Raw genomic sequence first — 230,686 nt, 5'->3', positions numbered from 1 at the left:
TCTTTTGAAATTGGAACATCATGGCAAAAAATATTATATATAAATATGGAGGAAATGATGAGGTACTTAATATCCTTGTGTGGATTGTTACTTGTTTTTGCATTAGCTTTTTTAATGAGTAAAAACAAAAAAGAAATAAAATATAAATATATAGTTATTATGTTAATCATCCAATTTTTATTGGCAGCTTTACTACTCAATACAACAGTTGGTTATGTTCTAATCAAAGGAATCACAAAAGTATTTGATCATTTATTATCATATGCCAATGCAGGTATATCATTTGTTTTTGGTGGTTTAGCAAATGAAGGAGAATCACCATTCTTTTTAACAGTATTATTACCGATTATCTTTATTTCAGTCTTGATCGGGATTTTACAACACTTTAGAATACTTCCCTTATTTATGAAATGGATAGGATTATTTTTAAGCAAAGTCAGTGGTATGGGAAAATTAGAGTCCTATAATGCCGTTGCTTCTGCTATGGTAGGACAATCCGAAGTATTCATAACGGTCAAAAAACAATTAGATAAGATTGCCCCTCATCGTATGTATACTTTATGTGCATCAGCTATGTCTACCGTTTCGATGTCAGTTGTTGGAGCCTACATGACAATGATTGAGCCTAAATATGTTGTAACGGCCATAGTCCTGAATCTATTTGGGGGCTTTATCATTGTGTCCATCATTAATCCTTATACTGTAGATGAAAAGGAAGATATCTTAACGATTGAAGATGAGCATAAGCAAGCCTTCTTCCAAATGATTGGAGAATATATTATGGATGGCTTTAAAGTAGCCATCATTGTTGGTGCCATGCTTATTGGTTTCGTAGCTTTAATGGATTTAATCAATTCACTATTTGATATGATTATCGGCATCTCTTTCCAAGAAATATTAGGCTATATCTTTGCACCAATCGCCTTCTTAATGGGGATCCCATGGAAAGATGCTGTTTCTGCTGGCGGCATTATGGCAACTAAATTAGTAACGAATGAATTCGTTGCCATGATCAATCTTGGTGACGTCTCAGCGTCCATGAGTGAACGTACACTGGGCATTATTTCTGTATTCCTTGTATCCTTTGCCAACTTTTCATCCATTGGTATTATTTCCGGGGCAGTGAAAGGGTTGAACGAAAGACAAGGAAATGTTGTTGCACGATTTGGCTTAAAGTTGTTGTACGGCGCTACACTTGTAAGTATCCTAACAGCTATTATTGTTGGATTGATTATTTAAACTGAATATGGGACTATTTTTGAACTGCACTCGACTCGGTTAGTTGGGTGCAGTTTTTCTGTATTGTATCTTCGTAATCGCTATGGGTTGCACATCAAAACAACGACATTTGCAAGATGTAGACAAGAAAGGATGAAAAGAAAGTTAGGTGCTAAGAATGACTGAATATGACCGCTTTGCCCAATTAAAGGCGTTCATGCCCAACACTTATCAAATTAAAAAAACACTCATTTGTTTTAACTCTTAAACAGATGAGTGTTCTTTCAGTTTTTCATCGTTCTGAATAATAGACTGATTCAAATGATTCTGCTCTTGAATGGGATCTATCCATTCCTTCACTTCAAAAAATTTAACGATGTTATTTAATGAAAAAGCCAAAAATACAATAGCACTAAAAAACTAAGTAGAGTGAAACTAAATAGAATTATTAGAGGTAATTTCTCTTTACGTTCTTTGATTCGATTCATTCTAAGAAATAGTACAATACAAAGGGGTAAGTGAAATACCAAAAAGAATAATAGGAACTATAGATAACAAAACTATTCTCCTTTTCTAATAATTAACATTGAGAACCTATCCAGAAAGGATCTGGATTTACTGTACCTGTCCATTTAAAAAATACAAAAGTGTTAAAAGAATTCCGTTTAATCGTTATAAATGAGAAGGATGGACCGAACCTGAAGGTTTCTTTAGTATTTCGTTATACTAATTTAAAAAGGACAAAACATATTAGTCATATAAAATATGTTTTGTCCTTTGATTTATTTTTTTATTTAGGTATTGATAACTATGTTTTAGTAATGCACATTTTAATTTATGTCTCTTTATTTAACGACAATATTGACAAGTTTGCCTGGAATAACGATGACTTTTACTAAGCTCTTTCCTGCCATATATTCTTGTACTTTTTCATCAGCCAACGCCACTTTTTCGATGTCCTCTTTTGAAGCATCTTTTGCTACGACGATTTTAGCACGTACTTTACCCGCAACTTGCACTGCTACTTCTACTTCATCATCCACAAGCTTAGCTTCATCATACGTTGGCCATTGCGCATAAGAAATTGTTCCTTCATTACCTAATAGCTGCCATAATTCTTCAGCAATATGTGGAGCGATTGGTGCTAGCATTTTAACAAAACCTTCCGCATAGGCTGTTGGGATCACATCAACTTTATAGCAATCGTTGATAAATACCATCATTTGTGAAATAGCTGTATTAAAGCGGATGCCTTCATAATCCTCTGTCACTTTTTTCACTGTTTGGTGATAAGCTTTTTCAAGTGTTTGATCGTTAGATACTTGAATTTTAGCAGAGATTGTTCCATCCTCTTCATTGACAAATAGACGCCAGATACGGTCTAAGAAGCGTCGTGCGCCGTCTAAGCCATTTGTAGACCATGCAACAGAAGCCTCAAGTGGTCCCATAAACATTTCATATAAACGTAATGTATCTGCCCCATGCGAATCGATGATTTCATCTGGGTTTACAACATTCCCTTTAGATTTAGACATTTTTTCATTACCTTCACCAAGAATCATACCTTGGTTAAATAATTTTTGGAACGGCTCTTTCGTATGAACAACACCTAAATCATATAACACTTTATGCCAGAAGCGAGCGTATAGTAAATGTAGTACAGCATGCTCAGCCCCACCAATATAAATATCAACTGGTAACCAGCGTTTTAGTAATTCTGGATCAGCAATCGCTTCTGTATTTGTAGGATCGATATAGCGTAAGAAGTACCAGCTAGAGCCTGCCCACTGTGGCATTGTATTTGTTTCACGACGGCCTTTTTTGCCTGTCTCTGGATCTACAACATTCACCCATTCTGCAATATTTGCCAATGGTGATTCACCAGTACCCGATGGACGGATATTATCTGTTTTCGGAAGCATTAATGGTAGTTCCTCTTCTGGAACAGGTGTGATCGTGCCATCTTCCCAATGAATCATTGGAATCGGTTCACCCCAGTAACGTTGACGAGAGAATAACCAGTCACGTAGACGATAAGAGATTTTCTTCTCCCCTACGCCTTTTTGCTCTAACCATTCGATTGCTTTCGCGATGCCATCTACTTTGTTTAAACCATTTAGGAAGTCCGAGTTAATATGTGGACCATCACCAGTAAATGCTTCTTTGCTGATGTCTCCGCCTTCAAGGACAGGTACAATGTCTAAGCCGAACGCTGTTGCAAATTCATAGTCGCGTTCATCATGGGCTGGAACCGCCATAATAGCACCTGTACCGTAAGACACTAGTACATAATCAGCAATCCAAATCGGTACTTTTTTACCGTTAATCGGATTCACTGCATAGGCTCCTGTAAATACACCTGTTTTCTCTTTCGCTAAATCTGTACGCTCAAGGTCAGATTTCATTTTGACCTTTTCTAAATAATCCTCGACAGCTTGGCGTTGTTCAGCAGTAGTAATCTGTTCTACTAATTTATGTTCAGGTGCAAGCACACAGTATGTAGCACCAAATAATGTATCAGGACGTGTTGTAAATACCGTGAAGTTTTGATCTGTACCATCAATATCAAATGTTACTTCTGCCCCTTCTGAACGACCAATCCAGTTACGTTGCATATCTTTAATAGACTCTGGCCAATCTACTTCCTCTAAGTCATCAATTAAACGGTCTGCATATGCCGTAATTTTTAGCATCCATTGTTTCATTGGTCGACGTTCTACTGGATGCCCTCCACGTTCTGATTTCCCATCAATTACCTCTTCATTCGCCAATACAGTACCAAGTGCTGGACACCAGTTCACAGCCACTTCATCGACATAAGCTAAACCTTTTTTATAAAGTTGGATAAAAATCCATTGTGTCCATTTATAATAGTTAGGGTCCGTTGTGTTAATTTCGCGATCCCAATCATAGCTAAAGCCTAGCTCTTGGATTTGACGCTTGAATGTCGCAATATTTTTTGCGGTAAACTCAGCTGGATCATTACCAGTATCAAGTGCATATTGCTCAGCTGGTAAACCAAATGCATCCCAGCCCATTGGGTGTAATACATTGTAGCCTTGCATACGTTTAAAGCGTGAAAGGATATCTGTTGCTGTATATCCTTCTGGATGGCCTACATGAAGTCCAGCGCCAGATGGATATGGGAACATATCTAGGGCATAAAATTTAGGCTTCGCTGTTTCATTTTCAGTTTTAAATGTTTTATTATCAGCCCAATATTGCTGCCACTTTTTTTCAATTTGTTGATGATTAAAACTCATTCTTTTTCCTCCTTCGATGGATCATGTTGCTCTTCATCAGAATTGACAAAATATTTAAAAAATAAAAAAACTCGCCCCATTCTTAAAGAAGGGACGAGAGAATTTGTACTCCCGCGGTACCACCCAGATTAGTGATTACACTCGGCTCAAGCTTCCTTAACGCGGAAGAAACGACACACGATATTTCACGCGGGCAGACTCAGAAGGCGAGTTCAACTTGCTTTCTTACTAGCTTTCACCAACCGCTAGCTCTCTAAAAAGAACCACAAATCTACTATTCCTCATCACAGTCTTTACATGATATTGCATTTATTCTAATGGAAAGTATTGAAAAGCACAAGCCTTTGTTTACAGGTTACCCATTACTGAACAATTAATTCCTTTTTTTCCTTAGTTTTAGATAAATCCTTACATTCATGAAAAGCAAAATGCTGACATCCAATGCATTGATTTACATCCAAATAGCTAATAGCTTTTGTAATTGCTTCTCCTGTGTGCTGATAAAAATGTTGCGCGCCTATTTTATCGTAGATTCCATTGTGCTGCAGGGCTACCTTTAAATCACCTTGCACACCAGTTAACAAAATAGTACCACCTTGCGCTATAAAGTTATCCATGATATTGCTAAAATATGCTTCACCAGTTGAATCCATAAAGGGCACTTTCCCCATTCGTAAAATCAAAACTTTTGATTTCTGATGTAACGCGCTTTCAATCGTTTGTTCAAACATTTGTGCTGCACCAAAAAACAGTGGACCTTCAATTGTATACATGCTAATTTGCGGACAATCATGCTGCTTGTGAACGACATGTGCCTGCACCTTCTCCCCTTTGAGGGAATGATCGGGTAATACTTTTGTGACAACAAGCTTTTCACTCATCCGTTTCGCAAATAAAAGCACAGCCAAGACTAGCCCTACTTCGACTGCTAATGTAAGACTAGTAAAGACAGTTAATAAAAAGGTAATCAATAATACAAGTGAATCTCCAGATTTTAACTTCACAATATGCGAAAAATGGTGTCGTTCACTCATATTCCAAGCTACTACCATTAACACAGGAGCCATACTTGCTAACGGTATGTGTGACGCATATGGAGCTAATAACAATAATGTGACTAAGACAAACACACCATGGATGATACCTGACATAGGAGAAACTGCGCCTGTTTTAATATTGGTCGCTGTACGTGCAATCGCACCCGTGGCAGGTATACCTCCAAACAATGGCGTCACGATATTGGCAATCCCTTGCCCAATAAGTTCCCGGTTGCTGTTATGCTTACTATTTGTCATCCCGTCTGCAACGACAGCAGATAGCAGAGATTCTATGCCTCCTAGCATTGCAATGACAAACGCTGGACCAATAAGCTGTTGTAAGCGTTCCAACGTAATAGGAGGAAAAGCAAAATGAGGTAATGAATTAGGAATTTGACCATAGGCTGTTGCAATAGTGGAAACTTGTCCTGAAAAGAAGAACGTTGCCACAAGAGTTGAAACAACAATTCCAACTAATGCACCAGGAACTTTTGGAAAAAGTTTTGGTGTGATGATAATCGTTAGTAAACAAAGGATTGCCGTAAAGATACTATAAACATTCGTCGTACCTAGCTGCTTAACGATTTCTTGTATATTGTCCATAAAATATTCATGTCTTTCCATATTGGTTAGCCCTAAAAAATTGGCAATTTGACCTGTAAAAATAAGAACAGCTATACCTGCAGTAAAACCAACTGTTACAGGGCGAGGAATAAACTTAATTAAAGACCCCAGCTTAAAAATACCCATTAAGCAAAGCAGAACCCCTGCCATTAAACCGGCAAGTAATAAATCTTCATAGCCATAAGTAAGGACAATTCCTAATAATACCGGCACAAACGCTCCGGTGGGCCCACCAATTTGATATTTAGATCCACCAAAAAGCGAAATAAGGATACCAGCAATACAAGCGGTATAAATACCATACTCAGGTTTCACACCAGATGCAATGGCAAAGGACATGGCGAGTGGAATGGCGACAATCCCAACAATAATTCCAGACATTACATCCTTCTTTACATGATGAACTGAATACCCTTCAAAGCGTCCTGTAAACAGTGACTTCATAGATAAATCTTCCCTTCAAAATAATAAGCAAAGCATAATTTTTAAACATCATTGATTTACTTATTGTCTTCGTCACCTTCATTGCTCGTCATTTCTTCTAATCTTGAAATGGTATTAACTAAATGGTTATTAAAAATATCCTTTGCCACTCCGAGTAATTCACCAATCATTGGATCACTTAAAGAATAGTAAACTTTTTTACCTTCTTTCACCCCATAAACAATATTTTTAGCACGTAAAACACTTAATTGCTGTGAAACTGCCGAGCCCTCTTTTTCTAAACAATCTTGAATCTCGTTGACACTTTTCTGACCATCTACAAGGAGTTCAAGTATTCTAATACGTAACGGATGTGCTAATGCTTTAAAAAAATCCGCCTTAAACTGTTGTAAGCCCTCTTCCATAAAAAAACCTCCATATCACTACATATTCAAATATTTGAATATATATAATTGTAAGCCTGTTGACAATATTTTTCAATATCTCCTATAAAAAAGAGCAAAACCTAGTGTTATACACACTCGATTTTGCTCTCTTTTTATTTTGTTAGATTATTAATCTACAACTATATTGTTCTTTTTTAAAGGATAATCGTAAGTTAAACATGGGATAATAGCCAACAGCACAATGACCACTAAGGTTAACACTAGAGGGATCATCCCAAACTGATCCACCATTATCCCGCCGAATAATGGCCCAATCATCCGTCCCCCAGTCGCAGCACTATTAATTATGCCCTGATAAAACCCTTGTCGTCCTTTTGGTGCAAGTTGATTCGCAATGGTTGGCAATGCGGGGGTATAAAACATTTCGCCAAATGTTAAAACAAGCATCGCTGCACCGAACATTTTAAAATCACTTGCAAAGGCAATAATTCCAAAAGAAATGGCAATAAGCGTTACACCAAACACTAACTGACGTTTTAAATGATGCTCCCACCGTTTTACAAGAGGCGCAATAAGAGGTTGCCCCAAAACAATAAGTAGACCATTTATTGTCCAAAGTAAGCTGTATTGTTTTAACCCCAAGCCTAAATCTTGGGTATAAGACGAAATCGTTGCACTCCATTGAGAATATGCTAGCCAACATAAAACGGAGGACGCACTAATAATTAACAAAGCATAGAATGGTGCCTTGTTAACAATTCGTTTACTTTCACTAACGACACTCTTCGGTGCAATACTCCCTACCTCTAAACGCTTAAATGTAAATAGCGCAATGAAAAAGAATAAAATATACATCCCTAAATTTACTTTAAAAACATAGTCAAATTGATAATCTGCCACTATACCTGCAAGTGCAGGTCCTACAGCAACTCCAACATTCTGTGCCAAATAGATGGCATTAAAGGCTTTTCGTCCGCCCTCTGGCCATGCAGCACCAGCTAATGCAAACATACTTGGAAAAACGATGCCCCCACTAAAGCCGAGTATTGTTAAAAACCACACATAATGTGGCCAACCGTGCCAAATCGTTAAACCAATTAGTGAAGCAATCGTTAACAGAATGCCAAACATTATAGCCTTATAGCCACCAATTCTATCAAATAAGTAACCTCCTAGTAGGTTACCAAGTACCCCAGCAGCAGAATTGAGCATTAAGACAAAGCCAGCCATCGCAAGCGTTTTTCCTAAATAATCATGCATATAAATGGCATTTAAAGGCCATAAAAAAGAGTTGCCTGTTGTGTTAACAAGCATTCCAATTATTAAAAACCAAACACGTTTTGGCATATGATGACCTCCATTATTTCGCTTCTCTAAATAGCTAGTTTATGCTGAAACACTTAAAAGTACAAGGAAAATAATTTTACCCTTTTTACAAGTCTTCCACAATATTTTACTTAGGAATGATATTCCATCTTCTCTTTTTCGTTACAATTTAAAACTTCTATGTATGATTAAGCCCTTCTCCCATGACGGAACGAAAAGCACATGATAAAATAAAGAGTTAGAGGAGTGAAATAAATGACAGAAATGAATTTTCCTTTTCCTTCTGAGGGGAAAAGATACTATACATGGAATCGCTATTTACGTGATCAATTTGGTCATAAAGTGTTTAAAGTAGCGTTAGACGCAGGCTTTGATTGCCCCAATCGTGACGGCACAGTAGCCTTTGGTGGCTGTACATTTTGCAGTGCTGCTGGCTCTGGCGATTTTGCAGGCAATAAGGTCGATCCAATCGATGTCCAATTCGCCGAAATTCGAGATAAAATGCATCAAAAATGGAAAGACGGCAAATACATGGCCTACTTCCAAGCCTATACTAATACACATGCCCCATTGCCAGTTTTAAAGGAAAAGTTTGAAGCTGCTTTAGCGCAAGAAGGTGTAGTTGGTTTGTCCATTGCTACACGTCCGGACTGTTTACCAGATGATGTCGTAGAATACTTAGCTGAATTAAATGAGCGTACGTATTTATGGATTGAGCTTGGCCTTCAAACTGTTCATGAAAAAACTGCCAATCTTATTAACCGCGCCCATGATTATGCAACCTATGTAGAAGGTGTTGAAAAATTGCGCAAACATGGGATACGTGTTTGCTCACATATTATTAACGGCCTGCCTTTAGAAGACTATGACATGATGATGGAAACCGCACGAGAAGTGGCAAAGCTAGATGTCCAAGGTATTAAAATCCACTTACTTCACCTATTAAAAGGAACACCTATGGTAAAGCAATACGAAAAAGGGATGCTAGAATTTTTAGATCAGGATGTTTACACAAAGCTAGTCGCTGATCAATTAGAAATTTTACCACCTGACATGGTTATTCATCGCATTACAGGCGATGGACCGATTGATTTAATGATTGGGCCAATGTGGAGTGTCAATAAATGGGAAGTGTTGAATGGTATTGATGCCGAGCTTGAACGTCGTGGCAGTTGGCAAGGGAAGTTTTATAAGGCTGAGGTTACAAAATGAAATTACAACGTGTTTTACAGTATGCCCAGCGGCTATTAAAGGATAGTATAGCAGAGGGAGATACTGTGGTTGATGCGACGGCAGGAAATGGCCATGATACCCTCTTTTTAGCACAGCTAGTCGGAGATAAAGGACAAGTATATGCCTTTGATGTTCAAAAGGAGGCAGTGGACGCTACACTCCATCGTCTATTAGATCACGGTTTAGAGCACCGCGCTCTTGTATTAAACAAAGGACATGAGGAAGTATCAAACTTTGTACACAAGCCAGTAGCGGCAGCCATCTTTAATCTTGGCTATTTACCTGGTAGCAACCATGATATTATTACCCAACCAACTACTACAATACAGGCTATCGAGGATTTGCTAAAGCTTTTGAAAGTTGGAGGGTTAATTGTCCTAGTCATTTATCATGGTCATCCTGGTGGAAAGGAAGAGCGAGATAGTGTTATTGACTATGTCAGTAAGCTTCCACAAAAATATGTACATGTCTTAAAATATGAATTCCTCAATCAGCAGAATGATCCACCATTTGTTATTGCGTTAGAGAAAATGAAAGAATATCCTATTTAATACGATCAGGTACAAGAAAAAAGGCGATTAATTAGTTTAATAGAAACTAGTTAATCGCCTTCCTCTTTAACTATTTATTTTTTCGTTTTTCATTATAGTCAATCCAGAAATCTGCACCTTTAATTCCTAGTTTACGAGGATCAAAGACAGGGTCTTTTCCTTCTTTTTTCTGTTTCTCATAATCTTTTAGTGCAACAATTGCTGGCTTCATAATAATTAAAATGGCAAGTACGTTAATCCAAACCATGAGACCAAGGCCCACATCTCCCATTGCCCATGCTAGACCAGAAGTACGAACTGTACCATAGAATGCTGCAATTAAAATAGCAATTTTTGCTATCCAAATAAATACCTTTTCTGTGTTACCTCTAAATAAATAAGCGACATTTGTTTCAGCAATGTAGTAGTAAGCCATAATTGTTGTAAAGGCAAAGAAGAATAACGCAATAGCTACAAATGGAGCACCAAAGCCTGGTAATGATGAATCAACCGCATATTGTGTATACGCAGCACCCGCTTCAATACTTTTTGCAAATGTCATTTGTTCATCGCCAGCTAATCCACCATTATTAAATTCCCCAATATGGATAAATGGATCTGTTCCTTCCGCTGCCTTTTCATCTTGTACATTGTACATCCCTGTAAATAAAATCATAAATGCCGTAGCAGAACAAATTAATAAAGTATCAATGTACACAGAAGCTGCTTGAACAATCCCTTGCTTAGCTGGATGCGATACTTCGGCTGCTGCTGCAGGGTGAGCCCCTGTTCCTTGGCCAGCTTCATTGGAGTAAATTCCACGTTTAACACCCCAAGCAATGGCAGAACCAATAATACCTCCAAAAATCTCTTGAGCACCAAAGGCACTTGAGAAAATTAATGCAAATACTGAAGGTACTTCAGAGATATTCATAACAATAATGATAATAGCCATAATGATGTATGCTAATGCCATAAACGGTACAATGATTTGAGCTGCATTTGCAATGGATTTAACGCCCCCGATAATAATTGCGCCTAATAAAACGACAATAATAAGACCTGTGATCCAAGTATCCAAACCGAAAGCGTTTTCAACAGCACCTGCAATAGCATTTGACTGTACACCAGGCATTAAGATTAACATCGCAATCAAAGCAGCCACTGCAAAAATAACTGCAAACCATTTTTGGCCCATTCCTTTTTCTATGTAAAAGGCCGGTCCACCACGATATTCAGTATCTTTCTCTTCTTTATAGATTTGAGCTAATGTTGACTCTACATACGCGGTTGCCGCACCAATGAAAGCAATTGCCCACATCCAAAAGACAGCACCGGGTCCTCCCATTCCAATCGCTGTCGCAGTACCGGCAATATTACCTGTACCTACACGTCCTGATAGTGCTATCGACATGGCTTGGAAAGACGAAATTCCTTTGTCCGATTTTTCCCCTTTAAACATTAAAACAAACATATCTTTAATATGCCTTACTTGTAGGAACCTTGTAATGATTGAGAAAAACAACCCAATCAACAAGATACCATAAATAAACCACGGTCCCCATAATATCCCATTTAACTTCTCCACAATTACATCCATTTTACCCCTCCAATTTAAAATACCTTACTTTAAGTCATTATAGTATTACACTTTTCTGAAAATTACAATATTATTTTTAAGTAACAATATTTAAGTAAGTAACCTAGTAAATGGAAGGGTATAAACCTATTTAATTATATAACCAATTCTTCTTAGCGCATTATTAATAAAATCTCGAATATACATAAAAATCTCTTCACGCTCTACTTCATGAAATAAATTATGATAACAATTTTCCCATTCTTTGAACTGAAACTCTGTGAATTCTTGTTGATGAAGCCAATTACGAGTTTGTCGAGTTTCAGTAATCTTATCTTTCTCAGCAGTCATGATGAGCATCGGCATATTCGGGAATTCACCTTTAGGTAGCAGCACTAAATTTTTCATCATTTGCTGCAGCTCCCGATACCATTTCACTGACACGACAGACATGAATGGTATATCATCTTTCATCTCTTCTCTACCTTCAACACTTCGCGTTAATTTTTCTAAATTAATATCGTGTGTCATTTTAACATTAGCTGTTAAAGCACTTAAACTCGTTAAAGCATTCGATAATTTACCTGGTAATAGCTTTAATTGCAACCAAGGTGATGTCAAAATAATGCCAGCACATTCATATTGCTTCTTTTGCATTGTATGGAGAATTAATGTTGCTCCAAGACCATGACCTATTAAAAAGGTTGGTAAATTATATGAAAAAGCATTTTCAATTAGATTTCTTGTATACTTATTGTACAATTTGAAGTCCTCATCATGGACACGAGCAAACCTTGCATTAATACCATGATTAGGTAAATCCCCCATGACTATGTGGAAGCCTTCCATTCTTAATTTCTCTATAAGCCATGCATACCAACGGTGATTTTCATAAGCACCATGAAGAATAGCAATCACAGCCTTTGCTTGTCCATCAGCTTCCCATTTCCACATTCACATAGTCCTCCTAAAAAATAATTACACTTTGATTATATCGAAATAAATGCCACATTTTAATTTTATATTTCCATAAAGTTGCGTATTTGATACGATAATACTACATTATAGAAAGAAAAGAGGCGATTTTCATGATTTATCCATTCAAAGATAAAACGCCAAAGATCGATCCGTCTGTTTTCATTGCTGATTATGCAACCGTTACGGGCGATGTAACAATTGGTGCTGAAACAACAATTTGGTTTAATACAGTCATTCGTGGGGATGTCTCACCAACAATTATTGGTAAACGTGTTAGCATCCAAGATCTTTGTTGCTTACATCAAAGCCCAAAATATCCACTTATTATTGAAGATGAGGTTACAGTCGGACACCAAGTCACTTTACATAGTTGTACAATTCGCAAAAATGCTTTAATTGGTATGGGCTCCATTATATTAGACGGTGCAGAAATTGGAGAGGGTGCATTTATTGGAGCAGGAAGCCTCGTACCTCCAGGTAAGGTCATTCCTCCGAATAGTTTAGCATTGGGTCGCCCAGCCAAAGTTGTCCGTGAATTAAATGCTGAAGACAAAGAGGATATGGAGCGTATCGTACGTGAATACGTAGAAAAAGGTCAATATTATAAATCCCTTCAGAAGTAACCAATCATACACAAAAATTCAATACTAACGAAAAAAATCCCTCGCGTGGCCGTGACCATTTCTTGTTCACGAGCCAGTGCGAGGTTTTTTTGAAAAAATAAAAGGGGCAACATTGCCCCCTTGCATATTAGTACACTAGAATAACGTTCTAACGACTTCATTACTTTAGTTCAATAGTTTACAGATGTGCTTTTTCTCGAAGTGCATCAGCTTTATCGATTTGTTCCCATGGCACATTTAAGTCAGTGCGGCCAAAATGACCATATGCTGCAGTTTGTTTATAGATCGGACGGCGTAGATCCAGCATTTTAATTATACCTGCTGGGCGTAGATCAAATAGTTCACGAACCCATTCTACGATTTCACTTTCTTTCACTCTGCCTGTACCAAATGTATCGACAGCAATGGAAACAGGTTGTGCAACACCAATCGCATAGGCAAGTTGTACCTCAGCGCGGTCTGCTAATCCAGCTGCTACAATATTTTTCGCTACATAACGTGCTGCATAAGCTGCTGAACGGTCTACCTTTGTCGCATCCTTACCTGAGAATGCTCCACCACCATGACGCGCGTAACCACCGTATGTATCAACAATGATTTTACGTCCTGTTAACCCAGCATCTCCTTTTGGTCCACCGATTACAAAACGGCCAGTTGGGTTGATGAAATATTTCGTGTTAGCATCTAATAATTCACTTGGCACAACAGGTCCAATAACAAATTCTTTTAAATCTGCTTGAATTTGATCCAGTGTTGCCTCTTCATCATGCTGTGTTGAAATAACAATAGTATCCACACGTACTGGTACATTATTGTCATCATATTCAATCGTTACTTGAGTTTTACCATCAGGACGTAAATACGCTAATTCTCCTGATTTACGTACTTCTGTTAAACGACGTGCTAATTTGTGTGCTAAACTAATTGGTAGTGGCATTAACTCTGGTGTTTCATTACATGCGTAACCAAACATTAGACCTTGGTCACCAGCACCAATAGCTTCAATATCAGCATCTGTCATTGAGCCTTCACGCGCTTCTAATGCTTGGTCAACACCTTGTGCAATATCCGGTGATTGTTCACCAATAGCCACAAGCACGGCTAAGTTTTCAGCATCAAAGCCATATTTACCGCGTGTATAGCCTATTTCGGCTACAGTATCACGAACGATACCTTTAATATCTACATAAGTAGAAGTTGTAATTTCTCCTGCTACTAATACTAATCCTGTTGTTACAGTAGTTTCACACGCTACACGTGCATTTGGATCTTCTGCTAAAATAGCATCTAAAATGGCATCCGAGATTTGGTCACAAATTTTATCTGGATGTCCTTCTGTTACACTCTCTGATGTAAACAGTCGACGGTTTGTCATTTGGTTTTCCTCCTATTACTTTTATGAAAAGTAGTTGTGTATGAATACGGTACTCATTACCCATGTCAAGTCCGCTCCTAAGGATTGAACTCTCAAGCCGTTACTGCTGCTTTTAACACGAGGATTTCGAAAGATCCGTCATTATAATAAGGAAAGAACTACATATACTTACCTTTACATTCATTTTAAACAATAAAAAAATCCTTTACTCACGTTACTTTACATGAGGAAAGGAATAATGACTTCGTAACCTTTCACTCTTATCGTTCAAGGGATGTTCCCTTGCATCAGGTTGGCACCAACGCATGTCGTGAAATGATTCATGCAGGTTGCCGGGTTTCACAGGGCCTGACCCTCCACCAGCTCGGGATAAGAGTATCCGTTCAATTGTATGTTACTGAAAAGGTCGAACGTTGTCAAATATTTTCTAATGTATTACTGTATAGAAAGGAAGGAACTGATTAAACAAAAACTTTTCATACTTGGATGATGATGTAAATAGAAGCAAATTAATCCCTACAACATACCTAGCATCTTGTGGTAACATATGTGTGGCTCAATTTTTATGCCTAATTACAGTAGGATTGATTGGATTCTACTCGAAAAACATTATTTTTTGTCAGTTTATTGAAAAGTGATAAAAACTCTAAAATAATTTCTTAATTAGTATAGATTATTTAAGCAATTGTGTTATACTATTTTTGAAATTAAGAAAAAATCCCTCTAAATCAAGGGAATACTATAAAAAAGGATGGTATTTAATCGATGAATTCAGTAGAAATTGCAAACGAACTGAAGGAATTATTAAACGGCGGTAACATTAATGTTCAACTTTCAGTACCACAATTAGCAGAAAAAGCTACATCTCGTGGTGAAGCAATGTTAACAGTAGATGGCGCAGTTCGTGCAGAAACTGGCAAATACACTGGTCGTTCACCTAAAGATAAATATACGGTAGAAGAAGAAAGCACAAAAGATCAAATTGACTGGGGTAAAGTCAACCAACCTATTTCTTCTGAAGTGTTCGATAACCTATATGTAAAAGTAATAAAATATTTAAAAGAACGTGACGAGTTATTCGTATTCAAAGGCTTTGCAGGTGCTGACAAAGATTCTCAATTAAGCATTCAAGTGATTAATGAATACGCTTGGCACAATCTTTTTGCTCATCAATTATTTATCCGTCCAACTAAAGAAGAATTAGCTTCTCATGTTGCAGACTTCACAGTTATCTCTGCTCCTAACTTTAAAGCAGATCCTGCAGTTGATGGTACATCTTCTGAAACATTCATCATTGTATCACTTGAAAAGAAAATTATTTTAATTGGTGGTACTGAGTATGCTGGTGAAATGAAAAAATCTATTTTCGGTATCATGAACTACTTATTACCACAACAAGGAATCCTTTCAATGCACTGTTCAGCAAACGTTGGTGAAGCTGGCGATGTGGCATTATTCTTCGGTCTATCTGGCACTGGTAAAACGACTTTATCTGCTGACCCAGATCGTAAGCTTATCGGTGACGATGAACATGGCTGGTCTGATAATGGAGTGTTCAACATTGAGGGTGGTTGCTATGCAAAAACAATCAACCTTTCTGCTGAAAAAGAACCAGAAATCTACAATGCAATCCGCTTCGGTTCTGTTTTAGAAAACGTAGCTGTTGACCCAGAAACTCGTATTTGTGATTATGATGATGGTTCATTAACAGAAAACACACGTGTTGCTTATCCAATCCAATACATCGAAAATATTGTTGATCCATCTGTTGCAGGTCATCCAAAAACTATCATCTTCTTAACAGCTGATGCGTTTGGCGTATTACCTCCAATCAGTAAATTAACAAAAGAGCAAGCAATGTACCACTTCCTAAGCGGTTTCACTTCTAAACTTGCTGGAACTGAACGTGGTGTAACAGAACCAGAACCAGTATTCTCTACTTGCTTCGGTTCTCCATTCCTTCCACTTCCTGCAACAGTGTATGCAGAAATGTTAGGTCAAAAGATTGACGAGCACGGCGCACAAGTATTCCTAGTAAACACTGGTTGGACTGGTGGCGAATATGGTACAGGTAGCCGTATGAAGCTTTCTTACACACGCACAATGGTACGTGCAGCAATCGATGGCAAATTAACTAATGTAGAAACAACACAAGATGCTGTCTTTGGTTTACACATTCCAACAGCAGTTGAAGGTGTACCTTCTGAAGTGTTAAACCCTCGTGAAGCTTGGGCAGATAAAGCTGCTTATGATGAAAAAGCGGCTGAACTTGCAGGTCTATTCAATGAAAACTTTAAGAAATTCACAAACGTTTCTGAAGCTATCATTACACTTGGTGGCCCATTAAAATAAACTATATACAGAACAAAGGGAACGATTTCACTCGTTCTCTTTTTCTTTTTTCTTAATGATAATATAGGGAGTTACGTATGATTATTTTTAAGTTAACTACAATTGCATGATTACTAGTGTTAACTTGGAAAAAGGCATAACCTGATAAAAGTAATCGTGGTGAATTTCGTTTTATTGACTCCTTTTTTCTTTCATTACCTGTTATAGAATATCTGTACCCGAATAAAGGTAAGAAAAAACAAGAAACCTTCTTCTTGTTCATGTTGGCAAAGCAAGGGGTAGATTTCCGTTCCGCCAGCGTCCTTTCCTGGGGGCGTCCGATAAGCCGCTTCACTCACTTCGTTCGCTCCAGGGTCTTATCTGTGACGCTAATCCCCAAGGAGTTACGCTGGCTCCACTCCAAACAACCATACTGCAAAGGTGTTTTTTCCATGTCCTTTTTTTCTAGGCGAACAAAATAGCCCATCCTTACTAATAGAAAGGATGGGCTATTATTGGTAAATGTCGGGAGAAGAATAGTCACACATTAATAAATGAGTAATCTATGAAACCTTTGGCTAAAAGATAATTCGTATCTGAAACGAATAGCATATTCACCTTTCACCACATTCCATTGATTGTTTTGTTCTCTCAAATTACATACTACAATTTTCTTTGTTTCAATTATTGTTGTTTCATCCATTGGCAAAGAGCGCGGACGGTTTCTCGATTTTTAGCAGGTGGGTATTGATGGGCATAGTTAGGGTCATACCATGTTTCGTATGTTTTATTAGCCTCGTCTAAGAAAAAGGCCAATTGTCTAGCATGTTCGATATCAACATTTTCATCCCGATAGCCATGGATAATTAATACTGGAGCTGTTATTTGCTCAACTTCGAAAAGCGGTGTTCGTGCATCATAAGCTTCAGGTACACGATTCGGTGTTCCTCCAATCACCCGTTTCATCATTCTTCGCATATCTGTTCGCTCCCAATAAGTAGCTGTTGCATCAGATACACCTGCCCATGTGACGACAGAGGTGATATCCTTTCTTAAAATAGCTGTCCAAAGAGCCATAATTCCCCCACGGGAAAAACCAAAAACATGTATATTATCATTGCAAAATTGTTTGAGAACATCTACAGCATAGACTGCATCGTAACGGTCTGCACCTGCAAATTCGTCACGACCTTCTCCACCACGATTTCCACGATAGTATGGAGCAAACACAATAAAGCCCTGAGCTGCAAATTGAGCAATACGTGATGGTCTTACCATTCCAATGCTTTGCATGCCCCCTCTTAAATATAAAAAGCCATCATATGTACCTTCTGCCTTTGGCTCTGCTAATAATCCTTTTATACGTAAACCCTGTGATAAATAAGTTATTTCAGTTAACCGTATGGCTGGATTTGGTGAAGGATAGGCTCGCTTTTCTACAATTTCACCATTGTTTGTCACGATGTTTCAACTCCTCCAGCATTTTTCTCATGCCCTCATCCTTCATATGAAAGCTTAAGTTAGGATGATGGATGAATTCTTCATCTGTTAACCAAAGCATGCCCGATGTTTCTAGATCAAATTCAATATGCTCTTGACCTGCAAATTGTGCAGTAAAAACTGTTTTACAAAATTTCACTTCATCGTGAACCGCATATTCTGCGAACCATTGCAGATTTTTCACATGGACACCCGTCTCCTCAAAAACTTCCCGAATAGCTGCCTCCTCTAAGGTTTCGCCCTCCTCTAATTTGCCCCCTGGCACCTCTACACCACGTCGTTTATGGATGGTACATAGCCATTTATTTTCATGCTTTAAAAAAACAAGGACATGCTTGGGCTCTACTTCAAATTCCCCTCTTGAAAAACTTAAATCGACTTGTAGGCCATGTAAATCTGTAAATGTTAGCATAGTTTCACCCTCACGTTCTTTCTTGATGAAAACAGAAGCAACACTCACTCATTGCTCCTATTTTATGGACAGAATCTCTCGTTGATTCCTTTTTATAATGGACACTAGATGTTAATTATTATCATCCTCTAGCTTATCTATGTTAACTATAGTGTAATCCAACAAAGACAAGCAACTCTAAATTACAGCAAGCAAAAAAGCGTGCTTCATACGAAGACACGCTTTCGCTTAGATTACTTGCTTCCCATCAAAATAAACAACAGGACTTTTTACAACACAATCAATATGAACATCTGCCGCATTTGCCCCACCAAATGGCACATTACTGCCAAATGCAATATGGATTGTTCCATACACCTTTTCATCCTCTAATACATTACCACATAGGATTGCACTTTTATTGGCTCCGATGCCAAACTCTGCGATTAGTCTACCATTACCTTCGCCCAGTAATTGCAGTAATTGTGGACCATCTGGGCCAATTGCCTCTTCTAAACGTCCATTCTTGATTTTTAATAATAATGGCTCCTTTAGAACACCAATATTAGCAATTGAACCATCCACTAAAATTTCGCCATTTGCAGATGTTTCGATTGGGGCAATATAGGATTCTCCTGAAGGGATATTCCCGTGCTCCCCTGCTTGACGAATGATTCCTGTAGAGGGAATTCCTACACGTTTTTCTACACTGAAGGTCAACTCATGTCCACCTTTAACAATTCGAATATCGTTTGCCGCATCGAGTAGTTGGACATATTTTCCCACCAACTCTTCTATTTCCTGTGCATTTGCATGAAGTGCACCTTGCTCAAGCATCTCCAATGTAACACCTGGCATTGTCGCTACGCGTCCACCATGCTCACAGGCATTTTTACGTGCCGCTGTATGAGTTAAGGAATGTGAGGTAATACAAAGCGTAACATCAGCATTAGCCATAAGTGTCGATACTGCAATGATTGGCTCCTGACCAGATTTTTCTAGTAACGGCATGACCATAAACATTGTCTTAGCTGTAATCGTCAGCCCAGCTTCATAAAAAATTTTCGCAATGTCTTGCTTGTGAATATCCGTCAAAATCAATAATGTTTCTGATGATTGAACATTTAAATTACCTTTTAAGATAGTAAGTGCAATGTCATGTAAATGTTGCATAATAGGACTCCTTAATTAAAATTCAAATGATATCTTCGAATAATTCCTTCTATTTCATTTCTGGCCTCTGTTAAAGGGCCTAACACCTCTGGAACACGTTCCTCGGTAAAACGATAGATGGGTCCCGAAACAGTAATCGAGGCGACAACCTGTTCTTCACTATTGAATATTGGCATAGCGAGCGCCAAGACGTCGACAGAGTATTCACTATTACTTAGTGCATAGCCACATGCACGTATTTTTTCAAGCTCTGCCCGTATTTCATTGGCATCTGTCATTGTATTATTTGTATAGGCTTTTAAGGGTTCGTCAATAACCTTTGCAATTTGCTCTTCATTTAGGAATGCAAGCATAGAGCGGTAGGAGGCCCCTACGTAAAGCGGCGACCTACTTCCTCTTGAAACAGTAAATTTCACCTTATTTACAGGTTCTGCTTTTAGTAATGTTAACGCTTCCAGTCCATTCAAAACTGTAAAAATAGCAGTTTCACCAGTGACATCCTTTAATTGATCAAGAACTGGCATACATAGCTGATCTATGTTTAATGAATCATACATATTCATACCAATTTCCCATAATGCAATACCAAGTGAGTATTTTTTAGTTACGGGATCTTTCGTAATAAAGCCATTATTTTCAAAGGTTTCAAGAATGCGATATAAATTTGTATGATTCATATTCATCGCCATTGCTAACTCTCTTCCGCCCCATGTGGGCTTTTCCTTTGTAAACATTTTTAAAACTGCAATTGATAAATTTAACGTCTTTAGCATATCTCTCATCCTTCTGATCTATTTATCTGTACAAACGGCTGCAAATCTTTCGCTTAAGGGGGAATAATTGAAAGATTTAGCAGCCGTCAGCACCTGATATCACTTTATCAAAAGTAAGAGAGTAGCTAATCTCTTACTTTTGATATAGGAAATCAACAGCAGCAGTAATATATACTTTTGCACAGCGTACGATATCCTCAACACGCACTTTTTCATTATAACCATGAATACTTGGCAAATACGCTGGACCATATTGTAATACAGGAATGTCATATTGTCTGAAATGTCGAGCATCACTGCTTGCCCATTGCATCACACCATATGCCTCTTGACCTGTAACAAATGAAATATTGTCCACAATCGATTGACACACAGGATTTTCAGCTGGCGTATAATTCGCTACGCTTTTGAAGCCAAAACGTTGAATCGAATAATCGATAGCTAAACTATCTAGTTTATTCTTCAAAATTTCTGTTACTTGTTCTTGTGTAATACCAAAAGGTAAGCGACAATCAACCTGTACCTTACAATAATCTGGGATAACGTTGGACTTCGTACCTCCCTCAATTGTACCAATATTTACAGTAATTTTCTCTAAAACATCTTGATATTTCAATCGATCTTTCTCCACCTCACGCATGTATTTCTTTGATACTTCGATAAGTGGCTGTACTTCTTCAGGAATGGAAATGTCCATATCCCATAATGTACGAATCTCTTGAATAGCTCGAATGGCATCGACAATAGCATTTCGTCCAGCTAAAGGAGATAGACTTCCATGTCCTGGTTCCCCACGTACTTCTAATTCAAACCAGTAAGAGCCCTTTTGTCCGATTGTAGGATTCAACGGTGAAGACGGCTCTGCAATTAAACAGCCATCTCCTTTTACTAAACCTCGTTCTAACAACCAAGGAACACCATATTCTCCACCCGTTTCTTCATCTGGTACGATCGCCAACGTTAATTTGCCTGGTAATTCAATATCCATTTTCTTTAGTAGCTTTGTCGCAAAAATAATACCCGCTAAACCAGCTTTCATATCACTTGCACCACGACCAAGCATCCAGCCATCCTTTACCTCTCCTGAGAATGGATCGAAATCCCACTTCGATAAATCGCCCACAGGTACAACATCTGTATGACCACAATAAACAAGTTCTTTTCCTTCACCATTACCAATAGAGGCAACCAAGTTAAACATTTTATCTGCAGCTTCATATTTTTGGTACGTAATGCCCACTTCATGTAAATAATTTTCGATAAAGGCTGTTATTTCAGTCGTATCTCCTGGAGGGTTGACACTGGGAATTTGAATAAGTTTTGAACAAAATTCAATTAATTCATCTTGATGATTTTCGACTGCATCGAGTAATTGCATTTTCAGTGCTTGTAAATCATTCATGTGTGTGCACCTCATTTCCTTTCGTTTGTAAGTGACTCATACTACCATATAAATTTTTCATATGGGTAAATTGTTCTTCATCATAGAAGGAGCACTTCTTAACACCGTATGTTTTTGCTACTTCCAAGACAAATCGCACAACACTTTCAACATCTGTAACATGTGTTGCACCTGTCGCACAGCCTGCCACGACAGATTCTGTAGTAATCGCCACACCAACAACAGGGCTGGATGTTGCAACAGCTGGTTGTAAAATACTATTAATATGATATAGACCATTTCCATAAGGTGTAATATCTTGCATCGTAATCGGCAGTACAACTGGTGAAATTCCTGCTGATTGCGTATAAGCATGTAAAAGATCATCACTAATTTTCAATATGTAACCTTCTTTGACTGTTGGTGTAATAGCAAACCCTTTATGGTTACACACTTGATTGCCTTTTGTTGTATCAATCGAGAGAATCGCATCCATCGTATCTTCTACTTCATTTTCGTTCATGACACTAATATCCACCGGTGAGTTCATAAATGGCACCGGCTCATGTGGTAAGGTTGGTGCTGTTGGACAAATATGCGTCGAGAAAATAACATCTCCTTCTAACTGATCACCCTTAAGGGCCATATCAATGGCTTTAGCTGCTCCTGCCATACATGCTAGAGCGCCATCTCCATCCGATACAAAGCCTGTCATTTCAGGGCGTGCTCCAATACCCCCTAAACGACCAATAATTCCTAATGTAGGTGCATTCCCACCTGAGGATTTACCATTCTTTCCTTTCACTAGAACGCGAACAAAATCTGTCGAGCCACTTTCACCTTGAATCGTTTTTACTTTGACATCTGCTGTTGAATCAATATCGTGTAAATACTCTTTAATTGTTTCTCCATTTACATTGATACTATCCATTACCTCGTATAATTCAATAACATGCTTCAATGACATAATTAGTCCGCTCCTTTTTCTATTAACTAAATTTTATTTATATCGATGATACTTCTTGTTTTATTGACTTGAATAAATGACATGATACTTGATGTGTCGCTGTCACTGTATCAAGTGTAGGTTGGACCTCTGCACATTTTTCTGTAGCAAAGCGACAACGCTTGTGGAATGCACAGCCACTCGGAGGATTTACCGGACTCGGAACATCACCCGATAAAATAATCCGTTCCTTTGAATCGAAAGGATTTTCCTTAGGAATGGCTGATAACAGGGCTTGAGTATATGGATGTTGAGGGCTTTCATAAATTTCCTTGTATGTGCCAATTTCCACAATTTTACCTAAATACATAACTGCAATGCGATCACACATATAATTCACGACATTTAGATCATGTGAGATAAATATATAGGTTAAGCCGAAATCTCTCTGTAAATCTTTTAATAGATTGATAACCTGTGCTTGGACGGAAACATCTAACGCTGAAACAGGTTCATCACATACAACAATATCTGGATTGAGTGCAAGGGCACGAGCAATATTAATGCGTTGTCTTTGACCACCCGAAAATTCATGTGGATGACGTTTTGCATGGTATGCACTTAATCCCACTGTTTCAAGTAATTCAATGACACGCTTTTTGCGTGATGCTTCATCACCCATACCATGGATGACTAAAGGCTCTGCAATGAGATATTCAATTGTTTTACGAGGATCCAGTGATGCATAAGGATTTTGGAAAACCATTTGTATCGATTTTCGGGCAGAACGGATATCCTTTGTATTTAAACTAGCTAAATCTGTTCCCTTAAACTCCACGACTCCCTCCGTTGGTGAAATCAGCTGGTTGATTAAACGGGCAACCGTTGATTTACCACAACCCGACTCGCCAACAATCCCAAGTGTCTCTCCTTTATATAACTCAAAACTTACGCCATCTACTGCTTTCACAAATTGAGTCGATTTTTTAAAAGGAATTGAACTTTTAATTGGAAAGTGCTTTTTTAAATTACTTACCTTTAAAACAAGTTCATTGTGCTGTTGCATTAAAAATTCCCTCCTTCCTTGCGACAATTTGTTCTTTTGATTGTAAATGACAAGCCACAAAATGATTATCCTGCACTTCCACTAAGTCAGGAACAGTACTACGGCAAAGATCTGTTGCTAAAGGACACCGTGCTGAGAAATGGCAGCCGCTATGTGGCATAGTTAAATCTGGTGGACTACCAGGAATGGCTGGTAATCTTTGTTGACCTTGTGTGCCCATTGTAATTTGAGATTCTAATAATCCCCAAGTATAAGGATGTAACGGTTTTTCATAGAGTTGTCTTGTCGTTGTAGATTCCACAGTACGTCCTGCATACATGACATTTACTTTGTCACAAAGCTCCCAAACGACACCTAAATCATGCGTAATCATAATGATGGCTGTATCATGTTCTTGCTGTAATTTCTTCATCAAATCAAGAATTTGAGCCTGCACGGTTACATCTAGTGCAGTTGTTGGTTCATCGGCAATGAGTAGCTTTGGATTACAAGCAAGTGCAATAGCAATCATGACACGTTGACGCATTCCACCTGAAAATTCATGTGGATACATTTTCAAACGCTTTTCAGGTTCAGGAATGCCTACCATTTTCAACATATCTACAGCTTTGAAAGCAGCATCCTTTTTCGATATATTTTCATGTGCTTGGATGACCTCTATAATTTGATTGCCCACGGTTAGTACAGGATTCAAGCTTGTAATTGGATCTTGGAAAATCATCGACATTTCATTGCCCCGTACATTACGCATTTCTTTCTCAGAAATAGCCATTAAATCACGGCCATTGAATTGAATTTTTCCATTCGTTATCTTTCCTGGCGGAGATGGAATTAAACGCATAAGAGCAGTAGCAGTCACACTCTTTCCTGACCCTGACTCTCCCACAATGCCTAATGTTTCCTTCTTATTTAATTGTAAATTAACTCCATTGACAGCTTTCATCGTAGAGCCGCTACTTTTAAATTCTACTGTTAAATTTTCTACATCTAGTAAACGTTCAGTCATGACTCCACCCCCTTCCATTAGACTTTCATTTTCGGATCTAATGCATCGCGCAATCCATCACCTAAAAGGTTAATACCAAGAACTGTTAGTAAAATACAAATACCTGAAAATGTTGCCATTTGGGGGTTTAATACTAAAAAGTCTTTACCATCCTTTAAAATACTGCCCCAGGAAGCGGTTGGTGGTTGAACCCCTAAACCTAAAAAGCTAAGGGCTGCCTCTGAAATAATAGCGCCTGCTGTACTCATCGTTCCGTAAACAATTAATGGTGCTAAACAATTCGGTAGTATATGACTAAAAATTACCCGTCTATGTGTAGCGCCTAAAGAATGAGTGACTTCGATAAATTCTTCCTCTTTAACGCTTAATACTTGGCCACGAACAAGCCTTGCGAACCCTGGGATATTAGCAATACCAATGGCAACAATAACATTGACAAGCCCTTGTCCTAATACCGTCATTAACGTAATCGCTAGTAAAATGAATGGAAATGCGAAAAGACCATCCATTGTGCGCATGATAATAGAATCAATACGACCACCAAAATATCCTGCAACTAAGCCTAATAACGTGCCAAACACAGCGCCAAATAACACTGCTGCAATGCCAACAATCATTGAAATTCGAGTACCATAAACTAACCGACTAAACAAATCACGACCATAGTTATCTGTTCCTAGTAAATGTCCCTCGGTATTCATAGGTAAAAATGATTTACCAACAAGCATTTCATTCGGTGGATGGGTAGCAATCAGAGGTGCAAAAATAGCAATAATGCCCATCAACGTTACAATAATTAAGCCAATTGATGCTAATTTATTTTTTAGCAACTTCCGCAACAATGTATTTCTTTTTCTCGTTTCATTGACGATTGCTTGAGTCATTATTATTTTTTCCCCCCATCCGATTCTAAGTTGACCTTAGGATTTACAACTTTATAAAGCACATCGACGATTAAGTTTATAAGCACAAAGATAAACGCAATGAAAATGACAGTTCCTTGTACGACTACAAAATCACGTTTATCAATAGCGTCTACAATCAACCGCCCCATACCAGGCCAACTAAAAATAGTTTCTGTTAAAACCGCCCCACCAAGTAAATTTGAAATTTGCATACCTAGTACCGTTAAAATAGGTGTTAGCGCATTTTTAAATGCATGTTTCCCAATCACTAAATATTCTTTGATCCCTTTAGATCGAGCTGTTTTAATATAATCTTGTGAAATAACCTCTAGCATACTAGAACGTGTAATACGTGCGAAGGTCGCCATTGGAATTGTTGCTAAAGCAAATGCTGGCAAGATTAAATGCTTCACATATGTCCAAAGACCATCACTGATATTCCCCATTCCAGTCGCAGGGAACCAACCAAGATTGACACTGAAAAATAAGACAAGCATAATCCCCAACCAAAAAATTGGCATAGATACACCTACTAATGACACAAGCATGACAATATAATCAATGATTGTATTTTGCTTTCTAGCCGCTAGGATGCCTGCTGGTATTCCGATGATGACGGCTATTAACAAAGCTGCTAATGCAAGTATGACTGTGTTAGGAAATCTTTCGATAATAAGCCCGATGACAGACTCACTATAAGAATAGGAATATCCTAAATTTAACTGCGCCAAGTCTCCTACATATGAAATAAATTGTGAAGGCATTGATTTATTTAAACCTAGCTCTTCTCTTAAATTTTCTACATCTTCCACACTGGCTTGTGGCCCAAGCATAACTGCAGCTGGATCGCCTGGAATCATTCGCGTAATAATAAAGACGATAATCCCTACTACTAGCAGTGTTGGAATAAGGTTCACTAACCTTTTTAAAATAAATGAGCCCATCTTATGCAAGACCTCCTTTTCATTATTAGAATCAGTGGTTCATATTGTGAATAACCAAATACTACACTACATAATAATTGTTTGTAAATATATTTTTTCTGAATCTTTTTAATTTTGTATTTACTTTCTATTTACAAGTGTGCTAATTTTATTGTCGAACCTACCATTTTTGAATCAACGGTTCATATTGTGAAACATAAATTAAGGAGGCTAGCGTATATGAAGAAAATCAACGTAAAAAAATCTTTACTACTACTCTTTTTAACTTTAGTAATTGGTGTTTTAGCAGCTTGTGGTGGGAATACAGAGAAAAGTAATTCAGCAGATGAAAAGGATGGAGAAGTCACTGCAGGTGGCACATTAAATATTGGCCTTTCAGCCAATGCCAAAACATTTGACCCTATCAAATATACGGGGGTTTATGAATCGCAAGTTATGCGTCAAATGGGTGATACTTTAGTTGTTTATAACAAAGATTTATCTGATATCATTCCATCTTTAGCAACAGAATGGAAAGTTTCTGATGATATGTTAGTTTATACGTTCAAATTACGCGAAGGTGTGAAATTCCAAAAAGGTCAATACCAAGATGGACGTGACATGACAGCGGAAGACGTTAAATATTCATTAGAGCGCTCTGCCAAAGAATCTGCTATGAATCGTTTAAGTGGTGTGACGGAAGTTAAAGTGTTATCAGATTATGAAGTAGAAATTCACTTAGCGACACCGAATGCTGCACTCCTTGCTATGCTAACGGATGCAGGAAATATCATTATTCCAAAAGAAGAGGTCGAAGGATGGGGCGATAACTTCTCTGAACACTTCATTGGTACTGGTCCATTCCAATTAAAAGAATGGAAAAAAGATCAAGAGGTAAAACTAGTTCGTCACGAAAATTATTGGGGTGATAAGCCGAATATCGATAACTTAACAATGAAGTTTATCTCAGATCAAAACATGATGACGAATGCATTACGTTCTGGTGATATTGATATTGCCATGGATGTTAAAGGCCAAAATCGTGAAATCATCAAGCAAGATAGCAATCTTGAACTTTTAACGAATCCTGGTCTATCTATTGTTTATCTTGATCTTAACAATAAGGTAGGTCCTACTGCTGACAAACGTGTTCGTGAAGCTATTTATATGGCAACGAATGTTGAGGAAATTATTTCTGGGGTTAACCAATGGGGTGGTGGAGATGTTTCTTACTTACCATTACCACCTGGTTCATGGGGGTATGATCAATCGTTAATTGATTTAGTACCAAAATATAATCCTGAAGAAGCTAAAAAATTATTAGCAGAGGCTGGCTATCCTGATGGCTTCAAAACAGAGATTTTTGTGTCAGAAGCACGTGTGCCTTACGCTACAATTTTCCAAAGTCAATTAAAGAAAAACCTAAACATTGATGTAGAAATTAAAGTGCTTGAATGGGGTACTTACAGTGATACTGTAGCAAAAGGAAATGCCCCAATGAACATTGGGGGCTGGACTTGGTATCCAGATCCTTATTTCTTCCTTTATCAGTTATATCACACAAATCAAATTGGAGCTTTAGGTAATGGTAAAGGCTATAGTAATCCAGAAGTAGATAAATTATTAGAACGCGCGGTATCAGAAACAGTTGTTCAAGAAGAAAGAGCAAAATTATACCAAGAAGCGTTAAAACTAATATTAGCAGATGTACCACGTATCGAATTAGAAGCCACTCAAACTGTTGCAGGTGTGAGTAAAAAAGTACAGGGCTTTGAGGTCTCTGCCGATAATTCCGTACAAATTGTGCATCCAAACGGTACGAACGTATCAATCGCAAAATAATTAAACTAGAAAAGTGGAGATCTTGTCTCCGCTTTTCTCTTCATAAGGAGAGATCTGATCGAATGACTCGATATATAAATGGACTTGTTTTTAACTCTGAGACTCGTAGCTTTGATAAACAGTCGTTTCAAGTACAGGGGCAATACTTCGAACAATCTTCTCGTACAACTGAAACAGAAATAGATTTAGATGGTTATTATATTACACCTGGCTTTATCGACAGTTGTTCACAAATTGGTTTAGCTGAAATAGGGATTCGCTGGGAGGGCGATGATAGTTATGAATTTGATTCCCATCTTCAATATTCTGTAGTTGATGGCATTTATCCATTTGATGCAGCATTCCAAAAGGCAGTCTCTCATGGAGTAACAGCATCGCACATTGTTCCCTCCCCTAAAAGCTTAATTGGTGCGAAAACAGCCATCATCCATCATACACATACAACGGTCGATGAAATGGTCCTGATAAAGGATGTTGCTTATTCCTTCTCCATCGGCCATCAGGCAAAAAGTACATTTTTTGCTGAAAAGAAAAAGCCATTAACTCGTATGGGAATTGCCAAAATAGTTAGGGAAACATTGCAACAAATTCAGCAGCAAGAGCCACGGATTAAAAAAATTGTTATTCGGGCCCATAAAGCAGTAGATATTGAATTTGTTGGACGACTTCAACATGAATTTGGCACTATTTTCGATTTTCATATTATTCATGGTACTGAAGTTCCTTTACTTAAGGGGGAATCCTTTAATACGGTTATTGCGGGACCAACATTTCGCTATATTGAGCATAATGAGATGATGGCACTATCGCCAAAACTTTACCGCCATCTGTCCAATCAACATATTCCATTTGTTTTTTGTACGGATCACCCTGTTAGTAGTACATCCCACCTAACTTTAGAAGGTTGCCTAGCCGTAAGAGAAGGAATGACACGCCAGGATGTTCTGTATGCATTAACAACAGGGGCTGCTAATTTTCTAGGTATAGCCCATAAAACAGGCGCTATTTGCGATGGACTTCTAGCTGATTTTGTCATATGGGATAAGCATCCATTAAATTTAGACGCCCAAGTTGTCGCTACTTATATTAAAGGGACAAAAGTTTATGCACGGGAAGAAGGGTTGACAGAATGATTATTTATCACCATGCAAAAATTTTCACAGTCGATGAACAAAATAATATTTTTGAACAGTTATGGATTGAGGATGGGCGAATTGTTTATGTTGGTCCAGCGAAGGATACTCCTCCCGATGCTGAATTAATTGATCTACAAGGAGCATATGTTACTCCTGGATTAATTGACATTCATGCTCATGTCGGAACATGGGCAGAAGTAACCGAAGATATTAATGATGCCAATGAATATAGTGAGCCCTTTACACCACTTATGCATGCTTTAGATAGTGTAGATATTCGGCACTTTTCTTTTCAGCATGCGCTGGAAGGTGGCGTGACAACTGTGCAAACTGGGCCAGGCAGTGCTAATGTTATCGGAGGCATTTGGAGCATCCTTAAAACAGCAGGACCTACCCTCGCCTCCCGTGTTCTTATAGAGCGAAGTGGATTAAAAGGAGCATTAGGTGAAAATCCTAAAAATGTCTTTGGCAATCAATATAAAAGAAAGCCAATGACGCGAATGGCTATTGCCCAGCTTTTACGAGATGGTTTCCAACGTGCGAGTCGCTTGAATGAACAAGAACAAACGGATCAAATCAACCACAACACAGAGTTACGCCCATTTATTGAGGTGCTACAGGGTGACATGCCCCTTCGCATTCACTGCCACCGTGCAGATGACATTATGACAGCTATACGAATCGCCAAAGAATTTAATGTAGAGCTTCACTTAGAACATTGTACAGAAGGTCATCTTATTGTTGATGCAGTTAAGAAGAGTGGCTTTCATGCAACACTTGGTCCCTATATGCTAACGCCATCTAAATATGAAACACGCCATTCTACACCAGCAATTGCAGCTATTTTTAAAGAGCATAATATACCTTTTGCCATTATGACGGATCATCCGTTTGTACCGATTCAGTATTTAAAATATTGTGCAACAGAAGCCATTCGCTATGGTTTAGATGAAGAAACAGCCATTAAAAGTATTACGATAAATGCTGCTAAGCTTGTACAGCTTGATCACCGAATCGGTAGTCTGGAGGCAGGCAAGGATGCTGATTTTGTTGTTTGGTCACACCCTATTTTTGAAACAGAAGCAAAGGTTTTACAAACTTATGTAAATGGAAAAAAATATTACGAAGCGGAGTGAGCACGTTGAAACATTCAAACATTGCCGTTGTCACAATTGGTCAAGCCCCTCGCAAAGATATGGCTAAAGATATTCAGCAATTAAGAGAATCCGGTCTCCATGTTCAAGAATACGGTGTACTTGATTCACTCTCTTCCGATGAAATTGCTAGGCTATCACCAGCTATTGAAGACACAGATGTTTTAGTGACACTTCTAGCAAATGGTGAGCAAGTAAAGCTAAGTAAACAAAAGCTTATGCCCTATATTCAGCAATGCATTAGTAAGCTACACGAATTCACTTGGGTATTACTTATGTGTACTGGAGACTTTACGAATAAGCTTTCTTCTAACAATCTATTACTTCCTGATCGTATGATGACAAATTTAGTAAAAGGGTTACATACAGAATTAACACTTGGCTTAATAGGACCTGAGCCTGAACAACAACATACTGTTGCTGACAAATGGCAAAAAGCACAGTTCAATGTAATGTTTTCAGCAAGCTCCCCCTACCACTTCAATGCTCGACATCTATTAGCAAAAGCACGACTATTAGAAGATAAGGGAGCCGATTTGCTTATTCTTGATTGTATGGGCTATTCTTCAACAATGAAAAATACTATTAAAGATCAACTTTCTATACCTATCATTGTGCCGAGAGAAGCGGTTTTTACCATATTAAAAGCCATTAGTTAAGATTGAAAGAGGTCACTGTCCATTCAGTGACCTTTTCCTTTTTATTTAAACACGCTTATTGAAATAGGGAAGCTGTTCCACGAAAGCCTTTGTATCATCATCCCCATATTCATGAACGAGTGCATAAATTTTCATTAATCGCTTATCTATTTCATCATTTTCTCTATCTAAGTGATACTGTATATACGGTAGCTGGGCACGCCATGCATTTGAAATTTCTAACAGCTGCATTTGCTGAAAGATTCTTTCAAAAACATCTAATGCTTGACGATCTACGTTCAGTTCAAAGTTCCACGGCCCTGCATATGGATTTGTATAATACGTTCTATTGGCAAGTGAAAAATATACGCGCTGACGATCCATCTTACGATTCACTCCTTTTTCCATAGTATGGAGAGAAAGGAGTCGTTTTATTCGCTTGAATGTCAAACTTCCTTCACAATTAAAAAGGCCCTATAATTTATAATAGGTATGATGAACAAAGAACGGAGTGAATACTATGAGTTTAACTACGCTCTTAATAATTGCAGTTATTATTGTTATTGTTATTACAATTGCGACGATTATTAGTGTCAACCGTGCTTATGCCTTTAAACATACAATCGATGAAAGGCCGAAGCAAAATCATCAAGAAGAGCCATAAACATAGCCTTTTTAATAATATAAACTTGGAGTGAAAGCAATGGGTGTACCTTTACCAATTATCATTATGATTGCCATGATGATGCTAATGTTTGGTCTTTCTGTCATTATTATTATGAAGAAAAAAAATAATATTTTTACGCAAACAATTGATCCAAAGCCTGAACAAATGACGTCTCAGCAAAAGGATGAACAACGATGAAATACCCCTTTATTTGGCTCATTCAGTTTTATCGAAAATTCATTTCACCGATGACGCCCCCTACTTGTCGTTTCCATCCTACATGCTCTTCTTATGGACTAGAAGCTTTTCAAAAGCATGGGGCAATAAAGGGCTTTATCTTAACTATTACCCGCGTATCCAAATGCCATCCGTTCCACCCTGGTGGCTTTGATCCTGTACCTGAAAAATGGCCTTCGAAAAAGAAATAACTTTCGAGGGGCATTTTTTTCTTGTACTTTTTTAAGGAGTAGGTTATTATAAGAACTGTTCTAAAAAACAAATCGTAATCATTACTATTTAAGAAAGGGATTTTCTTATATGAAAAAACTATATTTAGTATTGCTCGTTGCCGTTCTTGCTGTATTTACTGCAGCATGCGGAGACAAATCGACGACTTCCCAAAAGACTGAGGAAAAGGATACGTTAACAGTCTATACAACTGTCTATCCTTTAAGCTATTTTGCTCAACGTATTGGAGGCGATTATGTTGACGTCTCTTCTATTTATCCAGCCGGTGCAAACGAACATACATTTGAGCCTACACAAAAAGATATGATGAACTTAGCAGATGCCGATATCTTTTTCTATATTGGCTTAGGACTAGAGGGCTTTGTGGAAAATGCTAAAAAAACATTAGCAAATGAAGATGTCACAATGGTGGCAACTGCTGATAATGTTTCAGATGAAAAGTTAGCTGTAAGCACAGGCCATGTTCATGCCGAAGAAGAACATGAAGCAGACGTACACGACGACCATGATCATGCAGCTACAGAGGAGGAGGAGCACGATCATGATGGACACGGACATGACGAGCATGAGCATGGTGACATCGATCCACATGTTTGGCTATCTCCTACAATTAGTCAAGATTTAGCACTTGCTATTAAAAATACACTAGTTGAAAAAATGCCTGCTCAGGAATCGACTTTTAATAAAAATTACGAAGCTTTAGTAAAAGAGCTACAAGATTTAGATAATAATTTTAAAGCGATGACAGACAAAGCACAAAACAAAACATTCTTTGTATCACATGCTGCATTTGGCTATATTGCAGGTCAATATGGCTTAACACAGGTGCCGATTGCCGGCTTAAATTCACAAAATGAGCCATCGCAAAAAGAATTAACAAAGATTGTAGATAAAGCAAATGAATTGCATATACACTATATTTTATTTGAACAAAACGTATCTTCTAAATTAGCAGAGGTTATTCAAAAAGAAGTTGGCGCAGAATCTCTTGTACTGCATAATTTAAGCGTGCTAACAGCTGATGATGAAAAAAATAATGAAACGTATTTCACACTGATGCAAAAAAATATTCAAACATTAGAAAAAGCTTTGAACGATCAATAAATGAGTAAGGAGGTGCCCCGAAAATAGATGGGACACCTCCTTTATTATGACGTATTTTTCTTGTGGCATACGTTTTTCCGTACGATAGATAGACGTTAGCTTACTTGTTGATTTTAGCATCGTTTTACGTTTTGCTTTTGAATGATTTACTAAACTCTCTACTACTACCTTTGGCCATTCATTAAAATCGTGCAGAACAACAGGGTTTTCCTCTGTTTGTTTTTGTGTCACAAGCATTGTAGGCTGTAATTGTGTTACTGCTTGCCTATTCTCTGCAATTATTGAAATCCCTGCATTTTGATTAAAGCTTTGTTGTAAAGGCATTGTCAAACTCTGTCTTTTCGTTTCTTTTTGTATATCTGTATATTTTTCACTAGTTGCTGCCGGGAAACGGGCGTAGTCCCAAGTATGGTCTTGTGATAATTGGCGATCCGACACTAAAAAATATTGATAGCGTACTTCACCCTTACGATCTGGCAATGGATCATCCCACGTCACATCAATATGATACCACTCATGATCAAGCTTCACTAGCACCCAAGCATGAAGCTGTTCACCCACTTTGCCTGGTACATATTGCACTTCAAACCCTAACATCTCCAGCATTCGATATAACACTAACGCATACGCCTGACAAACTCCCTTATTTTCTGTAAGCAAAGTGTAGGGCGAATATTGACTTCCTTCTGTTTCCTTAGAATATTCTGCTGTTAAAACAATAAAATCATGTGCAGCCTGTAATTTTTCTATGTCACTTAATCCATGCATAGGTGCAGTAATGGTTGATAAAGTTTGCTCAACAAAAGCTGCCTCTGTTTGTGAAATATGGTAGGTAAATGCAAATTCGATGACAATATTATTGTTATAACCATCGTATTTCCATTTAAAACTAGAAATATTAGTATAAATATAAGAGTTTTGAATCGCAGTTTTCGTAATTTCTGTTAGTTCATCTTTTATCTCGGATATGTCACCAGTATAGCGTATTGAGAATTCTGTAGAGAGCTGCATAACTTCTTTATTAATGAGAGATTGTAGAGTTTCAATTGAATGAGCAGTTGCTACATTATCTTCTTGATAGTTTGCAAATACTTGCACATGACTCATTTGTAGAACAAATAATATAATGACAACATTATATATATATTTCCTCATATGAGTCATTCTCCTTTACTAAATAGTTTATGCCTCTCTTTTTTTATTATGTTAATGAATGTTTAATTTCATGCTAAAAGTTTAAATGTTTCGCATGATTGATTAGCCGTTTCCATTTTTAAAAACAAAATAAAAAAGAAGCCTCCATACGAAGACTTCTTTTCATCTATTTTTATTGTAATAATTTCCTTCTCAGCAATTTATCCGCTCCATTTCGCGGTAGACTGTCTGTAAATATAATTTCTTTAGGCATCTTATATTTAGCAAGTTTTTGTAAGCAAAAGGCCTGTAGTTGCTCAACAGACACTGGCTCATTTAACACAAGGAACGCAATGGGAACCTGCCCCCATTGCTCATCATCTACCCCACATACACCCGCTTCTTTGACCGCAGGATGTGTAAGTAGTACATTTTCTATTTCTGCTGGATAAATATTCTCGCCCCCAGAAATAATTAAATCTGCCCTACGATCAATCACATACAAGTATCCATCTTCATCTAAACAACCGATATCTCCCGTATGTAGCCAGCCATCAATCGTGGCATTTTTATGTGCAAAACGGCCAATATAGCCAGGTGTGACATGAGGACCTCGAATACAAATTTCCCCCTCACCTTTATCATTAGGATCTGCAATTTTTATTTGATTAAAAAATAAAGGCTTGCCAGCAGAACCGATTTTTTGCATGGCGTCTTCACTCGCCAAAGTAGCCGTTTGTGAAGATGTCTCTGTCATCCCATAAGTTTGCGCAACGGCTAAATTTAGAGAATGTGCTCTCGCTAAATAATCGACAGGCACCGGCCCTCCTCCAGCTAACATTAGCTTAAAATGAGGTGAAGCTTTCATATTGCGCTGCTCTAACGTATGTAGGATTCGTTCCAACGTCACCGCGACAACCGACATATGGGTTACTTCTCCGTCTATAATGTTTTGTGATATCGCTTCTGCATCAAATTGATCATATAAATAGACCTGATTACCATATAAAAGTGAACGTACTAATATGGAAAACCCACTAATATGAAATAAAGGAACTGCACAAAGCCAAACATCTTGAGGCTGCAGTCCAATATTTAAAACAGAGGCTGTTGCGCTTGCCTGATGGTTCCCAACTGTTTGGCGAACTCCCTTTGGAAAGCCCGTTGTACCTGATGTATACATAATAGTAGTTGTTTGATCTAATGGCCATTCCTTTTCAATAGTTAACTCGCCTTCCCCCCCATTTTCAATCGATGAAAATAAGTAATGGGCTGTTTCAGGAGGCAACTTCTCTATATCTTCATCTGCGATTAACACTGTCACTGCCTCTGAATCTTCTAGTTGATAGGCCAGCTCTTCCGGCGATAGTCTACGATTAAGCATCACCATTTCACATTGTAAATGCATGCAGGCATACATCATCATGACCAGTTCAGGCTTACTTGGTCCCATAATTGCAATTCGATCACCCTGCTGAATACCGATCCCTACTAGTTGACGAGCACGTTTTATAGATAATTCATTTAATTCCTGAAAAGTCCAGCTTTGATTTTTATAAGCTAATGCCTTTCGTAACGGTGTTAAATATGCTCGCTGTAAAATCCAATTTGGATACATCTTCGTCACTCCAATCCCCTACATCTTAACGCTTAATCATCTATTTTGTCTATTTGCATGTCTGTTATTTTAGGGATGCTACTCGCTACTTTTATTGTAATGTCCTGCTCCTCTATCCTTCACTTTACTAGTTCTATCCATCACTTTACGGGCTGTATCCACTACTTTATTAATTCTATCCGCTTCTTCTATCGTAACCCCTTGCTTCCAGGCATAGAAAAAGCTCGTATCTCTAAAGATACGAGCCTTAAACCCTTTAGAATCAAGGGAATCTTGGGAATTGACCGAAATCTGGTTGACGTTTTTCTTTGAAAGCGTCGCGACCTTCTTTTGCTTCATCTGTTGTGTAGTAAAGAAGTGTAGCATCTCCAGCCATTTGTTGAAGACCTGCTAAGCCGTCTGTATCTGCATTCATCGCTGCTTTTAAGAAGCGTAGTGCAGTTGGTGACATTTGTAGCATTTCTTCACACCATTGAACTGTTTCATCTTCTAATTGCTCATAAGGAACAACTGTATTGACTAAGCCCATATCAAGTGCTTGTTGTGCATCGTATTGACGGCAAAGGTACCAAATTTCACGTGCCTTTTTATGTCCAATAATACGAGCAAGATAGCCTGAGCCATAACCAGCATCGAATGAACCTACTTTTGGTCCAGTTTGTCCAAAGCGAGCATTGTCAGCAGCAATTGTTAAATCACAGACAACATGTAAAACGTGACCTCCACCAATTGCATAGCCAGCTACCATCGCTACTACAGGTTTTGGAATTACACGGATTAAACGTTGTAAATCAAGAACGTTTAGACGTGGAATTTCATCTTCTCCTACATAGCCACCATGACCGCGAACTTTTTGGTCTCCGCCTGAGCAGAAAGCATGTTCGCCTTCACCTGTTAAAATAATTACACCGATATTTTTGTCATCGCGTGCTCGTGAAAATGCGTCAATCATTTCCATAACCGTTTTAGGACGGAATGCGTTACGCACTTCTGGACGGTTAATCGTAATTTTTGCGATTCCGTTATAGAACTCATACTTTATGTCTTCATAAGTATGTAATGTAGTCCATTGACGTGTCATTGAATAGCCTCCTATATCATTAAATTCGTCTCGTTACTAGCGAGGCGCTAACGTAATATTAGATTACGTTAAATACTCCTCTACTATTGTAGCAAACTCAGCGGGATTTTCCACATGAATTGCATGTCCAGCGTCATTTACCGTCATATGGCTAACAGTATTTAATAGCGCTTTCATTTCTAGTGCAATTTCACAGAATTTCCCATCCATTGAACCGGTAATTAGCAATACAGGGACTGCTAACTGCGCCAATCTATCCCAATTTGAAGGTTGAGCTCCTGTACCAATACCTCTCAAGCTTCCCGCTAGTCCCTCTTTCTTCTGTGAAAGTCTTTCTGCTCGAATGACCTGTCTTACACTTTGCGGTAGACGATGCTGTGTACTAAAAAGCGGTATGTTCTCCCATGCATTCACAAACGATTCCAAACCATTTGTTAGAATTTTTTGTGCCAGTGCTTCATCTCGCTCACAACGCTCCTTACGCTCTTCTTCTGTACGTAAGCCTGGAGAGGCGCTTTCTAAAATAAGCTGATGGATACGATCTGGATAAGCCAGGGCATATGATAGAGCAATTCTACCACCCATTGAGTATCCTAACAGTGTAAAGTTCTCTAGATGAAGCTGGCAAAATATTTCTTCTAAATCTTGTAATTGTTCCTCCATGGAGAAACGTTGACAGTTCTGTGGAATAGCCGTTTGTCCATGTCCAATTAAATCAATGGCAATGACACGTACATTGGGTAGGGCCTGTGCTAGATTGTGCCATGTAGCCGTGCTTCCCGTAAATCCATGTAATGCAACAAGTGTATGGATCCCATTTTGATTCCATATCTCAATATGCGTTTCAAGACCACGAATCATTAAATTTGTCATGCTTTTAACTCCGTATTAATACGTTTCCATAGCTCACGATGGGCAGTGACATTCTCTGTTCGATCAGTAAATATTTCAATCAAACGTAAAGGACGTTTTTTGCTTGTAGAAAATTTCTCGGAAAGCTCGGCAATCGTTTCTACACGGATATAATCCATATCATACATATTGGCAATATCACGGAATTCAAGGGCTGTTGGTGTGCCAAATAAGTCCTCATAATGAGCTTCCACTGTTGACTGTGGTAAATAAGAAAAAATACCGCCACCATCATTATTCATGACAAGGATCGTTAAGTTACATTGCTGATATCTTGAAGCAATGAGACCATTGATATCATGTAAAAAGGCTAAATCACCAATTAGTAAGAAGGTTTCTCGGCCATTTCCTTGACTGAAGCCCATTGCCGTTGACACTACGCCATCAATCCCATTTGTACCACGATTTGCAAAAATACGCAGATCCTTCGGTGTAGCTAGTAAAAATGTATCGATATCACGCACTGGCATACTGCTGCTAACGAAAATATCACTACCACCAGGAATCATTTTCAGTAAACGACTGACCATGGCTCCCTCATCTTTTTCTACTTCTGAATATTGCTCGATATGCATAGAAGCAAGCTGATTCGCTTTTTGCCATTCAGCTAGGTAAGTCTCCTCAATAGCAGTTTTCGTAATAGCTAGTTGAGTCAGCCACTGATCGATATTGGCATGAATAAAATGCGTGGAAACGCCCGTAGCATCTCTAAACATTGGGTCTTCATCAATAATCACATAGGCATTTGGCTGTGATTTTGTGATGAATTGCATGATAAACTTCGAGACAGGCTGTGCCCCTAAGCGTATAACTGTATCTGGTTGCACCAGTGCTTTGAAGTCATCACTTTTCATAATGGCATCGTAGGTAGTCACAATATATGGTAAGCAATCCTCTGGTACGGATGCCCGCATATTCGATAAACTCTCAACAATTACTGGCCACTTTAGCTGACGCACAAACTCCCAAACGATGGCTAAATCCGTGCCAAGAGCTAGCTCACCTATAATAACAAAGCCTCTCTTCGTCGATTGTAAAATAGAGGAGAGCTCCTGTTGATCGGCAGTTGTTGGGATTAGCTGTCCCATACTGCTGTGCTTGAACGTCGCTGTTGGTAGTTCATTTCGAAAATCAATTAATAAAGGCTCTCGGAAAGGTACATTGATATGTACTGGACCAAAAGGCGCACTCGTTGCAATAGCTACAGCACGGGCAAGATGACGCTCAATAAAAGGTAATGTTGGATCAGCACCATCTGCTAACGGAAAATCAACACTCCATTTTACATGGGAACCATATAAATTAGGCTGATTGATGGCCTGTGGTGCGCCGACCTCTCGTAATTCATGAGGACGGTCAGCTGTTATGACAATCAGTGGAACACGTGCATAGCTTGCCTCCACAATTGCAGGAAAATAGTTTGCTGCAGCTGTACCTGATGTACATAATAGAACAACAGGCTTAGCTGTGGCCTTCGCTAGACCTAACGCAAAGAATGCAGCCGAGCGCTCATCTACTTGACGATACATTTTTACTTGATTTGTAGATGCAACAGCATAGGCAAGTGGTGTTGAACGTGATCCTGGACTGACTACCACATTTTCAACACCCGCTTGTACTAGCGATGCGACCATTTGATAAACATAATCTGTTAATATTTTCCGTTCACTCATGTAATTGTCCCCCTAGCGCGCGAAGCATTGGACGGAATTTTACTAATGTTTCTTCATATTCAGATTGTGGTTCTGAATCTGCTACAATCCCTCCGCCTGCATATAAATAAGCTTTATCGCCTAGTAATGCAGCCGAGCGGATCGCGACTGCAAATTCGCCATTACCCTCTGCGTCTAACCAACCAATTGGTGCTGCATACAAACCACGATTCATAGGCTCATATTTACGGATGGCTGCCAACGCTTCTTTACGTGGTACTCCCCCTAAAGCGGGTGTGGGATGTAAAGATTTTGTAAGCTGTAAGATTGTAGCATCCTCATTTAACTGACCTTCTACAGGTGTATATAGATGTTGGATGTCTCGTATTTTTAATAGGCGAGGTTTGTCAGGTACCGTCATGTTCACACAATTTTTGCGGAATGTGTCCGCAATCATATCCACAACATATTGATGTTCTCCACCGTTTTTTGGGTCATTTAGTAAACTTTGTCCATACGCTTCATCTTCTTCTGCTGTTTTTCCTCGTTTAATTGAGCCAGCAACACAAGACGAAAACGCACGGCCTTCTTCTACCTTAACAAGGCGTTCAGGCGAGGCTCCAAAAAATAATAGATCCTTATGCTCTAAACCAAATAGATAGCTTTCTGGCTGCTCATGAATTATTTGAGAAAGCACTTGAGGTGCAGATACAGATTCTTTAAATTGCAAGGCAAGTGAGCGAGCAATAACCACCTTATCTGCCTTCTTCTGCTTAATTAATGCTGTCACTTGGTCGATTGAGGCTAAATAGGGCTCCTTATATGGCTCAAAATAACTTGTAATTTCAGGTTTTGTATACGTTTTCACTTCTTTAACCTGCGCTGCGTGAATTAAATGATCTCGCTCTTTCCTTAGAGCTTCTAGCTTACTCTCCGCCTGCTGATCTTGTGTTAAAAGATGAATACTTACGTAAGCTTTATCATCACGGATTACAAGTTGAAACGTTGCTAGTGCAAAATAAGCCTCTGGGAAATCCGTCCATTCCCCATCGACATTATTTTGTGGATCAAATGTAAAACCACCAAATAAAATGGGCTGTAGCTCGCTTTGTCCCTTTTGACAGTTTTTCGTTAAGTTCTTCCACTCCGCTTCTACAGCATCAAAACGCTCATTTTTTGCATTGTTTTGAATGGTATGGGCATGTCCCAGCCCTACTAATGTCATTGTTTTTTCTCTATTTTGCCAATAAAATCGTTCACCTTTATAACGCTCCTCACCTGCCGCATAAAATGCAAGTGGAGATAAGCGACTTACTTCAATTGTTTCCATATAAAAATGAAGGCTTTGGCCCAAATAGTCCACTTCTACTTCTGTGGCTTGGTACCACTTCTGTTGCATGAAAATTACCTCCGTTGTTGCAATGTACATAATTAAAATGATGAATCAAACACATCATTTTTTGGTTGGCAACAGTGTCATTCTTACTGTTGCTAATACCCTATTTTTATTTTCAGTTCATAAATGCATGTTCTATTGTATCACTTTTTTTCATTTAACAGTATGTAATAAGCTGTGAACCTACCCATTTTCTCAATCTTCGTTTAAAATAGAAAGAGTCGACAACATTTGAAGGAGAGAAAGACCTTATGACCAAAGTCATTGAAGCTGATAGGGGTTTTAAAGTTTGGTGGCATTTAACGCGTCCACATACTTTAACCGCTTCATTCGTTCCAGTATTCCTAGGAACAGCAATTGCTCTAGCAATTGAACAAGAAACAATTGATTTTGGACTATTTTTTGCTATGCTCATTGCAAGTATGCTTATCCAAGCAGCAACGAATATGTTCAATGAATATTACGATTACAAATTAGGATTAGATAACGAGCATTCTGTTGGGATTGGCGGAACCATCGTCCGTCATGGAGTACAGCCAAAAACAATTATGATGATTGCACTAAGCTTTTATGCTATTGCCATGCTTCTTGGCATTTACATATGTGCCTCAACATCTTGGTGGTTAGCAGCTGTAGGCCTTGTTTGTATGCTTATTGGTTTCTTATATACAGGAGGACCATACCCAATAGCCTATTCCCCATTTGGAGAGATTGTCTCTGGAGCAGTAATGGGCATGGGAATTGTGTTAATTGCCTTCTATATTCAAACGCTTACAGTGACACTCGATGCTGTGTTGCTGTCTGTACCAAGTATGATTTTAGTCGGAGCCATTATGTTATCCAATAATATCCGTGATATTGTGGGTGATACAGAAGGTGGAAGAAAAACTTTAGCTATTTTAGTAGGACGTGATAATGCCATTTCTGTGTTATCTGGCTTTTTTATCGTCTCGTATTTATGGGTCATTGCCCTTGTAGCAGTTGATGGCATTACTTTTTGGGCATTAATTATCTTCCTGAGCATTCCGAAACCATTACGTGCCATTCAAATTTTCCGAGACAAAAAAGAAGCCAAAGAAGTGATGCCTGCGATGAAATATACAGCGCAAACCAATACATTCTTCGGCTTCCTATTAGGAATCGGTTTATTAATTCATTATTTCTTTTATTAAAAGATGCGGCAGCCTTAACGGGTTGCTGCTTTTTTTACATAACGTCTGAAATTTTGACTTGCAATACCATGTACTTCCGCGTCTGAAAAACGTGCTCGTAATGCCTCTAATAAATTTTGCGCTTCTCCTGCATGTGCTAAGCCATTGACAGTCCGATCAATACCATCAAAATCTGAGCCTAGCCCTATATGCTCTACACCAACTAGCTTTGCTAAATGCTCCACATGATCGACTAGATGATCTAGTGTTGCATCTCGATTAATGAAGAGTGGAAAATAAACAACATGGATATGTCCCCCATGTTCTACAAGTGCCTTTGCCTGTGCATCTGTTAAATTACGTGGGTGGTCACAGAGTGCACGAGCATTACTATGACTTGCAATAATATGCTTCGCTAATGGCAACACATCCCAAAAGCTTTGTTCATTTAAATGGGAGACATCAATAATAATATCCCGTTTATTTAGTAATTGTATGACCTCTTTACCAAATGGCTTCAAACCAAGACTTGCATCCTGCTCAGCTCCATGTGCAACAGCATTCTCTTCATTCCATGTTAAGCCGACTAATTTTACGCCCGCATCGAGTACTGCTATCAGCTTTGCTAGATCTTCTCCAATTGCACTACAGCCCTCTAAACTTAATATAGCTCCTATTTCATGTGGAGCTAAATGGTCTAACTGTGCCCAATCTGTAATATGCACCATGCCCTCTGTTTGTAATACATGGGTATGAAATGCTTCGATTTGACGCATGACCTCAAGAAATTGAAGATTTTGTGGGATTTGCGGGTCTATAAAAATGGCGAACACTTGAGCCTCTACTTGCCCTAATTGCAATCTTTTTTGATTGGCATGTAAACGCCCATCCTCAGCAAAATTTGCCGATTCAAGAGTAGTTAACTTTAAAAGCGCATCACAATGTAAATCAATAATCTTCATATCCTCACCTCTACAGTTATTATACTGCTTCCATGAGGAAAAACAGACTAAATTTTATCCTGTGGCGTATCGGAAGAGCCAAATTCCTCAAGCTCAATAAAATCATCTGACTTTGGCATTGAAGAAAGAATATCTTCTTCCACTGGTCGTAAATTGTCTTCTTTCTTTTCCGCATGCTCGACACAGGTCAGAGCTTGCGGCATTGCCTCTAAACGACCAATTGGAAGCTCTTTACCACATACCGCACATTTGCCGTATGTGCCGTCAGCCATTGCTTGAAGGGCTTCTTTTATTTCCTCTGCATTATCACCGCGATGTTCATCAATAGCCATTTCTGTAAGTTGATCCGTTAAATCACTAGCATTATCAGCTGGATGATTATCATAATTCGATAGCTCTGTCGCTTGTGGTCGCTCCGATTCCTTTATTCGTTGTTCTATTGTTTGTAATTCTTGCTCTAGTTGTCTTTTAAATTTTTGCATAACTTGTTGATCCATAAAAATCCCCTCCTCATGCCTTCATATTTTCCTCATTTACGATTTCTAAAACATGTCAGCAATAAGGATGCTTTTATTTCCTCGTATAAGCTATAATCGCATCATGTAAAAATTGTGCTGCTCCCGTCGCACTTCGCTCATCATAGTAAGCAGTAAAACGTTCATCCGAGATATACATTTGAGCTAGCCCAGCATGTGCCTCTGTTGAATATTCCTTCCACGTAAAGCTCAGCCAGCGTTTATGCAACTCAGCTACTTCCATCGCCAAGTCACTTGTAGCATCACCAAGCTCCATTGCTTCTGCTAAACGCTCAAACATTTGCTGCTCTAACTGCTGCATTGCTTGATATTGTTGTTCTGTCATATTCATCAGCTTAGCATTCGAAGCATCCACTGTTTCATCTCCATATTTGGCGCGAATTTCTTGGCCATATTGCTTTTCATTATCCTCGATTAACTTTTCTTTAAAACCTTTAAATTTTTCTTCATTTGACATTGGTTGTTCCTCCTCAATGGATTGTATTGTTTTTTCTACTGTCTGTAAGATGGTTTCAAGTTGCTCCTTGCGTTGAAGCAAAGCAGCTCTATGTGTTTTTAGCGCCTCGGCATGTTGAAAGTTAGGCGCCTGAATAATGGCCTGAATCGTTGCTAGCTTCATATCCAATGCACGATAAAATAAAATCTGCTGTAGCATATCAATTTCATATTGGCCATAAAATCGATAGCCTGCCTCATTGGTTCTAGCTGGCTTCAGCAGCCCAATTTCATCATAATAGCGTAATGTTCTCGTACTAACTCCCGACATTTGGGCTAGCTCTTGAATTGTATATTCCATGTTGTCACCTCCCACTAATGCTACTGTAAACTTTGACGCAACGTTAAGGTCAATAGCAAAATGAAAATAAATTTTCTAAACCATATTCATCCTTTCAGTTCATATAATTCCATAAATACCTATAAAGCAATTTTTACTTGCCGATATGAATAGTAAATATTTCACAGGAGTGTGATAGGATGAAGTGTCCAAATTGTCAGCATGAGAATCTTTCAGACAGCAAATTTTGCTCTGATTGTGGCAGTAAACTTATGAATTCATCATTATCAAAACAAGGTATCCCAACATGGGCAATTATCGTATTATCGGTCTGCTTTCTTGCCATCGGTGGACTAGGTTATGCATATTGGGACTTTTTCACTGATAAAAAGAATCAAACTACTACTTACTCAGAAGTAAATGATAAGCAACAGGTAAATACACAGCAAGTTTCCTCTGAAGAACTCACAAAAAAACAAGAAGCTCATGCACAGCAGGTTGATCGTGTCACCCTAATAAAGGAAATTCAACAAAAGGTATTCACGGTCCTCAGTAACAATAGTCAAGGTTCTGGCTTCCTGTATAAAAAGGGTGGTTATGTTATTACAAATGCACATGTTGTTCAAGGAGAAGTGGATGTCACGCTTCGTAATGCCAATGGTCAAGAATCACCAGGAACGGTTATCGGTATATCAGACCGCTACGACATTGCTTTAATTCATGCACCTAGCTATCAAGACACACAACCGTTGGGAATTGAAACAACCGAATCACCTATTGGCTTAGAGGTTATTGCATTTGGTAGTCCACAAGGCTTTGAAAATTCAGCATCTATTGGCTATATAACAGGCAATAAACGGGACATGAAGCTTGAAAACTTTATTTATAAGCAAATTTATCAGGTAGATGCACAAATTGATAAGGGGAGTAGCGGTGGCCCATTGGTTGATGTCAATACAGGCAATGTCATAGGGATTAATTCTCTACTTTACACAACTGAAACAAGTACTAACTTTGCTTTCTCCATCCCACTTTACAGTATGCTTGACCAATTTGAAGGATGGGTTGCTAAACCACTTTCTGCAAATGAGGTTCGTGCTGTTGCGAATGTTTATGAAAATAGTCAACAATCCACTATTGAAACAAAATCCACTAACGAAACAGATGCTTTGCTAGCAGGGCAATTCGTGCAAGCATTCCGTCTCTATTACGAGATGGCACTGAATGAAGGTGATTTTTATTGGATTATTGATATGCTTGCACCTGACAGTTCAGCTTATCAAGAACTAGAGAAATATATTAATGAAATTGCCTATCAAGGACATTATTTCTATTTTACTAATAATGAAGTGCTAGATGTACAATATTCAAATGGTCAATATTTCGTGGATATGAATGAAACATTTGATTTTTATGATGCACAAGGGAATTACCAATTCTATAATCGCTATAAAACCTATACAGTTATAACAGATGATTACGGTGCTTTTAAAATTTCTCACATTACCATTCACTAATAATTTCTTTGTCATTCGAATACAAGGAAAAAACAATCAATCGGAATGCTTTTAAAGTGTCTCAGAGGTTAGACACTTTTTCTTGCACTTACTACCTCAAATTTTCCCTTCATGATCAACTTCTTCGTCTATCATTTTTTATAAGAAATAAAAAAACTATACATTCATCTAATGCCGATGAATGTATAGTTTAATGATTAATTATTTAACAAAAATTTCTTCCACTTGATCTAGCATAATGTTGGCTGCTAAAATGCCTCCAGCAGTATTCCAAATAACATCATCTACTTTATGTGCATTGCCTTTTTGAACAGCCGTTAGGTTTTTCCAAAGTGGATCTTGTGTCCACTCATGTTCAGTTGATAATGCTGAATCATCACCTGTTGGCATGTACGTGAAGTAGAAAATAACATCCCCATCCATTTGAGGAATTGCTTCTTTTCCTACTTCAATCGCTAAGTTACCTAATTTTGCATTATCTTTAAATAAATCTGCTTGTGCTGGCACACGTTTAAATCCTAAAGCATCAAAAATAACGCCTGAGAATGAATCTGTGTAATAGATACGAGATTTATCTGCCATAAAGCGTACAAATGAAACTTCTTGGTTTGTTTGTTCTCCAAGCTTTTCTTTCAGCGCTAGTAACTTATCTTCGTAGGCTTTTAGCACCTCTTGTCCCTTTGTTTCTTGATTTACTGCTTTTGCGTATAATTTAAAGTTCTCTTTCCAATCACCACGTAATGTGTCTGAAAACACAGTTGGCGCAATTTTGCTAAGCTTCGCATAATCTTTTTCTTGTCGTAATTTATTACCGATGATTAAATCTGGCTTTAAAGAAGCGATTTTTTCGATATTAATTTCATGTTCGATACCGACAACTTCCACACCGTCCATTTGATCCTTAATGTGATCATACCATGGATCGCCTGTCCAAGATTGTACTGCACCTACTGGTTTAATTCCTAGTGCTAATAATGCTTCTGTTCCTTCATTTGTTAAAACAACGATACGCTTTGGTGTATCTTTTACTTCAGTTGTACCCATTGCATGTTCGACACTGTATGCATTGCTTTCTTTTGATTTCTCATCTTTGGTAGTATCTTTAGAATCGCCGCATGCTGCTAGCACAAAAATAGCCATAACAGCTAGCAAAACTAATAGTTTTTGAAATGCTTTTTGCACCTTTTCTTCCTCCATTGTATATGATAAAATGTTTAGGCATATTAGACGAGAATGAAAATCACTTTCATCTAAGATCGATATTAATCGTATTGTATGTATCTATTAATGTCAATCATTAATTTAGTAATTTTTTAGAAAAGAGTATAGTTCAATATGATATTAAAAAATAATTATTCCAAGATAATTGCTTTACTAGTAGGGGTTGTTCTCTTACTTCTTTGTATGGGGATCAGTATTGTTTACGGTTATGCGAATACTTCTATTCAAACGACCTATGAATCTTTTATACAATTTAACAATTCAAATGAGCATATTATTATTCAAAATGTTCGTATTCCAAGAGCACTTATAGCCAGCTGTGTTGGTGCTTCGTTAGCTATTACAGGCGTGCTTATGCAAACCTTAACAAAAAATCCATTAGCCTCTCCAGGAATCTTGGGTATCAATGCAGGTGCAGGCTTTGCTGTTGTCTTTGCCATGATTTTTTTCCATATTTCCAGCCTGCAATCTTTTGCATGGATCGCATTTCTAGGTGCAGCAATCGCTGCTTTATCCGTTTATGCGATTAGTTTTTCAGGTAGGGATGCTGTTACTCCCGTGAAAATCACTTTAGCAGGGGCTGCCATTAGTGCACTTTTTGCTTCATTTACACAAGGTTTACTCGCTACTAATGAAGCTGAACTCGATCAAGTATTGTTTTGGTTAGCTGGCTCTGTACAAGGTAGAAAACTTGAAATTCTACTTTCTGTTCTTCCTTATTTAGTAATCGGATGGATAGCAGCACTCATTATTTCTTCCAAAATGAATATTCTTGCTCTTGGCGATGATGTAGCAAGAGGATTAGGATTACGATTAGGGCTGATGAAAATCTTAGTAGGACTTATCGTTATTTTTTTAGCAGGTGGCGCTGTTGCGATTGCTGGTCCCATTGGTTTTATTGGCATTGTCGTTCCCCATTTTGCGCGAAAGTTTGTCGGCACTGATCATCGATGGCTTATTCCTATGGCTGCGTTACTTGGAGGGATTCTTTTATTGCTGGCTGATGTTGCGGCTCGTTATATTATTATGCCCCAAGAAGTTCCAGTAGGAGTTATGACGGCTATGATTGGCACACCATTCTTTATTTACCTTGCGCGAAAAGGTGGAAAAAATAAATGAAACATGTAAAAACAATTCGTTTACTTCAACAAAAATTTTCTTTCTTATTAGATGTACAAGCTGCAAAAAAATTAATGGTGATTAGTCTACTAGCAGTTGCTGTTTTCTTTTTTAGTGCATCATTTGGTGATTCTTTCATCAATCCATTAAAGGTTTTACAAGCTTTTCTTGGTTACGGGTCAGATTTTGATCAGCTAATCATTATTGATTTCCGAATGCCTCGGATTTTCATTGCTGCCTTTGCTGGAATGGCGTTAGCCGTAGCAGGTGCCATTTTACAAGGAATCGTAAAAAATCCACTTGCCTCACCTGATATTATCGGGATATCAGCTGGTGGTGGTGCAGCAGTTGTTGGATTCTTAGCTATTTTCAGTGATTCTAATCACTCTTTAACAGTTAGTATAGAATGGTTACCATTAGCAGGCTTTATAGGAGCTACTGTTGTCGGATGTATTGTCTATCTATTTGCTTGGAAAGATGGTGTCACACCAAATCGTCTTGTCTTAATCGGTATTAGCGTGTCAGCTTTTATGCAAGCTATTACTACCATGTTAATGATTATCGGGCCAATTTATCAAGCAAGTGAAGCGAATAAATGGATTACGGGTAGTGTCAAAAGTGCAGATTGGGATCAAGTACAAATCGTTGTACCATTGATCATCGTTCTACTACTTATTACATTCTTTATTACACGACAGTTAAATGTTCAAGAACTAGGTGATGATACAGCGTCAAGCCTTGGGCAATCTGTTCAAAAAACACGCCTTTACTTAATCCTATTATGTTCCAGTCTAGTAGCGAGTGCTATAGCATTTGCTGGCGCCATTGGGTTTGTAGGATTAATGGCACCTCATATTGCACGACGCATTGTTGGTTCATCATTCGGTGTACTTATTCCAGCATCTGCAGCAATCGGAGCATTGCTTGTGATGATAGCAGATATTATTGGTCGTACTGCTTTTAGCCCGTTAGAAGTACCCGCTGGTGTCTTTACCGCTGCCATTGGTGCTCCCTATTTTATCTATTTACTATTTAGAAATCCTAATAAATAAAGGAGTCTATACTACATGACTGAATCGTTATTAACCAAATCCCTTACATTAAGTTATGGTGATTCCAATATTATCGAAGATCTCAATTTATCTATCCCTTTGAATGAAATTACTGTATTAATTGGAGCGAATGGCTGTGGTAAATCCACACTCCTACGCTCCATCGCTCGATTATTAAAACCTAAAAAAGGTTCCGTTCTATTAGATGGAGAGGATATTTTTAAATTATCAACAAAGCAGGTGGCTAGAAATCTTTCGATTCTTCCCCAATCCCCTGTTGCACCAGAAGGCCTAACTGTCCTACAGCTTGTGAAGCAAGGTCGCTATCCTTACCAAAGCTGGCGTCAACAGTGGACGGAAAAGGATGAAGAAATCGTATTAAATGCCTTAAGAGCAACAGGCACAGAGCATTTACAAGATAGACCAGTGGATGAGCTATCAGGAGGACAACGTCAACGTGCTTGGATTGCTATGACGCTTGCTCAAGATACGGATATTATTCTTTTGGACGAGCCTACGACATACTTAGATTTAACTCATCAGATAGAAGTTTTAGATTTATTGTACGAGTTAAACCAACAGCAAAAGCGAACGATTATTATGGTATTACATGATATTAATCTCGCATGTCGCTATGCCGATCATATTATTACTGTCCGTGATCGTGGTGTCTATCGTCAAGGTAAACCAGAAGAAATTATGACAACTGATTTAGTTAGTCATGTGTTTGACCTTGATTGCCAAATGACGACAGATCCAATATTTGGTACACCTCTATGCATTCCATATGGAAAAGGACGTAGAATTTCATAGCTTCTTAGTAAAATTAAAAGCCTACACAGATTAAACTATCCTGTGTAGGCTTTAATTTATGGTAGCTATATTATAAATCTATGACTAAAATTAAAAAGTGCAGTAGATGAAATTCATCTACTGCACTTAGTATGACCCGTACGGGATTCGAACCCGTGTTACCGCCGTGAAAGGGCGGTGTCTTAACCACTTGACCAACGGGCCAATGGCGGAGAAGGAGGGATTTGAACCCTCGCGCCGGTTACCCGACCTACACCCTTAGCAGGGGCGCCTCTTCAGCCTCTTGAGTACTTCCCCAAATAAAAAATGGCTCCGAAGGCAGGACTCGAACCTGCGACAACCTGATTAACAGTCAGGTGCTACTACCAACTGAGCTACTTCGGAATAATGGTGGGCCTAAATGGACTCGAACCATCGACCTCACGCTTATCAGGCGTGCGCTCTAACCAGCTGAGCTATAGGCCCTTGGAGCGGGTGATGGGAATCGAACCCACGACATCAGCTTGGAAGGCTGAGGTTTTACCATTAAACTACACCCGCATAAATGGTGGGTCAGGACGGAATCGAACCGCCGACACTTAGAGCTTCAATCTAATGCTCTACCAACTGAGCTACTGACCCATTTCGTCCATGCTAAGCTTGCTCACTCTTTTGCTTCTCATGTTTTTCATTATAATAATGGCGGTCCCGACCGGGATCGAACCGGCGATCTCCTGCGTGACAGGCAGGCATGTTAACCGCTACACCACGGGACCTTTTGGTTGCGGGGGCCGGATTTGAACCAACGACCTTCGGGTTATGAGCCCGACGAGCTACCACTGCTCCACCCCGCGATAATGATATTCTGTTTCGAGTTTTTAAAGCACCATTTATAAAAATTTAAAACTGGAGGAGGTAGAGGGATTCGAACCCCCGCGCGGTGTTACCCGCCTGTCGGTTTTCAAGACCGATCCCTTCAGCCAGACTTGGGTATACCTCCGTTACACTATATAAATGGTGGACCTTGCAGGACTCGAACCTGCGACCGGACGGTTATGAGCCGTCTGCTCTAACCAACTGAGCTAAAGGTCCTTTAAGATGGCGGCAGAGGGGATCGAACCCCCGACCTTACGGGTATGAACCGTACGCTCTAGCCAGCTGAGCTACGCCGCCAGGATCTTTATACTGGTTATTTACTATGGTGGAGCCTAGCGGGATCGAACCGCTGACCTCCTGCGTGCAAGGCAGGCGCTCTCCCAGCTGAGCTAAGGCCCCATAATTTTAGGAAATGGTCGGGAAGACAGGATTCGAACCTGCGACCCCTTGGTCCCAAACCAAGTGCTCTACCAAGCTGAGCTACTTCCCGTTCGTTCTTTTGGCGCGCCCGACAGGAGTCGAACCCATAACCTTCTGATCCGTAGTCAGACGCTCTATCCAATTGAGCTACGGGCGCATAATAAATGGTGCCGAGGACCGGAATCGAACCGGTACGGTAGTCACCTACCGCAGGATTTTAAGTCCTGTGCGTCTGCCAGTTCCGCCACCCCGGCACATTTGGAGCGGAAGACGAGGTTCGAACTCGCGACCCCCACCTTGGCAAGGTGGTGTTCTACCACTGAACTACTTCCGCATGTGCATAAGTTTTTTTATCTGGCAATGAAAATAATGGTGCGGGTGAAGGGAGTCGAACCCCCACGCCTTGCGGCGCTAGATCCTAAGTCTAGTGCGTCTGCCAATTCCGCCACACCCGCTTATTATTATTTCAAAATGGTGAGCCATGAAGGACTCGAACCTTCGACCCTCTGATTAAAAGTCAGATGCTCTACCAACTGAGCTAATGGCTCGAAAAAATGGTGCCGGCTATAGGAATCGAACCCACGACCTACTGATTACAAGTCAGTTGCTCTACCTGCTGAGCTAAACCGGCATATGGTGGAGGATGACGGGCTCGAACCGCCGACCCCCTGCTTGTAAGGCAGGTGCTCTCCCAGCTGAGCTAATCCTCCTGGGTATTATGCCTAGCGACGTCCTACTCTCACAGGGGGAAGCCCCCAACTACCATCGGCGCTAAAGAGCTTAACTTCCGTGTTCGGTATGGGAACGGGTGTGACCTCTTTGCCATCATCACTAGACTATTTTATGTATCTTGTTTTGAAGTTGTTTACCTGTCCTTCAAGACAAGAATTATTGTATAACGTTTTTTAACATTGTGCAATACTTTTTTATAAAAAAAAGAAATTATTACTTTTTAAAGATATTTTTGTTAAGTAAGAGAAAATATTGCCCTGCAAAATATTATATCAATTGTTGTTTCAAAAGAAAACAATTATTTTTCTTGATATGTTTTATAGCCTAAAATCTATAATAAAACAAGTGAAGGTCTTATAATTTCCCTCACTTGTTATCTAATGAAATGGTTGAAAGCTCTATTGTTAATCTTGTAATCTCTTCAATTGTTGTCGAAGGGCCAAAAGAGATTCTAAAAAATTGGCGTGCTGCTTCCAAAGAAAAACCCATCGATAAAATAGCCTTCGTTCCAGATTCACTATGAATATCACATGCGCTACCTGTAGAGATACAGATTCCCGACTCGTTCAGCTTTAAAAGAACATATTGGCCCTCTACTCTATCCATCATTACACCACAAATATTAGGTAATTGCTGCTTACATTCTATTAGCTTGCATGTTTCAGGCAGTTTACTTTTTAAAACTCCTCTTAACATCACATAATGTTGTAATTCATATTGATAGTTTTCAATTGCAGCTGCAAAGGCCACAATTGCAGGCGTATCTAATGTACCTCCTCTTAACCCTCTTTCATGTGTCACACCTGGTGTTAATGCTTGCACGCGGATGGAGGGATTTAGATAAACCGCACCACACCCCTTTGGCCCACCTATTTTATGAGCCGAAATTGTAATAGCATCTATTCCTTTTGGTATAGCTAATTTTCCAAATGACTGAACACAATCAATATGACAGTAAACACCTGATTCTCCTGCCAGCTCTATTATTTTCTTCAGAGGCTGAATGGAGCCAATCTCTGAATTAACATGTTGAATGGTAATCAAAGCCGTGTCCAATCGTATTGTTTTTTGAAGTTCCTGCAAATCAATACAACCATCCTTCTGTAACGGCAATTTTGTCACTTCATACCCCATTTTCTCAAGTGTATTCAAAGCTGCGTGCACTGACGTATGCTCAGCTTGAGATGAAATAATATGCTTCCCTTTTTTAGAGGCTAGCGCTAATGACAAGATGGCCATAATATTTCCTTCTGTTCCGCTCCCAGTGAAAATAATACCATCGCTAGTTACGCCTAGAGCTTGCGCTACAACTTCTCTTGACTGTTGCACGAAATAATGCGCTTGTCCTCCTAGATCATGAAGACTTGAACTGTTTCCATAATAACGCTGCGCTACCCCTATATAGGCATCAAGAGCTTCCTTCGTCATAGGTGACGTTGCAGCATAATCCATATAAATCATCATCTTCTTCCTCTCTAATTCATCGGGTCTTGTTTTCTTTTTTATTTTATGTAAAGATAGGTGTCAAGACAACTGTAAAGAAGGTATAACTATGGATGTAAAGACAGACGTCCTTATCATCGGCAGTGGTATTGCGGCACTTCAGGCTGCTTTACTACTCGAAGAACATTATCAAATACAAATTGTTACAAAATCTTCTGTTTATATGAGTAGCTCTTATCGTGCACAAGGTGGTATAGCAGCCGTTACAAGCAAAGAAGATCATATTAAACATCATATTGCTGATACATTGAAAGCTGGAGAATATCATCATGAAAAAAGAAATGTGGAAACACTTATAGAAGACGGCACTAAAATTATGCAGAACTATTTAAAAACTGGTCTCCCAATTGATCGTCACCTCGATGGAAAACCTGTTCTAGGACTAGAGGGGGCACATAGTCATCATCGTATTTTACATGCAGGTGGTGATCGAACTGGTCAAATTTTCATAGATTATTTGCTTCATAAACTTTCACCCAAAACAAAGGTCAATTCTTATGAAATGGCTTATGAGCTTTTACTGAATACAGATGGTGATTGTATAGGTGTACTCACTAAAGGCGAAAAAGGGATTAAACGCTATTTGGCTCATCATGTTATTTTAGCCACAGGAGGTGCAGGTGCACTTTATTCAAGCACATCCAATTATCCAAACAATACAGGAGATGGTATTGCTTTAGCATTTCGTGCAGGCGCTGCGATCAGTGATATGGAATTTATGCAGTTTCATCCAAGTTTACTATGGTGTGAAAATAAGGCAAAAGGTTTAATCTCCGAAGCTGTACGAGGAGCAGGCGGTACCTTTGTAGATGCACAGTGTAAACCTATTATGAAAGGCTTACATCCACAAGGTGACTTAGCCCCTAGGCATATTACGGCACACGCACTATTTACTAAACGTGCTGCTGGGGAGGAAACGTTTATTGATATTGCCACCATCCAAAACTTTGATGCAAAATTCCCAGCAATTGCTCAGCTCTGCTATGACAATCAAGTTCATTTGCAAGATGGTTTAATCCCTGTGGCTCCAGGTAGTCATTTTTTAATGGGTGGTGTTATTGCTGATGACAACGGTAGAACTACTATCCCAAACTTATATGCAGTTGGTGAAGTGGCTTGTACAGGTGTCCATGGAGCGAACCGTTTAGCAAGTAATTCTCTATTGGAGGGCATTACATTTGGTCAAAAAATGGCGTATTTCATTATTCAACAAGGTTGTCATCAAAAAAATTTTTTTCTTGACCAACCTCAATATGCTGATAAAAAACCACCTTTATTTAGCAAACAGCAATTACAGCAACGTATGATGCAGTTTGTAGGCATCGTTAGAAATATCGATGATTTACAGTACTTTGTTCAGCAACTCCCCTCTCTACAATCTCTTCTTCACACTAATCTAGAGGGTATGGAGCAAGCAGAATTGGAACTATTTATGATGCATGTTGTCGCAACACTGATGACACATGCGGCCATTATAAGAACGGAAACACGTGGTGCCCACATACGTACAGATAAATCCGAAATGGATGCACAATGGGCAAGCCGGTGGATTATTTTTTCGCAAGGACAATTGAAAGTGAGGAACTCATTGTATGAATATCATCAAACTCGAGGAAATGCTCAAACAGTTTTTTAATGAAGATTTAGGTGATGGGGATTTATCGAGTGAATTTATTTTTTCAGCCGAACAACAGGGATCTTTTTCGTTTTATGCTAAAGAAAAAGGAATTTTTTGCGGAGCTCTCATTATTGAGCATGGCTTTCTTCTACTAGATCGTTCTATGGAAATTTATCTTCATAAAAAGGATGGAGAGACAGTAGATGCAGGCGATATACTAGCCGTGATAAAAGGTCCCTTACAAAAATTGTTAATAGGCGAACGTGTCATCTTAAACCTTATTCAACGTATGTCTGCCATTGCAACAGCTACTCACCAAGCAGTCCAAGAAACGATAGGTACGCATGCGAAAATATGTGATACTCGTAAAACAATGCCTGGCATGCGTATGCTTGATAAATATGCAGTGAGAGTCGGTGGTGCTTTTAATCATCGAAATGGACTGTATGATGCCATCATGCTAAAAGATAATCATCTTGCCTTTGCAGGTAGTATAACAAAAGCTGTTCAGACCGCTAGAGAGAAAGTCGGTCATACCGTGAAAATTGAAGTAGAAATTGAAACAAAGGAACAGCTAGATGAAGCCATCATTGCTGGAGTAGATATCATTATGTTTGATAACCGTAGTCCAGAAGAAATTCGAGATTGGCTTCCTTCTGTCCCCCCTACTATTGCAACAGAAGCTTCAGGGGGTATCACACTGGATAATTTAAAGGCTTATGCACAGTCAGGTGTTCAGTGGATTTCACTTGGTTCATTAACCCATTCTGTCAAAGCTTTTGATATTAGTGCACTTGTTCAAATGAAAGGAGCTCATTCCCTTGTCCATCACTAGTTTATTACAACAGACGACACTACTTCCTGAGCATTATCGGACATTATCCGTAGAGGAAATGGAATCTCGTATTTTAGCAATAAAGAAAAAATTAGGCTCTAAACTTTTTATCCCAGGACACCATTATCAAAAAGATGAGGTTATTCAATTTGCTGATGCAACTGGTGATTCTCTACAACTAGCTCAATTATCTGCCGCTAATAAGGAGGCTGAACATATCGTATTTTGTGGTGTACATTTTATGGCAGAAACGGCAGACATGCTGACAATGAAACAGCAACATGTCTATTTACCAGATATGCGTGCAGGCTGTTCGATGGCTGATATGGCGAATATTTATCAAACAGAACAAGCATGGCCAATCCTTCAACAGCTCTTTGGCGATACGATTATTCCTCTAACTTATGTCAATTCAACCGCGGCCATTAAAGCCTTTACGGGACGACATGGTGGTGCCTGTGTTACATCATCGAATGCAAGGGAGCTTGTTCAATGGGCATTTACACAAAAACAGCGTATTTTCTTTTTACCCGATCAACATTTAGGGAGAAATACCGCCTATGATTTAGGTATTCCCCTTGAAAATATGGCCGTTTGGAATCCTCATAAAAATATGCTCGAAACTAAGGAATCACTTGAAAACATCCAGGTTATTCTGTGGAAGGGTCATTGTTCTGTGCATGAGGGGTTTACAGTTCAACATACGGAAGTCATTCGCAAAGAACATCCCACAATGAGGATTATTGTTCATCCAGAATGTAGTCGTGAAGTTGTTGCAGCAGCTGATGATGCCGGCTCGACAAAATACATTATTGATACAATCAATCGAGCACCAAGCGGATCTGCATGGGCCATTGGAACAGAAATGAACCTTGTCAATCGTATCATTAAGCAACATCCAGATAAACATATTATTTCGCTAAATGAAAATTTTTGTCCTTGTCTAACTATGAACCGAATAGACCTTCCACATTTACTATGGAGTCTTGAAAGTATTGAACAGGGACAACCTCATAATCGTATACAAGTAGATGAACATACTACCGCTGAAGCACTTAGCTCACTTGAAAGAATGCTTGTACGGGGGTAACAAGAAGAATTTTAAAAGCAGACATGTTGTTGTATCAATATTTCTGCTTTTTTTGTAAAGTTAAGGAGTTATGAAAAACGTCGTTCATTTTTTGATATGACTTATACTTTTTCATTAAGGATGTTGGGAATTAAATGAAATCCATTTACTTGTAGAAATTGACATGGATTTATTTTCTATGATACTGTCGATTTGGAGGTGATAATCAATGGCTTTTCAATCGAAAAATATATTTATCAATTTACCAGTAAAAGATCTTAACAAATCAATCAACTTTTTTAAAGACTTAGGTTTTGAATTCAATCAACAATTTAGTGATGAAACAACAGCTTCAATGATTATTAGCGAAAATATCTTTGCATTAATAATGGTAGAAGAACGATTCAAAGGATTTACAAAGAAGGAGATTGCAGATACAGCTACTTCTGCAGAGGCGATATTATGTCTTTCCGCTGAAAACCGAGAACAAGTAGATCAATTAGTAAATAAAGCACTAGCCTCTGGTGGTAAACCTTACAGTAAACCACAAGATCACGGATTTATGTACGGCTGGGGATTCCAAGATGTAGATGGGCATATTTGGGAAGTAGTATATATGGATGAAAGCGCACTAAATAATGAGTAATTATATATCTATCTAAATATAAAAAAAACAGTAGCTGCAAATGCAGTTACTGTTTTTTAGTATGACCCGTACGGGATTCGAACCCGTGTTACCGCCGTGAAAGGGCGGTGTCTTAACCACTTGACCAACGGGCCAATGGCGGAGAAGGAGGGATTTGAACCCTCGCGCCGGTTACCCGACCTACACCCTTAGCAGGGGCGCCTCTTCAGCCTCTTGAGTACTTCCCCAAATAAAAAATGGCTCCGAAGGCAGGACTCGAACCTGCGACAACCTGATTAACAGTCAGGTGCTACTACCAACTGAGCTACTTCGGAATAATGGTGGGCCTAAATGGACTCGAACCATCGACCTCACGCTTATCAGGCGTGCGCTCTAACCAGCTGAGCTATAGGCCCTTGGAGCGGGTGATGGGAATCGAACCCACGACATCAGCTTGGAAGGCTGAGGTTTTACCATTAAACTACACCCGCATAAATGGTGGGTCAGGACGGAATCGAACCGCCGACACTTAGAGCTTCAATCTAATGCTCTACCAACTGAGCTACTGACCCATTTCGTCCATGCTAAGCTTGCTCACTCTTTTGCTTCTCATGTTTTTCATTATAATAATGGCGGTCCCGACCGGGATCGAACCGGCGATCTCCTGCGTGACAGGCAGGCATGTTAACCGCTACACCACGGGACCTTTTGGTTGCGGGGGCCGGATTTGAACCAACGACCTTCGGGTTATGAGCCCGACGAGCTACCACTGCTCCACCCCGCGATAATGATATTCTGTTTCGAGTTTTTAAAGCACCATTTATAAAAATTTAAAACTGGAGGAGGTAGAGGGATTCGAACCCCCGCGCGGTGTTACCCGCCTGTCGGTTTTCAAGACCGATCCCTTCAGCCAGACTTGGGTATACCTCCGTTACACTATATAAATGGTGGACCTTGCAGGACTCGAACCTGCGACCGGACGGTTATGAGCCGTCTGCTCTAACCAACTGAGCTAAAGGTCCTTTAAGATGGCGGCAGAGGGGATCGAACCCCCGACCTTACGGGTATGAACCGTACGCTCTAGCCAGCTGAGCTACGCCGCCAGGATCTTTATACTGGTTATTTACTATGGTGGAGCCTAGCGGGATCGAACCGCTGACCTCCTGCGTGCAAGGCAGGCGCTCTCCCAGCTGAGCTAAGGCCCCATAATTTTAGGAAATGGTCGGGAAGACAGGATTCGAACCTGCGACCCCTTGGTCCCAAACCAAGTGCTCTACCAAGCTGAGCTACTTCCCGTTCGTTCTTTTGGCGCGCCCGACAGGAGTCGAACCCATAACCTTCTGATCCGTAGTCAGACGCTCTATCCAATTGAGCTACGGGCGCATAATAAATGGTGCCGAGGACCGGAATCGAACCGGTACGGTAGTCACCTACCGCAGGATTTTAAGTCCTGTGCGTCTGCCAGTTCCGCCACCCCGGCACATTTGGAGCGGAAGACGAGGTTCGAACTCGCGACCCCCACCTTGGCAAGGTGGTGTTCTACCACTGAACTACTTCCGCATGTGCATAAGTTTTTTTATCTGGCAATGAAAATAATGGTGCGGGTGAAGGGAGTCGAACCCCCACGCCTTGCGGCGCTAGATCCTAAGTCTAGTGCGTCTGCCAATTCCGCCACACCCGCTTATTATTATTTCAAAATGGTGAGCCATGAAGGACTCGAACCTTCGACCCTCTGATTAAAAGTCAGATGCTCTACCAACTGAGCTAATGGCTCGAAAAAATGGTGCCGGCTATAGGAATCGAACCCACGACCTACTGATTACAAGTCAGTTGCTCTACCTGCTGAGCTAAACCGGCATATGGTGGAGGATGACGGGCTCGAACCGCCGACCCCCTGCTTGTAAGGCAGGTGCTCTCCCAGCTGAGCTAATCCTCCTGGGTATTATGCCTAGCGACGTCCTACTCTCACAGGGGGAAGCCCCCAACTACCATCGGCGCTAAAGAGCTTAACTTCCGTGTTCGGTATGGGAACGGGTGTGACCTCTTTGCCATCATCACTAGACTTGCACGTAGATGTGCTGTCTTCTGCATTACAATAAGGATATAGCATTCTTAGCAGAAGTTCCTATATGTTAAGCTTCAAAATACAGTATGTATAAAAGCTCTTATGAAAGAGTTGTTCTTTCAAAACTGGATAAACGTACATTGACTGCTTCAAACAATTTGGTTAAGTCCTCGATCGATTAGTATTCGTCAGCTCCATGTGTCACCACACTTCCACCTCGAACCTATCTACCTCATCGTCTTTGAGGGATCTTACTTACTTGCGTAATGGGAAATCTCATCTTGAGGGGGGCTTCATGCTTAGATGCTTTCAGCACTTATCCCGTCCACACATAGCTACCCAGCGATGCCTTTGGCAAGACAACTGGTACACCAGCGGTGTGTCCATCCCGGTCCTCTCGTACTAAGGACAGCTCCTCTCAAATTTCCTACGCCCACGACGGATAGGGACCGAACTGTCTCACGACGTTCTGAACCCAGCTCGCGTACCGCTTTAATGGGCGAACAGCCCAACCCTTGGGACCGACTACAGCCCCAGGATGCGATGAGCCGACATCGAGGTGCCAAACCTCCCCGTCGATGTGGACTCTTGGGGGAGATAAGCCTGTTATCCCCGGGGTAGCTTTTATCCGTTGAGCGATGGCCCTTCCATGCGGAACCACCGGATCACTAAGCCCGTCTTTCGACCCTGCTCGACTTGTAGGTCTCGCAGTCAAGCTCCCTTGTGCCTTTACACTCTACGAATGATTTCCAACCATTCTGAGGGAACCTTTGGGCGCCTCCGTTACCTTTTAGGAGGCGACCGCCCCAGTCAAACTGTCCGCCTGACACTGTCTCCTGCCCCGCTAAGGGGCATGGGTTAGAATTTCAATACAACCAGGGTAGTATCCCACCGACGCCTCCTTCGAAGCTGGCGCTCCGAGATCTCTGGCTCCTACCTATCCTGTACAAGTTGTACCAAAATTCAATATCAGGCTACAGTAAAGCTCCACGGGGTCTTTCCGTCCTGTCGCGGGTAACCTGCATCTTCACAGGTACTATAATTTCACCGAGTCTCTCGTTGAGACAGTGCCCAGATCGTTACGCCTTTCGTGCGGGTCGGAACTTACCCGACAAGGAATTTCGCTACCTTAGGACCGTTATAGTTACGGCCGCCGTTTACTGGGGCTTCAATTCGCAGCTTCGCTTGCGCTAACCACTCCTCTTAACCTTCCAGCACCGGGCAGGCGTCAGCCCCTATACGTCACCTTACGGTTTTGCAGAGACCTGTGTTTTTGCTAAACAGTCGCCTGGGCCTATTCACTGCGGCTCTCATGCGCTTGCACGCTCAAGAGCACCCCTTCTCCCGAAGTTACGGGGTCATTTTGCCGAGTTCCTTAACGAGAGTTCTCTCGCACACCTTAGGATTCTCTCCTCGACTACCTGTGTCGGTTTGCGGTACGGGCACCTCTCACCTCGATAGAGGCTTTTCTTGGCAGTGTGAAATCAGGAACTTCGTCCATACGGACTCGCCATCACAGCTCAACGTTACAGTGTGCGGATTTGCCTACACACACGCCTTACTGCTTGGACGCGCATAACCAACAGCGCGCTTACCCTATCCTACTGCGTCCCCCCATTTCTCAAACGGTGAGGAGGTGGTACAGGAATATCAACCTGTTGTCCATCGCCTACGCCTGTCGGCCTCGGCTTAGGTCCCGACTAACCCTGAGCGGACGAGCCTTCCTCAGGAAACCTTAGTCATACGGTGGACGGGATTCTCACCCGTCTTTCGCTACTCATACCGGCATTCTCACTTCTAAGCGCTCCACCAGTCCTTCCGGTCTGACTTCAACGCACTTAGAACGCTCTCCTACCACTGACATCGTAGATGTCAATCCACAGCTTCGGTGAATCGTTTAGCCCCGATACATTTTCGGCGCAGCGTCACTCGACCAGTGAGCTATTACGCACTCTTTAAATGATGGCTGCTTCTAAGCCAACATCCTGGTTGTCTGTGCAACGCCACATCCTTTTCCACTTAACGATTACTTTGGGACCTTAGCTGGTGGTCTGGGCTGTTTCCCTTTTGACTACGGATCTTATCACTCGCAGTCTGACTCCCGTGTATAAATATCTGGCATTCGGAGTTTGTCTGAATTCGGTAAACCGGGATGGCCCCCTAGTCCAAACAGTGCTCTACCTCCAGTATTCTCATCACGAGGCTAGCCCTAAAGCTATTTCGGAGAGAACCAGCTATCTCCAAGTTCGATTGGAATTTCTCCGCTACCCACACCTCATCCCCGCACTTTTCAACGTGCGTGGGTTCGGGCCTCCAGTAAGTGTTACCTTACCTTCACCCTGGACATGGGTAGATCACCTGGTTTCGGGTCTACGACCACGTACTATTTCGCCCTATTCAGACTCGCTTTCGCTGCGGCTCCGCCTTCTAAAGCTTAACCTTGCACGTAATCGTAACTCGCCGGTTCATTCTACAAAAGGCACGCTATCACCCATTAACGGGCTCTAACTACTTGTAGGCACACGGTTTCAGGATCTCTTTCACTCCCCTTCCGGGGTGCTTTTCACCTTTCCCTCACGGTACTGGTTCACTATCGGTCACTAGGTAGTATTTAGCCTTGGGAGATGGTCCTCCCGGATTCCGACGGAATTTCACGTGTTCCGCCGTACTCAGGATCCACTCAGGAGAGAACGAACTTTCGACTACAGGGCTTTTACCTGCTCTGGCGGACCTTTCCAAGTCGCTTCATCTAACTCGCTCTTTTGTAACTCCGTATAGAGTGTCCTACAACCCCAAGAGGCAAGCCTCTTGGTTTGGGCTCTTCCCGTTTCGCTCGCCGCTACTCAGGGAATCGATTTTTCTTTCTCTTCCTCCAGGTACTTAGATGTTTCAGTTCCCTGGGTCTGCCTTCAAGACGCTATGTATTCACGTCAAGATACTACGCGATTAAACGTAGTGGGTTCCCCCATTCGGAAATCTCCGGATCAAAGCTCACTTACAGCTCCCCGAAGCATATCGGTGTTAGTGCCGTCCTTCTTCGGCTCCTAGTGCCAAGGCATTCGCCGTGCGCCCTTAATAACTTAACCTACAGCTTTCAATACACATCGCATTTCGTTGTCAGCTTCACTCGTTCAATCAGTCACGTACTGAAGTACGCTCCTTCATTCACTCGATTGCTTCCTAGAACTGCTCGTGTCTTGAAACCTTACTAATGTTATTAAGCCTATAAAAAACTTAAAAAATAAATGTGTTTGTTACAATTTCAATGTCGTTTTATCCAGTTTTCAAAGAACAAGTTTTGAAGTATTTCATTCGGAAGAATGAACCTTCAAAACTGAACGCAAAACGTAATCTTACAAACCCTAGGTTTGTATTCCGAAATAATCCTTAGAAAGGAGGTGATCCAGCCGCACCTTCCGATACGGCTACCTTGTTACGACTTCACCCCAATCATCTATCCCACCTTCGGCGGCTGGCTCCAAAAGGTTACCTCACCGACTTCGGGTGTTACAAACTCTCGTGGTGTGACGGGCGGTGTGTACAAGGCCCGGGAACGTATTCACCGCGGCATGCTGATCCGCGATTACTAGCGATTCCGGCTTCATGTAGGCGAGTTGCAGCCTACAATCCGAACTGAGAACGACTTTATCGGATTAGCTCCCTCTCGCGAGTTGGCAACCGTTTGTATCGTCCATTGTAGCACGTGTGTAGCCCAGGTCATAAGGGGCATGATGATTTGACGTCATCCCCACCTTCCTCCGGTTTGTCACCGGCAGTCACCTTAGAGTGCCCAACTAAATGATGGCAACTAAGATCAAGGGTTGCGCTCGTTGCGGGACTTAACCCAACATCTCACGACACGAGCTGACGACAACCATGCACCACCTGTCACCGTTGCCCCCGAAGGGGAAACTATATCTCTACAGTGGTCAACGGGATGTCAAGACCTGGTAAGGTTCTTCGCGTTGCTTCGAATTAAACCACATGCTCCACCGCTTGTGCGGGCCCCCGTCAATTCCTTTGAGTTTCAGTCTTGCGACCGTACTCCCCAGGCGGAGTGCTTAATGCGTTAGCTGCAGCACTAAGGGGCGGAAACCCCCTAACACTTAGCACTCATCGTTTACGGCGTGGACTACCAGGGTATCTAATCCTGTTTGCTCCCCACGCTTTCGCGCCTCAGCGTCAGTTACAGACCAGAAAGTCGCCTTCGCCACTGGTGTTCCTCCAAATCTCTACGCATTTCACCGCTACACTTGGAATTCCACTTTCCTCTTCTGCACTCAAGTCCCCCAGTTTCCAATGACCCTCCACGGTTGAGCCGTGGGCTTTCACATCAGACTTAAAGGACCGCCTGCGCGCGCTTTACGCCCAATAATTCCGGACAACGCTTGCCACCTACGTATTACCGCGGCTGCTGGCACGTAGTTAGCCGTGGCTTTCTAATAAGGTACCGTCAAGGTACAGCCAGTTACTACTGTACTTGTTCTTCCCTTACAACAGAGTTTTACGATCCGAAAACCTTCTTCACTCACGCGGCGTTGCTCCATCAGGCTTTCGCCCATTGTGGAAGATTCCCTACTGCTGCCTCCCGTAGGAGTCTGGGCCGTGTCTCAGTCCCAGTGTGGCCGATCACCCTCTCAGGTCGGCTACGCATCGTCGCCTTGGTGAGCCGTTACCTCACCAACTAGCTAATGCGCCGCGGGCCCATCTTATAGCGACAGCCGAAACCGTCTTTCAGTGTTCCACCATGAGGTGGAACAGATTATTCGGTATTAGCCCCGGTTTCCCGGAGTTATCCCAAACTATAAGGTAGGTTGCCCACGTGTTACTCACCCGTCCGCCGCTAACGTCAAAGGAGCAAGCTCCTTCTCTGTTCGCTCGACTTGCATGTATTAGGCACGCCGCCAGCGTTCGTCCTGAGCCAGGATCAAACTCTCCATAAAAGAAATTTGATTAGCTCAAATTGTTTTGCTGGCATCAATTTTGATGTCCAAAATTTTGTTTTGTTCACTAGCCGAAACTAGTTACTTAAAACTTTATTGATTACGTTTTGCTTGTTCAGTTTTCAAGGTTCATTTTGTTTAAGTCGTTTTAGCGACTTTACTATCATATCTCATTCTCAACGAGAAGTCAACAACTTTTTAAATTTCTTTTTTTCAAGTGTTCCTTCTTGTTAAGGACAAGTAATAATATATAATATATCATTTTTAAAATCAAGCATTTTTCATAAAAAATTTAAAAATCTTTTTTATATCAATTACAAACAATAGGATTCCTACTAATACAATTAACCCACCAAAGATTTGGGTAACGATTAAATACTCCTTAAATATCCACAATGCTAAAAGAGCTGCACCAACCGGCTCAAAGAGAATAGCTATTGAAACAACATTCGTACTTACGTATTTAATAGACCAATTAAATAAAGTATGACCAAATAAATTAGGTATTAACGCTAATAAGACAAACCATAACCAATCAGAAGAAGAATACGGTCCAAATGATTCTCCTTTAATTAGTACATAGATAAATAAAGTAATTGTACTCACTACATAAACAACCATTGTATAAGTCATTAACGATAATCTTTTGCGTACATCCTGTCCTAATAAAAAATAAGCTGTAGCAAGTGCACAAGCAATGAGCGCTAATATATCTCCGTAAAAAGCTGTCCCACTTACTTTAAAATCGCCCCAACTAATTAAAATACTTCCCGCAATAGCAATTGTTCCAGCAACGATTGTTTTCATCGTTATCTTTTCTTTAAAGAAAAAGTATGTCCCCACAAAGGCAAACAAAGGTTGTAGCGTTACCAGAACTGTTGAACTTGCGACAGAAGTATAGTTGAGTGACTCAAACCATAAAATAAAATGAAATGCTAAAAAGATTCCCGCGGCTGTGGAAAAAAGCCAATCACGCCTCTTTAATGTTGTAAGCTCCTTTGAATATCTCCCCAAAAACAATGGAAGCATTATTAAAACCGAAAATAGCATACGATAAAATGCTATAATGCCCGCTTCCGCTGATGCTAATTTCACGAAAATAGCGGACATAGATACTGAAATAACACCAATTACGATTGGAATGTACGGATGAATCTTCGGCTTCTCCATAAAATCACCTCCATCAATTTCGCTCTCCTATTTCTTACGAAAGAAAACAATTAAGTAACCCTCCCATTAATGAGAGAGCATTCCATACTAATGCTTCATTTCAGAAATAATAGATTCTTGCTGTATCAAGATAAAAAAATACTTATATTTCCTTCCTTTCATGTTGTACAATACAAAAAAGTAATGGCACATATAATAATGACAGCTTGCATATCTCTTAGCAATACGAAATTTCAATGGAGGGTTGTGTATGGAAACATTATTGGAAAATATGATTACATATGAAGTTGGCATAAAATTAGTTATTGCAGCCACATTAAGTTTAGTAATCGGTATCGAAAGGGAATTAAAGAAGAAGCCAGTTGGATTAAAGACAAGTTTAGTGATCGCTACTTTCAGCTGCTTACTTACCATCATCTCCATTGAAACAGCCTACTCAACTCCTCCCAGAGAAGATATTAATATTACGATGGATCCGCTTCGTTTAGCTGCACAAATCGTTAGCGGGATTGGATTTCTTGGCGCGGGCGTCATTTTAAGACGAGGCAATGACAGCATTACAGGTTTAACAACCGCGGCCATGATATGGGGAGCTGCTGGTATCGGTATCGCCGTTGGAGCGGGATTTTATATGGATGCAACATTAGCTGTTGTAATCATTGTTTTCGGAATCGAAATTCTATCGCCCTTTCTCATGAAAATTGGTCCTAAACGCATTCGCATGCGAGAGATTTTATTAAAAGTACAAATAGATGATGACAACAATACAGAATCGTTTCTATTATTTTTAAAGGACAACAACATCATCATCGAAAATATTCGCATTAAAGATGTACATTTAAAAAATAATAGTGTTTTACACGAGTTGGATTTACGTCTATCCTTAATTGTTTCTGATAATTTATTGTCATTTTATCGTTCATTACGAGAACTATCCTATATAGAAAAAATCGAAATGGAAATTTTAAATTAGTTGGAGGATTTTTTATGGCAGAACTATTTAAACTACTAAAGGATGGCAACAAACCCTCCCTTATGGCGGCATTTGTAAATGCCTTTTTAGGAATTATCAAAGGAGCCGCCTTTTTCTTTACAGGTAATGTAGCCATGTTTGCAGAAATGATGCACTCTCTTGGTGACGCAGCAAACCAATTTTTTGTATATATAGGTTCGGCCCTTTCAAAAAAGGCACCTACTAAAAAGTTCCCTGGGGGCTTCGGCCGTATTGTCAATTTGGTATGCCTATTCGCCGTTATTATAGTAGCTATACTTTCTTATGAAACAATAAAAGAAGGCTGGCATCATTTCATTCACCCTGCCGGTGAGTCTAGTGGGGTACTTATTGCACTTGGCGTATTGTTAATAGGGATTGTTTTAGAGGGCACAGTACTGGCTAAAGCAGCTGTAGAAGTACTACATGAAGCAGGACAAGAGAAAGCTGGAATCACATCTATTATTAAAGCATTTCCTTTCTTAAATCGCGCAAAGCCTGCAACTAAATTAGTCTTTATGGAAGATTTAGTCGCTACAAGCGGGAATATTTTAGCCTTTGCCGCTATCGTGATTGCTTATTTTACAGGTTGGGGCAGAATAGAAGGACTTGTTTCGATGATTATCGGGGCGATGATGTTCTATGTTGTCGGTAAGGTTTTCCTCGATAATGCACGCGGCGTCATTGGAGAAACAGATGAAGAGATGTTAAATCATATCGCTCACCTTGTAATGGATGATCCGAACATTAAAGACATTGTTCGTCTTGAGGTAATTAAAGAAGGGGAATTTTTACACGTTGAATTAGTTGCTGAAGCTGACCCCCATCTATCACTTGCTTTTTTAGATGATGTTCGCGATCATTTAACTGAGGTCATATTAAGTCAAAAAGGGGTATCCAAAGTAGCGATTTTATTCGATGAAGATGATGGAAAAACTAACTGGGTACATGTCGGAGAAAGACCAAACAACACTATATAATCATAAAAAAACAAATAGCCAATTGCCGTATTTCAGGCAGTTGGCTTTCTTTTATACTAATTTTAAATGGTTGCGTCCGTCATCACTATTCACTTCATTTAGATCTTCAGGGATATTCTCGTACCCCACAAAGACATGATTGGTAATCATAAAAGTGAGCAATCGGTTACAAGCAATGGTCCTTCTTTTACCATTCTGTTGAATGACGATTTTCGAAAATTGTAATGTTGCTTGTCGATTCGCTAAAGCATATTCTTCTGCATTATGAATGTCTCTACCATCGACATGACAGCCTAACACAAAATTACCAGCGAATGAATCCTTTAAAACGTTTGGATGCATGGAATGATAATGTACTTCAGCAATGGAATCTTCCATATTCATCAATTGATGGGCTACCAAATAATGCTTCAAAGCACCTTTTAGGTCAATTGCTATAGCAGTATCTGCTAAAATTGTTCGATAATACACCGTAACAATTTCAGCATCCCCTAGATACGGCTTTACTTCTACAACAATTTCTCCTGAAGGACGAACAAATAATTGTACAATTGCTTTATTTACACCATCTGAAAAAATAATAGTCGTTTGCCCAAAACGTAAGCTTTTGAATAATATACTCTGATCAACAATGTATCCTGTAATAATTTTATCATTTTCAATTTGCAGTGATTTTGCTTCAATTCCCAATACTTCTACACAATTTTGCATTTTATAAACATGCTGCTGAAACGGTATCTCGATACAGCTTAATGTAACGATACGGTCCTCTAGCAATTGTTTCAACATTTGATCCCTCTCCTTTTTGTTTAATAGTGTAATTATTTTAATAAAGATGACTGAACAACTTCTGAACACCCCTACATTAATTGAGCAATTACGACAAAAACCTATCTTTCCCCTTCATTCACAGAAGGTTTCACATAACAAAAATTTGATATTATAGACCAAAAGATACATTGAACAAAGTGACTTTTATCACTACAAAACCCCAAAAAATATAATTACCTCCATTTTGTATCTATCCATTTCATTATACACCAAGGACTTTAGAAACATCTACGACATTATTCAACATAAATCGTTATTTTTTCTAAACCTTTCAACAAAAAAGTGTGAGACTATAATCACAGTCTCACACTCATACCTTATAAAGAATTTCGCAAAATTGTTCTGACATCTTCCTCATGCAATTTATTAAAGTTTCCAAATGGACCGTTCTGCATTGCATGCTCTACAATCTGTTCAAATTTCGAATCATCAATATGATAATCAGCCAAACGATCAGGTGCACCTAATGATGTCCAGAATGCAGATAAACGATCGATGCCTTCGTAAGCCACTTCTTCTGCTGTCTTGTTCGTTGCATCGACGCCAAATACACGTGTCGCTATACCGGCAAAACGCTCTGGATTGACTGGCACACTTAAGCGCATCCAATGTGGCTGAAGAATAGCTAAACCACCCGCATGTGGAATATCATAGACAGCCGAAACAGCATGTTCAATATTATGTGATGCCCAATCACCACGAGAACCAATCGATAAAAAGCCATTTAAGCCAATTGTTCCAGCTAATAGAATCGTTTCACGTAACTTAGTATTTTCTAAATCCTCTAGCAATTTTGGTGCAGTCGTAATGACTGTTCGTAATACCCCTTCACACATCTCATCAGTAATCGGGGTATTCGTTGTATTATGGAAATATTGTTCGAATACATGTGACATCATATCAACAATCCCATAAACAGTATGGTTTTTAGGTACGGTCACTGTATAGGCAGGATTGAGTATTGAAAATTTCGGGAACGCTGCTGGGCTACCCCAGCTTAATTTTTCCTCTGTAGCAGCATTGGTAATGACTGACCCCGAGTTCATTTCTGAGCCAGTAGCAGCAAGTGTTAATACTGTTCCTAATGGTAGGGCTTGCTCTACAACTACCTTACGTTTAACGATATCCCAAGCATCTCCATCATATTTTGCACCCGCAACGATTAATTTAGAACAATCAATAACAGAGCCGCCGCCAACTGCCAGCACTAAGTCGATTCCTTCTGTTTTACAAATCTCAATACCACGTCTAGCTGTTTCTACACGTGGATTTGGTTCTACACCACTTAATTCAAAAATCGTTTTACCAGCCTGCTGTAATTTGTCCATGACAGCCTTGTACACACCGTTAGCCTTGATGCTTCCACCACCATAAACAACTAATACTTTTTTTCCATATAGCTCTAATTCTTTCGGCAGCTTTTCTAGCGCATCCTCACCAAAATGTAGCTTCACTGGGTTATAAAATGTAAATGAATCCATGTCATTCGCCCCTTTCTTCTTGGATTTTCTCATATTCCTGTTGAAGAAAGCAAAGATTACACTTTCGACATGTAATCATTATAAATTTTATGAATGTTCTCAGGGACAGGCATATTAATCTCCGCTAATTTTTCCTGAATGGCTTCGTAGCACTTCGTACAATCCTGTTTTTTATTTTGCGAGATTAAAAATTTTAACAAAAGAAACATATACTTTTCATTAAATTCATCTAGCTCTAGCAATTTTTGCAGGCAATTATATTTCAACAATGAATTAACAGAATTTGAATGGGCAATATATGTTTCAAGCACATGCATTACACCCTGCTTTAAACGAAGTCTCATTTGAATAGCCCATGAATATTCCTCCTCAGCTAAAAAATCACCTTCATAGCAATTCAATAGTTGCTGAATGGAATCTTCATCATGCGCACTCTGTTCCAATAATTGGTTCAGATAATCAAAATCACTTTTAATTTCTACATTTAATTGATAGTGGTTATTAATTAATTGAATGGAATCTTGCATTCCATTTTCTTTTAGCAGTTTTCTTAATTGATAGATCGTCGTATGTAAATTACTTGTCGCCTTCTCAAAATCTAAATCTGGCCATAATTCCTCTATAATGACAACATTCATCATAGGCTTTTTTTGATGAAACCATAGATATAAAAACAGCTCGCGTGTCTTCCTAGTACGCCACTTAATGACCTCCTGCTTAGCATCGAGTAAATAAAAACTGCCTAAAGTATGCGCATATATAGAATTCTCATTACGAACGGGTTGTGCTTCTACTTGTAATTGCATTTTCTTCTGCGCTTTTACTAATGCATTGACCAGTCGTTTTTCATGGACAGGCTTTAATAAATAATCTGTTGCCTCTACTTCAAATGCATCCACAGCAAATTGTGCATGGGCCGTCACAAAAACTATTTGTAAGGATGGATGCTTTTCTAGCAATTGTTTAGCCACTTGCATACCATGCATATCAATCATTTCAATATCTAAAAAGACAAGATCAACTGACTCTTTTTCAAGAAAACGGAGGGCATCCGCTGCATTTGTAAATGCCCCCTTGATGTCAATCTGAAATTGCGTCAGCCGCTGTAGCATGATGCTTAAAACATCGATTGCCATTTTTTCATCATCAACAATAATTATGTTCATGCTCCACCACCCTCTGGTAATAAAACGACAATAGTGGTCCCTTTTCCTTCCTCGCTGTATAAACGTAAACTTGCATTTTTCATTAATTTGAATTTCTTTAACGGATTCATAAAGCCAATACGGGTACTTTCTTCATTTACCAGCTGATGAAGTTTTTCCTCAGGGATACCAACACCATTATCATAGATTTTAATGCGGACAAACTGCCCCTCACGCTGTACACTGATCTCTACTGTACCGCCCTCTTGTTTTTTAGAAATACCATGGAAAACAGCATTTTCAACTAATGGCTGAATAGATAATGCAGGAATCATTAAATGAATGGATTCATCAATATCATATTTAATCGTTAAACGATCACCAAAACGCATCTTTTCAATATATAAGTATGCTTTTACCAGCTCCATCTCTTCTTCAACAGAGACAAAGCTATTTCGATAATGGACATTAAGCTTGGCTCGGAAATACGTTGCCAAACAATAAAGTGCTTCACGAGTATTGTCCATATCCGTATAGCTCAAACCAATAATTGTATTAAGCGTGTTATACACAAAATGTGGCGTGACCTGTGAATACAAATAATTCATTTCTACTTCTATGGCATCTATTGAAGATTGACGAACAGCTAACAAAGATTCAATGCGAATAAATAATTCATCCATTGAAATAGGTTTTTGTAAGTAATCATTTGCACCAACTTTTAAAGATAACACTAAATCAGAGTGCTTCATGATTGCTGTTAAGATAATGATCGGCAATTCCAGCATATCATATTGTTTGCGTACTCGTTTACATAACTCATAACCAGACATCCCATTCATCATTAAATCTATTAACATACAATCTACTTTATTTGCTTTAATATAATCTACAGCATCAAAGCCATTATCAACAGCTATCACTGTATATCCTTTGACAGCTAATGCGTCAGCTAAAGCTTTTATATTGACATGATTGTCATCCACAACAAGTATTTTTTTATCATTTCCTTTATGAATAAGTGGTAAGTTAAGCTGGAGTACCTCAGTAGTTGTCTGTGTGACAATCGCAGGTGATTGCTCAATGCTAACATTTTCACCAGTTGCAAGTGGCATTGTAAACGTAAAGGTTGTCCCTTGTCCTAACGTACTTGTTACATGAATGTCACCATTTAATTTTTCTACAATATTTTTAGTAATACTTAATCCCAAACCGAGCCCTTCTTTTTTATGTTGATTATTTACTTGATAAAAGGCATTAAAGATACGATCTAAATCCTGTGCAGGAATGCCAACGCCTGTATCACTCACTTCGATCACCATATGCTCTTCATTGACATAAGCCGTCACTACGATTTCGCCATTTTCTGTGTATTTCATGGCATTATGCAGTAAATTATAGAGCACTTGCTTAAAGCGTAACTCGTCTGTCCATAGAGCTGGCAGCGCTAAATCAACTTCAGCATGTAAACGGACTTGACTATTCTTAGGCATCACACTAAGAATTTCTTCTACTACCTCATTGACAACAGAGATAGGGACTTGACGAGGAGAAACTCTTACTTCACCCGTCATTTGGTTGGATGAAAACAATAAATCCTCTACTAAATGTCCTAAACGCTGTGTGACATTATGGATCAAAATGACTTGCTCCTGTTGCGTCCGCTTCAACGGTCCCTGCCCACCTTCCATTAAGGTTTTTGATAAATTTAAAATACCATTAAGGGGGGTACGTAATTCATGGGATGTTTTTAGTAGAAATTCATCCTTCATTTGATTGTGTGCTAGCAATTCTTCTGATAAAGTTTGGATTTTCTCAAATGCTTGATTAGCCCGGTAATTTAATAATGAAGCAAAGCCGAATAAGATCAGTAAAAACAGCACAAATTCTGTATAATCAATCGGTATACCAAATATAAAATTAATAACAAGTAAAATCGTATAACAACAAATAGCTGAAATAACGATTAATACATAACGAACACCTTCAAGTCGATTTAACATCACTCGGATCAGAATCCAAACATTATAGAAAATAACGGGTACCGTTACACTAATATACGCTATTTTCCTCAGGAACACCTCTAAATCAGAAGAAGCTCTTGCATTTTGAGTTATGGGATTATAAATTCCATAAAAAACAAAGACAACTGCGAGCAAGGCCACAATCATATAAATGTTTTTTCTCTTTTGTAGTTGCGGATACATCGAATAAATAAAAAGTGTTAAAGATAGGAGCGCTATCGGAATTGAACCTAGCTGTAAACGCAATTGGTTGACAGGTTCAAAATCCAAAAATAAAAGGAAAAACACCTTTTGATTAATAAACGACATATAAAACCCTAATGAAATAGTAAAAATGCCAAAGAACAGCTCTTCTTTACGTTTACGATTCTGTATATAGGTAAAAATATAAACGACACCAATGACGATATGCCCAATACTGATTAATGCATCTAAAAACACTTTCCAATTATAATGCTGTTGAATAACCTTCTTTTTGCCAAATTCAATAGGATAGACGATACCAGGCTGAGATTGATTGTAGTTCGCCACATGAATGATAATGTCTAGTTTTTTATTGTCACTTTGAGCATAGACAGTATATTTATCATCATTTTCAGAGCCATACTCGCTTAACACTGTGCTTACTTTTCCTTTAGATCCTACCTCTACTCCGTTTATAAAAACACGACTTGCCTGTCGAATTGATCGAATATATAACCCATAAAATCCATCTCTCGGAACCTCTACTTTGACGTGGTAGGTGCCAACCTCAAGCCCTTCTTCATTTGGCTGTACATATTTCCCCCAACTAAAAGGAACATCTAATGTAAGCCGTGTATTTTCATAGTTATCAAGCTTTTCCCAGGAGGGAATTAAGACATTAGGATAAAAAGCCCATTCTCCTTCTAGCTTTATTGGTTTTTGTAATTGCTCCTCCTCTATTTTTACAACACCTTCATGTACCAGTTGAGGATGATTATTGGAGAAATAATGCCAATTGCTAAAGAAAAAGACCATAACAAACAGCATGATAATACTAACAATAAGTAGGATATTCTTTTTCATTATCACGCCTCCGTAGACGAGTAAATTCTTATGTATATTAACATCATATTGCTTATGTTTTTTTCAATCAACTCCCTTAGAAATAGTATCACAGAATGCATGAACAAAATCTGAACAAGGAATCATTTTTCTAATTGATCAAAAAACACCCCGTTAAGGTTAGTAATATCCTTGACGGGGCATTCAACTTAGTTACTTAATATTATTTTAGTTCAGCAGAAATTGATACATTTTGTGCTTTTTCGTTTGCTGTAATCATTACGTCACTGTTTACAGCCGTAATAGTATAACCAAAAAATTCATCTGTAAATGCCTCAGCAATAGCAGTAGCAAGACTAGAATCAGTTGTTTCACTTGATAAAGTAATTACTTTTTCAACTGACATTCCATCTATAGTAATTGCGATAGTCTTATTGCGAGTATTTGTCCCTGCCAATGGTACAACATCAGATATTTTAAAAGATGCAATTTGCTCTGATCCTGGTGATGGTACTAAACTTGGCTGAATTACCTCAGCTTTATACGTAGTTCCTGGATAGCGTATGTTTCTTGTCAATGCTGGGTCTTTTCCACTTGCAACCTTTTCTGTTACAGATACGATCGTATAAGGGTTTCCACCAAGTTCTAAAACTGTATCATATTTTTCAATTGCAGTCCCAGTTTCAATTTTCTTCAAGACCCCACCACTTACCTGAGCAACATATACATTATCTAGAGCAAATCCTTCTCCATTTGTAGTAAGGTTTATATCAACAGAAAATTTATAAATTCCTTGTTGAGTTACTGTTATAGGTTCAGCACCATTTTGTATAATATTCACATTCGAAACTTTAAATGCTTCTATTGCACTTGGCACAATTAAATCGACTATACTTTCAATAGTGTAATTATTGGCAGCATCTTTTAAGTCATTAACCCTTACAGTTACTGTACCAACTGCTGTTATGTCGTCTTGTAAAGTAATAGTTAGCTTCTTCTTATCTTCTGACCAAGTTCCCTGTTCCAAATTAATTTCTTGGTCACCAATTAATAATTGACTGAAAGTTACTGGTTCACTAAATGTCAGCTCAACACTTTCACCCATAGTAGCTTTTCCATCGGCATTGTCATCTATTAATATTGCCGAAGCGATTGTCGGAACTTTATTTTCCTTAATAGTTACTTGGAAGTCTTTCGTTTTCGTCATCCCATTATGTGTAAGTGTTGCTGTTAATGTCACTATATCATCTTCATCATCATTGCTGCTTCTAGTAACCGTACCGTCAGCATTGACTGTTGCTCCATCTACTGTATTAGCAGCCCATGAAACTGAAACGCCTTCTACATTAGTTGGTAAATTTAGAGCCTCTGTTACTTCCTTTAAGGATGGATTATCGGCTTTAATTAAGTTTTCATCAATTTTTGCCCATGCATTATTAAGTACAACTAAACCTTCAGGATCATACTCATATGGAGCTTTTATTTTTCCAGAAGCTGGATTATCTATATCAAATACAGTAGTATCCGAAACATTTAAATTTGAATAATTGACATTATTTCCGATCCCAAATCCATTGGCACTTGGAGCTTTGACACTAATTTTACTTGCGTCACTCATTGTTAAACTAGAGCCATCTCCTAAGTAAATCCCATATACGGTACCATTGTAAGTAGTCGCTTCCGCATTTATTGTACTATTAGCGATATTTAAAGAAGCACCTTTGCCCGTTTGAATAACCCTTGAAACTCCGTTTGCACCATTTGATAAGATTGTAGAATTAATAATATCTATAGAAGCACCTTCTACATCAGATCGTATTCCACATGCGTAATAAGCTGGATTATCAGATTTCGCAAAAACAGTCGAAACAGTTGAATCTTTTATTACTAGTTTTGCATTAGCATTTTTTAATAGTATCCCTGAAGCTCCATAACCGCCAGAGCCTATTGCATCCACTCTTACATGATCAAGTGTAACGTCTGCTGCTCCACTTAAATATAGTGGTCCGCGTTCTCCATCTTTTTGATCGCCTTTGTAACCACCTGTTACCGTTAAATTTTTCAATAAAACTTCATCTTGAGATGCTGTAACCGCCAATCCTGCATTAAATATTAATTTATCCTTACCGTCTATAGTAACCGGGTTAGCTAAAGTTGCTTTAGATACTGTTATAGTATCTGTTACAGAATCATCTACTGTAATTGTTTTTACCAAACCATTTTTCACAAGAATATGATTTATACTATTTGTTACTTCTGTATTGTCTTTTACACGTAAAACCGTTGACGTAGTAACCTTAAGAGTTTCCCCATCCGCAAAAATGATTTTTTGTGTATTACCGTTTTTTGTAACATTTACAGATTTAAGTGAGAATACACCTGATGCGATAGTACCTTGAGCGATATCTTCATCTGTATATGAAATTTCTAAACCTTCTACTGGTTCCCCATTCTGTGAGAAAGTAATTGAATCTTGAATTTTCCCAGCTGCTTCACTTACAACCTCATTGTTTTTCCAGATAAAGTCCCCTGTTAAATCATTTTGAACAATTTCATAAGCAAATGGCTCAAGTTGTAATTTAACTGAATTGGATATACTTTCACCACCATTTGCATCTTTTACAGAGCCTTCCACTAGGGATATTTCAGAGCCTACTTTATAGACATTAGGGCTAGTAGTGTCTCCTCCGATTGTCATTGTTAGGCTTGTCCCATCTTCAGACCAAACAGCGTTGATTGGATATTGATCAGTTCCCATACCAAAGACAAAGTCTTTTCCAAAAAGATGCTCATCAATATTATGATCCTCTGTATTACCTGAATATTTGACAGGTTCACTAAATTTGAATGTAATTGTATCACCTGGTGAAGTATTTCCATCTTTATCGATATCATTTAAAGTTGCACTTACTAGGTATGGCTTTTTCGATTCTAAAACTGTAGTTTCGATGGAATTTTCTTTAGATGCATTTCCATTCGTTGCTGTAACATTTAACATAAGTTTATCATTTTTATTATCTGCATCATCTTGAGTTACATTACCTGTTGATAGGTCGATGTTTGCATTATGGTCGCCCACTTTTGTTGCTGACTTCCATTCAAAGCTTGTACCATTTGGTCCAGCTGTAACTAAATCGAGTGGTGTTGATACCTGCTCTAAGCTTGGGTTATCTTTTTTTATAAGCGAAGGAAGCAATGCCGTATCAACTACTAACTTTAATTCATTTTCTGTTAACGGTTTACCTTTTTCAGCAATCGCTTTTTTCACGGCAGCTGTTACTTCTGTAATATTTTCCGGTGTTACACCTTTAATATCAACACCTTCAAATATTTTTATTGCATCCTCTGCACTTGGTGCTGGTGTTGCAGTAATTTTATCTTGCACTACCTCAAGAGGACGTTTAATCATATGTGTTATTTTACCATTAGCATCTACTGTAACGATAATTTGTGCTTCTTTTAAGGAAGGTGCATCTTCTTTAATTGAGATAATAGCTGTACCAGGACCTTTTGATGTGATAATGATTTCTCCATCTTTTAAGGTAGCTGTTGCAACATTATTATTACTTGATGTAACTGTTGTACCAATCATGCCTACAGCAAGTGGGTCTTTGTTGTCTGTATCCTCAACATTATTGGCTTTTAAAGTTTGGGATACAAATGGGTTCGTTGTGCCTCCATTATTTCCACCACCTGTTGAACCGCCTCCTGAAGATTCACCGCCAGTTGAAGGAGTTGGAGTTGGAGTTAATGGCGTAGTTGGGCGTTCAACTACCTCACTATTTGTTACATTTTTTATTGTTGCCGTTTCTCCTGCTGGGTACTTTACAGCTTCTTCAGGCTTGATATTTTCTGGCTTAATTAACGTATCAATTATAGTGTCTTTAGGGACAATTAATTGGCTTCCATATTGTTTTGTTTCCACAGATGGTAGATGAGCTTTGTTTTCAAGCGTTACTTTTATTGGGGTATCAATTGTTAAATTGTTAGTTTCAAGCTGTCCTTTTACGACAACATCCTGATTGCCACTAAAATTGATGGAACTTATTTTACCAGCAATTTCAATATTAGATACATTGTTATCAACCTTAATAGTTGGTGAAGCATTATCTGTCAAGATCTTAGTTTTGTCACGATTTACAACAATCTCATCCACTGTTGTGTTTGCAAGCTTAATGACCGATTCTTGCTCACGTTTTGCTTCCCCTTCAATAATTAAGCGACCGTTTAACGCTAGCCCATTTAATTCAATTTGTTTTTGGTCACCTTTTTTAACCGTTATATCACCTGTGATATTTGCGTTTGCCAGTTTAATATAATCGCCAGCAATTGTTATATTTGCCTCGACTGTACCACCAGCCAAATCTAATGTCAGAGGATTTTCTGCTGTACCACCGTTTACTAATTCTAAATTACGAATTCCGATAATTTTTGTACCAATTTTGATAAAATCTAGATTCGCCTCATTTAATAAAGCTAAATTTCGTGCATGAAGTAATGGCTGTAACTCTTTTTTGATGTAATACACCTGACCACCAATTGTCATTTTGTTCCCATTTATAGAAGTAATCATTTTCTCATCTGGTCGGCGGTTATCACGATAATCCGTTGTTACCTCTGATCTGATTGTAAATGCGGCCATGTTCCCACGTGTTACTGTTGAATCTCCACCATATTTTGTAGCAGTTTGTCCAGTTGTGATACCTAAATCAAATAAAGTCTGAATATAAGGGGCAGCCCAATTATTTTCTGTTTGTGTATCTGAAAATGGTAAATTAATTTCTGTTGCAGGCTCTAAGCCATAGCCATTAACAATAATTTTCGCCATTTGATTTCGTGTAATCGGAGCATTTGGTTTGAAGGTTCCATCCTGAAATCCATCAATAACGCCTGCTTCTTTTAACGCTGCTATGTACGGGTATGCCCAATCACTCGTTGGAACATCCTTGAATGTATGATGAAATGATTTAGTAACATCTAGTCCTAAATTGAGTGCTAAAATTTTTGAGGCTTCTGCACGTGTTAAAAGTCCTCCTGGTTTGAATGAACCATCTTTGTAGCCACTAACAAAACCACGCTCAAATAATTCATTCACATATTCATAATAATCAGAGGATACTTTAACATCCGAAAAAATCTCCTCATTTTCGCTTGCTTTTGTATAGTCTGGTGCCACAACTGCAATGGCACTTGTTGCCATCGTTGTAGCTAGTGCAGTTTTAAATAGTTTGTCATATAATACATTGCTTTTCTTCATCTATTACTTCCTCCTCATTTATTTAAATTTCAATAATAAAATAACCTCACTAAGTCTAACAAATTTTATCTGAACAAAATCTGAACAAAAGTACTAATTAAAATAAAATACAAAGTACTTTCAACTCTAACAAAAAAACAGGCTAAGGATTTTCTCCCTAGCCTGCTTAAACTATTATTATTTTGAAAGCTGCTCTTTGCCTTCCTCATCAATAAAATACTTGTGAGAGTTAGCTGCTTCTTCGATTTCCTTGAAAGCCCAATGTGTGGCTTTAACATCTAGGAAGCTTGGTTCTGTCACGCCATGTAATGGACCGCGTTCAAACATGCGGTTCATAATTACAACAGCCTGTGCACGTGTTAACGCTGCATTTGGTGCAAAGCTTCCGTCCTCAAGACCGTTGATGATGCCTGAGGCGCGATTTGCTTCAATAATCCATTGTGCCCAATGGCCTTTTGTATCCTTGAACGTAATCGCTGCCCCTTCTTCTACAGAAAGCTGTTTATAGTTGGCTACGACTGCTGCCATTTCAGCACGTGTAATGTTGGCATTTGCATGGAAGTTGCCGTATTGATCACCATTCATAATGCCTTGTTCTTTAACAAAGGCAATCGCTCCTGCCGCACTATGATCTTTTGCTACATCTTTAAATGGTGCTTTATGGACTGCTTGTCCTTCTGTGTAGCCTAAAATACGAGCCATCATGATCGCTATCTGTGCACGTGTTACATTCTTATCAGGACCAAATGTGCCATTCGGGAATCCTTTAATATAAGCCTCGTGCTCACTTACCTCTGGTTTTTCAAATTGAATAATTGTAAATGTACTAAACTTCTCTACCGTGAAACGTAGACCCAGTTCACCCTTCGCCATTGTTACGACTTCAGGGAACACTACTTTTTTCTCACCATCTGAGTGTTCAATGAATACAGCTAATTGATCAAGGAATGCTTGACGCTCCGCTGCCACTGTTGGTACATTCACACCTTTTAAAGGTAGTGTTACTTGAACAGGACGACTTGGCATATTCGTTTCAATTGTCATCGGACGTGCTACAACATGTACATCATCACTTTCTAGTGTTTCACGTACGACTTGCTCTGCTTTTGCACGTTCCTCAATCGCTTGACGCTCACTTTCCTTCTTCACTGGTACTAAACGGAAGTAGAAGTTGTCGTCAATGCCTTCCATTGAGCTATGCGGAATCGCAATATGACCATTTTCAGTAGAAATTTCTAATGATAAACCATTGTCACGTAACGTTTGTAGAGATTGTTTTGGTACTTCTACCGTTACTTGATCCACTTCATCTTTGACATCAGGAATAACAATACGTGCAATGCTATTACCAATTTGTTTCGCTTTTTCTACTGCTTCTAGTGCTTGCGCTGGTGTTAAGTTGACAAAGTCTGTTACGTCACCATTCGCATGCTTCGTACGTTCAATTTCCACTGTTGTTTTTTCAAGTGGATTGTCACCGTCAATTTCAAGTTCTACCTGAATTTTTGTTTTTGTTTCACTTGGTGTCGGTGTTACCGGTGGTGTTGGATTTGGCGTCCATGTACCTCCGCCGCCTGAATTACCTCCGCCTGTATAGGCTTCACGGTATACTTTAATCGTGTAATGTTTCACATTGCCGTTTCCATCTGCCACTGTGATCACAATAATATTTTCCCCTACTTGTAGTGGAATTTGTTCAAGGGTACCTAGTTGTCCATTGACCGTTGTTGTCACCGAAGCACCTGGAATAATTGGTGTTGCTAAGAACGATAATTGTGATGTGGCATAATCAACGTTCATCGTATAATCTGTTACTTCTGATGAGAAGCTTGGATTTAGTGCACCTTGAGATGGTACTAATGAGCCTAGACCTGCTGTTATAACGACTGGTTTTAAAGCTTTTTGAGCCACCGTTAAATCAGCTAATGCTTGATTCACTTCTTCTTGGGTTGCTTTTGGATCATGTAACACATTTTGAGCTGCTGTTAATTTACTTTGATAGTTTGCCCAAGTCTCTGGTGTGTAATCTGTTTCTGTTAAACCTGTTGCTTCATCTACTTTAGATTGAAGCGGCTCTTTATTAACACCCGTTATTTTTTGTAACGCTTCTTGAGCTACTGTTAAATTAGCTAATGCTTGATCCAATTCTTCTTGGGTAGCATCTGGATCATCTAACACATGTTGAGCTGCTGTTAATTTACTTTGGTAATTTGCCCATGTCTCTGGTGTGTAATCTGTTTCTAATAAACCTGTTGCTTCATCTACTTTTGATTGAAGCGGCTCTTTATTAACACCCGTTACTTTTTGTAGCGCTTCTTGAGCTACTGTTAAATCAGCTAATGCTTGATTCACTTCTTCTTGCGTTGCATTTGGATCATCTAATACATTTTGAGCTGCCGCTAATTGCTCTTGATAAGCTGCCCATGTTTCGGGTGTATAGTCTGAAGCTGTTAAACCTCCTGCTTCTTCTACTTTCGCTTGAAGTGGTGCTTTATTAACGCCAGATACTTTTTCTAATGCTTTGTAGGCTATTGTCAAATCTGCTAACGCTTGATCCACTTCTTCTTGGGTAGCATCTGGATCATCTAATACATTTTGAGCTGCTGTTAATTTACTTTGATAATTTGCCCAAGTCTCTGGTGTGTAATCTGTTTCTAATAAACCTGTTGCTTCATCTACTTTAGATTGAAGCAACTCTTTATTAACACCAGTTACTTTTTGTAGCGCTTCTTGAGCTATAGTTAAATCAGCTAATGCTTGATTCACTTCTTCTTGCGTTGCATTTGGATCATTTAATACATTTTGAGCTGCTGTTAATTGCTCTTGATAAGCTGCCCATGTTTCGGCTGTATAGTCTGAAGCTGTTAAACCTTCTGCTTCATTTATTTTCGCTTGAAGTAGCTCTTTATTAACGATTTGTACTTCAAAGTTACTTACGGACACACCACTTGTCCCTTTTAAGCTACCTTGAGTAGTATTATAGTCAATTTTTACTTCATTGCCTGTTACAACTGTATCAGCTGGTAATGTAATAATGAGTTTTTTCGCATCAGCTGGATCAACTGTAAAAATTGCATTTGTAATTGTATTACCACTAACTGTAATCGTAAAGCCTTCTCCACTAGTCAATTTAATATCTTTGTCAAACGTTAGGGTAATTTGATTGCCCCCTGCTTGTGCATGCTCGAGTGATGCACTTTCAATTGTTGGCACAGGTGCTGCGATCGTAAAGTATGCACCATTCGTAAATTTACTACTATCTAACGTTACTTTTCCATCTGTTAGCTGGTGGAATGAATCGCTAGTGTCAAATTGGTCGTCTGCACTAATAACTAAATAAAGCGGCCAATCTGTTGCACTTACTACTTTTTCTATTTGCAGCGTAATATCTGTATCTGACCAATTTGTTTTTTCTATTTTGTAGATACGTTTAGTATGTTGTAACTGCTCAGCTTCTTTAGATAATGGAGTAGCAAATGTTGCGTCTTGTCCGTTATCACTAAACATGAAAAATGATTTGTCGTTTGTGATTGTGTTAAGGTTTTCTGCATTCGTTGCTTGGATCTCATTTCCCAAAGAAATTGTAATATTCGCACCATTCACTTGAGATTTTGATTGTTTTTGATATAAAGCACCGTTATCATCGCGTCCAATACCTGTAATGTGGTTGCCATAATCTGTATTGTTAATAGCTTTCCACATTGTAGAACCATCGCTAGCAATATAATCAATTAAACTACCATCATCTTTCAATGTAATCCCATATTTTAATGCAAGGTAGCTATTTACCTTTTTACGCTCATTATCCTCAAGTTTACGGTTATAAACTATCGTTTCATTAATTATTCCATTAAATCGAGAATTATGACCTGCTCCAAAATAATAAGAATTACTACTTGTTATTGGGGAGGTGAAATTAGTTTCATTAGTGGAATCATTAGATAATATTTTACCATTTAGTGAAAGTCCCCAGTCATTGGTTGCACTCCAAATATTCATTAGTGAACCGTTCTTTAAATCATGTTTGCCAATACTTACATCACGATGTTTTTTACTACCAAAATAGGTTCGAATCTGTTGACCATTATTCAGTCCATACTGAGATGATGCAGTATAACTTCCTCCCCATTCCCAAGGAAATCCAGAATAATTATCACTTTTTTGAACTGAAAAAATATCTCGTGCTGAGCTTTTAGTATCGAAATCTGCCCCTGATCGGCTATAATAGCCTTTTCCGGATGATATGTGGATACCTCCATTAAAATTTAATGCATTTGCTACTTTATCATTTTGAACAGTTCCTACAACTGACCAATTGCCTTCTGTGGCTAAATCTGTTAAAGAAGGGATTTGAATTTCGCCTTCCTTTATTCCTGCACTTTTTTCTACATCCACCCATGAAATTAAACCACTATTGACACCACCTGGACTACCCATAGTTACCACCGGGTCACCAGAATCTTCTGCTTGTGCTTTTTCCTGTATTCCTAAAAACGATACACTACTTGTAATTAAAGACAACGAGAGCACCGCAGAAAGGGAACGTAGCCAGCGTTTTTTCCTTGTCATTTCTTCATACCTCCGTCCTTCAAATATCCCTATAATTCTCCTTTTCTCCTTTCTATTCTAGTATTTTCAACACATTCTAATGTACTATATTATGTCTGAACAAAATCTGAACAAAAGGCTCATTATACTGGTTTTATCTAATCGTAATAGTTCATCTGTTCAGATTTTGTTTAGGCTGCATCTGTATAGTTAGGGTTACTTTAAGGAAAAGGGATTTTGCTATGGTTATGCTTATAATTGTCGTTTTTTGTTGTATCCTGTTGATCGGGGGAATCGTTACGTTTAAATATCTTCAGGTACGGAGAGTTCGGCAGGAGAAAAAAATGATGTTAGAGCAGCGACTTGAACATCTTATTTATACGAATAAACATGAAAAAAACGAGCCATCCGATTAAGGAATGACTCGTTTTTCGATCTATTGCTTACACCCATCCACGGAAGCGAGAAGCTTCTGCAGTACGGCGAACACCTACCATGTAAGCTGCTAAGCGCATGTTGATGTTACGTGTTGTAGCTGTTGTATATACATTATCAAATGCTTCAACCATTTTTTTGTATAGACGTTCTTCCACTTCTTCTTCTGTCCAGTAATAACCTTGGTTATTTTGAACCCATTCAAAGTAAGAAACTGTCACACCACCAGCAGAGGCTAATACGTCTGGTACAAGTAAAATGCCACGCTCTGTTAAGATTTTAGTTGCTTCTGCAGTTGTTGGACCATTTGCTGCTTCTACTACGATATTGGCTTTAATATTGTGAGCATTGTCAGCAGTAATTTGGTTTTCAATTGCAGCTGGCACTAAAATATCACAATCAAGCTCTAATAATTCTTTGTTTGAAATTGTGTTTTCAAATAAAGTTGTTACTGTTCCGAAGCTATCACGACGATCTAATAAATAGTCGATATCTAAACCTTCAGGATCATGAAGTGCACCATAAGCATCTGAAATACCGATTACTTTTGCACCTAAATCATGCATGAATTTCGCAAGGAAGCTTCCTGCGTTACCAAATCCTTGAATAACAACGCGAGCACCTTTAATATCAATACCACGTTTTTTCGCTGCTTCTTCGATTACGATTGTAACACCTTGTGCAGTCGCACGGTCACGACCTTGAGAACCACCAAGTACTAGTGGCTTACCTGTGATAAAGCCTGGAGAGTTGAATTCATCCATGCGGCTATATTCATCCATCATCCATGCCATAATTTGTGCGTTTGTAAATACGTCTGGCGCAGGAATATCTTTTGTTGGTCCTACGATTTGACTTACTGCACGTACGTAGCCACGGCTTAAACGTTCGATTTCGCCCATAGACATTTGACGAGGGTCACAAATGACACCGCCTTTACCACCACCGTATGGTAGGTCGACAATACCACATTTCAATGTCATCCACATTGAAAGCGCTTTAACTTCCTCTTCAGATACTTGTGGGTGGAAACGAACCCCACCTTTTGTTGGTCCTACTGCATCATTATGTTGTGCACGGTAACCAGTAAACACTTTTGTTGTACCATCATCCATTTTCACTGGGATACGTACTTGGAGCATGCGAAGCGGTTCTTTTAGTAATTCATACATTGCTTCATCATAGCCAAGTTTATTTAGAGCATCTTGAATGACATCTTGTGTTGATGTGAAAAGATTTAAGTTTTCAGACATTATTAAATCGCCTCTTTGTTTTTTTTAATGATAGTTATCGGCATCATTGTAACATACTTCCGAATTAAAATGTGAACATTTTGTTAAAGTTTAAATACTTTTTCAATTTGTTCGATTGACCAATCTAAATCCTCTTGAGAAATCACTAGTGGTGGTGCAAAACGGATAACTGTATCATGTGTTTCTTTACATAATAAGCCTAGTTCTTTTAGTTTTTCACAGTATGGACGAGCAGCCTCTGTTAATTCCATACCGATAAATAAACCACGACCGCGTACTTCTTTAATGACTGGGTTGTTAATTTCTCTTAATTTACCTTTGAAATATTCGCCAAGCTCATGAGAACGCTCTGCTAATTTTTCATCAAGTAAAACTTCAATAGATGCAATAGAAACTGCACATGCTAAAGGATTACCACCAAAAGTTGAACCGTGTGAGCCTGGGTTGAAGACACCTAAGATGCTACGGTTTGCAGCCACACAAGAAATTGGGAATACACCGCCACCTAGTGCTTTACCTAGGATGTACATATCTGGCTCTACTTCTTCCCAATCACAAGCAAACATTTTACCAGTACGTGCTAAACCAGCTTGAATTTCGTCTGCGATGAATAATACATTGTTTTCACGGCAAAGTTCACGAGCTGCTTTTAAGAAACCTTCTGGAGGAATAACGATACCAGCTTCACCTTGAATTGGTTCAATTAAAAATGCAGCAGTATTTGGTGTAATAGCCGCTTTTAATGCTTCAAGATTACCGTAATCTACTAGTTTAACGTTTGGTAACATTGGACCGAAGCCACGACGGTATTCTTCATCAGAAGATAAAGATACAGCTAGCATAGTACGACCATGGAAGTTACCATTACATGCGATAATTTCAGCTTTACCATCTTCTACGCCTTTTACATCATATGCCCAACGACGAGCTGCTTTAAACGCAGTCTCTACAGCTTCAGCACCTGTATTCATTGGTAATACCATTTCTTTATTTGTTAATTTACCTACTAGCTCATACCATTCACCTAGGTTTTCACTGTAAAATGCACGAGAAGTTAACGTTACTTTATCTGCTTGCTCTTTTAAAGCAGCGATAATTTTTGGGTGACGATGACCTTGGTTTACAGCTGAATAAGCAGATAACATATCTAAGTATTTGTTGCCCTCTGGATCTTTAACCCAAGCACCCTCAGCCTCTGAAATTACGATTGGCAGTGGATGATAGTTAGCTGCACCAAAATTTTGCGTTTGTTCAATAACTTGTTGACTTTTTGTCATATCCTGTTCTCTCCTAACTAAATCATAATATAAACTCTATGGAAGAAAGGGACTATGTATCTCTATAAGTAGAATGATTAACCAATAATTCAAACGGTAAATTTGTTCACTTCTCCAAAGTAAACTACCATGTCATGTTACGGTTTTAGCCAGGGGTAGCATTACCTGGAGAAGTATCCCAAATTTATTTGAAATGCCTCAATTTCTACTTATTTGAACAGCCCTAACGTCAATTTGAAAATTAAAGCATTTCTGAAGTTGTTTTAGCTTGCATATGCAGTTGTAGGTAGTCTGGGCCACCAGCTTTTGAGTCTGTACCTGACATGTTAAAGCCACCAAATGGTTGGTAACCTACGATTGCACCTGTACAGCCACGGTTGAAGTAAAGATTTCCTACATGGAATTCTTCACGAGCTTTTTCTAAATTCATACGGTTCTTCGTGATAACTGCACCTGTTAAGCCGTATTCTGTGTCATTTGCGATGTCAATTGCTTGGTCAAAGTCTTTTGCTTTTGCAATCGCAACAACTGGTCCGAAGATTTCTTCTTTCATAATACGAGCTGAAGGATCAACGTCAGCGAATACTGTTGGTTGTACGAAGTAACCTACTGAATCGTCAGCTGTACCACCAGCTACTAGACGGCCTTCGCCTTTACCGATTTCAATGTACTCAGTAATTTTGTTGAAAGCGGCTTGGTCGATAACTGTTGCCATGAAGTTGCTGAAGTCTGTTGGGTCTCCAACTGTTAAAGCGTTTGTTAATTCAACCACGCGCTCTACTACTTGGTCATACACATCTTCTACGATGACTGCACGAGAACATGCTGAACATTTTTGACCTGAGAAACCAAATGCTGATTTCACGATCGATTGTGCAGCTAACTCTAAATCCGCTTCTTTATCGACAACGATCGTATCTTTACCGCCCATTTCAGCGATAACACGTTTAATCCAAATTTGACCTTCATTTAATACAGAAGCACGTTGGTTAATACGTAAACCAACATCACGTGAACCTGTGAAGCTGATGAAGCGCGTTTTTGGATGATCGACTAAGTAGTCACCCACTTCAGCACCAGAACCTGGTACGAAGTTAATAGCTCCTGCTGGAAGACCAGCTTCTTCTAATACTTCGATAAATTTATATGCTATAACTGGAGTTGTTGACGCTGGTTTTAATAACACTGTGTTCCCTGTTACTAATGCAGCTACTGTTGTACCAGCCATGATTGCAAATGGGAAGTTCCAAGGAGAAATCACGATACCGATACCTAATGGAATGTAGTCATAACGGTTGTATTCACCTGGACGGCTTTCTACTGGGTGGCCATCTTTAATGCGTAGCATTTGGCGACCATAGTATTCCATGAAGTCGATTGCTTCTGCAGTATCTGCATCAGCCTCTGCCCAAGGCTTACCAGCTTCTTTTGTTAATAATGCAGAGAATTCATGTTTGCGACGACGGATAATCGCTGCTGCTTTGAAAAGAACGTCTGCACGAATAGCTGGATCAACTTTTTTCCAAGTCTTAAATGTTTCATCTGCTGCTTGCATCGCTTTTTCAGCTAAATCTTTGCTCGCTTTTGAAACGCGACCAATTACTTCTGTTTTCTTTGCAGGGTTATATGAAACGATTTTATCTTCAGTTGTAATGCGTTCGCCACCGATAATTAGTGGATAGTCTTGACCTAAGTAACCTTCAACTTTATTTAAAGCCTCTACATAAGAATTGTAGTTTGCCTCTTGTGAAAAATCTGTGAATGGTTCGTGTTTGTATGGAATCATACTTAATCCTCCCTTGTGAGATCTATTTGGGTATGCAAAAAACATTGACGCAAAATATCTTTGCGTATAAAATATTCTTACACTTATTATAATGCAAAATTTCGTTGCATATTTCAAGTAAAAAATTTTTGAGGTGCACTTTTTTATGAAAAATTCTGAACCTTTACTACCTTTTTATGAGTTTATTGCAACAAATGTATCCGTTGGTATTCATGCAGTAGACTTATCTGGTAAAACAATTATTTACAACACAAAAATGAAAGAAATTGAAGGATTTCATTTTGATGAACTTGCAGATCGTTCAATTATTGAAATGTTTTCCTTTCGTCAACACGAAAGTACATTAATGCGTGTTTTACAAACAGGAAAAAAAGAAATCAATGTAAAACAATCCTATTGGAATAAAAATGGCCATGAAATTACAACAATCAATGATACTTTTCCACTTTTTGTTGAAGGTAAGCTGATTGGAGCAATCGAATTTGCTCGTGATATTACTTCTTTGGAAAAGCTTGTTTATCAACCCCTTCGTCGTTACGATGAACCCCTAACATTTGATATGATTAAAGCTGACTCTGAAGCAATGAAGCAGGTGATCGAGAACGCTAAAAAAGCTGCTGCCGTAAAATTACCTGTCTTATTAATTGGCGAATCGGGCACTGGGAAAGATTTAGTTGCTGAAGGTATTCACCATGCTGCTTCTCCGGATCCTGACGCCTTCGTAACACTCGTTAGTCGCCGCTCAGCTCAATCGGTTCTTGATAAATTACAACAGCTTTTAGAAGAAGATAAAGAGTATACCTTTTTCTTTGAACGCATAGATTTTCTGAGCTTAGACATTCAAGAGCAGCTGTTAGATATACTACAATCGCTTCCCCAGTCCAAATATATGCTGATTGGAAGTGTAGGTAGTGACCCTATTACATTGATTGCCGAGAAAAAGCTGTCAAAGTCTCTTTATTATTTCTTTGCAACAATGGCTATTACCATTCCTAATTTAACGGATCGAAAAGAAGATATTCTTCCATTTGTCGAAGATTATTTTAGTCGACATCGAGAACGATTTGCCTCACAAGTCACTGAACTTGCACCAGATGTACAAGAATTATTTTTACAATATGATTGGCCAGGTAATTTAAAGGAACTTGAGCTACTACTGGATGAAATTGTGTCCTTTATGACAACGGAGTCCACTGTTACTTCAGATTTATTGCCTTTACATTTCCGCTTCAAAGTACAACAGCAAGACACAAACAATCGAGAGCCCGAGTTCTTTATGTTTCATCAAAATCATAATGTCATGCCACTTGATGCTTATTTGCGTGAAGCCGAATCATATTATGTGCAAAATGTCTTAAATTTATATGAGGGCAATATTACAAAGGCAGCAAATGCGCTTGGAATGAGCCGACAAAACCTACAATATCGAATTCGCAAACTAAAAAAACAATAGTAAAAAAACGAGGATACCTTCATTCGAAAGCATCCTCGTTTTCTTATTGACCGGATTGTTCAATCCAGTCCTGTAATTTATCTTTTAAGGAATTAAAACCATTTGCATCCGATTCATCTACACGGTCCTGCAATGATTTGCGTGGTGGTGCATCTTTTTTTCTTACTGTTGCTGGGCGATCCTGTAGCGCTCTCATCGATAAACTTATCTTTTCGGCCTCTTCATCGATTTCAAGTATCTTAACCTCTACTTCTTGCCCAACAGCTAAAAATTCACTAACGTCCTTCACAAAGCCGTATGTTATTTCCGAAATATGCACAAGGCCTTGCGTATTGTCATCTAATGCAACAAATGCACCGTATGGTTGAATACCTGTAACTTTTCCGGTCAACACGTCTCCTAATTCATATTTTTTTACCATAACCTTTGCCCACTTTCTATTTGTTTGCTACGTATATATCGCTTAAATTATAACATACGAGTAAAAACGGGGCAAAAAATCTCCTTACTCGGAAATGGCTGTAATGATGCAACGTTTTTCACCTTTTCCTGTAGTCACTGTACCTAACTGGAAGGTTATATGCTGACCAATTAGTTGAACTGATTCTGGCTTAACACCAGCTTTAATGGTTGTATGAGAGGCATCTGTTGCATAAAGAATTGTAAAATGTTCCATCCCATCAAATGGAGACACTTTCCTTAAATCGACATCTTGAGATAGTAACTGCTTAGCTGTTTCTTGATCACCTTTACCTTGTGCATATAAGAATAGGCTTACAACGTTTATTGGATTCAATGATTCTAGAATGCTATCATCTTTACTTGTTATATAGGCATTGTAAAGGGATTCAGTTTGATAAATCCATCGAAAATCAATACGCAAACTTGTTGCACCATCTTCTGATTGTCTGTAGACATCATTACTTAAATGAGAAAGCTCTATCCCGATATCCTGTTTTGTTAGCTGATCTAGTGTTTTGGATTTCCCACTTCCCTTATATTCTTCAACGATAAATTGTGCGGGCAAGCGCATCGATTCTCCATACTTCCCATTTGCCGTATCCTTTAATAGCTTTATATGTTCGGGTGAGTATCTCATTTTGTCATCAATACCTTTTAATAATACAAGCCAGGCATTTTCGAACTCTTTGTTTAAATTTCGCAATAGGTTATCGAGTCCTGATGTTGATAGGTCATTTACTAATGTTCTTTCGTATAACTTTAAAATACGAGCAGATTCTTCTGCAGAAAATCGTAAATCCTCACCATTGAATAAAGAGCCCGTAGCCAAATATTTAAAATAGCCTAATACACCAGGATGAAGACGGTCAATAGATACTGGTGCATCCTTCATAAAAATGGGATTTGTTCTAAAACTATAGTTTTGTCCATCATAAGACAACTCAAAATATTGTTTTTTGGCCGTTGCAATTAACTGATTTAGCTCTTTAGGATAATCTTTCTTTTTTTGTGACAACACCATATTATAGTGGGAAAGCTCATTTGTATAATATTGTAAAACGCCTTTCGTTGGGTAGTAATATTTGCTAAAGAAATATCTAGACTCGCCAAATGACATCGGTTTTTCGTTCTTCTCAATTCGCTCAATCATTTCTCGAGGTGTTTGCAAACTATCTAGTATTTCTTGCTCTAACTGCGTTAAATATTTTGAATCATAAGCCATTCTATTTAACACTATTTTTTTATTTTTAGCTTTATCATTGTATATATAGTCCGCCGTTTCAACAAACGAAAGTTTCTTAAAGTCATCCTCAGGTATATTCAACTCAATGCGTGTTTTTTCACGTTTCTCTTGATACTTCTTTTGTAAACTAGAGAACCACTCTTCATAGCTACTTTCAATCTTTTCTTCATCTGACTGAACGAATGCTGAAGGATACATATAAGACGAAATTAAAATACCTACCAAGAGCACACTGGCAATGCTAGCGATCCATACAGCCGTTTTTTGCCACTTTGCAGAAGGCTTTTGAGCCATATTGACGCTTTCTAAAGATTCTCTTGCGTAATCCTCGGCATCAATTTGCTGAAGAACTCGTTGTGGATCTAACTGTGATTCCATTCGCTCATAGGATTTATTCAGTAGTGCCATACGTTGCTCAAATTGCTTATCATCCATTTTCAACACTCCCCTCCTGCATTAACGCTGCCTTTAGCTTTTCTTTCGCACGTAATAATCGCACTTTGACCGTAGATAATGAAATATTTAAGACTTCAGCGATTTCTTCGTATTTTAATTCGTGGAAATAATACAAAACGAGAGGATAACGGTATTTTTCATCAAGAGCTTGAATAGCACTGTGTAGATGCCTGTCCTCTTCGAACAAAAGTACATTATCTTCTGCTGATGTATAGGCATTTTGTTGCTGAGCATGGAGTTTGTCCTCTTTTGCCTGCTGTCGTTGTTCCTTCCGATAATAATCACGTGTTGCATTTAAAGTGATTTTATAAAGCCACGTTGTAAATCGATCCTGTTTAAATTGATGTAAAAACCGATACAGTTTCACAAATACTTCCTGTGAAACATCAGCTAAATCGTTTGTATGTACACCACATTGAAAGGCAAACTTTTCAACGGTTCGTTGATGAATGCGGATAAGTTCAATATAAGCATCTTTATCCCCTTGCTGTGCCCTCGCTATTAACTCAGCTTCCGTCAACATGATCCCTCCTTTTGTTAATGGAACGAAACTTCTCATCCAATTGTTACAAACTTTTACTCAAAAAGGAGTACCTTCCTAATAAGTTACCAGTCTAGTTCCTATCCACTGGGAATGAACAAATAGCCATCATCAATATTCTGATAATAGCTTGTGTTATGCGAATATTGAGGTAAAATAAAACTTTAGTATAAGGAGGATTTATTTTCGTGTCATCGAGAGATCAATTTACAACTAAAATTGGGTTTATATTAGCTGCTGCAGGAAGTGCAATTGGGCTAGGGGCCATTTGGAAATTTCCTTATATGGCAGGTACAAATGGCGGCAGTGTCTTTATTTTATTATTTATTTTATGTACATTCTTTATTGGCTTACCAGTGCTCATAGCAGAGTTTATGATTGGTCGACGAGGACAAAAAGATGCTGTTACATCATTTAAGGAACAAGCACCAGGAAAGCCTTGGTATTTAATTGGCTGGGGCGGTATGGTGATTGCGGGCCTTATTTTATCATTTTATAGTGTTGTTGGTGGATGGATTTTAAGCTACTTAGCACGCGCCATTTCGTTTAAGCTGACGAATGCTAGTTCAGACATCAACTACGCTGATTTATTTGGCACTATTATTTCCAGCCCAATTGAAGCATTGCTTGTACAAGGACTATTTATGTTGCTAACAGTGGTCATTGTGTCAGCAGGTATTAAGGGTGGAATCGAAAAAGCAAGCACATGGATGATGCCTCTACTCTTCATTTTCTTTATTGTGTTAGTGATACGCTCCTTAACTTTAGATGGAGCAATGGAAGGCGTTAAATTTATGTTTGTACCTGATTGGTCTTACTTTAACGCTGAAACGTTTTTAATGGCATTAGGACAAGCATTCTTCTCACTAAGTGTAGGTATTGCTGTAATGATTACTTATGCCTCCTACTTGTCTAAAACCGAGAAGATTGGTAACTCTGCGATTAATGTTGCATCCATGAACATTATCATCTCTTTACTTGCGGGTCTTGTTATTTTCCCTGCAGTATTTGCGCTTGGCTATACGCCCGATCAAGGGCCGGGTCTCGTATTTATTATTTTGCCAGCTGTCTTCGAGCAGTTACCTCTTGGTGGTCTTTTCTTAACAATCTTCTTTATCCTATTACTTTTTGCTACAGTCACTTCTTCCATTTCCATGTTAGAAATAGTTGTGGCCATTGCGATTGGAGACAAACCTGAAAAGCGTAAAAAGATTGCTTGGATTGGCGGCATTATCATTTTCATCTTCGGTATTCCAAGTGCGCTATCATTTGGTATATTATCTGATATAAAAATTTTAGACCGCTCTATTTTTGACTTTGTTGATTTTATGACAAACAGCATAGGCATGCCTATTGGAGCCTTTTTAATTTCTATCTTTGCAGGTTATTATTATACAAAGGATATTTCGCGTAAGGAATTGGCTGCATCTAGCTTCATGTTTACTATTTGGTTCATGTTAATTCGTTACGTTTCCCCTATTGCTATATTCATTATTTTCATTCAGGGAATCCTACCTTTATTTAAATAAGAAGTGGCCTCAAATATGCAATAAAAAAGAGGTTGTCCCATGACAACCCCTTTTTTATAAGAAAAATGCAAAATATTTTAGATAATACATTTTGCTTCAAATTTAATCGCAATCAGTTTATAAGAAATGGCTACACAATCTTCAAACGGTATCCATTGTTCAAACGAATGCTCATATGTTTCTTGAATTACTTTTGCAAGAGTTGAAGGATCATCAATTCCTTGCAATGCCGCTACAACATCTGCTGTTTCCGTATCATAATGGTCTGGACCTAAGTGGAATGGATCCCACTCCTCTAGCAGATGGACAGCTGCTTGATTCATTTTTATATTTTCCAAAATACTCACCTATTATCCTTTGATCATACTCGTATGATACCATAGTAAATAAAAAAGAAAAGAGTGATTTGCTTGTCTATTTTTGATCAAACTATTAAACGTCGTTCTACAAATTCCGTAAAATGGGACGCAATGGAAAAAGTTTATGGCTTACATGATGCGTCTGATATCTTGCCAATGTGGGTAGCTGATATGGATTTTGCAGCTCCAGCAGCTGTTTCAAAGGCATTACAGCAACATGCAGAACAAACTGTTTTTGGTTATAGTTTTATTGGCGAAGATGCAATCCAGTCAATTGTAGACTGGCAAAATACTCGTCATGACTGGCATATTGACAAAGAGTCTATCGTATTCTGCAATGGTGTCGTCGCTGCTTTAGCCAATAGCATTGTAGCTTTCACTAACCCTGGCGACAAAGTACTCATCTCCTCACCGGTTTATCCACCATTCTTTAACATACCGAAAAGTAATGGTCGTGAAGTTATAAGCTGTCCATTAGTTGAAAAAGATGGTACCTATGTTTATGATTTTGAAGCGTTTGAACAAGCATTAGCGCAAAATGTGAAAGCCTACATATTATGTAATCCTCACAATCCAGGGGGTTATGTATGGGATGAAGCAACTTTAAAAGAAATTGTACGACTTTGCGCTAAATACGATGTCATCATTATTTCTGATGAAATTCATGCTGATTTAATGATCAATGGGGAAAAACATATACCTTTAGCAAAAATTGCAGGCGATGAAATTAATCGTGTTGTCACGTGCATGGCTCCCACTAAAACATTTAACTTAGCAGGAATTCAAGTTTCTTATATGATCGTGACAGATAAGAAAAAACGTTTACAACTAGAGGCAATTAATATGGCTAGTGGGCAAGGCTCACTGAATACGTTTGCCTCTGTAGCACTTCATGCCGCTTATACTGAGGGCTCAGCTTGGTTAGATGAACTACTCACATATATTTCTGCCAATATGGACTATGTAAAAGCCGAGTTAGAGCAGATTCCAGGCATTCGCGTGACAAAACCACAATCCACTTATTTAATTTGGATTGATTACAGAGAGCTAGCTCTTGAAGAAAAAGATCTTATGAATCGCTTATTAGAAGTAGGTAAGCTTGCTTTAGAACCAGGGACAAAATACGGTGAAGAAGGCCGAGGCTTCCTCCGTATGAATGTAGCTTGTTCATTTGAAACCGTACAAGATGGTGTAAAACGATTTAAAAAGGCTTTTGAACAATAATAAAGAAATAAAAGAATGGGATATCTCCACTTTGGTAGATATCCTTTTTATGTTTAAAATGATTATTTTGTGGAAAAGTATCTTATCAATTGGATGTAAAGAGAGGTGTTTTTCATGAGCTTGGCTCCATTAACGATTAAACGTGCATATATGACGTTCCTTTTTCCTTTTGCCTATTCCAGCAATAATCGTGAAAAGATTGGTGATGTACTATTACAAGAAGGCTTTTCCTTTTTCACGTTGAATAACACCACTCTTGAAGAAGCATTTTATGGTGATATAACGATTATCCATGAGGAGCTTGCTCAATTTTTCTATCCCTTTTTAGAGGATAAATTATTTCCAAACGAAATGGACAGTCCTGATTTTATCCGTTTTTCAAAAGCATTCTATATACAAGGTTCCTTACAACATCAAGAAAGTCACAGCCATTATGACTACGAGGTGATGAGTATCGATGTGACACTATGTCCCTTTGGGAATGGTATTGTCACTGTACGGACAAGCATGACAGATACCCCAAATGATCTTAGTGATATTTTGAATTTTATTCACTATTTTAGAGTGTTAGAGGCTAAGTTGCGTGAGGAAAAGGGAGCCAGTCATCTTTTTTCATTTGGCCATTGTTCATCCACAAGTGAACTATTATTTAAGCATTTCATCCCCTATTTACGGCCTTTTCTACTGCACCAACAAGATCATAGCTACGAAGGCTTACCTTTTTTTGAGGATGAGCGCATGTTAGCATCTGCTTATTTAATAGCTGAGGAAGAAGCAGAAATTTTACCTGAGCATTTATTTCGATTAGGGCAAGTGGATGGTAGGACACCAGATGGCAAGCCTTTTATATCTAGCACGAATCCTCAATATATCTCTAATTATGTGCAAGAACACGCTCATACACGATGGGCACCTAACAGTTATATTATCACCTCATCACAGGCACAAATAACGATTACAAATAAGCCTTTTGATAAATGTACTCATAGTATTCAGGAATTTATGGGTACCCATTATTACAATCTGTTCATTCATTATTTTTATAAAATGATGCTCTTAAAGCTGTCCTATGAATATAGTGAAATAAAGTGGGGCAAAGATAAACAGGTTGTCAACGAATTAATCGAGCTCATCACAAAGTTTTCTGCTCGTTATTATTTTGAAGAAGTCATTGTTCGAACAGAAGGCAGAGAAATATCTCAAATGCTGCGAACGTATTTCCGTATAAACGAGCACTATGTGGAAACGAAAGAAACATTGAACAGCTTATACCGAACACAAGAAGATCAATCAGATAATCGCAGTAATAATTTACTGTTTATCTTAACTGTATTTACTGTTGTGTCGGGTATTTACGGTATGAACTTAGTCATTGAAGGTTGGAAGGATAGCAGTGATTTTGAGAGTATATGGAGCTATACACTGTTTGAATGGGTAGCCTTTATTACCGCATTAAGTGGGATTGGCTTATCCCTAATCCTTGTTTTTGTTACTGCCTTTAAAACGCTACAAAACATGGTTCGTCGGGCTAAAAGAAAAATGTAAATAAAAGAATCTGTCTCCAGTGGAGGCAGATTCTTTTTAATTAAATATTCTGTTGGTTGTTTGTACTTTTCTTCTCTGCTAAGATACGCGCTTCAATTTCCTTTGATTTCATTTCTTGCTTCTTTGAAATTTTTCGGAAAAGCGTAAACACGATGATACATAAAATAAGCATGATTAAAAATTCAAATGCCGCTGGAATATATCCTGATTTATCTTCAGGGAAATATAAAAATTGGTACATTAAATTTTGCATACTCTACACGTCCTTATAAGAATTATTCAAAGACTGTAATTGACTCAATTTTCACATCTTCTAATGGCTTATCACGGAAATCCTTTTCTACATCTGCAATTTTATCTACAATGTCCATACCTTCTACAACATGGCCGAATACTGTGTGTTTATGGTCTAACCAAGGTGTACCACCGTTTTGAGCGTAAGCTTCAATAATCTCTTCTGGGAAGCCTGCTCCTTGTAATTGACGAAGCATATCACTTGGAAGGTGCTTCATTTGTACAATAAAGAACTGAGAACCATTTGTGTTTGGACCTGCATTCGCCATTGATAGCGCACCACGAAGGTTAAATAATTGATCAGAGAACTCATCCTCGAAAGAATTACCCCAAATAGATTCTCCACCCATACCAGTACCAGTTGGGTCACCGCCTTGAATCATGAAATCTTGAATAACACGGTGGAAAATGATGCCGTTATAATAGCCTGATTTAGCATGCCCTAAAAAGTTCTCAACAGTTTTTGGTGCATGTTCCGGGAACAATTTAATTTTAATAGCACCTAATGTTGTGTTCATTTCTACAAGCACTTCGCCTGCTTGTACGTCTGTTGTTAATTGTGGAAACATGGAAGTCTCTCCTTTAGTGATAAATTTCAGTTTCAATGAAAAAGATGACATTTCATCCTTTCTGACCTCATTTTAGTCTAACATACTTCCTATTGGTTTTCTTCATCAAAGTATTGACGATTTTTGCACTTTTAACATTCATTCTCAAAATGCTGGAAATAGGTCCGACCGAGTATTTGGAATCAATCCAAAATATGTTATTCTGATGAAGGATTTATAGAAAGAGTGGAGGCACACATGAAAAAGGCTTTTGGTTTTTTTATTATACTTCTTTCCCTACCGGCTCTATGGTGGATTAGTACCAACATCCGAACAGAAATCAATACAGCACAAGCACATGAACAGCAGATTTCACAGGCTATTCATTTGCCTGAAGTACAAACACAGCTACCTGTCACACTGAAAGATCAAGACGGGCAAACATTTAGTGAGGAATATGTCGAATGGCGGCAGCCACTAACCTTACAAGAAATTCCACAAATTGCCCAGGAAATATTCATCACAAGTGAAGACGCTGATTTTTATGAGCATATCGGCTTTGATTTAAGTGCAATCATAAGAGCAGTTGTTGCGAATTCGAATAGCAACACCACTTCCCAGGGAGGTAGTACGATTACACAGCAACTCGTTCGAATGCGTTATTTATCTGATGAAAAAACATACGAACGGAAATTAACAGAGCTTTTCTATGCTTATGAATTAGAAAAAGAGTTTGATAAAGAAACGATTTTAACAATGTACCTGAATGAGTCTTATTTTAGCAATCAAGTGTATGGCATTGGTGGAGCAGCTACTTATTATTTTCAAAAGCCACTCCAAGAATTATCCATTGCTGAAATAGCCTTTATTGCAGCTATTCCAAATAACCCCTCACTTTATAACCCGTTAAAAAATTTCGATCAAACTAAAGCGAGGCAGGAACGATTATTAGATACACTTGCAATAAATGAGGCTATTACAAAAGAAGATGCAGCTACCTATAAGGCTGCACCGATTACATTGAATATTAAAGATAAAATTCAAAGTTATCCAATGTACAGTACCTATGTACTCCAAGAGTTAAAATGGTTAGTTGCAGAAAAGGAAGGTTACGCCGATCGACTGAGTAATACCGATAATGAGGAAGAAAAGAAAGCAATTAAGGCACAACTAGACAAACGACTGGATACCTTATTTCAAAATGGACTAATTATTAACACGGCTCTTGATCCAACTAAGCAGCTACACGATGAAGAAAAAATATCAGCCATTCTAGGAATAGGTGAATTGCAAGCAGCAGGTGCTGTCATAAATAATCAATCGAGAGAAATTGTTAGCCTGTATGCAGGAAAAAACTATGAAAAGTTTGATTATCATCGTGCATTCCAAGGAACCCGTCAGCCAGGCTCAGCCTTTAAGCCACTAGCCGTCTATGCTCCTTTTTTTGAAACGACAGCACATACACCCGATTCAATTGTGAATGGAGGTCGTTACTGTGTTGGCTCGTTTTGTCCGCAAAACTATGGGGGCTATACCTATGGAGATGTGTCTATTCGAACAGCCTTTCGACACAGCTATAATACATCTGCATTGCGTCTCTTTCAAACAGTTGGCGTGGAAACGGCCTTCCATTACTTAGACCGTTTTCACTTCCGCTCCATTGTAGAAAAGGATCATAATTTTGCCGCTTCTTTAGGGGGGCTTACCTATGGTGTGACAGCACTAGAGCTGGCAGACGCATATACAAGCTTTATTGACGGATCTTATGCTCTAGCCCATAGCATACGGAAAGTCACTGCTTTAGATGGTACAGAACTTTATAGTTGGGATACACAGCGGGATCAAATCTGGTCTCCTAAAACCGTAAAATACATGCGGGAACTACTTGCAGATGTTGTAGCAAACGGAACGGGACAGGGTGTCTATAGTAACAGCAGCTACGTTGGTGCAAAAACTGGAACAACGAATGACTATCGTGACTACTGGCTTGCTGGACTTAATGATGAATATACTGCAGCTGTATGGCTAGGGTATGATAAGCCTCAAACGATGCAAAAGTTAGAGGAATACAAAATCCATCATCAATTATTTAATGTTTTACTTGAGTAGAACTAAAAGGTAGCAGTCTTGAAGCGACTGCTACCCTTTTTAGTATGTGTATCTAATTTGCAAACGGCAAACTAGCCAAAATACCATTGTATAGTTTCAACACAACATAAATAACAAGTGTTAAAAGAATAGTCCACATAAAAAGCTCAAAGATTAATAGACCGATTGTGCTGCTCATTGACATGAATTGGCTCATTTTATAGATAAGGTAAATAAAGTATGTAAACACCGTAATCACAAAGATACCTATTAAAACATAAATAAATTGAATGGCAAATGCCGAACACATTGCACCTATAAATAAGATAATATAGCCGCTTCGAGCCTGACTAACAGTTGCTCCATCGTTGTCTTTAGAAAAGAACAGCATACCTAACTCATGAATCGTTTCCCCTACTAGTTTAAGTGCAGAAAATAACATAAAAAAAACAATGGCGAAAACGATAAGGAGAAATACACGTAATTCAAAATCAGATAAAAATTCCCGCATACCTGAATAAACGCCAATCGATTGAAAAATCTGTAAGGATTCGCCAACAGCATACATGCCAAATGTCAAACTAAACAATAAAATTGTAATTAATGGTAAATAACCATAGATATATGGATTCCTCATAAAAAATTTTTTTCCTCTATTTTTATTGATAACTTCCTATTTATAATATAACGAAAATTCTTCCACGACCGCAAGCTAAATCCCATTAGTGCATATGCATTCCCAATTAAAGTACGTTATAATTGATATACTTACCTGCATAAAGGAGGGTTTTTTTGTTACAAGTACTTTATATTTTCATTCCAATGCTTGCTGCAATATTAGTGCCATTATTATATAAACGCATGAAAAATATTCACACAGGCTGGTTTGTGCTTGCTGTACCTGCTACGCTTGCGGTTATTTATGCAACATATATTGCTCAAGTGTCTAAGGGGGAAGTATTCACTGCAGAGCTTCCTTGGATTCCATCGCTTGATATTTCCATCGTCTCGTATTTGGATGGACTAAGCTTATTATTTTCTTTACTCATTACTGGAATTGGCTCGTTAGTCGTACTTTACTCTATTTTTTACTTAGATAAACATAAAGAAAAATTACATAACTTTTATGTTTACTTACTGTTATTTATGTCAGCCATGCTTGGAGTAGTACAGTCAGATCATTTAATTTCATTATATTTCTTTTGGGAACTAACCTCTATTTCGTCATTTTTACTCATTGGCTATTGGTATACTCGTGATGCCTCTCGTTTTGGCGCACTCAAATCAATGATGATTACGGTTGGTGGCGGCTTAATGATGCTAGGTGGCTTCGTTCTTCTTTATTTAATGGGTGGGACCTATTCAATCCGAGAATTGATTGCCATGGCACCTAATTTAGTAGAACATCCTTTATTCACTTGGTCACTTATTCTATTGCTCTTAGGAGCATTTACAAAATCCGCACAATTCCCATTCTATATTTGGCTACCTGATGCAATGGAAGCGCCTACACCAGTTAGTGCCTATCTGCACTCTGCAACAATGGTAAAAGCAGGTATCTATTTAGTTGCACGATTTACACCGATTTTTGCAGCCTCAGAGCTATGGGTGTGGCTTGTTACGGGTATCGGTATCTTAACATTATTCTGGGGTTCCTTCTTTGCAGTGAAGCAAACGGATTTAAAAGGTATCCTTGCATTCTCTACAGTAAGTCAACTTGGTCTTATTATGTCGCTCTTAGGTGCAAGTGCAGTTGCCTTTCATTCTAGCGAATCCATAGATACGATAAAATTTGCGGCATTTGCTGCTATCTTCCACCTGATTAACCACGCTACATTTAAAGGTAGTCTATTCATGATTGCCGGTATTGTCGATCATGAAACAGGTACACGAGATATTCGTAAGCTTGGTGGGCTAATGAGTATTATGCCGATTAGTTTTACAGTTGCGGCAATAGGGAGCTTATCAATGGCTGGTCTTCCACCATTTAACGGCTTCCTAAGTAAAGAAATGTTTTTAACTGCTATGCTTGCACTTCAAAAGTTTGAATTTTTCGGCTTTGATACATGGGGTGCTTTATTCCCTATTATCGCTTGGATTGCTAGTATATTCACATTTATTTATAGCTTTTATTTTGTTTTCAAAACATTCAATGGAAATTATAAGCCTGAACAATTACCTCATAAGCCACATGAGGCGCCAATTGGGATGTTAATTTCCCCTATACTTTTAGCAGCTTTAGTTGTGACAATATTCTTTATTCCGAACTTTATCGGGAATACCTTTGTCAAGCCAGCTGTTCAAGCCATTCAACCATTTTTATATGATACACCTCAAGCGATTGATATACATGTAGAAGCTTGGCATGGCATTAACCCTGAGCTACTCATGACTATTGGAATTGTTATTATAGGTGTACTGTTATTTGTAGCCTTACCAAAATGGCAAGGAATGTATCAAAGATTCCCACAAGCATTCACACTCAACAATGCTTACGACAAAATGATGCAGGGATTAGATACTGGATTAAACCGTCTATCACGACTATATATGACAGGCTCTATGCGTCATTACTTACTATATATGTTTAGTGGTATAGCTATTATTGTCATCGGCTCTCTTTTTGTAAAAGATGCCTTTAGTATTTCATTCGAAGAGACCTCACCAATCAAGCCATATGAAATTATCTTAATCTTGGTGTTATTGATTGGAACAGCTATTACTATACTGGCAAAATCTCGTTTAACAGCTATCATCGGTCTTGGTGCTGTTGGATATACAGTTGCATTATTCTTTGTCATTTTTAATGCGCCTGATTTAGCGCTAACACAGCTAGTTATTGAAACCATCTCTGTAGCACTATTTTTATTGGCGTTTTACCATCTACCTAAGCTTGGTAAACGCGAAGAGCGTATGAGATTTCAGTTAAATCGAGCTGTTGTTTCCATTGCAGTTGGTGTAATGGTGACGCTTGTTGCACTATCATCACATTCACAAAAACTTATTCCTTCCATCTCTAAGTACTATGAGGAAACCGTTTACTCAAAAGCTGGTGGTGGAAATATTGTCAACGTAATTTTAGTAGATTACCGTGGCTTCGATACATTATTTGAAATTACAGTGCTAGGCATTGCCGGTATGGCCATCTTAGCCATGATTAAGCTACGTATGAATAGAAAGGAGAAAACACATGAAAACAAATGATGTGATAATACAATTTACAGCTAAAATTGTATTTTTCATTATTTTCTTCTTCTCCATTCATATCTTTTTAGCTGGTCACTACACTCCTGGGGGAGGCTTTGTTGGGGGACTGTTAACTTCAAGCGCGATTGTTCTTTTGGTGTTAGCCTTTGATATTAATACAGTTCGTCATATTTTACCTATTAATTACACGTATCTAACAGCAATTGGCTTACTTTTAGCCCTTGCTACAGCGGCATTTCCCATGTTTGTAGGGAAACCGTTTTTCACTCATTTCTTTGATTATTTCGATTTACCGCTTCTAGGCAAACAGTCCTTACACACGGCTATGCTTTTTGATAGCGGTGTCTATTTGGTTGTTGTCGGCGTTACGATGACCATTATTCAAACGATTGGGGAGGATGAATAATGGAAATAATTATGGCCTTTGTGATCGGCTTTCTCTTTATGGCAGCTGTCTACTTACTATTATCGAAAAGCTTATTACGTATTATTATAGGCACGGGCCTGCTCAGTCATGGTGCCCATTTACTAATCTTAACAATGGGTGGTCTTGGTGGGGAAGCACCTCCCGTTTTAACTGAAGGATCTAAAACTTTTGCAGATCCATTACCTCAGGCACTCATTTTAACAGCTATTGTTATAAGCTTTGGGGTAACAGCTTTCTTCCTGGTACTTGCCTATCGTTCCTATCAGGAGCTAAATACAGATGATATTAGCTTAATGAGAGGAAGTGATGAGGATGAATAACTTCCTACTACTGCCCATTATCATCCCGTTTTTCTTTGGCATGATTTTAATGTTTGGGCAAAAAAATCTAACGTATCAACGATCATTTTCATTACTTGGAATTGGACTTGCTTTTATTTCAGCCATTTCCCTACTTTTTAAAGTGAAAAATGATGGTATTCAAAAAGTTACCTTCGGAGACTGGCCAGTTCCTTATGGGATTACTATGGTTTCTGATATGGTATCCGCGTTACTCGTCACAACGACATTGCTAATTGCATTTTTTGTTGTTTGGTATGGCTTTGGTTCCATTACTAAAGAGCGTGAACGCTTCTTTTATTATCCTGGTATTATGTTTATTTTAACTGGGGTAAACGGAGCCTTTACAACAGGCGATATTTTTAACCTGTTCGTTTTCTTTGAAGTATTGCTCATGTCTTCCTATTTACTGATCGTTCTAGGTGGAGAAAAGGGCCAACTGAAAGGCTCTATCAAGTATATTTTAATTAATGTTATTTCATCAGCCTTATTCGTTATTACCGTTGCCTTTTTATATTCGGTAGTAGGTACATTAAATATGGCGGATATTGCCGTCAAAATAGCTGATATCAATCAACCAGGGATTATTACAGTTATTGCTGTCCTATTTTTAATGGTATTTGGACTAAAAGCAGCTATTTTCCCACTCTATTTTTGGTTACCTACTTCGTATGCAGCAGCACCTATTCCGGTATTAACACTATTCGGTGCCCTGCTTACAAAGGTTGGTGTTTATGCTATTGCACGTACCTATACACTGTTCTTTGTACACGATTTATCCTATACGCATGATTTACTAATGGCATTAGCTATCGCTACTATTATTGCGGGTTGTATTGGGGCTTTAGCCTATTTTGATATCAAACTCATTATTATCTACAATATTGTCATTGCAGTCGGCGTCATTTTATTTGGAGTCTCCCAAATGAACGAGGTTTCATTAAAAGGGGCTATGTTCTATTTAATTCACGATATGCTTATTAAGGCCGCGCTCTTTATGTTAATTGGTATTATCATCTACATTACTGGTACATCCGATTTGCGTAAGATGGGTGGTCTCATGAAGAAATATCCTGCTCTTGGTTGGTGTTATTTAATTGCAGCCTTTGGTCTTGCTGGTATACCACCACTTAGCGGGTTTGTTGGAAAGTTGTTGATTGTACAAGGTGGCTTTGAGGCTGGAAGTATGTGGAGCAGTATTTTCATATTAGCCTCTTCACTACTCGTGCTATTGTCCGTGATCCGTATCTTCCTTTATGCCTTTTGGGGTGAGGAGAAAAACACACATGGCACTATTAACAAAGCAAACTATAAAATGCTGTTTATCCCTACGGCCCTTTTAGTGATTATTTCTGTAGCATACGGGGTTGGTTCCGAATGGGTAACACCATTTATGGACGATGCTGCAAAACTATTACATGATCCATCTATCTATATAGATGCTGTAATGAAGGAGGACTAACACTATGGCATTTCAAATGATTTTAAACTTTGTCCTTGCCTTTGTATGGATGTTCCTTTCCTCTAATTACACAGCAGCCGGCTTTATTATTGGGTTTATAATGGGGATTATTTTACTGATCATCATGCGGAGATTTTTCAAGTCACGACTTTATGTCTACCGTTTATGGGCCCTTCTAAAATTAACTTTGCTGTTCTTTAAAGAATTAATATTAGCCAATGTGCAAGTTTTGAAAGTTGTGTTAAAACCTAAATTGGATATGCAACCAGCCTTTTTTGCATATCCTACTGTGCTAACACAGGACTGGGAGATCACTTTACTATCAAGTCTAATTACTTTAACGCCAGGAACAGTTGTCGTTCATGTTTCAGATGATGCGAAAACATTGTATGTACATGCCATTGATATTAGTGATGTAGATGAAGCAATTGCTTCCATACGAGATTCATTTGAGAAAGCAATTTTGGAGGTGAGTAAATCATGACAACATTTATTATTGCAGTCATTGTAGTGATTTGCTTATCGATGATTGCTGTCATATATCGAATGGTAAAAGGCCCTTCAGCATCTGACCGTGTTGTAGCTTTAGATTCCCTTGGTGTATCACTTATTTCCCTTATTGGCCTATTTTCAATCTTAGTGGAAACAAGCTTCTTCCTTGAGATTATTTTATTGCTAGCAATTTTATCGTTTATCGGTACAGTGGCCTTCTCTAAATTCATAGAGAAAGGAGATATCATTAAACGTGACAATTCTCGCTAATAGTTTAGTTATCTTTTTCATTACAGTTGGTGCACTGTTTATTGTCGTGACAGCGATTGGACTTATCCGCTTACCTGATTTGTATACGCGTGCCCATGCCGCTTCCAAAAGTGCCACACTCGGTGTTATGTGTGTACTAATCGGTGTATTCTTTCACTTTTGGCTGATTGAAGATCATTTCAATCCACGTATATTACTGGGGATACTATTTCTCTTCATTACTGGACCTGTTGGTGGACATATTATGACTCGTTCCTCCTATATTGCTGGTGTAAAGCCATGGAAAGGGACAGTACGTGATGAGCTAGGTCCTGAAATTGACAGAATGAAAAAGGAACAAAATGTGAAATAAATATAGAAAAAATCTGCTCGATGGTCCTCTCGAGCAGATTTTTTCGTTAAATATATCCCTTGTCTGTTAAAATATCCGTCAGCTGTTCAACGCATTCCTCTATGGAATATTGTTCTGTATCCAAAATAACTTCTGGATTTTCTGGTTCTTCATACGGTGCGCTAATTCCTGTAAAGTTAGCAATTTCCGCATTTCTTGCTTTTTTATACAGACCTTTTGGATCTCGTTTTTCACATATTTCTACCGAACACTTAACAAAAACCTCAAGAAATTCGCCATCTTCTACAAGCTCGCGTACCACTTGGCGATCCTCCCGATAAGGCGAAATAAAAGCTGTTAACACAATTTGACCGCCTTCTATAAATAGCTTAGAAACTTCTCCTATTCGGCGAATATTTTCCTTTCTGCCTGCCTCATCAAATCCTAAATCCTTATTCAAGCCATGACGGACATTATCACCATCCAACACGAAGGCTTGATTACCTCTTTCAAATAATCTCTGAGCAAAGGCATTTGCTACCGATGATTTTCCTGAAGCAGATAAGCCTGTAAACCATAATATAAAGCTATGATGCTTGTTTTTTGAACGGCGCTCCTCTTTCGTAATGGAGGCTTCATGCCAAACGATGTTTGAGCTCATTTAACTACCTCCTTACGCATGCCTTTAATTAGGACGTCTACCACTTCTTTACGACTGAATGTGCTTGGAGGCACTTCTCCATTTCGTAGCATTTCACGTACTTTTGTTCCTGATAAAATCACATGAGCCGAACTATCGTGTGGACACGTTTTTGTCGTAGCCATTCCCTCGCATTGTTGACAATAAAAACTATGCTCAAATTTTAATGGGACGATGCCTAATTCATCTTCAGTAAATTGCTCAAAGATTTTTTGTGCATCATACGTACCATAATAATCACCTACACCTGCATGATCACGACCTACAATAAAATGAGTGCAGCCATAATTTTTTCTCACTAGTGCGTGAAAAATAGCCTCTCGTGGTCCTGCATAGCGCATAGCTGCTGGGAACACACCTAATTGAACACGATTTTCAGGATAATAGTTTTTCAATAAAACTTCATAGCTCTCCATTCGAATTGCAGCTGACACATCGTCCGATTTTGTTTCACCAACAAGAGGGTTTAGAAATAACCCATCAATCGTTTCAAGTGCTGCCTTCTGAATATATTCATGTGCTCTATGGACAGGATTACGAGTTTGGAAGCCGACAATCGTCTTCCATCCCTTTTCAGCAAATAATTGTCGTGTTTCCACTGGATCAAAGGAATATGTAGGAAACTTTCGAGCGATACGGTTGATTAATGTAATTTTTCCTCCAACATACATTGCAGGTCGTTCATGAAGCTTTTGAACTCCAGGATGGGCTAAATCCTCCGTACCATAAACGAGCAATGCCTCTTTTCGCTTATTCGGTTCATAAATATCTGCCACTTCAATAACCCCATAAATTACATCATTAAATACTAATGTAGCTTCATCACCAGGCTCTAGCGTTGCAGCTTTCTCTTTTGTAACAGGTAAAGTAATAGGAATACTCCATACTACTCCAGATGCTAAGCGGCTTTGTTCCACGACTGACTCATAGTCTTCCTGTGTTAGAAAGCCTTCAATTGGGCTATAGCCTCCTATCGCAATTAGCTCTAAATCACTCAATGAAATTGCATCCAGCTCAATCTTTTTGTGAATCGTTGTAATATCCTTTTCTGGATTAAATGCTTGCACAAGAAGACCACCATGTGGTTGTAAACTCATCAAAATCTCCTCCTAATTCTAGTGAATTACTAAGTTTTATATATTAACATATATTTATAGGAACTAATTTAAATGCCTTCCCCTGCATCATAGATAGATTGCTCCTCTTCACGCATTGTACGCATTAAACTAATGACTCCCAGTGTTCCAACAATAATACTGCCAATTAAAATAATGGCGTAGAGATCCTTCTCTAAAAATAGCTGTACTAGAAAATAAGAAATAGCTAACGAAAAGATGGGTGAAACAATCCAAATGCGAATAATTTTTTTCACAATATGCTGATGAAAAATTTGTTTCCCATTCTGTGCCACACCCATTCCAATAATGGATGAAGACGTTACTTGTGTTAATGGAACCGGAAGTCCAAATATTGAACTAATCCCTACAAGAAGTGCACCTGTACTAGAAATTAAAATTCCTTCTGCTTTTTTAAAGCGCACAATTTTTTTGCCGTTTGTTTCAAGAACACGTTTGCCAAGTAGCATAGCGCCGATTGCGACAAAGGCCCCACCAAGGATAATACCTGTCGTAACGTCCATCATACCTGCACCAACAAGTGGTCCAACTGCATTTGCCACATTGTTCATGCCAGCCGAAAAAGCTTCAAAAAATCCAGCCAATACTAGAAGGATCGTTAAAATCGGACGATCTTTTAGCTGTCCTCTACTTTGTAATTTATATAACAGCTTGCCAAATATAAGAGCTATAATAAAAGCTACAAGTGGTACAATAATCCAAAATGAGATGATAACAAGCAAAGAATTGACGAATAGCACTTTATAGGCAATACCAACCCCAACAACGGCACCTACCGTTACTTCACTTGTTGATAATGGTATGCCTAGAAGATTGGCAAAAAACAAAGAGCTTGTTGCTGAAATTAAAATAATGACAACAATTTTTACCGTTATATACTCCTGTGGAATAATGCCAGAGCTAATCGTTTTGACAACTTCTCCTCCGCCTAATATCGCTCCACTAAAAACGCCGACTGCGCATAACAGCAATGCTTGCCACGCTTTTTTGATGGCACCTGCACCATAAGCAACCCCCATAGAGGCTGCTGCTCCGCTAGCACCTATATTCATCGCAAAAAATAAACTAATCGCTATTGCAAAATATTCAAGCATGGCATAACTCCTTTACTCATGTAACCCGCACTCTGTTTTACCCGACCCTTGCCATCTGCCCGACCGTAAATCATCCATTGTAAATGCTGGCTTTGTACAATGCTCACAGCCAATACTTGGATAACCTTGATCATGCAAAGGATTGTATGGCAGATTGTGCTTAGAGACATAGCGCCAGACATCCTTCCAAGTCCAATGAATCAATGGACAAACTTTAATGGATGTAAATTTCTCGTCGCGATTAAGAAAATTTGTTTGTTGACGTGTTGGCGACTGTTCACGACGTAAGCCAGAAATCCAAGCCTTTTTCCCTGACAAAGCTTCATGTAAAGGCTTAATTTTACGAATGTCACAGCATTTATTTGGATTTGACTTCCATAGTTCATCGCCATATTGTGCAGCTTGTTGTTCAAGTGTAAGTGCAGGCTTTTTCATAACGATGTTTAATAGCGGATATCTTTCTTTAACTTTATTAATAGTTTCATATGTTTCTTTAAAATGAACATCTGTATCTAAAAAGACAATCGTCGCATCAGGCCTTACCTTTGAAATAAGATCAATGAGTACTATTCCCTCAATACCAAAGCTACATGCATAGACGATTTCATCCCCATATTCTTGAAAGCTCCACTTTAACACCTCCAGTGCTGCCTTATACGTTTCATCGATTTGAAAATCAATGGTTGGTTCTTGCCAATTTGCATATGTTAACATCGAATCCCCCTCATAGCGAAAAAAGGCGTTCTAACAACAGACACAGTAAAACAGGTCTTTGTTAAAACGCCTCTAGTTTGACTAGCCAGCTCTTTATTTAATGATTGTTCACTAGTAGTTGCTACCTCGTTCTTCAATCATTTTTCTTATTACCAAATATATACTAAAGTACACCTAGCAGTCAACTAGGTTTTTAAAATTTTTAAATAATCCCACTTTTTCAATTCTCCTGCTGCATATGATGAATGGAAAATTGAAAATAAAAAATCTTTTTATAATTCCTTGTTGACTAATAGGAAATATATGTTTAATGTATTACTAAAGCTTTGACACCAACAATAACATGCTGATCAGAGGATCTGAAGGCCATCAACCCATGAGGTGAATTCACTATGGGGGGTGGCCTTTTGCATTCTTTAGACAGAAAAGGAGCGAAATGATATGAAAAAAAGAAAATTTGTACTGCAATCAATAGCGCTAATATCTTTATTAGCTTTGGGCTTAACAGGCTGTGGGCGTGCTAGCTCAGACAAAGAAGCAAGTGGCCAGGATGCAAAGAAATCTGTAGAACTACTAAATGTCTCCTATGATCCGACACGTGAGCTTTACGATGAATTCAACAAAGACTTTATTAAAAAATGGAAGGATGAAACAGGTCAAGATGTCACGATCAATCAATCTCATGGTGGATCTGGTAAACAGGGGCGGGCGGTGATCGATGGGCTTGAGGCTGACGTTGTCACACTTGCACTAGCTTACGATATTGATGAAATTGCTCAAACGCGCGATCTCTTGGATAAAGATTGGCAGACAGAGTTTGATCATAACTCTACTCCATATACATCAACCATTGTTTTTTTAGTACGTAAGGGTAATCCAAAAAACATTCAAGACTGGAATGACTTGATTAAAAAAGATGTGTCTGTCATTACACCGAACCCTAAAACTTCTGGTGGTGCACGTTGGAATTACTTAGCTGCTTGGGCTTATGCTGGGAAATTATATAACGATGATGAAACAAAAATAAAACAATTTATGAAATCACTATATAGCAATGTAGAGGTACTAGACTCCGGAGCTCGTGGTGCCACTACAACATTTGTAGAACGAAAAATCGGTGATGTCTTAATTGCATGGGAAAATGAGGCATACTTATCTCTAAATGAATTAGGTAAGGATGAATTTGAAATCGTTACACCTTCATTAAGTATTTTAGCTGAACCACCAGTTGCTATTGTCGACAAAATTGTTGATAAAAAAGGGACACGCGAAGTGGCTGAAGCTTACTTACAGCATTTATATAGCGATATCGGGCAAGAAATTGCTGCGAAAAACTATTATCGACCACGTAATGAAACGATTTTGGCGAAGTATAAAGAACAATTCCCACAGCTTGAACTTGTCTCAATAGATGATTTTGGTGGCTGGGCACAAGCACAAGCAACCCACTTTAAAGATGGTGGTACCTTTGATGAAATATACGTACCACAATAAGGAGCGTTTTAATGAGTAGTTTAATCCGTCTTAAAAAATCGCATCGCATTATTCCAGGCTTTCATCTATCACTCGGTTATACAATGCTTTATGTTAGTTTACTAGTGTTATTGCCACTTTCTATGATTTTTATTCATACCATGTCATTAAGCTGGACGGCGTTTATCGATATTATTACAGACCCTCGTGCTGTTGCTTCTTATAAAGTAAGCTTTAGCACAGCGTTAATTGCTGGTTTACTCAATGTTATTTTCGGCACAATTATCGCTTGGGTTCTTGTTCGTTACCAATTTCCCTTTAAACGAATCATCGATGGACTTGTCGATTTACCTTTTGCCTTACCAACTGCTGTCGCAGGCATTGCTTTAACGTCACTCTATGCACCAAATGGTTGGATTGGCCAATTTTTCAATTTTAAAATTGCCTTTACACCCCTTGGTATCATTATTGCCTTAACTTTTATCGGGCTACCCTTTGTTGTGCGAACAGTTCAGCCTGTATTACAAAATAGTAGTGCTGAGGTGGAAGAAGCTTCAGCAAGTCTTGGCGCAAATCGATTACAAACCTTCCGTAAAGTTATTTTGCCTGAGCTATTACCCGCCATATTAACTGGCTTTTCGTTAGCCTTTGCTCGGGCATTAGGTGAATATGGCTCTGTTGTTTTTATTGCTGGAAATATGCCGATGAAAACGGAAATTACGCCATTAATCATTATGACAAAGCTAGAGCAATATGATTATGCGGGTGCAACAGCAATAGCAGTTGTCATGCTTGTCACATCCTTTATTTTGTTATTCACCATCAACTTCATACAATGGCTAACTAATCGTCGCTTTGTGCATTAGGAGGTACGTTATGGAACAATCAACTTTTATTCAACAGTCAAATAAAGCTGTCACAACGTCTGCTGCATTACAGGAGCCTCGTATTATTCGCTATACGTTAACTGGCATTGCCTTCGCTTTTTTAGCTTTATTTATTGTGCTGCCGTTAGTATCTATTTTTATTACTGCCTTTCAACAAGGAATAGATGTTTATCTAGCAGCTATTACACATCCAGATGCATTAGCAGCTATTAAACTTACTCTTATTGTTGTGGCGATTACGGTACCATTGAATGCTATTTTTGGTGTAATGGCTGCTTGGGCACTCACAAAATTTAATTTTAAAGGAAAAAATCTTTTACTTACCATTGTTGATCTACCTTTTGCAGTCTCGCCTGTTATCGCAGGTTTAGTGTTTATTCTTTTGTTTGGCTCTCAGGGACTATTTGGTGATTGGCTGTTCGCAAACAATATAAAAATTGTTTTTGCCCTCCCTGGTATTGTTCTCGCCACTATTTTCGTCACGTTGCCCTTTGTAGCACGTGAGTTAATCCCGCTCATGCAGACACAGGGAACCTCTGAGGAGGAAGCGTCTATTTCACTTGGTGCTAGTGGTTTTAAGACCTTTTGGTATGTCACATTACCGAATATTAAATGGGGACTGTTTTATGGGTTAATTTTATGTAATGCCCGTGCTATTGGAGAATTTGGTGCTGTCTCTGTTGTATCCGGTCATATTCGAGGTTTGACCAATACGATGCCACTTCATATTGAAATTCTTTATAATGAATATCAATTTTCAGCAGCCTTTGCTGTCGCATCTTTAATGAGTGTCATGGCAATCTTTACATTAGTAGTGAAAGACATGATTGCCTGGAAATCAAAATCTAGTTAAAAGGAGATCGTCACTATGAGTATACAAATTCAGAACGTATCCAAAAAATATGGTTCGTTCCAAGCATTAGAGGATGTATCAGTCCATATTCAATCTGGAGAGCTAGTAGCATTGCTTGGCCCTTCCGGTTCAGGAAAAACCTCTTTATTACGTGTCATTGCAGGGCTTGAAGCTACTGATGTTGGGGACATATTATTTGATGGGCAATCTATAACCAATCAACATCCAAAGGAACGCAACGTAGGCTTTGTGTTTCAACATTATGCACTTTTTCGTCATATGACGGTCTTTGATAATGTGGGTTATGGCCTAAAGGTTCGTCCAAGAAAAAACAGACCTTCAAAGGAAGAAATAACAAAAAAAGTAATGGAATTGTTGCAACTAGTTAAACTTGAAAATTTATCTGACCGGTATCCAACGCAGCTTTCCGGCGGGCAACGTCAACGTGTAGCACTAGCAAGAGCACTGGCTGTAGAGCCGAAAGTCCTTTTATTAGATGAACCATTCGGAGCCCTTGATGCAAAAGTACGCAAGGAGTTACGTCGCTGGCTACGGAAGCTGCATGATGAGTTTCATATTACAAGTATTTTTGTTACACATGACCAAGAGGAAGCACTTGATGTAGCTGATCGTATTGTGGTCATGAACAATGGCAAAATTGAGCAAATTGGCAGTCCAGATGAGGTATATACAAATCCTAAAAGTCCGTTTGTTTATGATTTTTTAGGCAATGTCAATCTTTTTAAAGGGCGCTTACATAATGGCAAGCTCTTGCATGGCGAAATTGCACTTGATGTACCTGATGCTTTAACACATACTGAAGACAACGCCATTGGCTATGTACGCCCGCATGATATTCATATTGAGAAAACAAGTATTCCAGGTACGGTTCCTGTTATAATCAGTCATATACATTTGTTAGGCCCTATTGTTCAGATGGAGCTACGCCGTGAGGATCTTGATGAGTTTTTAGAGGTAGAGTTATCTAAAGAGCAATTTCATCATCTCCAGCTTCATGTTGGCGATCAAGTATTTGTAAAGCCGAAACAATTGAAGGTGTTTATACCTGAGGATTACTCTATTTAAATAGAATTTTTGTGGCAGGTGGAACGGATATCCCCCCTCACCCTACCCAACATCTTTTTCTAACAACATAAAACCATGTAGCAAAGAAAATGCTACATGGTTTTTAAGATTAGTGAAAATCTCTTCCATCATACACGGCTGTTACATACCCAGCGCGAATAACAAAGTCTCCAAAATGCTCGCCCTCTAAACGTTCCTTCGCAAAATGTAGAAGAATTGGGCGTAGCTCTGCTAAAATTTCCTCTTCGCCAATATTTTCACGATAGATTTTATTTAAGCGATTGCCTGTAAAGCTAGCACCTAGGTACATATTATATTTTCCTGGTCCTTTACCGATAAAGCCGATTTCCGCCATAGCTGCACGTGAGCAACCATTTGGACAACCAGACATACGAATGACGATCTCGGTTTCATTTAAGCCCGCTTCATCAATAATCGCATCGATTTTAGTAATTAGAGAGGGTAAATAGCGTTCTGCTTCAGCCATCGCTAAACCACATGTCGGTAAAGAAACACAGGCAATAGAATTGCGACGTAAAGCTGAATAATGGGCCCCATCCGTGAGCTTGTATTGTTCAATAATCGTATTTATTTTGTCCTTGTTCTGTGGTGTTACATTACTAATCATTAAATTTTGGTTTGGTGTTAAACGAAAATCACCTGTGTGTACCTTAGCTATTTCTCGTAATCCAGTTAACAACTGATAATCCTCAAAATCTTTTAAACGACCATTTTGAATGAATAATGTATAATGCCAATTGCCATCAGACCCTTTAATCCAGCCAAATTCATCACCTGTACGCTCAAATGTATAGGGGCGAGCCGGCTGAATTTCCCAGCCTAGACGACGAGTTAATTCTTCTTGGAACCATTCAAGTCCTCTTGCATCAATCGTGTATTTAAAACGTGCATTTTTGCGAACAGAGCGATTTCCATAATCACGCTGGATCGTCAGTATTTTTTCTGCTGTTTCTAGCAATTTATCGGGTGTAATAAAGCCAATTACACGAGCAAGCTGTGGATAGGTATCATGATCACCATGTGTCATACCCATTCCTCCGCCAACAGCAATATTAAATCCGATAAGTTCGTTCTTTTCAACAATGGCAATAAGGCCGATATCCTGTGAAAAAACATCTACATCATTACTTGGTGGAATGGCAATTCCAATTTTAAATTTACGTGGTAAATATTGAGCTCCGTAAATCGGTTCAATTTCTTCATCCTGACTTTCTACTACCTTTTCTCCATCCAACCATAATTCATGGTATGCACGCGTTCGAGGTAATAAATGCTCACTTAATTTAGCTGACCAATTATACACTTCCTCATGCAATGCAGATTGATTTGGATTCACATTACACATCACATTGCGGTTTACATCTCCACATGCTGCAAGAGAATCCAATAACACTTCATTGATTTCCTGCATATATTTTTTCACATTCCATTTTAAAATGCCGTGTACTTGAAATGCTTGACGTGTTGTTAATTTTAAGGAACCATTCCCATACTTTCTTGCCATTTCATCCATAACAAGCCATTGAGCCGGTGTAGCTGCTCCTCCAGGTGTTCGTACACGAACCATAAATTGATAGGCTGGTTCTAGCTTTTGACGTTGACGCTCATTGCGAAGATCTCGATCATCCTGTAAGTAACTGCCATGGAATTTCATTAGACGATTATCATCCTCAGGAATACCAGAGCTTAATGGATCATTCATCGATTGCTCAAGTGTTCCACGTAGGTAATTACTTTCGGTCTTAATACGTTCTACATCGCTTGGTTTCCCAGGCTGTGGAGGTAATACTATTTTTTCTGACATTCCTTATCGCTCCTTTAATCCATAACACTTCGGTGTTTTCTGACACACCTAAGACCCCGCTTGCTAGCAAAGGTTCACTATAGGTTTTTTAACATGCACGAAATACTGTTAATAAACGTCCCGTTGGTAGCGTTTTTGCTGCTTTAATTCTTTCACAAAGGATTTTGCTTCTTCTGGTGTTTTCTGTCCTTGCTGCTCAATAATTTGATGAATGGTTGCATCGACATCAGCTGCCATTGATTTTTTATCCCCACATACATAAATGACCGCACCCTGCTGAAGCCATTCATAAAAACTTGCTGCATGTTCTTGCAATTTATGTTGAACATATACTTTTTTCTCGGTATCCCGTGAGAAGGCAACATGCATTTGGCTTAATGTGCCAGAAGCAAGCCATCGTTGCCAATCCGTCTGGTAGAGGAAATCCGTGACAAAATGTTGATCACCAAAGATGAGCCAAGCTTTCCCCTCAATGCCTAACTCCTCTCGTTCTTCTAGAAAAGCACGATAAGGAGCAACACCTGTGCCCGCACCAATCATAATAATTGGTGTATCCTCATTTTCTGGTAATCTGAAGTTCGGGTTTTTATGAACATAAATTGGTAAAGTATCGCCGGGTTGAATGCGTTCTGATATACTACCAGAGCAAACACCAAGACGTTGTCTACCATTAGTCTCATAACTTACCTTACTAATCGTTAAATGAACCTCTTCACTATTGGCCTTTTGGCTACTAGCTATGGAATAAAGTCGTGCTGGAATTTTACGGAGCATCTCGACAAATTGCTGAGCACTCCAAGTAAAAGGTGCAAAATCCTCTACTACATCAAGTAAGTCTCTTCCCTCTGCATAGTCCTTCCAAGCATTAGGCTCTTCCAATAGCTTTAAAAACTCAGGATGTTTTGTATAGGCACTAACTTTTTCAAGTAACGGCTTAGATAACACGGTAATTTCTAACTTTTTCTGTAGAGCCTGCTTGATAGTGATTGCTTCATCCAAAACCGTCACCTCGGTTTCTGGATTAAACTCCAGTGCAGTCAATAATGCACTAACTAACTGTTCATCATTCTCCGGTTGAATCCCAATACTATCTCCAGGTTCAAAATGAAAATTAGCGCCCTCAATAGATAATTCAAGATGACGTGTTTCTTTATTAGAGCCGCGACCATTTAAATTAATATTTTCTAACACTTCAGCGTAAAATGGATTTTTTCTTGAATATGTAGAATCTCCTAGACCTTGGTTTTCTTTGGTTTGTGTTGCTGTTACTGCTGTCGTCAGTTGCAGAAATTCCTTTTCTACGGCTAAGAACCATTGTGCAGCTGCGTCATCATAATCCACATCACAATCAGTTCGAGGAACAATTCTTTTTGCGCCTAATTTAGCAAATTGTTCATCAAAATCCTTACCAGTCTTACAGAAAAATTCATAGGAGCTATCCCCTAAAGCAAGAACTGAATAGTGTAAATGCTCTAGTTTTGGTGCACGCTTACTATGCAAAAATTCATAGAATTGAATCGCTTGATCTGGTGGATCTCCCTCTCCATGTGTACTGACAATCAGTAAGAGATTGGTGATCTTTTTTAAATTCGTTGCTTTAAATTTCCCTAGGGATGAAATTGTAACATCTACATTCTGGGCTTTTAAAGCTGACGCGTATTTTTCCGCTAATCCTTGACTATTGCCTGTTTGCGAGCCATATAAAATCGTCATTGTTTTTGTAATAGGTTCGACCGCTGGTAATGCATCTTCAACAAGCGCTTCAAGTGTTTCTTGTGGTGCACTTAAATAGCCGTTTAGCCATATTTTCTGTTCGATTGTTAATTTAGGAAGAAGCTCATTTAATAGCTTCACCTGCTCTTCATTAAATGGACTATTTATTACTTGCAATTTCAATCTTTGCCACCTCACGAATTATCATTTAATCCTCTTTCAAATTATCGAAGTCTTATTTTTTCCTTTTTTTCTATTTGAACCACATAAGAGTTTTGAACAATCAATGTAATTGATCCGTGGTTCACTGTATTTAACATTTGGCGGACATTATCTAATGCTAGATTTACATTTTCTGCCCTTTTATCTACCATTACGAAACACCTTCCTCTTTAACTTGTAGTAATTCATCAATACGTTCCACTAACACCTTTTTTACATTGTCGTCATAGCCTAAGCTTTCACATAACATGATGTTCTTGCTGTCAAAGCCCTGTAATTGTTTGGTAATGCTTTGCCGTAATATACCTGTAAATAATAAATAGGGTACGATAAAGACTTGTTGTTGCTCCACTTTTGCTTGTTGAAGCCAGTCTTCAAATGTTGGTCCCATCCCATATAAAAAGCATGTTTCAACTGAATGATAGTTATATTTAGTACGTAACCGCGCGGCAATTTTAGCTAAATCTCTTTTGACGCTTGGATCACTACTCCCACGCCCAATAAGTAAAACACGGGCATTGCGATTAGGTTGCTGTTTTTCTATAATCCTAGCTTGTAAGGTATCAATTAATCGTTCATGGATTCCAAGAGGCTCACCATAAGTGAATTTTACATAAGGATATTGTTTTTGAGCTTTCGCAATTTCTATCGGAATATCTTGCTTTGCGTGTTGGGCAGCCAGGAGCAGAATGGGCACCACAGCAATCGTTGTTGCACCCTTTCGTATACAGCTTTCAATTCCTTCAGCAATTGTTGGTGTTGCAAGCTCTAAAAAGCATATTTCCTGAATAGATACATGGACTGCTTGTTGAACTCCTTGAAGAAATGTTACGGCTTGCTCTACACCTGCCTTGACACGACTACCATGTGCAATATATAAAATAGCCTGCATAAATCCACATCCTTACCCAGTAATTTGGACTGGCTGTGGATGGTTACTCTCAAACCATTGAATGGTTTCTCTTAGTGTCACAACCTTCCCCACTAAAATGATGCTAGGGTTTTGAATATTTTCTAAACGGACATTTTCTTCAATTGTGGCTAAAGTACCCGTAACCGTTTTTTGCTTAGATGAAAAAGTGCCCCAATGAATAACGGCTACAGGTGTTTCTTCATCACGTCCATATTTGAGTAGCTGTTGACGGATGTATGGCAGATTACCAACCCCCATATAAATGGCAATCGTATCGATCCCTTTTGCAAGACTTTCCCAACGTATAGCGTCTTCCTTACCATCTTGCATATGCCCCGTAACCATGGCAAAACTTGAACCTAAATCTCGATGTGTCACAGGAATCCCTGCATAAGCTGGTGCTGCTATACCCGACGTAATACCAGGAACAATTTCAAATGGTATATCATTCTTAGCTAGTACCTCAGCCTCCTCAGCTCCTCTGCCAAAGACAAATGGGTCTCCTCCTTTTAATCGTGTTACGACATAGCCTTGCTGTGCGTAACTGACAAGTGTTTGATTGATATGCTCTTGAATCATGGCATGCTGTTGTGGTAATTTACCGCAAAAAATTAATCTAGCATCTTTCTTTGCGTAGGCTAATAGCTCTTTATTTATGAGTCTGTCATATAAAATGATGTCTGCACATTCAATACAACGTAATCCTTTGACCGTAATGAGGTCAACATCACCAGGACCTGCACCTACGATATAAACTTTCCCCATTTATTTCACTCCTCTTCTGTACAAGACACATTGCTTTCGAAAAAAACAATTACTGAATCAAGATAAAGAAAAAAGGCCAATATTATTCCTTAGACACAAAAATGTCTATGAACAATAATAGCCTCTAGTTTGCTAGTCAGCCTCGTATTTAATTCTTAGTAATATAATAAGAATAATAAATAATTTAGTATATTCTGTCAACACCAAATTTGCTCCATGTTCAATCAATATAAAAAACCAGTCGCCGATTTTGTAACCGACAACTGGTTGATCTTTTATATGCTTACCATGGTCTACGATATCTCGGACCTGGTCGAAAATATGGACCTGGCGGATATGGTCGATAGTTTGGATAATATGGATTGTAAGGATATTGATTAAATTGAGAGCCAAGGAAACTTCCTAAAAACCCACCAAAAAACGGTGCGCCAAATGGCCAAATAAGACCACCAAATCCTCCTCCTGGGTAACCTCCGAAATTGCGCATATGCTACCTCCCCTTTTTACTCTATCGTATGAAGGAAGACACATCTATCATATGTATAATGCCTAATCTATCGGGATTAGTACCTGTAATCATAAAAAATCAGCGGGAAAACTCCCGCTAATTGATATGGTCTATTATTTTTCTTCGCCTAGACGTTGAACAAAATTCGCAAGCGTACGAACCATAACACCTGTACCGCCTTTTGGTCCTAAATCATGAACAGCTACCGCATCAGATGTGCCAGCAATATCTAAGTGAATCCATGGTGTATCACCAACGAATTCTCCTACAAAGCCCCCACCGAAAATCATATGACCATCACGGCCAGGAGAGTTATTTAAATCAGCTACATCTGACTTACGAATTCGTTTTTTATCGTTCTCTGTTAAAGGCATGCGCCAAACAAATTCATCAGTTTCTTTTGCGGCTTCCATAAATGCTTCAAAGAATGCATCATCATTCGCAAGAGCACCTGTTTTATCCATACCTAATGCAGTAATGACGCCGCCTGTTAAAGTAGCAACATCGATAAGTGATGTAGCCCCTTGCTGTTTAGCATATGTAGTCGCATCTGCCAGAACTAAACGTCCTTCTGCATCCGTATTTAACACCTCAACTGTTTTTCCACTATACGTTGTAATGACATCATCTGGTTTAAATGCTGTATCAGAAACCATGTTGTCTGTAGAACCGATAACAGCTACGACGTTTTTATTTGGGCGCAGTTCACCGATAATGTTCATGGCACCAAGTACAGCAGCGGCACCGCCCATATCACCCTTCATACCAACCATCGAGTCTTTTGGTTTTAAAGAATAACCACCAGTATCATATGTTACACCCTTACCAACAAGGCCAATCGGATCTTCAAAATCTTCAGTCGCTTTATATTTTAAGGTAATTAATCGAGGTTCCTCATAAGAGCCTTGGTTAACACTCAAAATACCACCCATGCCTAGTTCCTCTAGTTGGGCTTTACCTAAAATCTCTACTTCAAAGTTGTATTTAACTGCAAGAGATTCTGCATAATTAGCTAAATCCGTTGCTGTTAGTAAGTTTGGCGGTAAATTAATTAAGCTACGAGCTTCATTGACAGCATCTGCATAAATGACACCTACTTCAAAGCTGGCTACTACCTCATCTAAATCCTCTGAGTTTGTTACTAGATGAACAGCATCGATTCGTTTATCTACTTCATTTGATGTTGTTTTGTAATGCGGAATCGAATAATAGCCAAGGCCAATTCCTTCACCCGCTAAAAATGCTACATCTGCTGCAGTAATTGAATCTGTTGTAAACGATTCAAGCCAAATGGAATATTCTTTTACTTTTAAAGCTTTTAATTCTTTTCCAACTAAGCCAAATGCAGCTCGAACATCCCCTTCTGTTAGGTTTTTACGCTCATCCAGTCCTACAAATAAAATACGCTTAAGGTTGGCATGTTCCTTCACAAATGGTAACTTTGTTAGTTTCTTTAATTCAGTTGACACATCTCCTGCACTAATCCACGCATCAAGTGCTTCACCATAAAATGATGAAAAGCTTGTCCAGTCCTGCATTTGTTCACGATGTTTTGTGACTCCCACCACTAATAGTTCAGTAGAAATCGTTTCAAATGTTTTTGCTTCTTTTACAATATGCATGTAAATTCCTCCATTCCATTACTATTATAACGAAGTTTCTGAAAAGCGCGTAATATTTGCCTATATCTTCTTTTAGAAAATAATGAATGTTATAATAAAAGCAATTATTTGTGAAGGTTGTGATGAATTTGAGTTTACTTCAAAATACCCCATTACTAATTGCCCTCTTTGCAGTACTCTTTGCACAGTTTGTCAAAATCCCCATCCATTTTTTAATGACTCGACAAGTAAAATGGAGTCTCTTTACTTCGACAGGTGGTATGCCAAGCTCTCACTCCGCTTCTGTCACTGGACTGGCAACCTCTATAGCTTATGAGACAGGCTTGGATTCCCCCATTTTTGCGGTAGCTGCCATGTTTTCAATTATCGTTATGTACGACGCAAGTGGTGTTCGATACCAGGCAGGGCAACATGCAGCTATCCTCAATCAGCTACGCAAGGATTTCCAAACATTACTACATGATTTAAAAAAATGGCCACAGATGGATGGACAGGAGAAAATGGAGGAATTGAAAACACTATTAGGTCATAAACGAAGTGAGGTATTTTTTGGGGCTCTCACAGGAATTTTTATCGCCATCATAACCTACGAGTTTTTCATATTGTAAACACTCTGACACAGCCTTTAAAAAGGAGCTGTGTTTTTTTCTATAAAAAAAGTATTCCTCCCTCGATTGAAAGAAGAATACTAACCACATTAGAACATTCGGTATCCACTTTTTCGTAAAAAAATCATCACAATGCCCGCCACAATCGAACCTGCAAAACCACCTGATAAAATAGCAATATCTACAAACTGAAGAGCTTGTAATTTATCGATTAACGCTGGAAATGCAGAGCCTGGCTTAAATATATAATCTAAGAAGCTGACTTCATCAACGATAAAGATGACAACAATTGGATACACAATCGCCATTAACCACGTCATACGTAACAGCATATTTAATAAGAATCCGATACCAAAGAACATGACGAAAAATAACAAAATAGAAATGATTAACTGTACTAATGAAACTGGACCATCCATATATGTATAACCTCCGTTTTCCTCTCATTAGTTTACATGATTACGACAACGCTTTCAATGAACATATCCTTGATTTCGCTTGTTCGACATATTTAGGAAAATCACTGATTTATCATCGTCTGTTAACTACGATTAACGTTTGCGGGTGTTCACTCTTCTTCCGCGGGTATTCACTCTTCTTCCGCGGGTGTTCGCTTCTCTTCCGCGGGTGTTCACTTCTCTTCCGCGGGTATTCGCTTCTCTTCCGCGGGTATTCACTTCTCTTCCGCGGGTATTCACTTCTCTTCCGCGGGTGTTCACTTCTCTTCCGCGGGTATTCACTTCTCTTCCGCGGGTGTTCACTTCTCTTCCGCGGGTGTTCACTCCTCTTCATCGGGTGTTCACTTCTCTTCCGCGGGTGTTCACTTCTCTTCCGCGGGTATTCACTTATCCTCCGCGGGTATTCGCTTCTCTTCCGCGGGTGTTCACTCTTCTTCCGCGGGTATTACTTCTCTTCCGCGGATTCACTTCTCTTCCGCGGGTATTCGCTTCTCTTCCGCGGGTATTCACTTCTCTTCCGCGGGTGTTCACTTCTCTTCCGCGGGTATTCACTTCTCTTCCGCGGGTGTTCACTTCTCTTCCGCGGGTGTTCACTTCTCTTCCGCGGGTATTCACTTCTCTTCCGCGGGTGTTCACTTCTCTTCCGCGGGTATTCACTTCTCTTCCGCGGGTATTCACTTCTCTTCCGCGGGTGTTCACTTCTCTTCCGCGGGTGTTCACTCCTTTCCTTTTTAACTAAAAAAACTATTGAAGACAAATACTTATCTTCAATAGTTCTACTATTACTTTATGAAGTTGATTGGGTTAACAAAAACTTAGGTGATTTCCAAAGCTGGGCCCACTTTTTAATGGCTGTGATGACAATTAATAGACCGAGCATTAGCATAATAACCGATAAAATACCGTTTAACATATTGAAGCCTGCAGCTGCTGGATTCCAATATACATTTTTAATCATCCAGTAGCCGGCAACATTAACAGTGACGTATAAATAAGCCAATGGAATAAAGCATGTCAATGCATAGATTCGCTTATCAGCAACCTTTAATACCATCGTCACCCCACATACTAAACCAATGGCTGCCATTAGCTGATTGGATACTCCGAACAATACCCAGATGGAGCTAATATCGCCTGAATACAATAAATACCCCCACATAAAGCAAGCAAGTGCACTAGCAAAAATTGTTCCTGGCACCCAATTAGTACGCTTTAATGGTTTATAGACATTGCCTCCAAAGTCTTGTATTAAGTAACGAGCTACCCTCGTTCCTGCATCGATTGCAGTTAGAATGAAAACAGCCTCAAACATGATGACAAATTGATAGAAATAAGAAGATAAGTTCGCAAACCATGGAATCCCTGTAAAGATATCCGTCATCCCGACAGCAAGTGTTACAGCTCCGCCTGTGCGCCCTTCTAAGTCCATGCCAATACTTTGTGATAAGGCTTGTAAATGAACAGGCTCCATTCCTAATGTAGCAAACACAGCTGGTGCTGAATTAATCGCAAAATAATCTGCTGGATGAAGTGCCGTTGCAGCAATTAATGCCATTACACCTACTAAAGATTCTACTAACATAGCGCCAAAGCCTACAATACGTATATCTTCCCAACGGTCAATCATTTTAGGCGTTGTACCTGATCCTACAAAAGCATGGAAACCAGAAATGGCACCACAAGCAATTGTGATGGATACAAACGGCCAGACAGGACCTGCAATTACTGGACCACCACCATGAATAAACTCCGTAAATGGTGGGAATTGAATAGCAGGGTTGACGAAGAAGACACCAATAATTAACGCAATGAATACCCCAATTTTCATGAAACTACTTAAATAATCACGTGGAGCTAATAATAGCCACACAGGTAAAGCTGCAGCGAAAAATGCATAGATTGGTAGAATAATCGCTAATGTATCACGATCAAATGTTAAAAATTCACCAAAAGCTGTACCTTGAATAAGCGGTCCTACAAATACACCAATCATTAATAAAATAAAGCCAATAGTTGACGTAACAATTAAATTACCTGTTTTACGATAGGCAATCCCCACGAGCATGGCGATAGGAATAGTAATCCCTACTGCAAATGTTCCCCATGGGTTGCGTTCTAATGCACCTAGCACTACCATCGATAGGCCAGCCATTGTAATCGTAATAATAAATAGCATCGCAAGGCCTGTACAGAAGCCCGCAATAGGACCAAGCTCCTCCTTCATTACTTCCGATAATGATTTACCACCATGACGCATGGAAGCAAATAGCACAACTGCATCATGGACTGCCCCACCAATTACCGCTCCTATTAATAACCAGAGTAGTCCAGGTAAATATCCAAACTGTGCAGCCAAAATTGGTCCAACTAAAGGTCCTGCTGCGGCAATTGCTGCAAAATGATGCCCAAATGTTACCCATTTATTCGTCGGAACATAGTCCTTACCATCTTCCAAAGCGTGGGCGGGTGTGGGCGTATCATCTTTTATTTTGAGCACCTTCTTTGTAAAGAAAATGCCATACAAACGATAGCTGATCATTAAAATACAAATCGAGCCTATCACAATTGTAATCGCATTCATCTCAACACCCCTTTTACTTTTTTTCACATCATAGCAAAGGAATGTCCACATTATTCACAAAATTAATTGAAATGTCAGAAATCAATGTTAAAAGGTAGTATTCTATTGTTGAAATGCAACTATTTTGAGAGGTCGAAAATTTTTCGAACATCCTTCATATACAGCCTACTTACAGGAATTGAATGTCTGTTATGCAAGATTAAATTATATTTAGAATTGCTCCAAGGCTCCAGTTCCACAATATGCTCTAAATTGACTATAAACGCACGGTGGACACGCACAAAGCCTTTTAACGATAGCCTCTTTTCTAAGGCTGCTAATGACTCGGAAGCAAAAAATCTTCCTTGTTCTGTCACCACAACTGTTTTACTATCTTCAGATGTACAATATAAAATATCCTGTACTTTTATTAATAAAATTCGATCGTTGATAAAAACTGTTAATTTATCAAGCTTATCCAACTGTGACCCCTTTATTTCTTCCAATGTTTTTACCTGAGCAGCTCGTTTTTTAGCTATTAACTTTTCTACAGCTATTTGTACCCGCTGTGCCTCAAAGGGTTTCAAAATATAATCAAATGCATTCACTTCAAATGCCTGTAATGCATAGTCATCATAGGCCGTAGCAAAAATAATTTCAGGTCTCTGTTCATTTAGCAAAAGCTGTCTGGCTAAATCAAGACCATTATTCATCCCTAATTCAATATCTAAAAATACACAATCTACCTTTTCAAGCTGTGATTCTTTGTAAAATTCCTCTAGATTTTCAGATTCACCACAAACATTGACTAAAGCTGTTTGCTCTAACAAATAACGTAGCTCAGCCCTTGCTAATGGTTCATCATCAACAATATATACATTCAATTTCGTCTACTCCCATCTAGTCGCCTTTAACGGCAGTTGAATCATAATTTTTGTTCCTACATCTAACGTACTTGTTATATGAAAATCAGCCTCAGAACCGTAAATTTCATGTATTCGCTGATAAATATTCCATAACGCCGTGCCTGTCCCATGTTCCGATTCCATAATACGTTTGCCCAGTTGTTTCACCTGTTCCTTCCTCATGCCACAGCCATTATCCTCGGTCAATAGCAATAGTTTGTCGTTCACGCGTTGTACTTTGACATAAATTTTGCCTTCCTTACGATTTTTAAAGGCATGGTAAATAGCATTTTCGACGAGTGGCTGTAAGGTAAATGGAGGGATTTGTACATCAAAGAGTGTTTCATCCATTATAAATTCAACTTCATAGCGATTTGGAAACCTTGTTTGCTCAATGGATAAATAAGCTTCAACATGATCAATTTCATTCTTCAATGGAATGAGCATTTGTCGTGCGCCCTGCAGATTGCTTCTAAAAAATGTACTAAGCTTGATTAATAAAGCTCGCGCCTCATCCGCATCTGTTCGAATTAAGCTTGATATAGTATTAAGGCTATTAAAGAAGAAATGGGGATGGACTTGTGCTTGTAGCGCTTTAATTTCAGCATCCTTTAATAATTTCCGTTGTTGTTCACTTTCAGCATATTCAAGCTGTGAGGAGAATAGTCTGCTTAAACCCTCCGCCAATTCCTTCTTCACCCCTGTCAAAGAATCTGCTTTAGTGAAATAAAGCTTCAAGCTTCCCACTGTTCGATGCTGCACCTTCAATGGTAGGACAATGGCAGCACTTAATGGACACCCTTCATGTGGACATTGAATTTCCTGTTCAGATGTAGCCATTAAAATTTTGCCATCCTCTAATACCCGTTTCGTCAAAGCCGTCATTATTTCACGATGTATTAAATGATGATCCTCACCAACTCCAACATGTGCTAACACGCCATTTTTGTCAGTAATAGCGACCGCATCTACTTTTATTTCTCTTTTAATAATTTCAGCAACCGTTTGGCATGATTCTTCATTTAAGCCTTTTCGAAAATGCTCAATGGTTTGTTGGGCAATAGAAAAAGCCTGATGTGTTTGTAATGCCTTTGTCCGCTCCTCTTCATCAATAAACGTTTTAATAATCATAAAAAACAAAAATATCCCAAAGGCATTCATTAAAATCATAGGCATCGCAATTAATGATACTAACTGCAAGGCCTGTTCTAATGGCTTCGCGACTACTAAAATCACCACCATCTGTATCGTTTCCGCGCAGATTCCAATGATGACAGCTTTCTTATAGGAGAAAGTTTGCCGTATTTTGAAACGTTTACTTAAACCACCTGTAATAAAACCAGCTAGAATCGTCGAAACACCACATGCTATTGCTGTAAAGCCCCCTAGTGTAATACGATGAATACCTGCAATAATACCTACACAAACACCAACAAGAGGTCCACCAAAAATACCCGCAATGGCGACACCGATTAATCTCGTATTGGCAATGGCCTCCTCTGCATTGATCGTACTATGTATCATCTGATTTAAAGGATGGATGGTACCACTTTCAATTTTAATCCCTGTATAACTACTGATAATACATAGGCTACTAAAGATGATAATAAGCCATATTTTTTCCTTCGTTCCTTGCTCCTGAAACAACTTCTCTCGAAACAGTCGCCACCTTGACATTAAAAAGGCAAACACAATGATCAGCCCGACTCGCTCTAACATAAATAAAAATAGCTCCATCATAGGTTCCCTCCTGAAGCCCTATCATTTTTTAAAGAACAATCGATAGGAAGTATAACCAAAAATATCCCCAGGATTAATTCCCTCGATCGCTTCTAATTGATGTTTTTCAAATTGATTGGATGCCATTTCCTTTAACATCACAGAGGTCGTTTCATCTTGTGCTAGTTCCTGTGGATACAACCATTTCGCTTCTAATATTTCTTTTTCCTGAATGGTAACCTGCTGTCGCGCATCTAGCATATGACAATAGAATATGGCCATATTATCACTAATATCATCACGGATAACACCTGTTCTAAATCCAATTAAGCCCGATACTTTACAATCGATTCCAGTTTCTTCTTTGATTTCACGAATGACCGCCTCATCTACTGTTTCACCCGCATTCACAAATCCCGCTGGCAAGGACCAACGCCCCTTCAGTCCACTATACGCCTTTTTAACAACTAACCATTGCCCATGCTCGTTAACTGTAACACCGGATACACCTAACCATATTTTCCCTCGATCTTTTCTCATAACCTTCACCTCTATCTCCCTATTATACCTGCTTGCTTTCAATGGAATGAAGCATTTATTCTGAATTTTACGGCTAATCCACATTAAAAAGGCCTCTTCCATTGAACATCAATGAAAGAAGCTTTTTTATTGTACATCGACTGCTATTTCATCAAAGAGAGACTCGCCGATGTAAACATGTAACTCCCATACCCCAGCTGACGGGAAATCCATTACAGTAGGAAAATGTGTATCAGCACCATTGTTCGGACTTAACCCAATTTGATTAGAATAAGCCCAAACCTTCCCTTTAGAATCTTTTAATATTTTATGTTCTTTTCCCTCTTCATCAATCCCTATAATCTTTAATGGGCCCTCTAGTTCTTCCTTCTTTCCCCAAAAGTGTCACATATACTTATTAGCTTTTCCATGTACAATCGGTTGAACCTCAGACTCTCCTTTCTTTCCTGAACCAATTAAAAAACCAAGCCTTCCTTCTTTTCCAATTAACACATATTCACCTTCAGTCCCATCGTCAAAAGTCACAGGTAGTTTGAAAGTTGGACTGACAGTCATACGCTCATCATCAGAGCATCCCATTAATAGAACAGTGAACAACAATCCCGCAAAAAGCCGCTTCATGCCTAACCTCCTTATTCAAAGTAAATTGGGTCTCTATTATTATTTAAACAAGTTATGAGTTCTCTTTTGAAATTTTCATTTTCAATAAGTATGAATGCTGTCTCCAAATCGAAAAAACCAACCTCTAAACTTTCATTACTTGTTTGACATGTACCACTAATCGGCATTCCGATCCACCACATATTACAGACATTACTCTTTACTTCCTGTGAAACGCCGCAAAATTTTATAATTTCAATATCTATTCCCGTTTCCTCTTTTACTTCTCTAATAACCGCTTCTTTAAAAGTTTCATTCTTTTCTACACAACCACCCGGTAACTCCCACCCCCTAATCGGATCTTTCTTTAAAAGGATTTTATTTTGATGATCTACTACTACTGCACCTGAAGTAATTTTAAACAGTTGTATGATTCTCATCTCCTCTATTATTTAGCAAAAAACATTCCCTCTATAATAAATTACCATATTCCTACCATTATATATGATACCTTGTTACAATTCACAATAGGTATTTTTACTTACTAGAGGAAGGAGATTATAATGATCATTAAAATGAATCATCTAAATATGAAAGACTTTAATAAATCCAACGAGGGTTTCATGGTCTCTGGTAGAATTATACCGACCTTAGAGAATAATGTTTGGAGCTATACAGAAGAAATATTTACTCAACCATTCGTTAAGAAGTACGAAGATGATGAAATAGACATCAGTTATATTGAAGATGATAGGAAAGCTGTATTTTTTTATTACGTGGACAACAACTGTGTTGGACAAATAAAGCTCTGTTCGAACTGGAATGGGTATGGACTTATTGAAGATATAGCTGTTAAGAGTGCTTATAGAAAAAATGGTGTTGGAACGGCATTAATTAATCAAGCAATGAAATGGGCTAAGGAAAACAATTTATGTGGACTGATGCTTGAAACACAAGATATTAATGTATCCGCTTGTTATTTTTATGCTAAAAATAATTTTGTTATTGGTGCCGTTGATACAATGCTTTATTCAAACTTTCCATCAGCCAATGAACTAGCAATTTTTTGGTATTATAAATTTTAGATATATTGTTGTTTTGAACAAAAGGACTTGTGTTTAACTAAACAAGGAGGGGCAGTTCATAGTAAAAAACGCTCCCCTCCGTTATTTCAATACGGAAGAAAGCGCAGGTTAGCATTCATATTCAAATATTCGTTAAACCAACGATCAACTCGTTGGTATCATTACGTAAGCATGACATCCTATTGTCTGTTCAATGAATTACTCACAAACCTCAGGTGTACCTTCACGCTTTGCTGTTCTGAAAGACGTACCACAGCCACATGATGCAATGGCATTTGGATTATCGATTGTGAAGCCACCGCCCATTAGCGATTGTTTATAGTCAATTTTTGTTCCCATCAAAATCGGCGCATCTTCACGGGAAACAAGAATTGTTAAACCATGCTGTACATCTTCAAAATCATCTTCTTTTTTCTCTTGATCAAAATGCATGCCATAGGATAGCCCGCTACAGCCACCACCATTTACTACTACGCGTAAAAAAGAACCTTGCTCTTCATTATGCTCCATCATTTCATTAATATGAAAGCCAGCAGCTTGTGTAATTTCAATAACTTGCTTTGTACTTGTCATCCCAATCACCTTCCTTCTTACGTATTATCATATCAATTTTGACCATTGTATGACAAACATTCAGCTTCAAGTCGATTTTTAGTCATAATTCTAATATTCTTCACTTTATTAGTTCATTTTATTCATGTTTATAAAAACACCATTGGTATAATAGTTACAATGACTTCTATACAGGGGGTAATATATATGGAGATTTCACCATATTATGAAAAACAAATTCAGTGTTTGAATTGTAAGAAAGAGTTTCCAACGTTAAAAGTTCGCTCTAAGTTTATTAAGGTAGATCATACAGAAACAGATTTCCAGCCAATTTATTCAGATGATGTGAATGCGCTTTATTACAATGTCTTTGTTTGTGAGCATTGCGGCTTTTCCTTTACAGAAGACTTCACAAAATATTTTGCACCAGGTATCCAGGATGTCATACGCACACAAATTACGGAAAAATGGGTGCACCATGATTTCAAAGGTGAACGTACTGTATTTCAGGCGATTCAAGCTTATAAACTTGCCTTTCTCTGTGGCACAATTAAAAAGGAAAAAAATGTAGCAATTGCTGGATTAGCTTTACGACTTGCATGGCTTTATCGTTCTTTGAACAATAGTGGACAAGAGGAACGCTTTATGAAGTTAGCACGTGATCATTATATGGAATCTTACTCAACTGAAGATTATAGCTCCACACAAATGTCAGCTGTTCGTATTATGTATATGATTGCTGAACTATCTAGACGAATAGGGGATATTGAAAATGCCACACGCTTCCTTTCAAGAGTTATTGAAAAGCAAAGCTCAGGTGGCGAAGCAAAAATTATCGATATGGCGAAAGAACAATGGGCTATTATACGTAAGGAAAAAGAACATGCACGTCATGTGTAATAATTAAAAAAGTTCTAGCTGGCGATCAGCTAGAACTTTTATGATGACTTAGAATACTTGCTCTACTTCCACAATACCTGGTACTTCTTCTAATAAAGCACGTTCAATACCAGCTTTTAGCGTAATCGTAGAACTTGGGCAACTACCACAAGCACCTAATAAACGTAGTTTAACAACGCCATCCTCTACATCTACTAATTCACAGTCTCCACCGTCACGTAGTAAGAAGGGACGTAATTTATCTAATACCTCTTGAACTTGGTCATTAATTGTTGCTTCTGCCATTTATCTCGACTCCTTTCCTTATAATGATTATAATGTTAGCAACAGAAAAAATCCAATAATGAATCACAAGGAGAGTAAATACTATGCAACCAACGAAACCTATGATTGAAATTTATGGAACAGCTGTCATCTGTGCTAGCTGTGTCAATGCCCCATCTTCAAAGGATACATATGAGTGGCTACAAGCAGCCATCAATCGCAAATATCCAGATCAAGCATACGATATTCGCTATATCGATATTGAAGGTCCAATTGAGAATGACCGCGACCAAGAATATGCGACACGTATTCAAGAAGATGAGTTCTTCTACCCTCTTGTCCTTATTAATAATGAGGTTGTTGGAGAAGGCTATGTCCAGTTAAAGCCTGTATTTACAGCACTTGAAAACTTAGGCTTTGTTCCAGACGAAACGGTATAGCAAAGGCAAAGGGATTGTTTCAAAATGATTTTGAAACAATCCCTTTCAACTAATTAATCATTTTGACGTTTGTAATACCATAGTAATCCTGATTTCATCAAGCGAGCGATACGACCTGTTACTGTTGTATCAGCTAAATACACAAAGCCTTGTTTTTTACCAAGAGCTCCCATAAAGCCTTTTAATTTAATATCCGGCATTTTCTCTGGTAATTGCTCACCTTTCCACCGCATACGAAGTACTTTCACGATTTGCTCCGCTTGTTCCTCAGCCAATTGGGCTGTTGGTGGCAAATCTGATGCAGCACAATCCCCTACAACATAGACATGCTCATCATCAAGTACATTAAAGTATTGCGTTACAAGAGGTCGATCATGTTTATCCTTCTCAACATCTAGGTCACGAACGATTTTGACAGGTTGAACCCCAGCAGTCCATACGACAGCATCAAGTAAAATTTCATCATCATGATTGAAAATTTTACCTTCCTCCACTTTTGTAATATTAGAATTGGCAACGACATCTACATTATGTTTTACAAACCAATCCTTGACGTATTTACTTAGTTTTTCTGGAAAATCCTTTAGAATACGTTGACCACGGTCAAATAATTTTATTTTTAAATCTGAACGACTTTCACGTAGCTCACTTGCAAGCTCAATTCCACTTAAGCCAGCCCCTACAATTCCCACTGTAGATCCAGCCGGTAAACCACAAAGTGCTTGGAATGTGGCACGAGATTGTCCCATTGTTTGGATGCTGTATGTGTTCTCTGCAGCACCTGGTACACCATGATATTTATCTTCACAACCTAGACCAATGACTAAATCATCATATTCAATACGTTGTCCGTCTTCTAAAATGACTACTTTTTCCGCACGATTAATTTCAACGACTTCACCATATATAGCTGTTAAACGTTCATGTTCTGGGAAGCTTACACGAATTTCTTTATCTGTTGCAGTCCCTGCTGCTAATGCATAAAACTCAGTTTTTAAACTATGGAATGGGGCTCTATCTACTATAACTACCTCTCTGTCTAATGGCAGGTTATTTAATAGACGAAGCATGACACGCATATTGCCGTAGCCGCCACCTAAAAGTACTAATTTTCCCATAATAGTCTCCTTTTATGTCTCTTTTAATAATTGTTCACAAAGTATCCACAAACGAGTATAACTGATTGTGAGAAGTTTCACAATATCAGAATGAAATTTTGTGAAAGATTTCACAAAACAAACGAGAACTTGTTGATTTCGCACGTTTTTATACGTAATTACTAACGATTTTCCCTTTATCTGTTATAAAAAAACGTTCCTTTACCTTAAACTTAAATAATTGACGAAAATCGTAAAACCGAGTAGCATTACTTTGGTGAGGTGACATGGATGAATCCAATGGTTGAATTTTGTATTAGTAATTTAGCAAATGGCTCTCAAGCAACTTATGAAGTACTCGAACGCGACCCGAACATCGACGTTTTAGAATATGGCTGCCTCAGTTATTGTACAAAGTGCTCAGAATCTTTTTATGCCATTGTAAACGGTGAATTAGTCGAAGCTGATTCTCCCGATGCATTAACAAAAGCCATTTATCAGTTTATTGAAGAAAATCCATTATGGTAGTTTTTCTTAAATACCTATATGAATAAATTTGAACAAATAAAAAGGATGTTATGCTAAAACAGCATAAACATCCTTTTATTACTTTAATACATCCATTACATATGTAGGTCGACTTTCTTTCTCTAGAACAACCTTGGTAGGCGTAACGCCAGTATTTACGTGGATGGTGTCACAGCCAAAATTAATGCCACACATAATATCCGTATCATAATTATCACCAATCATTACCATGTCTTCTTTAGTAAAGCGATGCTCTATAGCGATCATTTCTAGCATGGCTGGTGATGGCTTACCTATGTAGATCGGTTCAACATCAGCAACCTCACCTACTAAGCGAGCAAAGGAACCATTACCGGGTAAGAAACCATATTCGGTTGGGAATTTAATATCTTGATTAGTAGCAACAAAAACGGCTCCCTTTTGGACAAAAATCGTTGCTCTAGCTAGCGCCATATAATCAAGCGTACGATCAATCCCCATAACAAATACATCCGGCTCATCCTCAACAGGCACAATATTTTCATTAAGTAATGCCTGTCGAATACCATCTGTACCCATCATGGCTACTTTTTTACCTGGAAAATTAAGTGCCACATACTTTGCTGTTACCAATGCACTTGAATAAATATGCTCTAATGGTGCCTTTATACCAATAGACAATAAAGCTTCTTGCAGTTGTTCTCGCGTCTTCGAAGAGTTATTTGTTACATAGAATGGCTCGATTCCTGCTTGCTGTAAACGATGAATAAAAGCAACCGCAGAAGGAATTCCTTCCTTCCCACGGTAGACAGTGCCATCTAAATCAAAACAATAGGCTTTATATTGTTTCATTGATGATCCTCTGGCAAAAATGCAGAAACTGGCCCTAATTCATTTGTTAAATAATTATGGACCGCTGGCGAGAATTGCTTAAGAGCTGATAAATTGTCTGTTAATACATTGATAACCTCTTGGATATCTACATCTATAAACTCGCGTACAAGCATTTTACGCAAGCCCACAACGGCTTTATATGGTGCTTCCATTTCAGCAGCTACAACTTTTTCATCGACTAAAATATCAATAATATCCTCGTAGCTTCCTGGATCGCGCATAATGAAACCGTCAATCATTAAATTTCCTACATCCATCATTGACTCCATAATGTTGTGTCCAATTCGCTCGATAGCTAATTTCTTTATATCATTTTGAAGCCAGTTATCCTCTGACTCCAAAATTGCTAATAGCCCATCTAAGTACTGTAAATTTTTTGTGATTTTATTACGATCTACAAAATACACAAGGAAAGCCCCCATTCAAATCATTAAAAGTTGATAGTCTTTTCTCTTCTATAGTACCATAACTATAGGATTGGAAGGAGATTAAAAGATGGAACGTTTTTTTTTATATGATGATGTCGAAGATACAAAAACACGCTTTGTTAGTTTTGCTGGGAAAAAGTTACGTTATGATTTAGCTATTTTACAATCAGGCCGCTTCTTTGGGAAAGTACTTGTCATGGATATCCAATTTGGTCGCTTTGCTATTATCGGCCCTGATGATGTAGAAGAACCAGGTTATTTAGAACATGTGTATAATCGCACAGAGGAAGAAACAATCGAATTACGAGAATATTTACGTGAATTATTAAACTAACACCTTTTATAAACTGCCCCGTAAACGTTAGAAACAACTTTTAACGACTACGGGGTGTTTATATATGGCATAAAAAAATTTCGCAGCTCTAAGCTATTGCGAAATCTTTTTTACTTCTAGCTATTTATTTAAAGTGGATGGATTATCTTTATTATGTGGCTTGTCTTTATTTTCATTATCATTTTGTTTTTTCGCTTGCTCATTTTGACCAATGACAGCTAAATCATCTACACTTAAATCAAAGCCAAACCCATATTCCTCTCGATCTAATGGCTTTTTATTACGTTTTTCCTTTGCCAATATGATCACCTCCAGTCATAAATTATCCTTTTTTTTATGATTTATACTTCTTTTTTATCATAATATTAAGCCGTTGCATCCTTAATAATCCATTGCGCAGCGCTAATTAAATCTGGAAAGACAGCATCAGCTAATGGGTCTTGTTCCCCTAGGAATACACCCTTTGTTCCCGCTCGTTTTCCTGCCATAATATCCGTATCGGTATCTCCTACCATATAGGATTTTGATAAATCAATATTATATTTCTTCCCTAGATCCACAATTAATTTACTATTGGGCTTTCGGCAAGCACAGCCAGACTTTGGCTTATGCGGACAATAAACGACTTCGTGGATGGTTGCTCCCTTTTTCTTTAACTCCTTCACCATATGCTCATGTATTTTTTGCAAGCCACTTTCCTTCATAAAACCTAAACCTACGCCACCTTGATTTGTCACGACAAAAACATAATCAAAATGCTTATTTAGCTTTTTTATCGCTTCAGGTACATGTGGCAAAAAATACAAATCCTTCGGCTTATTCACGAATTTTACACGATTCGTTAGTACTTCATTGATGACACCATCACGATCTAAAAATACGGCTCTTTTCATTTCAACACACCTTTGATAGCTGTTTTGAGCTTTAGTTTTCCCCAATTTTTCTAAAGATAACAAGAACAAAGAAAAAACCTGATGCCTAGCACATCAGGTTTTAGTAATTTATTCTGCTAATGATTCGTGATCTGTTGGCTTTGATAGCTCATTCGCATCCAATACTTCTGGTTTTTTCGTGACTTTACCAGTTTTCCGTAGGACAAAATAAGCACAGCCAAAATTACAATACTCATATAGGTAATCTTGCAACGTACTTATTTTCGTATCAAACGTTGATTTTTGATTTTTATCATCAAAAAAGCCCTTTAAACGTAATTGGTTATAGCCCCAATCGCCTACAATATAATCATATCTAGCTAAGATATCTGAGTACCTTTCCTGGAAAACATCCTCCTGAAAGGCTTCTCGATAGTCTTCTATTAGTTCATATTCTAATCCTTCAACTATGATCAAAGTGACACCACCCTTTTTGTTCAGCCTTGACGTTTAGAATTCTGCTTGTAATTGACGTTCTTTTGTTGCAGCATTTACTTGTTCGTCAGCATGGTAACTACTACGTACAAGTGGGCCAGCTTCACAATGTTTAAAGCCTTTTTCCATAGCGATCTTACGCAGTTTACCAAATTCTATTGGTGAATAATACTTTTTAACTGGAAGATGCTTTTTCGTTGGCTGTAAATATTGTCCAATCGTCATAATATCTACATTATTCGCACGTAAATCATCCATTACTTCTAAAATTTCTTCGTGTGTTTCACCTAATCCAATCATTAAAGATGATTTTGTTGGAATATCTGGCTGCATCTCTTTTGCCAAACGAAGGAACTCTAAAGAGCGTTCGTATTTTGCACGAGCACGTACTCTTGGTGTTAAGCGACGTACTGTTTCAATATTATGATTTAAAATATCTGGTTTCGCATCCATAAGCATTTGAAGGTTTTCCTTCACTCCACCTAAATCTGATGGTAATACCTCAACAGATGTGAATGGACTTTTACGGCGAATAGCACGAACTGTTTCTGCTAAAACCTGTGCACCGCCATCCTTTAAATCGTCACGCGCTACCATTGTAATAACCACGTGTTTTAGGTTCATAATAGCTACTGAATCTGCAACGCGCTCTGGTTCTGCTAAATCTAATTCATTAGGTAAGCCTGTTTTAACGGCACAGAAACGGCATGCACGTGTACATACAGATCCAAGAATCATCATAGTAGCAGTTCGTCTTTCTCCCCAACATTCATGGATATTTGGACAGCGAGCCTCTTCACAAACTGTATGCAGATTTTTTTCACGCATTAGCTTTTTAAGCCCTTTATATTCATCATTCGTGTTTAGTTTTATTTTTAGCCACTCTGGTTTTCTTAAATGTTCTTCTTTACTTGTAGGTTTACAAGATGTCATACGAATATCGCCCCTATCAAAAATATGCATTTTTTAATATTAACTATCTTCACTGTTGTCAATGTAACATATTAAATGAACTCCAACAACTATCACAACAAACATTTCTATTTAAATGGGACAGGTATTTCAATGGAAGGTTGAGGTGCATCACTGCTATTTGTATAAATGTTTGGAACAGGCCCTCTTGTTAAGCCCATTGCTACAGGGATATCCTGTGCAACGGTTGAAGATTTACTTGCAAATGGGACAATAATCTGGACATTTACTTCTAAATGAATGCCTACCTCCACATAGGCACTGTTAATCCCAAATTCTTGAATGGAGGATGTCACATTGCTATGAACGTTCCCAATTACGTGGAAGCGAATCGGGATTTTTGGTCCTAGATTTCCGAGCAAAGGAATATTAGCCGCCTGACCAAGTGGCACAAAGAAAACTATACCATCACCTTCTTGAATTCTGTTTATATCGTATTCAACATTCTCTAATTCAGGTAAATGGGATAATTCCCCTTGTTCAGCTTGCTCTAAATACATTTTGACAAGCTCTAATGTCTCCGCTCGAACACGATTAATAATTTCCGTATTAAATTTTGTCGTCATCATTTCAGACGTACCTGGAGGAATATCTTCAATGATATCATTTACATCTAATACATTGGAGGTACGCGAATTAATTGCTTTACTCACAACATATGATGCAATTTTATTGGTCTGTACTTCAGCGTATTGCAAATAGGTGGGCATGAGCCTTTCATTTAAAAAATAAATAAATAATATAAGGCAAGCAACCATACTAATAATTAAAATGGTTAATCGATTAAGACGCATTCCCCTTTTACTATATGAGCGTAATTTCATTCTTTTTCGAGGGAAAAACAAAAAAATCTCCTCCTGTTCCATAACGTATGAACAGGAGGAGCAATTTATTCTACTTTTGTAGGAACCACATAATCTGTCTCAACATTTTCGATTGTCACTCCAGGATAGTCCACTAAATTAATTTCATATGTAGCTGCGAGCAATTGATTTTGCTCCTCAAAAATACGAATCCACGGCAATGCTGCATCTAATGGATTTTGTCTAGAGACAATACCACGTCGTCCATCAGATAACTTTAAAATAACGCCATTAGGATAATGGACAACAGCTCGTTTTAAAGCTTTTACAATTCGTGCATCAAACAGAGTACCAGAGCCCGCTTCAACGATAGCTAGTCCTTGTGAGGGCAACATCTTTTCACGATAAACACGATTTGTAGTAACAGCATCAAATACATCAGCAACGCCAATAATCTTGGCAAATGGATGAATTTCAAAGTCTACAAGGCCTCTTGGATAGCCACTTCCATCAATGCGTTCATGATGTTGAAATGCACAGTGTGCCACAAGCAATGAGATGGAATGTAAATTGCGCAATAAATCAAAGCCATAACGAGCATGCATTTTCATTGCTTCAAACTCCTCATTTGAGAGGCGACCTGGCTTTGTTAAAATGTCTTTCGGTACCATTAGCTTACCAACATCGTGCAATAATGCACCAATCCCTATCAAGCGTAAATCCTCAGCTGAATAGCCAAGTTCTTTGGCAATCGCAATAGAATACAATGTCACTTGGAAGGAGTGTTGATAAAGATATTCATCAAATAAATAAGCATCTGTTAGTATCGTTAAAATTTCATCATTGCCTGTAACAGCCGAAAGTAGCTCATCTACAATGGAGACAATTGTTTTAGATTGCTGATCTAAAATATAAGAGGCATTTACTTGATTTAAACCATCAATTGATTGGAATGAATCCTTAATAGTCGTAATGACTTTACTTCGCATAGCTGGTGGAACTGTCTCTTCTACTTCTATGCCATTAGAAATTTCATCGTCAATATATAAATAGTGTGTATTTAACTGTTGAAGTCTTTGAATAATACGGTCATTAATGACAACATCTTTCTTTAAAAGCGGATGACCTGCTTCATTCCAAATGGTTCTTCCTAATACCATTCCTTCTTTTAATACATCGATTGAAATTAATCGCATGACTTCTTCCCCAATCCATTCTTTAAGCTCTCTCTATTGCTTAAAGAATCTTTGACCATAATCTATCATAATGTTTCGTAAAAATTCAGGTAAAATATATTGTTTCTTTGCATATTTAAAACTTGGATAAAAATAACCAAATGTAAACAAATCTAATGTTACAAGTTTATAAATGTGATCTTGATCCGCCAACTTACCATTAATTAGTAATTGCCGATTTTCATTCATTGAAAAGCCATATGTTAGCATTTTGCCAAAAATAACGCCTCTAAAACCTAAGCCTTTTAATTCAATATAGGGCCACTCTTCATTTTTAGATTGCATATAAATTTCTTTCATTTCAGCAACGGATAATTCAATTATACATAAATTAATAGGATGCGGAAAAATACGATGCAAATCTAAGGCTGTTACCGTTCCTTTAGGCAGACCATCTAAAAATATCCCTGCATTGAATAATGCACAATCGGCACCGCTTTTTTCTAGAATAGCTTGGGCAAATAAATCAGATAGCTGTGAATAGTGGAACCATTCTTTGTTGTAGGATTTCGTCGTTGTAAAGACTGGAGTGTTTAGTATTCTATTCCCTTCATCCTCGAAAAACTGGACCCTTTCCTGTTCGTTTTGAACGATTGGCAAATCCTTATTATGAATTAAAGTATCCTTTTTTTCAACAATTTTCCTCATTTTTTTATCGTATTCAATGACAAGATGGCCTGTATATTGTCCAAATTTCCCTCCTCCTGTCAGTAATACACCATTAATGAGTTTGCCGGTTGGCAGGACATGATGTGTATGGGAGCCGAATATCACATCAATTTCTGGACATTCTTCGGCTAAAAGCTCATCCTCTGTAATACCTAAATGTGATAAGCACACAATAATGTCTACCTCTTTGCGGAGCTGATGAGCTAGTTGTAGTAGTGTACTGCGTGGCTCGTCCATTTGCCAATTTAATTCCTGATAATACACTTCAAACATAGCCGTGGCTGCTATTACACCCACCTTTGTACCTGCTTCGGTTGTTAACACAACATAGGGCTTCATCCACGCAGGATTTTTCCCCGTACTTGAATAGACATTTGCGACCACGACATCAAAATTTGCATTATCATACAAATGAAAGAGCTCTTCGTGGGATAATGTAATACCTTCATTATTACCGATAGTCACCACATCGTACCCTGCATCATTTAGTAATTGTACATTACCTTTACCAACAGTTGCCTCTGTATAGATATTGGAGCGGTCTAAATGATCGCCAACATCAAATAAATAGCTTGTTTCCCCTATTTTTGCCAAACTGTTGCGCATCTCTTTCACAAAGCTTTGCATTCGTGGCCAATACTTAAAATGACTGTGCAAATCATTTGTGTGAAATATATGGATCTTTTCAAGCATTAAAGCCACCTCATTTCTTTAGCTACCATACTTAAGCCAATATGCCTTCAATGATGGATCGAATTCCTAATAATAATAAAATAATCCTTAGTGCAAGAACAAGCGTATCTGATTTAATTTTTTTATTTAATGCTGCGCCCAATTTTGCGCCAATATATGCTCCTGGAATAACAGGAATGGTATAAAGCCATGGAACATGTCCCAAAGCAATATGACTCGCAGAATTAACAATGGACGTTAAAAATACCATAAACATGGATGTCGCCACTGCAACATGTGGTGGAAATAAAAACAAAATAATCATGGCTGGTACAATCATCGAGCCTCCACCAATGCCAAACAACCCTGAGGCAAAGCCAATACCAAATGTTAATGTAATCGCAAACCAAATAGGATACCCATAGACAAAGGTTTGTCCTTCAGAGTCTGTAAATTCTTGTTGCATCCCGTTTTTTACAAACCACTTCACTGGCTTGAGCTTGTCACGGACAAGCAATATAATTGATAAAATAATCAATAGAATACCGAAATACAAATTAAAGGATGGTAAATCCAATCCTTTATTCACCCAAGCACCTAGAATGGTACCTGGAATGCTTCCAATAAAGAATATAAACCCGCTTTTATAGTCTACTGTTTTGGATTTCATATAGCTTAGCGTGGAGGCAAGTCCTGTGAAAATCATCATAACTACAGATAAACCGACTACTTTTTGTGGTGTAATATCTGGAATCATGCCAAGATTTAAACCAATGTATAACGTTGCTGGCACGAGCACAACGCCACCACCTAGCCCAACTAACGAGCCAATTAGACCAGCAAATAAAGCAATGACTACTAATAAAATAAACTCCATTATAGTTCCCCTTCAAATATGTTTAATTGTTTAGGTGCTAACCCGACATCTTTAATATTTAAAATGCTTTGTAGCTCCTTTGCGTTTTTCGCTGCATGATTACCTGAATTATTATTAAATAATACGAAGAGTTCATGGACCTCTGATTCGAGCTTTAGCATACTTTGTCCAAGCTGTTGCAATTCTTCTTTATTATAATCATATAAAAAGCGAACTTTACGCCAATTTTCTGCGTTTCCTGTGTTTCGCCATCCATGGATATTACGACCATGGATACGAATAAGTGCCTTATTGGCAGTTACTTCAGGGTAGAAGGGGACGGAACCTACACCAGCCTGTGGTTCATCACAAATCGTATGAATAAATTGATGTTCACGTAAAAAATTCATTGTCTGCTGAACAACATGATCTGCATACCATGTTTGATTGCGAAACTCTATCGCTACTTCAAAATCCTTAAGTTGCTGCCGAATATATAATAAATATTGAACATTTTTTGCCTGACAATCAAACCATGGTGGAAACTGAGCTAAAACCATTCCTAACTTTCCATAACGTTTAAATTCATGGGCACATTCGATAAAAGCGTTGAACATGTCATTTTTCGATTCAAAAGGAATATCTCCCCGCAAATGTCCGGTCATGCCTTGATAGGCCTTTACGATAAAGCGGAAATTTTCTGGTGTATCCTCACACCATTTACGAACATGCTCTTTAGATGGTATAGCATAAAAAGAAGTATCGACTTCAACTGTTAAAAAATGACCTGTATAATCGAATAATTTATCCTTTGAGGGAGTCACTCCACTATAAAGTGAAGGGTGATCACCCCATCCAGTTAAACCAACTACAATCATGTGACATCCTCCTCTATGTACATAATCATAGCACACAGCATGACACTACAAATAAACATCATGTAAAAAATCTTTTGAACATTACAATGAAAAGGTTTGTCTCTTCTCGAGAATTTATACAAACGAAAAAGCATGAGATATATTACATTGTCCTCATGCCATTTGTTTTAACTGTCTAACAACATTTAAGTAGCTCTATTAGTATGTAGACTTGCAAGGCGAGCTATAAAAAAACCCTTGCCACAAATTTAATTGTGACAAGGGTTGGTTAGTAAATTAACCGATAGAACCTTCCATCTCGAACTTGATAAGACGGTTCATCTCTACTGCGTATTCCATTGGTAATTCTTTTGTAAATGGCTCAATGAAGCCCATTACGATCATTTCTGTCGCTTCTTCTTCAGAAATTCCGCGAGACATTAAGTAGAATAATTGCTCTTCAGATACTTTTGAAACTTTTGCTTCATGCTCTAAAGAAACATTATCATTAAAGATCTCATTGTATGGAATTGTATCAGAAGTAGATTGGTTATCCATGATCAGTGTATCACACTCGATGTTAGCACGTGCACCACTTGCTTTAGGACCGAAACGAACTTGTCCCATATACGTTACTTTACCACCTTGTTTTGCAATCGATTTAGAAACGATTGTTGAAGATGTATTTGGTGCCATATGGATCATTTTTGCGCCAGCATGTTGGTGCTGTCCTTTACCTGCTAATGCAATGGATAATGTCATACCACGAGCACCTTCACCCTTTAGGATACATGCTGGGTATTTCATTGTTAATTTAGAACCGATGTTACCATCAATCCATTCCATTGTACCGTTTTCTTCTACAACTGTACGTTTCGTTACAAGGTTGTAAACGTTGTTCGCCCAGTTTTGAATTGTTGTATAACGGCAATATGCATCTTTACGTACAACGATTTCTACAACCGCTGAGTGTAAAGAGTTTGTTGTGTAAACAGGAGCTGTACAACCTTCAACATAGTGTACGTGAGCGCCTTCATCTACAATAATAAGTGTACGTTCGAATTGACCCATATTTTCAGAGTTAATACGGAAGTAAGCTTGTAATGGAGTTTCGACTTTAACACCTGGTGGTACATAGATAAATGATCCACCTGACCATACAGCTGAGTTTAATGCAGCGAATTTATTGTCAGTATAAGGAATAACTTTACCCCAATATTGTTTGAAAATATCTTCGTTTTCACGTAATGCTGAGTCTGTATCTTTGAACACAATTCCAAGATCCTCAAGGTCTTTTTTCATGTTATGATAAACTACCTCAGATTCGTATTGAGCAGATACCCCAGCAAGATATTTTTGCTCTGCTTCTGGAATACCTAATTTATCAAAAGTAGCTTTGATTTCATCAGGTACTTCATCCCATGAGCGTTGTGTTGCTTCTGATGGTTTTACATAGTACGTAATTTCATCAAAATCTAAATCCCCAAGATCGCCACCCCATTGTGGCATTGGTTTTGTATAAAAAGTTTCAAGTGCTTTTAAGCGGTACTCAAGCATCCACTCTGGCTCTTGTTTCATATTAGAAATTTCACGGACGATTTCTTCAGTCAAACCACGTTTTGAACGGAAAATTGATACGTCCTTGTCATGGAATCCGTATTTGTAATCGCCGATATCAGGCATTTTTTTAGCCATCGTTTCTCCTCCGTTCATTGAGCTGTATTTTTCTGTACAATCCTTGCCCTGAGTGAAAGTTTGTAGCTTTCACTCAGGCAACAAGGAAGTAAGTTTTATTTCACACCTTTTTCCATCGCTTTCCAAGCTAATGTCGCACATTTAATACGTGCAGGAAATTGTGATACACCTTGCAGTGCTTCAACATCCTCAAGGTCATATTTATCGCTGTACTCTTCGCCCATCATCATTTTAGAAAAAATATCGGAAAGCTCTACTGCTTCCTCTACTTTCTTCCCTTTGATAAGCTGTGTCATCATCGATGCAGAGGACATAGATATTGAACAGCCTTCACCGTCAAATTTCGCATCCTCTACAACACCGTCTGTCACTTTCAATGTTAAGTGAATACGGTCGCCACAAGTTGGATTGTTCATATCAATCGTTACAGCATCCTCTTCTAAAGATCCTTTATTACGAGGATTTTTATAGTGATCCATGATAACTGAACGATATAGTTGATCTAAATTATTAAAAGACATCGCCAAAATACTCCTTCGCAGAACGTAACCCTGCGACTAAACGGTCAATATCCTCCTCTGTATTGTACAGATAGAAGCTTGCTCGTGCTGTCGCTACTTGCTGAAGACATTTCATTAGTGGCTGTGCACAATGATGTCCTGCACGAACAGCAATACCGTTCATGTCAAGCACCGTTGCCACATCATGTGGATGTACATCATCTAAGTTAAATGTCACAAGTCCACAACGCTTCATTGGGTCACGTGGGCCGAAAATTTTTAAACCGTCGATTGTTTCAAGCTGATCCATTGCATAGCCCGCAAGCTTATGCTCATGCTCCGCAATTTTATCTAGCCCAATATCAGTTAAGAAATCAATAGCGGCACCTAAACCTATTGCACCTGCAATAATAGGCGTTCCACCTTCAAATTTCCACGGTAATTCCTTCCACGTTGACTCATAAAGCCCAACAAAGTCAATCATTTCGCCACCAAACTCAATTGGCTCCATTTTTTCAAGGTGTTCCTTTTTACCATATAGTACACCTATTCCTGTTGGACCGCACATTTTATGCCCAGAGAAACCTAAGAAATCGACATCCAAATCTTGCACATCAATTTTCATATGTGGGGCAGCTTGAGCACCATCGGCAACCATAACCGCTCCATTAGCATGTGCAATTTGAGCGATTTCTTTAATGGGATTAATTGTTCCAAGTACGTTTGAGGCCATTGATACCGAAACGATTTTTGTGTTAGGCGTAATCGTCGCACGTACTTTTTCCAGACTAATCGTGCCATCTGCTTCTAGCTCAATATATTTCAATGTCGCATTTTTCTCTTTAGCTAGCTGTTGCCAAGGAATAATATTGGAGTGATGCTCCATTTGCGTAATGACAATTTCATCACCCTCGGCAACATTTGCACGTCCATAACTTGATGCTACTGTATTTAAAGCTGTTGTTGTACCACGTGTGAAAATAATTTCCTGTGTTGATTGAGCATTTATAAACTTTCGAACCTTTTCACGTGCACCCTCATATTTATCTGTAGCACGGTTTCCTAATGTATGCACACCACGATGTACATTAGAATTATCAAATTCATAATAAGCCTTAATGGCCTCAATCACTTGAACAGGTTTTTGAGACGTCGCTGCACTATCAAGATAAACAAGTCTATGCCCATTTACATCTTGATTCAAAATTGGGAAATAGCTTTTAATGTCTTTATTCATCATTAGCGAACTTTCCTTTCAATAACCTCCGTCAGTTGCTTTTGAACGCCTTCGATTGGTAATTGCGTAACAACTGGCGCAAGGAATCCATGGATAACAAGGCGCTCTGCTTCTGCTTTCGAGATACCACGGCTCATTAAATAGTAAAGCTGTAATGGATCTACTCGACCAACAGACGCTGCGTGTCCTGCTGTTACATCATCTTCATCAATTAAGAGAATTGGGTTTGCATCCCCACGAGCTTTTTCTGATAGCATTAATACACGTGATTCTTGCTGTGCATCAGCTTTTGTCGCACCATGCTCGATATAGCCAATACCGTTAAAGATAGATTGTGCTGCATCCTTCATGACACCATGCTTTAGGATATGCCCGTTAGAGTTTTTACCCCAATGACGAACCTCTGTAGTGAAGTTAAGTTTTTGTTCTCCACGACCAACCACTACTGTTTTAGTATCTGCATGAGAACCGTCACCAATTAAATGCGTAATGTTTTCAGAAATCGTGTCTGAGTCATTCATTAAACCAAGAGCCCAGTCAACTTTAGCATCACGGGCTAAACGTGCACGACGATTTACGTATGTTGTATAGCCTTTTGCAAGGACATCTACCGCACCGTATGTTACTTGAGCATTATCTTGGACTACAACTTCCGCAATAATATTCGCTTGGCCTTTTGCCTCTTCCACTGTAGAAATATATGTTTCCACATATGTTACAGCAGAGTTTGCTTCTGCTACTACTAACACGTGGTTGTATAGTGAAGCTTCTGCATTATCGTTTAAGAAAACAACTTGAAGTGGTTGTTCAATAACTACATTTTTTGGTACGTATACAAACACACCACCATTAACAAGTGCAGTATGAAGTGCTGTTAACTTATGCTCATCCACTTTAACTGCTTCAGTCATAAAGTATTTTTGTACAAGCTCACCATGTTCACGAACTGCTGTAAAGATATCGGTAAAAATAACACCTTTATCTGCAAGCTCTTGTGATGTCTTAATGTAAGCTGGTGTATTATTACGTTGAATATATAGGTTTTCCTGTGCTTCAAGGTCAATTAAACCTTTTGCTTCTTCAGGTAAAGCGTCCAATGAAGGGAATGCCTCACTATGAACTGTAAATGTTGGGAAGTTCATGAAATCCCATTTTGTAATATTAGTTCTATCTGGTTTTGGCAAATCTAAACCAGTTACTTTGTCTAGTGCTGCCGCGCGAAGCTCTGTAAACCAAGTTGGTTCACCGTTTGCTTCTGAGAACGAGCGCACGTCCTGTACTGTTACAGGCAAGTTAAGTTCCACTGTCATGCTAGTTCGTCCTCCCTCTTATGCTTCTTGTTCTTCTGTTTCTTCTTCGATACCTAATTCTTTTTTAATCCAGTCATAACCTTCTGCTTCTAAACGTTGTGCAAGTTCTGCACCACCAGATTTAACAACACGTCCTTGCATCATTACGTGTACATGGTCTGGAGTAATGTAGTTTAATAGACGTTGATAGTGCGTAATCATTAAGCAGCCAAAGCCTTCACCGCGCATTGCGTTGATACCCTTTGATACTACTTTAAGTGCATCGATATCAAGACCAGAGTCGATTTCGTCTAAAATAGCAAATGTTGGTTTAATCATCATTAATTGAAGAATCTCATTACGTTTTTTCTCACCGCCAGAGAAACCTTCATTTAAATAGCGTTGAGCCATATCTTCATTCATTTCTAGGAATTCCATATTTTTATCTAATTCACGGATAAATTTCATTAATGAAATTTCATCGCCTTCTTCACGACGTGCATTAATGGCTGAACGTAAGAAGTCAGCATTTGTTACACCTGCAATTTCAGATGGATATTGCATAGCTAGGAATAATCCCGCTTGAGCACGCTCGTCCACTTCCATTTCAAGTACATTTTCACCATCAAGCTCAACAGTACCTGAAGTTACTTCATATTTAGGATGACCCATAATAGCAGAAGCTAGTGTTGATTTACCAGTTCCGTTTGGTCCCATGATTGCGTGAATTTCATTTGTATTAATTGTAAGATTTACGCCTTTTAAAATCTCTTTCCCGTCGATAGCAACGTGAAGATCTTTAATTACTAAAGTTGACATGAAAATACCTCCATAGTGTTCAGTGAATGGGTCAACCATTCCTTAATTATCATCATTCTAATCTTAACTGAAAATCGTTCTCTATGCAAACCATTTCAATTACTTTCCTACTTCTTAAATAAAATCTTGAAAAATAAAGGCTTTGTAAGCATTTTCAGATTATTACTACTTGAACTAGATAATGAGAATGGACTTTCTTCATTTTCAATAAAATATCCCTAAATGAGAATCGATTTCATCTAGCTACATAGTGAAAACCTCTTGGAAAGTGCTAATTGTAGCGGTTTTGTGACAAATATGCATAAACAACATATCTATACTATAACCTATTTCATTAAAATGGAATCAATAAAAGAAGAAATTTATATGATGTTTCTTTGAGACTTTACTATCCCAAACTATCCTACGAGATAGCATGCTACTTTAACTTTTATTTTGTCGTTACCAATCACTTTTCATCTTAAATAATATATAATTAAGGTAAAATCAATCTTATAATTAGATTAATAGAGGTGAATTATTAGTGGAGTTACGTCAATTACGCTATTTTGTAGAAGTTGCTGAACGTGAGCATATTTCAGAAGCCGCCGAGCATCTCCATGTAGCCCAATCTGCCATTAGTCGGCAAATCGCCAATCTTGAAGATGAGTTAGGTACTCCATTATTCGAGCGTGTTGGACGAAATGTTAAATTAACCCCTATAGGGAAGACGTTTCTAGAACATACCATAACAGCATTAAAGGCTATTGATTTTGCTGCCAAACAGGTGGAAGAATATCTTGATCCTGCTAAAGGCTCGATTAAAATTGGATTTCCAACAAGTTTGGCAAGCTATGTCCTTCCTACCGTTATATCAGCCTTTAAACGAGAATTTCCTGATTTACAATTCCAACTGCGACAAGGATCTTACCGATTTTTGATTGATGCTGTCAAAAATAGAGAATTAAATCTAGCCTTTCTGGGTCCTCTTCCCCCAAAGGACGAATCGATTCAATCCACAATCCTGTTTACTGAAAATATTGCTGCTCTTTTACCGGCCAATCACCCATTAGCTAAAAGAGAGAGTATCCAGCTTGCAGAGTTAAGAAATGATCTATTTGTATTATTTCCCGATGGCTATATTTTACATAAAGTCGCGATGGACGCTTGTCGAGCTGCTGGCTTCTTGCCAAATGTAATTTCTGAAGGGGAAGATTTAGATGCACTAAAAGGATTAGTGGCTGCTGGCATAGGTGTTAGCCTATTACCTGAAAGCTCCCTTTATGATTCTGCCGCTCGATTTACTGTCAAGGTTCCGATTGAATCTCCCACAATACCTAGAACAGTTGGTATTATCTCCCCTGTTAATCGAGAAATCGCACCATCAGAAGTCATATTTTTAGATTTTGTGAAAAACTTCTTTTCCCGCCTTTCCCAATTCCAATAAAAAAATCGCCTTTTGGGCGATTTTTTTATTATTCTGTTGATTGCTCAGCAATCCATTCTATTGTTTTCTCTCCTAAGCCTCCTGCACGCCATAATACAACGTCATGATAGCTTTTCTTCTGTACGTAAGTAACCCATTTTTCTAGCGTTTCTTGATCAGCATACCAAACTTCATGGCTGACATTATTGTCATCTACATATGAAAAATAAATGGCTCCACTTGCTTGATCACGCTGCTTAGCTGCTTTTCTATCGGCTAGTAATTGTTCGGCCTCAAGCTCTGTTAAAGCGACTGTTTTGCCCTGAGCTACCCAATCGAAACCTCCAGTGGCAAAGGCGATAGCTAAATCTTGATTAGACTTCTTTATTTTTGTTACTAAATCATCTAGAAAAGAAAAAGTAGCTTTAGCACCTGGCCCACTGTGATAACCATGAACATTATAGGCCATTACTGTATAGTGAGGTCCATCTGGCAATTTCACATCAAAAGGAAAGCGTGGTTCGAGTACAACATGCAATGTAACATCCTTTTTGGAAAGCTCTTGGTAAAGCTCTTCTAAAAATAGGATATAGTTTTGAAGGTCATCTTTAGCCACCTTTTCATAATCAATCTCAATGCCATTTACTTGATATTGTTCCACAACCCGCAAAATATTTCCAATATGCTTTTGCCTTGCTGAGGAATCCTGCAATAATCTATGCAAAAGCGTGCTATCCTTTTGAACAGATGGGGCATTCTCTGTTACATAATCATTGATGAGTGTTAGGATCACATGATGGGAATCATTAAATTGCTGCTTGGTCTTTTGCAACATATCTACGGCATTTTCTGTTAACAATAGTTCATCCTTGCTATTAAAATATGCGCCAAAAACACGTATATCTTGTAATCCAAGTTGAGAATTTTCCACATCTTTCATGGCGGATTTATTTTGCCATTCTGGTAACCAAATAGATAATCGGAGCTTCTCCTTATCGTTAAATTCTTCCTTTGCTTTAGCTGGCTGTTCTTTACTATTACTACAAGCTGTAATAAATAGTAGCGCAATACAAATAAATAACATAATGTTCTTCACTTGACTCTAATTTCACCCCGATTTAGAAGGTCTCGATAAAGAAATCAACGACATGATTAAATAACGCAGTGGATTTATACTTAACCTTCTCGAAATTCGTATATTGGTTCGTAAAAATAGTTTGATCGTTTTTATCTGTAATCAAAATATCTTCAATTAATGTATCGTAAATATCATCTGCATACTGTTCATGTGAAGTGTTCTTATTACTGTATAACGCACCAAATCCAATCTGTGCCCCTTGTAATTTCGGATTTATTTGAACGGTCTCGGATAATACATTATCTACATCTATTTCTATTTTATCCTTATTTATAGCAATGTTAAATACTCTTTTTTCCGTTAGGTTTCTTGGGTACTCTTCTTCATCTATACGTGACCCTTTTTGCGTATCATGGTAAGTGTAAACTGTTGCTTTATTAAATGCGTATTCTTCTTCATTCCACTTAATTTCATTTAATGGAAAGCGTTCTTTTTCGACAATTCCCCCGCCTGGTAATTTTTCACTTATTACAATTTCATTATCGACTAGTGCAATTCGTAAATAACTATTTGTTTTTTCATCATAATTTACATAGAAAGCTTGTTGGCCAACCACATTCCCTTTAAACGCAAAATTCACATTATATTGATCTGGCAGTTGCTCCTTTAGAAGAATTCTGCCTTCACTTGATGGAGCTGAAGTTAAGGTGATCTCATTATTTTCATATTCTGCCGCACCATTTATCACTTCCCAGTGTTGAGCTACTTCCTGATCTCCTATTTTAAATTGTACGTTTTGTCTACTGGCCTGTCTGATCTTCATCATCACATGATTGGTTGACCAATATGGCGATACTTGTAATCGGCTTAAATTATAAAGATCTGCCTCTTTATCATTGTAGGCCCCTAATTCTCGATTAAAATGCATACGAAACTTGTCCTTAATTTCTTTGTTATTGACACTTTCCACGAGAGGATCCATATTGTTATAAAGTGAGTTTGCATGCATAATTGCGTAGGCTTTAGGGACTTCCCCCAGCTCTTCATGATAGATATCCTGCATTAAATTGTAGTCCTTCTTAATTCGAGCCTCCATCTCTTGTCGAGTTTCACTTGGTATCATATATTGATTACGAATAAAATCCATTAAATAGTGATTATAGTATTCTATTGTTGTTTTATTCGGTACGTTGTTTTCATCGATGACGCCTAAGGACTGTCCTTTATCATTAAAAATATTAATATAAGTTAACCTATATCCATTGGAGCCCATTTCCCAATAACCACTTTTTTCCATCAATTTTAAATCTTTAGGCTTTAAAAATTTATTATCGGTTGTATCCATTTTATTGGCATACGTAAACATCGTTGCCTTATAATTTAATTTTTCCATAATATTTTGAGCAAAAATACTAGAATCTGTACGACCATCTTCAAATGATAGATACAAAGCTTTTTCCGGCAATGGTTTATCATGCTGATAGAAGTCTAAAATATCCTTTTGAGTAATAGTTTGATACCCTTGTTTTTCTAACAAAGTTAATTGTTCTTCTAAATTCTTTTTAGACACATATTTAGGTGATTCATTTCTACTGACGCCAAAATAGGAAAGGGCAATAAAACCCTCTTTATTATTTAATGGAACTGTTTCAGCTCCTCTTTTCTCTGTTAGAAAAACAGCTTTAATTAAAATGACAGCTAACAATACTACTATAATTAATTGAGCGATCGAACGAATGATTTTCCGACGATTTTTTTTAGCTGGCTGAAGCTCTACACTTTTTCCGTTCATTCCTTCTCACCCTTTTTTCTAATTTTCAACATCGAAAATCGGGATTTTCGTAATTTTTGCTTTTCCATTTTCTTTTCCTTCGCTAGAACATCCTGTGGTGTTTCCCTTGTCCCCCATGTAGATTTCCAAAAAGTCACCCAAGCAACTGGCATCTGCCATAGCAAAATAAATTCATAATAAAGGACAAAGATAAAACCAAATCCCCATAGTTTACTTTTTCTAAAGAATAGATGAGCCAAACTCATTAGCATGGCCATTAATAGTAAACCTATTAAAAACGTTGTAGGAAAAATACCATACATGACTGGTACATAAATTAAGTTATAAACAACGACAATCGGTGCTGCAATCGGCACAATTAAACCGATAATGAAGAAAAGGAACATAAACGGTTCTTTTTTCCACATAAATAAAAATGCGCGCAATGATTCTCGAAGCCAAGAACGTTTCCATCTCATTTGCTGGGATAGAAAAACTTTTGTGTCAGATGGAACAATTGTCGAACAAATGGCATTGTCCTGATAGCCTGTTCGATGTGTTTTTAAAATATAGTTCGTCATACTACGGTCATCACCAAAAGTTGCTGGCTGACCAAGAAATTTTTGATTAAGCCAAGCTGTTTCATTTTTTAAAATTAGCTCTTTTCGGTAACAGGCTAGTGGTCCTGATAAGCAAGTAACCGTATCAAACCATGATTCAGCTGCTTTCATGATACGGAAGGCAATATAATAACGAACCGTTTGTAATTTAGTTAGCGCATTCGTAAATTTATTTTCAACCTCTGTTCGACCAGCCACACCGCCCATTTTAGGATCTTGAAAAGGTTGTACTAAATTGCGGATTGCATGTGGCTCTAAAAAACTATCTGAATCCACAAAAACAACTAAATCATGCTTTGCTTGATGAACACCCGCAACTAACGCTTCCCTTTTCCCACCATTTTGCGGAAGCTTATAAAACTTTAATCGATCATTCGTCTTAAATCTTTCACCCTCCTGATGAATAAGGTTAATCATGTCGTTTGCCTTTTCCTCTGTACGATCCGTTGAACAATCATCAACAACGATTACTTCTAATTTATCCACTGGGTAATATTGATTGATACAACTAGAAATCGTGCGGTGAATCCACTCTTCCTCATTAAAGACTGGGATAATAATGGAGACACCTGGTTCAAACTTCGGATTGATCGGTACACTTTTATAAAAAATACCAAATAAATATCTACTTAATAGAAATGTTGCTGCAATAATACTATAAAGATATAAAAATTTATTAAACCTAAAGTAAATCACACTTTCTGCTCTCATTAACATGACAATAAGCGATACGACCAATAAAAATAAACTGGCCATAAAAATAGAAATGCCCCAACGTTTTTTTGTCATATATTCGTTTAAAGGCTGTAAAAATTCACAGGCAGCATAATAACGTAGTTCTCCATCCACTTCTTTTGTAAAATAACGGACAACCTTAGCCTTTAACTTCACTTTAGCTTCATAGCCCTCAGGCATTGCACCACCCGGTATAGTGAAATTCATTGTTAAAATTTCATCTATTAAAAATTGATGAGGTTGATTAGAGTAAACGAGGATACCCGTTACCGAAATATCCTCTGCATAAAGTTTTTCTACGCTCACTTGGCGTTTTACCCTTTTAATATGAACCTCAAAATGAGTTTCGTAGCGTAAACTCAATTGTTGAAGTCGATAAATTTCATTCACATCTGTCGGATCAATTTCCTCTTTCTGATAGGATGCTCCACGACGATTCACAAGGCTCCTTACATTTTCGGGATCGGGAATATTTGAAAGAATCCTACGGTCAGAGCGTGGTATCGTTAAGATCTCTTTTTTTGTTTTCATTGTTCATTCACATCCCTATTTGAATCTTCTTCAATCCAAGTTGACATTTTGCTAAAGCTATAACCATCTTCTAGAAGTTTTTCAATGATGAGTGGAAGTGCTTCTACCGTGTTTGTCCCATCTAGGATATGCATAACAATGACCTTTCCGGGCGCAACTCTAGAAATCACCCGGTCGTAAATATCTTGTGCTGAGTAATCTAAATTCCAATCAAAAGAAGCGATATCATACATAGCAATCGTTTTGATTCCCGCAGCAGTAATGATTTTAGCTGTTCGTTCATCCATGATTCCTTGAGCTGGTCGGAAATAAAGAAGTGGCGGCTCTTGTAATGCATAGGTTAATGCCTGATGTGCCTTCACTAAATCCGCTTGTAAGTCTTCTGGTGTCATCTTTGTAACATCTAAATGGTAATAGGAGTGGCTTGCTACCTCATGTCCTTCCTCTACAATCATCTTCGCTAATTGCGGATTCTTCTCTACTCCACTTCCTATTAGGAAAAAAGTGCTTTTGATATTATATTTACGTAATACATCCAACACTTCTTTTACTCTTTTTTCATGTGCCCAATCATCAAAAGTGATAGCTATTTCCTTTTTGGTTGTCTCTTTTCGATAATATAAATTTGGCTGGACTTGCTCATAATTTAAATTGGGACTGACAGCATCATATCCAGCAATCTCTTCCACTGACTTTGTTAAATAACGTTCATCTAATAGATCACTTAAGGTAGTAATAGTATACTCGCGTTCTTTAGCTAATTGAGCTAATAATGGTATAGCATCAATAATGGCAGGATTAATGTATGTGTTGAGATGAATAATAGAGCCCCTATCAATATATTTACTGATATAATTAATCAGCTCCTGAGCACTTTGCATTTTTCTATCAAGTGGGTTAATAGATAATCCAATAACAGCTTTCATATCAAGCGCCTTAGCTGCTAAGCGCATATTATCGGTAACATCGCCTGAACGACTACGAACAAATTTTGGTGTATAGCCTAAATGCTCTTCAAAAATTTGATTGGTTAACATGATTTCTTCATACGTTTGCTCATAATTCAAAGTCGATACATCTGGAAATGTCAATGTACCGTTTTGCACCTCATGTCCTCTTTTTAAGATATCTTTCACAAGCTCTGGCTCCTGAGCAACACGCATTCCGTCCAGAAAAAAGGTAGCCTTCATATTGGATTCATCTAGTTTCGTTAATAGCAATTTCATTGTGTCGTTATCTGCTAAACCATTAAATGTTAACGATACTTTCGGCACTACAATATTGGCATGACTGATTACATCACTTTTACTTCCATCAGATTTTTTAACCTCTATAGAAGAATCGATGGGATGAATCGTTTCTTGGGTCGCTGTCTGACAGCCCGCTAAGAATAGTATGATGAGCAGACCACATAGTTTTAGTAGTTTCATTTCCTATGAATTCCCCTTATAATTTGTAATAATTTTTATTTTCGAACAAAAAATGGGTATTGCGTGTATCAAAAATTAAAGAAGCTTGTTGATCAATTAAAGAGTAATCAATAGTTGAATGATTCGTTAAAATTAATACTGCATCTGCTTGTTGGATTATTGGTGCTGTTAATGCAACCGTATCGAAATGCGATTGTTCGATAGAGAATGTTTGTATAAAAGGATCAATGATCGTTAATTGGCATTGTTTATCTAGTAGTTGTTGAATAACATGAAGTGCTGGCGATTCACGTGAATCATTTATGTTAGGCTTATAAGTGACACCAATGACAACAATATTGGCTCTATACAGCTCTTTATTTTGAATACGTAAGTAATTACTTAGTCTCTCGACTACAAAGTTGGGCATTGAGTCATTGATTTTATCAGCTGCTTCAATTAACGTTGCAGAGATACCATGTTGTTGCCCAGCCCATAGTAGATATTTGGGATCGACTGGAATACAATGTCCTCCCACTCCTGGCCCTGGTGTAAATGGCATAAAACCATACGGCTTTGTAGAAGCTGCATCAATAACTTCCCAAATATCAATGTTCATCTTATAGCAAATCTGACTTAACTCATTTACAAGGGCTATATTAATTTGGCGAAAAGTATTTTCAAGTAATTTCTCCATTTCAGCCACTCTAGGGCTTGTCACAGTACACACATGTGTATGAAGGACTGTTTCATAAAAAATTTTTGATAATTCTAGGCATGTGGCTGTTATTCCCCCAATGACTTTAGGTGTATTCGACACGGAAAAGGTGCTATTTCCTGGATCAACACGTTCTGGTGAATACGCTAAAAACAAATCTTGACCAATAGCAAAACCATATTTTTGTAAAATAGGCTGGACCATTTCTTCTGTTGTCCCAGGGTAAGTCGTACTTTCAAGAATAACTAGCGCATTCGCTTTAATATTTTGTCCGATAGCATGCGTTGCTTCCTCGATATATGAAATATTAGGTGTCCCATTAGCAGTAGTAGGTGTAGGTACACAAATAATCACAACGTCTACTTGTGAAAGCATAGAAAAATCTTTAGTTGCTTCAAATTGTTTACTTTCGATTGTTTGCTCTATATTTTCTCTCGGTAAATCAGCAATATAACTTTCACCATTTTGCAACTGTCTGATTTTTTCTTGATTCTTATCAAAGCCAATAACCTTAAATCCTTTTTGAGCCATTTCCACAGCAAACGGTAAACCTACATAGCCAAGTCCGATCACTCCAATTGTTGCTTTTTTTGTTTGAATTTTTTTCAATAAAGCTGTACTCAGTGATTTCGTTTCGATTGTCATTAAAATTACTCCTTTAATTAATCTGTTTTTCAATTTTTCGTTATTTTAACCGAGGAAAGTATTCCATAAAGTAATGGTTCAATTCCAGTCATTCTTTGTAAAAAGCCCCCTTCAACATTCAAACTTACATATGTCTCTTTAGTCGAAATAGATCAGTAGGATTACATATCATTCAAAATAAATTTATTAATGTTTATATAGTACTAATTGAAACTGAACAATTTCTAAACAATTACATTCTCGGTATTAAAGACCTATCATTTAAATAAATACACCGTTTTTTCATTATAAAAATATCCATTTACAATACTTTTAAATTAACCATTAACTGTAAAATAAAAATACTTTGTTTAGAAAACTTTTTCTTTCTACAATTCTAAAAATCCCCTTAATCGCCGGTTGTCCACCGACACTTAAGGGGATTGATAAATAATAAAAAACTAAGGGCAGAACAATCTACCCTTAGCTTCTTTAATATGCTTTAAATAATTTTTGTAAAATATAATAGGATTGTTTTAAGCGCTCTTCATATTTTGGTACTTGCCAAGTTTCCCATGTATAAGCAGACAGTGGTGGTAAAACACCATTAGTAGCTGCTGGCATAGATTGAACAACGTTGTTCTCTTTATCTACAAATAAAGCACCAATATAAATATTGTCTACTTTAACGGAAGCCTGATTACCATCTTTATAGAGGTCACCTATAAACTCACGTTGACTTGGATCTTTGGCTTGAATCAATAACCAAGGGATGCGAAGTTCTATAACATTATCTTCAGCCCAAGTATAATCAACTAGAGAATCATAGTCTTTCGCTTCTGGATTAGCATTTCCTTGATGTAATTTTCCTGTTTCATAAATACTAAAATCAGTCGTTCTATTTTGCTCAGGTAAAAATAGTTGTTTATTTAACACATAGTAAATAGGGGCGAACTTTCCACTATTTTTCATAGCATTAGCCATTCGAGGAGCAACTAAATTTAAACGGTGGCCATATAAATAATCATAAAAATCGTAGTATTCATCAATAACAACCCGAGAATCACCATTTTTATTGAGCTCAACTATAAAATCAATACCATTTGAAAACGTCATATTTTTTATAGATGTAGCAGACGTATTTCCTTGATCTGGTACAACATCTAATAAAATGCGAGGGGAGGTATGGGCTAACTCCTCACTTTTTAATTTAATGTACAAATAGCGCTCGTCATAGTCTACTGCAAAATCTGTTGGATTGTTTGGTGTAGTATCATATAGCTGTTTACCCATCCATTCCGTTGTCTCGCCATCTACTTTTACCTTCATTCTATCAAAGCTTAATAAACCAAACTGTTGCTCATTTGTTTGGGCATTGGACCAAAATGGTCGACGATTCGGATCATCATAATCCATCGTATTCCACGTTCGTTTAAACCACTCATCTTGCCATGTAAAAACAAGTCCTCCCATGAGCCCTTCATGCATAATATCCTCAAATAAATGTTGAAGTGTTTCTCCCTGTGCTTGTTCTGACATTTGCCCCTGATTCCAACCATATACATTATCATGTGTTTTACCACGTGATGCAGGGATACCAAATTCCGCAATAAGAACTGGCATATTATGAGCTTCATGGAGCTCTTTTAAATAACCTGCATAGCTATTTTTGTTCCCTCGGAAATCGACATAATTTAAATAATCTTTATCAAAATTAAAGAAGTCAGGGTAGTAAGGATACACATGATAGGAAGCAAATTGTCCCGGTGCAGTCATCTCTCCTTTTGTATAAATAACATTTGGATTGACCCCTACTAAATCTTCATCCTCAGATGGCTCTGACGGATGTTCAAGAATGTCAGTTGTGACCCAGTTCGTGAAACTCATTGGACGTAGCCAGTTATATTTTTCCTTTTCATAAACTGACACAAGATCCATTTGTTCTGCTAGCCAATGCTCAAATGGAGAGGCATCCTTTGTTTCAAAAAAAGTACCGTTGTATTGACCAATATTTGCATGTTTTTCATTCGTTCCAACAACCATATGTGGATACCATTCAATTCCTAATACCCATCCTATAACATATTTTGATACGTCTACATCATACAAGCCAGATGCATGTCCTGGTTGAGGCTCCACATAGATATTTCCATGAATGACATCTACCATTCGTTTCATTTCTAATTGAAAATCTTCTAACGTATCTTTATCATAGGCGTCCAATGAATTTGATAAGCCCTCTTCATTAATCCAAACTCCATGTAAAACATATAGTGGATTTTTTGGATGTTCTTCATTATATTTAGCAAGTGCTCTATAAAAGCCGGGTGGATGTAATGTATAGACTCGTATCGTATTAGCATTCATGTCTGCTATTTGTTTAAACCATCGATAATATTCCTCTTCAGTAATTGCTGCTTCTCCAGGAAAGGCACCAGGTTTCCCCATTCCGATATTGACACCCTTAAATACGATTGGTTCCCATTTGCCGTCTCTTCGCACTTCAAAAGATTGTCCCTGAATCCGTGCATTATAGTTTAATTTCTCATGATTCACAGTATCCTGAACCTCTTTGTGCTCAAATGAATCAAATATTTTATGCATTACCGGGATGTAAATGGACCAATAAAACGAACTGTCTGCATACTTCTCAGCATATTTATAGATTGTTGGTAACCCTTTTATCTTATAAATATTTGGTACCCTTGCGATATCATTAAAATCTCCCGCAAAATAATAACTAGATGTGTAGCGCTTATCTTGACCTACAATTGCTGCAAATTGTTCTGGAATACCATTAGCCTTTAACAGCTCTGTTCCCTTTTTCGTTAAATCCCATTTATAATTTGCAAGAGCATCTTCAGCATATTTAGGTGTAATAATATCAAACCAATAATCGTATTGCGCCCTTGCAGATGAATGAAAGAATTTTTTACCATTTTCAGTAAACTGCACTTGAATACCTGCAGATTTAACATGCTTGTCCAATTCAAGTACAAGTAGTTCTTCTGTTATTTCATTAAATAGTAAAAATCCTCCACCCTTATATGACCAACTATCGCCATGTTCATCGATAACCCATTGCGGTATTTCTAAATTTTTATGATAATCAAGCTCATCGAAATAACGCCCGATCCAGCCAGACCATGTGATTCCTAAATAATCCTGTAATTCTTTACGAACTTCCTCTGATGTTGGTGAAGCAAACGTGTTATACTCAGCAATTAACATGCTCTTCTTTTTGCTGGCTAAGCGTTCGACGATTGCCTGCCATTCTTTCTGTTCAAGTCCTCCAACAATTTTTTCAGAACGTTCACCTAAACGTTTTGTTTGTTGCAAATCATCTTTATAAACTCCGTACGTATCTGCCAAATAAATAACATCATAGTCACTATAATCATTTGGCAACTTCTTTTCTATAACACTTTTAGTTTCATCATTTGGAGCTGTTCCATAGTAATCGCGTTCTACGTCATAAGGTTCATTATTTAATCTATATTTATAATGGTTTAAAAACCAATTCACCCCTAAGTGCTCTCGGTAAGACTCATTCGGAACCGTTTTATCTATAACGGCTACATTTAGCTGTTTCTCATCTTCCAAGTACCACCATGCAATAGGGATTATTATAAGGACTAGTACGACCATAACCCCTATATAGATTCGTTTCATACACTTTTCTCCTTTTCAGCAATGCCGACACGTTTCATATTACCCCAGTCACTTTTTCTTAAGACAAAACGAACTAATCCCTCACAGCGCCAGAATAATGTTAGTGGGCGATACCAAAAAATTTCTGTAAACGCTAAAAGAATCATACGTAACAACTCTCGTTTTTTTGGATACGTATTCATACTCCACGATTCAAACAATACTGCCGCTATTGAAAAAATAACACCATAAATAACGAATAGTAGTAGCAGCATGAGCGCAACTTCATAATAAATTTTCCCTACGAAAAAGGCTATGACGATATAAATATATCCACCTAACTCCACAATAGGCCCTAGACATTCTACTAGCCAAAAATACGGGAACGAAAGAAATCCAATCATGCCATATCTAGGATTCAAGGTCATTTTTTTGTGCTTCCATAGACTTTCAAATAACCCTTGATGCCACCTTCTTCGTTGATTGCGCAGTACCCCTAATGTTTGAGGTGCTTCCGTCCAGCAAACTGGGTCGGGTACAAATTCAATACGTTTATTTTCTTTTTTTTCTTTTATAAGTCGATGAATATTCACTACAAGTTCCATATCTTCGCCAATAATATTGGTTGAATATCCACCTGCTTCAACAGCCCATTTTTTAGAGAAAACACTAAATGCTCCTGAAATAATAAGGACTAAATTGAATTTACTTAAGGCTATTCTCCCCATTAAAAATGCCCGCAAGTATTCGATTACTTGCATGATTACTAAGTAATTACTAGGTAATTGAGTCTCATAAATAGAGCCAAACTGCATCTTTGCGCCATTTGCAATACGAATATTACCACCTGCCGCAATGACCTCACCATCAGATAAAATGATAGGCTTCATCACCCGCAGCAAGGATTTTTCATCTAAAATGGAATCCCCATCAATGGAGCAAAAATACGGATATTGAGAGACATTAATACCCACATTTAGCGCATCAGCCTTACCACCATTTTCTTTATCAACTAAAATACAATTTTTATAGATTTCAGATTCATATATTTGCTTAATATCTTTTGTAGGGATGTTAGTTCGGACAATTTTGTTGATTGGCTTCATTTGAAAATGTTCGATGACCGTTTGAAGGGTTTGATCTGTAGACCCGTCGTTAATAATGATAATTTCAGTTTGAGGATAACGTAAATTCAATAATGAATAAACTGTATCTACAACCCCTACTTCTTCATTGTAAGCAGGAACAAGTAACGACACGGGTTTTGAATAAAAAGCATCTATATGTGCATCATCATACTCTGATAGATCGAGACGATAGCGTTTTCTTAAATCCAGCATAGCAATGATGAACATTGTACAATATGAAACGATAACGAACAGCATATAAAATAAAATAATGCCCCCAAAAAACATCATGCAATAGTCAATTATTTTCATTTACTTCCCCTCTTTTCTCGCTGCAATTTCCTGGGCCATTTCAATTGCATATTGGTCATTTGAGGATTCAATGAATTGCTGTAATTTAGCTATACCATGTCGATCTTCTACAATCGTTTTTGCCGCTTGAGAACGTACCCACCAATTCTCATCTTGAAGAAGTTGCTCTAAATAACTATAAGTGTAAGTAAGCGGTACATGCTTGAAAATTTTGGCAACCATTAACCTTGCTTCCCACATTTCTGAAGTCACAAAAGGGATAAAGGGATCCATCTCATCAATAATACCTATTTCATAAAGACCTTTTAATGCTCTGATGTTTATTTCCGTCGTATTATGGTCTAATAATTTTTTTAACTCCTCCAAATACTCCATCTTTCTTTTTACAGCAGCAGTATCAATAACAGCAAATTGCATATTAGCTGGCAAGCTATTAAAATCATGGAAAAATTGAATAAATACATTATCATCTAATAATACAAACAGTCTTCTATATTCACTTTCAGCGTAATTTACATTGGAATTTTTTATTTTCTCCATAAATAAATCTGGTTGGAAAAGGGAGTATATTTTTAATAACTGGAAATGTTCTTCATCTGTAATGTTATTTTTTTCGAATTCTTGGCACTTCGTTAGCAATTGATCTATTTGTAAGTCTGCAATTCGATAGAGGGCATTCATTCGAATACTCCATCGTCTACTTGATAAATCTTTTTCGTAGAATGCTTTTAAATATTGATTGGAGAATTGTTTAATTTTTAGTTCCAACTGTTCATTCCTTATATTCTTTAAATAGGATGAAAAAATTCTTTCAATAGCTTCAACTTGCGCCCTTCCTCTAGGTACCAATACGATACTAAATAGTGCGTTATTGAATAAGTAATCATACCAAAGTTGAGAATAATTTTGTAAATAACGGTCACGAACTTTTTCAAAATAGCTTTCACGCTGTCGCTGAACAAGTAAATACAGTAAAAAGATAAAGAGCACAACTAGTAAGAAGGAAATTATTGCGAAAAGCGTAGAAATAGTCAGCTTAATCATAGCCAAAACCTCGCAAAAGTTCTTTTAATTTTGGCTTCGAGCAAACGTAAATTAAATGGTTTGACAATATATTCATCAACACCGCCTTCATAAGCATTAAGCGCTGCCCCTTCAGAATTGCGTTCTGACATCATATAAATAATAAATTTCTTTTCATTTGGCATATGTCGTAAGATATGCAATATTTCTAAGCCATTTTTTAGAGGTAAAATATCATTCATAAGAATTAGATGCATATGCCCTGATTTATAATCATCCGATTGTAAAAAGCTATAACCATCCTCATAAGCCTTTACATCCAGAGTAAAATGAGGGATATCAATTTGGTTTAGCGTTGACTCTAATACTTGTCTAAAAATAGCGTTCTGTTCAATAATACTAACTTTCACTAATTCCGTTGGTTGCTCACTATAATCTTTTACTTCTGCTATACTCCACGTTAATTGCTCATCCTCTGATAGCATTTGTTTATTTTTATTTAACAACTCTTCAAAGATAACGTTATTATTTCTTATTTCTGTTATAGAGGCCTTTAATGCAATATGTTGAAACTTCCGTTCTGCTTTTAGGATGGCAAATATTCGTTTTAAAAATGCTTTAGCTTCTACATCACTACTTTGTAAAAAAAAGATACCCCAATGATTTCCATCGGATAATTGAAAAAGCAAATCTGTCTTACGTATTTTCGATTGTAAAAATGAGGTAACTTGATCATTCGTGGTTTCATTTGGTTGTGTAGAATTAGCTCTTTTTAAAAAGACTGCTGTTATTGTAAGGCGTGATCTAATAACACTTTCCCGCCATATTTCAAAGTAGCGTTCTACTTCATGTTCTTGCATGATATCATGGGCGAATTTTATATCATTCATTAGAATCACTCCCTATTTGTTTTTCTATATTATTATTTTCTATCATTTATTTAATAAATTAACAACAGTATTATAGTAAAAAATATAACTAGACAATATCTGAACATACCTATACGTCATAAAAAGTACATAGTTGAGGATAATTAATCATCTGTACCCTTTCTTAGGAAAGGTGGGCTTCCCAATGACCGAGATGAAAAGCAACCGCCTCGCTTTTTTCAAGTGACATTCTCTTTTTTCAATAACACAAAAGGGTACATAAGTCATTAAACTTATGTACCCTTTTGAAGAATTTTCAATTCTTATTTTACCGGCACTACTGCACCTTTCCATTCTTCTAAGATGAAGTCTTGGATTTCTTTCGAAGTTAATACTTCTAATAATTTTTTAATTTCTGGTTTTGTTTCATCACCTTTACGTACAGCAATGATGTTTACATATGGAGATTCTTTGTCTTCAAGAGAAATAGCGTCTTCGATTGGGTTTAAGCCGTTATCAATAGCAAAGTTAGAGTTGATTAATACTGCATCACCTTCGTCATTTTCATACATTTGTACAAGCATTTCTGGTGCAGTATTCGCATCGAATTTAAAGTTTTTAGGATTTTCTTCAATATCCTTTAATTCAGCTGCTGTTTTATCAATACCCTCTTTTAGTTTAATTAAGCCTTTTGCTTCTAATAATGATAGCATACGACCATGGTCGGATACTGAATTAGAAAGTAAAATTGTTGCTCCTTCAGGAAGGTCCTCTAATGATTTATATTTTTTAGAGTAAATACCGATTGGTTCAATATGAACGCCACCTGCATTAACGAAATCATAGCCATTGTCTTTAATTTGTAACTCTAAGTAAGGAATATGTTGGAAATAGTTTGCATCAATTTCTTCTGACTCTAAATCTTGGTTTGGTAAAACATAATCTGTATATGGTTCAATCTCAAGATCAATACCTTCTTTTGCTAAAATCGGTTTTGCCTTTTCTAAAATAACAGCATGTGGTGTGTTAGAAGCACCTACTTTTAATGTTACGTTTTCTTTGCTATCTGATTGATCATCTGATGCTGAATTTGCATCTTCTTTTTTATCAGTACCACAAGCTGCTAAAGCTAGGACAAGTATTGATAAAAATAATCCTGCCAATAATTTCTTCATTTATGACACTCCCTTTTACTTTGTTTGAAATATGTTAGCGGTAAGAACCGGAATAACCTCTAATGCCTTTCTAGCGTTTATCGATTTTATCGGTAATGACATCACCAATCCATTGAATGATAAATACAACTACTAAGATCAAAATAGTTGCCATTAATGTCACATCTTGGCGATTTCGTTGGAAGCCATCAAGGAAAGCTAAGTTTCCAAGACCACCTGCACCGATAATCCCTGCCATTGCAGTATAACCAACAAGTGCTACAGCCGTTACGGTAATACCAGAAATCAGAGCTGGTAATGATTCAGGGATTAGGACTTTCCAAATAATTGTGGACGTTTTAGCCCCCATTGAACGAGCTGCTTCAATGACACCTTTATCAATTTCGCGTAATGCAATTAAAACCATACGTGCGTAAAATGGAGCTGCACCAATAATTAAGGCTGGTAAAGCCGCATTTGCTCCACGAATTGTCCCAAGTAAAAACTTCGTAAATGGAATTAATAAAATAATTAATACGATAAATGGAATGGAACGGAATATATTAACGAGTGACCCCGTTAAAAAGTTAACAATTTTATTAGCCCATAACTGATTAGGACTTGTTAAAAATAGCAAGATACCAATAACCAATCCAAGAATAAATGTGACAACTGTTGAAATAGCTGTCATATACAATGTTTCATACGTAGCTTGCCACATATTTTCCCAGTCTACGTTCGGAAAGAGATTAGTTAGCATTTGCGATCACCTCCGTTTGAACTTCGACTGTATTTAAATAATGTAGGGCATCAGCCACATTTTCCTTAGAACCATCAATTTGCACAATAAGTGTACCGTATGCTCCATTTTTCGTTTGCGAAATATTGCCATGAACAATGCTTACTTCCACATCGAATTTTTTAACAAGATGTGAAATGACGGGCTGTTCCGTTTTTTCACCAACAAAGATCAGCTTGACAAGTTGACCAGTTGGGTAGTTTGCTTTGATCTGTTCCACTGTATCCTTTGTTTCTTTTGTGTCGGTAATCTGGGCTACAAATTTCTTAGTAATAGCTGCTTGTGGTGCTTGGAAAACTTGCAACACCTCACCACGCTCTACAATTTCACCAGCCTCCATTACGGCTACACGATGACATATTTTACGGATAACGTGCATTTCATGGGTAATCAATACGATCGTTAACCCTAAACGTTCATTGATATCAACTAGTAAGTCAAGAATAGCATCTGTCGTTTCAGGATCCAGTGCAGATGTTGCCTCATCACATAGTAAAACTTCTGGATTATTAGCTAATGCTCGTGCAATCCCAACTCGCTGCTTTTGACCACCTGAAAGCTGTGATGGGTATGCCTTATCACGTCCTTCTAAACCTACAAGTGAGATTAACTCTTTCACACGGCCTTCTCGTTGAGCTTTTGGAACACCTGCAATTTCCAGAGGGAAAGCGATGTTTTCAGCAACTGTTCTAGACCAAAGTAAATTGAAATGCTGGAAGATCATACTTACCTTTTGTCTAGCAGCTCTTAACTTTTGCCCTTTAATGGATGAAAATTCTAGATTGTTTACTGTTACCGTTCCTGTTGTCGGTTTCTCTAATCCATTTAATAAACGAATCATGGTACTTTTACCGGCACCACTATAGCCGATGATGCCAAAGATTTCACCTTTATTTATAGTAAGGTTGACGTCTTTGACTGCCGTTAATTCGCCATTTGCTGTTTTGTATTTCTTCGTAATATTTTGAAGCTGAATCATAGCGAATACTCCTTTTCTTATATAAAAAAACCCCTTCACTCATAGACAAGTAGAAGGGGTCACGTATGATACGTTAAACCGTTCTCTCATCTTTCAAAGAAAAATCTTTGGGTGATTTGGCACCTTTTCACATGGTGATGGTTGCCGGGCTTCATAGGGCACTTCCCTCCGCCGCTCTTCATAAGAGTTCGATATATTTAATGTTTTAGTAATATATTTGATACTTTACCACGCTAGTAATGTTCAGTCAATTGATTTTTTTAACAATTCGTACAAAAAAGGTACAGATTGAAAAGCATAAATTTTATCTGTCACTTTCCCGCCATCAGTAACAAGTAAACATGGGACACTTTCAATTTGATGCTCATAAGCAATCTGCTCTAGAAAGTTGATATTTGCTTTGCCGATTTGAAGCTGTGGCAGCAATTGTTCAATAACTGACAGCATTTTTGATGCCACCGCACATGTTCCACACATCGGTGTATATAAATAAAATGCAGCTTTTTCACCCGACTGTATAGCCGCTTCCCACTGCTCTTTTGACCATTCTTCCATTGATTTCACGCAACCTTACAAAATATATTCATTATGGATTGAGAAATGAGCGCGCAATAAAATCATCGCTAACACTTTTCTTGGTGTTGTCTCTACTTCCTTATATGTTGGCATTGTACGTAAATGCTCAGCCTCTGGATAATGTCTGTCCATTAATGCACGTAGCTTATCGCCAGACGTATCTGCATCAAAAAAAGTGAAAAGCTCACAGCCCTCATAAGGATCGAGTAGCTCTTCTAATTGATGCACACCAATTGTACCATTCGTACAAAGTATTGTAACATTCTCATTTAAAATAGGCTCAATTTGTAGCTTATCTGAGCGTCCTTCTACGATCAAGCATTTTCCCTCGAACATTACGCCACCTCCAATTAGACATCCCCACTTATAAGTCATTATATAACAAAAAACGCCGGTAGTTTCCGACGTTTTTCGATTATAGCTTGTCTTATTCAGCGATCATTTCTTCGTATTGCTCTGCTGTCATAAGTTTTTCAACTTCAGATGCATCAGCAGGCTCAACAACGATCATCCATGCTTTTTCATATGGTGATTCATTAACGAATTCTGGGCTATCTTCTAAATCTGCATTGACTTCAACTACAGTACCTGAGATTGGTGCATATAATTCAGAAACAGTTTTAACTGATTCTACGCTACCGAATGGATCATCTGTTTTGATTTCGTCGCCAACCTGTGGAAGCTCAACGAAAACGATATCTCCTAATTCAGATTGTGCGAAGTGAGTAATACCAATACGTACTTTTCCATCTTCTACTTTTACCCATTCATGTTCTTCAGAGTATCGTAAGTCTTTAGGTGTGCTCATGCAATAAACCCCTCCATAAATATGTAATATATTCACTTTCAGTGTGCCATACTTCTCCTATAAAAACAAGATTCAATTACACCTCTAGGTAATTGAAAGCATATTTTTTCGAGTTCGCTTCAAAAATTAGAAACATCCATCGGAGACATTATTTTCATTCAGATCATGCCTTACACTTCCAAATAGAGGTAAGTCCTCATTACGATCAAGACGGCTATTTCCAAGTTTGCTCAAAATCAGCTTCTTTAAACCCTAACGTTACTTTTTTTCCATCAGTCACGATAGGTCGTTTAATTAACATACCATCAGAAGCAAGTAGCTCAAGCTGTTCCTCTTCCGTCATATCAGCCAGCTTGTCCTTTAAACCAAGCTCACGATATTTCATACCAGATGTATTAAAAAACTTCTTTAAAGGCATTCCACTTGCCTGCCATAAAGCTGTTATTTCTTCCTTTGTAGGTGGTTGCTCTACAATGTGTACCTCTTCATAGGAAACTTCATGATCATTTAACCACTTTTGCGCTTTTTTACATGTTGTACATTTAGGGTAATGGATAAATTGAATAGTCATTAATATGCTCCTCTACTGTCTTTTTCTGTAGTATACCATCATAATTGTTTTGAATGGAGGAACTTCTCTCATTTTCATCAGTCTATCCATCTGTTTTGCTTTTTTAACCGTCACTTTTATGATTCTCTATTTTTCAATTTATTGGTATCGCAAAAACTAGCCACCCAAAAGAGGATAGCTAGTTTGCTACATTGATGATTAAACGATATATTTTTCTGCTTCGATTAATTTTACAGATGCTTCACGTTTTTTCGCAATTAAGTTGTATGGGTTATTGCGAGTTAGCTTACGAAGCGCAGATAATGTCATACGCGCTGCATCACCATCTGCTGAAGCAAGAATTGTATCTTTTGCTTCTTTTTCGATTTCTGCAAATGCTTCTTGGCAGAAGATTTGTGTATAAAGCAATTTTTGATGTGCTTTTTCAGCGCCATCACGAGCAATTGCTTTTTCTGTACGTAAAACAGCCGATTCCATCGCAAATAATTGGTTAGCGATATTCGCAATATTCACTAATACTTCCTGCTCCTGATCAAGCTTTGCACCAAAGCGTTGCGCTGCTAAACCTGCTGCTAATACAGCAATCTTCTTCGCATTTTTCACTAAATATTTTTCTTGAGCAAGTGGCTCTGTACCGATATCTTCTGGCATTAACATTAGAAGCTCTTGCTGTAAGTTTTGGGCAACCTGTAATAGTGGTAACTCACCTTTTAGCGCCTTTTTCATAAATGTGCCTGGTACAATCATGCGGTTAATTTCATTTGTACCTTCAAAAATTCGATTGATACGAGAATCACGATAAATACGCTCAACCTCGTATTCAGCCATAAAGCCATAGCCACCATGTAGCTGTACTGCTTCATCTGCAATGTAATCTAGTGTTTCTGAACCAAACACTTTTGCAATAGAGCATTCAATTGCGTATTCTGCGATAGCACCTGCAATCACTTTTCCTTGCTTTTGCTCTTCAAGGCTTAACTGACTTAAACGATCTTCAAACAGACCAACCGTACGATAATTTAAAGATTCCGATGCATACAGTTGAGAAGCCATTGTTGATAATTTCTCTTTAGTAAGATTGAAATCAGAAAGCTTTGTTTTAAATTGCTGACGTTGGTTTGTGTATTGAATTGCTAACTCTAATGCACGTTTAGAGCCACCAATTGTGCCCACACCCAGCTTATAACGACCAATATTTAAAATATTAAACGCAATTACATGCCCACGGCCAATTTCACCCAATAGATTTTCTACAGGTACTTCCGCATCTTCTAACACTAATGTACGAGTTGATGATGATTTAATCCCCATTTTCTTCTCTTCAGGGCCAACTGAAACGCCGTTGAATGCACGTTCTACGATGAATGCAGAGAATTTATCGCCATCAATTTTCGCGTAGACAACAAACACATCTGCAAAGCCTGCATTAGTAATCCATTGCTTTTCACCATTTAAAATATAATGTGTTCCTGCATCATTAAGCTTCGCAGTTGTTTTTGCTCCAAGGGCATCTGAACCCGAACCTGGTTCTGTTAATGCATAGGCTGCAATTAACTCCCCAGAGGCAAGCTTAGGTAAATATTTTTTCTTTTGATCTTCATTACCGAAAAGAACGATTGGTAATGAGCCAATCCCCACATGAGCGCCATGTGTAATAGAGAACCCACCTGCAACAGACATTTTCTCAGCAATTAAAGCAGAAGAAACTTTGTCTAATCCAAGCCCATCGTATTCTTCTGGTACATCTGCTCCAAGTAAACCTAATTCGCCTGCACTTTTAAGAAGACGCACTGAATGCTCAAATTCATGGTGCTCTAAGTTTTCAACTACTGGTAATACTTCATTTGCTACATATTCCTCTGTTGTTTTAGCAATCATTTTATGCTCATCAGTGAAATCTTCTGGTGTAAATACACGATCTAATTCCACATCTTCAATAAGAAATCCGCCGCCTTTAATGAAATCAGTTGTTTTTTCAGTCATGTTTAATTCCTCCCAATGTATCTATTTTGATTGTCTAATCCCCTAATAAGTGACACCTCAGCGCCATAAATTCATCGTCCCTATAAAGAGATAGCTGACGCTTCGATTGCACTCCAAAAACCATGTTTCTTGGCTTAACATATCTATAGAAAAGCTTGATGTATACAATGTTCGGAGGCAACCGTAAACAGTACACCTCAAGCTTATCTAGCAAATTATTAAAGAATTTCAAATACCCCAGCAGCGCCCATACCGCCACCAATACACATTGTCACTACGCCATATTTCTTACCTTGGCGTTTCAATTCATGAATAAGCTTAAGTGTTAAAATGGCCCCTGTTGCACCAAGCGGATGACCTAACGCAATGGCTCCACCATTTACATTGACTTTTTCTTGGTCGATCCCTAAATGACGTACGACCTGTAATGATTGAGAAGCAAATGCTTCATTGATTTCCCATAAATCTATATCCTCTATGGATAAACCTGCGATTTCTAACGCTTTTGGTACAGCAACAATTGGACCGATCCCCATTACTTCGGGCGGTACCCCTCCAACAGCAAAGCCTAAGAATTTTGCCATTGGCGTTAGCCCTTGCTTGACAGCTTCTTCACGGTCCATTACGAGTACAGCAGCAGCACCATCAGAAGTTTGAGAGGCATTACCAGCCGTTACACTACCTTTTACATGGAAAGCTGGACGTAGTTTTGCTAAACCTTCAACAGATGTACCTGGACGTACCCCTTCATCCATACTAAATGTGAATTTTTTCACTTGTGGTTTATTTTGATCATCTACATAATGCTGTTCCACTTCGATTGGTACAATTTCATCATTGAATTTACCTTCTTTAATGGCCTTTTCAGCAAGCTCATGTGAGCGAACAGCAAAAGCATCCTGGTCTTCTCGACTAACATTGTACTGGCGAGCCACTTCCTCAGCTGTATGGCCCATCCCCATATAATATTGTGGAGCCGTTTCAGCTAACGTTGGATTTAGGCGTGGTGTATTTCCCACCATTGGCACCATACTCATAGACTCTACACCACCAGCAAGAATCGCTTTGGAATGTCCGAGCATGATTCGTTCTGCCGCATAGGCAATCGCCTGTAAACCTGACGAACAAAATCGATTAATCGTTAGAGCAGGTGTTGTATCTGGTAACCCAGCAAGTGCACCAATACTACGTGCTACATTCATCCCCTGCTCCGCTTCTGGCATCGCACAGCCTAAGATTAAATCATCAATCGGTCCTTCATAGCCCGCTCTTTTCAATGTTTCTTTGACTACAACAGCACCAAAATCATCTGGTCTCACCGTTGCTAATGAACCTTTTTTTGCTTTTCCAATTGGAGTTCGTGCTCCTGCTACAATAACGGCTTCACGCATCCTATTAATCCCCCTTTGTTTCATGTGCAAGATTGATCTATTTCGTCAATTAATTACGAAGTGGTTTACCTTTTAACAGCATGTGTTGCATTCTTTGCTGTGAAAGTGGATCAGCAACAAGGCTTAGGAACGCCTCACGCTCTAAGTTTAATAAATACTGTTCATCAACTAATGTGCCGTATGGAACCTTACCACCTGCAATAACATAAGCTAATTTTTTAGCAATTTTTAAATCATGTTCACTAATAAAGCCTGACTCAAACATCCCTTGCGCACCGATGAGTAATGTACCGTAACCTGATGCACCGACAACAGGCACTTTTGTAGGTACAGGTGGTTGATAGCCTGCTTCATAAAGCGCTAAAGCCGCTTGCTTTGCATCATATAATTGATGATCTGGGTTAACGGAAATACCATCTGCAAAGTTTAAGAAGTTATTTTCACGTGCTTCTTCGCCAGAAGTTGATACCTTAGCCATCGCAATTGTTTCAAATACTTTATTGGCAATATGTTGATAGTCTACCTCTACGCCATTTGGCAAGCCCTTAAGGAATTTTTGATAAAGCGCTTTATTTCCGCCACCGCCAGGAATTAAACCAACGCCTACTTCAACTAAGCCCATATACGTTTCCATCGTTGCTTGGATATGCGCAGCTGGTAGACAAACCTCTGCTCCACCGCCTAATGTCATCGCAAAAGGTGCTGCCACAACTGGCTTACGGGAATATTTAATTTTTTGCATAGCATCTTGGAATGACTTAATGACGAAATCTAGCTCGAAGATATTATCATCCTGTGCTTCTACTAAAATCATTCCTAGATTTGCGCCAACGCAGAAGTTTTTCCCTTGGTTACCGATAACTAGGCCCTTGTAGTTAGCCTCTACTTCATCTATTGCAAAGTTAATCATTTGGATAATATCTAACCCAATTGCATTCGATTGTGAATGGAATTCAAGTAATGCGATACCATCCCCTAAGTCTATTAAACTAGCACCTGTATTTGATTTAATGACACCATGCTTTTTCTTATAACGTTTTAAATTAATCTCTTTTTCATTAACTGGCACTTTCACATATTGTGACCCATTGTAATAAGCTAAATCGCCATCTATTTCAGAATAGAATGTCTCAAAACCATTTGCCAGCATCTCTTTAACAAATGCAGGTACATCACGACCTTCTGACTCCATTTTCGCTACAGAGTCTTTTACGCCAAGAGCATCCCATATTTCAAATGGTCCTTGTTGCCAGCCGAAGCCCCATTTCATGGCATTGTCAATGGCTACGATATCATCCGCAATTTCACCATGTAGCTGAGCAGAATAAATTAATGTTGGTGCAAAAATTCCCCATAATAGCTCACCTGTACGATCCTTCGCATATGTTAATGCTTTGACTTTATTAGCCAAGCCTCGCGTTTGTTTTGCCATTTCAATAGAAGGAGTTTTCAACTTTTTCACCGGGCTATAAGTTAAAGTTGTTGGATCAATCTCATGTATGTCCTTACCTTGTTTAAAGAAGAACCCTTGACCAGATTTAGCACCTAGCCAGCCATTCGCGACCATTTTCTGTAAAAACTCTGGTACAGCAAACACCTGCTGCTCCTCACCTGTTGTTTGATCGTAAACATTTTTAGCTACATGAATAAATGTATCTAATCCCACAACATCCAGTGTACGGAAAGTGGCAGATTTCGGACGACCAATAAGTGGACCTGTTACAGAGTCTACTTCACCAACAGAATAACCACCTTTTAACATTTCCTGTAAAGTTATAAGTAAACCATACGTTCCGATACGGTTCGCAATAAAGTTTGGAGTATCCTTTGCTAATACAACACCTTTCCCAAGCACATCTTCCCCAAACGTTTTCATGAAGCTAACTACTTCAGGCGCAGTTGTATTAGCAGGAATCACTTCTAATAGTTTTAAATAGCGAGGAGGATTGAAAAAGTGCGTTCCAAGGAAATGCCTTTTAAAGTCGTCTGAGCGTCCCTCTGCCATTGCGTTAATACTAATTCCTGATGTGTTTGAACTGATAATTGTTCCTGGTTTACGAACAGCATCAATTTTTTCATAGAGACTTTGTTTAATTGGTAAATTTTCAACTACAACTTCGATTATCCAATCTACATCTTTTAGTTTCCCTAGATCGTCTTCAAAGTTGCCAACCGTTAGTAGTGATAAATTTTTCTTAGAAGTAAGTGGTGCTGGCTTTTGCTTTAATAACTTTTGCAAAGCTCCGTTTACAATACGATTTCTTACAGCTGGATGCTCTAAAGAAAGACCCTTTGCCTCTTCCTCTTGCGTCAGTTCCTTCGGTGCAATATCTAATAGTAATGTTGGTATACCGATATTGGCTAAATGTGCTGCAATTCCAGAGCCCATCACCCCAGAACCTAGAACAGCTGCTTTTTTAATGTTGTAAGTCACAAGCAATTCCCCCTTATTCTCCCATTGAATGAATAGCCATTCATTTTTTGGCCAAAAAAATATCAAGTGTACCTTAGTGTTTTTTCGTCCTGTTGTTGGATGAAATTCATTCCAGGCAACTAAGCCCGACTAAGGCTTATCTTCGTTCTTAACTCACTTTTTAATGAATGAAGATAAAACTACTTTTCTGTTTTTAGTGTAGATTATTTTGTCTAATTTAGCAATCTTTTTTCAAGAATTATTTTTGCAATATACATCTTTTTCTGTTTTTTACGAGCTAAAAGCAGACAATAAGTAGCAATCAAAACGGCCAAACAGAAAACTTTCAGGTTAAGAGAAAAATGTGTAGAATGGAAAACAAGGAGAGTGAATATATAATGAAAACAATTACTACAGCAGATCAATTTAATGAACTAATCGCGGGTGACCAAAAAGTACTAGTGAAATTTTACGCTGGCTGGTGCCCAGATTGCACACGAATGAACATGTTCATCGATCCAATCATTGAAGAGTACAACCAATATGACTGGTATGAGCTAAACCGTGATGAGCTTCCAGAAATTGCAGACAAATATGATGTAATGGGAATCCCAAGCTTATTAATTTTCCAAAACGGTGAAAAACTTGCACATTTACACAGTGCCAATGCAAAAACACCTCAGCAAGTAACAGAATTTTTATCTGCTCAACAATAAAGAGCAAAGAGCTGCATTTCATTTTTGAAATGCAGCTCTTTTTAAAAGGAGATTGTTATGCACAAACAATTAGTTCTACTCGGTACATCACAATATGATACATCGATTGCACCAAGATTCCGTCAATCTGCCTGTGGACCTACTACTATTCACGTTATATTAAACTTTTTGAACAAATCAGCCCCTTCAATAAATGAACTCTACAAGCTGCTCGGTGGCACAAAAATTGGCTTATTTAAATGGCGACTTATCCACAATCTCCATCGACTATATCCAACTTGGGATATTCGAAATTGTTCATTAAAAGAAGCTTTACAGGAGATTGACGCCGGTCGTCCCGTTGCTATGCGTTTTGATCGTTACTTTAGCCTTCAATGGCGAGATAAAAAATCGACCTTTGCCTATCATTGGGTACCGCTAATTGGCTATGACATAAAAAATGGCGACCTATCGTTAATTTTTCATGATAATGGTAGACCTCATCATGAAAGTACTATTCGTCGAGCTTTCTATAAAGATAATGAGAAGGTGTTATCGTTTGTTAAAATTAAACCTCAATAGCGCTTATTTATAAAAAATAAAAAGCAGAGCATATTACTATACTCTGCGTTCATTGTTAAATAAGGGAATACAAGGAGCGTGCGTGCTTGGCGATTAGCGTGTAGCCACTCTCTTCTATTTCTTTAAAAATATGTGGTTCATAGCTTGGTAACGCTAGGCTTGCAAAATCTGCTTCAATTGGTACATCGGTTTGAATAGTTGCAAGCTCATGGGATAATTTTAGCATGTCCAAATTTTCCTGGATTTTTGTGCGTTGGCCTGGCTTTAATTCACCAAGTGATTCTAGAATCTTGTCAATTGAGCCATATGTTTGAATGAGCGTCAATGCTTGCTTCGGACCAATACCCTTGACACCTGGATAGCCATCACTAGTATCGCCCATAAAGGCTTTCACCTGTGCAAACTGCGTTGGCTCTATACGATATTCTTCTTTAAAGCGTGTATGTGTATAAATATCGTACTCTGTGTAGCCCTTTTTCGTAAAGGCAATTTCTGTAGAAGGTCTTAAAAGCTGAAGCAAGTCTTTATCCCCACTAATAACCGTAATATCTGCCTCATCCTGCCATTTAGTAATCATGGAACCAATTAAATCATCTGCTTCCATACCCTTCACACCGAAATTTTGCCAGCCAATTTGCTGCGATAATTTTTTCGCCATATCAAATTGAGGCAGCATTTCCTCTGGTGGGGCTGGGCGATTTGCTTTATAGCCATCAAATAAATCATTGCGGAACGTATGTGCCCCCATATCCCAGCAAACAGCCATATGCGTTGGCTTCATAATTGATTGTGCTGTTAAAACATGACGTACAAATCCTTGGGCCCCATTCGTCGGTGTCCCATCTGCCAAGCGAATAAAATGTCCCATTGCAGCTGAGGCAAAAAATGAACGGAATAACAGTGCCATACCGTCAACAATCAATAGTTTTGGTTTTGTTGTCATATAATTTCCTCTCTATTACAAATACAAAGTTTGTATAAAATAAAATGTTTCCTATTTTACATTATAACAAACTTTCACTAATCAGCATTGTCAATACACGGAAATACTATTACTTTACGGCGTAACCTTCCCTTTTTTTGAAATACGATTACGGTGATCAAGTTGAATGCCTGTTAACCACTGTAAAAATGCTGTTACCCCAATTTTAACGGTTTCCGGACGTAGCATTCCTTCCTTAGGATCAGCATAAACAAAATCAATATGACGAACTCCTTCATTTTCTCCAATCAGCTTGAGAATATCAAATAATTCGTAGGCCGTTAAGCCACCTGGTGTTGCTGCAGGAACGTCACGAGCAAACATAATATCTAGAGCATCTAAATCTACTGAAACATAAATACGATCTACTTCATACATCAGCTGACGAAGCATTTCACGAATTGTGAGCTGTATACCATCTCGTCGCATTTGCTTTAACGTAATCATATGAATCCCTTGCTCTCTTGCGTAATGAATCATTTCAGGTGAATTGAAAAAGCCATGCAAACCGACATTATACACATGTTTCCCCTCAACAACTCCTGCTGCCATTAACTGATGAATGGGAGAATCTTGTGCTAAACCAACCTCTTCTTGATTCCTTGCATCTAAGTGTGTATCAATCTGAATAATGCCAATCCGATCTTGCGGAAAAGCATTTTTTATACCTCTTAAGGAACAGGCAGTAACCGCATGATCTCCTCCAATCAAACAAGTAAAGCTTTTTTGAAAAGCAATACTTAAATTTTCCGCTGCTGCTTCGATGGCAGATTCAGAAAGCATACGATCTTGTTCATGAATCGCCACATCTCCTATATCCACGACTGACAGCGCACGTAAATTAACCTGTTCATCTAAATTATATGATTGAAAACTAGGCCACACTTTACGAAATTCAGTTGGATATTGCGCTTTTGTTGATCCTCCACTGGCATACGATAAAAGCGCACCATAAATTACAATATCCACATCATTTGGATTCGGATTAGCTTGCTGCTTTATCCATTGATGCATTGCTGATCCATTTTCTTGCTTCCACTGGCATTCCGGTTGAATAAACATTATTCTCTACCACCCTTCATATCTTTTCCATCCAAGTTAAATTGACCTACATAAATTTTTACTTTCCGCAAAATGTCCTACCATAAAATTTCTACTATTATAGTACCATTCGTACATTCATTTTCGTCATTGTTTTACTTTTTTCCTCTTTTCTTTTGAAATTTCTCAATTAGACAACAAAAAAGCAAACTAGAAACCAATCTAGTTTGCTTTCAATAACGAAAGGGTGATTTTCATATTGTGAGTTGGTCTTATATCTTTCATTTATAGTGAGGATCACCATAGTTAGGTGCGTTTTGTTCAGATTTTGGAGCAGTTACCTCCTCTTTTGGAGCGCTTTGTCAACACTTTCGAGCAGTTACCTTCTCTTTTGGAGCGACTTGCCACACTTTGGAGCGGTTACCTTCTCTTTTGGAGCACCTTGTCCACACTTTCGAGCGGTTACCTTCTCTTTTGGAGCGCCTTGCCCACACTTTCGAGCGGTTACCCCCTCTTTTGGAGCGCCTTACCCTCACTTTCGAGCGGTTACCTTCTCTTTTGGAGCGCCTTGCTCACACTTTTGAGCGGTTATCTCCTCTTTTGGAGCGCTTTGTCCTCACCTTCGAGCGGTTATCTCCTCTTTTGGAGCACCTTGCTCACACTTTCGAGCGGTTACCTTCTCTTTTGGAGCGCTTTGCTCACATTTTCGAGCGGTTACCTTCTCTTTTGGAGCGCCTTGCCCACACTTTCGAGCGGTTACCCCCTCTTTTGGAGCGCCTTGCCCACACTTTTGAGCGGTTACCTCCTCTTTTGGAGCGCCTTGCTCACACTTTTGAGCGGTTATCTCCTCTTTTGGAGCGCCTTGCCCTTACTTTCGAGCGGTTACCTTCTCTTTTGGAGCGCCTTGCCCTTACTTTCGAGCGGTTACCCCTCTTTTGGAGCGCCTTACCCTCACTTTCGAGCGGTTACCTTCTCTTTTGGAGCGCTTTGCCCTTACTTTCGAGCGGTTACCTTCTCTTTTGGAGCGACTTGCCACACTTTGGAGCGGTTACCCCCTCTTTTGGAGCGCCTTGCTCACACTTTCGAGCGGTTACCCCCTCTTTTGGAGCGCTTTGCCCTCACTTTCGAGCGGTTACCTTCTCTTTTGGAGCGCCTTGCCCTCACTTTCGAGCGGTTACCTTCTCTTTTGGAGCGCCTTGCCCTTACTTTCGAGCGGGTACCACAACCTTTGGAGCGGTTACCTCATCAAAACTATTTCTGCTGTTTAAAGTGGCTTTGGCATAGCTCAGCAACTTCATGCATGGAATAACTTTGAAAATTGTATTGGCTGCGCAACTCTTGATAATAGCGTAATAGCTCTTCCAGCATCGCTAAATTTTTATCAATGTGCTTGCCAAAGTTATGAGGGTGCCACCATAAATGATAAAATGCTTGCGCCTTTGCAGCTTCGAGCATACTTTCCTTAATACGTTTTACTTTTAACCCTTCGAATACGCGCAATGGACCACAATAAGGCCTTAAAAAGGCACTTGACCGAATATTAATGAGCTGCGCCTCTTGCATTTCTGCTAGAGTTGCCATATGGTGTCCGGTTAGATTCCAATAGCTATCTAGCCATTTCTTTGCTCCGAAAAGTCTGCCCTTCTTCGTAAACTTTTGAGCTTGATACAATGTATGGTTTTCAGTTCCTCTGTAGCAAATATAGCCAGCTTCTGAACACGCTGATAAATAGTCTTTGTTTATTTGGTTACGTGGAAAGACAATGGATTTCATCGGAGCGATATATCCTTCACTAATTGTTTTTGTAGCATGTAAATCGGCACGAAAAGCTGCCTCTGTTTGCCCCTTTTCCAAGCAATAGAAATGGGAGAAGGTATGACTTCCTATTTCCTGATGTGGTGTACGTTTAATATCCTCGATTAAAGATTTACCAAAATGTAAAAGATCCTCTTGTTCATTTTCGCCTACTTTTGCTAGCTGTGTATGTGCAGCAAAGCGCATATTTTCATATTTCACAGGGATACCTCGTAAATAATGAGCCATTTCTGCCTTTGATTCTGCAAACAATAATCCGACTGTAGCCCAAGTCGCATGAATGTCATATTGCTCAAATAACGTTAGTATTCTGGGCAAGGCTTTACGTACACCATATAGGTTTTTATTGTATTGTCCATATCGAAAAACGTCATGGACACCCCAATTTAGCTCAAAATCTAATGAAATAACGAGACCCCCACCATTCATGTTGCTACTTCCTCCATTTTTGTACACCTAATAGCAGTGCACGTATTTTTGATTGGGTGATGTAGCCTGAGTAGACATGGACAATTTGGCCACCAAAGCTTAGTTTAAAGGCTCGTACATTATGACTATTTGTTAATTCACCCATATCATATAAAACAAAACCTTGCTCCTTTAAGTGGAGTAGATTATGCCAGATTAAAAAACGATTGGCATAACGGATCGGTCGTTTTAAATGTGAAGGCATAGCTGATGCATGACAAGTAGCCTCGTAAAAAGACATCGCTCTTTTCTCATGAACAATATCTAATCGATAGCACAGTGTTTGTCCACAAATACTCTGGATCTCGGATAATAATAATGCACCCTGTTCATTTAGGAGCATGAGTGTTTCCATTTGTGACTTGCCAATTGCTTCAAGCTTTTTTCTTTTGGCAAACTGATTGTAGAATTGCTGGAAGGCTCGCAAGTTGTCCATCGAGGGCTCTTTGTACAAAATAACTTGATAAAATTCTTTTTGGGCCCGTCGAAGGATTTTACGATTCCCTTCTGAAAGTGCTAAATATAACGAAAGCTCATGCTCTTGCAAATGAATGTGAACCGTTTCGCTTTTTACAAGCTTTCTGCTAGGTACAAGTGAATGTGTATAGCCTACAACTTTCATTGAGTTTCGAACATTTGCTGGCTTTTCTAGAAGATAAAAATGCTGCATTGCGATATTCCATCGCTTACTTTTAATGGACAGAATGAACATCGCCCCCACTCTCCGTATATTTTTCTACACGATTTCGCTCAAAGCGAGCGAATTTAAAATGTTTCATTCGAGAAATAGGTTTATAGCCTAGCTGTACTAAGCGCTTACGCTTACGCCATTGCCAAAAGCTTGCCGTTACCCATAGTGTTTGTGCCGGTTTTATTTTTCGAAAATAAGCTGTAATAATATCGATTTGTTTGAAAACATCATAGGCTAAAAAATAGGTCTGCTTCGGTAACGGTTCTATAATCCGCAATGAATCGACTCGCCAATTTGTGGCATGTAACGCAAAGGCTGGTTTATTCGTTTCTGCAAAGGAGTCTTTATAAATCGTATATCCCTTATAAAAGAGGGCAATGACTTCCTCCTGATCAAGCTGCATCGCTTCCTGAATCGACATTTCTTCAAATAAGTTACCAACAGGCTGCTGTGGCGATACATCCTCTGAGGGAGTTAATTCATACAGCTCCACTTGTTTCATACGAACAAATTTTTCTACGAATTGTTGTCCATATTCTAGCCAATCTTTTAGCTTTCCATACTTTACTAAAAAACGTAACTGGCCTAGTGAATTACGCTTCCAGTCCACAATTCGCTGATTACTTTTTACGTATTCCTTAAGTCGTTGCTTTAATGATAAAAATCCTGTCAGTAAATTTGTACGTTTCGAACCACTGCTGGCAAGCATATGCCTTGTAAAATCAATGCTAGAGCGCCAGTCAAATTTATAAGGCTCATAGCCAATACTCATATCAAATAGGCGATAATTGGCTGCGAACGTTCGCTGAATGGTTTCCTGATTGACGATACGTCCAGCACCAAATAAATTAAATGTTGGCTCATGTGCAAGAGCGTAAGTTACATAACGCCCCCGACAGCAAAGTCCATATGTGAAACCAATCCACTGATTTTCAAAGACAAGTGCATCGACCTCCACCTGTAAGGCCTCTCCCTTTAGCATTGTTAAACGTTCAAAAAAGTCTCTTTTCTTGCCCTTTGTAAATTCACTTGTATCAAGCTTTTTTGCCCAACGACGATTAAATAATCGAAACATTTGCCAAAGCTCGTCCTGCGATGGAGCACGTCTTTCTAATGAGCCTAAATTTCGTAGCTTTCGTTCGCGTCGATCGACACCATGCATTTTTCGTCGTTGATTGAAATGATGTTGAAAATCTACTTCTGAAAATGCTAGATACGGTGTCACTACACGGAATATGCTTGTACGTAATTGTCTTTCAACAAAATATTGCTCCAAGATTTTAGTAGATGCTTTACTTTCTAATAAGCCATGGAGAGAAAAAACAACGTGTCGATATTTTTTAATCAGCTCATCAAATATAAAGGTCGCTGCTTGGAGTAACCACTGTTGTTTAGCGACTATCCCGGTATAGTTAGCAATCTGTTTACCTGCAAATGTATACACCCTTATTCCCCATCGAATAGACACCGTAAAGGGGAAAAAGGCGATGATTGTCCCCTCATGTTCAATGGCATAAAGCTCTACACGTTCTTTACGTCCAACAATTTGCCACCAATTATAAAACCAAGCAAATTCTATAAATGGGTTATCATTGTCCTCTGCTTCTAAAATGGCATCCCAAATTTCCTTGTACCACATAAGCTCATCATCAGTTCTAATGCGAATTAATTGCAATTTAATCCCCTTTCTTCGCTAGTTCTGAAACAGCTTGCTGATAGACCATTATTGTTTTTTGATACATAGGGGTAAACGTGAAATACTGCAAATAACGGCATTCACTTACATTCCCCATTTGTTGCCTTAAATCGGCATCTATTATTAGTTGGTGTAGCCTCTGCTTTAATAATTCAAAATTATCTCGTTCTACTAAAAATCCATTACCATGATCTTCTACAAGCTCTTTTACACCACCTACATTTGTTGCAATAATAGGGAGACCTACACGCATCGCTTCAATAATAGAAATCGGCAAGCCTTCCCAATCTGACAACAAGACAAAAATGTGGCTTTTCTCAAGATAAGAATGGACATCTAATTGATTGCCTAAAAATGTTATACGTGCTGTTAAACCAGACTGTTCAACAAGTTTTTCTAAGTCAGAACGTAGTGAACCATCTCCAATTAGTTGAAGATGCCATGGAATATGCGTCAGCTCCGCCAAAGCCTTGAGTAAGATATCCTGCCTTTTTGGCACTTCAAAACGAGCAACCATAACAATGATTGGCTGCTCCAAAAATGTTCTTTCAGTTGTTGTCCTTTTCTCTATTAGATCAATGCCATTATGAATTGTCAGTAATTTATGTGCAGGAGCCACCTCCTTCATTAGTGCTAATTCTCGATCGTATTCGGATACCGTAATAATTTTTGTAGTAAATAGCTGAACAGATTTTTCCATCCGATGGTATAGCAGCTTTTTCTTTTGTGGAACACCTTCTGTAAAACTCCAGCTATGTGCTGTAAAGATAGTTGGAATTCCTAGTAAACTACCAACTATACGACCTATGATACCTGCCTTGGATGAATGGGTGGCTACTACATCTGGTTGTATTCGTTTAAAGACAGCTCTTAATTGCCAGAATGATCGAAAGTCTTTCGCTAAATGAATCGCTCGTTGTAAGGAAGGTATATTGATGACGGGAATTTGCAGTTCTTGCAAGCTCCACAGTGATGGCTGATAGGAGCCCGTTACAACTGTCACCTCATGTCCATCTTGTTGTAATTGGATAGAAAGTGCCTCCACATGTTTTTGAGCACCTCCGACCTTATCCATTCTTGTAATAAGCTGAACTATTTTCAGTACTGCCACTCCTTATTTTTTAATAAGCACCCGTTCTTGCTACGATGACATAAATAGTCTTCAACATAATTTGAATATCCATCCAAAAGGAGAAATTTTCAACATATTCAATGTCATACGAGATTTTTTGTCCATGTGATATATTCGATCTACCATTTATTTGAGCAAGCCCCGTCAATCCTGGCTTTACCTCCAGTCGCCGAGCTTGTAAAGAGTTATAAGCATTTGTAATCGTTGGAACTTCCGGGCGTGGACCTACAATGCTCATATCACCCTTTAGCACATTTAAAAGTTGTGGGATTTCATCAATACTTAGCTTTCGAAGGATAGCGCCCACTTTTGTGATACGTGTATCTTGATTCGTTTTAAAGTAATAATCATCAGGGATACCATTAGCACAAATAGTCGGCATATTTACTGGAACTGCCTGAATACACATTGTTCGTAGCTTCCAAATCACAAAGCGGTGATGATCGAGGCCAGTTCGTATTTGTTTGAAGAAAATGGGGCGACCCGTTGTCATGAGTAAAATGAGAAAGACTATTAGCATAAGAGGAATCGTTATAAAAAGTAAAATTAAAGCCCCAATAATATCAACTATTCTTTTGCCGTACTGACCATAGAATGTGAGATTCTGAGCTGTCTGAACGTGCAATACATCATCCTTTGCATTTTTTTAGCACTTAACACTATATATTCATTTTGTACATTTCTAGAACTAGTATAGAAAAAGTGCTCCCTTTAAGAAAAAAAGAGTTATGTCAGCGTCATATGCTGAATAACTCTTTTTGCCGTATTATATGCTTGCTTCTAAAATTTGAACATCACATTCAATCAAAACATTCCCCTTCACCGCTTTACTTATCATACAAGTCTGTTCCGCCTTGTGTGCTAAGCGCTCTATTCTTTTTGCAAGATGTTCCGATAGCTCTTGGACAACAATCGTTGGTTTATGGACAATTTTTTCATAAGTAAAAACGCCATTTTCTACGCTTACAAACCCATGAGCCTGCATGGATAAAGACATCACATCTATTTCCGATCTTTCAAGCAGAGCAGCTAAGGTGATTAAATAACAGGTTGCCGCTGCACCTAAAAGCATTTCATCTGGATTTGTACCAATCCCTGGACCATTCATTTCCTGAGGAATAGATATTTGCGTTTGTAAATTGCTTGATGTTATGTTCCCTGTCCCATTTCTTCCATCCGCCCAAGTTAAATCCATTGTAAATTTATGCTGAACCATCGTTTATATCCTCCTTTATTTTTGGCTAAGAAAAATGCGAAATATTTATCGTAAGGCAAGCAAGGCGTAGCTTAAAGCCTTTGCTTTCTTTAACTCTACCACATTTTCAACGTGATGCTTGAAATCAAAAATTGCGTTGAGTACTTCGAACAGCCACCAGTAACTTCAAGTGCAGTTTGAATCCCTAGCAAAACATTCAACCTCACTGTGTTTCGAAAGAACCATTGCCATAGCTCCACTATTAGGGGTGATTTCCTTTATCGTACAAAATCAACCATTATTTTACGAAAAACAATGTGATAATTTTTATGGTAGAATAGAATAAATAATTCTTTAGGAGATTTTCAAAATGATTTTAACAAAGCAAGAAGCAATACAAGCATTAAAAAAGAACAAGTTCATCGGTTTTACGATTACAACAGGAAATATTATTATGAAAAAGATTAATAAAACCGATTATAATATTTTTGTCTTTGAAGAAGGGAAAGAAAAACCTTTACGTTATGTTGGTTCTATTATGAACGTAATGGCGACAATGAGTGATAAAGCCTCAAATAAAGACTTTTTCATTGTTGAACAGTTACCATCAGAAAATAGTGCTGTAGAAGCTCAAACTACTGAACATGAGGCAACAACAGAAGAAAAAGTAACACCTGTTAAGGAAAAAGAAGAAACTGTTGCTGAAGAAAAAGAAGATATTGTTGTTGAAGAAAATGAGGAAAGCCGTGCTATCGCTGGCTATGAAGGATTATATGAAATGACGACAAGTGGTCGAATTATTACGGTCCGTGAAAACCGTGCGTTAGCTCGTTGTAATGATGAGTACGGCTTCCATATTGCACGCTTGACGAAGGATGGCAAAGCAACTAGTCATAATGTTTTTGAACTTTGGAAGCAAACATTCCCAGAACTAGAGCAAACTCATTTTAAAGGTGCTTTAAAAGCAAAATATGGTACAGGCTGTAAGCTAATCGATAAACCTGGTATCCACTTTTAATCATGAAACACCCTCAGCTTTTTTGCTGAGGGTGTTGTCGTTTAGAATTGATATATTTTTCGCCATTTGAACAATTGTAAGATACTGATTTTCTCCACTTTACGGAAACCCGCTTGTACCAACTTTCGCCTTCTTTTTCTATCAAACCACGGGGCAATCGTACAAACGGCTCTTCCTTCTCTCTGGACATCAGCAATGATATCAACGAGTTGCTGACTGTCATACTCTCTTATATACGACATATTATCTGCTAGCTCATAGGAATAGTTAGCAGCTTCTTCAGATGCTATTTTATCATGCCTCTTATATATAATTTGATCACCATTTCCCAAAAGTCGATAGCCCCTATAGAAACTTGAAACATAGTTTGCTCGCTCATGCATCTCCGTAATATCCTTCATTGATACTTCTTGAAAGTTCACTTGCCCGAAAGCATATTTTTGTTCTGCTATATAAACATCTAAAATATGTACTGCTAAAAATCGTTGTATTATCCTAACTGAAGCTCTTAACCAATCTTTTATTTTCGCGTGCTTCATAAAATATCGTAGTTCTCCTAAACGGTCCCGCTTCCATTTCACGAGCTGATGATTATTCGTTAACTGACCTTTTAAGCGATCTCGTAAGACCATCCAGGATTGAAGTACACGCTCTTTTGTTCCTTTCGTACTCATAACAAATTTTCTTGTAAAATCAATATGGGTATACCATTCAAACTTGTATGGCTCATAGCCACTTCCTAGATCATAATAACGATAGCCTACATCATGTGCTTTTAACATATTTTCTTTTTCAATAATGCGGCCTGGGCCAAATAGATTGAAGTCAGGCTCATGTCCCATTGCCAGACAAAAATTACGCTCTCTACAGCAAAGGTCAATCGTAAACGCAATCCACCGGCCTTCAAATTGCAGGCTGTCCACCTCTACTCGCAATGCCTTATCGGAGACCTTGGCCAATCGCTCGTAGAACAATCGAGTCTGATTTTCTGTAAAACCACTTTTATCAATTTTCTTTTGCCACCTTCTCGTAAATAACGTAAACATGTCTTGTAAATGATGGTGATTTGCTTCTTGAAATGCTACATGACCAAGTAACTTTAATTTATTTTCCCGGCGCTTCAAACTTTTGAATTTTTTTCGATGCTTCTGCAAAAAATTATCAAGTGTGATTGATTGAAAATCTATATAAGGCGTGACAGTCCGAAAAATGGAATGTGGCATCTGATATTCTATTGCAAATTTTTCTAATTCTTGAGAGGTATTTTTACTTTCTAACAATCCATGTAACACCATTAAATAACGCCTGTATTTTTTTGAAAGCTCCTTCAGCATAAAGTCAATGGAACGTTCAAGCCAATTCTTTTCAGCGACTACTTCCATATAAGTCGCAAACCCTTGTCCCAAAAAGCCAAAATGATGCACCTTACCAAACCGTACTGTATGCACTAACGGAAAAAAGGCAACTGCTACTCCTTGATATTCGACTACATAAATCTCAACATTGTCATGAGTCCCTAATGTTGTCCACCAAGTTGAGACCCACTCGTACTCAATAAAAGGATTATCATTGTGCTCTCTTTCGAGTATTGTTGACCAAGTACTTCGATAGGGCTCTAATGCTTCAATAGTCGTGATAAGTTTATACGTAAGCAATTTACTATATCGCTCCTTTTTTCCATTATCATCGCCATACATGTTGTAGCCACTATATTCTTAGCAAAAAAATATTAGAACATTTCATCCACATGAAAGCCCTTCCTTATCACAGTCATAGGAAGGGCTTAGTCAACTTTATATTTTTACAAGTGGTACTTCTTCTTTTTTTACGGTGTTAGCCATATGTGTAGTCGCCACAAAGCTTAATGTCATACCAGGCCCAATCGTAGCACCCGGTCCAGGATACGTTTCTCCCATGATCGACGCTGAACAATTACCTGAAGCATATAATCCTTCGATTGGTTCGCCATCTGCCTTAATAACCCGAGCATGTTCATCCACTACCAAGCCTCCCTTTGTGCCAATATCGCCTGGATATATACGTAATGCATAGAAAGGAGCTTTTTTGATCTCTGCTAAATTTGGATTTGGCAATGTTGGGTCCCCATTAGAATTATCATAGGCACTATCACCACGATAAAAATCATCATCATGACCATTTCGGGCAAAGTCATTAAAACGATTTACTGTCTCTATTAGACTTTCAGGCAGCACATCCATTTTTCTAGCAAGTTCTTCAATGGACTCTGCACTTTTCACGATGCCATGATCAAACCAGCTTTTTGGGAAGGCTTGTCCTGGGAACAGACCTGTAAAAATATAACGGCTTTTAGCAGAGGCATCAATGACTATCCATGAAGGAACAGCCTGTTGCGTGGTCTTTTGATGCTCGTACATGGTATCTACAAATTCATGATAAGGAGCCGCTTCGTTCACAAAACGCTGTCCTGCGCTATCTACAACAATCATATTTGGTACGCCCCTGTCCGCTACTAGGAAGAAGGGTTGTCCTTGTGGATCAATAACAGAAGGCGCTCCCCACACTTTATCCATTAAATCTAATGTAGCGCCAATTTTTACACCTGGTTCTATAACGTCACCTGTTTGTCCCTCTGGTGAAGAAGTCCATGCAGCGTTCGTTGGGCTTGGTAAATATTGTTCTCGAAGTGCTTGGTTGTGTGAAAAGCCGCCTGATGAAAGAACAACACCTTTCTTTGCCTCAATTCGCAGCTCTTGTCCATCTCGTTCCACAATGATCCCCATCACTCGACCCTTATCCATCATAAAATCTTTAAAGGCCGTTGATAGCCAAAGCTCACCATTTGCCTCCGCTAGCGATAGTCGTAAACGTGCTACTAAAGCTTCACCTAACGCAACTGGCTCACTTTTTGTCACCTTTGATTTTACTAGGCGCATGCCTAATTTCAGTGCAGTTGTTTTACCTTTTAACGTCCGTGTTATCATATTAACTTTATGAAACTCATAGCTATTCATTGTAAAGCCCTTAGTTGATAGAGTTGCTCGACGCATAGTATGCGCTAAAGAGCCCATTTTCGTTAAATCGAAAATTAGTGGTTCAATGGAACGTCCCTGAGACAAGCCCCCTGGTTTTTCTGGATAGTAGTCCGAGTAACCTTTTGCATATTGGAAACGCATATGCTTAGTTTTATTGTATAAAAATCGCAACATTTCTGGGCCTCTTGTAATATAGGCCTCCTTTAAAGCTTCAGGCACTCGATCACCAACTGTTGAATCTAAATATTGGCGTGCAAGTTCATGTGTATCTGGAACACCTGCACCTTTAATAACATGATTATTCGGAATCCATAAGGCACCGCCTGAAATAGCAGAAGCACCACCATAGCGATCCGTTTTTTCAATTACTAATGATTTCAAACCTTGTAACTTTGCTGTTAAACCTGCTGTCAATCCCGCAGCTCCAGAGCCTACTACAACTACATCATAACTTGCATCCCATTTCATTCAACCATTCCTCCCTTAATGAGCTAAATCGATGAATCTGGTCTTCCTATTAGAAAGTATAGAATTAAACTAATATTCAGTCAATTTTTCCATCCCAACATTACACACAAAAAAAGGAGCGTCGACGCTCCCTTTAAGGTTTTAAAATCACTTTAATACAGTTATCTTCACGGTTACTAAATAGTTTATAGGCTTTACTTGCTTCCTCTAATGGTAGCTTATGTGTAATTATGTCAGTCGGATCAAACTTTCCTGCAGTGATTAAATCAAATAATTTTGGCATGAGATGAATAACAGGTGCTTGGCCCATTTTTAGAGATATATTACGTTCAAACAGATGTCCTAATGGAAATTGATTGTACTTAGCGCCATAAACACCTGTAATTTGGATTGTGCCAAATTTGCGTACTGCATCCATTGCAATTCGCAGTGGGCTTAATGTTCCTCCTTGTACTTTCATTTTTTGTCCGATAGCTTCTAAAGGTGTTTTTTTCCCATCCATACCAACGCAATCAATGACAACATCTGCTCCACCTTTCGTTATTTCACGAATATAAAAAGCCACTTCATCGTAATCGTCTAAATTAATAATTTCAACATTGTTCATTTTTTTCGCGTGGGCTAAGCGATAGCTAATATAATCAACAGCAATTACTCGCTTTGCACCCTTCATCCATGCAAATTTCTGTGTCAATAAGCCCACTGGTCCACAACCTAACACCACCACTGTATCGCCCTTTTTAACTCCCGCATTTTCCACACTCCAATAGGCAGTTGGTACAATGTCCGATAAAAATAAAAGTGCTTCATCCTCTAGCTCACAAGAGTCAGGAATGACAAAGGGCATAAAATTGCCATAGGGAACATGTAAAAATTCAGCTTGTCCACCAGGATAATTACCATAACGCTGGGTAAAGCCTACGTACCCTCCTGAATCTACTCCAAGATTGTCATTGGAATGATCACATTGACTTTCCATAGCATTGTTACAATAAAAGCAATCTCCGCACGATACATTAAAAGGTAGGATTACACGGTCCCCCTTTTTCACCTTGGTCACATCTGACCCCACTTCTTCTACAATGCCCATTGGCTCATGTCCAATCACATAATCTTTATTCGTAGGAATAGCTCCCTGGTAAATATGCAAATCTGAACCACAAATGGCTGTCGAGGTAATACGGACAATGATATCATCCTTCTTTTTAATAGCTGGGTCCTCTACATTTTTAACTTGAATGTCTTTAATCCCTTGATATGTTACTGCCTTCATGTCAACATCTCCCTTTTACAAATTATCAAGCATCGATTCTGACACTATTCTCTCCTTCTCTACCCGACAGTATGCACAACAAACTTCCTTTATAGATTGTATACAGCCAAGTGGACAGAAAGCATAATCGTTTCTAGTTAGCATATATTTGGTAAAACAGCTTTTAGTTTAAGATAGGGCGGAGGAATTTACAGGTGAGTGCAATGATTCTTGGTGGATTTCTATTTTTTAGTGTGAGCATAGGAGGCGCGATTGCCTGGATTTTCTCTAAGCTATTTCAGCATACAACGCAAGGGCTATCTTTATTATGCGGGGGTTTTTTAGTCGGCTTACTGGTGCTAGATATCATCCCTTCTTCCTTTCAAATCTATCAGTCTTTCGGAGTCATTCTTGGTATTTTTATTGGTTACTTCATCTTTCAGTTATTAGATACCCTATTTCATGCTTCCCATGCACAAAATCCCTCAGTCTCTCTATTAACGCTAGCTATGATTATCCATACTATTCCCATTAGTCTCACCGTCGGCAATTTACTAGGAAACGCTGCATTAAGTATTTCACTCACTGCGTCCATCATTCTTCATCATGTGCCAGAAGGTTTTGCTCTATCGACTGCACTCATTTCACAGGGTGAAAGGCTTTGGAGACTTTTTATTTATTTCTTTATCTTCTCTATTTTCTTTAGTCTTTTCATTTGGCTTGGACAATATTGGGCCTTAACCGAAAAGGCACAGGGCATTTTAATGGGGATTTCCATTGGATTGATTGCGACGGCCAGTATTTCTGAATTCATTTTGCATCAAATCCAAAAAGTCTCCTTCCGATCATTTTTTATGTATCTTTTCTTAGGCTATTTTCTCAGCTATATTTTCCATATTCTCGTTGAATAAAAAGGGGTGTCTCTATGGATATGAGACACCCCCTTTCCTATTAAGCTTCTTCACTCAATAGCAATAAAGTCATTGTTAAAATTTTTGAAACCTCTGCACGAGTTAGATAGCCTTTTGGATTAAATTTGCCATTCGTGCCATTTAATATTCCTAAATGCTGCAATAGACCAATAGCTTCTACTGTTTCTTTACGCATTTGGTTTTTATCTGTAAATGTGTTGTTTTTACTTACTTGAGATAGGTCAACTTCCATTGCTGTTAAGTACCTAGCAGTGATATAGGCCATTTCTTCGCGTGTAACAGGCTTTTTCGGCTGGAATTTGTCGCCGTCGAAAATATCTATTAAACCATATTCTTCAAGAATAGCTACTTCCTTTGCACCCCAGAAACCATTCAGATCCGTATAAGAAGCAGGACCCTCATAATCTTCATTCACATTTAAGCCAGAGGCACGGAAAATAATAGCTGCCAGTTCTCCACGAGTCACTTGACCATTTGGATTAAACGAAGTTGCCGTTGTGCCATTAATGATGTCTGTTTGATAGAGCAACTGGATATAGCTCTCAGCCCAATGCCCAATAGCATCCTTGAAATAACCACCTGGTTTTAACTCAACATCTGCACGACCAAAAACCATGATCATCCCATTTAAATCTTCAGCACTAACCGCTTCCCATTTACCAGCAGTATAGATTTCACTCTTGAAGCCATTTCCAGTTTGTGTGATTTTTATTTGGATGGCATTCCCGAATATTTTCTTAAATTCCTCATAGTTTTCCTTAAATTCTTTTTCTCCCTCAGGATAAAGATTTGTACCATCTTTGTAGGATTGAAGAATCGCCTCTAACGAAACCTTTACCGTAATACTATTTTTTGTTGTAACAATCGTTACCTCATTATTTTCAAAGCCTATTTTAGATAGCAGCAACATTTTATAAACATCTTGATAAGACATGGCTTGTAATTGATTTGTGGCTGCAACAGCTTGCTTTGGATGGATGATACTTGCCACATCCACAGCTTCCTGTGCATATGCCTGCCCGCCAAATCCTCCTGTAAAACATGCAATACTTAGTGCTCCAGCTAACATTATTTTTTTCACTGTTCTTCCCCCTTAGATTCATAAAATCAGTGTACTAAAACAACAGTTTGTAAATCTATAATAAAATGTAAATTATGCAAGAATTATATAAAAGACCTATTTTTCACATATTAGCATTTTACTACTTCAATTTTTCAATTCGGAAGGAGTCCAATAAAGAAATACGATAATTTTTTATTGCTATAAGAGAAATTCACTCAAATTATAATAAAACATGTCGCTTTACATGATACAAATGCAACCTAAATTTATGAGTAGGTATAAAGTAGAGGAATGCCCTAAATTTAGTAAGTAGCTGCTTGGAATGGTTATCAGCTTAGAATTATATATCTAGCCCTTGAATTGCAATAGATGGCGGAAAGCTTTGCCCATTGCTGGGATCAATTATAAATAGAATATCTTGTTCCAGTATTGGATTAAAAGACTCCACCATTTTTGGCATCTGTTAATCGTTTATGTATTCATGTCATTAATCGACTCTTTGAGAAAACCATTGTTCAATCATATATATTTAATTGTTAATACTGCATATATGTTGTGTCTTTTTTGGAGCCCTGTAGTAACCTTTAAGGAGCTTATAGTACATCATCGTCATACACCTAATCATGATATAAACAACAGGAGTTTCAATGTGTGGTTTTTAGTATGGTAATTAACTTTTAAAACACCGCCATTTGGCGGTATTTTAACTAATTGGCACGTCGCTGTTGAATGGTAATAAATAGACCAAGTAAGTGATCAGTTGTCATTACACCTTTCCTTAAATCTTCTAAATGTGATTCTTGAATAACCCCTTCTTTGATTGCTTGTGCTATATAACTCTCCGTTTCTGTACGTATTGCTTTCGAAGCTGGGTTCCATGCTTGAGCCACTTTCGTCTCCTCCTCGTTTTCTACGATAATTAACTGGACTTTCTTTTTACTGCTGATAGGTACAATGACTTGTCCCTCTAATTTATAATTAGCTGGCATCTTCCAAGATTTCGGTACCTCGAAATGAGGTCGATCTTTATTACCTGTCCAATCACCACCCCATGTTATTCCTAGCTTACGAGCAATAGCTCCTACTCGTGTTAAAGTAACTTCATCATACAAAGATTGCGGGGGACCAATTGCAATATCCCATGCAAGGCGTGATGTATGATTGCTACTCAATGTCCAAGTTACAATTTGCCCTGGTCTAGTTCGACCTTGTGCATATAGGTAATTTTGTCTTTCCTGAGAACGATATGTTTCAGTAATAAAAATATTATTTATTCCTTCTTTATAGCATTCTTGAAATAATAAACGACATGCTATTTGAGCCACTGATAGCAACTGATCTAAATCTCTACAAGTCGTTGTTATATTCGTACTCATTTGCTGTCACCCTCATCAGATTGATCTTTTACAATCGCTAAAATATTTTTGATGAAATTTGGTGTTGGCAACCCCATCTTCGTTCCATTTTCGGTAATTGAAATAAATTCAAGGACGCAAAATGCAATAGCTGCTCCATCACCTGCATACTCGATCCCTGGAATCACAAAAGCAAGCAGGTAAATAGAACCTACCAACATCAAATAATAGATTTTTCTAATAATACCATTAACACCAATACGACTATTTAAATTATGATTAACAATTCCCGACAATATCCCAGTAATATAATCTATAGCCATAAATCCTATTAAAACAGTTACGGCAATACCCAAACCATTTACTGAGTATGAAATAAGAGCTCCAATAAATCCACCCAATGTCCCTATCCATTTTTCCACTTCACCACTTCCTTTTTGTAGAAAAGGCCTTCCATATATAGAAGTATGGAAGGCCTTTAGATAAGTTACGAATATTGTTGTTCATATCAGTTATTTTCTTACTTCTCCGCTGATTTGATTAAACTCTTGCTTAATTTTTTGTATAAGTGTGGGTCGGTTGTTTCCAAACGTTGCTTCAATGCTAAATCCTGTAGTTTCATAAATCTCTTTTATATCTGTTATTTGTGCATCCATCGAAATATTCCAATCAGAATTTTGGATGGTAATAAAATCCCCTAAGTCATAATCCTTTTGATATTCAAATGGACTATTTGTTAAAACTTGTCCCTCTAAATACTCTTCCTGCATGAATTCTTTTAATTGTTGTTTTCCACGATCAACTAAAGCTTCAGTTATTTTCTCCTGTGATATTAATTGTTGATTTTCATCAACTTCAGCAATATCTCTTGCATCAATAAAAACTTCATGGCGTTTTGTTGATGTATAGTCACCTACCTCGATGATTCGCCGATCCACACCTTCACCTTGTCCAGCAACTATTGCTAGATTTTTGTAATTTAATTCGCTTTCTGTGTAATGCAATGATTTTAAACTTTCAAATTGAGGTGAAAAAATGACGGGTGGATTAACTGATTGCCCTACTGTTAAATTCCTACCTTCCATAACATCAAATATCCACTTTTTATTTTTTAAATCCAGTGTTACATCCCAACCTAACTTACTCGATAAAGAAAGAATGTTCATGTCTTCTGCTAAGTTTTTAAATCTAGTCGAATAACTTAGTTGTATACCACGCTGCTGATCAGTTTCTATTAACAAATGTGGTATTTTTCTTTTACTATTAATCGGATTCACAAGATTCTGATATACATAGTATTTCATTACAGTTTCAGCTGTACCGGTCTTTATATCATATGCATTATTTGCAGGGGGAATGGTAATACGCTGAGCAATAATCGATTTAAGAGAGTACCCCTTAATGAGCCAGTTTTCCGTAACCTTCCCACTTTCATCTAATTCAATTTCTCGATGTTTAATGATAAAAACCTTATTCAAATCTGTACCGATCAGAATAAGGTTATCTTTTAATAAAGTGTTAGCGTATTTTATATGGCGATTTATTCGTAATTCTATTGTTCCTACATCATACCATGAACGATTAAAAAACATGGACTCATAGTTGTCAATTTCAGCTAATATATCCATGTTTAAGGATAGTATTCGGATAGGCTTGTTCATCCTAAACACCTTCTGTATTTAACCAATATTTTATCCCTCCAACTTTTTCAATTTCACTTTTTATAAATATTCACTTCTCTCATCCCCAAGCTTGTACTGTAATCACCAAAGTTTGAGCAGAGATTGTTGTAGAAGAATGGTAAGTCAATCTTACACGCACATAATTTCCATCAATAACAGTTTGGTATGTGCCATCAGTGTGAAAATACTTTGATACATTTGCCATAATAATACCATTACTGGTTGCACCACCTGCCTGACGAAAACTAGATTCTCCAGCGGTCAAAGATATGCTTGTTCCTGTCCTTTTTGAATTATTATCATAAGAAAAATCATGACAAATTATATTTGCGTGTTTAATGGTAAATCCAGCATCAAAAAGGAACTCAAGTTGATGTCTTGCTGCTGTTCCTACTTCGAATAAGAAGTATTGTTCTCTATATTTGAATGTTTGAATAGCTCTAACATTTTTAGCAATCGTCGCAAACTCTGCTGTTGGAGATGTTGCCACTCCCATGTCAGTAATAGCGCTTGCGACTAATGCTTTCCCATTACTGACAGATTGCTTTAAACCTTGTAGACTTGGCCCCCATGGTGACCACTGACCATTATAAAAATGTCTGATTTTCATATCTGCTTTATCACCAAGATATGACCTAGCAAATTGAGATCGACTACTATTTGGCCCAACAGTATTATAAAATATTTGGTCAATATACCAAAAATTATTACTACCTTCACTTTGAGCATTAGCATGGTTGGTAATTAAAATCGAATCTAGAGATGTATTTGGATCAGGATAATCCACACCAACTGATTTATCAGCTGCTATAAAATCTGCTTTCTTATCCCATTTTCCACGTTCTCCATCTTGAAGGTGCTTACTGTTGTCCGCAATATGTTGCTTCAAAGCATTATCATCAAAACTTGGCAAAATGTTACTATCAGCCCACGGACAAATATCATTTGTTCCACGTTCATCTACAACAGCTTCAGCTGAAATAAATGTCTGTCCCCCTACTACAAGAACTTGAGCTAAACTAATCTCGTAAAAATTTGCTATTTGGGTTAATGGTGGTGCAACAGGATTTGCAGACGCTACACCCTTTTTAATAAATGCTTTGACATATCTTGCCTCTGTACTTAAATCCATTCTAATAACTATTCTGTCGATACGACTATTTCCAAGTGACTCCGTATCATGTAGCAATTCTTTTAAACTATCATTTTCATAATAGCGCCCTAATATAAATGCAACCCCTGTGTCAATGGTTGTCATCATATTAGATCCATTTGCTGTAACATTTAATTGATTGCCGGCTGCTTTTAGAATGCCAGTATTTATTAACGTTTTAAAATAATCAGTAAACTCTTGAGCACTATATTCTCTATCATATGTTCCATCTTCTCTTTGTACTGGATCAAAAAATTTATATTTTTCTGCCATTTCATCACATCCTTATACACTTAAATATCTTTTTTTATACTTTACGTATACCTCAGGATTTCCACTATCAGTAATAAATGCAACCCTATTTTCACCTACCTCTAAGTGAAAGAAGGTTGACTGTAAATCAATGTAGTGAAATGCATTTTCTTTAACACCATTAGGATTCTCTATCTCGACTTTTTTATTGCCAAATGATGTATCAAGAATAAGTTTGTAGCCTATAGGTATTTCTCGATTTACACGAATAAATTCCCCAGTTGTTATATTGGTAATTTGGGGATTTACAACAGGTCCTCTGAACTCTACTACGATTGGTGTTGGTACATCACCATTATTAATTAGCACTTTCGAGTCACCTCGTGTAGCAAAACGTACAGGGAAATAAAAGGGAAATCTAAAATTACTAACAAAGTCTACTAACTTATAACTTTCAGTAGAAAATGCCTGCCAAAAAGGTGAAGGACAAAGAAAATTAATAATAGTTCGTTGAAATCTTATGCCATTGTTCTCTCTTCCCACACCAAAAACTGGTACATTTTCAACAACTGCTTGAATTTCTCGTTTTGTATTTCCTTTAATGTAAGTGAGCTTTCCAAGCCCAAATTTAGGATTGCATATAGTAACAAGCAGCTGCCGCTGTTCTAACATTGATAAGGTGTTTTCTGCCAATACTGCAACATTTAAAGCTATCGAACGCTGTTGTAGGTAGCTGTCTATATAAGTGCTACCGTCTTGAAATGGCGCAGATTGTGTTTGAATATCAGCACTAACATCCGCTTTCCCCTCAACAGATTGTAATAAGAAGGGCTTTTGATTGGAGAATTTAATGGATTGTCCACGTGCGTTTGTAAATATTACCTCTTCAATCATCAGATCATCCCCCATTCCATTGCTAATTGACGTTGTACTTGTTTATTTTTTCGGGCTATTTCTGACGGTGAAGGGTGACTATCATATATATAAATATTTGTATCTCCATTAGTATAGGTGCGAGATCTATCAATTGATGTAGCTTGTGAAGAACTTATACCTTTATAACCATCCATAGTTGAAGCTAACTGCTGTGTTGCAGTTGCAACCCTACCTGCCATATCATCAATCCCTAAAATTAATCCTTGGCCAATATTAATGCCAAAACTACGCATAACACGTGAAGGACTATGAATACCCAAGTTTTTCCGAACTGTATCTTCAACACTATCTGTTAAGTCATTCATTACTCCTTTTAGATTATTTTTTCTCTCGGCCATTCCAATTTCCCAGCCCTCGATTGTGTTTCTTCCAATAGCCATAAATACTCGAGAAGGAGATTTAATACCTAGGATTTCCATTGCCCAGTTTGGAATAAGTCCTGCTAATTCTTCAATTTTCCTACGGACATTCCCAAACATATCACCTATTCCTGAAATCAAACCTAAGACAATGTTTTTACCTATACTTGCTAGCTCAATATTTTTCAAAAATGACTGTGCCTCATTCCACTTTGTTTCGATTTTATTTTTGACCTCTGTCATTTTGTCTTCGACTGTGGATTTCATCTCTTCTATTTTCCTACCAGGCCAAGCCTTTATTTCTTCCCAAATACGTATGGTGTCTGCTTTCATTTCTTCCCATTTATTCGAGGCACTTCCTTTAATATCATCCCACTTTTTTGAAGCATTATTTTTAAAAACTTCCCACTTGGAAAGTACTTCTCCAGTTTCCCAATTTACTTTATTTACATGTTCTTCAGCTTGGAGTTTTGCTTCACTAACAACTTTTTGATGCATAGATTCAGCGTTTTTAATGGTTTCATCTCGTTTACGAGCAGCTTCATCAATCACAGCTTGTGCCTCTTCTGCAGACATGGCACCAGTTTCATCTCGTTGTCTTATTGCCCACTTGTATGTTTCGTTGTATTGATCTTCAGCATCTCGTATAACATCTTCTTTTTGTTTCAAGGAGTTTTGGACAACTTCAGCAGCTTGCTCTGCTGAAATCTTTGAGGCTTCATTTTTTAAACTTTCTAAAATAATCTTTTGCTCTACCTCACTATCAGAAAGATGCTTTATTGCATTCTCCTTCATCATTTCTTGAATCAAATTAATTTCCTGTTGCTCTGCTTCTGTTATACTTCTATTGTTTTCAGCAGCATTTTGATAAATTTCTGTAATTCGTGCCTTTCCATCTGTAATAACCATTTGTTGCTTTGCGTGACTCTGTGCAACACGTTCTAAAATACTTGCTTCCTGCTCTTCAGTTAAAGCATTACTTGAAGCAAAATGGTTCTGCATTGTCTCAAGTTCTTGAGCATGATCAGCTTGCATTTCAGCTAACACTTGATCACCCATATCGCTATAAATGGCTATCATATTTGTCGCCATCTCTTGTGTTACTGTTTCTCCAGACCATGCTAGTTGATTAAGTGCCACTGTTGCTTGATCTGATAACTCTAAAAAGCTTCCTACTGACTCTGCAGTAGCTTCAGATACTTTACCTTTCCAATCTTCCACCTGAATAGATGATTCATTAAGGTCCTTAGTTACTGCATATGCTGCGATCCCAATAGTTGCAAGTGCACCGACAGTAAGACCTATTGGTCCCGTTATTAAGGCTAAAGTAGCCCCTAATGCCGTGGTCGCCCCACCTGCAGCTCCAATTGCCACTGAAAATCCACCAATCGCGGTTACAATTGATCCAATACTTGAAATTAATGTTCCTCCAACTACTAGTAGAGGGCCAATAGCAGCTGCTAAACCTCCAATAATGACAATAGTATTTTGTGTTTCAGAAGATAAACTGCTGAACTTCTCTATCCAGGGTACAAAAATATCAAGAACTTTTTGAATAATGGGAATTAACACATTTCCGATGCTTATACCTACATCTACCAGTTGATTTTTCATTATAGCTATTTGAGATTCTGTCGTTTGATAACGCTCAGCTGCTTTATCAGATAAAGCCGTGTTTTCCTTCCAGGCATCTGTAGAAGAATTAACAGCTGATGTAAGTAAATCCGAAGCACCAGCCATACTTAAAAGTACATCAGTTTCATCACCATTAACCCCTAAATCTGCAAGCACATCTTTTAAGTTAGCTCCACCTTCAGACGATTCCGCTAACCCTTTTACCAATGCATCTAACGCAGAGGCCGCATCTGTTTCGAATGCCTTTTTAAAATCGGCACTAGTCATGTTAGCTACTTTAGCAAAACCAGATAAACTTTCACCGCCATCACCAACTGCCTTTTGAATCTTTTGCAAAACTGAAGTCATAGCTGCTCCCCCAGTTTCTGCATTAATCCCTAGGCTCGACATAGTAGCAGCGAGTCCCATTATTTGAGCTTCAGTTAAACCAATTTTAGAACCTTGCTCAGCAAATCCCATTCCCATCTTCATAATGTCGGAGGCAGCCACACCCATTGTAGTACTCAGATCAACAATAGAAGAACCTAATCGATCAAAGTCTCCTTGCCCCATTCCTACAATATTTGCAAATTCAGCAAACTCTTTTGCTGCCTGTTCACGTGTCATTCCCGTTGAATTGCCCATATCAATAACAGCACGAGAAAATGAAAGTAGATGTTCTTCTGCAATTCCTAGCTGTCCTGCAGATTCAACAACTCCTGCAATTTCAGTAGCACTTACTGGAAGCTCCTTAGCCATACTACGAATTCCACTTTCAAGCTTCTTAAAATTTTCCTCACTTGTGTTTACAGTTTGACGCACACCAGCAAAAGCACTTTCAAAATCTACAGCAGCATTTAGGGCATATACACCAAAAGCTTTAATAGGAGCTGTAATCGTGGACATACTTTCTCCGACAGTCTTTAACTTTCCACCAAGCTCTTGAAATTTGTTCCATTTTGATGATTGTTCACTTAATTGCTGATCAACTTCTTTTAGCTGTGTATTTAAACTATTGTATTCAACAAGAGCTTCATTCACAGCAATTGCTTGTTTTTCTATTTCTTCAGTATTTGCTGAACCTGAGGCTATTAATTCATCATACTTTCTACGTTGCTCCGTAAAATTAAGGTTTGCAGCTTCAACAGAACGTGTTAGAATATTGTGTTTATTCGTTAAACCTTCCACCGAACTTTCATATTCATTACCTAGTGCTTGTAATGCCCTTAATTCAGCTCCCATTGCTGTCAAATTACGAGTTGATTGTTCTATAGAGCCATTAAAATTCGTTGTATTTAAATTAAGCTCAACAGCACTAATTTCTGCCATATTCAATCACCACCTTTATTCCATCACAACCAGGAAATTTCATCAGCTGTGACTTCCTCTACTTCATCAATATCAACTATTAGTTCGAACCAAAAATGAATATCCATTTCGTCTACCTCATGTAGTTTATAACCCTCTTTTATCAATTTTCTATAAAATAATTTAATATGTTGATAAGGAGTTATTTCACTTACTTTCCCTCCTCATCATTTATAATGCTTTTTGTTTCTAGTCCTCCAATGTTAAGAACACTATTAAAAACGCGCATAATTTCATCTTGCAATTTTCCTGCCTCTAACCCATCCCAAACATCATCCATTGTGAATTGGTTCTCAAACACATTGACAACAAAGGCAATCATTTCATCAAACGTTTCAACAGAAATTTCATTTCCTTCTTGTCTCATTTTCTCATTCATTTTTAAAGCATTGCGAAACACTCGGGCTTTCACAAAGTCATTTGAAAATTGTTTTTCTTGTCCATCAATTTTTAACGTAATTTGCATTTCGTTATTCATCCTTTCTAGTAACTTTCTATTCTGAATAAAGAAGAAACCCTATAAAGGGTTTCTTTTTTTAAGGCGTTACAACAGTTTCACTTGGTTTTGCGACAGAGGCAAAGAATGTTTCGGCTGTCACCGTTACTCCTGCATCTCGTGTGTCTACCGTATGTTTAATTACTCCATCAATTAATGGCAATGCCTCACCACCGAATGGATATACCTTGTAACCTGTTTCACCTTTCTTACGAGTCGAATTTGTTTCTTCACCTAATTTCAATTTTGCCTTTAATAGCCAAACAAGCTTAGTTCCCGATTCAAATCCAATAGCAATTGGATTCGGTGTATCATTTGAATTTGTAATGATACCTCCTTCTGCTGACTTCTTATGCCCGTACCAATCTACTAGCACTTCAGTAGGTAAATCAGCCGTTTCCCCTGCAATTGTAATCGAATCCAATTGTGCTTCCTGATCTACTACGCGGTCACCTGCATCTAAATGCGCTTCTGAGAAGTTAGGTGTAAGTGTCATGGAAATAGGCATGGTTAAAGTTTTAACTTCACCCCATGTCTCTGTTTGTTCATTTGTCATTAGTGCATAATGAATACGTTTTAAGCTAAGTTTTTGTGGTTTTTCATTTAAAATTGTCATTTACATGACCTCCATATTTTTTATTATTATTCATCACAGAAGACGAATTGAAGTACCCTGTTATAATGGGATTCACCGGCAATATAAGGCTCATCATATTCTAGAATCCGTTCAAATTCTGCATTTCCCATCAAATGTTTAATACTCTCTGCTAGCTGATGATAGTTTATATTGGACCATACATTAATTTGAATAATCCTCTCAGTTTCAATTTCGTTTCCACCAGCTACAAAGATTGGCTTTGCACTTATTTCTAAAAAAGTAATAAACTGATTTGGTTTTTCGGAATCTTTAGGAAATCCATTAAAAATGATAGGCAAACCTAATGGCTCTAAAATAATAGGAATATGATTCATTAGATCCTTCATATTTATTTCTCCTAACTCATTGAAAAGTTATAAAGCACAGTCAATGCTAGATTTTTAATATATTCCCCTTAAGTGAATGAAAAATTGAACTTCTAAAATAAAGAATCAATTCAACTACAGTCATTCTACAATTGTTGATTTTTTGCAAACTAAAAACGCCTACTGACAATAACTCAGTAGACGTTATCTTTTGATCTCTTTTAATCACGTTTTTTCACCACCTTTCAATAATATTTTTAATACTGCTAGCTACTTTCAACCATATTTTTAATTTCAGCCATACTATTACAAATACTTTGTTTCAATGTAGACTCAATTTTCTTTAACTTATCAAACTGGAAACTATTAACATTTTTCATTTCAAGATATAGTTTCCTTAATTCGCCTTGAAGTTTTCGTATATTATCATCAGTGTAATAACATACGTATTCTCGGCCACAGTTAGGGCAAGAAAAATAGTTTTTTTCAATTGTATGGTTCAGTCTTTCTTTCTTAAAATATTGAACATAGAATTTATAACCACATGACTTATTACATTTTGCATATAGTACTTCCATCCAATCGTCTCCTTATATGAGTATTTTAAAAGACCACTCTATTTTGAGTGGTCTTTAGCTAACATAATTCATGTAAAGTTAACATTTCATATCACAATCTTCTACATTAACATCATATAATGGAATTTCTATACTTTCTATTCAATCATCTGAGTGTCAGTAAAAGGAAAGAAACTAAAAATAATTTTCAGCTAAAATGTACTTCAAATAACCGAACTTTTACATTACCATCATATTACGAGTTAGCAATCCTTTCTATACAATCTAGTTGGTGTCAATTAAGTGAAAGCTATAATTTAGGCAATAGAAAAGACCACCTTTAACAAAAGTGGTCACTCCATTATTTAATATTCATAAGATCCTACTAATCCAATTAATTTGTTAGTTTAATTTCATGAGCAAATTTTATCATCTTCGCAATTTCTGCATGCTTTTTGTAAATATAACTTGCACTGTAATTTAATACTTCCGCTATTTCTTCTAATGTCATGCCATCCACATATTTCAACTTTAATATTTTATGATTCAGTCCACTAAACTTGCTAATAAGGTCCAAGAAATTTTTCTGTTCCATCAGTTTAACTTGCAACTCTCGTTCAATTCGTTCAATACGTTCTTCTAGTTTCGCTCCATCCGATTCAGCAGTAAGTTTTACCCCAGCCAAATCCCCAGTAACCCATCGTTTTAATTCTTTTTGTGATCGCTCAAGGTTATATTCTAAAAAAGCAATTTCATCCTCAATTTGCTGGTAATCTAGTAACCATTCGTACATATATAACACCCACCCTTTTGGATTTCTGAATTTTTTTCTAATTTCACTTTTGAACTGTTTACATTTTATAAAACACCTTTAAACGGTATTTCATGTGAACAACTTACTTCTTCTCATTTCTTTTTTACAACGATACTTATTAAATTGCACTTCTAACTCCCCCTATTATCCAAGTAATTTATTAACCATATAACAAGTTATCTCCAATATAGTACCTTTAAACGGTATAGTCAAGATAAAAATACTCTTAAACGGTATTTTTAGGTTTACATCACTACTTTTTATCAGTATTATTATTATAAGGTGGTGATGAAATATGGATAACTCGGATAAATTAAAGAGGGTTTTTTCAAAAAACTTAAAACTTCAATTAGAGAAGAAAGGTTTAAATCAAACAGACATGGCGAGGGAACTAAATATACCTGAAACAACTGTATCTAATTGGATGAAAGCTAGTACGTACCCTAGACACGATAAAATTCAATTAATGGCAGACTATTTTAATATAAGACGCTCTGATTTAACAGAAGAACAACCAACAAACTTAATAGAGGTACAGCCTAACTTTGTTAAAATTCCAATTTTAGGTGTGATCGCTTGTGGAGAGCCGATAATCGCACAACAAAATGTAGAAGGGTATATGTACGAGTTTTCAGAATTACTGCCAACAGGTAATATTTTCGCTCTTGTGGCTAAAGGTGATTCAATGGAACCAACCATACCAAACGGCTCTAAAGTGCTTATAAGGGAGCAGAGTGAAGTTGAATACGGTGAAATAGCGGCTGTACTTGTAAATGGTGATACTGAAGCGACTCTTAAACGCGTAAAAAAACAGGGTGATACGATTTTACTTATGCCAGATAACCCCAAACATGAACCTTATATAGTGGATGAGAATAATCCTGCAAAAATTATTGGAAAAGCTATTAGTTTTAAGGTTACATTATAATTTCACAGTCATAGAAATAATAATTAATGAAAAGATAAAAGTAAAAAATTTTATAGATTAAGCATGTCACTCAATTGGGTGACAATTTTTTTATGACTAATTTTTAATGTAAATTCGCACATACTACTCAAATAGAGTTTTTAACTAGCCATCCATTCTTTTTATACTTATATAATATCAGGGGCTATCATTTGATTTTTATTCCAGGGTAGAAGTAGTATGGAATTGTAACAAAGGAATATCTACATATCCCAACTATTATATTAATGTAACAATTTCGAAGGAGGAATTTCGATGAATTATCAAAACATTACGGTTGCAGGTAGTGGTGTATTAGGAAGTCAAATTGCTTATCAGTCTGCGTTCAAAGGGTTCAATGTAACAGTTTATGACATTAACGATGAGGCTCTAAAAAATGCACAGGACCGAATCACAAAATTAAAACCATTGTATCAACAAGACTTAGGTGCAACTCAAGAAGAAGTGGATGCTGCCTATGCACGTCTTACTTTCAATAGTGACTTGGCTCAAGCCGTTGCCAATGCTGATCTTGTTATTGAAGCCATTCCTGAAGTTGTTAGCATCAAAACAGAATTTTACACAAATCTTAGTAAAGTAGCGCCAGCAAAAACAATCTTTGCTACGAACTCATCTACTTTATTACCGAGCCAATTTGCCGAAGCTACTGGCCGTCCTGAGAAATTTTTAGCGCTTCACTTTGCTAATACGATTTGGAAAAACAATACAGCTGAAATTATGAAGCACCCAGGTACAGATATGAAGGTATTTGATGAGGTTGTTGAATTTGCACGTGCAATCGGCATGGTACCACTGCCATTATATAAAGAACAACCTGGCTATATTTTAAACTCATTGCTCGTGCCATTTTTAGATGCAGCTGAATCTTTACTTGTAAAAGAAGTGGCTGATCCAGAAACAATTGATAAAACATGGATGATTGGTACAGGCGCTCCACTTGGACCATTTGCTATCCTAGACATCGTTGGCATTAACACTGCTTATAACATTGTAGAAGCGAAAGCAACTGCTACTGGTGATGACAATATGAAAAAATTAGCCAACCTCTTAAAAACAGAGTATATCGAAAAAGGCAAACTAGGTCGTGCAACAGGTGAAGGCTTCTACACATATCCAAATCCAAGCTTTGCAAAACCAGATTTTCTAAAAGGCTAATGATATCGAAAGAGCAATTGTCCTCTTTAAAAGGATCATTGCTCTTTTCCTTAGTTTATATAAAAAAATCCCAAAAACTAGGTGTATCATTAAATTCTTGCGTTGCCAGCTTTTCAATAATTTTTAATTTGATCTCCTGTTCCAAGTCCTCTCTTTCCTGATAGCTTGTTTGGTGAAGACATTGCTTAATTTTTGGTGTAAAGTTCTCGATAATCATTAACGTTTCCTCATTGTAGTTGTTTTCCATTCCTAGTTCACCTCTTTTCTAAGCATGTGATGAAGTTTATTTAATGCCTTTCGATGAAGATTGGATATATTCTGAGGTGTTGTTTGTAAGCTTTCAGCAATAACTTTTATAGGACTGTCTTTTACATAAATCATTTCTAAAATTTGAAGCTGCTTGTCTGTTAACTTTCTTAATGCTTTAAAAAGCTCTTCATTTTCAACCGTATCTAATAGCCCTTCTTCAATCCTTTCATCTTCCCCTGCACTGTCAAACTCTGATATGCCGTTGTCTACAATTAATAAGTAACGGTTTTGCAATCTTCTCCTTTTTTTATCAAAATCCAAGCTAAAATAATAAATTAAACTGCTGACATATTTTATTTTTCGAACCCTTATATAGTGTGATTGGAAAGTTTCATCAACCATTTTCATATTACAATCGGTTGGATATAAGATAGCATTTTGAACCAAATATAAATTTTTAGCATCAGCCAAAAAACTACTGATAATTGGATTTTTAACCTGCTCTATATTCCTGCGAAAAAACTCTTCTATTTTTTGATGCTCATTACACATTTTCATCACTCCTATAGATCCGCCTTCTTTGATAAATAAAGTGAATATCATATATCTATTATAAACCAAAAACAGAACAAATGTTCTCAAAAATATTTATTCATATTGATTTTATAAAGCGACATTTCACTTTTTGTTGTAAAGCACAACATTAACGAAGGAGGAAGATGACATGATAACACTCGAAACGATTCAAATATGGGTAAGCCTAATTGGAAATTCTGGTTTCCCTATTGCCATCACCATCTATCTCTTTATACGCTTTGAAAAAAAAATTGAGGATTTAGAAGCAGCCATCATGAAGTTATTAGATAAAAACGAGGATTCATAATAAGAATTTACGGTAGCACCCTTTTTAAAGAGTACTGCCGTGTGACTTAACCGTGCATTTGCATACCATATATGTAAGAACAAATAGTTAGATGGGGGGAATTTTATGGATCTTATAGTGACCATTTTTCTCATGCTAGATATTCCCTATAATTACTTTCACGATTCATTCCCCATTATGATTGAATACTTGGGGATTCTTGGATTTTGGCTAGCACTCCCATTATCGGTCATTGTTATCTTGCTAAGTATATGGTTACTTATAAAGAAAGTGGGCATTGTTAGCTCTTTACTTATTCTTTTTACGACAGCCATTCTTTTATATTTTGCATTATTTTCTTTGTTCCTTTGATACTCACCATAATAAATTGAAGCCTTTGAATGTGCATACTTCAAAGGCTTTTTCTTTCTTAGAAAAACAGTACCATATAATCCTCATCAAAATATTGCTGTCCTATTTTTAAGGCGTTTCGCTCTGTTCCAAAAACGCGAAAGCCTAACGATGTGTATAATCCTTTTGCTGATTCATTGGAAGAAACAACTGTTAAATTAATCTGCTCGACATCTACTAATGTCTTTGCTTGATTGATCACTTCTACCATTAGTTGCTTTCCTATGCCCAATCCCCGTTTTTTGGGAGAAACATAGACAGCAAAAATGCTCGCTTTATGCTTGAGCTTCACTTTATTTGCTTGCACTAATGTCGCTACTCCAAGCAAATCCCCCTGATTAAATGCCCCAAATGTAAATGTTCCCTGCCCTTCGAGTCTACTTGCAAACGACTCAAGCGATATATCCTTTTCTTCCTCAAAGCTAGAGCCAAATGCCTCTGGATTCGTTTGTAGTCCTTCCAATCTCAATTCTCGATAAACTTCGGCATCTGCTGCTGTTAAAAGCCTAATATTCATTCTTTTCCCTCCCAAAATACTTTTCATTTTTATCGACCATAATGAAGAGCATTTAATGTACATTGTTAACAAATTCCATAAAGTAGGAATGCGGTGAATGGAATCTAACAATATAGCCAAATATTTTTAAACATTACAGGAGCAACGAACCTTACCTACCAGCTACTCATTTACTATCACAGGAAGAACTATGGCGAGTAACACATGAGGGAAAAGCTCCATTGGTGATCACTTTTATCACCTCCATTTGATTCTGAAAAGCTACATAAAGCAATTGCCCACTATTAATCTTATTCAAGAGATTCAGTTGTTGGCTATTCATGAAAGGCATCACTTTACCATCATTCAAGAAATGGCTGTATAAAAAGAAAGGAGGTCTTTGTAGGTTACTTTCCTCAAAGGCTTTTTTATATGTAGTTCATCTATCAATGTTATATTTCCTTCGAAAATTGATAATATATCAATTATTGATACGAATGTCTTTTTTCAATGAAAAGGATAGTTATACATTTAAACACCTTAATATAATTGATATATCTTTCATTTTTATCAAAACCCTCAAACCAATATACATACACTAAACAGAAAAATACGACATTATTCAGCAAATCATGACGCATAATATTGACACTGTGTCATTTTTAAATTAGTATATGCTTATATTCACAAGATTTATAGCAATGACAGAAAGAAGTTGATCTATGAAAGGTATTATCTACACAAAGGGGCTGAAAGAATGGTTAAAAACAATCACAGTATGGAAGACATTATGGAGCGTGAGAAAGGTTTAAATAAGGGGTTAAAAACGAAGCAAATCACGATGATTGCCATAGGAGGTGCGATTGGAACTGGGTTATTTCTTGGCAGTAGTTTAGCAATTGGTCTCGCTGGTCCAAGTGTTATTCTTAGTTACGCTGTAGGAGCTTTGATCGCACTATTATTAATGGGTTGTCTTGCTGAAATGACGGTTGCACATCCTACAACTGGTTCATTCGGTGCTTATGCTGAAAAATATGTAAATTCATGGTCCGGCTTTGCTATTCGATATTCTTATTGGTTTGCATTAATTTGCTCAATTGGTACAGAGGTCACAGCGGTTGCACTTTATATGCGCTACTGGTTCCCAAGTGTACCAAATGCTGTGTGGATTATATTGTTTGCTGCTATACTGCTTTATGTAAACGCTACCACAGTAAAATTATTCGGTGCTGTAGAATATTGGTTCTCGGTTGTTAAAATCGTCGCGATTGTCGGCTTTATTATTTTAGCTACGGTTGTTATTTTTGGAGCAGATAGCTCTTCCAACATTGGTATACAAAACTATTTTAATGATGGAGGCTTTTTCCCACATGGCTTCTGGGGTATGTGGATGGGGATTTTTATCTCATTATTTAGTTACTTAAGTATTGAAATGATTGCAGTAAGTGCTGGGGAGGCTGAGGATCCAAGGAAAGCTGTCCCAATAGCATTAAAATCAGCAGTAATACGTCTAATTTTATTCTATATTGTCACGCTTATCCTGATGCTCATGATTGTTCCTTGGGGAATGGCTGGTGCAGACAAAAGTCCATTCGTTAAAGTAATGGAGATTTTGAATATTCCTGGTGCGGCATCCGTCATGAACTTTGTTGTCCTAATTGCGGCGCTTTCGGCTATGAATAGCCAGCTTTACATTTCAACTCGCATGATGTTCTCACTTTCAAGAGGTGGCTTTGCGCCAAAGAAATTAGGTGAGCTCAACAAAAGACAAGTACCCACGAAGGCATTGTTTGCATCTATTATCGGTATTGTCATTGCGACAGTATTCTCTATTTTTAAGCCAGAATCAGCTTTATCGCTTATGATTTCAATATCAAGCTTTGGTGCAATGTTTGCATGGTTTATGATTTTTATCACCCATTTATTTTTCCGTAAAAAATACAAGGCAAAAGATGGAGAAAAACTGCCAGTACGTATGATTGGTTATCCTTATTTAACAATCCTAGGTGCCGTTTTATTAGCTTCAGTTGTATTATCAACATGGTTTTCTCCTGACTTTAAGGCAACATTACTTGTTGGTTTCCCATGGCTACTCTTCATTTCCATCTGTTATTTTGTTTGGAAAAAAGTAAATGAAGCGAGGAATCGCGTCATTAAAAATGAGCTTGAGGAAGAACATATCATTTAACACAGTTGCTTTACCGTCGACATAGATAAGATACCTCCAAGACAGATAGGGATAAGCTGCCATCTTGGAGGTATTTTTCTGAATTTATTCCTCATTAAAAGCCTGAGTCCCTAACTACCGAACTCAGGCTGTTTAATATTATTAAATCCTTCACTTTTAGAGTGCTATAATACAAGCTGACCTTTTAGAAGGTCCTCTGCACTTTCATATGGTAGCTGTAATGCTTCAGCAACCTTACTCATCGTAATCTTACCTTGATAAACATTCAAGCCTTTTCGTAATGCTTCGTTTTGTAATAGTGCTTCCTTATAACCATTTGCTGCAATTTGTAGCGCATACGGCAATGTCACATTTGTTAAAGCCATGGACGATGTTTTTGGCACCGCACCTGGCATATTACCTACTGCATAATGCACAACACCATGCTTTTCGTATGTTGGATGATCGTGTGTTGTCACATGGTCTGCTGTTTCCACAATTCCACCTTGGTCAATAGCTACGTCTACGATAACAGAGGCTGGCTGCATATCCTTAACCATGTCCTCCGTGACGAGTCGTGGCGCTTTAGCACCAGGAATAAGTACTGCACCAATAACCAAGTCAGCTGTTTTGAGTTGTTCTGCAATATTAAAGCTATTCGATATTAACGTTTGAATACTATCACCGAAAATCTCTTCAAGCTGGCGTAGGCGTGCCGGATTAACATCTAGAATGGTTACGTTTGCACCTAACCCTACAGCAATTTTTGCTGCACTATAGCCTACAACTCCACCACCTATAATGGTTACATTGCCCTTTGCTACACCTGGCACGCCACTTAGTAATATGCCTTTACCGCCATTTGTTTTTTCTAAATAATGTGCACCGATTTGCGCAGCCATTCGTCCAGCAACTTCTGACATTGGAGCAAGTAGCGGCAGGCTACCATCTGCAAGTTGGACCGTTTCATAGGCAATGGCCACCACTCCCTTTTCTAATAACGCCTTCGTTAATGCTTCATCGGCTGCTAGATGTAAGTAAGTAAATAATATTTGCCCCTTGTAAAAATAATCGTATTCCGAAGCGATCGGTTCTTTTACTTTCATGACCATTTCTGCAGCCCATGCATCCTTCGCTGTTGGAACAATTGTTGCACCGGACTCCATATATTGCTTATCTGTAAAATTTGAACCAAGACCTGCGTTCGATTCAATTAGCACTGTATGTCCCTCAGCAATTAAAACACTAGCACTTGCAGGCGTTAACGCGACACGATTCTCCATTACTTTTATTTCCTTAGGTACACCAATAATCATCTAATTCCCACCTTTTTTGTTATGCTACGATTTCACGTTCGTTTTTGAATTGCTCATACAACTTTTCATCCATAATGGTCTTTAAAATTTGCACAACTTCATAAACTTCCTCAAATGAGTTGTACAGTGCCACAGGTGCAATACGAATGCCATTTGGTGCTCTAAAATCAGGAACAACTCCCTTCGCCTTCAATGCCTTACAAATACGAGCTGAATCTGAATGTGTAAGATAGACATGACCACCGCGCAAGTCATTGTTCACTGGGCAATTTAATGCAAAGTCGTAATCACCTAAATAATAATTGTATAGTTGAATAAAATACTCTGTTAGCTGCATGGATTTCTCACGAATGCGTGTAATTCCTGCTTCATTAAAAAGTTCCAGTGCACCTAGTAGTGGTGCTAGGCTTAATAAATGTGGTGTCCCCATTTGGTAGGCACTTACATTTTGGGCTTGTATAAGGCTTGTTTCCATATCAAATTGCTTCGCTTTATCGGAACTGAACCAGCCTGCCAATCCAGGCTTTGTACCAAAATGCTTCTCATGTACAAACAACCCAGCAACTGCACCAGGTCCTCCATTTAGATGTTTATAGTTACACCAGAAGGCAAAGTCTACATCCCAATCATGAAGGGAATGCTCTACAGAACCAACTGAGTGGCAAAGATCAAAGCCTATTAAAATACCACGTTGATGCGCATCTTTTGTTAACGCTTTCATATCTAGAATTTGACCGCTTCTATATAACACGCCAGGTAGTACAATCAAAGCTACATCTTCTGTCATTGCTGCAACAATATCCTCATGCGTATAATAGTGCCCGTCCTGACTACGTATATATTGAATATGCTCCTCGATATTTTCGTAGTGTAAACCTAGCTGGCTTTGTACAGCATATAAATCTGTTGGAAAGTTTAATTCGTCAATAACAATTTTTGTTTTCTTGCCTGTTGGCTTATAAAACGTTGCAATCATTTGATGCAAGTTAACAGTAGTAGAGCCAGTTGCAATGACTTCCTCTGGTTTCGCACCTACGATCTTTGAAAGCTGAGCACCTACCTGCTCTGATAAAAAGAACCAAGGATGCTCCCCTTGTGTCCATCCATCAATGCCATGCTGCTTCCAAGAATCCAAAAGCTTCAACAAGCTAGCCTCTGCTCTCTTTGATAACAGTCCTAATGAATTCCCATCAAAATAAATTGTGCCTGGTTGAAGATAAAACTGTTCTCTAAATTCTTTTAAATCATCATTTTTGTCTAAAAAAGCTGCGTATTCTCTTGTAGGATTAAATTCCATTATAAACACCTCACTTTTAAAATGATGGTAGCATTGCAATCTATTAACCATCTTATACTCATCTTATCAAAAAGTGACACAGTGTCAATATTTTTAAAAGAAGAATTTTTAAGTTTAAAATCTAATTTTCATCACATTAAACAGAAAAACCTCCAACAAGGGAGGTTAATCTGTATAGAGGCCTTTAATATAAAAGTGTACAATTAATTCTACGTTTTCCTCGATCGAAACATTTTTATCTTGCAAGCAACGCCAAAGGAAGTTCTCATTTATGTGATACCACATATGCGCTACATCTTTAGCATTTAAATGAGGTAAGGCAATATTATTATGTTGTACATATAAAATATCCTTCTCAATATGATCAATAAAATGTTGCTGGACAAGAGACCATTTGTGACGAATTTCCTCTGACACACCAATCGCCTCTTGCACTAGCCTCATCAATTTCTCATTTTCAATACCTTGTTTATTGAACGCTTTTACCTGATATGTAATTTGCTCCCTCGCCTCTTCCTTTGATTTTGGAACAAAACTTAGCTTCGCAATACTGTACATTTTTTCAAGAAGCGAATCTATTATTTCTATTAACAGGGCATCCTTATTAGAAAAATAAACGTATGCTGTGCCATGGCCTACACCAGCTTCTTTAATAATTTGCTTCATTGTTGCTTTCTGAAAGCCCAGTTCAAAAAAAACCTTTTTCCCCGCCTCAATTAATGTCTTGCGTGTTTCATGAGCACGGTCTTGCTTTATCTGACTACGATTCTTCATAATACACCAACTTCCACTTTCTCTTTGCCTTTATTATACAAAAGATACACTACTATTCCGATGTCATTAATGTACGATCAAATGACTACAATCACTAAAGGAGCATTCGTAAAAACTGTTCAAAATGCACGCCTGCCTCGGGTGGAACTTGCTCCTTCGATGTTGCTTCAATGGCAGCGGCTAAAAATGTCTCCGCTAGCTTCATGGACTCCACTAAATCTTGCCCACGCATCATGCCACCCATTATGATGGATGCGAATAGATCCCCTGTGCCTGAATAGCTTTGACCGTTGTAGTTGCGAATACTATGAAAAGACCGCTTCGCATCGACATACATATTCCCAACATAACGCTTGTCCGCATCTGCTACTGGTGGATTCAAGCCAGTAATAATGACATTGGCTCCAGTTTCCTGCTGTAGATGTTGACCTGCTTCTTCTAGGGCATGAATATAGTCTAAATCATTTTGATAGCTCAGTAGCTTTTCATATGGCAAGCCCGTAAGCAAGCAGCATTCCGTAACATTAGGGGTAATAATGTCCGCACACTTCACTATTTCTTTCATCCGATCAAGTAATTCTCCTGTAAACATTTTATAGACTTCGCCATGATCTCCCATTACTGGATCAACAAGCAATGTCGTCTTATCGGAGTGAAACACATCTAAAAATCGAAAGATATTATCTATTTGTTCCTTTCCTGTGACAAAGCCCGTGTGAATACCGTCAAAGGTAGCCCCTAGCTTGCTCCATTCGTCTACGAAGAAATCCATCTTTGACGTTAAATCTTCACAATAAAAGGTCGAATACCCAGTTTGCGCCGTTAAAATAGCTGTTGGTAGCGGCACGGCTTGCACACCCATCACAGAGAGCACTGGCATCGCAGCCGTTAATGAGCATTTCCCAAAGGAAGACATATCCTGAATGACAGCAACTTTTTTCATCATACATTCCACCTTACTAATCCTGCTTATACTCATCTCATCGTATCATACTTAGAAGAATGCGAAAATAACCTCAATCTGACCCCTAACTTTTTTATAAAATTGACACTTTCACAACAGTCAGTCCTTTGTTAAAGTAAAAATCATCAAAATATTCATCATAGTGAGGAAGAGACAAATGCAAAATATACAAAGGCCATCATCCTATACAAAATCAGGCACCAAAACATTTGATTTAGTTATTACAGCGATTTTAGCAGCACTTGTTTTCGTGGCTACAATGTTTATCAATCTTAAGCTACCAATTGGTCAAGGTGGGCTTATACACTTAGGAACATCCATGCTTTTTATGTCTGCCATTTTATTTGGGCCTAAAAAAGGAGCTCTTGCTGGAGCAATTGGAATGGGCTTATTCGATATTGTAGGGGGCTGGTTAATTTGGGCACCTACTACTATTATTTCTCGTGCATTACAGGGCTTCATCGTTGGTAAAATTGCTTGGTCAAAAGGTCATAAAGGCGACAATATTGGATTCAACATTTTAGGTGCAGTAGTATCAATGCCTGTGATGATTGCTGTGTACTATATTGGGCAAGCCATTATGTTTAATAGCTGGGTTGCACCATTGGCATCCATTCCAGGAGACGTCATTCAAAACATCGTTGGTTTAATTATTGCCATCCCTGTTTGTGTAGTGCTAAAAAAAACACCCTATTTCAAAAGGAATTTTTAAATTGAAACACGCCATCTTGCTGTTTAGCCCACAGCTTAGATAGCGTGTTTTTATATTTTGTCAGTATGCCAAACAAATGATTTTACAGATAAAGTGAAACTAGCCTAGTTCTTTTTCATACTATAAGGTGGAGGTGTAAAAATGCCAAGAGTAAAATATCGCGATGCAGACGTTGCTTTAATGGCTAGGATGATGAGAGCTGAGGCTGAGGGTGAAGGAAAACAAGGCATGTTATACGTTGGCAATGTCATTGTAAATCGCGCAGTAGCAACTTGTTTAGATTTTAACGATGTCAGAACAATCGAGCAAGTGATTTACCAGGTACAAGGAGGAAACTTTTCGTTTGAAGCTGTTCAAAAAGGTAATATGTTTTATCAAAGAGCAAGAGAATCCGAAAAAAGATTGGCGAAACAGAACCTAGACTACTGGCGAGATCATCCAGCAAAATACGCACTTTGGTACTTCAATCCATATGCGCCATGTCCCCCAACATGGTACGGCCAACCGTTTACTGGTCAATTTAAGAACCATTGTTTCTACGAGCCCGCACCAGGAACTTGTGAGAGTGTTTATACGGGGTAAGAGATTACTTGAGCTACGTTAAAAAGTATTTTCATCGCGATTCCGTACCTGTAAGCTTTTCAAAGTGCTGAATTAAAAAAAGCTGAAGGAATAGTTGTTCCTTCAGCCTTTTACTACTGCTTATTTTTTAATCTTTACATATTTGCTATAAACATAGCCCGTTTTATCTTGATAAGCTATTTTATACCAGCCTTGCACTTCACCTAAAATGGCAATTTCAGTATTCTTTGAAATTGTTCCAATTACTTTTCCTGAGTTCGATGGCTTTGAACGTACATTTAAGTGATAGGCCGTAACAATGCCTTTAGGTGATTCTGGTTTAGTAACAACAGGCTTTGATTTGTCTGGAGCTGGCTTACTTGGATCCTCAGGCTTTTCTCCCGGCTTATCTTGTCCCTGTTCAGCCTTAGGATTATTCATTGCTTTTACCAACTTCTGATAAAATTCGCCTGTCGTTTTAACCCCAGCAAATTGGCTTGCATCAACATTTGCTTTTGTTGCTAGCTCTTTTATTTCTTCTTTTGTAATCACATCTTTTACATTAATAGATGCGATATTTGTATATTTTCCATCTTCTGTTGTAGGGATAGCTAAAATGTCTTTATTGATTAATTCAACAACAGCAGCACGAGCTGGCGATTTCGTATCAACTCCAATGATTTTCCAATTATTTTGGATCACTGGCTCATACACACCGTTCATCTCTTCTTTTAAATATCGAATGGCTAGATTACGGATAGTACCTCCTGTTTCTCCATAGGCACTTTCTTCTTTAGAGGACCAGATCATATTGAACTTACGCCCTTCAAGTGCTTGACCTTTTGATACAAGAAAATCCATTCGATAAGAGTTCATACCAAGCTTTAAATTGTCTTCCATCTTAATTGGCGTACCGTCTAATTTGCGTAGATTTTTGATTCTGTTACCTGGCTGCTCCGTTAAATCGATGTCATATTTTACATTTCCGAAATAATCATTCGTACTATATTTAGAGGAACGACGAGTTTTATCAAAACTAATCGTCACATCTCCATCTCGTGTGCTATTAAAATAGCCAACTGCCCATTCCATATAATCTTTTAAATCTTTGCCCGTCACTTCATAAACAGATACTTCTCCACCAGCAAATTGATAATTATAGGCGATATCCTTTTTCTTAATAGGGCCTACATCCAATGAAGCTTTATCATTATCAATTTGATGCGCTACTACATCTGCCTTACTATAATGTAGCATGACCTCATGGAAAAAGTCTGATAAAGGTGTTTCTTGAATGTGTACAGTTGGTATGCCTTTAATTTCATTTTTAGGGACAAGATTTGTTCCTTTAAGCTGTGCTACTTCGATATTAGCATCTTCACGTGCAAACTCATGGTATGGCTTCAACGTTTCTTCTAGTTCTTTATCAGATTGAACGAATGTTCCATCTTCTTTCTTTACTGGAATAGTCGAAGCATCTTTTTCCTTTAGCTCTAATTGTTCGCCTTGGCGAGTAAATGTTAGATCAATACGTGAAATATGTGTTCCATATTTATTTGGCTCTGTTATAAAAACGCCGTTCACATCTTCTTTATTAATAAGAACATGATTATGCCCTGCAAAAATAGCTGCAAGCTCTGGAATAGCATTAGCCATTTCCTTTACGCCTGTCCCAGGAACACCATTTTCATTTTCTAGCCCCATATGCATCAGGCCAATCATAACATCTACCTTACCTTCTAATTCCTTAACGGCCTTTTTAGTTTCTTCTATTGGGTTTTTGATCACTAATCCATCTAAATGATTTGTGCCCTTCTCATACTCTGTAATTAACGGTGTTACCATGCCAATAACGCCGATCTTAACACCTTCACGCTCAATAATTGTATAAGCGGGTAAATAACGTTCTCCATTTTCTTTATAAACGTTCCCAGCAAGTCTTGCTCCATTAAATTGGCTAGAAACTTTATCTAAGACATCCAAACCAAAGTTGAACTCATGATTACCATATGTCCAAGCTTCATAGCCCATTTCATTGACTGCAACCATCATTGGGGATTGTGGCTGATCATTGAATAATTCTGCAGAATTATCCTGTATTAAATCTCCATTTTCCAATAAGATGGTATTCGGATTATCATGACGAATATCTTTAATAATTGTATATAACTGCGTTAAACTTCCTGTGAGATTTGGTCCATCCACCGCATAATCCCAAGGCATAGTGCGGCCATGAATATCTGACGTAGCGAGGAGTGTAATATGTATATCTTTATTTTCCTCTTGTGCATTGACAGGCGTTGGCGTAACGACCATTCCTGTTGCCAGAATCAATACTGCCATACTTAGTATAGATATAACTTGTTTCAATTGATTCATTTCCTAGTTTTCTCCCTTTTAATTCTGAATTTTAAGATTCCTACCCAGTGTAGCATGTATGGTGATGCCTAACCAGGTAAAATCTATCATAAAAGTTATATAATTTCATAGTTTTAACAGATTTTAGCGCGAGTAAGAGGAAAAAAGCTATAGTAAAGGGATATTGAATAAAAGTTCAATATCCCTAATCAGACTTATATCTCATAGAATCCTAGCCATTGTCAATCTGAGCTCTCTCTCGCTTTTCTTTTAATAACAGCACGCCCATCAAGCCGATCACGGAGAATAGGACTGGCGAAACGAAGCCATAGTAATATCCATCACTTACATTCCCTGTGGCAGCTTGAAAATAATCTAAAATATACCCAAAAATAATTGGAAGCAATGCTGCACTTAGAAAGCCCCCTGTATTAGCAAACCCAGAAACGATACCAGATTCAGTAATAGGGAACGTTTGACGAACAGCCGCAAAGGTTAAGGCACTGGCGCCATAGCCAAAGCCAATAATAAAGAACAGTACGATGAGCCCCCAAAATGACGGATGCCCTTTTACTATAAGGAAGGAAAACCAACTCAATAAAACGGTCATTTGAATAGCGATATAGGGTCTTTTAATTGTTCCTAGCCAGCCGGCAACCCCACTCATTAAAGGAGCTCCTAGCAGCGCCCCGATTAGGCCAATCATTATTAGCTGACTAGCCTCTGAACGTGTCATCTCATACATGTCGATGCCGTACGGTACTGCCCACGAACTAATAAAACCAACATAGCCTCCAACAACTCCAAAATGACAAAAAAATAAGGCCCATGCTTGCCTACTTGAAAATATTCTTCTTATTAAAATAGAAGTTTTTTCACGAGTTACTTCCTCAGTGATCACTGCTGGTTTCTCTGGAATGAGACGTTTGGTGTTTTTCACAAGTACAAAATAAAGAAGCACACCACATAACAATAATAATAAGCCCGTTGAAAAAAATGTGATACGCCAACCAAATAAAAGAATCAATGTAGCAAAAGGAACTGTCGCCAATAAAAAACCTAGACTCCCTGTCATACCTGCAAAGCCGATTAAGCGAACAAACTCCTTTTTATGAAACCATTGTGCCAAAATAAGCACCATATTCACCCATATGGTCGCGTCCCCTACCCCTGTTAACATTCTAGAAAAAAACAGCACAAACTCATGTGTACCTAAGCTGTAAAGAATTGTCCCTAATCCTGTAAGCGTAGCACCAAAGATGAGAAAAAAATTCGGTCCAAAGCGATCTGCTAAAATCCCCATAGGAATCTGCAAACTTGTATACACAAAAAATTGGATACTCGTTAATAGCCCGATAGTGGAGGCTGTTACACTAAAATCCCTCATCAATTGGTCTGTAATTAACCCTGGAGCAGTTCGTTGACTTGCCATTAACAAATAGGTAAACAATACAGCAACAAACACAATCCACCTGTACCTATGATGTTGTTTGTCCAATAATCACTACTCCTATTAGCTTTTATTTTATATATATGTAATTTTGATTGTAAGGAAGACCAGCTTTTTCAAGAATAAAACGCACCTAATCGATACTAGGTGCGTTTATCCCTATATTATACGGCGGGCTGAGGCTGTTCACTGACATGTACTGCCGGTTTACGATCTTTCCAAGGCATTGCTTCCTCTAATTGTCTACCTAGCTGTAATAGCGTCAGTTCATCTGCAAATTTACTTGTAAATTGTAGACCAATTGGTAGGCCTGATTTACTTTCGGCTAATGGCAATGATAAGGAAGGCTGACCTGTAGCATTGAATAAGTTTGTAAATGGCGCATACGTGAAAATTTGCTCCGTCCATTCAACAGCTGAAATGCTAGGATTATTGGCATTTAATTCACCAATTTTCGCAGGCAATGTACCGATTGTTGGACTCAATAAGATGTCGTAGTCTTCAAAGAAGCCCGCAACCTGACGCGAAACAACTGCATTAGTATGAATAGCTTCTAATAAATCAGCCGCCTTTAACTGTCCACCATATTCATAGCATTTCCAAATGGCTGCTTCAATATGGTCTGGAGAAACTGCTTTACCCGTCCCCGCTGCTGCACCTTGAATCATTTGATAAATATTCGCTGTCCAAATAGCAACCGTCGCCTTTGTAAATGACGCTTGCTCATATTTCGGACGAGCCTCAACTACTTCGTGTCCTAGGTCCTTTAACACTTGAACTGTTTTATGAACAGCCTCTATGCATTCAGGATCTACAAATGCTCCAGAATTTGTTTCAGTTGTCCATGCAATTTTTAAAGGGCGTACTTTTTCATGGATTAGCTGTCCATATGGTGCATGTGTTACTTCTAATTTGGAGTAGCTTCCTAAATCAGGACCCGCTACTTGATCCAGTAGCACTGCTGTATCGCGAATTGTACGAGTCACAGCGAACTCGATTGCAATACCATTTAAAGGCTCGCTATTGAATGGACCAGCTGGAACTCTTCCTCGTGTAGGCTTTAATCCAACTAACCCACTACAGGAAGCGGGAATACGAATAGAACCACCACCATCATTCGCATGGGCAATTGGTACAATACCACTCGCAACAGCTGCTGCCGACCCACCACTTGAACCACCTGGACTATGCTGTAAATTCCACGGATTACGCGTTGCACCATAAATAACTGCTTCAGTAGCTGCATTATAGCCAAACTCAGGTGTAGTCGTAGTACCTGCTAAAATCAAACCAGCCTTTCTAAGCGCGCCATTAATTCACTATCAACAGGCATAACTGTATTTTCCCCTATACGACTCCCCATACTATGCGGGACACCCTCTGCATGTAACACAAGCTCTTTAATTAAAAACGGAACACCTGCAAACGGAGCGTTTTCATCAACCTTCTCAATGGCTTTATCAGCCTGCTCTTCTAACACACTAACTACCGCATTAATGGATGGGTTTACTTTCTTTATCCCTTCTAACGCTAGCTGTTTTAGCTCCTGTGGTGTTACTTTCTTTGATTTAACTAGTTCGGCTAACCCCAAGCCATCATATGATGCATACTCTTGTAAATTCATATCATCACCTCGTATAGTAGTAATCTTACAACTATAATGTACTGAATATTCTAAGTATTTAACATTACCCGAAAGGATAATTCTCCTCAAAGTAGAATATAAAAGCATAAGAGAGAAACGAGGTGTTTTCATGTTTTACGAAAATGATGTAGAAAACATTCTTAAAGCTAGCTATCATATTTCAAATATGAATGTTAAACAAAGTAATGAAGGCTTTAAAAGAGAACTGTTGCAAACGTTAAGTCAGCATCTCGACTATCACCATATGCTTTTTTGGGAACTATCAAATAACGAATTAAGTGCCCCAGTGCTTTTTAATATAGAAGGTCATACGATTAATGATTACTTACAAAGCTATAAACACCTTGATCCATTACACCCTCAAAATATAAATTCACAGCATTCCATTCACCTAATGACCAAGAATGAAATTATGTGCCCACAAAAACAAACACACTATAAAGAAGTCTTTTTAAAAGAAAATCGCTATGAAGATGAAATGGCTATGTATTTAAAGGTAGACAATAAACCCGTAGCAGTTATCGGCTTTTTAAGAAAATTGGGCGAGAAGCTATTTAATGAAAAAGATATGTTAAAGCTAGTATATTTGAAAAGAAATATCGAAAACATGTACTCCCTACATCACTATTCACAGCCCTCTATCCTATTTGAAATGACAGAACGAGAACGTGACGTGTTAAATTTTGTTTTCAAAGGCTTAAAAAACGGAGAAATCGCCCAACAATTATTCGTCAGCGAAAATACCATCAAAAAACACCTTCAAAACCTCTATAGAAAGTTTCAAGTAACCAATCGTACCCAGCTGCTTGCCAAGTGTTTGAAGTATATTGACCATGTTTAATAGGTTCCTTCATAGAATTCAAAGGTAGTGTAAATTGGTTCAAATATGCTTCTACGCCTTCATATTGGATTTTATTACCCTAACGAACGATTGATTTAACAGCTTCCAACTTTTCCTCCGTAGAAAAAACTGCATCACCAATTAGTAGAGTATATCTAACAATTGGTGTGCAGTTCTGATTTTGACTCTATCTATAGGGGAGAAGGTCCCACCCCATATCCTATTTCTTAATTACTTTCCACTTTATAAACTTTACTATCAAGCTGTCTATTTATTGCCTGCTGTAAAAATCGTGTGGCGGTAAACAATTTTCCTTCATCAATATTCGTTTGCACGCCTAAACGATGCAGGAAATTCACTAAATCATTCGTTGCCACATTGCCGCTTGCACCAGGAGCATAGGGGCACCCTCCTAAACCTCCAATAGCACTGTCGTATTTTGTAATGCCCAGCTCAAGTGCTGCAAATATATTTGCTAAAGCACGGCCATACGTATCATGAAAATGAAGGGCAAACAAATCACTATCGTATTGAGTGAGTAACTCTGATAAAATAGCCTTTACTTGTACAGGATCCGCTACCCCAATTGTATCGCCGATTGAAATTTCAGAAACGCCCATTGCTAGATAGGCATCAATGATTTCCTTCACTGTTTGAAGCTTTACTTCATCACCAAACGGACTGCCAAATACAGTTGAAATATAACCTCTTAACGATATACCTTCACGATTTGCTACTTCGGCTACAGCTATTAAGTTTTGCAAAGATTGGTTGATTGAAGCGTTTACATTACTTTGATTATGCTCCTCAGAAGCAGAAATAAATAAAGCAATTTCATCAACCTTTTGTTGGATGGCTCCTTCTATCCCTTTCAAATTAGGCACAAGAGCTGTATACGTTATGTTTTCATGACGTGTGATTTGCTCGAATACTTCATGATGATCGGCTAAAGCCGGTATCCACTTGGGACTAACAAAAGAGGATACTTCAATATGGCGGACACCTGTTTCACTTATTAAGTTAATCCATTGCACTTTCAAATCAGTTGGAATAAAAATTTTCTCATTTTGTAAGCCGTCACGCGGACCTACTTCTCTAATCTCCACTGCTTTTGGTAAGTTCATCAAGATACACTTCCTTTAATTAAATGCCGAACAGCTGTAGCATAATCCAGCTTGATGCGTAGAATACCATGAATTGTACACCGGCCCCTACACCTAAAATACGATTTAATAAACCACCAACAGTTGCGACTGTAAACGTTAAAACTACTCCTAATAATTGTGCCTCGTTATAAGCAAGCAAGAACGCTAAACCTATGAACATCGCTACAATTGCTTCCTGGCTGATATATTTTAATACTAATACAGACGCTTTACGTGCATAATTCATCGCAAATGGATAGGCAATTAAAGCAGCTACACTTATACCAATTAACCCAAAAATAAAAAAGTCCCAAGAAGACATTAATGTGTGTAAGTTGTTTACTGGATCTACTGTAAAAATTGGTGGTGCATTAAACAATGGTGATGCTGGTCCAAGTGCTACTGGGCTTAACGGAATACCGAATGCAATTAATGGAATAATCGCTTCAGCAATATAAGTCGATTCCGTTACACCATTCATGACAGTAAGACTCGTTGTTGATTTTTTATAGGCACCTTTTGTACGAGAGCCTACAATTTCTCCCATCAATGACGTCATCCCTACAGGACTAAAAACAAATGTAAGGGAGGAAAGAAACGTTGTAATGCTCGTAAAAATGGTCTGCCTTTTCGATAAAATTTTAAATGGATTCGGGAAATAGCCTTTCCAAGACTTCGTTTCGGGAGCAAGATTATATTGATTTGGCTTACTGCGAGCTAGATCATTTTTAGCAATAGAAGAAGCCGCCATTAAAATATTACAAAACATCGGTCCAATCGCAATTCCTAAAAAGAATGTAATACTTAAATGTTTATCAAGCATCGCAAAGCTAACGCTATCTAAAGCTTTTATGAAAAATGCAAATGGAATAATAATTAAAATACTTGCCCATTTTCCCTTTGAAAAGAATGCGATTAAAATAGCGGCAAGTGTAAAAATAATGCCTGATGAAGATTTAAAAAAGTCGGCAAATTGACCTAAAAACTGACCTAACAATACAGCGGTTGGTAGGGCGATAAATGCACCGATGACGCCGCCGGAAATCATTTTACGTAGTGCGACGTGTGGCATCCCTAAACGGCGTAATGTATTGGCATGGTCGATTAACGGTACAGCTGTTGTATCACCAGGAATACCTAATAACGCAGTTGGTACAGCATGTGTTAAGTGCTTTGCTAACACCCCCGCCATGAAAAAGGCGAATACCCCTTCAGGAGGCGCTCCTAGCAAAATAACTAACAATGTAATTGGTACCATAATTGCTGTTTCATCTGTACCCGAAATAAGTCCAATTATAGTAAAGATAGCTGCACCAAGAAGTGCAAATAAAAGAGCTATTAAATAAATACTCATTTTTTATCCGCTCCTTTCAAGCCTTGTAAGCTAGAAAGAATACCAAAATCCTCAAGCTCTTTTTTTGTCACTGGATCTTCCTCGATTAAACGTATTTCCTCGTCTATATCAATTTGTAAGTCCTCAAATGCTTCCTTTAAAGAATGACTAGATGCTTCATCTTCTACTAAAATACGCTTTGGTTTAAAAAGAATCGTATTAATAGCAACAACAATCAGAATTCCCGTGATTCCTGTTAACAGTGAATAAGAGTTAATCATTTGAGGGTCTGCAAACTTCGGAAAAACCCACTGGCCAAACTGATAGCCTAAAAAGCTTGCAGCAACGCTTAAAATAATTGAAATAATTAATTGATTACCAGAAACCGTGTCTCCTAAAATTTCAATAAACTTCTTTTCCTCTACCTTTTTTTGCTCATTGTATGGAGTATTCGCCATGTATTATTCACCTCGCAGAGAGTTTGTAATCTCTAAAACACGATCATAACGGAAATCCTTCTCTTCTACAGCCTGCTGCACAACACGATCAATAATATCGCCTGTTGCCCCAGCCATTACAGCCAAGTTTTTCGCATGCAGACGCATATGGCCAGATTGAATACCCTCTGCTGAAAGTGCGCGTAAGCTTGCTAGATTTTCAACTAATCCTACTGCGGCAATGTAGCTAGCTAGCTCCTCTGCAGATTGCACATCCATAATTTTTAGCGCTGCTTTTGCAACAGGATGAGTCTTCGTAGCCCCTCCCACAATACCAACTGCTAATGGCAATTCCAACGTCCCAACAAGATTGCCTGCTTTATTCAGCTCCCACGTTGTTAAAGAACGATATCTACCAGAACGAGCAGCATAGGCATGAGCACCAGCCTCAACAGCACGTGTATCGTTACCCGATGCTAATACCGCAGCTGTAATACCATTCATAACCCCTTTATTATGTGTGGCAGCCCGATACGGGTCAGCATCTGCAAATTCGTAAGCACTTACAATATTTTTCGCAATCTCTATCCCCCCGAGCATTTCTGTCGAGAATTCACCACGCGCACGAACAATACGTTTATCTGCTAAATTTGAAATAATCCGGAGCACAACTCGTCCATTTGTAATACGTTCGATTAATGGTGACACAGATTCCGCCATCGTATTAACAGCGTTTGCCCCCATTGCATCCTTCGTATCTACGATTAAATGCACAACAAGCATTGTTTCTTTTGCTGTGTCGATTAAGTGCACTTCTATATCCTTCACTCCACCGCCTAACTTGACTAACGTTGGATCCTTTTCATTACAATGCTCGATGATCTCATTTTTATGTTCAAAAATTTTCGCCCTTGCTGCATGAGGGTCCTCAATATTTAATACCTGAATCTGTCCTCGCATAACTGTTCCCGAGCTGGAAGTAAAAATACCACCTAACTCATATGCTGCACGGGCCGCATTACTAGCCGCAGCAATTACTGATGGCTCTTCCGTAGCCATCGGAATAAATACCTCCTTGCCATTCACCTTAAAGTTGGCCGCTACCCCTAGAGGCACTGAAATATGTCCAATAACATTTTCAACCATCGCATCAGCAAGCTCTAATGAAATTCCACTTTTTAAAGCTTCAACTTCCTCGTTGGTTAAATTTGATTTTTCAGCGATTAACTTAATTCGCTCTTCTACTGAAAGTAAATAAAATCCCTTAATACGTGAAGTCATCCCCATACCCCCAAAAATAAAAAAAAGTGTAATATAATTCAACTTAGTTGAATAACATTACACCAATTGTAAATTGTCTGAATAGTATTGTAAACAAGAAATTTGTATTTTCGATAATATTTACGTTTAAAGGAAAGATTTAATCCTCAACATAAATTGTTAATACCTTTGAGTTTTCAGCAGAATTGTTAATAAAGATATGCTCCTTTTTCCCAGAAAAATACGCAGAGTCCCCTTCTTCTAAATTGTAAAATTTATGATCGTATTTCAAGACGATACTACCCGAAATGACATAAATAAATTCATCATTATCGTGTGTATAAGGAGCTAAATTTTCCGCCCCATTATGTACAGTAACAATAGAAGGATTGATATTGCTCATATAACTCTTATTCGCTAACAGCTCATATTGATAGCCAAGTTCATTCGTTTCTACAGTCTCATTGCGTTCTTTTTTCGAAACAATCGAAATGCCATCAAATTGATCCTGGATAACAAACCAAGCCATTGGTACATCAAATATTTCCGCAATTTTGGACAATGTCACCAGACTCGGTGTCGCTTTTCCATTTTCTATTTTTGAAATATGACTTTTCGTTAAATTAATCTGCGAAGCTAAATCATCCTGAGACATTTTATTTTTCTTCCGCATCTGCTTTATTTTTACTCCAACTTCTAGTAAGTTCATCTATTCCAGTCCCCTCGATCATTTAGGTTTTTACAATAACTATACTATATTTTTAAATGATGGATAGAAAAATACGGGAGTATAACACTCCTTCATTTTCTTCTGTTCAATTAAATTCAAAAGGGTGTGCTGAAAGTTTCTCGACTTTTAGCACACCCTTCTACCATTATAGTGATGACATTCACATCTTCTTAGGCTGAATTCAGCGAATCTTACTTTTCGGAATTGTTGCATTATGCTCCATAATAAATACTTTGAGAGCCCAAAATCAGCTTAAGTTGAACTGAAGAAAGACCACTAATTCAAAAGTTCTTGATAGAATCGATGACATTTTCGTCTTTGTCATAAAAGCGTTCGAAACAAAAATGAAAATGAGCTGGATAAACTCTCTCAAATTTTCAACGATTTCATTTGTTTTTCAAAAAAGAGTCTCTTCCCTATGACAACAAATGCACGGAGTATGAACAAATAAAAATTCTAGGGTGGTACGGTACAAGAAATGTTAAGAGCAATGGATATCTGATAATAAGTTTTCTGTCATCGAATCTGCCATTTAGGAGAATAATAAAATCTACCGCAATTTTATGTTAAAGAAAAACATAGGGAGATTTTAGTCTTCCTATGTTTTCATTCAAATTATTGATCTGTTTGTTCTTGCTTCTTTTTCAAATACTCCGCTCGTATTTTCTCAAGTTGCTGCTTTTAATCAAATTTGGCTGGCTTGTGTTTTTCATGATACTTGGCCACAGCCACCTTACCTTTAGTATCTAATTGATATTTCCCCACTTTGGTTCACCTACTTTTCTTACCTTTAAAGAAATCTTATTCAACAAATATATATAATATACCTTATTTTGCTGATGTAAACCTTTTTACTATATTAGCGTACCGCTTAACCTTAATTTTAGTAAAAACTTAGTAAATAATTCATAGCCAATGTATTTAAAATACCTGTTGAAAGCACATA

200 protein-coding genes, 40 tRNA genes, 4 rRNA genes, 1 pseudogene, 2 riboswitches and 1 other annotated feature are annotated in these 230,686 nt (G+C 38.1%); of the genes and pseudogenes, 59 read left to right on the top strand and 186 right to left on the bottom strand.

The window, feature by feature from the left end; genetic code table 11:
- The first annotated feature begins 57 nt into the window (after positions 1-57).
- Positions 58-1,239, top strand: a complete 1,182-nt coding sequence (locus ABC382_RS21310; RefSeq protein ID WP_274797369.1) for a NupC/NupG family nucleoside CNT transporter — start codon at positions 58-60, stop codon at positions 1,237-1,239.
- Positions 1,240-2,063: 824 nt separating this feature from the next.
- On the opposite strand, the gene leuS is transcribed toward ABC382_RS21310, so the two are convergent.
- The 4 genes from leuS to ABC382_RS21290 all read right to left on the bottom strand — a co-directional run bounded on the left by leuS (position 2,064) and on the right by ABC382_RS21290 (position 8,319).
- Positions 2,064-4,481, bottom strand: coding sequence for a leucine--tRNA ligase (leuS, locus tag ABC382_RS21305; RefSeq protein ID WP_312506629.1), 2,418 nt, complete (start codon positions 4,479-4,481; stop codon positions 2,064-2,066).
- A gap of 86 nt (positions 4,482-4,567) precedes the next feature.
- Positions 4,568-4,778 (bottom strand) — a binding site (T-box leader).
- Between the two features lie 65 nt (positions 4,779-4,843).
- Positions 4,844-6,586 (bottom strand): SulP family inorganic anion transporter, encoded by a 1,743-nt coding sequence (locus ABC382_RS21300; protein ID WP_322611794.1) that lies wholly within the window; start codon positions 6,584-6,586, stop codon positions 4,844-4,846.
- 56 nt (positions 6,587-6,642) lie between these two features.
- Positions 6,643-6,990: an ArsR/SmtB family transcription factor gene (locus ABC382_RS21295; RefSeq protein WP_274794154.1), complete on the bottom strand. Its 348-nt coding sequence runs from the start codon at positions 6,988-6,990 to the stop codon at positions 6,643-6,645.
- A gap of 150 nt (positions 6,991-7,140) precedes the next feature.
- Entirely contained in the window at positions 7,141-8,319 is a 1,179-nt protein-coding gene (locus tag ABC382_RS21290; protein WP_274794155.1) for an MDR family MFS transporter, read from the bottom strand.
- 234 nt (positions 8,320-8,553) lie between these two features.
- Here ABC382_RS21290 and mnmL point away from each other — a divergent pair, with 234 nt between their 5' ends.
- Both mnmL and mnmM read left to right on the top strand, forming a co-directional pair.
- Positions 8,554-9,510: a tRNA modification radical SAM protein MnmL/YtqA gene (gene mnmL / locus ABC382_RS21285; RefSeq protein ID WP_274794156.1), complete on the top strand. Its 957-nt coding sequence runs from the start codon at positions 8,554-8,556 to the stop codon at positions 9,508-9,510.
- Complete coding sequence (gene mnmM, locus ABC382_RS21280; protein WP_322606010.1) at positions 9,507-10,082, top strand: tRNA 5-(aminomethyl)-2-thiouridylate-methyltransferase MnmM; 576 nt, start codon at positions 9,507-9,509, stop codon at positions 10,080-10,082. Before mnmL ends, mnmM begins: the two co-directional genes overlap by 4 nt.
- A gap of 70 nt (positions 10,083-10,152) precedes the next feature.
- Here mnmM and ABC382_RS21275 read toward each other — a convergent pair whose 3' ends face one another.
- Both ABC382_RS21275 and ABC382_RS21270 read right to left on the bottom strand, forming a co-directional pair.
- On the bottom strand, positions 10,153-11,661 hold the full coding sequence (locus ABC382_RS21275; protein WP_274794158.1) for an alanine/glycine:cation symporter family protein: 1,509 nt from the start codon (positions 11,659-11,661) through the stop codon (positions 10,153-10,155).
- Positions 11,662-11,787: 126 nt separating this feature from the next.
- Entirely contained in the window at positions 11,788-12,594 is an 807-nt protein-coding gene (locus tag ABC382_RS21270; RefSeq protein ID WP_274794159.1) for an alpha/beta hydrolase, read from the bottom strand.
- 134 nt (positions 12,595-12,728) lie between these two features.
- Here ABC382_RS21270 and ABC382_RS21265 point away from each other — a divergent pair, with 134 nt between their 5' ends.
- On the top strand, positions 12,729-13,241 hold the full coding sequence (locus ABC382_RS21265; protein WP_274794160.1) for a gamma carbonic anhydrase: 513 nt from the start codon (positions 12,729-12,731) through the stop codon (positions 13,239-13,241).
- Positions 13,242-13,419: 178 nt separating this feature from the next.
- On the opposite strand, the gene metK is transcribed toward ABC382_RS21265, so the two are convergent.
- Entirely contained in the window at positions 13,420-14,616 is a 1,197-nt protein-coding gene (gene metK, locus ABC382_RS21260) for a methionine adenosyltransferase (protein WP_274794161.1), read from the bottom strand.
- A 257-nt stretch (positions 14,617-14,873) separates the two neighbouring features.
- A riboswitch (SAM riboswitch) is annotated at positions 14,874-14,992 on the bottom strand.
- A gap of 389 nt (positions 14,993-15,381) precedes the next feature.
- Between metK and pckA the strand changes: the two genes are divergently transcribed.
- Entirely contained in the window at positions 15,382-16,968 is a 1,587-nt protein-coding gene (gene pckA, locus ABC382_RS21255; RefSeq protein ID WP_274794162.1) for a phosphoenolpyruvate carboxykinase (ATP), read from the top strand.
- 663 nt (positions 16,969-17,631) lie between these two features.
- Here pckA and ABC382_RS21250 read toward each other — a convergent pair.
- From ABC382_RS21250 to ABC382_RS21205, 10 genes are all read right to left on the bottom strand, one after another.
- Entirely contained in the window at positions 17,632-18,408 is a 777-nt protein-coding gene (locus ABC382_RS21250) for an alpha/beta hydrolase family protein (protein WP_274794163.1), read from the bottom strand.
- The gene (locus ABC382_RS21245) at positions 18,392-18,859 is read right to left on the bottom strand and encodes an NUDIX domain-containing protein (protein ID WP_274797370.1); all 468 of its coding nucleotides are present in this window, start codon (positions 18,857-18,859) and stop codon (positions 18,392-18,394) included. The genes ABC382_RS21250 and ABC382_RS21245 overlap by 17 nt, the downstream gene beginning before the upstream one ends.
- Before the next feature lie 228 nt (positions 18,860-19,087).
- The gene (locus ABC382_RS21240; protein ID WP_322611793.1) at positions 19,088-20,011 is read right to left on the bottom strand and encodes an aminopeptidase; all 924 of its coding nucleotides are present in this window, start codon (positions 20,009-20,011) and stop codon (positions 19,088-19,090) included.
- Between the two features lie 11 nt (positions 20,012-20,022).
- Positions 20,023-20,784: an IclR family transcriptional regulator gene (locus ABC382_RS21235; protein WP_274794165.1), complete on the bottom strand. Its 762-nt coding sequence runs from the start codon at positions 20,782-20,784 to the stop codon at positions 20,023-20,025.
- A 133-nt stretch (positions 20,785-20,917) separates the two neighbouring features.
- Complete coding sequence (locus ABC382_RS21230) at positions 20,918-22,186, bottom strand: M20 family metallopeptidase (RefSeq protein WP_312506634.1); 1,269 nt, start codon at positions 22,184-22,186, stop codon at positions 20,918-20,920.
- Positions 22,179-23,132 (bottom strand): DUF1177 domain-containing protein, encoded by a 954-nt coding sequence (locus tag ABC382_RS21225; RefSeq protein WP_312506635.1) that lies wholly within the window; start codon positions 23,130-23,132, stop codon positions 22,179-22,181. The genes ABC382_RS21230 and ABC382_RS21225 overlap by 8 nt, the downstream gene beginning before the upstream one ends.
- Before the next feature lie 37 nt (positions 23,133-23,169).
- Entirely contained in the window at positions 23,170-24,177 is a 1,008-nt protein-coding gene (locus tag ABC382_RS21220) for an ABC transporter ATP-binding protein (protein WP_312506636.1), read from the bottom strand.
- Positions 24,161-25,183: an ABC transporter ATP-binding protein gene (locus ABC382_RS21215; protein ID WP_274794169.1), complete on the bottom strand. Its 1,023-nt coding sequence runs from the start codon at positions 25,181-25,183 to the stop codon at positions 24,161-24,163. The genes ABC382_RS21220 and ABC382_RS21215 overlap by 17 nt, the downstream gene beginning before the upstream one ends.
- Positions 25,184-25,200: 17 nt before the next feature.
- Complete coding sequence (locus ABC382_RS21210; protein ID WP_274794170.1) at positions 25,201-26,067, bottom strand: ABC transporter permease; 867 nt, start codon at positions 26,065-26,067, stop codon at positions 25,201-25,203.
- Between the two features lie 2 nt (positions 26,068-26,069).
- Positions 26,070-27,032, bottom strand: a complete 963-nt coding sequence (locus ABC382_RS21205; RefSeq protein ID WP_312506637.1) for an ABC transporter permease — start codon at positions 27,030-27,032, stop codon at positions 26,070-26,072.
- Between the two features lie 219 nt (positions 27,033-27,251).
- On the opposite strand from ABC382_RS21205, the gene ABC382_RS21200 reads away from it, so the two are divergent.
- From ABC382_RS21200 to ABC382_RS21185, 4 genes are all read left to right on the top strand, one after another.
- Positions 27,252-28,853 (top strand): ABC transporter substrate-binding protein, encoded by a 1,602-nt coding sequence (locus ABC382_RS21200; protein ID WP_274794172.1) that lies wholly within the window; start codon positions 27,252-27,254, stop codon positions 28,851-28,853.
- Positions 28,854-28,915: 62 nt separating this feature from the next.
- A complete protein-coding gene (locus ABC382_RS21195) occupies positions 28,916-29,986 on the top strand; it encodes an amidohydrolase family protein (protein ID WP_274794173.1) in 1,071 nt (356 codons plus the stop codon).
- Positions 29,983-31,125, top strand: coding sequence for an amidohydrolase (locus ABC382_RS21190; RefSeq protein WP_274794174.1), 1,143 nt, complete (start codon positions 29,983-29,985; stop codon positions 31,123-31,125). The genes ABC382_RS21195 and ABC382_RS21190 overlap by 4 nt, the downstream gene beginning before the upstream one ends.
- 5 nt (positions 31,126-31,130) lie before the next feature.
- Complete coding sequence (locus tag ABC382_RS21185) at positions 31,131-31,802, top strand: AroM family protein (RefSeq protein WP_322611791.1); 672 nt, start codon at positions 31,131-31,133, stop codon at positions 31,800-31,802.
- A gap of 45 nt (positions 31,803-31,847) precedes the next feature.
- Here ABC382_RS21185 and ABC382_RS21180 read toward each other — a convergent pair whose 3' ends face one another.
- Positions 31,848-32,165 (bottom strand): hypothetical protein, encoded by a 318-nt coding sequence (locus ABC382_RS21180; protein ID WP_016992524.1) that lies wholly within the window; start codon positions 32,163-32,165, stop codon positions 31,848-31,850.
- A gap of 136 nt (positions 32,166-32,301) precedes the next feature.
- On the opposite strand from ABC382_RS21180, the gene ytzI reads away from it, so the two are divergent.
- The 4 genes from ytzI (at position 32,302) to ABC382_RS21160 (ending at position 34,020) form a co-directional block, all read left to right on the top strand.
- On the top strand, positions 32,302-32,445 hold the full coding sequence (gene ytzI, locus ABC382_RS21175; RefSeq protein WP_274794176.1) for a YtzI protein: 144 nt from the start codon (positions 32,302-32,304) through the stop codon (positions 32,443-32,445).
- Positions 32,446-32,484: 39 nt separating this feature from the next.
- Positions 32,485-32,646 carry a hypothetical protein gene (locus ABC382_RS21170; protein ID WP_274794177.1) on the top strand — a complete coding sequence of 54 codons (162 nt, stop codon included), beginning with the start codon at positions 32,485-32,487 and terminating at the stop codon, positions 32,644-32,646.
- Entirely contained in the window at positions 32,643-32,876 is a 234-nt protein-coding gene (gene yidD, locus ABC382_RS21165; protein WP_274794178.1) for a membrane protein insertion efficiency factor YidD, read from the top strand. Before ABC382_RS21170 ends, yidD begins: the two co-directional genes overlap by 4 nt.
- A gap of 109 nt (positions 32,877-32,985) precedes the next feature.
- Positions 32,986-34,020 (top strand): metal ABC transporter solute-binding protein, Zn/Mn family, encoded by a 1,035-nt coding sequence (locus ABC382_RS21160; RefSeq protein ID WP_312506639.1) that lies wholly within the window; start codon positions 32,986-32,988, stop codon positions 34,018-34,020.
- Here ABC382_RS21160 and ABC382_RS21155 read toward each other — a convergent pair.
- The 6 genes from ABC382_RS21155 to ABC382_RS21130 all read right to left on the bottom strand — a co-directional run bounded on the left by ABC382_RS21155 (position 33,994) and on the right by ABC382_RS21130 (position 41,816).
- A complete protein-coding gene (locus ABC382_RS21155) occupies positions 33,994-35,175 on the bottom strand; it encodes a transglutaminase domain-containing protein (protein ID WP_274794180.1) in 1,182 nt (393 codons plus the stop codon). The genes ABC382_RS21160 and ABC382_RS21155 overlap by 27 nt on opposite strands.
- A 172-nt stretch (positions 35,176-35,347) precedes the next feature.
- Complete coding sequence (locus ABC382_RS21150; RefSeq protein WP_274794181.1) at positions 35,348-36,772, bottom strand: o-succinylbenzoate--CoA ligase; 1,425 nt, start codon at positions 36,770-36,772, stop codon at positions 35,348-35,350.
- Positions 36,773-37,034: 262 nt separating this feature from the next.
- Entirely contained in the window at positions 37,035-37,853 is an 819-nt protein-coding gene (menB, locus tag ABC382_RS21145) for a 1,4-dihydroxy-2-naphthoyl-CoA synthase (protein WP_274794182.1), read from the bottom strand.
- Between the two features lie 63 nt (positions 37,854-37,916).
- On the bottom strand, positions 37,917-38,726 hold the full coding sequence (gene menH / locus ABC382_RS21140; RefSeq protein ID WP_322611790.1) for a 2-succinyl-6-hydroxy-2,4-cyclohexadiene-1-carboxylate synthase: 810 nt from the start codon (positions 38,724-38,726) through the stop codon (positions 37,917-37,919).
- Positions 38,723-40,438 (bottom strand): 2-succinyl-5-enolpyruvyl-6-hydroxy-3-cyclohexene-1-carboxylic-acid synthase, encoded by a 1,716-nt coding sequence (gene menD, locus ABC382_RS21135; RefSeq protein ID WP_322611789.1) that lies wholly within the window; start codon positions 40,436-40,438, stop codon positions 38,723-38,725. The genes menH and menD overlap by 4 nt, the downstream gene beginning before the upstream one ends.
- Complete coding sequence (locus ABC382_RS21130; protein ID WP_274794185.1) at positions 40,431-41,816, bottom strand: isochorismate synthase; 1,386 nt, start codon at positions 41,814-41,816, stop codon at positions 40,431-40,433. The genes menD and ABC382_RS21130 overlap by 8 nt, the downstream gene beginning before the upstream one ends.
- 248 nt (positions 41,817-42,064) lie before the next feature.
- On the opposite strand from ABC382_RS21130, the gene ABC382_RS21125 reads away from it, so the two are divergent.
- Complete coding sequence (locus ABC382_RS21125) at positions 42,065-42,985, top strand: 1,4-dihydroxy-2-naphthoate polyprenyltransferase (protein ID WP_312506644.1); 921 nt, start codon at positions 42,065-42,067, stop codon at positions 42,983-42,985.
- 14 nt (positions 42,986-42,999) lie between these two features.
- On the opposite strand, the gene ABC382_RS21120 is transcribed toward ABC382_RS21125, so the two are convergent.
- The 3 genes from ABC382_RS21120 to ABC382_RS21110 all read right to left on the bottom strand — a co-directional run bounded on the left by ABC382_RS21120 (position 43,000) and on the right by ABC382_RS21110 (position 45,258).
- Positions 43,000-43,926, bottom strand: a complete 927-nt coding sequence (locus tag ABC382_RS21120) for a dipeptidase (protein WP_341386715.1) — start codon at positions 43,924-43,926, stop codon at positions 43,000-43,002.
- Between the two features lie 47 nt (positions 43,927-43,973).
- Positions 43,974-44,423, bottom strand: a complete 450-nt coding sequence (locus ABC382_RS21115; RefSeq protein WP_312506646.1) for a TraR/DksA C4-type zinc finger protein — start codon at positions 44,421-44,423, stop codon at positions 43,974-43,976.
- A 73-nt stretch (positions 44,424-44,496) separates the two neighbouring features.
- Entirely contained in the window at positions 44,497-45,258 is a 762-nt protein-coding gene (locus tag ABC382_RS21110; RefSeq protein WP_322611787.1) for a MerR family transcriptional regulator, read from the bottom strand.
- Between the two features lie 179 nt (positions 45,259-45,437).
- On the opposite strand from ABC382_RS21110, the gene ABC382_RS21105 reads away from it, so the two are divergent.
- The gene (locus ABC382_RS21105; protein WP_322611786.1) at positions 45,438-46,754 is read left to right on the top strand and encodes a trypsin-like peptidase domain-containing protein; all 1,317 of its coding nucleotides are present in this window, start codon (positions 45,438-45,440) and stop codon (positions 46,752-46,754) included.
- 201 nt (positions 46,755-46,955) lie between these two features.
- Here the strand turns inward: ABC382_RS21105 and ABC382_RS21100 are convergent, their stop codons facing one another.
- Positions 46,956-47,951 (bottom strand): ABC transporter substrate-binding protein, encoded by a 996-nt coding sequence (locus ABC382_RS21100; protein WP_322611785.1) that lies wholly within the window; start codon positions 47,949-47,951, stop codon positions 46,956-46,958.
- Positions 47,952-48,089: 138 nt separating this feature from the next.
- Here ABC382_RS21100 and ABC382_RS21095 point away from each other — a divergent pair, with 138 nt between their 5' ends.
- From ABC382_RS21095 to ABC382_RS21085, 3 genes are read left to right on the top strand one after another with little or no spacing between them, the layout of a single operon-like run.
- Positions 48,090-49,094 carry a FecCD family ABC transporter permease gene (locus ABC382_RS21095; RefSeq protein WP_322611784.1) on the top strand — a complete coding sequence of 335 codons (1,005 nt, stop codon included), beginning with the start codon at positions 48,090-48,092 and terminating at the stop codon, positions 49,092-49,094.
- Positions 49,091-50,146 carry a FecCD family ABC transporter permease gene (locus ABC382_RS21090; protein ID WP_274794193.1) on the top strand — a complete coding sequence of 352 codons (1,056 nt, stop codon included), beginning with the start codon at positions 49,091-49,093 and terminating at the stop codon, positions 50,144-50,146. Before ABC382_RS21095 ends, ABC382_RS21090 begins: the two co-directional genes overlap by 4 nt.
- A gap of 15 nt (positions 50,147-50,161) precedes the next feature.
- Positions 50,162-50,959, top strand: a complete 798-nt coding sequence (locus ABC382_RS21085) for an ABC transporter ATP-binding protein (protein ID WP_274794194.1) — start codon at positions 50,162-50,164, stop codon at positions 50,957-50,959.
- Positions 50,960-51,091: 132 nt separating this feature from the next.
- On the opposite strand, the gene ABC382_RS21080 is transcribed toward ABC382_RS21085, so the two are convergent.
- The 22 genes from ABC382_RS21080 to ABC382_RS20975 form a co-directional block, all read right to left on the bottom strand.
- Positions 51,092-51,163 (bottom strand) — tRNA-Glu (locus tag ABC382_RS21080).
- A 2-nt stretch (positions 51,164-51,165) separates the two neighbouring features.
- Positions 51,166-51,256 (bottom strand) — tRNA-Ser (locus tag ABC382_RS21075).
- 10 nt (positions 51,257-51,266) lie between these two features.
- Positions 51,267-51,343, bottom strand: a tRNA-Asn gene (locus ABC382_RS21070).
- A gap of 4 nt (positions 51,344-51,347) precedes the next feature.
- Positions 51,348-51,424: transfer RNA gene (locus ABC382_RS21065), tRNA-Ile, on the bottom strand.
- A 1-nt stretch (position 51,425) separates the two neighbouring features.
- Positions 51,426-51,499 (bottom strand) — tRNA-Gly (locus tag ABC382_RS21060).
- Between the two features lie 5 nt (positions 51,500-51,504).
- Positions 51,505-51,580: transfer RNA gene (locus ABC382_RS21055), tRNA-Phe, on the bottom strand.
- Between the two features lie 58 nt (positions 51,581-51,638).
- Positions 51,639-51,714 (bottom strand) — tRNA-Asp (locus tag ABC382_RS21050).
- Between the two features lie 3 nt (positions 51,715-51,717).
- Positions 51,718-51,792 (bottom strand) — tRNA-Met (locus ABC382_RS21045).
- 53 nt (positions 51,793-51,845) lie between these two features.
- Positions 51,846-51,938, bottom strand: a tRNA-Ser gene (locus ABC382_RS21040).
- 15 nt (positions 51,939-51,953) lie between these two features.
- Positions 51,954-52,030, bottom strand: a tRNA-Ile gene (locus tag ABC382_RS21035).
- Positions 52,031-52,037: 7 nt separating this feature from the next.
- A tRNA-Met gene (locus tag ABC382_RS21030) sits at positions 52,038-52,111 on the bottom strand.
- A 26-nt stretch (positions 52,112-52,137) separates the two neighbouring features.
- Positions 52,138-52,213, bottom strand: a tRNA-Ala gene (locus ABC382_RS21025).
- A gap of 14 nt (positions 52,214-52,227) precedes the next feature.
- A tRNA-Pro gene (locus ABC382_RS21020) sits at positions 52,228-52,304 on the bottom strand.
- A 10-nt stretch (positions 52,305-52,314) separates the two neighbouring features.
- Positions 52,315-52,391 (bottom strand) — tRNA-Arg (locus ABC382_RS21015).
- 8 nt (positions 52,392-52,399) lie between these two features.
- A tRNA-Leu gene (locus ABC382_RS21010) sits at positions 52,400-52,488 on the bottom strand.
- 5 nt (positions 52,489-52,493) lie between these two features.
- Positions 52,494-52,568: transfer RNA gene (locus ABC382_RS21005), tRNA-Gly, on the bottom strand.
- A 36-nt stretch (positions 52,569-52,604) separates the two neighbouring features.
- Positions 52,605-52,689 (bottom strand) — tRNA-Leu (locus tag ABC382_RS21000).
- Between the two features lie 17 nt (positions 52,690-52,706).
- Positions 52,707-52,782 (bottom strand) — tRNA-Lys (locus ABC382_RS20995).
- Positions 52,783-52,789: 7 nt separating this feature from the next.
- Positions 52,790-52,865 (bottom strand) — tRNA-Thr (locus ABC382_RS20990).
- A gap of 3 nt (positions 52,866-52,868) precedes the next feature.
- Positions 52,869-52,944: transfer RNA gene (locus ABC382_RS20985), tRNA-Val, on the bottom strand.
- 10 nt (positions 52,945-52,954) lie between these two features.
- A 5S ribosomal RNA gene (gene rrf, locus ABC382_RS20980) occupies positions 52,955-53,070 on the bottom strand.
- Positions 53,071-53,332: 262 nt separating this feature from the next.
- Positions 53,333-54,427, bottom strand: a complete 1,095-nt coding sequence (locus tag ABC382_RS20975) for a cysteine desulfurase family protein (RefSeq protein WP_274797371.1) — start codon at positions 54,425-54,427, stop codon at positions 53,333-53,335.
- A gap of 91 nt (positions 54,428-54,518) precedes the next feature.
- Here ABC382_RS20975 and nadB point away from each other — a divergent pair, with 91 nt between their 5' ends.
- From nadB to ABC382_RS20955, 4 genes are all read left to right on the top strand, one after another.
- The gene (gene nadB / locus ABC382_RS20970; protein ID WP_322612165.1) at positions 54,519-56,105 is read left to right on the top strand and encodes an L-aspartate oxidase; all 1,587 of its coding nucleotides are present in this window, start codon (positions 54,519-54,521) and stop codon (positions 56,103-56,105) included.
- Entirely contained in the window at positions 56,062-56,922 is an 861-nt protein-coding gene (gene nadC, locus ABC382_RS20965; protein WP_274794196.1) for a carboxylating nicotinate-nucleotide diphosphorylase, read from the top strand. The genes nadB and nadC overlap by 44 nt, the downstream gene beginning before the upstream one ends.
- Positions 56,909-58,012 carry a quinolinate synthase NadA gene (nadA, locus tag ABC382_RS20960; protein WP_274794197.1) on the top strand — a complete coding sequence of 368 codons (1,104 nt, stop codon included), beginning with the start codon at positions 56,909-56,911 and terminating at the stop codon, positions 58,010-58,012. Before nadC ends, nadA begins: the two co-directional genes overlap by 14 nt.
- 208 nt (positions 58,013-58,220) lie before the next feature.
- On the top strand, positions 58,221-58,637 hold the full coding sequence (locus ABC382_RS20955; RefSeq protein ID WP_274794198.1) for a VOC family protein: 417 nt from the start codon (positions 58,221-58,223) through the stop codon (positions 58,635-58,637).
- A gap of 62 nt (positions 58,638-58,699) precedes the next feature.
- Here ABC382_RS20955 and ABC382_RS20950 read toward each other — a convergent pair.
- From ABC382_RS20950 to ABC382_RS20835, 24 genes are all read right to left on the bottom strand, one after another.
- A tRNA-Glu gene (locus ABC382_RS20950) sits at positions 58,700-58,771 on the bottom strand.
- Positions 58,772-58,773: 2 nt separating this feature from the next.
- Positions 58,774-58,864: transfer RNA gene (locus tag ABC382_RS20945), tRNA-Ser, on the bottom strand.
- A gap of 10 nt (positions 58,865-58,874) precedes the next feature.
- Positions 58,875-58,951, bottom strand: a tRNA-Asn gene (locus ABC382_RS20940).
- Between the two features lie 4 nt (positions 58,952-58,955).
- Positions 58,956-59,032 (bottom strand) — tRNA-Ile (locus tag ABC382_RS20935).
- A gap of 1 nt (position 59,033) precedes the next feature.
- Positions 59,034-59,107 (bottom strand) — tRNA-Gly (locus ABC382_RS20930).
- 5 nt (positions 59,108-59,112) lie between these two features.
- Positions 59,113-59,188, bottom strand: a tRNA-Phe gene (locus ABC382_RS20925).
- Positions 59,189-59,246: 58 nt separating this feature from the next.
- Positions 59,247-59,322: transfer RNA gene (locus ABC382_RS20920), tRNA-Asp, on the bottom strand.
- Positions 59,323-59,325: 3 nt separating this feature from the next.
- Positions 59,326-59,400: transfer RNA gene (locus ABC382_RS20915), tRNA-Met, on the bottom strand.
- Between the two features lie 53 nt (positions 59,401-59,453).
- A tRNA-Ser gene (locus tag ABC382_RS20910) sits at positions 59,454-59,546 on the bottom strand.
- Between the two features lie 15 nt (positions 59,547-59,561).
- Positions 59,562-59,638 (bottom strand) — tRNA-Ile (locus tag ABC382_RS20905).
- Positions 59,639-59,645: 7 nt separating this feature from the next.
- A tRNA-Met gene (locus tag ABC382_RS20900) sits at positions 59,646-59,719 on the bottom strand.
- Between the two features lie 26 nt (positions 59,720-59,745).
- Positions 59,746-59,821: transfer RNA gene (locus ABC382_RS20895), tRNA-Ala, on the bottom strand.
- Positions 59,822-59,835: 14 nt separating this feature from the next.
- A tRNA-Pro gene (locus ABC382_RS20890) sits at positions 59,836-59,912 on the bottom strand.
- Positions 59,913-59,922: 10 nt separating this feature from the next.
- A tRNA-Arg gene (locus tag ABC382_RS20885) sits at positions 59,923-59,999 on the bottom strand.
- An 8-nt stretch (positions 60,000-60,007) separates the two neighbouring features.
- A tRNA-Leu gene (locus ABC382_RS20880) sits at positions 60,008-60,096 on the bottom strand.
- Positions 60,097-60,101: 5 nt separating this feature from the next.
- Positions 60,102-60,176: transfer RNA gene (locus ABC382_RS20875), tRNA-Gly, on the bottom strand.
- A 36-nt stretch (positions 60,177-60,212) separates the two neighbouring features.
- A tRNA-Leu gene (locus tag ABC382_RS20870) sits at positions 60,213-60,297 on the bottom strand.
- A gap of 17 nt (positions 60,298-60,314) precedes the next feature.
- A tRNA-Lys gene (locus ABC382_RS20865) sits at positions 60,315-60,390 on the bottom strand.
- A gap of 7 nt (positions 60,391-60,397) precedes the next feature.
- Positions 60,398-60,473 (bottom strand) — tRNA-Thr (locus ABC382_RS20860).
- A 3-nt stretch (positions 60,474-60,476) separates the two neighbouring features.
- Positions 60,477-60,552, bottom strand: a tRNA-Val gene (locus ABC382_RS20855).
- A 10-nt stretch (positions 60,553-60,562) separates the two neighbouring features.
- Positions 60,563-60,678, bottom strand: a 5S ribosomal RNA gene (rrf, locus tag ABC382_RS20850).
- 161 nt (positions 60,679-60,839) lie between these two features.
- Positions 60,840-63,767 (bottom strand): 23S ribosomal RNA (locus tag ABC382_RS20845).
- A 305-nt stretch (positions 63,768-64,072) separates the two neighbouring features.
- Positions 64,073-65,624, bottom strand: a 16S ribosomal RNA gene (locus ABC382_RS20840).
- Together the 16S, 23S and 5S rRNA genes with 20 tRNA genes alongside form the textbook arrangement of a ribosomal RNA operon.
- Positions 65,625-65,894: 270 nt before the next feature.
- Positions 65,895-66,794, bottom strand: a complete 900-nt coding sequence (locus ABC382_RS20835; RefSeq protein WP_322612048.1) for a DMT family transporter — start codon at positions 66,792-66,794, stop codon at positions 65,895-65,897.
- Between the two features lie 250 nt (positions 66,795-67,044).
- Between ABC382_RS20835 and ABC382_RS20830 the strand changes: the two genes are divergently transcribed.
- Together ABC382_RS20830 and ABC382_RS20825 are read left to right on the top strand one after the other, a co-directional pair.
- Positions 67,045-67,767, top strand: coding sequence for an MgtC/SapB family protein (locus tag ABC382_RS20830; protein WP_274794200.1), 723 nt, complete (start codon positions 67,045-67,047; stop codon positions 67,765-67,767).
- A gap of 14 nt (positions 67,768-67,781) precedes the next feature.
- Complete coding sequence (locus tag ABC382_RS20825) at positions 67,782-68,765, top strand: cation diffusion facilitator family transporter (protein ID WP_274794201.1); 984 nt, start codon at positions 67,782-67,784, stop codon at positions 68,763-68,765.
- Positions 68,766-68,816: 51 nt separating this feature from the next.
- Here ABC382_RS20825 and ABC382_RS20820 read toward each other — a convergent pair whose 3' ends face one another.
- The 9 genes from ABC382_RS20820 to pruA form a co-directional block, all read right to left on the bottom strand.
- A complete protein-coding gene (locus ABC382_RS20820; RefSeq protein ID WP_312505793.1) occupies positions 68,817-69,554 on the bottom strand; it encodes a hypothetical protein in 738 nt (245 codons plus the stop codon).
- A 359-nt stretch (positions 69,555-69,913) separates the two neighbouring features.
- Positions 69,914-71,077: an iron-containing alcohol dehydrogenase gene (locus ABC382_RS20815; RefSeq protein WP_274794203.1), complete on the bottom strand. Its 1,164-nt coding sequence runs from the start codon at positions 71,075-71,077 to the stop codon at positions 69,914-69,916.
- 56 nt (positions 71,078-71,133) lie between these two features.
- Positions 71,134-72,243 carry a response regulator gene (locus ABC382_RS20810; RefSeq protein WP_312505795.1) on the bottom strand — a complete coding sequence of 370 codons (1,110 nt, stop codon included), beginning with the start codon at positions 72,241-72,243 and terminating at the stop codon, positions 71,134-71,136.
- Positions 72,240-75,293 carry a sensor histidine kinase gene (locus tag ABC382_RS20805; protein ID WP_322612049.1) on the bottom strand — a complete coding sequence of 1,018 codons (3,054 nt, stop codon included), beginning with the start codon at positions 75,291-75,293 and terminating at the stop codon, positions 72,240-72,242. The genes ABC382_RS20810 and ABC382_RS20805 overlap by 4 nt, the downstream gene beginning before the upstream one ends.
- Before the next feature lie 202 nt (positions 75,294-75,495).
- Positions 75,496-80,529, bottom strand: a complete 5,034-nt coding sequence (locus ABC382_RS20800) for an S-layer homology domain-containing protein (RefSeq protein ID WP_322612050.1) — start codon at positions 80,527-80,529, stop codon at positions 75,496-75,498.
- Between the two features lie 177 nt (positions 80,530-80,706).
- Entirely contained in the window at positions 80,707-85,098 is a 4,392-nt protein-coding gene (locus tag ABC382_RS20795; RefSeq protein ID WP_412927070.1) for a DUF8202 domain-containing protein, read from the bottom strand.
- 422 nt (positions 85,099-85,520) lie between these two features.
- Positions 85,521-86,765 (bottom strand): Glu/Leu/Phe/Val family dehydrogenase, encoded by a 1,245-nt coding sequence (locus ABC382_RS20790; protein ID WP_036119847.1) that lies wholly within the window; start codon positions 86,763-86,765, stop codon positions 85,521-85,523.
- 83 nt (positions 86,766-86,848) lie between these two features.
- Entirely contained in the window at positions 86,849-88,042 is a 1,194-nt protein-coding gene (locus ABC382_RS20785) for an ornithine--oxo-acid transaminase (RefSeq protein ID WP_322612052.1), read from the bottom strand.
- A 241-nt stretch (positions 88,043-88,283) separates the two neighbouring features.
- Positions 88,284-89,828 carry an L-glutamate gamma-semialdehyde dehydrogenase gene (gene pruA / locus ABC382_RS20780; RefSeq protein WP_412927069.1) on the bottom strand — a complete coding sequence of 515 codons (1,545 nt, stop codon included), beginning with the start codon at positions 89,826-89,828 and terminating at the stop codon, positions 88,284-88,286.
- Positions 89,829-89,973: 145 nt separating this feature from the next.
- On the opposite strand from pruA, the gene ABC382_RS20775 reads away from it, so the two are divergent.
- Positions 89,974-91,281: an AAA-type ATPase lid domain-containing protein gene (locus ABC382_RS20775; RefSeq protein WP_312505803.1), complete on the top strand. Its 1,308-nt coding sequence runs from the start codon at positions 89,974-89,976 to the stop codon at positions 91,279-91,281.
- 43 nt (positions 91,282-91,324) lie between these two features.
- Here ABC382_RS20775 and yugI read toward each other — a convergent pair whose 3' ends face one another.
- From yugI to ABC382_RS20760, 3 genes are all read right to left on the bottom strand, one after another.
- A complete protein-coding gene (gene yugI / locus ABC382_RS20770) occupies positions 91,325-91,702 on the bottom strand; it encodes a S1 domain-containing post-transcriptional regulator GSP13 (RefSeq protein ID WP_004228409.1) in 378 nt (125 codons plus the stop codon).
- Positions 91,703-91,786: 84 nt separating this feature from the next.
- Entirely contained in the window at positions 91,787-93,421 is a 1,635-nt protein-coding gene (locus ABC382_RS20765; RefSeq protein ID WP_322612066.1) for a hypothetical protein, read from the bottom strand.
- Positions 93,414-93,962 carry an RNA polymerase sigma factor gene (locus ABC382_RS20760; protein ID WP_322612054.1) on the bottom strand — a complete coding sequence of 183 codons (549 nt, stop codon included), beginning with the start codon at positions 93,960-93,962 and terminating at the stop codon, positions 93,414-93,416. The genes ABC382_RS20765 and ABC382_RS20760 overlap by 8 nt, the downstream gene beginning before the upstream one ends.
- A 209-nt stretch (positions 93,963-94,171) precedes the next feature.
- Here ABC382_RS20760 and ABC382_RS20755 point away from each other — a divergent pair, with 209 nt between their 5' ends.
- The gene (locus ABC382_RS20755) at positions 94,172-95,512 is read left to right on the top strand and encodes a sodium-dependent transporter (protein WP_322612055.1); all 1,341 of its coding nucleotides are present in this window, start codon (positions 94,172-94,174) and stop codon (positions 95,510-95,512) included.
- 77 nt (positions 95,513-95,589) lie between these two features.
- Here the strand turns inward: ABC382_RS20755 and ABC382_RS20750 are convergent, their stop codons facing one another.
- Entirely contained in the window at positions 95,590-95,850 is a 261-nt protein-coding gene (locus tag ABC382_RS20750) for a DUF1871 family protein (protein ID WP_004228396.1), read from the bottom strand.
- 72 nt (positions 95,851-95,922) lie between these two features.
- Between ABC382_RS20750 and ABC382_RS20745 the strand changes: the two genes are divergently transcribed.
- Both ABC382_RS20745 and ABC382_RS20740 read left to right on the top strand, forming a co-directional pair.
- On the top strand, positions 95,923-97,095 hold the full coding sequence (locus ABC382_RS20745; protein ID WP_322612056.1) for a MalY/PatB family protein: 1,173 nt from the start codon (positions 95,923-95,925) through the stop codon (positions 97,093-97,095).
- A 114-nt stretch (positions 97,096-97,209) separates the two neighbouring features.
- A complete protein-coding gene (locus tag ABC382_RS20740; protein WP_322612057.1) occupies positions 97,210-98,640 on the top strand; it encodes a magnesium transporter CorA family protein in 1,431 nt (476 codons plus the stop codon).
- A gap of 40 nt (positions 98,641-98,680) precedes the next feature.
- Here ABC382_RS20740 and ABC382_RS20735 read toward each other — a convergent pair whose 3' ends face one another.
- Positions 98,681-98,893 (bottom strand): hypothetical protein, encoded by a 213-nt coding sequence (locus ABC382_RS20735; protein ID WP_274794215.1) that lies wholly within the window; start codon positions 98,891-98,893, stop codon positions 98,681-98,683.
- A 22-nt stretch (positions 98,894-98,915) separates the two neighbouring features.
- Positions 98,916-99,503, bottom strand: coding sequence for a peptidylprolyl isomerase (locus ABC382_RS20730; protein ID WP_274794217.1), 588 nt, complete (start codon positions 99,501-99,503; stop codon positions 98,916-98,918).
- A 237-nt stretch (positions 99,504-99,740) separates the two neighbouring features.
- On the opposite strand from ABC382_RS20730, the gene ABC382_RS20725 reads away from it, so the two are divergent.
- Positions 99,741-101,591, top strand: coding sequence for a transglycosylase domain-containing protein (locus tag ABC382_RS20725; RefSeq protein WP_322612058.1), 1,851 nt, complete (start codon positions 99,741-99,743; stop codon positions 101,589-101,591).
- Positions 101,592-101,643: 52 nt separating this feature from the next.
- On the opposite strand, the gene ABC382_RS20720 is transcribed toward ABC382_RS20725, so the two are convergent.
- The gene (locus tag ABC382_RS20720; RefSeq protein ID WP_274794219.1) at positions 101,644-102,207 is read right to left on the bottom strand and encodes a DUF5366 family protein; all 564 of its coding nucleotides are present in this window, start codon (positions 102,205-102,207) and stop codon (positions 101,644-101,646) included.
- A 155-nt stretch (positions 102,208-102,362) separates the two neighbouring features.
- Between ABC382_RS20720 and ABC382_RS20715 the strand changes: the two genes are divergently transcribed.
- Genes ABC382_RS20715 through mnhG form a run of 7 tightly spaced genes read left to right on the top strand, consistent with a single transcriptional unit; the run spans position 102,363 to position 108,118 of the window.
- On the top strand, positions 102,363-104,774 hold the full coding sequence (locus ABC382_RS20715; RefSeq protein ID WP_312505816.1) for a Na+/H+ antiporter subunit A: 2,412 nt from the start codon (positions 102,363-102,365) through the stop codon (positions 104,772-104,774).
- Positions 104,761-105,183, top strand: coding sequence for a Na(+)/H(+) antiporter subunit B (locus ABC382_RS20710; protein WP_274794221.1), 423 nt, complete (start codon positions 104,761-104,763; stop codon positions 105,181-105,183). Before ABC382_RS20715 ends, ABC382_RS20710 begins: the two co-directional genes overlap by 14 nt.
- Positions 105,183-105,524, top strand: coding sequence for a Na(+)/H(+) antiporter subunit C (locus ABC382_RS20705; RefSeq protein ID WP_274794222.1), 342 nt, complete (start codon positions 105,183-105,185; stop codon positions 105,522-105,524). The genes ABC382_RS20710 and ABC382_RS20705 overlap by 1 nt, the downstream gene beginning before the upstream one ends.
- Positions 105,517-107,004 carry a Na+/H+ antiporter subunit D gene (locus ABC382_RS20700; protein ID WP_274794223.1) on the top strand — a complete coding sequence of 496 codons (1,488 nt, stop codon included), beginning with the start codon at positions 105,517-105,519 and terminating at the stop codon, positions 107,002-107,004. Before ABC382_RS20705 ends, ABC382_RS20700 begins: the two co-directional genes overlap by 8 nt.
- 4 nt (positions 107,005-107,008) lie before the next feature.
- On the top strand, positions 107,009-107,488 hold the full coding sequence (locus tag ABC382_RS20695; RefSeq protein WP_274794224.1) for a Na+/H+ antiporter subunit E: 480 nt from the start codon (positions 107,009-107,011) through the stop codon (positions 107,486-107,488).
- On the top strand, positions 107,485-107,766 hold the full coding sequence (locus ABC382_RS20690; RefSeq protein WP_054610630.1) for a Na(+)/H(+) antiporter subunit F1: 282 nt from the start codon (positions 107,485-107,487) through the stop codon (positions 107,764-107,766). Before ABC382_RS20695 ends, ABC382_RS20690 begins: the two co-directional genes overlap by 4 nt.
- On the top strand, positions 107,750-108,118 hold the full coding sequence (gene mnhG / locus ABC382_RS20685; protein WP_274794225.1) for a monovalent cation/H(+) antiporter subunit G: 369 nt from the start codon (positions 107,750-107,752) through the stop codon (positions 108,116-108,118). The genes ABC382_RS20690 and mnhG overlap by 17 nt, the downstream gene beginning before the upstream one ends.
- Before the next feature lie 46 nt (positions 108,119-108,164).
- On the opposite strand, the gene cysC is transcribed toward mnhG, so the two are convergent.
- From cysC to ABC382_RS20665, 4 genes are all read right to left on the bottom strand, one after another.
- Positions 108,165-108,758 carry an adenylyl-sulfate kinase gene (gene cysC, locus ABC382_RS20680; RefSeq protein WP_322612059.1) on the bottom strand — a complete coding sequence of 198 codons (594 nt, stop codon included), beginning with the start codon at positions 108,756-108,758 and terminating at the stop codon, positions 108,165-108,167.
- Positions 108,755-109,894: a sulfate adenylyltransferase gene (gene sat / locus ABC382_RS20675; RefSeq protein ID WP_312505821.1), complete on the bottom strand. Its 1,140-nt coding sequence runs from the start codon at positions 109,892-109,894 to the stop codon at positions 108,755-108,757. The genes cysC and sat overlap by 4 nt, the downstream gene beginning before the upstream one ends.
- Before the next feature lie 68 nt (positions 109,895-109,962).
- Entirely contained in the window at positions 109,963-111,027 is a 1,065-nt protein-coding gene (gene cysP, locus ABC382_RS20670; RefSeq protein WP_322612060.1) for a sulfate permease, read from the bottom strand.
- Between the two features lie 12 nt (positions 111,028-111,039).
- Positions 111,040-111,741 (bottom strand): phosphoadenylyl-sulfate reductase, encoded by a 702-nt coding sequence (locus ABC382_RS20665; protein WP_274794229.1) that lies wholly within the window; start codon positions 111,739-111,741, stop codon positions 111,040-111,042.
- A gap of 441 nt (positions 111,742-112,182) precedes the next feature.
- On the opposite strand from ABC382_RS20665, the gene ABC382_RS20660 reads away from it, so the two are divergent.
- From ABC382_RS20660 to ABC382_RS20645, 4 genes are read left to right on the top strand one after another with little or no spacing between them, the layout of a single operon-like run.
- Positions 112,183-113,235, top strand: coding sequence for a sulfate ABC transporter substrate-binding protein (locus ABC382_RS20660; RefSeq protein WP_322612061.1), 1,053 nt, complete (start codon positions 112,183-112,185; stop codon positions 113,233-113,235).
- 11 nt (positions 113,236-113,246) lie between these two features.
- Positions 113,247-114,080 carry a sulfate ABC transporter permease subunit CysT gene (gene cysT / locus ABC382_RS20655; protein ID WP_312505825.1) on the top strand — a complete coding sequence of 278 codons (834 nt, stop codon included), beginning with the start codon at positions 113,247-113,249 and terminating at the stop codon, positions 114,078-114,080.
- Positions 114,081-114,090: 10 nt separating this feature from the next.
- Complete coding sequence (gene cysW / locus ABC382_RS20650; protein ID WP_322612062.1) at positions 114,091-114,954, top strand: sulfate ABC transporter permease subunit CysW; 864 nt, start codon at positions 114,091-114,093, stop codon at positions 114,952-114,954.
- 15 nt (positions 114,955-114,969) lie between these two features.
- Positions 114,970-116,040: a sulfate/molybdate ABC transporter ATP-binding protein gene (locus ABC382_RS20645; RefSeq protein ID WP_274794233.1), complete on the top strand. Its 1,071-nt coding sequence runs from the start codon at positions 114,970-114,972 to the stop codon at positions 116,038-116,040.
- Between the two features lie 109 nt (positions 116,041-116,149).
- Here the strand turns inward: ABC382_RS20645 and cysI are convergent, their stop codons facing one another.
- From cysI to ABC382_RS20610, 7 genes are all read right to left on the bottom strand, one after another.
- Positions 116,150-117,865: an assimilatory sulfite reductase (NADPH) hemoprotein subunit gene (gene cysI / locus ABC382_RS20640; RefSeq protein WP_322612063.1), complete on the bottom strand. Its 1,716-nt coding sequence runs from the start codon at positions 117,863-117,865 to the stop codon at positions 116,150-116,152.
- A 108-nt stretch (positions 117,866-117,973) separates the two neighbouring features.
- Positions 117,974-119,761: an assimilatory sulfite reductase (NADPH) flavoprotein subunit gene (locus tag ABC382_RS20635; protein WP_322612064.1), complete on the bottom strand. Its 1,788-nt coding sequence runs from the start codon at positions 119,759-119,761 to the stop codon at positions 117,974-117,976.
- Positions 119,762-119,802: 41 nt separating this feature from the next.
- Positions 119,803-119,952 (bottom strand): YezD family protein, encoded by a 150-nt coding sequence (locus tag ABC382_RS20630; RefSeq protein WP_274794236.1) that lies wholly within the window; start codon positions 119,950-119,952, stop codon positions 119,803-119,805.
- A complete protein-coding gene (locus ABC382_RS20625; RefSeq protein ID WP_274794238.1) occupies positions 119,952-120,692 on the bottom strand; it encodes a sirohydrochlorin chelatase in 741 nt (246 codons plus the stop codon). Before ABC382_RS20625 ends, ABC382_RS20630 begins: the two co-directional genes overlap by 1 nt.
- A gap of 12 nt (positions 120,693-120,704) precedes the next feature.
- Positions 120,705-121,478, bottom strand: a complete 774-nt coding sequence (cobA, locus tag ABC382_RS20620) for a uroporphyrinogen-III C-methyltransferase (protein WP_322605520.1) — start codon at positions 121,476-121,478, stop codon at positions 120,705-120,707.
- 283 nt (positions 121,479-121,761) lie between these two features.
- Positions 121,762-121,965 (bottom strand): uroporphyrin-III methyltransferase, encoded by a 204-nt coding sequence (locus tag ABC382_RS20615; protein ID WP_274794240.1) that lies wholly within the window; start codon positions 121,963-121,965, stop codon positions 121,762-121,764.
- 134 nt (positions 121,966-122,099) lie between these two features.
- Positions 122,100-123,608: a leucyl aminopeptidase gene (locus ABC382_RS20610; protein ID WP_322612065.1), complete on the bottom strand. Its 1,509-nt coding sequence runs from the start codon at positions 123,606-123,608 to the stop codon at positions 122,100-122,102.
- A gap of 122 nt (positions 123,609-123,730) precedes the next feature.
- Between ABC382_RS20610 and ABC382_RS20605 the strand changes: the two genes are divergently transcribed.
- Positions 123,731-124,216 carry a divergent PAP2 family protein gene (locus ABC382_RS20605; protein ID WP_274794242.1) on the top strand — a complete coding sequence of 162 codons (486 nt, stop codon included), beginning with the start codon at positions 123,731-123,733 and terminating at the stop codon, positions 124,214-124,216.
- An 89-nt stretch (positions 124,217-124,305) separates the two neighbouring features.
- On the opposite strand, the gene ABC382_RS20600 is transcribed toward ABC382_RS20605, so the two are convergent.
- The 9 genes from ABC382_RS20600 to ABC382_RS20560 all read right to left on the bottom strand — a co-directional run bounded on the left by ABC382_RS20600 (position 124,306) and on the right by ABC382_RS20560 (position 131,438).
- Positions 124,306-124,635 (bottom strand): YuiB family protein, encoded by a 330-nt coding sequence (locus ABC382_RS20600; protein WP_025116669.1) that lies wholly within the window; start codon positions 124,633-124,635, stop codon positions 124,306-124,308.
- Between the two features lie 112 nt (positions 124,636-124,747).
- Positions 124,748-125,008, bottom strand: a complete 261-nt coding sequence (locus tag ABC382_RS20595) for a hypothetical protein (RefSeq protein ID WP_412927068.1) — start codon at positions 125,006-125,008, stop codon at positions 124,748-124,750.
- Between the two features lie 111 nt (positions 125,009-125,119).
- Positions 125,120-125,431, bottom strand: coding sequence for a hypothetical protein (locus ABC382_RS20590; RefSeq protein WP_412927067.1), 312 nt, complete (start codon positions 125,429-125,431; stop codon positions 125,120-125,122).
- 30 nt (positions 125,432-125,461) lie between these two features.
- Positions 125,462-127,255, bottom strand: a complete 1,794-nt coding sequence (locus ABC382_RS20585) for a carbon starvation CstA family protein (RefSeq protein WP_274794243.1) — start codon at positions 127,253-127,255, stop codon at positions 125,462-125,464.
- 119 nt (positions 127,256-127,374) lie between these two features.
- Positions 127,375-128,118, bottom strand: coding sequence for a LytR/AlgR family response regulator transcription factor (locus tag ABC382_RS20580; RefSeq protein ID WP_322611035.1), 744 nt, complete (start codon positions 128,116-128,118; stop codon positions 127,375-127,377).
- A 6-nt stretch (positions 128,119-128,124) separates the two neighbouring features.
- Positions 128,125-129,876: a sensor histidine kinase gene (locus ABC382_RS20575; RefSeq protein WP_322611189.1), complete on the bottom strand. Its 1,752-nt coding sequence runs from the start codon at positions 129,874-129,876 to the stop codon at positions 128,125-128,127.
- A 24-nt stretch (positions 129,877-129,900) separates the two neighbouring features.
- On the bottom strand, positions 129,901-130,398 hold the full coding sequence (locus ABC382_RS20570) for an NUDIX hydrolase (RefSeq protein WP_274794246.1): 498 nt from the start codon (positions 130,396-130,398) through the stop codon (positions 129,901-129,903).
- Between the two features lie 384 nt (positions 130,399-130,782).
- A complete protein-coding gene (locus ABC382_RS20565) occupies positions 130,783-131,019 on the bottom strand; it encodes a putative periplasmic lipoprotein (protein ID WP_322611036.1) in 237 nt (78 codons plus the stop codon).
- Between the two features lie 11 nt (positions 131,020-131,030).
- Positions 131,031-131,438 (bottom strand): NUDIX hydrolase, encoded by a 408-nt coding sequence (locus tag ABC382_RS20560; protein ID WP_322611037.1) that lies wholly within the window; start codon positions 131,436-131,438, stop codon positions 131,031-131,033.
- A 123-nt stretch (positions 131,439-131,561) separates the two neighbouring features.
- Between ABC382_RS20560 and ABC382_RS20555 the strand changes: the two genes are divergently transcribed.
- On the top strand, positions 131,562-132,083 hold the full coding sequence (locus tag ABC382_RS20555) for a GNAT family N-acetyltransferase (RefSeq protein WP_322611038.1): 522 nt from the start codon (positions 131,562-131,564) through the stop codon (positions 132,081-132,083).
- Positions 132,084-132,281: 198 nt separating this feature from the next.
- On the opposite strand, the gene ABC382_RS20550 is transcribed toward ABC382_RS20555, so the two are convergent.
- A complete protein-coding gene (locus ABC382_RS20550; protein WP_322611039.1) occupies positions 132,282-132,656 on the bottom strand; it encodes a HesB/IscA family protein in 375 nt (124 codons plus the stop codon).
- A 186-nt stretch (positions 132,657-132,842) separates the two neighbouring features.
- Here ABC382_RS20550 and ABC382_RS20545 point away from each other — a divergent pair, with 186 nt between their 5' ends.
- The gene (locus ABC382_RS20545; protein WP_312505852.1) at positions 132,843-133,535 is read left to right on the top strand and encodes a DUF2225 domain-containing protein; all 693 of its coding nucleotides are present in this window, start codon (positions 132,843-132,845) and stop codon (positions 133,533-133,535) included.
- Between the two features lie 48 nt (positions 133,536-133,583).
- On the opposite strand, the gene ABC382_RS20540 is transcribed toward ABC382_RS20545, so the two are convergent.
- Positions 133,584-133,820 carry a NifU family protein gene (locus ABC382_RS20540; RefSeq protein ID WP_004228295.1) on the bottom strand — a complete coding sequence of 79 codons (237 nt, stop codon included), beginning with the start codon at positions 133,818-133,820 and terminating at the stop codon, positions 133,584-133,586.
- An 83-nt stretch (positions 133,821-133,903) separates the two neighbouring features.
- On the opposite strand from ABC382_RS20540, the gene ABC382_RS20535 reads away from it, so the two are divergent.
- Positions 133,904-134,239: a YuzD family protein gene (locus ABC382_RS20535; protein WP_274794252.1), complete on the top strand. Its 336-nt coding sequence runs from the start codon at positions 133,904-133,906 to the stop codon at positions 134,237-134,239.
- 53 nt (positions 134,240-134,292) lie between these two features.
- On the opposite strand, the gene ABC382_RS20530 is transcribed toward ABC382_RS20535, so the two are convergent.
- Entirely contained in the window at positions 134,293-135,357 is a 1,065-nt protein-coding gene (locus ABC382_RS20530; protein WP_322611040.1) for an NAD(P)/FAD-dependent oxidoreductase, read from the bottom strand.
- 270 nt (positions 135,358-135,627) lie between these two features.
- On the opposite strand from ABC382_RS20530, the gene ABC382_RS20525 reads away from it, so the two are divergent.
- Positions 135,628-135,864 (top strand): YuzB family protein, encoded by a 237-nt coding sequence (locus tag ABC382_RS20525; RefSeq protein ID WP_036119739.1) that lies wholly within the window; start codon positions 135,628-135,630, stop codon positions 135,862-135,864.
- A gap of 78 nt (positions 135,865-135,942) precedes the next feature.
- Here the strand turns inward: ABC382_RS20525 and ABC382_RS20520 are convergent, their stop codons facing one another.
- Both ABC382_RS20520 and ABC382_RS20515 read right to left on the bottom strand, forming a co-directional pair.
- Positions 135,943-136,695 carry a TIGR01457 family HAD-type hydrolase gene (locus tag ABC382_RS20520; protein WP_274794254.1) on the bottom strand — a complete coding sequence of 251 codons (753 nt, stop codon included), beginning with the start codon at positions 136,693-136,695 and terminating at the stop codon, positions 135,943-135,945.
- Positions 136,692-137,144: a DUF86 domain-containing protein gene (locus ABC382_RS20515; protein WP_312505856.1), complete on the bottom strand. Its 453-nt coding sequence runs from the start codon at positions 137,142-137,144 to the stop codon at positions 136,692-136,694. Before ABC382_RS20515 ends, ABC382_RS20520 begins: the two co-directional genes overlap by 4 nt.
- An 88-nt stretch (positions 137,145-137,232) precedes the next feature.
- Between ABC382_RS20515 and ABC382_RS20510 the strand changes: the two genes are divergently transcribed.
- A complete protein-coding gene (locus tag ABC382_RS20510) occupies positions 137,233-137,499 on the top strand; it encodes a DUF3055 domain-containing protein (RefSeq protein ID WP_322605515.1) in 267 nt (88 codons plus the stop codon).
- A 120-nt stretch (positions 137,500-137,619) separates the two neighbouring features.
- Here the strand turns inward: ABC382_RS20510 and ABC382_RS20505 are convergent, their stop codons facing one another.
- The 14 genes from ABC382_RS20505 to sufC form a co-directional block, all read right to left on the bottom strand.
- Positions 137,620-137,799, bottom strand: a complete 180-nt coding sequence (locus ABC382_RS20505) for a hypothetical protein (RefSeq protein ID WP_274794257.1) — start codon at positions 137,797-137,799, stop codon at positions 137,620-137,622.
- A 65-nt stretch (positions 137,800-137,864) separates the two neighbouring features.
- Positions 137,865-138,392: a D-glycero-alpha-D-manno-heptose-1,7-bisphosphate 7-phosphatase gene (locus ABC382_RS20500; protein WP_274794258.1), complete on the bottom strand. Its 528-nt coding sequence runs from the start codon at positions 138,390-138,392 to the stop codon at positions 137,865-137,867.
- 108 nt (positions 138,393-138,500) lie between these two features.
- Positions 138,501-138,848, bottom strand: a complete 348-nt coding sequence (locus ABC382_RS20495) for a YutD family protein (RefSeq protein ID WP_274794259.1) — start codon at positions 138,846-138,848, stop codon at positions 138,501-138,503.
- A gap of 33 nt (positions 138,849-138,881) precedes the next feature.
- On the bottom strand, positions 138,882-139,799 hold the full coding sequence (gene lipA, locus ABC382_RS20490) for a lipoyl synthase (protein WP_274794260.1): 918 nt from the start codon (positions 139,797-139,799) through the stop codon (positions 138,882-138,884).
- Between the two features lie 107 nt (positions 139,800-139,906).
- On the bottom strand, positions 139,907-140,704 hold the full coding sequence (gene yunB, locus ABC382_RS20485) for a sporulation protein YunB (protein ID WP_274794261.1): 798 nt from the start codon (positions 140,702-140,704) through the stop codon (positions 139,907-139,909).
- 23 nt (positions 140,705-140,727) lie between these two features.
- Positions 140,728-141,837 carry an HD-GYP domain-containing protein gene (locus ABC382_RS20480; protein WP_274794262.1) on the bottom strand — a complete coding sequence of 370 codons (1,110 nt, stop codon included), beginning with the start codon at positions 141,835-141,837 and terminating at the stop codon, positions 140,728-140,730.
- Positions 141,838-141,870: 33 nt separating this feature from the next.
- Positions 141,871-143,238 carry a bifunctional metallophosphatase/5'-nucleotidase gene (locus ABC382_RS20475; RefSeq protein WP_322611041.1) on the bottom strand — a complete coding sequence of 456 codons (1,368 nt, stop codon included), beginning with the start codon at positions 143,236-143,238 and terminating at the stop codon, positions 141,871-141,873.
- A 31-nt stretch (positions 143,239-143,269) separates the two neighbouring features.
- Positions 143,270-144,094 carry a sulfite exporter TauE/SafE family protein gene (locus tag ABC382_RS20470; RefSeq protein ID WP_274794264.1) on the bottom strand — a complete coding sequence of 275 codons (825 nt, stop codon included), beginning with the start codon at positions 144,092-144,094 and terminating at the stop codon, positions 143,270-143,272.
- On the bottom strand, positions 144,094-144,951 hold the full coding sequence (locus tag ABC382_RS20465) for a DUF72 domain-containing protein (RefSeq protein ID WP_312505863.1): 858 nt from the start codon (positions 144,949-144,951) through the stop codon (positions 144,094-144,096). The genes ABC382_RS20470 and ABC382_RS20465 overlap by 1 nt, the downstream gene beginning before the upstream one ends.
- Positions 144,952-145,227: 276 nt before the next feature.
- The gene (gene sufB, locus ABC382_RS20460; protein WP_274794266.1) at positions 145,228-146,625 is read right to left on the bottom strand and encodes a Fe-S cluster assembly protein SufB; all 1,398 of its coding nucleotides are present in this window, start codon (positions 146,623-146,625) and stop codon (positions 145,228-145,230) included.
- A 95-nt stretch (positions 146,626-146,720) separates the two neighbouring features.
- A complete protein-coding gene (gene sufU / locus ABC382_RS20455; protein WP_274794267.1) occupies positions 146,721-147,146 on the bottom strand; it encodes a Fe-S cluster assembly sulfur transfer protein SufU in 426 nt (141 codons plus the stop codon).
- The gene (locus ABC382_RS20450; protein ID WP_274794268.1) at positions 147,136-148,365 is read right to left on the bottom strand and encodes a cysteine desulfurase; all 1,230 of its coding nucleotides are present in this window, start codon (positions 148,363-148,365) and stop codon (positions 147,136-147,138) included. The genes sufU and ABC382_RS20450 overlap by 11 nt, the downstream gene beginning before the upstream one ends.
- Positions 148,365-149,672: a Fe-S cluster assembly protein SufD gene (gene sufD / locus ABC382_RS20445; RefSeq protein ID WP_274794269.1), complete on the bottom strand. Its 1,308-nt coding sequence runs from the start codon at positions 149,670-149,672 to the stop codon at positions 148,365-148,367. The genes ABC382_RS20450 and sufD overlap by 1 nt, the downstream gene beginning before the upstream one ends.
- Before the next feature lie 18 nt (positions 149,673-149,690).
- Complete coding sequence (gene sufC / locus ABC382_RS20440; protein ID WP_396631737.1) at positions 149,691-150,470, bottom strand: Fe-S cluster assembly ATPase SufC; 780 nt, start codon at positions 150,468-150,470, stop codon at positions 149,691-149,693.
- Positions 150,471-150,993: 523 nt separating this feature from the next.
- Between sufC and gltC the strand changes: the two genes are divergently transcribed.
- Positions 150,994-151,896: a glutamate biosynthesis transcriptional regulator GltC gene (gltC, locus tag ABC382_RS20435; RefSeq protein WP_274794270.1), complete on the top strand. Its 903-nt coding sequence runs from the start codon at positions 150,994-150,996 to the stop codon at positions 151,894-151,896.
- Positions 151,897-151,924: 28 nt separating this feature from the next.
- Here gltC and ABC382_RS20430 read toward each other — a convergent pair whose 3' ends face one another.
- The 19 genes from ABC382_RS20430 to ABC382_RS20340 all read right to left on the bottom strand — a co-directional run bounded on the left by ABC382_RS20430 (position 151,925) and on the right by ABC382_RS20340 (position 177,038).
- Positions 151,925-152,971: a glycosyl hydrolase family 18 protein gene (locus ABC382_RS20430; protein ID WP_322611042.1), complete on the bottom strand. Its 1,047-nt coding sequence runs from the start codon at positions 152,969-152,971 to the stop codon at positions 151,925-151,927.
- A gap of 22 nt (positions 152,972-152,993) precedes the next feature.
- Positions 152,994-154,745, bottom strand: coding sequence for a polysaccharide deacetylase family protein (locus tag ABC382_RS20425; RefSeq protein WP_322611043.1), 1,752 nt, complete (start codon positions 154,743-154,745; stop codon positions 152,994-152,996).
- Complete coding sequence (locus tag ABC382_RS20420; protein WP_322611044.1) at positions 154,742-156,610, bottom strand: glycosyltransferase family 2 protein; 1,869 nt, start codon at positions 156,608-156,610, stop codon at positions 154,742-154,744. Before ABC382_RS20420 ends, ABC382_RS20425 begins: the two co-directional genes overlap by 4 nt.
- Positions 156,607-158,040: a polysaccharide deacetylase family protein gene (locus tag ABC382_RS20415; RefSeq protein WP_322611045.1), complete on the bottom strand. Its 1,434-nt coding sequence runs from the start codon at positions 158,038-158,040 to the stop codon at positions 156,607-156,609. The genes ABC382_RS20420 and ABC382_RS20415 overlap by 4 nt, the downstream gene beginning before the upstream one ends.
- A gap of 16 nt (positions 158,041-158,056) precedes the next feature.
- Positions 158,057-159,382 (bottom strand): nucleotide sugar dehydrogenase, encoded by a 1,326-nt coding sequence (locus tag ABC382_RS20410; RefSeq protein ID WP_322611046.1) that lies wholly within the window; start codon positions 159,380-159,382, stop codon positions 158,057-158,059.
- 471 nt (positions 159,383-159,853) lie between these two features.
- On the bottom strand, positions 159,854-163,033 hold the full coding sequence (locus ABC382_RS20405) for a hypothetical protein (protein WP_412927066.1): 3,180 nt from the start codon (positions 163,031-163,033) through the stop codon (positions 159,854-159,856).
- Positions 163,030-164,451, bottom strand: coding sequence for a glycosyltransferase family 2 protein (locus ABC382_RS20400; RefSeq protein WP_322611048.1), 1,422 nt, complete (start codon positions 164,449-164,451; stop codon positions 163,030-163,032). The genes ABC382_RS20405 and ABC382_RS20400 overlap by 4 nt, the downstream gene beginning before the upstream one ends.
- Positions 164,452-165,495, bottom strand: a complete 1,044-nt coding sequence (locus ABC382_RS20395) for a HEAT repeat domain-containing protein (protein WP_322611049.1) — start codon at positions 165,493-165,495, stop codon at positions 164,452-164,454.
- Positions 165,492-166,364 carry a response regulator gene (locus ABC382_RS20390; protein ID WP_322611050.1) on the bottom strand — a complete coding sequence of 291 codons (873 nt, stop codon included), beginning with the start codon at positions 166,362-166,364 and terminating at the stop codon, positions 165,492-165,494. Before ABC382_RS20390 ends, ABC382_RS20395 begins: the two co-directional genes overlap by 4 nt.
- A gap of 302 nt (positions 166,365-166,666) precedes the next feature.
- Positions 166,667-167,518 (bottom strand): MetQ/NlpA family ABC transporter substrate-binding protein, encoded by an 852-nt coding sequence (locus ABC382_RS20385; protein WP_313470977.1) that lies wholly within the window; start codon positions 167,516-167,518, stop codon positions 166,667-166,669.
- Positions 167,519-167,588: 70 nt separating this feature from the next.
- Positions 167,589-168,257, bottom strand: a complete 669-nt coding sequence (locus tag ABC382_RS20380) for a methionine ABC transporter permease (protein ID WP_312505881.1) — start codon at positions 168,255-168,257, stop codon at positions 167,589-167,591.
- Positions 168,247-169,275 carry a methionine ABC transporter ATP-binding protein gene (locus ABC382_RS20375; protein ID WP_322611051.1) on the bottom strand — a complete coding sequence of 343 codons (1,029 nt, stop codon included), beginning with the start codon at positions 169,273-169,275 and terminating at the stop codon, positions 168,247-168,249. The genes ABC382_RS20380 and ABC382_RS20375 overlap by 11 nt, the downstream gene beginning before the upstream one ends.
- Positions 169,276-169,358: 83 nt before the next feature.
- Positions 169,359-169,462, bottom strand: a riboswitch (SAM riboswitch).
- A gap of 56 nt (positions 169,463-169,518) precedes the next feature.
- Complete coding sequence (locus tag ABC382_RS20370) at positions 169,519-169,830, bottom strand: thioredoxin family protein (RefSeq protein WP_274794283.1); 312 nt, start codon at positions 169,828-169,830, stop codon at positions 169,519-169,521.
- Positions 169,831-169,845: 15 nt separating this feature from the next.
- Entirely contained in the window at positions 169,846-170,187 is a 342-nt protein-coding gene (locus ABC382_RS20365) for a toprim domain-containing protein (protein WP_004228229.1), read from the bottom strand.
- Positions 170,188-170,278: 91 nt separating this feature from the next.
- Positions 170,279-170,659 (bottom strand): glycine cleavage system protein GcvH, encoded by a 381-nt coding sequence (gcvH, locus tag ABC382_RS20360; protein ID WP_004228227.1) that lies wholly within the window; start codon positions 170,657-170,659, stop codon positions 170,279-170,281.
- A 214-nt stretch (positions 170,660-170,873) separates the two neighbouring features.
- Positions 170,874-171,230, bottom strand: coding sequence for an arsenate reductase family protein (locus tag ABC382_RS20355; protein ID WP_274794284.1), 357 nt, complete (start codon positions 171,228-171,230; stop codon positions 170,874-170,876).
- Positions 171,231-171,428: 198 nt separating this feature from the next.
- The gene (locus ABC382_RS20350; RefSeq protein ID WP_322611052.1) at positions 171,429-173,213 is read right to left on the bottom strand and encodes an acyl-CoA dehydrogenase family protein; all 1,785 of its coding nucleotides are present in this window, start codon (positions 173,211-173,213) and stop codon (positions 171,429-171,431) included.
- Positions 173,214-173,431: 218 nt separating this feature from the next.
- The gene (locus ABC382_RS20345; protein WP_274794286.1) at positions 173,432-174,604 is read right to left on the bottom strand and encodes an acetyl-CoA C-acetyltransferase; all 1,173 of its coding nucleotides are present in this window, start codon (positions 174,602-174,604) and stop codon (positions 173,432-173,434) included.
- 49 nt (positions 174,605-174,653) lie between these two features.
- Positions 174,654-177,038, bottom strand: coding sequence for a 3-hydroxyacyl-CoA dehydrogenase/enoyl-CoA hydratase family protein (locus ABC382_RS20340; RefSeq protein WP_322605887.1), 2,385 nt, complete (start codon positions 177,036-177,038; stop codon positions 174,654-174,656).
- 350 nt (positions 177,039-177,388) lie between these two features.
- Between ABC382_RS20340 and ABC382_RS20335 the strand changes: the two genes are divergently transcribed.
- Together ABC382_RS20335 and ABC382_RS20330 are read left to right on the top strand one after the other, a co-directional pair.
- The gene (locus ABC382_RS20335; protein WP_274794288.1) at positions 177,389-177,733 is read left to right on the top strand and encodes a thioredoxin family protein; all 345 of its coding nucleotides are present in this window, start codon (positions 177,389-177,391) and stop codon (positions 177,731-177,733) included.
- A 57-nt stretch (positions 177,734-177,790) separates the two neighbouring features.
- Positions 177,791-178,294, top strand: a complete 504-nt coding sequence (locus tag ABC382_RS20330; RefSeq protein WP_322611053.1) for a C39 family peptidase — start codon at positions 177,791-177,793, stop codon at positions 178,292-178,294.
- A gap of 55 nt (positions 178,295-178,349) precedes the next feature.
- Here the strand turns inward: ABC382_RS20330 and ABC382_RS20325 are convergent, their stop codons facing one another.
- The 8 genes from ABC382_RS20325 to ABC382_RS20290 all read right to left on the bottom strand — a co-directional run bounded on the left by ABC382_RS20325 (position 178,350) and on the right by ABC382_RS20290 (position 187,335).
- A complete protein-coding gene (locus ABC382_RS20325; RefSeq protein WP_312505890.1) occupies positions 178,350-179,237 on the bottom strand; it encodes a 5'-3' exonuclease in 888 nt (295 codons plus the stop codon).
- Positions 179,238-179,351: 114 nt separating this feature from the next.
- Positions 179,352-180,338: an agmatinase family protein gene (locus tag ABC382_RS20320; protein ID WP_274794291.1), complete on the bottom strand. Its 987-nt coding sequence runs from the start codon at positions 180,336-180,338 to the stop codon at positions 179,352-179,354.
- Positions 180,339-181,568: 1,230 nt separating this feature from the next.
- Positions 181,569-182,561: a polysaccharide deacetylase family protein gene (locus ABC382_RS20315; RefSeq protein ID WP_312505893.1), complete on the bottom strand. Its 993-nt coding sequence runs from the start codon at positions 182,559-182,561 to the stop codon at positions 181,569-181,571.
- A 4-nt stretch (positions 182,562-182,565) separates the two neighbouring features.
- Entirely contained in the window at positions 182,566-183,312 is a 747-nt protein-coding gene (locus ABC382_RS20310) for a hypothetical protein (RefSeq protein ID WP_274794294.1), read from the bottom strand.
- Entirely contained in the window at positions 183,293-184,966 is a 1,674-nt protein-coding gene (locus tag ABC382_RS20305) for a GNAT family N-acetyltransferase (protein ID WP_274794295.1), read from the bottom strand. The genes ABC382_RS20310 and ABC382_RS20305 overlap by 20 nt, the downstream gene beginning before the upstream one ends.
- Position 184,967: 1 nt before the next feature.
- A complete protein-coding gene (locus ABC382_RS20300) occupies positions 184,968-186,098 on the bottom strand; it encodes a glycosyltransferase family 4 protein (RefSeq protein ID WP_322611054.1) in 1,131 nt (376 codons plus the stop codon).
- 10 nt (positions 186,099-186,108) lie between these two features.
- Positions 186,109-186,744 carry a sugar transferase gene (locus ABC382_RS20295; protein WP_322611055.1) on the bottom strand — a complete coding sequence of 212 codons (636 nt, stop codon included), beginning with the start codon at positions 186,742-186,744 and terminating at the stop codon, positions 186,109-186,111.
- 141 nt (positions 186,745-186,885) lie between these two features.
- Positions 186,886-187,335: an SACOL1771 family peroxiredoxin gene (locus ABC382_RS20290; protein ID WP_274794298.1), complete on the bottom strand. Its 450-nt coding sequence runs from the start codon at positions 187,333-187,335 to the stop codon at positions 186,886-186,888.
- A 349-nt stretch (positions 187,336-187,684) separates the two neighbouring features.
- Between ABC382_RS20290 and ABC382_RS20285 the strand changes: the two genes are divergently transcribed.
- Positions 187,685-188,332 carry a 3-ketosteroid-delta-1-dehydrogenase gene (locus ABC382_RS20285; RefSeq protein WP_322611056.1) on the top strand — a complete coding sequence of 216 codons (648 nt, stop codon included), beginning with the start codon at positions 187,685-187,687 and terminating at the stop codon, positions 188,330-188,332.
- A gap of 41 nt (positions 188,333-188,373) precedes the next feature.
- Here ABC382_RS20285 and ABC382_RS20280 read toward each other — a convergent pair whose 3' ends face one another.
- From ABC382_RS20280 to ABC382_RS20270, 3 genes are all read right to left on the bottom strand, one after another.
- Complete coding sequence (locus ABC382_RS20280; protein WP_412927064.1) at positions 188,374-190,029, bottom strand: GNAT family N-acetyltransferase; 1,656 nt, start codon at positions 190,027-190,029, stop codon at positions 188,374-188,376.
- Positions 190,030-190,125: 96 nt separating this feature from the next.
- Positions 190,126-191,814 carry an FAD-binding protein gene (locus tag ABC382_RS20275; protein ID WP_322611057.1) on the bottom strand — a complete coding sequence of 563 codons (1,689 nt, stop codon included), beginning with the start codon at positions 191,812-191,814 and terminating at the stop codon, positions 190,126-190,128.
- 133 nt (positions 191,815-191,947) lie between these two features.
- Complete coding sequence (locus ABC382_RS20270; RefSeq protein WP_322611058.1) at positions 191,948-193,087, bottom strand: zinc-dependent alcohol dehydrogenase; 1,140 nt, start codon at positions 193,085-193,087, stop codon at positions 191,948-191,950.
- Positions 193,088-193,290: 203 nt separating this feature from the next.
- Between ABC382_RS20270 and ABC382_RS20265 the strand changes: the two genes are divergently transcribed.
- The gene (locus tag ABC382_RS20265; protein WP_274797374.1) at positions 193,291-193,977 is read left to right on the top strand and encodes a ZIP family metal transporter; all 687 of its coding nucleotides are present in this window, start codon (positions 193,291-193,293) and stop codon (positions 193,975-193,977) included.
- 40 nt (positions 193,978-194,017) lie between these two features.
- On the opposite strand, the gene ABC382_RS20260 is transcribed toward ABC382_RS20265, so the two are convergent.
- The 12 genes from ABC382_RS20260 to ABC382_RS20205 form a co-directional block, all read right to left on the bottom strand.
- On the bottom strand, positions 194,018-195,079 hold the full coding sequence (locus ABC382_RS20260; protein WP_322611059.1) for an S-layer homology domain-containing protein: 1,062 nt from the start codon (positions 195,077-195,079) through the stop codon (positions 194,018-194,020).
- A 689-nt stretch (positions 195,080-195,768) separates the two neighbouring features.
- Entirely contained in the window at positions 195,769-196,437 is a 669-nt protein-coding gene (locus ABC382_RS20255; protein WP_322611060.1) for a M15 family metallopeptidase, read from the bottom strand.
- Positions 196,434-196,838 (bottom strand): phage holin family protein, encoded by a 405-nt coding sequence (locus ABC382_RS20250; RefSeq protein WP_274794305.1) that lies wholly within the window; start codon positions 196,836-196,838, stop codon positions 196,434-196,436. Before ABC382_RS20250 ends, ABC382_RS20255 begins: the two co-directional genes overlap by 4 nt.
- Before the next feature lie 90 nt (positions 196,839-196,928).
- Positions 196,929-198,077 (bottom strand): siphovirus ReqiPepy6 Gp37-like family protein, encoded by a 1,149-nt coding sequence (locus ABC382_RS20245; RefSeq protein WP_322611061.1) that lies wholly within the window; start codon positions 198,075-198,077, stop codon positions 196,929-196,931.
- Between the two features lie 79 nt (positions 198,078-198,156).
- Positions 198,157-199,524 (bottom strand): pyocin knob domain-containing protein, encoded by a 1,368-nt coding sequence (locus ABC382_RS20240; RefSeq protein WP_322611062.1) that lies wholly within the window; start codon positions 199,522-199,524, stop codon positions 198,157-198,159.
- Positions 199,525-199,536: 12 nt separating this feature from the next.
- Positions 199,537-200,397 (bottom strand): phage tail family protein, encoded by an 861-nt coding sequence (locus ABC382_RS20235; protein ID WP_322611063.1) that lies wholly within the window; start codon positions 200,395-200,397, stop codon positions 199,537-199,539.
- Entirely contained in the window at positions 200,397-203,741 is a 3,345-nt protein-coding gene (locus ABC382_RS20230) for a phage tail tape measure protein (protein ID WP_322611064.1), read from the bottom strand. Before ABC382_RS20230 ends, ABC382_RS20235 begins: the two co-directional genes overlap by 1 nt.
- Positions 203,742-203,931: 190 nt before the next feature.
- The gene (gpG, locus tag ABC382_RS20225) at positions 203,932-204,246 is read right to left on the bottom strand and encodes a phage tail assembly chaperone G (protein ID WP_274794310.1); all 315 of its coding nucleotides are present in this window, start codon (positions 204,244-204,246) and stop codon (positions 203,932-203,934) included.
- 70 nt (positions 204,247-204,316) lie between these two features.
- Positions 204,317-204,892 (bottom strand): major tail protein, encoded by a 576-nt coding sequence (locus tag ABC382_RS20220; RefSeq protein WP_274794311.1) that lies wholly within the window; start codon positions 204,890-204,892, stop codon positions 204,317-204,319.
- A gap of 26 nt (positions 204,893-204,918) precedes the next feature.
- The gene (locus ABC382_RS20215; protein WP_274794312.1) at positions 204,919-205,260 is read right to left on the bottom strand and encodes a hypothetical protein; all 342 of its coding nucleotides are present in this window, start codon (positions 205,258-205,260) and stop codon (positions 204,919-204,921) included.
- 245 nt (positions 205,261-205,505) lie between these two features.
- Positions 205,506-205,817 (bottom strand): hypothetical protein, encoded by a 312-nt coding sequence (locus ABC382_RS20210; RefSeq protein ID WP_322611065.1) that lies wholly within the window; start codon positions 205,815-205,817, stop codon positions 205,506-205,508.
- Positions 205,818-206,190: 373 nt separating this feature from the next.
- Positions 206,191-206,589 (bottom strand): hypothetical protein, encoded by a 399-nt coding sequence (locus ABC382_RS20205; protein WP_274794314.1) that lies wholly within the window; start codon positions 206,587-206,589, stop codon positions 206,191-206,193.
- A gap of 316 nt (positions 206,590-206,905) precedes the next feature.
- On the opposite strand from ABC382_RS20205, the gene ABC382_RS20200 reads away from it, so the two are divergent.
- Together ABC382_RS20200 and ABC382_RS20195 are read left to right on the top strand one after the other, a co-directional pair.
- The gene (locus ABC382_RS20200; RefSeq protein WP_341386765.1) at positions 206,906-207,538 is read left to right on the top strand and encodes a LexA family protein; all 633 of its coding nucleotides are present in this window, start codon (positions 206,906-206,908) and stop codon (positions 207,536-207,538) included.
- Between the two features lie 294 nt (positions 207,539-207,832).
- Positions 207,833-208,732 carry a 3-hydroxyacyl-CoA dehydrogenase gene (locus ABC382_RS20195; protein WP_322611067.1) on the top strand — a complete coding sequence of 300 codons (900 nt, stop codon included), beginning with the start codon at positions 207,833-207,835 and terminating at the stop codon, positions 208,730-208,732.
- A 55-nt stretch (positions 208,733-208,787) separates the two neighbouring features.
- Here ABC382_RS20195 and ABC382_RS20190 read toward each other — a convergent pair whose 3' ends face one another.
- Both ABC382_RS20190 and ABC382_RS20185 read right to left on the bottom strand, forming a co-directional pair.
- Positions 208,788-208,979 carry a hypothetical protein gene (locus ABC382_RS20190; protein ID WP_322611068.1) on the bottom strand — a complete coding sequence of 64 codons (192 nt, stop codon included), beginning with the start codon at positions 208,977-208,979 and terminating at the stop codon, positions 208,788-208,790.
- A 2-nt stretch (positions 208,980-208,981) separates the two neighbouring features.
- Complete coding sequence (locus ABC382_RS20185) at positions 208,982-209,533, bottom strand: sigma-70 family RNA polymerase sigma factor (protein WP_341386766.1); 552 nt, start codon at positions 209,531-209,533, stop codon at positions 208,982-208,984.
- Between the two features lie 172 nt (positions 209,534-209,705).
- Between ABC382_RS20185 and ABC382_RS20180 the strand changes: the two genes are divergently transcribed.
- Positions 209,706-209,864, top strand: coding sequence for a YvrJ family protein (locus ABC382_RS20180; protein WP_274794319.1), 159 nt, complete (start codon positions 209,706-209,708; stop codon positions 209,862-209,864).
- 105 nt (positions 209,865-209,969) lie between these two features.
- Complete coding sequence (locus tag ABC382_RS20175; protein WP_312505918.1) at positions 209,970-210,215, top strand: hypothetical protein; 246 nt, start codon at positions 209,970-209,972, stop codon at positions 210,213-210,215.
- A gap of 58 nt (positions 210,216-210,273) precedes the next feature.
- On the opposite strand, the gene ABC382_RS20170 is transcribed toward ABC382_RS20175, so the two are convergent.
- On the bottom strand, positions 210,274-210,771 hold the full coding sequence (locus tag ABC382_RS20170; RefSeq protein ID WP_322611071.1) for a GNAT family N-acetyltransferase: 498 nt from the start codon (positions 210,769-210,771) through the stop codon (positions 210,274-210,276).
- Positions 210,772-211,507: 736 nt separating this feature from the next.
- Here ABC382_RS20170 and ABC382_RS20165 point away from each other — a divergent pair.
- Complete coding sequence (locus ABC382_RS20165; protein ID WP_274794322.1) at positions 211,508-212,938, top strand: amino acid permease; 1,431 nt, start codon at positions 211,508-211,510, stop codon at positions 212,936-212,938.
- A 164-nt stretch (positions 212,939-213,102) separates the two neighbouring features.
- On the opposite strand, the gene ald is transcribed toward ABC382_RS20165, so the two are convergent.
- From ald to ABC382_RS20145, 4 genes are all read right to left on the bottom strand, one after another.
- Positions 213,103-214,233 carry an alanine dehydrogenase gene (ald, locus tag ABC382_RS20160; RefSeq protein WP_274794323.1) on the bottom strand — a complete coding sequence of 377 codons (1,131 nt, stop codon included), beginning with the start codon at positions 214,231-214,233 and terminating at the stop codon, positions 213,103-213,105.
- Between the two features lie 19 nt (positions 214,234-214,252).
- The gene (kynU, locus tag ABC382_RS20155; RefSeq protein ID WP_322611190.1) at positions 214,253-215,539 is read right to left on the bottom strand and encodes a kynureninase; all 1,287 of its coding nucleotides are present in this window, start codon (positions 215,537-215,539) and stop codon (positions 214,253-214,255) included.
- Between the two features lie 156 nt (positions 215,540-215,695).
- Entirely contained in the window at positions 215,696-216,304 is a 609-nt protein-coding gene (locus ABC382_RS20150; RefSeq protein ID WP_322605875.1) for a TetR/AcrR family transcriptional regulator, read from the bottom strand.
- Between the two features lie 94 nt (positions 216,305-216,398).
- The gene (locus tag ABC382_RS20145) at positions 216,399-217,247 is read right to left on the bottom strand and encodes a pyridoxamine kinase (RefSeq protein ID WP_322605874.1); all 849 of its coding nucleotides are present in this window, start codon (positions 217,245-217,247) and stop codon (positions 216,399-216,401) included.
- Positions 217,248-217,425: 178 nt separating this feature from the next.
- Here ABC382_RS20145 and ABC382_RS20140 point away from each other — a divergent pair, with 178 nt between their 5' ends.
- Together ABC382_RS20140 and ABC382_RS20135 are read left to right on the top strand one after the other, a co-directional pair.
- Positions 217,426-217,980: an ECF transporter S component gene (locus tag ABC382_RS20140; RefSeq protein WP_322611072.1), complete on the top strand. Its 555-nt coding sequence runs from the start codon at positions 217,426-217,428 to the stop codon at positions 217,978-217,980.
- 141 nt (positions 217,981-218,121) lie between these two features.
- Positions 218,122-218,562 carry a cell wall hydrolase gene (locus ABC382_RS20135; protein WP_274794326.1) on the top strand — a complete coding sequence of 147 codons (441 nt, stop codon included), beginning with the start codon at positions 218,122-218,124 and terminating at the stop codon, positions 218,560-218,562.
- 120 nt (positions 218,563-218,682) lie between these two features.
- On the opposite strand, the gene ABC382_RS20130 is transcribed toward ABC382_RS20135, so the two are convergent.
- From ABC382_RS20130 to ABC382_RS20120, 3 genes and pseudogenes are all read right to left on the bottom strand, one after another.
- Positions 218,683-220,920 (bottom strand): 5'-nucleotidase C-terminal domain-containing protein, encoded by a 2,238-nt coding sequence (locus ABC382_RS20130; RefSeq protein WP_322611073.1) that lies wholly within the window; start codon positions 220,918-220,920, stop codon positions 218,683-218,685.
- A 211-nt stretch (positions 220,921-221,131) separates the two neighbouring features.
- Complete coding sequence (locus ABC382_RS20125) at positions 221,132-222,397, bottom strand: MFS transporter (protein ID WP_274794328.1); 1,266 nt, start codon at positions 222,395-222,397, stop codon at positions 221,132-221,134.
- A 116-nt stretch (positions 222,398-222,513) separates the two neighbouring features.
- Positions 222,514-223,973 (bottom strand): annotated as a pseudogene (locus ABC382_RS20120) (amidase).
- 130 nt (positions 223,974-224,103) lie between these two features.
- On the opposite strand from ABC382_RS20120, the gene ABC382_RS20115 reads away from it, so the two are divergent.
- Positions 224,104-224,835 (top strand): response regulator transcription factor, encoded by a 732-nt coding sequence (locus ABC382_RS20115; protein WP_274794330.1) that lies wholly within the window; start codon positions 224,104-224,106, stop codon positions 224,833-224,835.
- A gap of 227 nt (positions 224,836-225,062) precedes the next feature.
- Here the strand turns inward: ABC382_RS20115 and ABC382_RS20110 are convergent, their stop codons facing one another.
- The 5 genes from ABC382_RS20110 to ABC382_RS20090 form a co-directional block, all read right to left on the bottom strand.
- A complete protein-coding gene (locus tag ABC382_RS20110) occupies positions 225,063-225,959 on the bottom strand; it encodes a hydroxymethylglutaryl-CoA lyase (protein WP_322611075.1) in 897 nt (298 codons plus the stop codon).
- A gap of 19 nt (positions 225,960-225,978) precedes the next feature.
- Positions 225,979-227,334 (bottom strand): tripartite tricarboxylate transporter permease, encoded by a 1,356-nt coding sequence (locus tag ABC382_RS20105; protein ID WP_322611076.1) that lies wholly within the window; start codon positions 227,332-227,334, stop codon positions 225,979-225,981.
- The gene (locus ABC382_RS20100; protein ID WP_274794332.1) at positions 227,331-227,771 is read right to left on the bottom strand and encodes a hypothetical protein; all 441 of its coding nucleotides are present in this window, start codon (positions 227,769-227,771) and stop codon (positions 227,331-227,333) included. The genes ABC382_RS20105 and ABC382_RS20100 overlap by 4 nt, the downstream gene beginning before the upstream one ends.
- A gap of 3 nt (positions 227,772-227,774) precedes the next feature.
- Positions 227,775-229,031, bottom strand: coding sequence for a hydroxymethylglutaryl-CoA reductase, degradative (locus ABC382_RS20095; RefSeq protein WP_322611077.1), 1,257 nt, complete (start codon positions 229,029-229,031; stop codon positions 227,775-227,777).
- Positions 229,032-229,170: 139 nt separating this feature from the next.
- Positions 229,171-229,719 (bottom strand): helix-turn-helix domain-containing protein, encoded by a 549-nt coding sequence (locus ABC382_RS20090; protein ID WP_205445365.1) that lies wholly within the window; start codon positions 229,717-229,719, stop codon positions 229,171-229,173.
- Positions 229,720-230,686: the final 967 nt, after the last annotated feature.

Origin of the sequence: Lysinibacillus phoenicis (assembly GCF_047238325.1) — a bacterium.
Taxonomy (GTDB): Bacteria; Bacillota; Bacilli; order Bacillales_A; family Planococcaceae; genus Lysinibacillus; species Lysinibacillus irui.
Note: the sequence above shows the minus strand (reverse complement) of the source record. Positions and strands in the feature narration are given on the sequence as shown.

Bases quoted from the DNA above. Each gene is read 5' to 3' on its own strand.
- ABC382_RS21310 (WP_274797369.1), top strand. From the start codon at position 58: ATGAGGTACTTAATATCCTTGTGTGGATTGTTACTTGTTTTTGCATTA.
- leuS (WP_312506629.1), bottom strand. From the start codon at position 4,481: ATGAGTTTTAATCATCAACAAATTGAAAAAAAGTGGCAGCAATATTGG.
- ABC382_RS21300 (WP_322611794.1), bottom strand. From the start codon at position 6,586: ATGAAGTCACTGTTTACAGGACGCTTTGAAGGGTATTCAGTTCATCAT.
- ABC382_RS21295 (WP_274794154.1), bottom strand. From the start codon at position 6,990: ATGGAAGAGGGCTTACAACAGTTTAAGGCGGATTTTTTTAAAGCATTA.
- ABC382_RS21290 (WP_274794155.1), bottom strand. From the start codon at position 8,319: ATGCCAAAACGTGTTTGGTTTTTAATAATTGGAATGCTTGTTAACACA.
- mnmL (WP_274794156.1), top strand. From the start codon at position 8,554: ATGACAGAAATGAATTTTCCTTTTCCTTCTGAGGGGAAAAGATACTAT.
- mnmM (WP_322606010.1), top strand. From the start codon at position 9,507: ATGAAATTACAACGTGTTTTACAGTATGCCCAGCGGCTATTAAAGGAT.
- ABC382_RS21275 (WP_274794158.1), bottom strand. From the start codon at position 11,661: ATGGATGTAATTGTGGAGAAGTTAAATGGGATATTATGGGGACCGTGG.
- ABC382_RS21270 (WP_274794159.1), bottom strand. From the start codon at position 12,594: ATGTGGAAATGGGAAGCTGATGGACAAGCAAAGGCTGTGATTGCTATT.
- ABC382_RS21265 (WP_274794160.1), top strand. From the start codon at position 12,729: ATGATTTATCCATTCAAAGATAAAACGCCAAAGATCGATCCGTCTGTT.
- metK (WP_274794161.1), bottom strand. From the start codon at position 14,616: ATGACAAACCGTCGACTGTTTACATCAGAGAGTGTAACAGAAGGACAT.
- pckA (WP_274794162.1), top strand. From the start codon at position 15,382: ATGAATTCAGTAGAAATTGCAAACGAACTGAAGGAATTATTAAACGGC.
- ABC382_RS21245 (WP_274797370.1), bottom strand. From the start codon at position 18,859: ATGCTAACATTTACAGATTTACATGGCCTACAAGTCGATTTAAGTTTT.
- ABC382_RS21240 (WP_322611793.1), bottom strand. From the start codon at position 20,011: ATGCAACATTTACATGACATTGCACTTACTATCTTAAAAGGTAATTTA.
- ABC382_RS21235 (WP_274794165.1), bottom strand. From the start codon at position 20,784: ATGCTAAAGACGTTAAATTTATCAATTGCAGTTTTAAAAATGTTTACA.
- ABC382_RS21230 (WP_312506634.1), bottom strand. From the start codon at position 22,186: ATGAATGATTTACAAGCACTGAAAATGCAATTACTCGATGCAGTCGAA.
- ABC382_RS21225 (WP_312506635.1), bottom strand. From the start codon at position 23,132: ATGTCATTGAAGCATGTTATTGAATTATACGAGGTAATGGATAGTATC.
- ABC382_RS21220 (WP_312506636.1), bottom strand. From the start codon at position 24,177: ATGCAACAGCACAATGAACTTGTTTTAAAGGTAAGTAATTTAAAAAAG.
- ABC382_RS21215 (WP_274794169.1), bottom strand. From the start codon at position 25,183: ATGACTGAACGTTTACTAGATGTAGAAAATTTAACAGTAGAATTTAAA.
- ABC382_RS21210 (WP_274794170.1), bottom strand. From the start codon at position 26,067: ATGACTCAAGCAATCGTCAATGAAACGAGAAAAAGAAATACATTGTTG.
- ABC382_RS21205 (WP_312506637.1), bottom strand. From the start codon at position 27,032: ATGGGCTCATTTATTTTAAAAAGGTTAGTGAACCTTATTCCAACACTG.
- ABC382_RS21200 (WP_274794172.1), top strand. From the start codon at position 27,252: ATGAAGAAAATCAACGTAAAAAAATCTTTACTACTACTCTTTTTAACT.
- ABC382_RS21195 (WP_274794173.1), top strand. From the start codon at position 28,916: ATGACTCGATATATAAATGGACTTGTTTTTAACTCTGAGACTCGTAGC.
- ABC382_RS21190 (WP_274794174.1), top strand. From the start codon at position 29,983: ATGATTATTTATCACCATGCAAAAATTTTCACAGTCGATGAACAAAAT.
- ABC382_RS21180 (WP_016992524.1), bottom strand. From the start codon at position 32,165: ATGGATCGTCAGCGCGTATATTTTTCACTTGCCAATAGAACGTATTAT.
- ytzI (WP_274794176.1), top strand. From the start codon at position 32,302: ATGAGTTTAACTACGCTCTTAATAATTGCAGTTATTATTGTTATTGTT.
- ABC382_RS21170 (WP_274794177.1), top strand. From the start codon at position 32,485: ATGGGTGTACCTTTACCAATTATCATTATGATTGCCATGATGATGCTA.
- yidD (WP_274794178.1), top strand. From the start codon at position 32,643: ATGAAATACCCCTTTATTTGGCTCATTCAGTTTTATCGAAAATTCATT.
- ABC382_RS21160 (WP_312506639.1), top strand. From the start codon at position 32,986: ATGAAAAAACTATATTTAGTATTGCTCGTTGCCGTTCTTGCTGTATTT.
- ABC382_RS21155 (WP_274794180.1), bottom strand. From the start codon at position 35,175: ATGAGGAAATATATATATAATGTTGTCATTATATTATTTGTTCTACAA.
- ABC382_RS21150 (WP_274794181.1), bottom strand. From the start codon at position 36,772: ATGTATCCAAATTGGATTTTACAGCGAGCATATTTAACACCGTTACGA.
- menB (WP_274794182.1), bottom strand. From the start codon at position 37,853: ATGACACGTCAATGGACTACATTACATACTTATGAAGACATAAAGTAT.
- menH (WP_322611790.1), bottom strand. From the start codon at position 38,726: ATGACAAATTTAATGATTCGTGGTCTTGAAACGCATATTGAGATATGG.
- menD (WP_322611789.1), bottom strand. From the start codon at position 40,438: ATGAGTGAACGGAAAATATTAACAGATTATGTTTATCAAATGGTCGCA.
- ABC382_RS21130 (WP_274794185.1), bottom strand. From the start codon at position 41,816: ATGCAACAGAAGTGGTACCAAGCCACAGAAGTAGAAGTGGACTATTTG.
- ABC382_RS21125 (WP_312506644.1), top strand. From the start codon at position 42,065: ATGACCAAAGTCATTGAAGCTGATAGGGGTTTTAAAGTTTGGTGGCAT.
- ABC382_RS21120 (WP_341386715.1), bottom strand. From the start codon at position 43,926: ATGAAGATTATTGATTTACATTGTGATGCGCTTTTAAAGTTAACTACT.
- ABC382_RS21115 (WP_312506646.1), bottom strand. From the start codon at position 44,423: ATGGATCAACAAGTTATGCAAAAATTTAAAAGACAACTAGAGCAAGAA.
- ABC382_RS21110 (WP_322611787.1), bottom strand. From the start codon at position 45,258: ATGGAATATACAATTCAAGAGCTAGCCCAAATGTCGGGAGTTAGTACG.
- ABC382_RS21105 (WP_322611786.1), top strand. From the start codon at position 45,438: ATGAAGTGTCCAAATTGTCAGCATGAGAATCTTTCAGACAGCAAATTT.
- ABC382_RS21100 (WP_322611785.1), bottom strand. From the start codon at position 47,951: ATGGAGGAAGAAAAGGTGCAAAAAGCATTTCAAAAACTATTAGTTTTG.
- ABC382_RS21095 (WP_322611784.1), top strand. From the start codon at position 48,090: ATGATATTAAAAAATAATTATTCCAAGATAATTGCTTTACTAGTAGGG.
- ABC382_RS21090 (WP_274794193.1), top strand. From the start codon at position 49,091: ATGAAACATGTAAAAACAATTCGTTTACTTCAACAAAAATTTTCTTTC.
- ABC382_RS21085 (WP_274794194.1), top strand. From the start codon at position 50,162: ATGACTGAATCGTTATTAACCAAATCCCTTACATTAAGTTATGGTGAT.
- ABC382_RS20975 (WP_274797371.1), bottom strand. From the start codon at position 54,427: ATGATTTATATGGATTATGCTGCAACGTCACCTATGACGAAGGAAGCT.
- nadB (WP_322612165.1), top strand. From the start codon at position 54,519: ATGGATGTAAAGACAGACGTCCTTATCATCGGCAGTGGTATTGCGGCA.
- nadC (WP_274794196.1), top strand. From the start codon at position 56,062: ATGAATATCATCAAACTCGAGGAAATGCTCAAACAGTTTTTTAATGAA.
- ABC382_RS20955 (WP_274794198.1), top strand. From the start codon at position 58,221: ATGGCTTTTCAATCGAAAAATATATTTATCAATTTACCAGTAAAAGAT.
- ABC382_RS20835 (WP_322612048.1), bottom strand. From the start codon at position 66,794: ATGGAGAAGCCGAAGATTCATCCGTACATTCCAATCGTAATTGGTGTT.
- ABC382_RS20830 (WP_274794200.1), top strand. From the start codon at position 67,045: ATGGAAACATTATTGGAAAATATGATTACATATGAAGTTGGCATAAAA.
- ABC382_RS20825 (WP_274794201.1), top strand. From the start codon at position 67,782: ATGGCAGAACTATTTAAACTACTAAAGGATGGCAACAAACCCTCCCTT.
- ABC382_RS20820 (WP_312505793.1), bottom strand. From the start codon at position 69,554: ATGTTGAAACAATTGCTAGAGGACCGTATCGTTACATTAAGCTGTATC.
- ABC382_RS20815 (WP_274794203.1), bottom strand. From the start codon at position 71,077: ATGGATTCATTTACATTTTATAACCCAGTGAAGCTACATTTTGGTGAG.
- ABC382_RS20810 (WP_312505795.1), bottom strand. From the start codon at position 72,243: ATGAACATAATTATTGTTGATGATGAAAAAATGGCAATCGATGTTTTA.
- ABC382_RS20805 (WP_322612049.1), bottom strand. From the start codon at position 75,293: ATGAAAAAGAATATCCTACTTATTGTTAGTATTATCATGCTGTTTGTT.
- ABC382_RS20800 (WP_322612050.1), bottom strand. From the start codon at position 80,529: ATGAAGAAAAGCAATGTATTATATGACAAACTATTTAAAACTGCACTA.
- ABC382_RS20795 (WP_412927070.1), bottom strand. From the start codon at position 85,098: ATGACAAGGAAAAAACGCTGGCTACGTTCCCTTTCTGCGGTGCTCTCG.
- ABC382_RS20790 (WP_036119847.1), bottom strand. From the start codon at position 86,765: ATGTCTGAAAACTTAAATCTTTTCACATCAACACAAGATGTCATTCAA.
- ABC382_RS20785 (WP_322612052.1), bottom strand. From the start codon at position 88,042: ATGACAAAAAGTCAACAAGTTATTGAACAAACGCAAAATTTTGGTGCA.
- pruA (WP_412927069.1), bottom strand. From the start codon at position 89,828: ATGATTCCATACAAACACGAACCATTCACAGATTTTTCACAAGAGGCA.
- ABC382_RS20775 (WP_312505803.1), top strand. From the start codon at position 89,974: ATGAAAAATTCTGAACCTTTACTACCTTTTTATGAGTTTATTGCAACA.
- yugI (WP_004228409.1), bottom strand. From the start codon at position 91,702: ATGGTAAAAAAATATGAATTAGGAGACGTGTTGACCGGAAAAGTTACA.
- ABC382_RS20765 (WP_322612066.1), bottom strand. From the start codon at position 93,421: ATGGATGATAAGCAATTTGAGCAACGTATGGCACTACTGAATAAATCC.
- ABC382_RS20740 (WP_322612057.1), top strand. From the start codon at position 97,210: ATGAGCTTGGCTCCATTAACGATTAAACGTGCATATATGACGTTCCTT.
- ABC382_RS20735 (WP_274794215.1), bottom strand. From the start codon at position 98,893: ATGCAAAATTTAATGTACCAATTTTTATATTTCCCTGAAGATAAATCA.
- ABC382_RS20730 (WP_274794217.1), bottom strand. From the start codon at position 99,503: ATGTTTCCACAATTAACAACAGACGTACAAGCAGGCGAAGTGCTTGTA.
- ABC382_RS20725 (WP_322612058.1), top strand. From the start codon at position 99,741: ATGAAAAAGGCTTTTGGTTTTTTTATTATACTTCTTTCCCTACCGGCT.
- ABC382_RS20720 (WP_274794219.1), bottom strand. From the start codon at position 102,207: ATGAGGAATCCATATATCTATGGTTATTTACCATTAATTACAATTTTA.
- ABC382_RS20710 (WP_274794221.1), top strand. From the start codon at position 104,761: ATGAAAACAAATGATGTGATAATACAATTTACAGCTAAAATTGTATTT.
- ABC382_RS20705 (WP_274794222.1), top strand. From the start codon at position 105,183: ATGGAAATAATTATGGCCTTTGTGATCGGCTTTCTCTTTATGGCAGCT.
- ABC382_RS20700 (WP_274794223.1), top strand. From the start codon at position 105,517: ATGAATAACTTCCTACTACTGCCCATTATCATCCCGTTTTTCTTTGGC.
- ABC382_RS20695 (WP_274794224.1), top strand. From the start codon at position 107,009: ATGGCATTTCAAATGATTTTAAACTTTGTCCTTGCCTTTGTATGGATG.
- ABC382_RS20690 (WP_054610630.1), top strand. From the start codon at position 107,485: ATGACAACATTTATTATTGCAGTCATTGTAGTGATTTGCTTATCGATG.
- cysC (WP_322612059.1), bottom strand. From the start codon at position 108,758: ATGAGCTCAAACATCGTTTGGCATGAAGCCTCCATTACGAAAGAGGAG.
- sat (WP_312505821.1), bottom strand. From the start codon at position 109,894: ATGAGTTTACAACCACATGGTGGTCTTCTTGTGCAAGCATTTAATCCA.
- cysP (WP_322612060.1), bottom strand. From the start codon at position 111,027: ATGCTTGAATATTTTGCAATAGCGATTAGTTTATTTTTTGCGATGAAT.
- ABC382_RS20665 (WP_274794229.1), bottom strand. From the start codon at position 111,741: ATGTTAACATATGCAAATTGGCAAGAACCAACCATTGATTTTCAAATC.
- ABC382_RS20660 (WP_322612061.1), top strand. From the start codon at position 112,183: ATGAAAAAAAGAAAATTTGTACTGCAATCAATAGCGCTAATATCTTTA.
- cysT (WP_312505825.1), top strand. From the start codon at position 113,247: ATGAGTAGTTTAATCCGTCTTAAAAAATCGCATCGCATTATTCCAGGC.
- cysW (WP_322612062.1), top strand. From the start codon at position 114,091: ATGGAACAATCAACTTTTATTCAACAGTCAAATAAAGCTGTCACAACG.
- ABC382_RS20645 (WP_274794233.1), top strand. From the start codon at position 114,970: ATGAGTATACAAATTCAGAACGTATCCAAAAAATATGGTTCGTTCCAA.
- cysI (WP_322612063.1), bottom strand. From the start codon at position 117,865: ATGTCAGAAAAAATAGTATTACCTCCACAGCCTGGGAAACCAAGCGAT.
- ABC382_RS20630 (WP_274794236.1), bottom strand. From the start codon at position 119,952: ATGGTAGATAAAAGGGCAGAAAATGTAAATCTAGCATTAGATAATGTC.
- ABC382_RS20625 (WP_274794238.1), bottom strand. From the start codon at position 120,692: ATGCAGGCTATTTTATATATTGCACATGGTAGTCGTGTCAAGGCAGGT.
- cobA (WP_322605520.1), bottom strand. From the start codon at position 121,478: ATGGGGAAAGTTTATATCGTAGGTGCAGGTCCTGGTGATGTTGACCTC.
- ABC382_RS20615 (WP_274794240.1), bottom strand. From the start codon at position 121,965: ATGCGCAATTTCGGAGGTTACCCAGGAGGAGGATTTGGTGGTCTTATT.
- ABC382_RS20610 (WP_322612065.1), bottom strand. From the start codon at position 123,608: ATGCATATTGTAAAAGAAGCAAAAACATTTGAAACGATTTCTACTGAA.
- ABC382_RS20605 (WP_274794242.1), top strand. From the start codon at position 123,731: ATGAATTTGAGTTTACTTCAAAATACCCCATTACTAATTGCCCTCTTT.
- ABC382_RS20600 (WP_025116669.1), bottom strand. From the start codon at position 124,635: ATGGATGGTCCAGTTTCATTAGTACAGTTAATCATTTCTATTTTGTTA.
- ABC382_RS20595 (WP_412927068.1), bottom strand. From the start codon at position 125,008: ATGAAGAGGAGTGAACACCCGCGGAAGAGAAGTGAACACCCGCGGAAG.
- ABC382_RS20585 (WP_274794243.1), bottom strand. From the start codon at position 127,255: ATGAATGCGATTACAATTGTGATAGGCTCGATTTGTATTTTAATGATC.
- ABC382_RS20575 (WP_322611189.1), bottom strand. From the start codon at position 129,876: ATGGAGCTATTTTTATTTATGTTAGAGCGAGTCGGGCTGATCATTGTG.
- ABC382_RS20570 (WP_274794246.1), bottom strand. From the start codon at position 130,398: ATGAGAAAAGATCGAGGGAAAATATGGTTAGGTGTATCCGGTGTTACA.
- ABC382_RS20565 (WP_322611036.1), bottom strand. From the start codon at position 131,019: ATGAAGCGGCTTTTTGCGGGATTGTTGTTCACTGTTCTATTAATGGGA.
- ABC382_RS20560 (WP_322611037.1), bottom strand. From the start codon at position 131,438: ATGAGAATCATACAACTGTTTAAAATTACTTCAGGTGCAGTAGTAGTA.
- ABC382_RS20555 (WP_322611038.1), top strand. From the start codon at position 131,562: ATGATCATTAAAATGAATCATCTAAATATGAAAGACTTTAATAAATCC.
- ABC382_RS20550 (WP_322611039.1), bottom strand. From the start codon at position 132,656: ATGACAAGTACAAAGCAAGTTATTGAAATTACACAAGCTGCTGGCTTT.
- ABC382_RS20545 (WP_312505852.1), top strand. From the start codon at position 132,843: ATGGAGATTTCACCATATTATGAAAAACAAATTCAGTGTTTGAATTGT.
- ABC382_RS20540 (WP_004228295.1), bottom strand. From the start codon at position 133,820: ATGGCAGAAGCAACAATTAATGACCAAGTTCAAGAGGTATTAGATAAA.
- ABC382_RS20535 (WP_274794252.1), top strand. From the start codon at position 133,904: ATGCAACCAACGAAACCTATGATTGAAATTTATGGAACAGCTGTCATC.
- ABC382_RS20530 (WP_322611040.1), bottom strand. From the start codon at position 135,357: ATGGGAAAATTAGTACTTTTAGGTGGCGGCTACGGCAATATGCGTGTC.
- ABC382_RS20525 (WP_036119739.1), top strand. From the start codon at position 135,628: ATGAATCCAATGGTTGAATTTTGTATTAGTAATTTAGCAAATGGCTCT.
- ABC382_RS20520 (WP_274794254.1), bottom strand. From the start codon at position 136,695: ATGAAACAATATAAAGCCTATTGTTTTGATTTAGATGGCACTGTCTAC.
- ABC382_RS20510 (WP_322605515.1), top strand. From the start codon at position 137,233: ATGGAACGTTTTTTTTTATATGATGATGTCGAAGATACAAAAACACGC.
- ABC382_RS20500 (WP_274794258.1), bottom strand. From the start codon at position 138,392: ATGAAAAGAGCCGTATTTTTAGATCGTGATGGTGTCATCAATGAAGTA.
- lipA (WP_274794260.1), bottom strand. From the start codon at position 139,799: ATGACATCTTGTAAACCTACAAGTAAAGAAGAACATTTAAGAAAACCA.
- yunB (WP_274794261.1), bottom strand. From the start codon at position 140,704: ATGGAACAGGAGGAGATTTTTTTGTTTTTCCCTCGAAAAAGAATGAAA.
- ABC382_RS20480 (WP_274794262.1), bottom strand. From the start codon at position 141,837: ATGCGATTAATTTCAATCGATGTATTAAAAGAAGGAATGGTATTAGGA.
- ABC382_RS20475 (WP_322611041.1), bottom strand. From the start codon at position 143,238: ATGCTTGAAAAGATCCATATATTTCACACAAATGATTTGCACAGTCAT.
- ABC382_RS20470 (WP_274794264.1), bottom strand. From the start codon at position 144,094: ATGGAGTTTATTTTATTAGTAGTCATTGCTTTATTTGCTGGTCTAATT.
- ABC382_RS20465 (WP_312505863.1), bottom strand. From the start codon at position 144,951: ATGATTGTAGTTGGTTTAACTGGATGGGGTGATCACCCTTCACTTTAT.
- sufB (WP_274794266.1), bottom strand. From the start codon at position 146,625: ATGGCTAAAAAAATGCCTGATATCGGCGATTACAAATACGGATTCCAT.
- sufU (WP_274794267.1), bottom strand. From the start codon at position 147,146: ATGTCTTTTAATAATTTAGATCAACTATATCGTTCAGTTATCATGGAT.
- ABC382_RS20450 (WP_274794268.1), bottom strand. From the start codon at position 148,365: ATGATGAATAAAGACATTAAAAGCTATTTCCCAATTTTGAATCAAGAT.
- sufD (WP_274794269.1), bottom strand. From the start codon at position 149,672: ATGACAGTGGAACTTAACTTGCCTGTAACAGTACAGGACGTGCGCTCG.
- sufC (WP_396631737.1), bottom strand. From the start codon at position 150,470: ATGTCAACTTTAGTAATTAAAGATCTTCACGTTGCTATCGACGGGAAA.
- ABC382_RS20425 (WP_322611043.1), bottom strand. From the start codon at position 154,745: ATGAACGGAAAAAGTGTAGAGCTTCAGCCAGCTAAAAAAAATCGTCGG.
- ABC382_RS20420 (WP_322611044.1), bottom strand. From the start codon at position 156,610: ATGAAAACAAAAAAAGAGATCTTAACGATACCACGCTCTGACCGTAGG.
- ABC382_RS20415 (WP_322611045.1), bottom strand. From the start codon at position 158,040: ATGAAACTACTAAAACTATGTGGTCTGCTCATCATACTATTCTTAGCG.
- ABC382_RS20410 (WP_322611046.1), bottom strand. From the start codon at position 159,382: ATGACAATCGAAACGAAATCACTGAGTACAGCTTTATTGAAAAAAATT.
- ABC382_RS20405 (WP_412927066.1), bottom strand. From the start codon at position 163,033: ATGAAACGAATCTATATAGGGGTTATGGTCGTACTAGTCCTTATAATA.
- ABC382_RS20400 (WP_322611048.1), bottom strand. From the start codon at position 164,451: ATGAAAATAATTGACTATTGCATGATGTTTTTTGGGGGCATTATTTTA.
- ABC382_RS20395 (WP_322611049.1), bottom strand. From the start codon at position 165,495: ATGATTAAGCTGACTATTTCTACGCTTTTCGCAATAATTTCCTTCTTA.
- ABC382_RS20390 (WP_322611050.1), bottom strand. From the start codon at position 166,364: ATGAATGATATAAAATTCGCCCATGATATCATGCAAGAACATGAAGTA.
- ABC382_RS20385 (WP_313470977.1), bottom strand. From the start codon at position 167,518: ATGAAGAAATTATTGGCAGGATTATTTTTATCAATACTTGTCCTAGCT.
- ABC382_RS20380 (WP_312505881.1), bottom strand. From the start codon at position 168,257: ATGCTAACTAATCTCTTTCCGAACGTAGACTGGGAAAATATGTGGCAA.
- ABC382_RS20375 (WP_322611051.1), bottom strand. From the start codon at position 169,275: ATGATTCAGCTTCAAAATATTACGAAGAAATACAAAACAGCAAATGGC.
- ABC382_RS20370 (WP_274794283.1), bottom strand. From the start codon at position 169,830: ATGGAAGAATGGTCAAAAGAGCAGTGGGAAGCGGCTATACAGTCGGGT.
- ABC382_RS20365 (WP_004228229.1), bottom strand. From the start codon at position 170,187: ATGTTCGAGGGAAAATGCTTGATCGTAGAAGGACGCTCAGATAAGCTA.
- gcvH (WP_004228227.1), bottom strand. From the start codon at position 170,659: ATGAGCACACCTAAAGACTTACGATACTCTGAAGAACATGAATGGGTA.
- ABC382_RS20355 (WP_274794284.1), bottom strand. From the start codon at position 171,230: ATGACTATTCAATTTATCCATTACCCTAAATGTACAACATGTAAAAAA.
- ABC382_RS20350 (WP_322611052.1), bottom strand. From the start codon at position 173,213: ATGACTGAAAAAACAACTGATTTCATTAAAGGCGGCGGATTTCTTATT.
- ABC382_RS20345 (WP_274794286.1), bottom strand. From the start codon at position 174,604: ATGCGTGAAGCCGTTATTGTAGCAGGAGCACGAACTCCAATTGGAAAA.
- ABC382_RS20335 (WP_274794288.1), top strand. From the start codon at position 177,389: ATGGAAAACAAGGAGAGTGAATATATAATGAAAACAATTACTACAGCA.
- ABC382_RS20330 (WP_322611053.1), top strand. From the start codon at position 177,791: ATGCACAAACAATTAGTTCTACTCGGTACATCACAATATGATACATCG.
- ABC382_RS20325 (WP_312505890.1), bottom strand. From the start codon at position 179,237: ATGACAACAAAACCAAAACTATTGATTGTTGACGGTATGGCACTGTTA.
- ABC382_RS20320 (WP_274794291.1), bottom strand. From the start codon at position 180,338: ATGTTTATTCAACCGGAATGCCAGTGGAAGCAAGAAAATGGATCAGCA.
- ABC382_RS20315 (WP_312505893.1), bottom strand. From the start codon at position 182,561: ATGAATGGTGGGGGTCTCGTTATTTCATTAGATTTTGAGCTAAATTGG.
- ABC382_RS20310 (WP_274794294.1), bottom strand. From the start codon at position 183,312: ATGTTCATTCTGTCCATTAAAAGTAAGCGATGGAATATCGCAATGCAG.
- ABC382_RS20290 (WP_274794298.1), bottom strand. From the start codon at position 187,335: ATGGTTCAGCATAAATTTACAATGGATTTAACTTGGGCGGATGGAAGA.
- ABC382_RS20285 (WP_322611056.1), top strand. From the start codon at position 187,685: ATGATTTTAACAAAGCAAGAAGCAATACAAGCATTAAAAAAGAACAAG.
- ABC382_RS20280 (WP_412927064.1), bottom strand. From the start codon at position 190,029: ATGTATGGCGATGATAATGGAAAAAAGGAGCGATATAGTAAATTGCTT.
- ABC382_RS20275 (WP_322611057.1), bottom strand. From the start codon at position 191,814: ATGAAATGGGATGCAAGTTATGATGTAGTTGTAGTAGGCTCTGGAGCT.
- ABC382_RS20270 (WP_322611058.1), bottom strand. From the start codon at position 193,087: ATGAAGGCAGTAACATATCAAGGGATTAAAGACATTCAAGTTAAAAAT.
- ABC382_RS20265 (WP_274797374.1), top strand. From the start codon at position 193,291: ATGATTCTTGGTGGATTTCTATTTTTTAGTGTGAGCATAGGAGGCGCG.
- ABC382_RS20255 (WP_322611060.1), bottom strand. From the start codon at position 196,437: ATGAGTACGAATATAACAACGACTTGTAGAGATTTAGATCAGTTGCTA.
- ABC382_RS20245 (WP_322611061.1), bottom strand. From the start codon at position 198,077: ATGAACAAGCCTATCCGAATACTATCCTTAAACATGGATATATTAGCT.
- ABC382_RS20240 (WP_322611062.1), bottom strand. From the start codon at position 199,524: ATGGCAGAAAAATATAAATTTTTTGATCCAGTACAAAGAGAAGATGGA.
- ABC382_RS20235 (WP_322611063.1), bottom strand. From the start codon at position 200,397: ATGATTGAAGAGGTAATATTTACAAACGCACGTGGACAATCCATTAAA.
- ABC382_RS20230 (WP_322611064.1), bottom strand. From the start codon at position 203,741: ATGGCAGAAATTAGTGCTGTTGAGCTTAATTTAAATACAACGAATTTT.
- gpG (WP_274794310.1), bottom strand. From the start codon at position 204,246: ATGCAAATTACGTTAAAAATTGATGGACAAGAAAAACAATTTTCAAAT.
- ABC382_RS20220 (WP_274794311.1), bottom strand. From the start codon at position 204,892: ATGACAATTTTAAATGAAAAACCACAAAAACTTAGCTTAAAACGTATT.
- ABC382_RS20215 (WP_274794312.1), bottom strand. From the start codon at position 205,260: ATGAAGGATCTAATGAATCATATTCCTATTATTTTAGAGCCATTAGGT.
- ABC382_RS20210 (WP_322611065.1), bottom strand. From the start codon at position 205,817: ATGGAAGTACTATATGCAAAATGTAATAAGTCATGTGGTTATAAATTC.
- ABC382_RS20205 (WP_274794314.1), bottom strand. From the start codon at position 206,589: ATGTACGAATGGTTACTAGATTACCAGCAAATTGAGGATGAAATTGCT.
- ABC382_RS20200 (WP_341386765.1), top strand. From the start codon at position 206,906: ATGGATAACTCGGATAAATTAAAGAGGGTTTTTTCAAAAAACTTAAAA.
- ABC382_RS20195 (WP_322611067.1), top strand. From the start codon at position 207,833: ATGAATTATCAAAACATTACGGTTGCAGGTAGTGGTGTATTAGGAAGT.
- ABC382_RS20190 (WP_322611068.1), bottom strand. From the start codon at position 208,979: ATGGAAAACAACTACAATGAGGAAACGTTAATGATTATCGAGAACTTT.
- ABC382_RS20185 (WP_341386766.1), bottom strand. From the start codon at position 209,533: ATGTGTAATGAGCATCAAAAAATAGAAGAGTTTTTTCGCAGGAATATA.
- ABC382_RS20180 (WP_274794319.1), top strand. From the start codon at position 209,706: ATGATAACACTCGAAACGATTCAAATATGGGTAAGCCTAATTGGAAAT.
- ABC382_RS20175 (WP_312505918.1), top strand. From the start codon at position 209,970: ATGGATCTTATAGTGACCATTTTTCTCATGCTAGATATTCCCTATAAT.
- ABC382_RS20170 (WP_322611071.1), bottom strand. From the start codon at position 210,771: ATGAATATTAGGCTTTTAACAGCAGCAGATGCCGAAGTTTATCGAGAA.
- ABC382_RS20165 (WP_274794322.1), top strand. From the start codon at position 211,508: ATGGTTAAAAACAATCACAGTATGGAAGACATTATGGAGCGTGAGAAA.
- ald (WP_274794323.1), bottom strand. From the start codon at position 214,233: ATGATTATTGGTGTACCTAAGGAAATAAAAGTAATGGAGAATCGTGTC.
- ABC382_RS20150 (WP_322605875.1), bottom strand. From the start codon at position 216,304: ATGAAGAATCGTAGTCAGATAAAGCAAGACCGTGCTCATGAAACACGC.
- ABC382_RS20145 (WP_322605874.1), bottom strand. From the start codon at position 217,247: ATGAAAAAAGTTGCTGTCATTCAGGATATGTCTTCCTTTGGGAAATGC.
- ABC382_RS20140 (WP_322611072.1), top strand. From the start codon at position 217,426: ATGCAAAATATACAAAGGCCATCATCCTATACAAAATCAGGCACCAAA.
- ABC382_RS20135 (WP_274794326.1), top strand. From the start codon at position 218,122: ATGCCAAGAGTAAAATATCGCGATGCAGACGTTGCTTTAATGGCTAGG.
- ABC382_RS20130 (WP_322611073.1), bottom strand. From the start codon at position 220,920: ATGAATCAATTGAAACAAGTTATATCTATACTAAGTATGGCAGTATTG.
- ABC382_RS20115 (WP_274794330.1), top strand. From the start codon at position 224,104: ATGTTTTACGAAAATGATGTAGAAAACATTCTTAAAGCTAGCTATCAT.
- ABC382_RS20110 (WP_322611075.1), bottom strand. From the start codon at position 225,959: ATGAACTTACCAAAAGCAGTGGAGATTAGAGAAGTAGGTCCGCGTGAC.
- ABC382_RS20105 (WP_322611076.1), bottom strand. From the start codon at position 227,334: ATGAGTATTTATTTAATAGCTCTTTTATTTGCACTTCTTGGTGCAGCT.
- ABC382_RS20100 (WP_274794332.1), bottom strand. From the start codon at position 227,771: ATGGCGAATACTCCATACAATGAGCAAAAAAAGGTAGAGGAAAAGAAG.
- ABC382_RS20095 (WP_322611077.1), bottom strand. From the start codon at position 229,031: ATGACTTCACGTATTAAGGGATTTTATTTACTTTCAGTAGAAGAGCGA.
- ABC382_RS20090 (WP_205445365.1), bottom strand. From the start codon at position 229,719: ATGAACTTACTAGAAGTTGGAGTAAAAATAAAGCAGATGCGGAAGAAA.